The 230686-nt window shown below is 66.0% G+C and carries 194 protein-coding genes, 1 tRNA gene and 4 pseudogenes (2 of these 199 only partly in view); 91 read left to right on the forward strand and 108 right to left on the reverse strand.

Annotated features, from left to right (window positions below; translation table 11 throughout):
* The 3 genes in view from E1742_RS05450 to E1742_RS05460 are tightly spaced (each overlapping or abutting the next) and all read left to right on the forward strand, a layout consistent with a single transcriptional unit that may run on beyond the window.
* Positions 1 to 638 carry the 3' portion of an oxidoreductase gene (locus E1742_RS05450; RefSeq protein ID WP_134383911.1) on the forward strand. It extends 421 nt beyond the left edge of the window, so 638 of the gene's 1059 nt are visible here — the last part of the coding sequence; the start codon falls outside the window, past its left edge; the stop codon is at positions 636 to 638.
* Positions 628 to 1107, forward strand: coding sequence for a heme-degrading domain-containing protein (locus tag E1742_RS05455; RefSeq protein WP_134383912.1), 480 nt, complete (start codon positions 628 to 630; stop codon positions 1105 to 1107). The genes E1742_RS05450 and E1742_RS05455 overlap by 11 nt, the downstream gene beginning before the upstream one ends.
* Positions 1104 to 1910: a DeoR/GlpR family DNA-binding transcription regulator gene (locus E1742_RS05460; RefSeq protein ID WP_134383913.1), complete on the forward strand. Its 807-nt coding sequence runs from the start codon at positions 1104 to 1106 to the stop codon at positions 1908 to 1910. Before E1742_RS05455 ends, E1742_RS05460 begins: the two co-directional genes overlap by 4 nt.
* A gap of 293 nt (positions 1911 to 2203) precedes the next feature.
* Here the strand turns inward: E1742_RS05460 and E1742_RS05465 are convergent, their stop codons facing one another.
* From E1742_RS05465 to ggpS, 7 genes are all read right to left on the reverse strand, one after another.
* Positions 2204 to 3451 carry a DUF819 family protein gene (locus E1742_RS05465; RefSeq protein WP_189569004.1) on the reverse strand — a complete coding sequence of 416 codons (1248 nt, stop codon included), beginning with the start codon at positions 3449 to 3451 and terminating at the stop codon, positions 2204 to 2206.
* Between the two features lie 365 nt (positions 3452 to 3816).
* Complete coding sequence (locus E1742_RS05470; RefSeq protein WP_134383914.1) at positions 3817 to 5205, reverse strand: chloride channel protein; 1389 nt, start codon at positions 5203 to 5205, stop codon at positions 3817 to 3819.
* A gap of 40 nt (positions 5206 to 5245) precedes the next feature.
* Complete coding sequence (locus E1742_RS05475) at positions 5246 to 6661, reverse strand: DUF389 domain-containing protein (RefSeq protein WP_134383915.1); 1416 nt, start codon at positions 6659 to 6661, stop codon at positions 5246 to 5248.
* Positions 6662 to 6762: 101 nt separating this feature from the next.
* A complete protein-coding gene (locus E1742_RS05480; RefSeq protein ID WP_229466543.1) occupies positions 6763 to 7992 on the reverse strand; it encodes a hypothetical protein in 1230 nt (409 codons plus the stop codon).
* Between the two features lie 28 nt (positions 7993 to 8020).
* A complete protein-coding gene (locus E1742_RS05485; RefSeq protein ID WP_134383916.1) occupies positions 8021 to 9538 on the reverse strand; it encodes a BCCT family transporter in 1518 nt (505 codons plus the stop codon).
* 6 nt (positions 9539 to 9544) lie between these two features.
* A complete protein-coding gene (locus E1742_RS05490; RefSeq protein ID WP_134383917.1) occupies positions 9545 to 10609 on the reverse strand; it encodes a mechanosensitive ion channel family protein in 1065 nt (354 codons plus the stop codon).
* Positions 10610 to 10641: 32 nt separating this feature from the next.
* A complete protein-coding gene (ggpS, locus tag E1742_RS05495; protein ID WP_134383918.1) occupies positions 10642 to 12927 on the reverse strand; it encodes a glucosylglycerol-phosphate synthase in 2286 nt (761 codons plus the stop codon).
* 674 nt (positions 12928 to 13601) lie between these two features.
* Between ggpS and E1742_RS26645 the strand changes: the two genes are divergently transcribed.
* Positions 13602 to 13757: a hypothetical protein gene (locus E1742_RS26645; protein ID WP_229466545.1), complete on the forward strand. Its 156-nt coding sequence runs from the start codon at positions 13602 to 13604 to the stop codon at positions 13755 to 13757.
* Positions 13758 to 14000: 243 nt separating this feature from the next.
* Here the strand turns inward: E1742_RS26645 and nhaA are convergent, their stop codons facing one another.
* The 8 genes and pseudogenes from nhaA to E1742_RS05540 form a co-directional block, all read right to left on the reverse strand.
* Positions 14001 to 15221, reverse strand: coding sequence for a Na+/H+ antiporter NhaA (gene nhaA, locus E1742_RS05505; RefSeq protein ID WP_134383919.1), 1221 nt, complete (start codon positions 15219 to 15221; stop codon positions 14001 to 14003).
* 470 nt (positions 15222 to 15691) lie between these two features.
* On the reverse strand, positions 15692 to 17782 hold the full coding sequence (locus tag E1742_RS05510; protein WP_134383920.1) for a flagellar biosynthesis protein FlhA: 2091 nt from the start codon (positions 17780 to 17782) through the stop codon (positions 15692 to 15694).
* A pseudogene (gene flhB / locus E1742_RS05515) lies at positions 17779 to 18914 on the reverse strand (flagellar type III secretion system protein FlhB). Before flhB ends, E1742_RS05510 begins: the two are co-directional and overlap by 4 nt.
* Positions 18907 to 19761, reverse strand: a complete 855-nt coding sequence (locus E1742_RS05520) for a flagellar biosynthetic protein FliR (protein WP_134383922.1) — start codon at positions 19759 to 19761, stop codon at positions 18907 to 18909. The pseudogene flhB and the gene E1742_RS05520 overlap by 8 nt, the downstream one beginning before the upstream one ends.
* A gap of 13 nt (positions 19762 to 19774) precedes the next feature.
* Complete coding sequence (fliQ, locus tag E1742_RS05525; protein WP_134383923.1) at positions 19775 to 20047, reverse strand: flagellar biosynthesis protein FliQ; 273 nt, start codon at positions 20045 to 20047, stop codon at positions 19775 to 19777.
* 15 nt (positions 20048 to 20062) lie between these two features.
* On the reverse strand, positions 20063 to 20797 hold the full coding sequence (gene fliP / locus E1742_RS05530) for a flagellar type III secretion system pore protein FliP (protein WP_371860226.1): 735 nt from the start codon (positions 20795 to 20797) through the stop codon (positions 20063 to 20065).
* Positions 20798 to 20903: 106 nt separating this feature from the next.
* Positions 20904 to 21278 (reverse strand): FliM/FliN family flagellar motor switch protein, encoded by a 375-nt coding sequence (locus E1742_RS05535; RefSeq protein WP_371860227.1) that lies wholly within the window; start codon positions 21276 to 21278, stop codon positions 20904 to 20906.
* Positions 21279 to 21282: 4 nt separating this feature from the next.
* The gene (locus E1742_RS05540; protein WP_134383925.1) at positions 21283 to 22131 is read right to left on the reverse strand and encodes a FliM/FliN family flagellar motor switch protein; all 849 of its coding nucleotides are present in this window, start codon (positions 22129 to 22131) and stop codon (positions 21283 to 21285) included.
* 557 nt (positions 22132 to 22688) lie between these two features.
* Here E1742_RS05540 and fliE point away from each other — a divergent pair.
* The 17 genes from fliE (at position 22689) to E1742_RS05625 (ending at position 36493) form a co-directional block, all read left to right on the forward strand.
* A complete protein-coding gene (gene fliE / locus E1742_RS05545) occupies positions 22689 to 23048 on the forward strand; it encodes a flagellar hook-basal body complex protein FliE (protein ID WP_134383926.1) in 360 nt (119 codons plus the stop codon).
* 51 nt (positions 23049 to 23099) lie between these two features.
* Positions 23100 to 24851, forward strand: coding sequence for a flagellar basal-body MS-ring/collar protein FliF (fliF, locus tag E1742_RS05550; protein WP_371860209.1), 1752 nt, complete (start codon positions 23100 to 23102; stop codon positions 24849 to 24851).
* On the forward strand, positions 24838 to 25878 hold the full coding sequence (locus E1742_RS05555; RefSeq protein ID WP_134383927.1) for a flagellar motor switch protein FliG: 1041 nt from the start codon (positions 24838 to 24840) through the stop codon (positions 25876 to 25878). Before fliF ends, E1742_RS05555 begins: the two co-directional genes overlap by 14 nt.
* A complete protein-coding gene (gene fliH, locus E1742_RS05560) occupies positions 25875 to 26573 on the forward strand; it encodes a flagellar assembly protein FliH (RefSeq protein ID WP_134383928.1) in 699 nt (232 codons plus the stop codon). Before E1742_RS05555 ends, fliH begins: the two co-directional genes overlap by 4 nt.
* Positions 26570 to 27880, forward strand: a complete 1311-nt coding sequence (fliI, locus tag E1742_RS05565) for a flagellar protein export ATPase FliI (protein ID WP_134383929.1) — start codon at positions 26570 to 26572, stop codon at positions 27878 to 27880. The genes fliH and fliI overlap by 4 nt, the downstream gene beginning before the upstream one ends.
* On the forward strand, positions 27877 to 28311 hold the full coding sequence (locus E1742_RS05570; protein ID WP_134383930.1) for a flagellar FliJ family protein: 435 nt from the start codon (positions 27877 to 27879) through the stop codon (positions 28309 to 28311). Before fliI ends, E1742_RS05570 begins: the two co-directional genes overlap by 4 nt.
* Positions 28312 to 28398: 87 nt before the next feature.
* A complete protein-coding gene (gene fliD / locus E1742_RS05575; protein ID WP_134383931.1) occupies positions 28399 to 29787 on the forward strand; it encodes a flagellar filament capping protein FliD in 1389 nt (462 codons plus the stop codon).
* 49 nt (positions 29788 to 29836) lie between these two features.
* A complete protein-coding gene (fliS, locus tag E1742_RS05580) occupies positions 29837 to 30223 on the forward strand; it encodes a flagellar export chaperone FliS (protein WP_134383932.1) in 387 nt (128 codons plus the stop codon).
* Complete coding sequence (locus tag E1742_RS05585) at positions 30216 to 30527, forward strand: hypothetical protein (RefSeq protein ID WP_134383933.1); 312 nt, start codon at positions 30216 to 30218, stop codon at positions 30525 to 30527. The genes fliS and E1742_RS05585 overlap by 8 nt, the downstream gene beginning before the upstream one ends.
* 2 nt (positions 30528 to 30529) lie before the next feature.
* On the forward strand, positions 30530 to 31714 hold the full coding sequence (locus E1742_RS05590; protein WP_134383934.1) for a flagellar hook-length control protein FliK: 1185 nt from the start codon (positions 30530 to 30532) through the stop codon (positions 31712 to 31714).
* A gap of 6 nt (positions 31715 to 31720) precedes the next feature.
* Complete coding sequence (locus E1742_RS05595) at positions 31721 to 32236, forward strand: flagellar basal body-associated FliL family protein (protein WP_134383935.1); 516 nt, start codon at positions 31721 to 31723, stop codon at positions 32234 to 32236.
* Positions 32237 to 32288: 52 nt separating this feature from the next.
* Positions 32289 to 33059: a FliA/WhiG family RNA polymerase sigma factor gene (locus tag E1742_RS05600; protein WP_134383936.1), complete on the forward strand. Its 771-nt coding sequence runs from the start codon at positions 32289 to 32291 to the stop codon at positions 33057 to 33059.
* Between the two features lie 28 nt (positions 33060 to 33087).
* Positions 33088 to 34002: a flagellar motor stator protein MotA gene (gene motA / locus E1742_RS05605; RefSeq protein WP_134383937.1), complete on the forward strand. Its 915-nt coding sequence runs from the start codon at positions 33088 to 33090 to the stop codon at positions 34000 to 34002.
* Positions 33986 to 34966 carry a flagellar motor protein MotB gene (locus E1742_RS05610; RefSeq protein WP_229466546.1) on the forward strand — a complete coding sequence of 327 codons (981 nt, stop codon included), beginning with the start codon at positions 33986 to 33988 and terminating at the stop codon, positions 34964 to 34966. Before motA ends, E1742_RS05610 begins: the two co-directional genes overlap by 17 nt.
* Before the next feature lie 38 nt (positions 34967 to 35004).
* Entirely contained in the window at positions 35005 to 35274 is a 270-nt protein-coding gene (locus tag E1742_RS05615; protein WP_134383939.1) for a flagellar biosynthesis anti-sigma factor FlgM, read from the forward strand.
* Entirely contained in the window at positions 35275 to 35721 is a 447-nt protein-coding gene (gene flgN / locus E1742_RS05620) for a flagellar export chaperone FlgN (RefSeq protein ID WP_229466547.1), read from the forward strand. It abuts the gene before it with no gap.
* Complete coding sequence (locus tag E1742_RS05625; RefSeq protein ID WP_134383940.1) at positions 35708 to 36493, forward strand: glycoside hydrolase family 73 protein; 786 nt, start codon at positions 35708 to 35710, stop codon at positions 36491 to 36493. The genes flgN and E1742_RS05625 overlap by 14 nt, the downstream gene beginning before the upstream one ends.
* 251 nt (positions 36494 to 36744) lie before the next feature.
* Here the strand turns inward: E1742_RS05625 and E1742_RS05630 are convergent, their stop codons facing one another.
* On the reverse strand, positions 36745 to 36900 hold the full coding sequence (locus tag E1742_RS05630) for a PEP-CTERM sorting domain-containing protein (RefSeq protein ID WP_134383941.1): 156 nt from the start codon (positions 36898 to 36900) through the stop codon (positions 36745 to 36747).
* A 246-nt stretch (positions 36901 to 37146) separates the two neighbouring features.
* Positions 37147 to 37923 carry a flagellar basal body P-ring formation chaperone FlgA gene (gene flgA / locus E1742_RS05635; RefSeq protein ID WP_229466548.1) on the reverse strand — a complete coding sequence of 259 codons (777 nt, stop codon included), beginning with the start codon at positions 37921 to 37923 and terminating at the stop codon, positions 37147 to 37149.
* Between the two features lie 51 nt (positions 37924 to 37974).
* Here flgA and flgB point away from each other — a divergent pair, with 51 nt between their 5' ends.
* From flgB to E1742_RS05695, 12 genes are all read left to right on the forward strand, one after another.
* The gene (gene flgB, locus E1742_RS05640; protein WP_134383942.1) at positions 37975 to 38337 is read left to right on the forward strand and encodes a flagellar basal body rod protein FlgB; all 363 of its coding nucleotides are present in this window, start codon (positions 37975 to 37977) and stop codon (positions 38335 to 38337) included.
* A gap of 25 nt (positions 38338 to 38362) precedes the next feature.
* Positions 38363 to 38776, forward strand: coding sequence for a flagellar basal body rod protein FlgC (flgC, locus tag E1742_RS05645; RefSeq protein WP_134383943.1), 414 nt, complete (start codon positions 38363 to 38365; stop codon positions 38774 to 38776).
* Entirely contained in the window at positions 38776 to 39480 is a 705-nt protein-coding gene (locus tag E1742_RS05650) for a flagellar hook capping FlgD N-terminal domain-containing protein (protein ID WP_134383944.1), read from the forward strand. The genes flgC and E1742_RS05650 overlap by 1 nt, the downstream gene beginning before the upstream one ends.
* A 12-nt stretch (positions 39481 to 39492) precedes the next feature.
* On the forward strand, positions 39493 to 40704 hold the full coding sequence (locus E1742_RS05655) for a flagellar hook protein FlgE (protein WP_134383945.1): 1212 nt from the start codon (positions 39493 to 39495) through the stop codon (positions 40702 to 40704).
* A 23-nt stretch (positions 40705 to 40727) separates the two neighbouring features.
* Positions 40728 to 41456, forward strand: a complete 729-nt coding sequence (flgF, locus tag E1742_RS05660) for a flagellar basal-body rod protein FlgF (protein ID WP_134383946.1) — start codon at positions 40728 to 40730, stop codon at positions 41454 to 41456.
* Positions 41457 to 41535: 79 nt separating this feature from the next.
* A complete protein-coding gene (gene flgG, locus E1742_RS05665; RefSeq protein ID WP_189568995.1) occupies positions 41536 to 42327 on the forward strand; it encodes a flagellar basal-body rod protein FlgG in 792 nt (263 codons plus the stop codon).
* A 2-nt stretch (positions 42328 to 42329) separates the two neighbouring features.
* A complete protein-coding gene (gene flgH, locus E1742_RS05670; protein ID WP_134388048.1) occupies positions 42330 to 42992 on the forward strand; it encodes a flagellar basal body L-ring protein FlgH in 663 nt (220 codons plus the stop codon).
* Between the two features lie 7 nt (positions 42993 to 42999).
* Complete coding sequence (locus tag E1742_RS05675) at positions 43000 to 44112, forward strand: flagellar basal body P-ring protein FlgI (protein WP_134383947.1); 1113 nt, start codon at positions 43000 to 43002, stop codon at positions 44110 to 44112.
* Entirely contained in the window at positions 44112 to 44528 is a 417-nt protein-coding gene (locus E1742_RS05680; protein ID WP_134383948.1) for a rod-binding protein, read from the forward strand. The genes E1742_RS05675 and E1742_RS05680 overlap by 1 nt, the downstream gene beginning before the upstream one ends.
* A gap of 92 nt (positions 44529 to 44620) precedes the next feature.
* Positions 44621 to 45994, forward strand: coding sequence for a flagellar hook-associated protein FlgK (gene flgK / locus E1742_RS05685; protein ID WP_134383949.1), 1374 nt, complete (start codon positions 44621 to 44623; stop codon positions 45992 to 45994).
* A 10-nt stretch (positions 45995 to 46004) separates the two neighbouring features.
* Positions 46005 to 46907 carry a flagellar hook-associated protein FlgL gene (flgL, locus tag E1742_RS05690; RefSeq protein WP_134383950.1) on the forward strand — a complete coding sequence of 301 codons (903 nt, stop codon included), beginning with the start codon at positions 46005 to 46007 and terminating at the stop codon, positions 46905 to 46907.
* 87 nt (positions 46908 to 46994) lie between these two features.
* On the forward strand, positions 46995 to 48035 hold the full coding sequence (locus tag E1742_RS05695) for a hypothetical protein (RefSeq protein ID WP_229466549.1): 1041 nt from the start codon (positions 46995 to 46997) through the stop codon (positions 48033 to 48035).
* Here the strand turns inward: E1742_RS05695 and E1742_RS05700 are convergent.
* Together E1742_RS05700 and E1742_RS05705 are read right to left on the reverse strand one after the other, a co-directional pair.
* Entirely contained in the window at positions 48022 to 50355 is a 2334-nt protein-coding gene (locus E1742_RS05700; protein ID WP_229466550.1) for a putative bifunctional diguanylate cyclase/phosphodiesterase, read from the reverse strand. The two genes, E1742_RS05695 and E1742_RS05700, sit on opposite strands and share 14 nt — an antisense overlap.
* A 131-nt stretch (positions 50356 to 50486) precedes the next feature.
* Positions 50487 to 50903 carry a hypothetical protein gene (locus E1742_RS05705; protein ID WP_134383951.1) on the reverse strand — a complete coding sequence of 139 codons (417 nt, stop codon included), beginning with the start codon at positions 50901 to 50903 and terminating at the stop codon, positions 50487 to 50489.
* Between the two features lie 79 nt (positions 50904 to 50982).
* On the opposite strand from E1742_RS05705, the gene E1742_RS05710 reads away from it, so the two are divergent.
* Positions 50983 to 51171, forward strand: a complete 189-nt coding sequence (locus E1742_RS05710; protein ID WP_166793436.1) for a DUF3460 family protein — start codon at positions 50983 to 50985, stop codon at positions 51169 to 51171.
* Between the two features lie 190 nt (positions 51172 to 51361).
* On the opposite strand, the gene E1742_RS05715 is transcribed toward E1742_RS05710, so the two are convergent.
* Together E1742_RS05715 and E1742_RS05720 are read right to left on the reverse strand one after the other, a co-directional pair.
* Entirely contained in the window at positions 51362 to 51997 is a 636-nt protein-coding gene (locus E1742_RS05715) for a YcbK family protein (protein ID WP_134383953.1), read from the reverse strand.
* 135 nt (positions 51998 to 52132) lie between these two features.
* Complete coding sequence (locus E1742_RS05720) at positions 52133 to 52951, reverse strand: EAL domain-containing protein (RefSeq protein ID WP_134383954.1); 819 nt, start codon at positions 52949 to 52951, stop codon at positions 52133 to 52135.
* 254 nt (positions 52952 to 53205) lie between these two features.
* On the opposite strand from E1742_RS05720, the gene E1742_RS05725 reads away from it, so the two are divergent.
* From E1742_RS05725 to rodA, 3 genes are all read left to right on the forward strand, one after another.
* Entirely contained in the window at positions 53206 to 53895 is a 690-nt protein-coding gene (locus tag E1742_RS05725) for a class II glutamine amidotransferase (protein ID WP_134383955.1), read from the forward strand.
* A gap of 67 nt (positions 53896 to 53962) precedes the next feature.
* Entirely contained in the window at positions 53963 to 54088 is a 126-nt protein-coding gene (locus tag E1742_RS27040; protein WP_259772431.1) for a hypothetical protein, read from the forward strand.
* Positions 54079 to 55197: a rod shape-determining protein RodA gene (gene rodA, locus E1742_RS05730; RefSeq protein ID WP_134388051.1), complete on the forward strand. Its 1119-nt coding sequence runs from the start codon at positions 54079 to 54081 to the stop codon at positions 55195 to 55197. The genes E1742_RS27040 and rodA overlap by 10 nt, the downstream gene beginning before the upstream one ends.
* A gap of 4 nt (positions 55198 to 55201) precedes the next feature.
* Here the strand turns inward: rodA and E1742_RS05735 are convergent, their stop codons facing one another.
* From E1742_RS05735 to E1742_RS05745, 3 genes are all read right to left on the reverse strand, one after another.
* The gene (locus E1742_RS05735) at positions 55202 to 55513 is read right to left on the reverse strand and encodes a protealysin inhibitor emfourin (protein ID WP_134383956.1); all 312 of its coding nucleotides are present in this window, start codon (positions 55511 to 55513) and stop codon (positions 55202 to 55204) included.
* 10 nt (positions 55514 to 55523) lie between these two features.
* Positions 55524 to 56594: a M4 family metallopeptidase gene (locus E1742_RS05740; protein WP_134383957.1), complete on the reverse strand. Its 1071-nt coding sequence runs from the start codon at positions 56592 to 56594 to the stop codon at positions 55524 to 55526.
* Between the two features lie 124 nt (positions 56595 to 56718).
* Complete coding sequence (locus E1742_RS05745) at positions 56719 to 57246, reverse strand: GNAT family N-acetyltransferase (protein WP_134383958.1); 528 nt, start codon at positions 57244 to 57246, stop codon at positions 56719 to 56721.
* A 170-nt stretch (positions 57247 to 57416) separates the two neighbouring features.
* On the opposite strand from E1742_RS05745, the gene E1742_RS05750 reads away from it, so the two are divergent.
* Both E1742_RS05750 and E1742_RS05755 read left to right on the forward strand, forming a co-directional pair.
* On the forward strand, positions 57417 to 58445 hold the full coding sequence (locus E1742_RS05750; RefSeq protein ID WP_134383959.1) for a sulfate ABC transporter substrate-binding protein: 1029 nt from the start codon (positions 57417 to 57419) through the stop codon (positions 58443 to 58445).
* Positions 58446 to 58670: 225 nt separating this feature from the next.
* Positions 58671 to 59621 carry a serine hydrolase gene (locus E1742_RS05755; RefSeq protein ID WP_134383960.1) on the forward strand — a complete coding sequence of 317 codons (951 nt, stop codon included), beginning with the start codon at positions 58671 to 58673 and terminating at the stop codon, positions 59619 to 59621.
* A gap of 199 nt (positions 59622 to 59820) precedes the next feature.
* On the opposite strand, the gene recD is transcribed toward E1742_RS05755, so the two are convergent.
* From recD to E1742_RS05775, 4 genes are all read right to left on the reverse strand, one after another.
* Positions 59821 to 61827: an exodeoxyribonuclease V subunit alpha gene (gene recD / locus E1742_RS05760; protein WP_134383961.1), complete on the reverse strand. Its 2007-nt coding sequence runs from the start codon at positions 61825 to 61827 to the stop codon at positions 59821 to 59823.
* On the reverse strand, positions 61824 to 65522 hold the full coding sequence (recB, locus tag E1742_RS05765) for an exodeoxyribonuclease V subunit beta (protein WP_134383962.1): 3699 nt from the start codon (positions 65520 to 65522) through the stop codon (positions 61824 to 61826). The genes recD and recB overlap by 4 nt, the downstream gene beginning before the upstream one ends.
* Complete coding sequence (gene recC / locus E1742_RS05770) at positions 65519 to 68911, reverse strand: exodeoxyribonuclease V subunit gamma (protein ID WP_134383963.1); 3393 nt, start codon at positions 68909 to 68911, stop codon at positions 65519 to 65521. Before recC ends, recB begins: the two co-directional genes overlap by 4 nt.
* Positions 68912 to 68990: 79 nt before the next feature.
* Positions 68991 to 72059, reverse strand: a complete 3069-nt coding sequence (locus E1742_RS05775; RefSeq protein WP_134383964.1) for a CHASE domain-containing hybrid sensor histidine kinase/response regulator family protein — start codon at positions 72057 to 72059, stop codon at positions 68991 to 68993.
* Positions 72060 to 72196: 137 nt separating this feature from the next.
* On the opposite strand from E1742_RS05775, the gene E1742_RS05780 reads away from it, so the two are divergent.
* Positions 72197 to 73063 carry an MOSC domain-containing protein gene (locus E1742_RS05780; protein ID WP_229466552.1) on the forward strand — a complete coding sequence of 289 codons (867 nt, stop codon included), beginning with the start codon at positions 72197 to 72199 and terminating at the stop codon, positions 73061 to 73063.
* Positions 73064 to 73596: 533 nt separating this feature from the next.
* On the opposite strand, the pseudogene xth reads toward E1742_RS05780, so the two are convergent.
* Positions 73597 to 74364: pseudogene (gene xth, locus E1742_RS05785) on the reverse strand (exodeoxyribonuclease III); the annotation flags it as partial.
* A 171-nt stretch (positions 74365 to 74535) separates the two neighbouring features.
* Here xth and E1742_RS05790 point away from each other — a divergent pair.
* The 3 genes from E1742_RS05790 to E1742_RS05800 all read left to right on the forward strand — a co-directional run bounded on the left by E1742_RS05790 (position 74536) and on the right by E1742_RS05800 (position 82912).
* Complete coding sequence (locus tag E1742_RS05790) at positions 74536 to 76623, forward strand: prolyl oligopeptidase family serine peptidase (protein ID WP_134383965.1); 2088 nt, start codon at positions 74536 to 74538, stop codon at positions 76621 to 76623.
* A 536-nt stretch (positions 76624 to 77159) separates the two neighbouring features.
* Positions 77160 to 82049: a HAMP domain-containing protein gene (locus E1742_RS05795; protein WP_134383966.1), complete on the forward strand. Its 4890-nt coding sequence runs from the start codon at positions 77160 to 77162 to the stop codon at positions 82047 to 82049.
* On the forward strand, positions 82046 to 82912 hold the full coding sequence (locus E1742_RS05800) for a CheR family methyltransferase (protein WP_229466553.1): 867 nt from the start codon (positions 82046 to 82048) through the stop codon (positions 82910 to 82912). Before E1742_RS05795 ends, E1742_RS05800 begins: the two co-directional genes overlap by 4 nt.
* 53 nt (positions 82913 to 82965) lie before the next feature.
* On the opposite strand, the gene E1742_RS05805 is transcribed toward E1742_RS05800, so the two are convergent.
* Together E1742_RS05805 and E1742_RS05810 are read right to left on the reverse strand one after the other, a co-directional pair.
* The gene (locus E1742_RS05805) at positions 82966 to 83589 is read right to left on the reverse strand and encodes a glutathione S-transferase family protein (RefSeq protein WP_134383967.1); all 624 of its coding nucleotides are present in this window, start codon (positions 83587 to 83589) and stop codon (positions 82966 to 82968) included.
* 8 nt (positions 83590 to 83597) lie between these two features.
* Positions 83598 to 84296 (reverse strand): glutathione S-transferase family protein, encoded by a 699-nt coding sequence (locus tag E1742_RS05810; RefSeq protein WP_134383968.1) that lies wholly within the window; start codon positions 84294 to 84296, stop codon positions 83598 to 83600.
* 439 nt (positions 84297 to 84735) lie between these two features.
* Here E1742_RS05810 and E1742_RS05815 point away from each other — a divergent pair, with 439 nt between their 5' ends.
* The 3 genes from E1742_RS05815 (at position 84736) to E1742_RS05825 (ending at position 88184) form a co-directional block, all read left to right on the forward strand.
* Complete coding sequence (locus E1742_RS05815) at positions 84736 to 86805, forward strand: methyl-accepting chemotaxis protein (RefSeq protein WP_134383969.1); 2070 nt, start codon at positions 84736 to 84738, stop codon at positions 86803 to 86805.
* Positions 86806 to 87018: 213 nt separating this feature from the next.
* Positions 87019 to 87576: a YceI family protein gene (locus E1742_RS05820; protein ID WP_229466554.1), complete on the forward strand. Its 558-nt coding sequence runs from the start codon at positions 87019 to 87021 to the stop codon at positions 87574 to 87576.
* A 35-nt stretch (positions 87577 to 87611) separates the two neighbouring features.
* Positions 87612 to 88184, forward strand: a complete 573-nt coding sequence (locus E1742_RS05825; RefSeq protein ID WP_134383970.1) for a hydrolase — start codon at positions 87612 to 87614, stop codon at positions 88182 to 88184.
* A 102-nt stretch (positions 88185 to 88286) separates the two neighbouring features.
* Here E1742_RS05825 and E1742_RS05830 read toward each other — a convergent pair whose 3' ends face one another.
* Together E1742_RS05830 and E1742_RS05835 are read right to left on the reverse strand one after the other, a co-directional pair.
* Positions 88287 to 91010 (reverse strand): beta-glucosidase, encoded by a 2724-nt coding sequence (locus tag E1742_RS05830; protein ID WP_206076734.1) that lies wholly within the window; start codon positions 91008 to 91010, stop codon positions 88287 to 88289.
* On the reverse strand, positions 91007 to 91279 hold the full coding sequence (locus tag E1742_RS05835) for a hypothetical protein (protein WP_134383971.1): 273 nt from the start codon (positions 91277 to 91279) through the stop codon (positions 91007 to 91009). The genes E1742_RS05830 and E1742_RS05835 overlap by 4 nt, the downstream gene beginning before the upstream one ends.
* Before the next feature lie 616 nt (positions 91280 to 91895).
* Here E1742_RS05835 and E1742_RS05840 point away from each other — a divergent pair.
* Entirely contained in the window at positions 91896 to 92582 is a 687-nt protein-coding gene (locus E1742_RS05840; protein WP_229466555.1) for a response regulator, read from the forward strand.
* Positions 92583 to 92879: 297 nt separating this feature from the next.
* Here E1742_RS05840 and E1742_RS05845 read toward each other — a convergent pair whose 3' ends face one another.
* Positions 92880 to 93095: a hypothetical protein gene (locus E1742_RS05845; RefSeq protein WP_134383972.1), complete on the reverse strand. Its 216-nt coding sequence runs from the start codon at positions 93093 to 93095 to the stop codon at positions 92880 to 92882.
* Positions 93096 to 93282: 187 nt separating this feature from the next.
* Between E1742_RS05845 and E1742_RS05850 the strand changes: the two genes are divergently transcribed.
* From E1742_RS05850 to E1742_RS05860, 3 genes are all read left to right on the forward strand, one after another.
* Complete coding sequence (locus E1742_RS05850) at positions 93283 to 93468, forward strand: hypothetical protein (RefSeq protein WP_134383973.1); 186 nt, start codon at positions 93283 to 93285, stop codon at positions 93466 to 93468.
* A gap of 78 nt (positions 93469 to 93546) precedes the next feature.
* Positions 93547 to 94137 (forward strand): chromate transporter, encoded by a 591-nt coding sequence (locus E1742_RS05855; RefSeq protein ID WP_134383974.1) that lies wholly within the window; start codon positions 93547 to 93549, stop codon positions 94135 to 94137.
* Entirely contained in the window at positions 94134 to 94718 is a 585-nt protein-coding gene (locus tag E1742_RS05860; protein ID WP_134383975.1) for a chromate transporter, read from the forward strand. The genes E1742_RS05855 and E1742_RS05860 overlap by 4 nt, the downstream gene beginning before the upstream one ends.
* A 202-nt stretch (positions 94719 to 94920) precedes the next feature.
* Here E1742_RS05860 and E1742_RS05865 read toward each other — a convergent pair whose 3' ends face one another.
* Positions 94921 to 95496, reverse strand: coding sequence for a YceI family protein (locus tag E1742_RS05865; protein WP_134383976.1), 576 nt, complete (start codon positions 95494 to 95496; stop codon positions 94921 to 94923).
* Between the two features lie 496 nt (positions 95497 to 95992).
* On the opposite strand from E1742_RS05865, the gene E1742_RS05870 reads away from it, so the two are divergent.
* Positions 95993 to 96277 carry a putative signal transducing protein gene (locus E1742_RS05870; protein WP_134383977.1) on the forward strand — a complete coding sequence of 95 codons (285 nt, stop codon included), beginning with the start codon at positions 95993 to 95995 and terminating at the stop codon, positions 96275 to 96277.
* Between the two features lie 31 nt (positions 96278 to 96308).
* Here the strand turns inward: E1742_RS05870 and epsC are convergent, their stop codons facing one another.
* A complete protein-coding gene (epsC, locus tag E1742_RS05875) occupies positions 96309 to 97238 on the reverse strand; it encodes a serine O-acetyltransferase EpsC (RefSeq protein WP_134383978.1) in 930 nt (309 codons plus the stop codon).
* Positions 97239 to 97417: 179 nt separating this feature from the next.
* Here epsC and E1742_RS05880 point away from each other — a divergent pair, with 179 nt between their 5' ends.
* The gene (locus E1742_RS05880; RefSeq protein ID WP_134383979.1) at positions 97418 to 98611 is read left to right on the forward strand and encodes a multidrug effflux MFS transporter; all 1194 of its coding nucleotides are present in this window, start codon (positions 97418 to 97420) and stop codon (positions 98609 to 98611) included.
* 11 nt (positions 98612 to 98622) lie between these two features.
* Here the strand turns inward: E1742_RS05880 and E1742_RS05885 are convergent, their stop codons facing one another.
* From E1742_RS05885 to E1742_RS05910, 6 genes are all read right to left on the reverse strand, one after another.
* Positions 98623 to 98883, reverse strand: a complete 261-nt coding sequence (locus E1742_RS05885) for a hypothetical protein (RefSeq protein ID WP_134383980.1) — start codon at positions 98881 to 98883, stop codon at positions 98623 to 98625.
* Positions 98884 to 98949: 66 nt separating this feature from the next.
* Positions 98950 to 99573 (reverse strand): helix-turn-helix transcriptional regulator, encoded by a 624-nt coding sequence (locus tag E1742_RS05890; RefSeq protein WP_134383981.1) that lies wholly within the window; start codon positions 99571 to 99573, stop codon positions 98950 to 98952.
* Positions 99570 to 100811, reverse strand: coding sequence for an MFS transporter (locus E1742_RS05895; protein ID WP_134383982.1), 1242 nt, complete (start codon positions 100809 to 100811; stop codon positions 99570 to 99572). Before E1742_RS05895 ends, E1742_RS05890 begins: the two co-directional genes overlap by 4 nt.
* Before the next feature lie 86 nt (positions 100812 to 100897).
* Positions 100898 to 101338: a thioredoxin TrxC gene (gene trxC, locus E1742_RS05900; RefSeq protein ID WP_134383983.1), complete on the reverse strand. Its 441-nt coding sequence runs from the start codon at positions 101336 to 101338 to the stop codon at positions 100898 to 100900.
* Complete coding sequence (locus E1742_RS05905; protein ID WP_134383984.1) at positions 101335 to 101583, reverse strand: hypothetical protein; 249 nt, start codon at positions 101581 to 101583, stop codon at positions 101335 to 101337. The genes trxC and E1742_RS05905 overlap by 4 nt, the downstream gene beginning before the upstream one ends.
* 267 nt (positions 101584 to 101850) lie before the next feature.
* A complete protein-coding gene (locus E1742_RS05910) occupies positions 101851 to 102090 on the reverse strand; it encodes a hypothetical protein (protein ID WP_134383985.1) in 240 nt (79 codons plus the stop codon).
* A 223-nt stretch (positions 102091 to 102313) separates the two neighbouring features.
* Between E1742_RS05910 and E1742_RS05915 the strand changes: the two genes are divergently transcribed.
* A complete protein-coding gene (locus E1742_RS05915) occupies positions 102314 to 103696 on the forward strand; it encodes an aminotransferase-like domain-containing protein (protein WP_134388057.1) in 1383 nt (460 codons plus the stop codon).
* Between the two features lie 124 nt (positions 103697 to 103820).
* On the opposite strand, the gene E1742_RS05920 is transcribed toward E1742_RS05915, so the two are convergent.
* The 5 genes from E1742_RS05920 to phaP form a co-directional block, all read right to left on the reverse strand.
* Entirely contained in the window at positions 103821 to 104429 is a 609-nt protein-coding gene (locus tag E1742_RS05920) for a glycine zipper 2TM domain-containing protein (protein WP_229466556.1), read from the reverse strand.
* Positions 104430 to 104697: 268 nt separating this feature from the next.
* Positions 104698 to 105069, reverse strand: coding sequence for an ArsR/SmtB family transcription factor (locus E1742_RS05925; RefSeq protein ID WP_134388059.1), 372 nt, complete (start codon positions 105067 to 105069; stop codon positions 104698 to 104700).
* Entirely contained in the window at positions 105053 to 105532 is a 480-nt protein-coding gene (locus tag E1742_RS05930) for an SRPBCC family protein (protein WP_134383986.1), read from the reverse strand. Before E1742_RS05930 ends, E1742_RS05925 begins: the two co-directional genes overlap by 17 nt.
* Positions 105529 to 106041 carry an SRPBCC family protein gene (locus tag E1742_RS05935; protein ID WP_134383987.1) on the reverse strand — a complete coding sequence of 171 codons (513 nt, stop codon included), beginning with the start codon at positions 106039 to 106041 and terminating at the stop codon, positions 105529 to 105531. Before E1742_RS05935 ends, E1742_RS05930 begins: the two co-directional genes overlap by 4 nt.
* 443 nt (positions 106042 to 106484) lie before the next feature.
* A complete protein-coding gene (phaP, locus tag E1742_RS05940; protein WP_134383988.1) occupies positions 106485 to 107087 on the reverse strand; it encodes a TIGR01841 family phasin in 603 nt (200 codons plus the stop codon).
* A 239-nt stretch (positions 107088 to 107326) separates the two neighbouring features.
* Here phaP and E1742_RS05945 point away from each other — a divergent pair, with 239 nt between their 5' ends.
* Both E1742_RS05945 and E1742_RS05950 read left to right on the forward strand, forming a co-directional pair.
* A complete protein-coding gene (locus tag E1742_RS05945; RefSeq protein ID WP_134383989.1) occupies positions 107327 to 107692 on the forward strand; it encodes a FlxA-like family protein in 366 nt (121 codons plus the stop codon).
* Between the two features lie 231 nt (positions 107693 to 107923).
* Positions 107924 to 108832, forward strand: coding sequence for a hypothetical protein (locus tag E1742_RS05950; protein WP_134383990.1), 909 nt, complete (start codon positions 107924 to 107926; stop codon positions 108830 to 108832).
* Positions 108833 to 108851: 19 nt separating this feature from the next.
* Here the strand turns inward: E1742_RS05950 and E1742_RS05955 are convergent, their stop codons facing one another.
* The 6 genes from E1742_RS05955 to E1742_RS05980 are packed head-to-tail and all read right to left on the reverse strand — an operon-like array spanning position 108852 to position 116433.
* Positions 108852 to 109652, reverse strand: coding sequence for an ABC transporter substrate-binding protein (locus tag E1742_RS05955; RefSeq protein WP_134383991.1), 801 nt, complete (start codon positions 109650 to 109652; stop codon positions 108852 to 108854).
* Between the two features lie 20 nt (positions 109653 to 109672).
* Entirely contained in the window at positions 109673 to 110326 is a 654-nt protein-coding gene (locus tag E1742_RS05960) for an energy-coupling factor ABC transporter ATP-binding protein (RefSeq protein WP_134383992.1), read from the reverse strand.
* Positions 110323 to 111030 (reverse strand): ABC transporter permease, encoded by a 708-nt coding sequence (locus tag E1742_RS05965; protein ID WP_134383993.1) that lies wholly within the window; start codon positions 111028 to 111030, stop codon positions 110323 to 110325. The genes E1742_RS05960 and E1742_RS05965 overlap by 4 nt, the downstream gene beginning before the upstream one ends.
* On the reverse strand, positions 111030 to 111869 hold the full coding sequence (locus tag E1742_RS05970) for a formate dehydrogenase accessory sulfurtransferase FdhD (RefSeq protein ID WP_134383994.1): 840 nt from the start codon (positions 111867 to 111869) through the stop codon (positions 111030 to 111032). The genes E1742_RS05965 and E1742_RS05970 overlap by 1 nt, the downstream gene beginning before the upstream one ends.
* Complete coding sequence (gene fdhF, locus E1742_RS05975) at positions 111866 to 114682, reverse strand: formate dehydrogenase subunit alpha (RefSeq protein WP_134383995.1); 2817 nt, start codon at positions 114680 to 114682, stop codon at positions 111866 to 111868. Before fdhF ends, E1742_RS05970 begins: the two co-directional genes overlap by 4 nt.
* Positions 114679 to 116433 (reverse strand): NAD(P)H-dependent oxidoreductase subunit E, encoded by a 1755-nt coding sequence (locus E1742_RS05980; protein ID WP_134383996.1) that lies wholly within the window; start codon positions 116431 to 116433, stop codon positions 114679 to 114681. Before E1742_RS05980 ends, fdhF begins: the two co-directional genes overlap by 4 nt.
* Positions 116434 to 116509: 76 nt before the next feature.
* Here E1742_RS05980 and E1742_RS05985 point away from each other — a divergent pair, with 76 nt between their 5' ends.
* Together E1742_RS05985 and E1742_RS05990 are read left to right on the forward strand one after the other, a co-directional pair.
* Positions 116510 to 117592, forward strand: coding sequence for a substrate-binding domain-containing protein (locus E1742_RS05985; protein WP_134383997.1), 1083 nt, complete (start codon positions 116510 to 116512; stop codon positions 117590 to 117592).
* Between the two features lie 8 nt (positions 117593 to 117600).
* Positions 117601 to 118017 (forward strand): hypothetical protein, encoded by a 417-nt coding sequence (locus E1742_RS05990; RefSeq protein WP_134383998.1) that lies wholly within the window; start codon positions 117601 to 117603, stop codon positions 118015 to 118017.
* A gap of 45 nt (positions 118018 to 118062) precedes the next feature.
* Here E1742_RS05990 and uvrA read toward each other — a convergent pair.
* The 3 genes and pseudogenes from uvrA to E1742_RS06005 all read right to left on the reverse strand — a co-directional run bounded on the left by uvrA (position 118063) and on the right by E1742_RS06005 (position 122526).
* A pseudogene (gene uvrA / locus E1742_RS05995) lies at positions 118063 to 120581 on the reverse strand (excinuclease ABC subunit UvrA).
* 3 nt (positions 120582 to 120584) lie between these two features.
* The gene (locus E1742_RS06000; protein ID WP_134383999.1) at positions 120585 to 121268 is read right to left on the reverse strand and encodes an SOS response-associated peptidase; all 684 of its coding nucleotides are present in this window, start codon (positions 121266 to 121268) and stop codon (positions 120585 to 120587) included.
* Between the two features lie 70 nt (positions 121269 to 121338).
* Positions 121339 to 122526 (reverse strand): alpha/beta hydrolase family protein, encoded by a 1188-nt coding sequence (locus tag E1742_RS06005; RefSeq protein ID WP_134384000.1) that lies wholly within the window; start codon positions 122524 to 122526, stop codon positions 121339 to 121341.
* Positions 122527 to 122863: 337 nt separating this feature from the next.
* Between E1742_RS06005 and E1742_RS06010 the strand changes: the two genes are divergently transcribed.
* The 3 genes from E1742_RS06010 (at position 122864) to E1742_RS06020 (ending at position 125105) form a co-directional block, all read left to right on the forward strand.
* Positions 122864 to 123115 (forward strand): flagellar basal body rod C-terminal domain-containing protein, encoded by a 252-nt coding sequence (locus E1742_RS06010; RefSeq protein ID WP_229466558.1) that lies wholly within the window; start codon positions 122864 to 122866, stop codon positions 123113 to 123115.
* 73 nt (positions 123116 to 123188) lie between these two features.
* Positions 123189 to 123881 (forward strand): HAD-IA family hydrolase, encoded by a 693-nt coding sequence (locus tag E1742_RS06015; protein WP_229466559.1) that lies wholly within the window; start codon positions 123189 to 123191, stop codon positions 123879 to 123881.
* 87 nt (positions 123882 to 123968) lie between these two features.
* Complete coding sequence (locus tag E1742_RS06020; RefSeq protein WP_134384001.1) at positions 123969 to 125105, forward strand: acyltransferase family protein; 1137 nt, start codon at positions 123969 to 123971, stop codon at positions 125103 to 125105.
* A 38-nt stretch (positions 125106 to 125143) separates the two neighbouring features.
* Here the strand turns inward: E1742_RS06020 and E1742_RS06025 are convergent, their stop codons facing one another.
* Positions 125144 to 126037: a phytanoyl-CoA dioxygenase family protein gene (locus E1742_RS06025; protein ID WP_134384002.1), complete on the reverse strand. Its 894-nt coding sequence runs from the start codon at positions 126035 to 126037 to the stop codon at positions 125144 to 125146.
* Between the two features lie 82 nt (positions 126038 to 126119).
* Positions 126120 to 126536 (reverse strand): response regulator, encoded by a 417-nt coding sequence (locus tag E1742_RS06030; RefSeq protein WP_134384003.1) that lies wholly within the window; start codon positions 126534 to 126536, stop codon positions 126120 to 126122.
* A 186-nt stretch (positions 126537 to 126722) separates the two neighbouring features.
* On the opposite strand from E1742_RS06030, the gene E1742_RS26370 reads away from it, so the two are divergent.
* Positions 126723 to 127055 (forward strand): phosphoribosyltransferase family protein, encoded by a 333-nt coding sequence (locus tag E1742_RS26370; RefSeq protein ID WP_134384004.1) that lies wholly within the window; start codon positions 126723 to 126725, stop codon positions 127053 to 127055.
* Between the two features lie 146 nt (positions 127056 to 127201).
* Here the strand turns inward: E1742_RS26370 and E1742_RS06045 are convergent, their stop codons facing one another.
* Both E1742_RS06045 and E1742_RS06050 read right to left on the reverse strand, forming a co-directional pair.
* Positions 127202 to 127939: a ZIP family metal transporter gene (locus E1742_RS06045; protein ID WP_229466560.1), complete on the reverse strand. Its 738-nt coding sequence runs from the start codon at positions 127937 to 127939 to the stop codon at positions 127202 to 127204.
* A 151-nt stretch (positions 127940 to 128090) separates the two neighbouring features.
* Positions 128091 to 129071, reverse strand: a complete 981-nt coding sequence (locus tag E1742_RS06050) for a manganese catalase family protein (protein WP_134384005.1) — start codon at positions 129069 to 129071, stop codon at positions 128091 to 128093.
* Between the two features lie 628 nt (positions 129072 to 129699).
* Between E1742_RS06050 and E1742_RS06055 the strand changes: the two genes are divergently transcribed.
* The 7 genes from E1742_RS06055 to E1742_RS06085 are packed head-to-tail and all read left to right on the forward strand — an operon-like array spanning position 129700 to position 136801.
* Entirely contained in the window at positions 129700 to 130854 is a 1155-nt protein-coding gene (locus tag E1742_RS06055; protein WP_134384006.1) for an acyl-CoA dehydrogenase family protein, read from the forward strand.
* Entirely contained in the window at positions 130847 to 132397 is a 1551-nt protein-coding gene (locus E1742_RS06060) for a class I adenylate-forming enzyme family protein (protein ID WP_134384007.1), read from the forward strand. The genes E1742_RS06055 and E1742_RS06060 overlap by 8 nt, the downstream gene beginning before the upstream one ends.
* Positions 132398 to 132414: 17 nt before the next feature.
* Positions 132415 to 133569 (forward strand): ABC transporter substrate-binding protein, encoded by a 1155-nt coding sequence (locus E1742_RS06065; protein WP_134384008.1) that lies wholly within the window; start codon positions 132415 to 132417, stop codon positions 133567 to 133569.
* A 9-nt stretch (positions 133570 to 133578) separates the two neighbouring features.
* Entirely contained in the window at positions 133579 to 134451 is an 873-nt protein-coding gene (locus tag E1742_RS06070) for a branched-chain amino acid ABC transporter permease (protein WP_134384009.1), read from the forward strand.
* Complete coding sequence (locus E1742_RS06075) at positions 134448 to 135389, forward strand: branched-chain amino acid ABC transporter permease (RefSeq protein WP_229466562.1); 942 nt, start codon at positions 134448 to 134450, stop codon at positions 135387 to 135389. Before E1742_RS06070 ends, E1742_RS06075 begins: the two co-directional genes overlap by 4 nt.
* Positions 135382 to 136107 (forward strand): ABC transporter ATP-binding protein, encoded by a 726-nt coding sequence (locus E1742_RS06080; RefSeq protein ID WP_134384010.1) that lies wholly within the window; start codon positions 135382 to 135384, stop codon positions 136105 to 136107. Before E1742_RS06075 ends, E1742_RS06080 begins: the two co-directional genes overlap by 8 nt.
* Positions 136100 to 136801, forward strand: coding sequence for an ABC transporter ATP-binding protein (locus E1742_RS06085; protein ID WP_134384011.1), 702 nt, complete (start codon positions 136100 to 136102; stop codon positions 136799 to 136801). Before E1742_RS06080 ends, E1742_RS06085 begins: the two co-directional genes overlap by 8 nt.
* On the opposite strand, the gene E1742_RS06090 is transcribed toward E1742_RS06085, so the two are convergent.
* The gene (locus tag E1742_RS06090) at positions 136802 to 137596 is read right to left on the reverse strand and encodes an AraC family transcriptional regulator (protein WP_134388062.1); all 795 of its coding nucleotides are present in this window, start codon (positions 137594 to 137596) and stop codon (positions 136802 to 136804) included. It abuts the gene before it with no gap.
* Between the two features lie 83 nt (positions 137597 to 137679).
* Here E1742_RS06090 and E1742_RS06095 point away from each other — a divergent pair, with 83 nt between their 5' ends.
* A complete protein-coding gene (locus E1742_RS06095; protein WP_229466564.1) occupies positions 137680 to 138141 on the forward strand; it encodes a DUF3224 domain-containing protein in 462 nt (153 codons plus the stop codon).
* Between the two features lie 14 nt (positions 138142 to 138155).
* Here E1742_RS06095 and E1742_RS06100 read toward each other — a convergent pair whose 3' ends face one another.
* Positions 138156 to 138731 carry a hypothetical protein gene (locus tag E1742_RS06100; protein WP_134384012.1) on the reverse strand — a complete coding sequence of 192 codons (576 nt, stop codon included), beginning with the start codon at positions 138729 to 138731 and terminating at the stop codon, positions 138156 to 138158.
* Between the two features lie 100 nt (positions 138732 to 138831).
* Positions 138832 to 139152 carry a hypothetical protein gene (locus E1742_RS06105; RefSeq protein WP_134384013.1) on the reverse strand — a complete coding sequence of 107 codons (321 nt, stop codon included), beginning with the start codon at positions 139150 to 139152 and terminating at the stop codon, positions 138832 to 138834.
* 197 nt (positions 139153 to 139349) lie between these two features.
* Here E1742_RS06105 and E1742_RS06110 point away from each other — a divergent pair, with 197 nt between their 5' ends.
* The gene (locus E1742_RS06110; protein ID WP_134384014.1) at positions 139350 to 139862 is read left to right on the forward strand and encodes a MarR family winged helix-turn-helix transcriptional regulator; all 513 of its coding nucleotides are present in this window, start codon (positions 139350 to 139352) and stop codon (positions 139860 to 139862) included.
* Between the two features lie 17 nt (positions 139863 to 139879).
* Entirely contained in the window at positions 139880 to 140863 is a 984-nt protein-coding gene (locus E1742_RS06115) for a gamma-glutamyl-gamma-aminobutyrate hydrolase family protein (protein WP_134384015.1), read from the forward strand.
* Positions 140864 to 140947: 84 nt separating this feature from the next.
* Here the strand turns inward: E1742_RS06115 and E1742_RS06120 are convergent, their stop codons facing one another.
* Together E1742_RS06120 and E1742_RS06125 are read right to left on the reverse strand one after the other, a co-directional pair.
* Positions 140948 to 142069, reverse strand: a complete 1122-nt coding sequence (locus tag E1742_RS06120) for a YbdK family carboxylate-amine ligase (RefSeq protein WP_134384016.1) — start codon at positions 142067 to 142069, stop codon at positions 140948 to 140950.
* 3 nt (positions 142070 to 142072) lie between these two features.
* Positions 142073 to 143251 carry a cation:proton antiporter gene (locus E1742_RS06125; RefSeq protein WP_134384017.1) on the reverse strand — a complete coding sequence of 393 codons (1179 nt, stop codon included), beginning with the start codon at positions 143249 to 143251 and terminating at the stop codon, positions 142073 to 142075.
* A 336-nt stretch (positions 143252 to 143587) separates the two neighbouring features.
* Here E1742_RS06125 and fghA point away from each other — a divergent pair, with 336 nt between their 5' ends.
* The gene (gene fghA / locus E1742_RS06130) at positions 143588 to 144430 is read left to right on the forward strand and encodes an S-formylglutathione hydrolase (protein WP_134384018.1); all 843 of its coding nucleotides are present in this window, start codon (positions 143588 to 143590) and stop codon (positions 144428 to 144430) included.
* A 40-nt stretch (positions 144431 to 144470) separates the two neighbouring features.
* Here the strand turns inward: fghA and E1742_RS06135 are convergent, their stop codons facing one another.
* From E1742_RS06135 to E1742_RS06145, 3 genes are all read right to left on the reverse strand, one after another.
* Entirely contained in the window at positions 144471 to 145052 is a 582-nt protein-coding gene (locus E1742_RS06135; protein WP_134384019.1) for a DJ-1/PfpI family protein, read from the reverse strand.
* A gap of 124 nt (positions 145053 to 145176) precedes the next feature.
* Positions 145177 to 146133, reverse strand: coding sequence for a chemotaxis protein (locus E1742_RS06140; RefSeq protein ID WP_134384020.1), 957 nt, complete (start codon positions 146131 to 146133; stop codon positions 145177 to 145179).
* A gap of 186 nt (positions 146134 to 146319) precedes the next feature.
* Positions 146320 to 146395, reverse strand: a tRNA-Gly gene (locus E1742_RS06145).
* Positions 146396 to 147063: 668 nt separating this feature from the next.
* On the opposite strand from E1742_RS06145, the gene E1742_RS06150 reads away from it, so the two are divergent.
* The 6 genes from E1742_RS06150 to E1742_RS06175 all read left to right on the forward strand — a co-directional run bounded on the left by E1742_RS06150 (position 147064) and on the right by E1742_RS06175 (position 153546).
* Positions 147064 to 148704: a Na+/H+ antiporter gene (locus E1742_RS06150; RefSeq protein WP_134384021.1), complete on the forward strand. Its 1641-nt coding sequence runs from the start codon at positions 147064 to 147066 to the stop codon at positions 148702 to 148704.
* A 7-nt stretch (positions 148705 to 148711) separates the two neighbouring features.
* Complete coding sequence (locus tag E1742_RS06155; RefSeq protein ID WP_229466566.1) at positions 148712 to 149815, forward strand: sensor histidine kinase; 1104 nt, start codon at positions 148712 to 148714, stop codon at positions 149813 to 149815.
* Positions 149803 to 150519 carry a LytR/AlgR family response regulator transcription factor gene (locus E1742_RS06160; protein ID WP_134384022.1) on the forward strand — a complete coding sequence of 239 codons (717 nt, stop codon included), beginning with the start codon at positions 149803 to 149805 and terminating at the stop codon, positions 150517 to 150519. Before E1742_RS06155 ends, E1742_RS06160 begins: the two co-directional genes overlap by 13 nt.
* Before the next feature lie 30 nt (positions 150520 to 150549).
* Positions 150550 to 150948 (forward strand): alternative ribosome rescue aminoacyl-tRNA hydrolase ArfB, encoded by a 399-nt coding sequence (gene arfB, locus E1742_RS06165; protein WP_134384023.1) that lies wholly within the window; start codon positions 150550 to 150552, stop codon positions 150946 to 150948.
* A 108-nt stretch (positions 150949 to 151056) separates the two neighbouring features.
* Positions 151057 to 152223 carry a GGDEF domain-containing protein gene (locus E1742_RS06170; RefSeq protein ID WP_134384024.1) on the forward strand — a complete coding sequence of 389 codons (1167 nt, stop codon included), beginning with the start codon at positions 151057 to 151059 and terminating at the stop codon, positions 152221 to 152223.
* Between the two features lie 111 nt (positions 152224 to 152334).
* Positions 152335 to 153546: an acyltransferase family protein gene (locus E1742_RS06175; RefSeq protein ID WP_134384025.1), complete on the forward strand. Its 1212-nt coding sequence runs from the start codon at positions 152335 to 152337 to the stop codon at positions 153544 to 153546.
* Between the two features lie 9 nt (positions 153547 to 153555).
* Here E1742_RS06175 and E1742_RS06180 read toward each other — a convergent pair whose 3' ends face one another.
* Both E1742_RS06180 and E1742_RS06185 read right to left on the reverse strand, forming a co-directional pair.
* Positions 153556 to 154485 (reverse strand): GGDEF domain-containing protein, encoded by a 930-nt coding sequence (locus E1742_RS06180; RefSeq protein ID WP_134384026.1) that lies wholly within the window; start codon positions 154483 to 154485, stop codon positions 153556 to 153558.
* 59 nt (positions 154486 to 154544) lie between these two features.
* Positions 154545 to 156947, reverse strand: a complete 2403-nt coding sequence (locus tag E1742_RS06185) for a penicillin acylase family protein (protein WP_134384027.1) — start codon at positions 156945 to 156947, stop codon at positions 154545 to 154547.
* Between the two features lie 161 nt (positions 156948 to 157108).
* Here E1742_RS06185 and E1742_RS06190 point away from each other — a divergent pair, with 161 nt between their 5' ends.
* The gene (locus E1742_RS06190; RefSeq protein ID WP_134384028.1) at positions 157109 to 157654 is read left to right on the forward strand and encodes a GAF domain-containing protein; all 546 of its coding nucleotides are present in this window, start codon (positions 157109 to 157111) and stop codon (positions 157652 to 157654) included.
* Between the two features lie 115 nt (positions 157655 to 157769).
* Here the strand turns inward: E1742_RS06190 and E1742_RS26115 are convergent, their stop codons facing one another.
* The 24 genes and pseudogenes from E1742_RS26115 to E1742_RS06305 form a co-directional block, all read right to left on the reverse strand.
* On the reverse strand, positions 157770 to 157907 hold the full coding sequence (locus E1742_RS26115; protein WP_166793437.1) for a hypothetical protein: 138 nt from the start codon (positions 157905 to 157907) through the stop codon (positions 157770 to 157772).
* A 31-nt stretch (positions 157908 to 157938) separates the two neighbouring features.
* Positions 157939 to 159423, reverse strand: a complete 1485-nt coding sequence (locus E1742_RS06195; RefSeq protein ID WP_134384029.1) for a PAS domain-containing sensor histidine kinase — start codon at positions 159421 to 159423, stop codon at positions 157939 to 157941.
* A gap of 135 nt (positions 159424 to 159558) precedes the next feature.
* Positions 159559 to 160839, reverse strand: coding sequence for a DUF3422 family protein (locus E1742_RS06200; protein ID WP_134384030.1), 1281 nt, complete (start codon positions 160837 to 160839; stop codon positions 159559 to 159561).
* Positions 160839 to 161780: a LysR family transcriptional regulator gene (locus E1742_RS06205; RefSeq protein WP_134384031.1), complete on the reverse strand. Its 942-nt coding sequence runs from the start codon at positions 161778 to 161780 to the stop codon at positions 160839 to 160841. The genes E1742_RS06200 and E1742_RS06205 overlap by 1 nt, the downstream gene beginning before the upstream one ends.
* Before the next feature lie 86 nt (positions 161781 to 161866).
* Positions 161867 to 162820, reverse strand: coding sequence for a glycoside hydrolase family 43 protein (locus E1742_RS06210; RefSeq protein WP_134384032.1), 954 nt, complete (start codon positions 162818 to 162820; stop codon positions 161867 to 161869).
* An 8-nt stretch (positions 162821 to 162828) separates the two neighbouring features.
* The gene (yjfF, locus tag E1742_RS06215; protein WP_134384033.1) at positions 162829 to 163812 is read right to left on the reverse strand and encodes a galactofuranose ABC transporter, permease protein YjfF; all 984 of its coding nucleotides are present in this window, start codon (positions 163810 to 163812) and stop codon (positions 162829 to 162831) included.
* Entirely contained in the window at positions 163809 to 164867 is a 1059-nt protein-coding gene (locus tag E1742_RS06220; protein ID WP_134388065.1) for an ABC transporter permease, read from the reverse strand. Before E1742_RS06220 ends, yjfF begins: the two co-directional genes overlap by 4 nt.
* 20 nt (positions 164868 to 164887) lie before the next feature.
* The gene (locus E1742_RS06225) at positions 164888 to 166411 is read right to left on the reverse strand and encodes a sugar ABC transporter ATP-binding protein (protein ID WP_134384034.1); all 1524 of its coding nucleotides are present in this window, start codon (positions 166409 to 166411) and stop codon (positions 164888 to 164890) included.
* Complete coding sequence (locus E1742_RS06230; RefSeq protein ID WP_134384035.1) at positions 166411 to 167373, reverse strand: ABC transporter substrate-binding protein; 963 nt, start codon at positions 167371 to 167373, stop codon at positions 166411 to 166413. The genes E1742_RS06225 and E1742_RS06230 overlap by 1 nt, the downstream gene beginning before the upstream one ends.
* Positions 167374 to 167475: 102 nt before the next feature.
* Positions 167476 to 169776 (reverse strand): beta-L-arabinofuranosidase domain-containing protein, encoded by a 2301-nt coding sequence (locus tag E1742_RS06235; RefSeq protein WP_307721911.1) that lies wholly within the window; start codon positions 169774 to 169776, stop codon positions 167476 to 167478.
* A 191-nt stretch (positions 169777 to 169967) separates the two neighbouring features.
* The gene (locus tag E1742_RS06240; RefSeq protein WP_134384037.1) at positions 169968 to 170993 is read right to left on the reverse strand and encodes an arabinan endo-1,5-alpha-L-arabinosidase; all 1026 of its coding nucleotides are present in this window, start codon (positions 170991 to 170993) and stop codon (positions 169968 to 169970) included.
* Between the two features lie 11 nt (positions 170994 to 171004).
* Positions 171005 to 172546: a glycoside hydrolase family 43 protein gene (locus E1742_RS06245; RefSeq protein ID WP_134384038.1), complete on the reverse strand. Its 1542-nt coding sequence runs from the start codon at positions 172544 to 172546 to the stop codon at positions 171005 to 171007.
* Positions 172547 to 172549: 3 nt separating this feature from the next.
* A complete protein-coding gene (locus tag E1742_RS06250) occupies positions 172550 to 174085 on the reverse strand; it encodes an alpha-N-arabinofuranosidase (protein ID WP_134384039.1) in 1536 nt (511 codons plus the stop codon).
* Between the two features lie 31 nt (positions 174086 to 174116).
* Positions 174117 to 176030: a glycoside hydrolase family 97 protein gene (locus E1742_RS06255; protein ID WP_134384040.1), complete on the reverse strand. Its 1914-nt coding sequence runs from the start codon at positions 176028 to 176030 to the stop codon at positions 174117 to 174119.
* Positions 176031 to 176184: 154 nt separating this feature from the next.
* Positions 176185 to 176952 (reverse strand): SDR family NAD(P)-dependent oxidoreductase, encoded by a 768-nt coding sequence (locus E1742_RS06260; RefSeq protein ID WP_134384041.1) that lies wholly within the window; start codon positions 176950 to 176952, stop codon positions 176185 to 176187.
* A 32-nt stretch (positions 176953 to 176984) separates the two neighbouring features.
* A complete protein-coding gene (locus E1742_RS06265) occupies positions 176985 to 178556 on the reverse strand; it encodes an aldehyde dehydrogenase (NADP(+)) (RefSeq protein ID WP_134384042.1) in 1572 nt (523 codons plus the stop codon).
* Positions 178553 to 179529, reverse strand: a pseudogene (gene araD1 / locus E1742_RS06270) (AraD1 family protein). Before araD1 ends, E1742_RS06265 begins: the two are co-directional and overlap by 4 nt.
* Before the next feature lie 69 nt (positions 179530 to 179598).
* Entirely contained in the window at positions 179599 to 181341 is a 1743-nt protein-coding gene (locus E1742_RS06275) for an IlvD/Edd family dehydratase (protein ID WP_134384043.1), read from the reverse strand.
* A 251-nt stretch (positions 181342 to 181592) separates the two neighbouring features.
* Positions 181593 to 182654, reverse strand: coding sequence for an aldose epimerase family protein (locus tag E1742_RS06280; RefSeq protein ID WP_134384044.1), 1062 nt, complete (start codon positions 182652 to 182654; stop codon positions 181593 to 181595).
* A 66-nt stretch (positions 182655 to 182720) separates the two neighbouring features.
* Positions 182721 to 183668, reverse strand: coding sequence for a glycoside hydrolase family 43 protein (locus tag E1742_RS06285; protein ID WP_134384045.1), 948 nt, complete (start codon positions 183666 to 183668; stop codon positions 182721 to 182723).
* A gap of 30 nt (positions 183669 to 183698) precedes the next feature.
* Positions 183699 to 185045 (reverse strand): MFS transporter, encoded by a 1347-nt coding sequence (locus tag E1742_RS06290; protein WP_134384046.1) that lies wholly within the window; start codon positions 185043 to 185045, stop codon positions 183699 to 183701.
* Positions 185046 to 185126: 81 nt separating this feature from the next.
* Positions 185127 to 187802 carry a TonB-dependent receptor gene (locus E1742_RS06295; protein WP_134384047.1) on the reverse strand — a complete coding sequence of 892 codons (2676 nt, stop codon included), beginning with the start codon at positions 187800 to 187802 and terminating at the stop codon, positions 185127 to 185129.
* Positions 187803 to 187973: 171 nt separating this feature from the next.
* Positions 187974 to 188237 carry a hypothetical protein gene (locus E1742_RS06300; protein WP_134384048.1) on the reverse strand — a complete coding sequence of 88 codons (264 nt, stop codon included), beginning with the start codon at positions 188235 to 188237 and terminating at the stop codon, positions 187974 to 187976.
* A gap of 43 nt (positions 188238 to 188280) precedes the next feature.
* Positions 188281 to 188481 (reverse strand): hypothetical protein, encoded by a 201-nt coding sequence (locus tag E1742_RS06305; protein WP_134384049.1) that lies wholly within the window; start codon positions 188479 to 188481, stop codon positions 188281 to 188283.
* 59 nt (positions 188482 to 188540) lie between these two features.
* Here E1742_RS06305 and E1742_RS06310 point away from each other — a divergent pair, with 59 nt between their 5' ends.
* A complete protein-coding gene (locus E1742_RS06310; protein ID WP_134384050.1) occupies positions 188541 to 189194 on the forward strand; it encodes a response regulator in 654 nt (217 codons plus the stop codon).
* Positions 189195 to 189255: 61 nt separating this feature from the next.
* Here the strand turns inward: E1742_RS06310 and E1742_RS06315 are convergent, their stop codons facing one another.
* Entirely contained in the window at positions 189256 to 190758 is a 1503-nt protein-coding gene (locus E1742_RS06315) for an AMP nucleosidase (protein WP_371860228.1), read from the reverse strand.
* Between the two features lie 169 nt (positions 190759 to 190927).
* Between E1742_RS06315 and E1742_RS06320 the strand changes: the two genes are divergently transcribed.
* Positions 190928 to 193276 carry a sensor histidine kinase gene (locus E1742_RS06320; RefSeq protein WP_134384052.1) on the forward strand — a complete coding sequence of 783 codons (2349 nt, stop codon included), beginning with the start codon at positions 190928 to 190930 and terminating at the stop codon, positions 193274 to 193276.
* A 3-nt stretch (positions 193277 to 193279) separates the two neighbouring features.
* Here E1742_RS06320 and E1742_RS06325 read toward each other — a convergent pair whose 3' ends face one another.
* Positions 193280 to 194638 (reverse strand): MATE family efflux transporter, encoded by a 1359-nt coding sequence (locus E1742_RS06325; RefSeq protein WP_134384053.1) that lies wholly within the window; start codon positions 194636 to 194638, stop codon positions 193280 to 193282.
* A 142-nt stretch (positions 194639 to 194780) separates the two neighbouring features.
* Here E1742_RS06325 and E1742_RS06330 point away from each other — a divergent pair, with 142 nt between their 5' ends.
* Entirely contained in the window at positions 194781 to 195188 is a 408-nt protein-coding gene (locus E1742_RS06330) for a group III truncated hemoglobin (protein ID WP_229466569.1), read from the forward strand.
* Between the two features lie 39 nt (positions 195189 to 195227).
* Here the strand turns inward: E1742_RS06330 and E1742_RS06335 are convergent, their stop codons facing one another.
* Entirely contained in the window at positions 195228 to 197495 is a 2268-nt protein-coding gene (locus E1742_RS06335; RefSeq protein WP_229466571.1) for a TonB-dependent receptor, read from the reverse strand.
* Between the two features lie 299 nt (positions 197496 to 197794).
* On the opposite strand from E1742_RS06335, the gene E1742_RS06340 reads away from it, so the two are divergent.
* From E1742_RS06340 to E1742_RS06365, 6 genes are all read left to right on the forward strand, one after another.
* Positions 197795 to 200050, forward strand: a complete 2256-nt coding sequence (locus E1742_RS06340; RefSeq protein ID WP_134384054.1) for a TonB-dependent receptor — start codon at positions 197795 to 197797, stop codon at positions 200048 to 200050.
* A gap of 169 nt (positions 200051 to 200219) precedes the next feature.
* The gene (locus tag E1742_RS06345; RefSeq protein WP_134384055.1) at positions 200220 to 201038 is read left to right on the forward strand and encodes a carotenoid biosynthesis protein; all 819 of its coding nucleotides are present in this window, start codon (positions 200220 to 200222) and stop codon (positions 201036 to 201038) included.
* Positions 201038 to 202402 carry an oxygenase MpaB family protein gene (locus E1742_RS06350; protein WP_134384056.1) on the forward strand — a complete coding sequence of 455 codons (1365 nt, stop codon included), beginning with the start codon at positions 201038 to 201040 and terminating at the stop codon, positions 202400 to 202402. Before E1742_RS06345 ends, E1742_RS06350 begins: the two co-directional genes overlap by 1 nt.
* On the forward strand, positions 202399 to 205812 hold the full coding sequence (locus E1742_RS06355) for a hybrid sensor histidine kinase/response regulator family protein (RefSeq protein ID WP_134384057.1): 3414 nt from the start codon (positions 202399 to 202401) through the stop codon (positions 205810 to 205812). Before E1742_RS06350 ends, E1742_RS06355 begins: the two co-directional genes overlap by 4 nt.
* The gene (locus E1742_RS06360; protein WP_134384058.1) at positions 205809 to 206711 is read left to right on the forward strand and encodes a diguanylate cyclase domain-containing protein; all 903 of its coding nucleotides are present in this window, start codon (positions 205809 to 205811) and stop codon (positions 206709 to 206711) included. Before E1742_RS06355 ends, E1742_RS06360 begins: the two co-directional genes overlap by 4 nt.
* A gap of 47 nt (positions 206712 to 206758) precedes the next feature.
* Positions 206759 to 209128, forward strand: a complete 2370-nt coding sequence (locus E1742_RS06365; protein ID WP_134384059.1) for a DNA polymerase II — start codon at positions 206759 to 206761, stop codon at positions 209126 to 209128.
* Positions 209129 to 209146: 18 nt separating this feature from the next.
* Here E1742_RS06365 and E1742_RS06370 read toward each other — a convergent pair whose 3' ends face one another.
* From E1742_RS06370 to E1742_RS06380, 3 genes are all read right to left on the reverse strand, one after another.
* A complete protein-coding gene (locus tag E1742_RS06370) occupies positions 209147 to 210775 on the reverse strand; it encodes a GH35 family beta-galactosidase (RefSeq protein WP_134384060.1) in 1629 nt (542 codons plus the stop codon).
* Positions 210776 to 210777: 2 nt separating this feature from the next.
* Positions 210778 to 213876, reverse strand: coding sequence for a TonB-dependent receptor (locus tag E1742_RS06375; protein WP_134384061.1), 3099 nt, complete (start codon positions 213874 to 213876; stop codon positions 210778 to 210780).
* A gap of 354 nt (positions 213877 to 214230) precedes the next feature.
* Positions 214231 to 214617, reverse strand: a complete 387-nt coding sequence (locus E1742_RS06380; RefSeq protein ID WP_134384062.1) for a cupin domain-containing protein — start codon at positions 214615 to 214617, stop codon at positions 214231 to 214233.
* 266 nt (positions 214618 to 214883) lie between these two features.
* On the opposite strand from E1742_RS06380, the gene E1742_RS06385 reads away from it, so the two are divergent.
* Positions 214884 to 215786, forward strand: a complete 903-nt coding sequence (locus E1742_RS06385; RefSeq protein ID WP_134384063.1) for an alpha/beta fold hydrolase — start codon at positions 214884 to 214886, stop codon at positions 215784 to 215786.
* A gap of 183 nt (positions 215787 to 215969) precedes the next feature.
* The gene (locus E1742_RS06390; RefSeq protein ID WP_229466576.1) at positions 215970 to 216683 is read left to right on the forward strand and encodes a YoaK family protein; all 714 of its coding nucleotides are present in this window, start codon (positions 215970 to 215972) and stop codon (positions 216681 to 216683) included.
* Between the two features lie 33 nt (positions 216684 to 216716).
* Here E1742_RS06390 and E1742_RS06395 read toward each other — a convergent pair whose 3' ends face one another.
* Together E1742_RS06395 and E1742_RS06400 are read right to left on the reverse strand one after the other, a co-directional pair.
* A complete protein-coding gene (locus tag E1742_RS06395; RefSeq protein WP_134384064.1) occupies positions 216717 to 217304 on the reverse strand; it encodes a TMEM175 family protein in 588 nt (195 codons plus the stop codon).
* A 200-nt stretch (positions 217305 to 217504) separates the two neighbouring features.
* Positions 217505 to 218629, reverse strand: coding sequence for an ATP-binding protein (locus E1742_RS06400; protein WP_229466578.1), 1125 nt, complete (start codon positions 218627 to 218629; stop codon positions 217505 to 217507).
* Between the two features lie 357 nt (positions 218630 to 218986).
* Between E1742_RS06400 and E1742_RS06405 the strand changes: the two genes are divergently transcribed.
* Positions 218987 to 219196 (forward strand): cold-shock protein, encoded by a 210-nt coding sequence (locus tag E1742_RS06405; protein WP_134384066.1) that lies wholly within the window; start codon positions 218987 to 218989, stop codon positions 219194 to 219196.
* Positions 219197 to 219433: 237 nt separating this feature from the next.
* On the opposite strand, the gene E1742_RS06410 is transcribed toward E1742_RS06405, so the two are convergent.
* The 6 genes from E1742_RS06410 to E1742_RS06435 form a co-directional block, all read right to left on the reverse strand.
* The gene (locus E1742_RS06410; RefSeq protein ID WP_134384067.1) at positions 219434 to 220186 is read right to left on the reverse strand and encodes a ThuA domain-containing protein; all 753 of its coding nucleotides are present in this window, start codon (positions 220184 to 220186) and stop codon (positions 219434 to 219436) included.
* Positions 220183 to 222369 (reverse strand): beta-glucosidase family protein, encoded by a 2187-nt coding sequence (locus E1742_RS06415; protein ID WP_206076735.1) that lies wholly within the window; start codon positions 222367 to 222369, stop codon positions 220183 to 220185. The genes E1742_RS06410 and E1742_RS06415 overlap by 4 nt, the downstream gene beginning before the upstream one ends.
* Before the next feature lie 11 nt (positions 222370 to 222380).
* The gene (locus E1742_RS06420) at positions 222381 to 225245 is read right to left on the reverse strand and encodes a glycoside hydrolase family 31 protein (RefSeq protein ID WP_229466580.1); all 2865 of its coding nucleotides are present in this window, start codon (positions 225243 to 225245) and stop codon (positions 222381 to 222383) included.
* Between the two features lie 29 nt (positions 225246 to 225274).
* On the reverse strand, positions 225275 to 226924 hold the full coding sequence (locus tag E1742_RS06425; protein ID WP_134384070.1) for a GH35 family beta-galactosidase: 1650 nt from the start codon (positions 226922 to 226924) through the stop codon (positions 225275 to 225277).
* 7 nt (positions 226925 to 226931) lie between these two features.
* Complete coding sequence (locus tag E1742_RS06430) at positions 226932 to 229958, reverse strand: TonB-dependent receptor (RefSeq protein ID WP_134384071.1); 3027 nt, start codon at positions 229956 to 229958, stop codon at positions 226932 to 226934.
* 114 nt (positions 229959 to 230072) lie between these two features.
* A protein-coding gene (locus E1742_RS06435; RefSeq protein ID WP_134384072.1) for a glycoside hydrolase family 95 protein crosses the window boundary here: on the reverse strand, positions 230073 to 230686 show its final stretch. 1762 nt of this gene lie beyond the right edge of the window; 614 of the gene's 2376 nt are visible here — the last part of the coding sequence; the start codon falls outside the window, past its right edge — the gene reads right to left on this strand; the stop codon is at positions 230073 to 230075.

Below are 230686 nucleotides of genomic sequence, written 5' to 3' on the forward strand. Positions count from 1 at the left end.
AGCTGGGAACGGTACATACCTTCCGCGCGCATTTCGACCGCTACGCGCCGCAGGTGAAGGTGCGCTGGAAGGAACAGGCACAACCCGGTGCCGGTGTGCTGTGGGACCTGGGCTCGCACCTGATCGACCAGGCACTGACGCTGTTCGGCATGCCGGTCGCCGTTACGGCACATCTGTCCATCCAGCGCGACGGCGCACAGGTGGAAGACGCCTTCGAACTGATCATGGAGCATGGCGCCACCCGAGTCGTGCTGCATGCAGGCGCACTGGTGCGCGCGCCCGGCCCGCGCTACGAGGTGCATGGTACGCACGGCAGCTTCGTCAAATACGGCATCGACTCGCAGGAAGAAGCACTGAAGCAAGGCCGGCGGCCAGGCGATGCCGGCTGGGGCCATGACCTGCCCGCCGACTGGGCGACGATCACGGCGGCCGATGGGTCACGCCGCAGCGTCGAAACCGTCCCGGGAGCCTACGAGGCGTTCTATCGCGGCATGGCCCGCGCCATCGCCGAAGGCGCGCAAGTGCCCGTCAAACCGGAAGATGCGGTGGACGTCGTCAGGGTGATCGAGCTTGCCCTGCGCAGCCATCGGGAACGCCGCACCGTCCATTTCACCGAAGGAGAATACCATGCAGGATGATTACGCTGCCCTGTTGAAGGCGCTGGAGATCGAGGAAGAGCAGCTGCAGTTTGCCGCGTTCTCGAACGCCGATGCGCTGCGGCTCGGCATCGCGCTCGTCGAGCGTGCCCGCGCGCTCGGCAAGGCTGTCACGGTCGACATTACCCGCAACGGGCACCAGCTGTTCCACCACGCGATGGATGGCACGTCGCCCGACAATGCCAACTGGGTGCGCCGGAAGAACAACGTGGTGCAGCGCTTCGGCCGCAGTTCCTGGCACGTGGGCACGCGTTACCGCAGCAAGGGCAAGTCGTTCGAGGCCGACAGTGCCATCGATGGCGCGACCTTTGCTGCGCACGGCGGCGCCTTCCCGCTGGCGATCCGGGGCACGGGCGTGATCGGTACCGTCACGGTGTCCGGCCTGCCGCAACAGGAGGACCATGAACTGGTGACGTCTGTCCTGCGCGCTTATCTGGACGGAGCGCGATGAGCGCGGAAATACCGCTCACGCAAGCGCGGCGCCTGGAGGCGATCTGCGCGCACCTCGCACAGCACTACCGCATCGGCATTGAGGACATCTGCCGGCTGTTCGGCGTGACACGCGATACGGCACGGCGCGACATCGTGCGGCTCGATGCCGATGGCCACGTTCTGCGTGTGCGCGGCGGCGCCGTACTGCCGCCGCAGGAAACGCGGGTGCGGCAGTACGCCGAACGCGACGGCGCGACATCCGCCAAGCAGGCCATCGGCGCAGCGGCGGCCGCGCTGATCCGCAACGGCGACCGGGTGCTGTTCGATACCTCCACCACAGTGCTGGAAGTCGCCCACGCGCTTACGGCATCGCCGCTGCACGCGGTGACCAATTCCATCGACGTCGCCGAAACTCTCGGCAAGCGCGACGGGACCGAATTGCACCTCACTGGCGGCCAGTTCAATCCCTGGCAGCGCAGCCTCGAAGGCGCACAGGCCCGGCTTGGGATCGCGCAATTCCAGTTCGACAAGCTGATCCTTGGCGCCTGCGCCATCGACCCTGGCGGCCTGACCTGTTCGTCCGGCGAGGAAGCCGACCTCAAGGGCGCGATGCTGCGCCAGGCCAGCCAGGTGATCGTGGTGGCGGATGCGTCGAAGTTCGGCAAGGCGTTCCTGCACCGCCTGTGCACGTTCGAGGGCGTCGACTTGCTGGTCACGGATGCGGCGCCGCCCGCAGCCGTGATGGCGGCGCTGGGTGCGGTCGGTGTGGAAGTCGTGCTGACCGGTACCGCAGCGGCATCGCAGAGCCTGGATAACCGCTAATCCGGGCCTGGCAATGCATTGCCGGCGAATAGTACAGGCTCACCGGGTGGAGTGTTCGCGCGACCTCCCTATCGCTCAGTCCGTATCCATACCGGTCCAAATACTGTTCTATGTTGTAACTCGGAGTCGAGTTGGTGTCGCCGTCTGATCCTTCAGCCCGGAGTCGCTATCCACCGCAAGGACGATTGCTGCGCTTCATTGTGCAACGGCGTCCGCTCCGCAGGAGAAGTCGCTGTACCACCGATCTCAGCCGCTTCCGCCCGGAAGGTAAATTCAGGACAGGAACGGCAGCATCAAGTTCCCGCCATTGCGCGCAAGGACACGCCAGTGATGTAGGCGCCATAGGTTCCCAACGCATATCCCAGCACGGCCAGCAGCACGCCGACCGGCGCGAGTGCCGGGTGGAAGGCACTGGCAACCACGGGTGCCGAAGCTGCTGCGCCGATGTTTGCCTGCGACCCCACCGCCATCATGAACAGTGGGGCCCGGATCAGCTTGGCCATCAGGATCATCAGGCCGCCGTGGAAGGCAATCCAGAGGAACCCCAGCAGGAACAGCCATGGCCGGTCGAGCAAAGCGCCCAGGTCCATCTGCATGCCGATCGTTGCAACCAGCACGTATAGCATGACCGCGCCGATGCGCGACGCCCCTGCACCTTCATAGGTACGGGCCTTGGTAAAGCTGAGCAGCAGACCGATGGTCGTGGCGGTCACGACTATCCAGAAGAAGCCAGAGGTGAGGCTGTAATCGCGCAGGCGCCACTCGGCGGGCAGTGATTCGATCAGGCTCACCAGGTACTGGGCAAGGAAGTGCGACAGGCCGGTGGCGCCAAGACCGATCGCAAGGATGACCACGAGGTCAGGCAGCGTGGGAATGCGCGCATGCAGCGTCTGGTATTGTTCGATGCTGTCACGCAGCCGGTTCAGGGCGGTAAGGTCAGCCCCGGTCCAGCGGTCGAAAACCTGGGCACGGCTGGCAAGGAAAAGCAGTACCGCGGTCCAGAGATTGCCGACCAGGACATCGACGGCAACGAACTGGCCGAACATGGTGGCGTCCACGTTGAACACTTCGCGCATGGCGGCCTGGTTGGCCCCGCCGCCGATCCAGGCACCAGCCACGGTAGTCATGCCGCGCCACGTGTCGCCAGCGACCGTTTCAGGATGGATCACGCGCATCGCCTCGAACGCCACCAATGCACCGGCCATGACCCCGGCTGTCCCCGTCAGGAACATGATGACCGCCTTCGGACCAAGCCGGACGATGGCTTTGAAATCGATCGCGACGCACAGCAAAACGAGAGAGCTCGGCAACAGATAGTCACGCGCCATCGGGTACAGCTTCGAGGCGGCGCCATCGATGACTCCGGCGGTGTTCAGCAAGGAAGGAAGCAGATAGCACAGCAGCAAGGCAGGGACATAGCTGTAGAATTTCTTCCAGAATCCACTCTCACGCGATGCTGTCCACAGTACGGCGCCGAGGATGGTGGCCAGCATGCCGAGGATGACGGCGTCATTCGTAATCATTGGGGCAACAGAGGTCATGCAGACTCCAGGCAGTTATGTCGGATCAGAAGGTCCAGCGGTTGTTTGTCCCAGGAACGGTTGGGCAAGAGTATCCAGTAGAACCACCTCAAGCGCATCGCGACGATACAAGGGCTGCGGCGGAACCGGGCCACAGACTTCGGCTCGTTGTTCGCTGCCACAATTTCTAAACGGCAGCAGCCTATCACACCTGGTCTTCCACCCGAGCCGAAGGTAGAGACCAAACCCGGAGGTGCGCATAACGAGCCGCATTGGTATCCCCTTGGGAACCGACGATGAGGCGTGGCGACAGGAAAACGGCCGGGGCCTGTCCCACTCGGCAGCGCTGATCCGGCGGCCGTTGCTGGCCATAGGTCAATCGCTGCTCAGGCCGGGACACGCTGCAGCTGCATGCGAGCCAGCGTGGGATACAGCGGCGGGCTGATGATTCGCGCCAGCATGCTCGCCACCAATGCGCATGCCATCAGGCTCAGCACCATCGAATGGCCGCCCACCATTTCCATCACGATGATGAATGCCGTCAGCGGGGCCTGCGTCGCCGCGGCCAGGAAGCCGACCATGCCCAGCGCGATCAGGGCCGGCGCCTGGGCGTGGAAGAACAGTAACGCCACATCGTTGCCCATGGCCGCGCCGATCGCCAGCGACGGGGCGAAAATACCGGCTGGCACGCCGGCCCAACTGCTGAGCCAAGTCGCCAGGAACTTGAACAGCGCATATGCCATCGGCATCGTGGCGACACCGTCGATCATGGCACGTGTCGGCCCATAGCCCGAGCCGAACGCGGTGCCTGCGGTGACCACGCCGATCAGCGCGACCGCCAGGCCGCACACGGCGCCGAACAGTACCGGACGCCGGGCCCGCAGCCTGCTCATCGGGTCGCGCCCGCGGCCCGCGAGCGAGGCGATCAGCAGGCGCGAGAACAGGCCGCCTGCCACCCCGCTGCACACGGCCACCACCAAGCCGGGCAGCAGCAGCCCGGGCCCGATGGCACCCGTGTGAATGACGCCGAAATATGTGGCATTGCCGTGTATCGACACTGCGATCAGCCCGCCCAGCACGATCGCCGTGATGATCAGCCCGCTGTTACGCTGCTCCGGCGCGCGCGCCAGCTCCTCGATGGCGAACATGATGCCCGCGAGCGGCGTATTGAAGGCGGCGGCAATGCCGGCGGCGCCACCGGCCACCAGCAGGCTGTGGGTGGTGACTTGCGATCGCGCCGGCAACAGGCGCCGGGCCTGCAGCATCACGCCCGCCGCAATCTGGACCGATGGACCTTCGCGCCCCACCGACAGGCCGCCGAGCAGTCCGCCGGCCGTCAACAGAATCTTTGCCGCGCTCAGACGCAGCGAGACAAACAGGCCGAGCTTGGCCGGGTCCAGCGACGGTTCGAGCGCAGCCATCGCCTGGGGAATACCCGATCCCGCGGCACCTGGCGCAAAACGCCGCGTCAGCCAGACCACCGCCGCCGTGCAGGCCGGTGTCCAGATCAGCGGACTCCACCAGGCGAGCTGGCGCAACTGTTCGAACGCATCGAACGTCTGCTCGCTCAGCCATGTAAAGCCGACCACGGTCAGGCCGGACAGCACCGCCATCGCGACCACGACCGCCCGGCCGGTCCACAACGCCCGGTCCGACAATTCGACGCGCGCCCGCGTGCGCCAGTCGTGGTCATGCTTCACGCGATCGTGCTGCTGCGCTTCGGCAGCCGTCCGCTGGTCATCCTGCCGCTTGCCCTCTTCGTCGTTTCCCAACATCCTGCCTTTTCCTTTCTTGATGCTCCAGCCGGAGCGCGTCTCACCTATCGCTCTGTCTGATAATCTTTCCCCGTTTCGCGGCCAGGACGACCCGCACGTCAGCCTGGCCCGTCCGCACCTTCAACCACTCCGTGATGCGCTTGTTCTCTTCGCTGCCGGGCAGCCGGCGGCAATTGGCGCTCAGGAACGGTACCGCCACGGTCGCTCCCTGCGCAGGCGTTGCCGCCTTGCCCATCAACACATTGCCGCACTGCGGATAGTGCGCCTCGAACTCGCGCGTGACCGCCGCGGCCAGCTCCACCCAGCCTTCCTGGCCCGTCAGCTGCTGGCGCAGCGCTGCAATAGTGGCGTCACGCTCCTGCAGCGCCTGCTGGTTGTTGCGCACGATATCGGCCAGGATCTCGGCTTTCAGGCTGCCGACATCGAGCTTGCTGTCGTCGCGGCGGTCTTCCGGCTGAGCCTGATGTACGAGCAGGCGCGCCTTGGTCAGGCCGGCGTCGGCCATGCGTCCTTCTATGGCCTTGATGACAGGCGCCGGCAGGCGCTGGCCGATCAGCGTTACTTCGATCTCGCGCGTCGCGGGTACCAGCCGGGTGTCCAGCACATGCACGCTGGCGGCCTTGAACTCCTTGCGTACGAAGTCGCGCGCGCGGCTCTTGAATACCTCGTTGTCGACAAGGCGCGCGGCCAGGTAGATGCTGGGCAGGCCCGTGGCCAGCACGATGAACAGCAGCGTGCCCTTGACCCGGCGACCGCGTCGCGGGTCGATGAACTTTCGGTGCGGCAGGCGCAGGAACTCGATCACCACCACGGCGGCAAACGCGATGAACACGCAATTGATGGAGAACAGGTAGAAGGCGCCGCCGAACACCGACCAGTTGCCGTTCGCCAAACCGTACCCGGCGGTGCACAGCGGCGGCATCAGGGCGGTGGCGATGGCCACACCCGGGATGACGTTCGACTTTTCGCGCCGGGTCTGGCCGATGATTCCGGCCAGGCCGCCGGCCAGCGCAATCAGCACGTCCCACAGCGACGGCGTGGTGCGCGCCAGCAACTCGGACTGCGCCTCGTCGAGGGGCGTCAGCATGAAGTACAGCGTAGAGGTCAGCAGGCTGATGCCGGCGGCGATGGCCAGGTTGGCCACCGACCGGCGCACCAGCGCGAAATCGAAAATGCCGATGCCATAGCCCAGCCCGACGATCGGACCCATCAGTGGCGACACCAGCATGGCACCTATGATCACGGCGTTCGAGTTGGTGTTCAACCCGACCGAGGCGATCACGATCGCGAACATCAGGATCCATGGCGTGGCGCCGCGCAGCTCGACGCCTGCGCGCAGGCTGCGGTCGATCTCGTCATCGTTGGCCTTGTCGTCGAGCAAACTGAAGCGGTGGGCGATGGCCGTGCGTAGCGACGGCGCCGGCGGCGGCGGCGGCGGAGTGTGGGGTGCGTTCATGGTGGCTGCTGCGGTGAGGTTGCCCGCGCAGGCGGCGGGCAAAACACCATTGTGTATGGGAATCCCCAATGGCACAAATCCTTGTCGCTTGGATTAAACACTCAAAAGTAGTAGCCGGCCTGCAAGTTGATCCGGCGGGTAAAGCCGTCATGCTGAGCGGCTGTGGCGGCAAGGCCGCCGGCATCCGGCGACAGGTACGGATGGTGCTTGCCCAGCATGAAGTCGGCGTAAAACACCCACTTGCCCGAGGAGAAAGTCATGCCTGTGACGTTTTGGACCGAAGCGCGGTATGAACCGACGTGCTTGCGCAGGATACTGTAGTCGTTGTAGAGCTTGAAGCCGCCGAGCGGCCCGAGCTTGCCGCCGATATCGTAGGCAAGATTGGCAATATGGATCGATCCCTGCGTCGCCAGCGGGTACGGAAAGCCGAATGCGCCCAGCATGACAAAGCTGTTGGCATCGAGCCCGTCATATGTCTGGGTAGCGTCATGGCGGGTGCCATAGTGGTAACGCGATGTCTGCAGCATTGCCTTGACCGGACCGAACGTGCCGGCGTAATGCAGCGCTACCGCGTTGCGCCGCGTGTCGATGCCGGCACCGTTGCGGATCGCCCCCGTCAGACCGGACGCGCCGAGCTCGTGCTGCCCGGCGGGCCCCGGATGCCACGTCAACCGCGCCACCAGCGTGTTGCGCTCGCGGTCGCGCTGGCCAGTACCAAAGCCGTGCGCGTCGTCATCGGCGACGATGTTGTACGAGTACCGGTTGGATGCGCGGGCCGTGTTTGCGCCACCACCGTAGGAACCGCCGTCGCGCGGATAAAAGCCGAGCTGCCACTCCACCGGTCCGGGCCGGCTCGCGTAGGCTACGCCAAGATCGTACTTGTCCTCGAAGCCGGCGTAGAACGCGATCGATTGGTAGAAATTGTTCGAAGCAAAAGGCAGGATGCCGAACGGCACCTTGTCCAGCCCGATATGCAAGGTGCCACGGTCGGCAAACCTCACCCCGGCCCAGCCATGGTGCAGGAAATGCTGCCAATAGCCGCCCTGCCCCTGTGGGAAACGGTTGTAGCGGTACTCTGCAGCGCCGAGCAGGCGTCCGTCGTCGTAGTCCAGGTTCAGGCGGGCCGTATCGAGCCCGACAAATCCGCGCGGGTACTCGTCCTGCCAGCTCTTGTGCACATAGTTGAATCGGATGGCGCCGCCCAGCTTCCATGCCGGCTTGACGACGTCGTCCGCGCGGCACACACCGGCGCCCATGATTGACGCGCCCGCCAGGATGGCTGCGCGGAGATATGCTGTTAGATTCATCGGTCTGCTTTCCGGGGCGGGCACGCGGCAAGCGCCGTACCCATGCCCCTTGTTACTTGGCCATCATTTCGCGAACACGCCGTCGCAGCTCGCGCTCGCGGCGTGCCTCATCGCGCCAGTCTTCCGCCAAGGCTCGCCACAGCGAGATCACCATCAATACGATGACGATGGCGAACGGCAGCGCGAACAGGATGGTTGCAGTTTGCACCGCCTTGAGGCCACCGGCCAGCAGCAGGCTGATGGCGATGCCGGCGACCAGAACGCCCCAGACGATCTTGACCCAGCGCGGTGGGTTCGGGTTGCCGCTCGTGCTCATCATGCCGAGCACCAGCACCGCCGAGTCGCCCGAGGTGACGAAGAACACGAATACAAGCAGCGTGGCGACGACCGACATGATCCCGCCGAACGGCATGGCATCGAACATCGTGAACAAGGCGGTAGCGACATCGGCCTTGACCGCGTCCGCGAGCGGCACGTGCTGCCAGATCTCCATGTGCAGGGCAGTGCCGCCGAAAATGGAAAACCACAGGAAGGCCGCCAGCGAGGGCGCCAGCACGGTGCCCAGGATGAACTCGCGTACCGTTCTTCCACGCGAGACGCGGGCAATGAAGAGTCCGACGAAAGGCGACCAGGAAATCCACCAGGCCCAGTAGAAGACGGTCCAGCTGCCTACCCAGGTGCTAGCGCGGAACGGCGTCGCCCGCAGGCTCATCCTGATGACTTCGCTCAGGTAACTTCCCAGCGTATTGGTGAGCGTATCGATGATCGCCACGGTCGGGCCGAGCAGGAACACGGCCAGCGCAAGCAGGCCCGCGAGTCCCATGTTGAAGTTGGACAGGTAGCGGATACCCTTGTCGACGCCGGTCACGGCCGAAGTCATGTAGATGATCGCGGTGACGACGATGATCGTCACCTCGGCCGTGTCGCTGACCGCAACCCCGAATACCGCCTGCAGGCCACTGTTGATCTGCAACGCGCCAACGCCCAGTGACGCGGCCACACCGAACGCAGTGGCGACAACGGCGAGCGCATTGAATAGGCCGCCCATCGCGCGCACCGGCCGCCATGGCAGGGCACCGGTAACGGTGCTGATCAGGGGACTGCCGGCGCGGCGGTACTGAAAGAACGCGATCGACAGCGCAACGACGCTGTACACCGCCCATGGGTGGATACCCCAGTGGAAGAACACATAGCGCATCGCTGCGTTCGCCGCTTCCGGCGTGCGCTCGACGGTTCCCGGCGGCGCGGTAGCAAAATGGGAGATTGGCTCGGCGACACCCCAGAATACCAAGCCGATGCCCATCCCGGCGGCGAACAGCATGGCGAACCAGCTGCCCATGCCGAACTCCGGCTCATCGTCATCGCCACCGAGTTTCAGGTTGCCGTAACGGCTGAAGGCCACGAAGCCGGCAAACACGACCAGGCCGAGGACGACCCACAGGTAGAACCAGCCGAAGTTGCGCGTCAACGCGGCCAGCATTGCGTCGAAAACGGCGCTCATGTTCGCCGGCGCCAGGATGCCCCACAGCACGACCAACAGGATGAAGCCCGCGGACAGCAGCATTTGCATGGGAACCTACTCTTTCCGGTCGGCAGCCGCTTGCGCGCGCGCCAGATATACCGTCTGCGTCGGATACGCGAACGGGATGCCCTCCTCGGCGAAACGCTCGAACAGGGCGACATTGATGGCCTGCTGGACGTCCATATACACGGCATACTCGGACGTCTTGACAATATATACGATCTCGAAGTCGAGCGACGACGCGCCATACGCCTTGAAGTGCGCGCGGTCGAACTGGGCCTGCGGCTGCGCCTGCACCACCTCGCGCAGGATGGCGGGAATGGCGCGCACCTGTTCCTTGCTGATCTCGTACGCGACGCCGATGCCGAACACGATGCGACGCGTCTCCATACGCTTGTAGTTGTGGATGCGGCTGCCCAGCAGGTCGCTGTTGGAAAACACCACCTGTTCGCCGCCGAGGCCGCGAATGCGGGTGGTTTTCAGGCCCACGTACTCGACGGTGCCGGAGATGTCATCGACGGCAATGAAGTCGCCGATCACGAATGGCTTGTCCAGCACGATCGACAGCGACGAGAACAGGTCGCCCAACACCTTCTGCAGTGCCAGTGCCACCGCGATGCCGCCGATCCCCAGGCTGGCCACCAGGGTGGTGATGTTCACGCCGAAGTTATCGAGGATCATCAGCACGAAGATCAGCCAGACGGCCAGGCGTGCCACGAACCCCAGCGCCGCCGTCGACGTGGTACTGGCCACGTCATGGACGCTGCGACGGGTGCGGTAATGGTGGAGCCAGCCATTCACGCCGACGTCACCCCAGCGGGCCACCTGCAACAGCAGCGTCGCGATAGCCAGGCGCGTCAGCAAGGCCTCGCTCTTGTCCGGCAGGGCCAGCCAATGGGAACCAACGTACAGCCCCATGAGCAGGATGAACAGCGAGTTCGTGGCCGACAATATCTTCACGGCCAGGTCATCCAGGTAAGTCGCCGTCGCCGCCGCGAAGCGCTGCAGGCGCCGGATGACGAGGCCCTTGACGGTGTACAACACGGTCGAGACGGCGGCCGCGATGGCCAGCGCGATCGCCCAGGCGACCGGATCGTTGCCGAATATAATGTAATGCATGCTTCCTTTCCCGATGCGTCAGAAGGGGCGGCTCAGGCCGCCCGGACGTCGTCCTGCGTGTGTGCGCCCAGCACGGCCGCGTCCACCGCCGCGATGAAGCCCCGGCCCCAACGCTCGACGTCGTGCTCGGCCGTGATCATTGCCATGCGCGCAGTACGATAGGCCCGCTCGTCCTCCCCCATGGTCAGTGCCTGGTGCAGCGAGGCGGTCATGGCGTTCGCATCGTAGGGATTGGTCAGCACGGCGCCGTGCAGTTCGACCGCCGCGCCGGCGAATTCGGACAGCACCAGCACACCCGAGCCGCCGCTGGCCTTGCGGGCGGCGATGAATTCCTTGGCGACGAGGTTCAGGCCGTCGCGCAGCGGCGTGATCCAGGCGATATCGCAGGCGGCGTAGTGCGCCAGCACTTCCTCGAACGGCAGCGAGCGGTAGAAGTAGCGCACCGGCACCCAGTTCAGGGTCGAGAAGCGGCCGTTGATGCGGCCCACCGTGCGGTCCACCTCGACACGCAGGCTTTCATAGATTTCCATGCCGGGCGCGGCCGGCGTGATGATGTTCAGCAGGGTGACCTTGCCGATGTGTTCGGGGTGCTGTTCCAGCAGCCGCTCGAAGGCCTGCAGCTTCTCGAGCGTGCCCTTGACGTAGTCGAGCCGCTCGATCGAGACGATCCCCGTGGCGCTGCCCAGGTAGTCGCGGATCGCCGCCGCCTGTTCGCGCACGGCCGGGCTGGCCACGATGCGTTCGATCAGCGCCACGTCGGTCCCGACCGGATGCGCGCCCAGGCGCACCTGCCGGCCGCCGACGGCGATGCCCGTCGTCATGGTGTCGATGCCCAACGCACAGCCATAGGTCAGGAAGCGCGGCGCGCATGGCACCGTGCCCAGCACATCCAGTGGCGCATGCGAGCGCACGGCGTCGACGAAATTCTCGACGTAGCGCGGGATATGGAAGCCGACGTAGTCGCACTGCAGCAGGCTGCCGATGATCTCGCGCCGCCACGGCAGGATATTGAACACGTCGCTGGCCGGGAACGCCGTGTGATGGAAGAACGCGATGCGCAGGTCCGGCCGCAGCGGCCGCAGGAACGACGGCACCATCCACAGGTTGTAGTCATGCACCCAGACCAGCGCCCCTTCGCCCGCTTCGCGCGCGGTCTGCTCGGCGAACAGCTGGTTCACTTCCAGGAAGCGCTCCCAGTGGGCCTGCTCGAATTCGGCCTTGTCGGGGAAGCCGAAGATGATCGGCCAGAACGCCTCTTTCGAGAACTTCTTGTAGAAAATGTCGATATCGTCGCCTGTCAGGGCTACACGCGCGGCCTGAAGCCGCGGATAGCGTTCCGGATCGATCGCCACGTGCGGCACGAAACCGGCCGGCTGCCGGCTTTCCTGCTGGGACCACGCCACCCAGGAACCGGAGCGCTCGCCCGCAAAAAAGCGCAGCAAGGTGGGCATGATGCCGTTCGGACTGCGCGGGCGCCGGTGCCGCACCACGCCGTCCTCCAGCACTTCGTCGTAAGGCAGGCGGTGGTACACCATCACGAGCTCGGCGCCATCGCGCACCGCCGGCAGGCTGCCTGGGCCCGCTTGGTGCGCCAGCGCGCCATGATACGCCAGCCCTTCGAGGATGCCGGCGCAGCCCTCGCCCTCGGCGATGTGCACCTGCGGCCACTTGCCGACCCGCTCGACCAGCGCCGGCTCGGCATGGCCCACCACGACGCCACGCAGCCCGGTCTCGTACATCGACAGGTCGTTCAGTGTGTCGCCGGCAACGACAATGGTGGCCGGGTCGAAGCCGGCTGCCTGCGTCAGGCGCAACAGGGCCTGGCCCTTGCTCACGCCGCGCGGCAGTACGTCGAGGTAACAGCCGGCCGACAGCAGCAGGTCGCATCCGAGCGCATCGACCGCCGCACGCAGTGCCGGCGTCACGACCTCCTCGCTGGCCAGGAAGGAGCAGCGCCGCTCCTGCGGCACGCTCTGGCGGCGCAGCCCGAACCCGGCCAGCGCCTTCAGCACGGCCTGGGAACCGGGCCAGCGCGCCGCCACCTCGGCCTGGATGGCGTCGACAGGACGCAGGTCTGCGTCAACCACCGTGGCGCCAACGTCGGCGATGATGTAGTCCGGCTTGGGAATGGTCGGGTCGCTCAGCAAAGGCAGTATCGACTCGAGGCCGCGGCCGGTTACGAACACCAGGCGCACGCCCGGCCGTGCCTGGGAAAACAGTTCGCGCACCTGGCGCCGGGCCTCGAGGCCACCGGCCAGCAGGGTACCGTCGAGGTCCGTGGCCAGTACGAAACGATCCGGATGGGGCGTGGCACCCATTGTGGGGGATTTGCAAGGGTCATCGTCTTTCGTCCTTTCAGAGCGATGTGCTCGGCGCCGCTTGCGCCGACCTGTGGATGCAGCGGCCTCGGCCGCTGCAAGGCGAACACAATCGGATGCGCGCGGCGCATCGACGATTGCCAGGAGAGAGATTGCTGCAGAATTCTAGCTTCAACTGATGGCAAGGCTGCCAACCAGGCTGTATTGTAGCGAAATAAAAGCATTTCTCCAAATGTAAATGCTTTTTATGCAATCAACGGTGCGCCCTCCCATCCCAGCGGAACTGCCTGACGACGACACCGTGGCTGGTGCCGTGGTCGGACTGCCATGCCAGCAGGTAGCCGTTGTCCTGTTCGGCCCCTGGTCTGCCGCCCGGCGAGCGAGCGATGCCGCAGGCATTGCCCGGGGTACGTTCCAGCGTCGGCCGGGACCGTCATCATGTCCGGGCTGATGTACCTTAATACCTGCCCGGCCGACCACGTGTTCTTCAGTTAAACCCGGCCTTCATGGCCCTCATCATGGGTGCCACGAAGGCCGTCGGCATGCGCGCAGCCATGTGGAAGGTGAACCCGAATATGGCAGTCAATATCGGCATCCCGCTGACCAGCGCAGCACGCCTCCCCGTGTCGCTGTAGCTGGTGCGCAGCCAAACCACGGTGGACGACGGGGCATACATGCGCGATTCCTCATCACTCCATCGCCATCCTGAACAGCGCGCCCGCATCGTCGGCCCGCGCGTGCGCAAGCTTACCGACGGGATCATTGCTGCACAGAGGAAGGAGATCGGTGAAATGAAGGAATACATCGACGATCTCGAAGCAAGACGCTGACCTGCCCGGCCATCGAAATGTCCGAGGAAATCGCGGATTCTCATCAGCAACGCTGGGCGACATCGACGCGGTCATCCTGAAGCCGACGTCAGCCTTGCGGTGGTGCCGGCCAGCCAGGCCGGCAACCGCTCGGCATACGTGGCCCTGCTGAAGGCGCAACGATAGGCCTGCGCGACACGGGCCGCTTCGCGCTGGGCGCCATGAGTCTGCCAGCAGACCGCCGGGGAGCGTGCCCGGCGCCCTTCAGGTGGTTTCCTTCGCAGGGCCGGATTCGAAGTCCATCGTGTCGGGATCGGGATCGGACGGCAACGGTGCCCCGGCCAGCTTGAGCCATGCAAAACCGATGACGCCTGCGGCGCAGGAGGCCACGAGGATGGCGATCTTCGATGCGTCGATCAGGCCAGCCTGGCCGGTAAATGCCAGGTTGGTGATGAAGATCGACATCGTGAAGCCGATACCGCCGAGCAGCCCCGCTCCCAAAATATGACGCCAGCCAAGATCCAGGGGAAGCCGGCACAGCCCGGCGGCCACCGCGATAAAACTGAACAGCACGATACCGACTGGTTTTCCGACCAACAAGCCGAGGAAAATGCCGACGCTGTTGGCAGACAGCAGCTCCTGGGCCCAGCCCGTGCCGATCAGGATGCCGGTGTTCGCCAGGGCAAAAATGGGCAGGATCAGGAACGCGACGGGCTTGTGCAGCAAATGCTCCAGGCGATGCGACGGCGAGGTGGCGTCGTCCTCCAGCGCCGAATAGGGAATGGCAAAGGCCAGCAGCACGCCCGAGATGGTCGCATGCACGCCCGATTTCAACATCAGGAACCACATGAGGGCGCCGAGCAGCAGGTACGGCCACAGCGCGGCAACGCGCATCAGGCGGTTCATCGCCAGCAGCGCCGCAAATACGGCCAGCGCGCCTGCCAGGTAGCCGATCGACAGCTGCGCGGTATAGAACAGCGCAATCACGACAATGGCACCGAGGTCGTCCATCACGGCCAGCGCGGTCAGGAATATCTTGAGCGAGGCCGGCACCCGGCGCCCAAGCAACGCCAGTACGCCCAGCGCAAACGCGATGTCGGTCGCCATCGGGATGCCGATGCCTGCCTGCGTAGGCGTGCCATGATTCATCAGGAAGTGAATGCCGGCGGGCAGCACAATTCCGCCCGCCGCCGCCAGGATCGGTAGCAAGGCGTTCCTGAAGTCCGACAGCTCTCCGTTGTAGAGTTCGCGCTCGAGTTCGAGGCCGATCAGCAGGAAGAAGATCGCCATCAATGCATCGTTGATCCAAAGCTCGACAGTGAGTCCCGCGACCGGCAGGTGCCAGAAATGCCGGTAAGATTCGCCCCACGGCGAATTTGCCAACGCCAGCGAGGCCAGCGTGCACAGGATCAGAACGATGCCCCCGGCCTTGCCGGAATTGGCAAATTGCGTGAAGGATTTCGATAGACGCTTTTCGATACGCACTGGAATTCCCCATCAAATGGACCACGTCGGCGCGGTCGCGTTATTCACGAATAAAAAAGCCCGTGGAAGGGCAAAGGCTCGCGCCTGCTGAATCGGACTTGCCTATCGGGCTGCGCGGCACCGGCGCACACGGCATGGCACCGCCGCGCGGCGCGGCCGCCAGCGCGTGAAACCGGGATAAGCCAGGGCGAACAGAACAATGCGCAACGAAGTACGCAAAGGCATCGGGTAAAGCTGAAAGCCGAAAAGGTTGAGCACCGTGAGGGCGCGCGAACACTGCGAGGCGGCCCGACTATCGCGCGTCCTGTCATGCCAGCAAGGACATCATCACCCTTGCCGACATCATAACGTATCTTTGCACCCGTCGAGACTCGCGCCTGCATGTCAGCCCGTCAGCAGGCCGTCGACGATGTGCACAGCCGTAGTGGCGTCGCCAACGACGTCAACCGATGAGCGAGCCCGTCGGGCCCCTACCCCACCGTCCCGATAATCGACACTTCCCGATTCTCAGGCACCTCGTTATACGACAGCACATGCAACCCCGGCGCGAACAGGCGCGCGTACCGGGCCAGCAGCGGCCGGATCTGCGGCAGCACCAGCAGCACGGGCGGCGTGGAGGCCTGCTTCATCTGTTCGCGCGCCACCGGCATGTTCACTTGCAGCTGCGCCAGCAGGTGCGGGTCGATCGGGTAGTTGTCCAGCACCACCTTGCCGCTCTGGCGGGCCTGGTTGAGGGAGCCCAGCAGCATGTTTTCCAGCTCGCCGCCCAGGTTAAAGGCGAGCATTTCCTTCTTCTGGCCGAACAGGCTGGAGACGATCTGGCGGCGCAGCGCGCAGCGGATTTCGGCTGCCAGCAGGATCGGGTCCTTCGTCGTTTCGGCGCTGTCCAGCAGCGTTGTCGCGATCGGGATGATGTCCTTCAGCGAGACGTTTTCCGCCAGCAGCACGCGGAACACGCGCAGCAGCTGCGTGTGCGTCATGGTCTTGTCCAGCGCGGAGCCCAGCTTGGGCGACAGCGCCGTCAGGCGTTCCATCAGCGCGGCCACGTCGTCGTGGCGGAACAGCTCCGGCAGGTATTCGCGGATCAGCTTCGACACGTGCGTGGCGATGGCGCTGGGGGCTTCCACGACCTGGTAGCCCATGCCCAGCGCCTGCGCCTTGTCGGTTGGTTCGATCCAGACGACGGGCATGCCGTACGCCGGTTCGACGCCGGGAATGCCGTCCACCTGGCCATACAGGTTCGGCGATGGGATCGCCATCAGCCGGTCCGGGAACACTTCCGCATGGGCGATCGCGGCGCCGCCCAGCACGACGGAGTATTGCGACGGTTTCAGACCCAGGTCGTCGCGCACGCCGATCGGCGGCAGCACCATGCCCATCGCCTCGGACAGGCTCTGGCGCACGCCGCGGATACGCTTCGTCAGCACCTCGCCCTGCGCCTTGTCGATCATCCCCACCAGCTTGTAGCCCAGCAGCACCTGCAGCGGATGCACGACGGGCAGGCTTTGCCACTCCAGTTCCGGCGTCTTCTCTTCCGACAGCGCTGCCTGGATCGCTTCGATCTGCTTGGTATCCGGCGGCGCCACGGCACGCTGCGTCATCCGGTAGCCGGCATACCCCAGCGCGCCCGCGAACGACAGGAACGGCAGCCACGGCATGCCCGGCACGATGCCCAGCACCACCATCAGGCCGGCGGCCGAGAACAGCACGTTCGGGTTGGCCAGCAGCTGCGTGCTGACCTGGTCTTCGAAGTCGCCCGCATCCGAGATGCGCGTAACGATGATCGCCGCGGCCGCGGACAGCAGCAGCGCCGGAATCTGGGCCACCAGACCGTCGCCAATCGTCAGCAGCGCGTACTGGCGGAATGCGTCGCCGAAGCTCATGTCCTGCATCAGCGCGCCGATGGCGACGCCGCCGACCAGGTTGATGATCAGGACCAGGATCGACGCGACGGCGTCGCCGCGCACGAACTTCGAGGCACCGTCCATGGCGCCGTAGAAGTCCGCTTCCATCGCCACTTCGCGGCGGCGCAGCTGTGCCTTGTCCTGGTTGATCAGGCCCGCGTTCAGGTCCGCGTCGATGGCCATCTGCTTGCCCGGCAGTGCGTCCAGCGTGAACCTGGCCGAGACTTCCGAAATCCGTTCCGCGCCCTTCGTCACGACGGCGAAGTTGATGATCATCAGGATGACGAACACCACCAGGCCGACAACGAAGTTGCCGCCGATGACGACGTTACCGAACGCCTCCACCACCCGCCCGGCGGCGTGCGTACCCTCGTGGCCATGCAGCAGCACCACCCGCGTCGATGCCACGTTCAGCGTCAGGCGCAGCATCGTCGTGACCAGGATCACCGTGGGGAACACGGAGAAGTCCAGCGGGCGCCTGGCCTGCACGGAGACGAGAATGACGATCAGGGCCAGCACGATATTGAACGTAAACAGCACGTCCAGCAGGATCGGCGGCAACGGCAGGATGATCATGCCCAGGATGGACATGACGAACAGCGGCGTGGCGAACTTATGGCGGCGCAATTCGGCAACGATGCGGTTCAGTGAATTCATGACGGCGAAACCTCACTCATGGATGGTGGTACGACAATCTGGTCGGGAATGGCGGCAGGCCCTGCCGGCCACCCGTTTTGAAGGCCTTCAGCTGCAGCACGTAGTGCAGCACCTGCGAGACGGCCTGGTACAGCTGCACGGGGATCTGCTGGTTGACCTGGGCCGTGTTGTAGATGGCGCGCGCCAGCGGCGGCAACGTCAGCACTTCGATCTTGTGCTCGTGCGCGATGGACTTGATGTACAGCGCCAGTTCGTCGACGCCCTTGGCCACAACGAACGGCGCCTCGGCGCGCTTGTCGTCGTACTTCAGCGCCACGGCATAGTGTTCCGGGTTGACGACGACGACGTCCGCCGTCGGCACGGTTTTCCGCGCGCTGCGCTGGGCCATGGCGCGCTGCAGCTGGCGGATGCGGCCCTTTACTTCCGGCCGCCCTTCGCTGCTCTTGTGCTCGTCCTTGACGTCCTGCTTCGTCATGCGCTGGCCTTTGGCGAAGAAGAACGCCTGTGCCGGCACGTCGATGAGCGCGAACAGGATGAAGATCGACACCATCGCCATCAGGCCGTCCGCCATCAGGCCGGCGCCCTTCAGCATGGCCTCGGACAGCGGCAGCGACTGCAGCCGCGTGTAGTCGTCCAGGGTGGAACGGGCCAGGTGGATCAGCACGGCGATCAGGACGCCGGCCTTGCCGATCGAGAGCACCAGCTCGAACAGGTGCTTGCCCGAAAAGAGCCGGCCGATATTGGCGATGGGGCTCATGCGCGAGAACTTCGGCTGCAGGTTCTTGGCGCTGACGACGAACCCGCCCGGCAGCGCGGACGACAGCACGATGCAGAACGGCACGACGAACAGCGGCGCCACCATCTTCACCAGCAGCATGGCCGCTTCGTAGAAGACGTCGGACATGGCGTTGCCCAGTGCGTCGCCGGCGTCGAGCTGCACGAAGCTCTGCCCGAAGATGGCGCGGAAGTGGTCCAGATACGAGGGCATCAGATAGATGAACAGCTTCAGGCTGACGAGGATGCCGACGGCCGTCGCCAGGTCCTTGGAGCGGGCCACCTGCCCTTCCTCGCGCGCCTTCTTCAGCTTCTGCTGTGACGCCTTCTCGCTCTTGTCGCCGCTCGATTCAGCCATGGGCCTTCTCCTGTGGGACCAGCGCAAAGGTATGACGGCCCGGCGCGGCCAGCGCCGTTGTACGGTTGCCCGGCGCGGCCTGCATCTGCAGCCGGATCATCTCCAGCACCTGGCCGGACATGCGCGTGTAATGGTCGGGCACGAAGCGCACCACCTGGCCCAGCATCAACAGGCCGAAGAACGTGATGACGGAAAAGCCCAGCGAGAACAGGTTCAGCGACGGCGCCACGCGATTGAGGAAACCGAAACCGACCTGCACGACAACGGTGGCGAAGACGATGGGGATGGCCAGCAGCATGGCCGCCGAGAAGATCCATGCCACGTTCCACGCCACCGTCTGCAGCAGCAGCGGCCCGAAGCCGCTGCCCAGCGGCCAGGCGCGGAAGCTGGCGCCGATCACGCCGGTGATCACAAGGTGGCCGTCGATGGCGAAGAAGACGATGATCGCCAGCATCATCAGCAGTTGCGAGACGACGTCGGACGACTGCCCGTTCAGCGGGTCGTTCATGGCCGCCATCGAAAAGCCGACCTGCGACGAGACGATGAAGCCCAATATATTGATGACGGACATGGCAAAGTGGAACGCCAGCCCCAGCACGAAGCCGATGATGGCCTGCTCCGCCGTGGCGACGGCCGCAGCCACCGAGAACGGATCGATGACGACCATTTCCCGACCCGTGACGGGCAGCATCAGCACGGCGATGACGAGCGATGCCAGCACGCGGATCGGCACCGGCACCATCGCCTCGCCCAGCACGGGCGCCGCCGACAGCAATGCCATCGCGCGCACGAACGGCCACCACAAGGCGTTCAGCAGCGGAAAGAGATTGGCGAGGACCTGTTCCACGTTCTCGTTCTGGTCAGCCTACCAGGGTGGCTGCGCGCGTAAAGATGGACACGCAATAGTCCATCAGATAGCCGGCCATCCAGCGGCCGGTAAGGATGATGGCGAACAGCGTGACCAGGAGGCGCGGCAGAAACGACAGCGTCTGCTCGTTGATCTGCGTGGCGGCCTGGAACAGCGCCACCACCAGACCCATGATCAGCCCGGGGATGACCAGCACCAGCACGAGCACCATGACGATGTGCAGGGCCTCGACAACCAGATCGACGGCGACTTCGGGTGTCAGCATAGCCGGTCCGCTCCGCTAGAACGCCTGGATGCTGGTGACCAGCGTGTTGACGGTCAACGTCCAGCCATCGACCAGCACGAACAGCAGCAGCTTGAACGGCAGCGATATCACCAGCGGCGACAGCATCATCATGCCCATCGCCATCAGGACCGACGACACCACAAGGTCGATGATGAGGAACGGAATGAACAGCATGCAGCCGATCTGGAACGCCGTCTTCAGTTCCGACAGCACGAACGAGGCCAGCTTGACGGGGAAGCTGTGATTCATCGGCACGGTCACGTTGGCCTCGCCGGCCAGCGTGGCGATCTGCTTGAGCGCCGCCTTGCTGGTCTGCGCCAGCATGAAGCGCGAGACCGGCTGCTCGGCGATGCGCAGCGCCTCGGTCAGGCCGATGCGGTCCTGGTCGTAGGGAACGAACGCGTCGCGCCAGACCTGGTCGCCGATGGGCTTCATGACGAGGATCGTCAGGATCAGGGCGATGCCGGTGATGATACGGTTCGGCAGACCCTGCTGCAGGCCCAGCGCCGAGCGCAGCAGCGACAGCACAATGACGAAGCGGGTAAAGCTCGTCATCATCATGGCCATGGCCGGCAGCAGGCCCAGCAGCGTCATGACGACGAGAATCTGCATCTTCACCGACAGGTCGGTGGCGGCGCCCGGCACGACCCCGGCCAGCAGGTCCGGCGCGTTGCCTGGCGCAGGCGCGGCGGCCTGAGCCCAGCCGAGGCCTGGCAGCGCCAGGGTCAGCGCAAGGAAAAGAAGTACAAGTGGAAACAACCGTGGCAATCTCGTCAAGACACCCCAAAAGCAAAAGGCCGGCGCAAGGGGCCGGCCAGCATTGCAAAGCACGTCGTCATGACGTCATCATGTCGAGATTGAGTCCGTCCAGGTCGATCACCTTCAGCCCGTAGTTCTCGCCCGCCACCACCACTTCGGCGCGGCCGATGGCAGTGCCGTTGACCTTGATGACCAGGGGCTCGCCCGCCAGCACATCCAGTTCGACGACGCTGTCGGGACCGATGCTCATCAGGTCCTGCAGCGAAATGCGGGCCGATCCGACTTCCAGGGTCAGGGTGACGGGAATCTTGCGCATCATTTGCGGCAGATCGCGCCGCGGCGCCGGCTGTACGGGGACATCGGCGAGATCGCCGGCCACGGGGTCGAGTATCATCTCGTCCGTCACGTCCTCGAGCATCGCGTCGCTGGTGCCGTTTGGGTTCACATTCATCATATTATTCGACGTCTTCAAAAGATGTTAGGCACAGTTTTCCCTTGTGCTCCGTCACCGCGGCCGTAAACAGCCGGGAGTCTTCGAGCATCACGTCGGCCCTGTGCAGGCTGACCGGAATCACATCGCCGACGCGCAGATCGAACAGCGCCCCCAGCGTGACCTCTTTACTGACCAGCCTGCCGTTCAGCGCCACCTGCATGCGCTGTGCCAGCGGACCGGACTGTTTCGACGCTTTCTTGCCGGTATCGCGTTCCGGCGCCACGCCGCGCAGTACGTCCGACATCAGCTTCTTGTCCAGTGTGAACCAGACCTTGCCTTCCGTCTCGCCCAGGCGCACGTCCACCGTAACGATCCACGTGCCCTTGGGCGGATAGCCACCCTTGGCCGGAACGACTTCCTGGCTTGCCGCCGGGTCGCCGCCGGGCAGGTTTGCTGCAATCCGTTGTGCCACGACCCCGACCATTTGTTGGCCCAATACAACAGCCAGCCGTTCTTCCGTCGCCGTCACGCGGACGGCGGCCTCGTCCACGGAGGCCTCGCTGTCCTTACCGCGACCATAACGGTAATTCAGCACCGACAGCAACACCTTACGTTCGAGGGCGAAGCCCAGCATGCCATCGCCGGCCGCATAGTGCTGCCAGCGTTGCCGCTCCTCGGTGCCGTCCAGCCGTGCGAACACGGCCCCCTGGACGCTCACATTGCCCCAGTAGCGGCGCACGGCGGGCTGGCGCAGCTGCGCAATCATATCCTCGCGCAGCTGCGCGGCGAACTGCGGCAGCCGGTGCACGGGGCGCCCCAGCAGGCTCGGATCCAGAATCAACGGCTTGGCAGTGGTTTGTAAATTATTCATCAGTGTAGTCCATGTGCATACGCCATCTGCATATCACATCGTATCGCAAAGTATACAAGTGGACGATCCAGGCACCGTAGAATACCTGAAATTCTTGAATATTGCCACGAATCAATAGCATGACGAGTGCTCATCACCTGCACACGATTCACAAATTCCCCTTTACAGTGCTGTTGCCTCACGGTAAGCTAATCCCTGTCCTGAGCAACACGCCACGTTCTCTCAACATTACGAGCAAGGCTGGCTAGTGTTTGATTATTAAGGACATTTGTCACAGTAACAGCGTTTCTGTAAAAGGAAACAATGCAGCGCACTGAATCGACACTGGCACATTATTTCAGCACGATTACATTAATCTTGCGGCCCATCCAGATAATCGGATGAATGTTATGTCAGCAGTTTTTCGTTTTTCCAACCGGGCTGCAGCGCTGGCAGCCGGAGGCGGAAAACAAACCCGCAGTACCCTGAACTGGCGCCATAGCAACCCGTGGCGGGCTCCAGCCCAGGGAAGCACTGTGGTAACGAAGATCAACGTTGCATTGAAAGTGAGATGGCAAATGGCAAATGATATCGCCGGCATGATCCACGCCGACCTGGCGTCCCTGACCAACGCGGCAAACGAGCTGGCGCAAAACGCTGCCCAGATCGCCCCGGCCGCGCAGTTCGGCGGCCACGCAAACTTCGCCGGCGGCTCCGCCGGTTCCTTCGCGCAAGCAATGCAGAACGCCATCTCCGGCGTGAATGCGGCCGACCAGGCCGCCGGTGCAAAAATGGCCGATGTCGACGCCGGCCGCAGCGATGACCTGGTAGGCGCCATGATGGCCAGCCAGGAAGCCAGCCTGTCCTTCTCGATGCTGATGCAGGTTCGCAACAAAGTGATGGGCGCTGTCGACGAGCTCATCAAGCTGCCGCTGTAATTCCGCCGCATCGACGGCTGTATCCATTCTGTTCCAAGCGAAAGTTCCGACGTGATCAACACTGTTAAGTCCGCCTTCGGGCGCTGGCGTGGTACCTCCAATGGCATGCCGGGTGTCCCGCCTGCCCTGCTGAAAAACCTGTATCCGATGCTGCTGCTGGCCATCGGCGTGACGGCACTCGTCCTGATGTTCCTGTGGAAGGACCAGGCCGGCTACAAGCCTGTCTTCGGCGCCCGCGAGAAAGTCGCCGCGGCCGACATGATGTCCGTGCTCGAGGCCGAGCAGATTCCTTACCGCGTCCACCCGGACAGCGGCCAGGTGCTGGTACCGGAAGACCAGCTGGGCAAGGTGCGCATGCTGCTGGCGTCGAAAGGCGTCACCGCGCAGCTGCCGGCCGGGCTGGAGCTGATGGACAAGAACGATCCGCTGGGCGTGTCGCAATTCGTGCAGGACGTGCGCTTCCGCCGCGGCCTGGAAGGCGAACTGGCCCAGTCGATCATGACGCTGGACGCGATCGCCTCGGCGCGCGTGCACCTGTCGATCGCCAAGTCGACGTCGTTCGTGTCGTCGGACGGCGACAAGTCGTCGGCCGCCGTCGTCATCGGCGTCAAGCCGGGCCGCACGCTGTCGCCCGAATCGATCGCCGCCGTCGTCAACATGGTCTCGGGCAGCGTTGCCAGCCTGTCGCCGGCACGCGTCAGCCTGGTGGACCAGGCCGGCAACCTGCTGTCGTCGCACGTGGACCTGACGGACGGCTTCGATGCCACGTCGTCGGGCAACGAAGCGCAGAAGCGCATCCAGGATGAGATCAAGGGCAATATCCGTGGCCTGCTGGGTCCGGTGATGGGCGAAGACAATTTCAAGGTCAGCGTCACGGCTTCCGTCGATAACGACAAGGTCGAGGAAACGGTCGAGAAGTACGGCGAAACGCCGAAAGTCACCAGCGAAGCCACCCGCGAAGAGCAGGACCGCAACCGCATGGCGATGGGCGTGCCGGGCACGCTGTCGAACCGCCCGCCGGCCGCCGAACCGGCCGCCCCTGCCGCCGACGGCGCCGCCGCCCCTGGCGCGCCGGGCCAGATGCCGGACGGTTCGGCACGCAAGAATGCAACCACGCGCCAGTATGCCTACGACCGCAGTATCGTACAGACCAAGCGGGCCCGTGGCCGCCTGGAGCACCAGAACGTTGCCGTCGTGCTGGCACAGTCCGCCGCCATGAACCCGAAGACGGGCTGGTCGGCTGCCGAGCTGGCGAACATCGACAAGGTGCTGCGTAACGGCCTGGGCATCAACGCCGAGCGTGGCGACACGCTGATGGTGACGGCCATGAACTTCCCGCCGAAAGCGGCACCGCAGCAGTGGTGGGAAGAACGCGACAACATCGTCGACATGAGCGGCTGGGCCAGCTACGCGATCGCCACGATCCTGGGTTACTTCCTGATCCTGCGTCCGCTGATGAAGCTGCTGACGAACCGCATGACGCCAGCCTTGCCGGTACCGCTGGGCCTGGACACCCGCAGCGGCGCCGACCGCCGCGCCGATGCCGCGACGGCCCTGCCCGTCAACGCGGACGCCGTGGCCGGCACCCCGGCCGCACTGGCCGGCGCGACGGACGTGCCTGCCGTCGAGATGAGCGGCAAGGCCGGCATGCCGGTGGTGCCGCTGCTGGAAAACTACGATCTGCCGCCTGCCGGCTCCCCGGTCGACGTGATGGTCGATCACCTGAAGGTTCTGGCCGAAAAAGAGCCGGAACGTGTTGCAGAAGTCGTCAAACAGTGGATGCAGAAAAATGGCCGAGCTTAATTCCGTGAACAACCTGAACGATCTGCCTGTCGAAGGCGCCAACCTGACTCCCGTCGAACAGGCCGCCATCGTGCTGCTGTCGATCGGCGAGGAGCAGGCCGCCGCCGTGCTGCGCTGCCTGTCGCGCGAGGAGCTGCTGGAAGTCACGCAAGTCATGTCGCGCATGAGCGGCATCAAGGTCGAGGCCGTCAAGACGGCGATCCAGACGTTTTTCGACGACTACCGCGAACAGTCCGGCGTGCACGGCGCGTCGCGCTCCTACCTGAAGCGCTCGCTGGACCTGGCGCTGGGCGGCGACATCGCCAACACGGTGCTCAACAGCATCTACGGCGACGAGCTGCGGCCGAAGATGGCGCGCTTGCAATGGGCCTCGCCGAAATGGCTGGCCGACTACATCGCCAACGAGCACGTGCGCATGCAGGCCGTCTTCCTGGCCTTCCTGCCGCCCACGCTGGCCGGCCAGATCATCGACGGCCTGCCGATGGAAGGTCGCGATCTTGTTCTGCTGAGCCTGGCCCGCCTGGACGAGATCGACCGGGACCTGCTGGCCGAACTGGACGAGCTGGTCGACCGCTGCCTGGCATCGTTCGACATGCAAAGCACCAGCATCGAAGGCGTCAAGCAGGTGGCCGAGATCCTGAACCGCCTGCCGGGCAACCGCGCCCAGGTCGTCGAACTGCTGCGCGCCCATGATCCTTCGATCGTGGAACAGATCGAGCTGTCGATGTACGACTTCCTGATCCTGTCCACGCAGACCGAAGCCGTGCTCTCGCGCATCATCGAGGAAGTACCGCTGGAACAGTGGGCGGTCGCGCTGAAGGGTGCGGAGCAGTCGATCCGCGACGCCGTGCTGAGAACGATGCCGAAGCGCCAGGCGCAGGCATTCGAAGACATGATGCGCCGCGCCGGCCCCGTGCCGATGTCGCGTATCGAAGCGAGCCGGCAGGAAATCATGGCGACTGTCAAGGCGCTGGCCGATTCCGGCGAAGTCGAAGTGCAGCTGTTTGCCGAGACGGTGGTCGAATGAAGCAGTTCCGCCCTTATCGCTTCCCGCCGCTGTCGCACCACACGCCGCCCGCCGGGCAGCGTGGCGGCAACACCGGCACGGTCGACGCCGCCGAATGGCAGGCGTCGATCAGCGAAGGCTACGAGCAGGGGCAGCGCGACGGCTATGAAGTGGGTCTGCAGCGCGGCCAGGAGGACGGTTTCGAGTCCGGCCGCCAGCAGGGCATGGCCGAGGGTCGTGAAGAAGGCAGGCAGGAAACGCTGGTCGGCTTCGACCAGCTGGCCCGCCCCGTCGACGCGATGCTCAAGAGCCTGAAGAAACTGCGCACGGATTACCGCGCCGCGCAGCGCAAGGAAGTGGTGGACCTGGTGGCCAAGGTGGCCCGTTCCGTCATCCGCGCCGAACTTGCGTTGCAGCCGGTACAGATCATGGCCCTCGTCGACGAGACGCTGGCCTCGATGCCCCCGACGCGCGAGGAAATCGACGTCTTCCTGAATCCGGAAGAACTGAAGCGGGTCACGGAACTGGACCCGAAGCGGGCCAAGCGCTGGAACCTGATCGCCGATGCGCGACTGGAACCGGGCGAGTGCCGCATCCGCGCCGGCGACAGCGAAGTGGACGCCGGTTGCACCCAGCGCCTGGCTGCCGTGATGGAGCAGGTGGACAAGCAATTGCAGGCCGCCGACGGCGGCGATGAAGAAGAGTTCGACGAATGATTGCAGACGCACTGCGCAACCTGGAGCTGGATGCCGTACCGCTGGCGACCCCGACGGGTCGCCTGGTGGGTGCGCAAGGGTTGCTGCTGGAAGCGGTAGGCTGCCCCATGCACACGGGCCAGCGTTGCCAGATCGAGACGGTCGACGGGGGCTGGCTGGAAGCGCAGGTGGTGGGCTTCCGCGACAAGGTGTCGTACCTGATGCCGTTCAAGAAGGCCGTCGGCCTGACGACGGGTGCGCGCGTGCTGCCGCATGCGGAAAAGGTCAGCCTGCAGATCGGCAACGGCTGGCTGGGCCGCATGGTCAACGGCCTGGGCGAGCCGATCGACGGACTGGGCAAGCTGACGGGCGAGCACGTGCTGGAGATGCAGCCGCCGCGCGTCAACCCGCTGAAGAAAAAACCCGTGCACGAGCCGCTCGACGTGGGCGTACGGGCCATCAATTCGATGCTCACCTTGGGCAAGGGCCAGCGCGTCGGCCTGATGGCCGGCTCCGGCGTCGGCAAGTCCGTGCTGCTGGGCCTGATCACGCGGCAGACCGTGGCGGACGTCGTCGTGGTGGGCCTGATCGGCGAACGCTCGCGCGAGGTGCGTGAATTCGTCGACATGTCGCTGGGCGCCGAAGGGCTGAAGAAGGCGGTGCTCGTGATCGCGCCGGCGGACGAGTCACCGATGATGCGCGTGATGGCAACCGAGCTGTGCCACTCGATCGCGGCGCACTACCGCGACCAGGGCAAGAACGTGCTGCTGCTGGTGGATTCGCTGACGCGTTACGCGATGGCGCTGCGCGAAGTGGCGCTGGCACTGGGCGAGCCGCCGGCAACGAAAGGCTACCCCCCTTCCGTGTTCTCCAACCTGCCGCAGCTGGTGGAGTCGGCCGGCAACGGGGAACACGAACATGGCTCGATGAGCGCCATCTACACGGTGCTGGCCGAGGGCGACGACCAGCAGGACCCCATCGTCGATACGGCGCGGGCCATCCTGGACGGCCATATCGTGCTGACGCGCTCACTGGCCGAGCGGGGCCATTACCCGGCCATCGACGTGGCGCAGTCGATCAGCCGTTGCATGAACGGCATCATCAGCAAGGAACACATGCTGGCCGCCCGCGCACTGAAGGCGGCGATGGCCAGGCACGACCGCGTGCGCGACCTGATCCCGCTGGGCGCCTACGTGCCCGGCGCCGATCCGGTCACGGACAAGGCCGTGCAGCTGCACCCCCATATCGAGCAATTCCTGTGCCAGGGCACCAAGGAAGACGCGCCGTACACGCCCTGCGTGGAGCAACTTGAAAGGCTGATGCAATGAGCGACCTGAACCTGATCCGCAACCTGTCCACGCTGGTGTCGCTGCGCGACTCGGAAGTGGAGAAGCTGCAGGCCGCGCAGGCTGCCAAGGAAGCCACCGCCGAGCGCTACCGCAAGAACCTGGAACGGCTGCACAGCCTGGCGACCAACAGCGGCGCCTCCGGCAACCTGCCGATCGCGCTGGCGGCCAATTGCGGCAATTACAAGCAGGCAGTGCTGGCAATGGCCGACAACCACCGGCTTGACCTGACGATGCACGAGGCCGACATGGCGGTTTCGCAACGGGTGCTGAACGCCGCTTACGTCAAGCGCGAAGTGCTGGGGCAGGTGCTGGAGAAGAAGCAGGCTGTCGTCACGTCCGCCAAGAACGTGCAAGAACGCAAACAGCATGACGACCTTGCCACGCAACTGTGGCTCCGATCCCAAAAATAGAGCCATACGGAAATAAATTTCATGAGAACGCCCCTTTGGTCGCTCTTACCCAAGGTACACTCTCAATAATTTCCTCGGAGCACGAAAATGGCACTGACTACCCCGACCTACGATCCGAAAAGCACGGCAACCACGCTGGCGAACGCCTATATCGCGGACCGTCAGTCGCTGCTGACGAACCAGAACACCGCGGCCACGGCCACCGGCAAGGCGCTGTCCAGCATGAGCTCGGCCATGAGCGCCTTCGAAGGCGTGCTCTCGAAGCTGACCCTGAAGAAGTCCGTGCTGGCCAATGCCGCCACGTTCAGCTCGACCGTCGGCACCGCCACGGCCAACACCACGGCCGCAGCGGGCAACTACCAGTTCTTCGTCGACCAGCTGGCCACGGCCAACCAGGCGTCGTACAGCAATATCTCCGACACCACGCCGATGTCCGAGGCGGGCACGATCAACGTTGCCGTGGGCACGACCAGTTTCGCCGTCGACCTGACGACGGCCGACAAGAGCGCCGACGGCAAGCTGTCGGTGAAAGAGCTGGCGGCGGCGATCAACGCGGCATCGGGCAACGGCTCGAAAGTCACGGCATCGACGCTGACGGTGAACGGCGTGCAGCAGCTGGTTCTGACGGGCACGGACACGGGCGCCGGCAATACGGTATCGATCAGCGGCACCGCCCTGCCCGCCGGCGCGCTGAAGGATGCGCTGGCGCTGGCCGGCAACCGCAAGGACCTGGTGGTGGCCAAGGACGCCATCGTCTACCTCGGCGACAAGGCCACCGGCACCAAGCTGCAGCAGCCGTCGAACACGTACACCGTCATCGACGGCGTGACGATGACGTTTACGAAAGCCCAGGCCGCCGGCGAAAACCCCGTCAGCCTGACGGTGGGCACGGACTCGTCCGGCACCCAGGCCAATGTACAGAGCTTCGTGGACGGCTGGAATGCGCTGATCAAGACGCTGCAGGGCCTGACGGCCGCCGGCGATGCGGCCAGCGGCAAGGACGCGGGCGTCTTCAACGGGGATGCCGGCGTGCAGTCGCTGCGCACCCGCCTGCAGGCGGTGCTGCGCCAGGAAGTGAACGGCGTCAGCCTGGTGAACTACGGCATTACCGCCCAGCGCGACGGCACGCTGGCGCTGGACACGGCACGCCTGACCAAGACGCTGGCCGCCAACCCGACGGGCCTGGACGCGATCATGGGCTCGGCCAGCATGGTCACGCCGTCCGGCGTCATGGGCGGCCTGGACAAGCTGATGGACCAGTGGACGGATTCCACGAACGGCCTCTTGAAGACGCGTCGCGAGAGCAACAGCAAGCAGACCAGCGCGATCATGGAACGCCAGGCCCAGCTCGACACGCAATACTCGGCGGCCTACACCCGCTACCTGAACCAGTTTACGCAACTGCAGACACTGCAGGCGCAGATGACGAACAATACGAGCATTTTCGACGCGCTGTTCGGCGACAAATCCAAATAAGAGGACGGCCGCCAAGCCGGCCGCCGCACGAACATAAACGGACCCAACGATGAATCACGACGCTTACGGCGAATACTACTCGACCAACCTGGACGCGCAGACGGCGCGCGCCTCACCCGTCGAACTGGTGCTGGTGCTGACCGACGGCCTGCTCGAAGAGCTGGCGCGCGCGCGCGGCCATATCACGGGCAAGCGCTATGAAATGAAGGCCGCCAGCCTGGACAAGTGCACGCAGATCATCAATGGGCTGTCGAGTTCGCTCGATTTCGACAACGGCGGCGAAGTCGTCGCCAACCTGGGCCGGCTGTACGACTACTGCGTGGCACGCCTGTACCGGGCCGGCATGGACATGGATCCCGCCATCATCGACGAGGTCGTCGGGCTGCTGACGACGATCCGCACGGGCTGGCAAGGCGTCCAGGCCAAGCATGGATAGGCAACAGCAGCTGCTGCGCATGGCGCAGCAGCTGTCCGCCGCCACCGCTGCTTCCGACTGGAACGCGCTGGCGGAACTGAATACGTTGATGGCGTCTTCCTTGCCGGCCATGGCCGCCCAGGGCAAGTGGACGCCGGCCGACAGGGCGGCCCTTGCCGCCCTGCGCCAGTTGCACGGCGAAGCCGTGCGCAAGGCGGAAGCGGCCAGCGCGGAACTGGGCAAACACCTGCAGCATATGTCAACGCACAAAGAGGGCTGGATGGCGTATGCCCTCGATAACGAATTTGCCGGAACCGAAGCTTAAAAATGATGATGAACTTCCCCTCCGCGCCGGCTGGCGCGACCGCAGCGGACACCACGCTGCCGGGTGCCAACGCCGTCGGCGTTGCCGCTCCCACTTCCGCCCCTGCCGATGGCTCGGCCGCGCCCGTCGGTTTACCCCTGCTGTTCGGGCAGCTGCTGGACATGGCCGGGCTGACCGCCCCTGCCGCCGCTGCGCCTGCCGCGACGGAAGGTGACGCCAGGACCGAGGGCGCCGTCAATGCCGCCGAAGGGAATACGGACGAGGCGCCACTGGCGGCAATGCTGCCGGGCGCATTCAACTTCACCGTCCTGCCGGTCGTGCAGATGGACGCTGCCGCTGCCGCCGCCAAGGCGACCGCGGCCGGCGCGCCTGCTGCGGACGGCGCCACCGGCCAGGTGCGCAATATCACATTGCTGGGTGCCAATGCGGACAACGTCCGCCAGGCCGCCGCGGATGCCATCACGGCCGCCGGCCGGCTGGTGACGGACCGTGCGCAGCAAGCCGCCGCGCTGCCGGTCGCGCCCGTAAAGGGCGACGACACGGCGCAGGGCAGCACCCGCTCGGCAGTGCCGACGAGCACGACAGCCAGTGCCGGCACGGCCAGCACCGCCGCGCCCGTCACCGCCGTGGCACACGATGCGGGACTCGCGTCCGACAGCAACAGCCGCGGCGACCAGAATCAGCAGAACACGTCGTTCCGCGGCGTCATGGCAGCTTCCGCGCCCGTCGCGACCGACCCGGCTGCCGCGCCGGACACGGTCAAGCTCGCTGGCAATCCGAACGAATGGCAGCAGCCGCTGCGCGCCGCGCTGGGCGAGCGCCTGCAGATGCAACTGCAGCGCAACAGCGAACACGCGGTCATCCGCCTGGACCCGCCCAACCTGGGCAGCATTGAAATCTCGATCCGCCACAGCGCCGGCGCGCTGCAGGTGAACCTGTCGGCCAGCAACAGCGATGTGCTGCGCCAGCTGAACACGGTCAGCGACAACATGCGCAGCGACCTGTCGCAACGCCAGTTCAGCGACGTGGCCGTGACGGTCTCGGCGTCGAACGGCCGCGGCCTGGCCGACGGCAACGGCGGCGGCCGCCGCGGCGAGCAGGAGCAACAGGAACGCGTTCCTGGCCGCGCCCTTTCCGAGGGCGACCAGCCCTCCTCCACCTTTGCCATGCTGACCGGGCAGGAGTAACGATAAATGAACAAGAAGATGATTATCGCCTTCGCTGCCGTGGCGCTGCTGTGCGCTGGCGGCGCGGGCGGAGCGGTATGGTATTTCGCGGCGCCGAAGGCGGAGGCCGAAGCCGAGCATGCCGAAAAGGACGACAAGCACGCCAAGGGCGATGCCAAGGCGAAGAAGAAGAAAAAGGAAGAGAAGTCGGAAGAAGAAGCCGAGCCGCTGAAGTACCTGACGGTCGACAAGGTCATCGTCATGCTGCGCCGTAGCCCGAACGATGGCGTCTCGCACTACCTGTCGGCCGACCTCGTGGTCGCCACGCCCGTCAAGCGGGAAAAGGAAACGAAGGAGCACCTGCCGCTGCTGCGCAGCGTGGCCGTGCGTCACCTGTCCGACCTGTCGATGGAAAAAGCCCAGGCGATGACGATCGACCAGTTTGCCGCGGCGCTGAACACCGCCTACGAGGAGACCTACGAGGAGAGCGGCCGCGAGCAGCCCTTCAAGGAAGTCATGATCGGCAAGCTGATCATCGAGTGAACGATCGTCGAACGATGCAAGATGAGCGCGGGCCAACCACAATGAGGCAAGCATGGCGTTTGTAGCGACCGAAAACACCACGGAAAGCTATGGCGAGAGCTATGGCGAAAGCTACGGCGAGGCGTTCGCCGCAACCAGTGCGGCCGCGGCGATGAGCCCGGCCGCGGAACAGAAACACCTGCTGGCGTACGCGCCGCTGGTGAAGAAAATCGTGCGCCAGCTGAACTCCCAGGTGGGCGGCGCCATCGACCGCGAGGACATGGAGCAGATCGGCCTGATGGGTCTGCTCGAAGCGCTGCGCCGCTATGGCGAGCCGGACGTGGGTTTCGGCAGCTATGCCAGCCTGCGCGTACGCGGCGCCATTCTGGATGAGCTGCGCCGGCAGGACTGGCGTCCGCGTTCCGTGCGCCAGCAAAGCCACAAGCTGCGCGACGCCGTGCGGGCGCTGACGCGCAAGCTGGGGCGCGAGCCGACCGAACAGGAAGCCGTGGCGGGCCTGGGCATCACCGCCGACGAATACCTGACCTACCAGCTCGACGAAGGTGCCGAGGTCATGGCCAGCTTCGACGACCTGCTGCAGGACCAGACCGCCGACAGCGGCGCCGGCAGCACGCCCGGCCCGGAAGAGGCGCTGATGGTCCGGCGCAGCCTGGAGCAGGCCCTGACGGGCCTGAACGAGCGCGAACAGCGCGTCGTGCAGATGTATTACGAGTTTGAGCTGAGCTACAAGGAAATCGCGGCCGTGCTGGACCTGACGGATGCGCGCGTGTGCCAGCTGAACAAGGCGGCATTGAACAAGATGAAAGCCGTGCTGCAGGCGTAAGTCAGGCACGAGGAAAAGGAACTTCACCATGCAGCAAATTATTGGCTTTGTGATCATTTTCGGCAGCGTGTTCGGCGGCTACGTCCTGATGGGCGGCACGTTCGCGGCCATCTGGCACCCGATCGAGGTGCTGGTGATCGCCGGCGCCGGCCTGGGCGCACTGGTACTGGGTAACCCGGGACACGTCCTGCACGAGCTCACTCACCAGCTGAAGAAAATTGTCGTACGCAAGAAATACGATTCGGAATTCCAGCGTCAGCTGCTGTTGCTGATGTACGAGCTGCTGCAACTGGCCGCCGGCGGCCTGAAGGCGCTGGACGCCCACGTCGAGGCGCCGAAGGACAGCGCCATCTTCCAGCGCTACCCGCTGGTGCTGGAGGAGCCGAAGCTGCTGGCGTTCATCGTCGACAACTTCCGCCTGATGGCGATGGGCAAGATCAACGCGCACGAGCTGGAAGGCGTGCTGGAGCAGGAGCTGGAGCTGATCCACGAGGAACTGACGCAGCCGGCCAAGTCGCTCAACAAGATCGGCGAAGCCATGCCCGGCTTCGGTATTCTGGCGGCGGTGCTGGGCATCGTCATTACCATGGGGACGGTGGGCGAAGGCGCGTCGTCCGGCGAGATCGCGGAGAAGGTCGGCGCAGCGATGGTGGGGACGTTCATCGGTATTTTCCTGTGCTATGGCCTGATCGACCCCGTCTGCAACATGCTCAAGCAGCTGGTGGGCGAGGAAGCGTCGACGATGGAAATCGTCAAGGTGGTGCTGGTGACCCACGTGGCGGGCAAGCCTGCCCTGCTGGCAATCGATGCGGGCCGCCGTCTGGTGCAGCTGAATACGAAACCAAGCTTTGCGCAGCTGGAAAGCTGGATCACCGCAATGGAAGGCGGCGATGACGGCGGTGGCGATTCGCGTCGGGGAGGTGGCCGTGCTAAAGCCGCATGACAAGCACCATGAAATGACGATCGTCAAGCGCGGTGGCGGCAAGCACGCGCATGACGAACACGGCGGTGCATGGAAGGTGGCGTTCGCCGACTTCTGCCTGGCGCTGATGTGCCTGTTCCTGGTGCTGTGGCTGATGGCCTCGCGCAATACGGAAAGCCTGGAACAGATCCTGACGGAATCGGACGGCAACAAGACCAACCAGGGCAAGGGCGTCATGCCCGAACAGATCGGCGGCCCGCGCGGCAGCCTGATCGACCGCATGCCGATGCCCCGCACAGGCAATGGCAATGGCAATACGGATGGCAAGAACGTCAACGGTCAGAAGGACAGCCCGCAGACGGCGCCGTCGAAAGTCAGCTACGAGACGCCGGACGACCTGAAAGCGCTCGCCAAGGCACTGGCGGAAATGAGCACGGACGCCGGGCTGGCGGGCAACCTGCAGTCCGTCATCACGCCCTATGGTTTGCGCGTCATGCTGCACGATACTGATCGACAAGGCATGTTTGTACGGGGTAGCGCCATCCCGACGGGCAAATTTACGACACTTATGCGCAAGATGGGCCCCCTATTTGCACAGATGGAGAACCAAATGCTGATCGTGGGGCACACGGATTCGTTACAATATGCCGATACCAGCCACTCCGCATTTTCGAACTGGAATCTGTCGTCGAACCGTGCCATGTCCGCGCGGGCTCAGCTGCTTGCGGGCAGCATGCCGTCAGACAGCGTTCTCCAGGTGGTCGGCATGGCCGACCGGGCGCCGCTCGACACGAAACACGCCGCCGCCGGCATCAATCGTCGTATCGAGCTGCTGATCCTGACCCGCGGCCAGGCCAGCGCGATTGCCGCGATGTTCGGCATGCCCGGCAACAAGGAGTCGTTGGCGCCGGGTGTCGATGCGGAGCTGCCGGACGTCAACGTACTGAAACAGCTGCGCGACAAGCTGCTGCCCGGTGGGAGGTAACGGACATGGCAATTGAAACCAAGTCAAGAGGTCAACGTATGCGTATTTCCAGTGGAGCCCCAGGCACCGTGCTCGTCCAGACGGTCAGCGACAGCGCACCGGCCGAGGCCGTCCGCACCCCGGCCCGGGCCGCCGGCGAAACGCTGCAGTCGGCCGTGATGCAGCCGGCCCTGCAGGCAATGAAGGACATGCCCGATATCGACCATGAAAAAGTGGCCATGCTGCGCGACGCGCTGGCCAAGGGGGAACTGCCGTTCAATCCGGGCAAGCTGGCCGGGCTGATCCAGCGTTTCCACGGAGAGCGTTGAGTGGTCGGTATCGTTACCCCGGCGGCCCTGTCGCGCCAGCAGGCCATGCAGCAGCTGCTTGCTGGCGTGAACGAGGACAAGGATGCCTACCGCACGTTGCTCGCCCTGCTGGACGAGCAGTTCGATGCGGCCATCCGCCACCAGCGTGAACGGCTGGGCACTCTCGCAGAGGCCATCGGTACGCTGGTCGACACACTGGAAGCCCGTCGCGCCCGCCGCGTCGAGCTCGCGACAGCCTTGACGGGTGCGCAGCCGTCGATGGCACAGGTTTTCACCTTGCTGCGCCCGGAAGCACGCGCGAAAGTACAGGCCGACTGGGCCGGACTGGAGTCGATGGTGCAGGCGGCCAAGGCGGCCGGCAAGCGCAATGGCGACTTGCTGGCCGAACAATACACGATCATGCAGCGTGTGCTGCACGGTGAGAACCAACTCTATGAACCGCTCTGATTTCATGTTCCCGACGACGCCTACGCAGGCCACCGCGGCCACCGCTTCCAACATGTCGGCGGCACGCCCTGCCCTGCCTGCCGCGTTCAGTGGTGGCAGCGCCCCCGGCGGCTTCTCGACGGCATTCCGCCAGGTCCAGTCCGACGTGGCCGCGTTTATCGCACATGGCGGCGGCGACAGCGCGTCCTCCGGCGCCGAGCTGTCGGCCGATGGCGCAGCACTGCGCGCACGGCTGGCGGCCAGCGTGCTGGGTGGCGCAGACAGCACTGGCGCCATCGAAGGCGCGGCGGAAGCCGGTGGTATCGACAAGAACCTGCAGCAACAGTTCCTTGCCTCGATCCGCCCCTATGCCGAGGAGGCCGGCCAGAAGCTGGGGGTCTCGCCCGACATCGTCGCGGCCCATGCGGCACTGGAGTCGGGCTGGGGCCAGCGCCCGCTGCGCAACGGCACGGCGGACACCAACAACCTGTTCGGCATCAAGGCCGGCTCGTCGTGGCAAGGCGACGTGGCGTCGAACGTCACGACCGAATACGAGCACGGCGCGGCACTGAAAAAAGTGGAGAAGTTTCGCAGCTACCCGGACCAGGCCAGCGCATTCCGCGACTATGCCAGCCTGCTGAGCAACAACCCGCGCTACCAGAACGCGCTGAATGCGGGCAACGACGCGCACGCGTTCGCCCAAGGCCTGGCACAGGGTGGCTATGCCACCGATCCGGCGTACGCGCAGAAGCTGTCGAAGCTGGCGGCGCGCGTGGCGAAGACGGATTACTGATTTTTGGGGACTGGCTCCTTCTCCTGCCTCCTTCAAGGCAAATGTCTTCTGACAGGTGCCTGCATCTGAAAAGGTCCGCAGGCTTGTTCTTCAACCGGAACCAGGAACCGGGGTCGGACCCGTCGGGTCTGACCCCGGCCCTGCGCCGTTGGGTTCAATCCCGATCGCCGGCCGCTGACATCATTCTTAACTCAGCGCCATGCGTACCAGTCCACGGCCGACCGCTACTCCCTGACGCATCCGCGGTCAGCTCAGCTTTTGCCCCACCGGCGTAACGCCAGCGCTCCCAGCCCCAGCAGCAGCATCCCATACGTGGCAGGCTCGGGCACCGGCTTTAGCACGATATCGCGGCCGAACAGCGTGAAGCTGGAAAAGTCCGGATGGTTACCGCCGTTGTTTTCCCACATGATCCACTACGTGCCGTCCAGCGTCTGTCCCGGCAGGATGGTTTCGTTATCGAACAGCCATGCCCCGCCCTCGTTGCCGGCGTGGAGGGCGAACACCAGGTCCAGCCCGGCGATCGTCGTCGCCATGTCATCCAATTTAGCAGCCCCACGAGGCCGCGCCGGCGCACATGCCGCGCCCTTGACGATCTTCTAAGTGTCTGACATTCCGACAGTAGTCGCGATACGAATTCCGCATAAAGCCTTCAGTCAGTCGACTGGCTCGACCTGACCGACGTCCGTCACGCGCGCCCGGATCGTCACGCCGCTGGCGTTTTTCACACGGACCGTGGCACCACGTGCGCCCGTGTCCATTGCCTCTCCCGCCATGCTGACTTCGACCTGGTCCCGTTTGGCAACGATGCGCACGGCTTCGCCCCGCTTGACGAGGGTCGGTGCCGCCAGCATGTTTTGCCGTAAAACGGTGCCGGCGCGGATGGTGCGGCGCGCCGCCGTTTCCTGCAAAACAGCCAGATCGCCGAACGCGTCGGGTGTGCCGGTGATATCGTGGCGCTCCAGCAACACATCTTCCGGCGCCAGTATTTTCCCACTTGACAAGTCATTTGCCGCAATGGCAACGCGAGCCGAAATCCGCGCACGGGTGACGAATTCATAGCGCCACCCGCCCGCGTCTGGACAGATTGCCACGAAGCGCATCCGCGCAGGACTGCGTACATCCTGCGCCTCCACTCTGGGGACGGCATTGCACGGTCCGATCGGCCGTGTGTTCCTGACAACCTCGACTGCAAACTCCGGTTCGACCCAGTTGGACAGTTCGGCATGCCGCTTTAGTTCGACTTGCGCCGCGCGCTGCACCTGGGCGGCAAGCTGTTCCGGCGTGACTGGCGCGGCCTCGGAAACTTTAATCGTTCCGATGAGCAACAGAGGCACAATCCGAGGTAAAATTCTTGTGTTGAACATGGGCAATACCTTTAAACGGGAAGTCAGATCGGTCGACACGTTTGAAGCAATCTGTGACGTGGCCATTTTACATGGGCTGTTCCGCCATGTAGGCGGCTCATTGAAGGAGAGAAACAAATGGGAATCAATTTCAAGGACGCGACCGGCGTCCACGTCGATGCGCTGCAACTGCGTTCCGAACGCACGCGCATCCTGGCGTCCAATATCGCCAATGAGAATACGCCAGGCTACCAGGCCAAGGACATGGACTTCACGGCGTCGATGGCACGGCTCCAGGTGAGCGAGGAAGGCGGGCTGAGCCTGCTGTCCGACAGCGATCCGCTGTACCGCGTGCCCTTCCACCCGACGGTCGACGGCAACACCGTCGAGATCGGCGTCGAGCAGGCGGCGTTCTCGCAGAACGCGACCGACTTCCAGACCAGCCTCACCTTCATCAATATGAAGCTGAAGGGTCTGGCCAAGGCCATCAATGGTCAGTGATCAATCCCGCACTCCGGAGTAAGCGATGAGCTTCAAGGATATTTCCCAGATCGCCGGCTCGGCGATGGCAGCACAGACCGTGCGCCTCAACACCGTTGCATCGAACCTGGCCAATGCCGATTCCGTCGCGGGCAACGAAAACGATACCTACCGCGCCCGCAAGCCTGTCTTCGCGGCCGTGATGAACGACAGCTCCGATGGCGTCGGCAGCCGTGTTCAGGTGCTGGACGTGGTCGAAAGCGCGGAGCCGCTGCGCAAGGTCTACGAACCGGACAGCCCGATGGCCAATGCCGAGGGCATGGTGTTCTACCCGAACGTCAACCAGGTGGCCGAGATGACGGACATGATGTCTGCCTCGCGCGCCTTTGAAACGAATGTCGAAGTGCTGGGCCGGATCCGGACCATGCAGCAGTCCCTTCTGAAACTGGGTGAAATGTAATGGAAACGAATCTGTTCACGAACGCGGCCGGCGCCGGCGCCGCCAATGCCGGCGCCAACGCGGCGCCGGCAGCCAACACGATGAGCGACAGCAAGGAGATGTTCACCAAGCTGCTGGTCGCGCAGATCCGGAACCAGGATCCGCTGGAGCCATCGGATCCGTCGCAATTCGTCCAGCAGCTGACCCAGCTGTCGCAGACGGAAGCGATGCAGAACCTCGCTTCGCTGACCAGCAACAGCGCCAGCGTGCTGCAGAGCATGCAGGTGCTGGCCATGGGCGGCCAGGTGGGCTCGGAAGTCATGGCCCAGACCGATACCGTCAAGCTGGACGGCGCGAAGGTCAACGGCGCCATTACGCTGTCGGGCAACAGCAGCAAGACGACGCTGGTGCTGACCGACGGCGCCGGCCAGGACCACGAACTGGCACTGGGACCGCTGTCGGCGGGACAGGTGCCGTTCTCGATCGATCCGACGGCGATGGGTCTGCCGGCCGGTTCTTACAAAATGAAGGTTGTCACCAGCTCGGGCGAGCTTCCACCGGTCGATATCGCCGGTCGCCTGAACAGTGTCCGCCTGGGCTCGAACGGCAGCATTGTGCTGAGCATCGCCAACGTGGGCGAAGTCGCACCGAGCAACGTTACCGCTTTCAACGGTAAATCCTCCACCGCTGTCGCCGCTGCCGGCGCTGCCAACACCACTCTGTAAGGACTCAAAGCCATGAGTTTCAATATCGCACTGTCCGGCATCCAGGCCATCAACGAGCAGCTCAACAGCATTTCCAACAACATCGCCAACGCGGGTACGTACGGCTACAAGGCGCAGCGCGCCAACTTCTCGTCGATGTACGCGGGCTCCCAGCCGACCGGCACGCAGATCGGTTCGACCACGCAGAACATCTCCCTGACGGGCGGCGTGCTGAACACGGGCCGCGCCATGGACGCCTCCATCGACGGCCGCGGCTTCTTCATCAGCAAGACCTCGACGGGCCAGGAAGTCTACAGCCGCGTCGGCATCTTCACGAAGGACGGCAACGACTTCCTGGTCGACAGCGCCGGCCGCCGCGTGCAGGGCGCCAAGCTGACACCGGGCGTTGCCGCACCGGGCCCGAAGGGCGACATCGTCGTGCCGACCACCACGCTGCCGGCCAAGGCATCGACCGAAATCGACTTCGCCGCCAACCTGTCGGCCGACTGGAAGAAGCCTGCGGGCACGTTCCCGGCCGCGCCGACGGCCGCCACGCCGCCCGATCCCTCGACCTACAACATGTCCAAGACAACGCTGGCGTACGACTCCCAGGGCAAGGCCCATACGGTCACGCAGTACTTCTCGCGCACGTCCGACACGTCGCTGACCGTTGACGTGCACACGCTCGTGGACGGCGCGCCGGCCGCTACCGGCCAATCGTCGCAGCTGACGTTCGACAACGCCGGCAAGCTGACCGCCGGTGCGACGAATTCCGTCACGTTCAACGCGGCGCCTGCCGCGAACGTGGCACTGACCGTGGTTTACACCGGCACGACGTTCCAGGCCGGCGAAGCGACGACGTCCACCAACGTCGCCAACGGCTACACGACCGGCCAGTACGTCGGCGTGGAACTGGGCACGGACGGCAAGGTCATTGCCAAGTATTCGAACGGCGAGCAGCAGGCCGTCGGCCAGATCCTGATCGCCACGATGTCGAACGAAGACGCGCTGACGCCGGTGAACGACACCAGCTGGGTGGCCAATGCCGACGTCGGCACGATTACCGAAAGCAATCCGGGCGAAAGCGTTGCCGGCGGCCTGGCGATCGCCACGCTGGAAGGCTCGAACGTGGACATCACGTCGGAACTGGTCGGCCTGATGGGTTCGCAGCGTAACTACCAGGCGAACTCGAAGGTCATCACGACCGAGAACGCGATGCTGCAGTCGCTGATGCAGGCCCTGTAATCGTCTACCGGATCCGAGACTAAATGGATGCATTGATCTACACCGCCATGAGCGGCGCCGAGCGGGCCCTGCGGGGCCAGCAGGTGCACGCCAACAACCTGGCGAATGCCGACACGCCGGGCTTTCGGGCCAATATGGAGCTGGCGACGGCGCAGGCCGCGCCGGGCTACGGCTACGACGACCGTCACCTGTCGCAGCTGCAGGCCAACGCCATCTCGACCAAACAGGGCACCTTGCGTGCCACCGGCCGCGAGCTGGACGTCGCCATCTCCGGCAACGGCTACTTCGCCGTGCAGGGCCCGACGGGCGAAGCGTACACCCGTGCCGGCAACATCACGCTGGACGCCGATGGCACGATGACCGTCAACGGCATGCAGCTGCTGGGCGAAGGCGGCCCCATCAACCTGCCGCAGAACAGCCGCATCGAAATCGGCCAGGACGGCACGGTCTCGATCCAGAGCCCGGGCGGCATGGGCGAGATGCAGGTGGTCGACAAGCTGAAGCTCGTGCAGGCCGAAGGCACCGAGCTGACCAAGAATGAGGCAGGCCTGATCGTCGCACGCGACGGCCAGATCCTGCCGACGGATAACACGGTGCAGGTGCGCGCCGGTCATCTGGAAGGGAGCAACGTTTCCGCCGTCGAAGAGATGGTGGCAACGATGAGCCTGACCCGCACCTTCGAAGTCCAGATGAAACTGTTCAAGGCCGCGGACGACATGACCACGGCCGGCAACCGCCTGATCGGCGGCTGATGGCAGATCGGGCAACCTTAAAGTTGCCCGACAGAATGCCGTAACAGTCCTAAAGCGCAACACACTACAGGAGTATCCGATGAATCCAGCAATGTGGATCAGCAAGACCGGCGTGCAGGCACAAGATGCCAAGCTGCAAGCCATCGCCAACAACCTCGCCAACGCCAACACGGTCGGCTTCAAGAAGGACCGCGTCGTCTTCGAAGACCTGTTCTATTCGGTCGAAGGCCAGCCGGGCGCGCAGCGCGCCGACAACAACACGCTGGCGCCAACGGGCGTGCAGCTGGGTAACGGTACCCATATCGTGGGTACGCAGAAGGTCTTCACGACCGGCAACGCGCAGATCACCAGCAACCAGTTCGACGTGATGGTCAACGGTAATGGGTTCCTGCAGGTGCAGCGTCCGAACGGCGAAGCGGGCTATACCCGCGCCGGCCAGCTGGGCCTGGATGCCAACGGCGTGCTGATCAACGCCCAGGGCCTGCCCCTGGTGCCGCAGATTACCGTGCCGGCCAACGCCACGTCGGTGACGATCGGCGAAAACGGTACCGTCTCGGCGACGATGCCGGGCAGCACCGCGCCACAGCAGCTGGGCCAGCTGACCCTGACCTCGTTCATCAACCCGGCCGGCCTGCAGGCCCTGGGCGAGAACCTGTTCCAGGAAACGGCCGCTTCCGGCGCACCGACCGAAGGCCGTCCCGGCGACGCCCAGTTCGGCAAGCTGAAGCAGGGCGCGCTGGAAGCATCGAACGTGCAGGTGGTCGAAGAAATGGTCGACATGATCGCGGCCCAGCGTACGTACGAAATGAACACGAAGGTTCTGTCCGCAGCAGACAATATGCTGCAATACCTCGCACAGGCTGCCCGATAATGATGAAAGCGCAACTGAGCGCAATGGCCGCGTTGTTGCTGGCCGGTTGCGCCTCCCTCCAACCCGCCGCCGTCCGTCCGGGCCCCTTCGACGAACCGCCCGCCGTGGCCCGCTCGGCCGCGCCGCGCGGCACCTCCGGCGGCGTGTTCTCCGCGGAGAGCGGCCTGTCGCTGACGTCGGACAGCCGCGCTTTCCGCGTGGGCGACCTCGTCACCGTCATCCTGCAGGAAACCACGCAGGCGTCGAAAAGCGCCGGCACCACGCTGGGCAAGGAGTCCGGCCTGGGCGTCGCCGCGCCTGGCCTGCTGGGCAAGACGTTCCCGAAAGCCGGTGTCGACCTGAACTCGTCGCACACGTTCCAGGGCGACGCCACGGCCACGCAGCAGAACGCGCTGTCCGGCGCGATCACCGTGATCGTGCAGGAAGTCATGCCGAATGGCCTCCTGAAAGTGGCGGGCGAAAAAGGCCTGACCCTGAACCAGGGCGAGGAATTCGTCCGCCTGCGCGGCTACCTGCGCGCCGCCGACATCGATGCCAACAACCAGGTATCGTCGCAACGCATCGCCAACGCCCGCATCGCCTACTCGGCGCAAGGTACGCTGGCCGATACCCAGCAGCCGGGCTGGCTGTCCCGTTTCTTCCTCGGCCCATTGATGCCGTTCTAAGGACCCGATGAAATCCCGTGCTCTGATTGCTTCCCTGTTCGCCGCCAGCTCCCTGTTGCTGGCCGGCCTGCCCGCGCAAGGCGCGCAGGTGCTGCGCAACCTCGTCTCGATCGAAGGCGTGCGTGAAAACCCGCTGGTCGGCTACGGCATCGTTGTCGGCCTGAACGGCAGCGGCGACTCGACCCAGGTGAAGTTCGCCAGCCAGTCCGTCGTCAATATGCTCAAGCAGTTCGGCGTCAAGATGCCGGACGGAGCGGACGCGAAAAGCAAGAACGTCGCCGCCGTCATGGTGTCGGCCGTCTTCCCGCCCGGCTACCGCCGCGGCCAGCCGATCGACGTGACCGTCTCGTCGCTGGGCGACGCCAAGAGCCTGCGCGGCGGCTCGCTGCTGCTGACGCCGCTGCGCGCGGCCGACAACGAAACGTATGCGCTGGCACAGGGCAACGTCGTCGTCGGCGGCCTGTCGGCGGCCGGCAAGAGCGGCTCGTCCGTCACGGTCAACACGCCCACCACGGGCCGCATCCCGAACGGCGCCATGATCGAGCGTGAAATCGCCACCGATTTTTCAACCAACGCCACCGTGCGCCTGTCGCTCAAGCGCCCGTCGTTCGAGACGGCCACCAATATCGTCGACTCCATCAACAAGAAGTTCGGCAGCATCGCCAGCACCGACGACGCCACCAGCATCGCCGTGCTCGCACCAGAAAACCCGACGCAGCGCGTGGCCTTCATGGCCAAGCTGGAAGGCCTGGCCATCGAGCAGGGCCAGGAAAATCCGAAGGTCGTGTTCAACTCGCGCACCGGCACCGTCGTCATCGCCGACGGCCTGCGCGTGAAAGCGGCCGCCGTCACGCACGGCTCGCTCAAGGTCGTTATCTCGGAAAGCTCGAAAGTGAGCCAGCCGGGCGCGTTCTCGGGCGGCCAGACGGCTGTCACGCCGAATTCCTCCGTCAGCGTGGACCAGGGCTCGGGCCAGATGTTCAAGTGGCCGGCCGGCGCCAAGCTGCAGGCCATCATCGATGTCGTCAACAGCCTGGGCGCGACGCCGGACGACATCATGGCGATCCTGCAGGCACTCGACCAGGCCGGCGCCATCGAAGGCGAACTGGTGGTGATCTGATGGACAACCGCATCGTTCCAGGCGCCCTGCCCGCTACGGGCCGCAACGACAACGACGCCGTCCTGCCACAGAACGTGGCACCGGCCGGCGACGAAGCCTACCGCAAGAAGGCGGAACAGGCGGCCGTGAAGTTCGAGAGCTTCTTCATCGGTCACATGCTGAAACAGATGCGCAGCTCCACCAAGGAGCTGGCATCGGACGACAGCATCTACAAGGACTCGATCAACAGCGACATGCTGGACATGGCGGACGGCCTGGTGGCCGACCAGCTGGCCGGCCAGCGCGCGTTCGGCGTGGCCGACGCGATCCTGCGTCAGCTCATGCCCGCCCCGGCCGCGCCGCGGGGCCCGGTCCTCAACAATACCTCCCAGACAACGCCGCTTGTCGACGCAAAAATTAAGCCGTCCCAGGCTTAATAATCGGCGGCCTTCGGTCGCTTTATACAGATATCGGTGCAACCGGGGCAATGTCCCCGGCGCGCACGGCCGAACCCCAGGAAAACTCCGCCATGACCATCATTAACAACGCACTGTCCGGTGCGATCGCTGCCCAGGCCTCGCTGAACGCGTCGAGCCAGAACATCGCCAACCTGCAAACCCGCGGCTATACCCGCCAGGGTGCGTTGCTGACGGCCGTGACGGCCGGCTACGGCGCCCAGGGTGCCGGCTCGGGCGTCAAGCTGAGCGCGATGCTGCGTTTCTCCGACTCGTACAAGACGCAGCAGATGTGGCGTGCCAATGCCGAGCTGGGCCAGCGTTCGAATGTGCAGCCTTACCTGACGCAGCTGGAACAGGTGATGGGCAACGACAAGTCGAGCATCTCGAACGGTGTCGACAATTTCTTCAAGTCGCTCAACGCCGTGGCGGAAGATCCCACCTCCGGCCCGCTGCGCGGCCAGGTGGTCACGGCGGCCAGCGCGCTGTCGGAAAGCTTCAACAGCATTTACGCCGTTACCCGCAACCAGCAGTTGTCGGTGGAACAGCAGCGCGCGTCGATCCTGCCGAAGTTTAATACCCTCGTGCAGAACATTGCGTCGCTGAACGAACGCATCACGGCGGCCGGTGCCATCGGCACCAACACCTCCGGCCTCGTCGATGAGCGCGACGTCGCCATCGACGCCCTGTCGCAGTTCGCTTCCATCGAAGTGCTGGAACAGCCGGACGGCTCGCGCACGATCTCGCTGAAGTCGGGCCAGCCGCTGGTCGTCGGCAAGATGGCCAGTTCGCTGTCCACCGACACCAGCAGCGGCACGCCGGTGCTGAAGGCTTCGTTCGGCAATTCGTCCTATGCGATCGACGACGCGAAGATGGGCGGCCAGCTGGGCGGCCTGGGCAACTTCGAACGCAATACGCTGCTGCCGTTGCAGACGTCGATCCGGGAAATGGCCGAGCAGTTGGCCACGGCCGTCAACGCACAGCTGGCCGCAGGCAACACGCCGGATGGCGCGCCCGGCAAGCCGATGTTCCAGCTGAACGGCGGCGGCGCCGGCGGCGTCCTGTCCGTGCCGGCCGATTACCAGGCGACCGACCTGGCGTTTGCCGCGGCGGGCGAACCGGCCGGCGACAGCAGCAACCTGCAACTGCTGATCGGCATCAAGCAGAAGTCGATCACCCTCAGTTCCGTCGGCAGCGTCACCATCGGCGATGCGGACACGCAGCTGGTGGGCAAGCTGGCCATCGACAGCCAGCAGAACCAGTCCCTGCTGGCCACGGCGACGACGATCCGTCGCCAGGCCGAAGACGACTGGGCCGCCACAAGCGGCGTCAATCGGGACGAGGAAGCCATCAATCTCGTCGAATTCCAGAATATGTATCAGGCCAACATGAAGGTCCTGGCCGTGGCGAACACGCTGTTCGACGCCACGCTGGCCATGTTGGGCTAAGGAGCACGTCATGCGTATCGCCACCACCCAATACCAGGCCACGATGGCCCGTTCGCTCGAGCTGAACCAGACCATGGTGTCGCGTCTCTCACAGCAAATGGCTACCGGCAACAAGATCTCCGTGCCGTCGGACGATCCCATCACGAACGTGCGCATTTCGCGCCTGAACCGCGAGGAAGCCATTGTCGGCCAGTACCGCGAGAATATCGGGGCCGTCAAGATCCGCCTGGCCAAGAACGAAACCTACCTGACGGGCATGGTCAACGATCTCGGCGCCGTGCACGACCAGATGGTCTGGGCCGCCGACGGCAGCAACACGCCGGACGACCTGCACGCGATGGTGGAGAGCCTGGAAGCGCTGCGCGACAGCATCCTGTACAGCGCCAACACGCGCGATCAGGAAGGCAAGTACATCTTCTCCGGCACGGAGACGACCAAGGCGCCGATCGTGCTGGCCGCCGACGGCGTCAGCTACACGTATGCCGGCAATACGAAGGAACAGAAGGTCGTGGTCGGCAACGGCATCACGCAGGCCGTCAACGTGAATGTCTCCGGCGTCGAGGCGCTGCTGACCAACCTGAACAAGACCATCGAAGCGCTGCGCACGACGACCACCCGTTCGTCGGCGGAGCCGCTGAAGAGCATGATCAGCGGCACGATGGACACGATCCAGGCGGGGCAGGATGCGCTGGCGGGCAAGATCGCCAAGTTCGGCGGCGCGCAGACGGTGCTGGGTACGCTCGACAGCAACCACGCCAACGTCAGCCTGTCGAACAATACCGCCCGGCATGATCTGTCGGCGCTGGACTACGGTGTGGCTTCGACCGAACTGGCGGGCTACAATATGGCCTTGCAGGCCAGCTATCAGTCGTACTCGAAGATCAGCAACCTATCGCTGTTCAATGTCCTCTGACGTTACCGGATCGTCGCTCTGCTTCAACGGCCCGCCGTGCCGCAATACGGCAACCTGATCATGTAGTTCTATCGTACTGTCACCGCCATGCAAATCATCCAGCGCTCAAGTTCCACCGGCATCGCCACGGACACCACCGGCTCAGCTACCGCACTGGATGCCGCTGGCCTGAAAAACGCCGGCGTCGGCAAAGACCCCGCATCGCCGCAGGAGCCGGGCGCGCCCGCGCCGCTGCGCCGCGGCCTCAGCAACTGGGACCAGCCGCTGCAAGGCGATATTTCCGGTGCCCAGCAGGCCATCGACTTCCTGGAGCAGAGCGCGGCGCAGCTGCGCTCGCTCAAGACCGACCTGTCGGCCAAGCTGGCCGCGCGGCAGTTGCGCGACGGCCAGGTGGAGCAGCAGGTGCGCCAGTTTGGCGAAACGTGGCGCGCGCGCCGCGAAGCCACCGGCGGCAAGCTCGATGCGCGGCTGAACTTCTCGAAATCCGAACCGGCCAGCCAGCGCTTTTCCGTGCGCGGCATGAACCTGGCCAACCTGCGCAATGGCGCGCGCGAAACGCTGGCCGTTTCGGTAGGCGGCGGCACGCAGGGCCTGCGCTCGGTACACCTGTCGCCCGGCCTGACGGACGGCGAAATCGTCAGCCGCTTCGACCAGGCGCTGGCGCCGGCCGGCGTACGCGTGTCGATGGGCCAGGATGGCGAGCTGACGTTCGCGACGGACGAAGCGAACTGGCCCGGTGTGCGCGACTCGTTTGCCGTGCAGGGCAGCGGCATCCGCTTCCCCACCGGCCAGCTGAACCGCCTGAAGGCGGAAGCGGAGGCGCCGGCGCTGGCCCCGGAAAACTGGGGCACGGGCGATATCGAAACGATGCGCGAGACGCTGCAGCAGGTCATGCAGGCGCTGTCGCGGGTCGAGGCTGCGCTGGCGAAAGTACGCCAGGAGCTGAACGACGCGCAACTGCGCGCCGAAACGAGCATGCCGAAAATGGAAGTGGCCGGCGTCGAGGACATCGCGGACAAGTTCGCCACGATCGCCAAGGTGCCCGGCTACCAGTCGCTGCAGGCGTTGACGTCGGCGCTGGTCGGCATCAACCGCGACCGCGTCGTGTCGCTGCTCATGCTGCGCTGATGCCGGAATCGGCCACGTCGGCGAGCGCCACGGCCGCCGCGCCGGCGCGGGCCCCGGCATTCATGCCGACGCCGCCGTCGGCCGTCAGCGCCGGCGTAGCGCCCGTCCGTACTAGTGCCAGCAGTTGCGCCGCGGGTGCCGGACGCGCGATCACATAGCCCTGCGCATAGTCGCAGCCGGCCGCCCGCAGCAGCGCCAGCTGCGCTTCGCTTTCCACTCCTTCCGCCACCACCTCAAGACCGAGCTTGTGCGCCAGCAGGATGATGGCTTCGCACAGCGCCAGGTCGCCGCCATTGCCCTCGCCTTCGCTGTCGCCGTTGCCGGCGTGGTCCGCATTGCCTGTCAGGCCGGCCACGAAACTGCGATCGATCTTGAGGTAGTCGATATCGAATTTCTTCAGCTGCGCCAGCGCCGAGTGGCCCGTGCCGAAGTCGTCCAGCGCCACCTGCAGCCCCATTGCCCGCAGCCGGCGCAGCTGTTCCAGCGCCTCGCCCGCCGGTTCGTTCAGCAGGTCTTCCGGCACGTCGATGACGATGCTGCGCGGCGGCAGGGCCAGGCTGTCCAGATAGCTGCGCCACGCCTGGGTGTCCGCCAATAACTGGCCGGGCGACTGGTTGATGCTGACCTGAAACGGGCGGCCCAGCTCGCGCTGCCAGGCCAGCACCTGGTCGGCCGCCTGACGGAACGCCCAGTCGCCGATCTCCTGCAACACACCGGACGATTGCGCATCGGCGATGAAGTCGGCCGGCGCAAGCAGGCCGCGCTCCGGGTGATGCCAGCGCAGCAGCGCCTCGGCCCGCTCGATGCCGCCGCTCTTGAGGTTGATGATGGGCTGGTAGTACAGCTCGAATTCCTGGCGCGCGGCGGCGCGGCGCAGCTCGCCTGCCAGGCGCAGCCGCTGCTGCGCGGCCGCCTGCATGTCCGGCGTAAAGTAGCTGTAGCGGTTGCGTCCGCCGTTCTTGGCCGCGTACATCGCCTGATCGGCATGGCGCAACAGCTCTTCGGCATCGGCCGCGTCCGACGGGTACAGCGCGACGCCGACGCTGCCGGAGATCAGCCCCTGCTGCCCGGACAGGTCGAATGGCCGGTTCAGCACTTCGATGACGTGTTCCGCCACCCGCTCGGCATCCTGCACGTGCGTCAGGCCGGGCAGGATGGCCACGAATTCATCGCCGCCGATGCGCGCCACCGTGTCCGTCGCACGCATGCAGGCGCCGATGCGGCGGGCGGCCTCGACCAGCAGGTTGTCGCCCTGCTGGTGGCCGAAGCTGTCGTTGATCTGCTTGAAGCCGTCCAGGTCGATGAACAGCAGCGCCAGGTAGACGGCGTCGCGCCGCGCCTTGCGCATTTCATGGCGCAGCCGTTCCTGGAACATATTGCGGTTCGGCAGCCCCGTCAGCGCGTCGAAATTGGCCTGGTGCCAGGCCAGCTCGACCGATTCCTTGTGCTGCGTGATGTCGCTGACCAGCGCCAGCGCGCCCAGGTAGCCGCCGTGGGCATCGAAGATGGGGCTGGTGGCCAGGCGCGCCCACAGTTCGCTGCCGTCGCGGCGGATGAACTTGAACTCGCGCCGCTCCGGCATGCCCTGCTGGCGCCGCGCGATATTGCGTTCCAGGATCGAGCGCCCTTCCGCATCCATGAAACGCACCAGCGGCTGCTCCAGCATCTCCTCGATCCGGTAGCCCAGCATGTCCGCCATGCGCGGGTTGACGAACGTGGTGCGCGCTGCCGCATCCAGTTCCCAGATGCCCTCGCCGGCGGATTGGACGATGCGCCGGAAGCGTTCTTCGCTCTTTTCCAGCGCGGCGAGGCGCCCCTCGGCCGGCTCTGCCGTGATACGCACGTGTTCGCCATCGGCACTGCCGACCAGCGTGACAGGAAAGCCGGGCGCGCCACGACTGGGCTGCAGTTGCAGCTGGCAGCGCACCGGCGTCGGGCTGCCGAGGGCGCAGGCGAAGAAGGCGTCGAAGTCAGACAGGAAGCGCTGCGCCACGAAGCCGCGCAGGCGGTGCCGGGCGGCCGACAGCCTGTCGATGCCGAGCTGGCTGGCGCCGACGAGGTTCGTTTGCAGGACGGTCGTATCGCTGTCGAGCAGGAAGCAGCCGACCGGGGCAAGCAGGGTCAGTTCGCCGAAAAGCGCGCCCGCGCTGTCGTCCGGCTGCGCCGACGTGCCGGGCTGGGTCGGGGCTGCGGCGCCACCCCCGATCGCCATCAGCAGAACCTCCTGCTGCAGCATGCCGGCAAGCGTGCGAGGGCCAGGGGCGACATCGGCCGTGACCGGAAAAGTCTCGTTTGCCGCTGTGCGATCCTTGTTGTCCATAATTCCCCTGGAACCGAGCGCCATACATTCGCCGTACCGATGGCTGCCCGGCCCTGCCGAGCATGCAATTCAGCCTACCATGCACAATTGAACTCGTCGAGCGCTGGCGTGCAGGCAACAAGCAGCGGGGATCAGCCCATCCGGCCGCGGCCGAAATTATGACCGACAACGAGTGTCGTGCTGGCGATCAGGCTGGACAGGCCCATGATGAGCTGGATCAGCTTGTCGTCCGGCAGCACCCACGTGCTGCCCTTTGGCGGCTCCGTCCGGGCCACCGCGACAATCAGTGGCGCCACCCATTCGGCGTCCGGCGTAACATCGAGCACGATCGCGTTGTCCGGCGTTTGCATGTAGATGTCGCCGCCTTCGGCAAGCGTAAACCGGACGCCGTAGCCCGTCTCGTTCGGCCGGATATGTTCCTGCAGCGCGAGGTTGTGCTCGGCAATCCACAGTTCGACGTCGGCGGGGGTTTCCAACCCCGTCCACGGCACGGGCCGGAAGCGGGGGCGCGCGTCGTCGCGGTCATCCTGATCTGATTTGTCCTGCATGAAGTGTTCTGTCTGGTTAGGGCAAGGGCCGCGCGAGGCTGTCGCCACGGGCCCGCAGTGTAACCGATTGAAGGAGAAAATGATGAAGATGAAGAATTATGTTTCGGAGTTCGAAGCCTTCCTGGAAGGCTACAAGGAGACGCACCCCAACGTCGAAGAAGACCAGCGCCGCGGCTGGAAGATCTGGTGGGACCACCGCCTGGACCTTGACGCGGTGGACCGGCAGAAGAAGGACAGCGTGCCGCCGAATCCCTATTACTACAGCTGAAGCAAAATCCGGGACAGACCCGCGTCCGTATAAAAACCGGTGCCAGGCTCCGATTAGTCATTAGTCAAATCAAAATCGGAGCCTGGCACCGGTTTTAATCGGAGCATGGCACCGGTTTTTTCTCAAATCGGAGCCTGGCACCGGTTTTATTCATTCAAATTGCAGCCTGGCACCGGTTTTCTTGGCAACGTCAGCCTTTCCAGGTGCGCTTGAGGCCCGTGTCCGCATGAATCCAGCCGCCGCGTGGTCCGCCGCGGTAGTAGAACCCCACGCCGCCCTGGCGGAAGCTTTTCACCAGGCCGCCCAGCACTTCCTCGTTCAGGTTGGCGATGCGCACGTCGGCCGCCTTCCCTTCCATGTGCAGCGATTGGCGCGCCGCCGGTATGCCCTGTTCGCGCAGGCGCTGGTTCGATGCTGGCGTGCGGTAGCCGGACAGGATCTCGATCGGGCTGTCGATGCCGTAACGGGCCACGAACGCCTGTGCGCCCCACAGCGTTTCCAGCAGCTTCGGATCGATCGGCGCCGTCTCCTTGCCGTTCACGTCGCGCAGCAGATGGCACAGCTGCTCGTAGGCGGAGTCGATGACTTCGCCATCGCGCCAGTACAGCACGGAGGCTTTTTCGCCGCTCTGTGGCCGGGTGACCGTCAGCGTGCGCGGCTTGACCCAGAACTCGAGATCGAGCGCCTGGGCATCGAAGATGTCAGGGGGCGGCTGCAGGTTGTCCTGTGCCGCCCGGGCCGGGGCCAGGCCGACCAGCGGCGCCCCGATGAAACTCGCGGCCGTAAGGCCGAGTGTCTTGCTTAAAAATGTTCTGCGCGTAGCCATGGCTATCCCAATGAAGCGGAATCGTCCGTAACTATAGCCGATCGGCGCCGAACTTGAGAAATCACTTTAAGTGTGTGGCCGTTTGCGCAACCGCCGCCGCCGCTGTTTTAAGCCACGATTAAGTCAGGGCGGCAGTTACGCTGCGGCGCGGGCCACCGGACCGGGCAGTTGTGCACGGGGTAGGTCCAGCGCATAGCCTTGCACCAGCGGTATGTGCGCGGCGTGGTCGGCAATGGCACGCAGCGCCGTCAATGCTTCGGGCCGCTCGGCATGGTGGAACAGCACGCGCCCGCCGGACGCTCCCATCGCGTCGACCAGTTTCGCCAGCCCTTCTCCGTCGCGCGCCGCGCGGGCATCGAAACGCACGATGTCGGGCCGGAGCCGGTCGATCAGCCCAAGCCCTTCCTCCACGCCCGTCACCGTGACAGCAAAGCGGAAACCGTTGCGGCGGTAATTGTCCGCTACATAGTTCAGCAGCCACGTCTGCTGCGGCACGGTTGCCGGCAGCTGCAGCACGATGCGGCCCAGCGGCAGCTCCAGCGCATCGAGGATGCGGCGGAACGCGAAGCCGTGGTTGCTGCTGACGGCGCTGAGCAGCCGTCCGTGCACGTTCAGGTGCAGGTCCGCGTCGAAGTGTCCGGTCTGCCGGAAAAAATTGATGGCGTGCAGCATGCGGCAGAGCCGGTCCAGTTCGATCGATTCGTCGTCGCTGGCGGCATGCTCCAGCAGGCGCCACAGCGACAACCCTTCATCCTCGTGCGATACGCCCCTTGCCAGTCCCTCGCAGGCCACGAGGGACCCGCTGTCGAGGGTGCGCACGGGCTGGAACACACTCGTCATGCTGCAGTTGAAGAAACGGCCATGGGCCCGGCCCGACGCGTCCAGCCACAGCGACGACGCATCGGCCCGTTGAGCGAGCCCTGCCAGATATTGATTGAGGATGGGATAGCGCATTGCTGCCTTTCACAACAACATTGGATTGCAGCCAGCGTACGCGCGGGGGCATCGGCGGGAAACGAATCCTTTCGCCGTTCCTTATGCGCCGGATGAATAACCGTGCCCGGCCGTGCCTGCACCACGCCACGCCGGCACCGAAAGTTGACAGACAACAACACACATAAGCATATTGGAAAAGATTCGTTCACACGCCATGCGGGCACGGATATTGTTACCCTAACTCAACATCATCAACGCGAAAGCGGTGTCCCATGTGCCAGCTCCTCGGATTGAACAGCAGCCTTCCCGCCGCGCTCGGACCGTTCTTTGACGTGTTTGCCGAACGGGGCGGCCGCACGGACGAACACAAGGACGGCTGGGGCATCGCCTTCCACAGCGGCAAACGCTGCCGCCTCTTTACCGACCACCGGGCCGCCATCGATTCGCCCCTGGCAGCGCGCATCCGCCGCCGCCCGCTGCGGGCCCGCAATATCCTGGCCCATATCCGCAAGGCCACGCAGGGCCGCATCGCGCTGGAAAACAGCCACCCGTTTGCCCGCCGCCTGTGGGACCAGACCTGGAGCTTCGCCCATAACGGCGACCTGAAGGGCTTTGCGCCGGCACCTGCCCTGTACCGCCCGCAAGGCGACACCGACAGCGAAGCGGCATTCTGCCACCTGCTGTCGCAGCTGGCCCGGCGCTTCCCCCACGGTGCCCCGGCACCCGCCGTACTGCGCGCCGCCATGGCCGAAGTGGCCGCCGAGATCGCCACGCACGGCACCTTCAACTTCATCCTCTCCAACGGCGAAGCGCTCTTTGCGCACTGCTCCACCAACCTGCATTACCGTCTCGAAGCCGGCAAGGCCATCGTTGCGACGCAGCCTGTCGACAGCATCGACGGCTGGATCGCGTTCGCGCCTGGCGAGCTGAAGGCGTTTGGCCGGGGGACACTGCGGGGCTGACATTGCCGTGACGTTCGGACAAGGCGCGTCTTATAATGACGCGCCTGTCACTCCTCATCGCGCAGCCATGCCGTCACCGTCCGATCCCGCCAACGCCTGCTTCAAACGCCGCCTCGCTACCCTGGCCATTGTTTGCGCCGTCGGCATGGCCGTGCTGGCCGGCCGCGTCATCTGGCTGCAGGCATTGCAGTGAACCGCGACACTCTGTGGAGACGGCTGCGTCCGTACGCGGCGGTCGATCTGCCACTGCTGCTGTGCATTGTGCTGTTGCTGGCGACGGGCCTGGTGACGGTGTACTCGGCGGCGGCGGATTTCCCGGGACGGTTCGCGGCGCAACTGCGCAATATCGGCATTGCGCTCGCATTGCTGTGGGTCGCCGCCAATGTGCCGCCGCGCCTTCTGATGCGCCATGCGGCCGCGCTGTACGGCATCGGCGTGCTGATGCTGCTGGCCGTGCTGGTCGTCGGCGTCAGCAAGAAAGGCGCCACGCGCTGGCTGTCCGTCGGGTTCGACTTCCAGCCGTCGGAGATCATGAAGATCGCCATGCCGCTGATGCTGGCCTGGTTCTTCCACTTCTACGGTGCTGCGCGGCGCTGGCAGACGTTTGCCGTCGCCGCCGCATTGCTGGCGCTGCCCGTCGGGCTGATCATGAAACAGCCCGACCTGGGCACGGCGTTGCTGGTGCTGGCCGCTGGCGGTTATGTGATCGTACTGGCGGGGCTGTCATGGCGGGCGCTGCTGGCGCTGGCCGTGGCCGGGATTGCCGCCGTGCCGCTGTCGTGGCCGCTGCTGCACGACTACCAGCGCCACCGGGTGCTGACCTTGCTGAACCCGGACGCCGATCCGCTCGGCAAGGGCTTCCAGATCAAGCAAGCGGGGATCGCCATCGGCGCCGACGGCATGTCCGGCCGCGGCTGGATGGAAGGCACGCAGGGCCACCTGGGCTTCCTGCCGGAACGCTCGACCGACTTCATCTTTTCCGTCTATGCCGAGGAATTCGGGCTCGCCGGCAATATCGTGCTGCTGCTGTTGTATTTCTTCCTGATCGTGCGCGGATTGCAGATCACGGCGCGGGCCGCGACGCCCTTCTCGCGCCTGCTGGCCGGCGCCATCACGATGATCCTGTTCACTTACGCATTCATCAATATCGGCATAGTCAGCGGCATCTTTCCCGTGGTCGGCGTGCCGTTGCCGTTCATCAGCTATGGCGGCACGGCGCTGATGACCCTGGGGCTGGGCTGCGGCATATTGATGTCGGTACAGCGGGAAAGCCAGGCGCTCGCGCGCGGCTGGCTGGGCTGAGCGCTTATCGGCGGCCGTGCGACCGCACGAGATCGAGCAGGTGCCGGAAGGCGGCGGACATGGCCGTGTCCGATGCGGTAAACGACGATGTCCGGCCGTCGGCCTCCACCGTCACGGTGTAGCGCCGCGCGTCGCGCAATGCCGTTGGCGTGGCTGCCGCGGGCGGTGCCGCGGCCAGCTCGCGCACGAGCTCGTTGCACTGCGCCGTCACGTCCACCGCCACGTCCGCAGGCAGCAGCGCGCAATCGAGCACGACGGGCTTTTGCAGACCGGGCAGCGCGGCAAAGCCGCCTTCGGTGACCAGCTCGATCCGCATCGCGACCTCCCTACAGGACCCCGACATCCTTCCAGGCCTGTGCCACGGCCTTCGACTGCGCGCTGCCGGCACCGAACAGCCGGTCCGCGTTGGACTGCGTCAGCCTGGCGAACGCCTTGAACGTCGCGTTGGGCTTGAGCTTCGCGTCGAGCAGCGTGTCGTACCAGATCCGGCCCGCATCCTGCCAGGCATGGCCGCCGATCGCGACGGCTGCCAGGTAGAACGCCCGGTTCGGGATGCCGGAATTGATGTGCACGCCGCCATTGTCCTGCACCGTGTTGACGTAGTCGTCCATGTGCGCGGGCTGCGGGTCCTTGCCCAGCACCGGATCGTCATAGGCCGTGCCCGGCGCCTTCATCGACCGCAGTGCCTGCCGCGTCGGGCCCGGTTCGACAAACAGCTCGGCGCCGATCAACCAGTCCGCCTCGTCCGCTTTCTGGTTGAGCTTGTACTGCTTGACAAGCGAACCGAAAATGTCGGACACGGATTCGTTCAGCGCCCCCGACTGGCCCTGGTACTGCAGCGATGCCTCGACCTCCGTGACGCCGTGCGTCAGTTCGTGGCCGATCACGTCGAGCGAGCTGGTGAAGCGCCTGAACAGCGTGCCGTCGCCGTCGCCGAACACCATCTGGGTGCCGTTCCAGAACGCGTTGTCGTAATCCTTGTCATAGTGGACGGTGGCATTGAGCGGCATGCCCGCGTCGTCGATCGAATTGCGGCCAAATTCCTTCAGGAACAGGTCGTAGGTGGCGCCCAGGCCGTCGTAGGCCTCGTCCACCGTTGCGTCACCGCTGGGCTGGGCGCCTTCGGTACGGACGACGTCACCCGGCAGCGTCTGGCCGTTCTTCGCGTCGTATACCGTGCGCTTCAGCGCGGGCTCCGTGCCCGCCATCGCCACGCGCCGTTGCGTCCGCAACGGCGCGCTCGTCGCCCGGAACGTACGGAAGGAATGGTCGAGCGACAGCGTGTCGACGGCGAATGCCCGCTGCGCCGGGGTCCCGTTCTTGGCGATCGAGGCCAGGATATAGGGCGGCATGATGCAGAAAATGGCATGGCGATGCGGCGTGGTTTCGGTACACATGATCTCTCCGGCTCGATAGGATAACGGGGCGCCTGGGCGGGCGCACGGAAATACTATGACACATTGTCAAGATCGCTGCCGGAACGGCGCGGATCGTGCGGAGGCAAGAAGGTACGGCGGCGGCTCAGGCCGAGTTGCAGTTGCAAAAGCGCTTGCGCTGCGAGTCGGGCGCGGCGGCGTGTTCCACCAGCGGCTTCCAGAACAGCACCGTGTCGATGCCGTACGGCGCGCGCACGTTACCGTCGCGCCGATAGCCATGGGCGGCAAAAAAGCCCTCGGCCGTGAGCGTGCTGTGCAGGAACATCGTCTTCATGCCAAGCGCAACGGCGCGCGCTTCCATTTCGGCCAGCAGCGCCTTGCCGGCACCCTGGCGCAGCACGTCCGGCAGCAGGTAGCACAGCGCCAGCTTGCCCGCCCCCGTCAGCAGCGCGACTCCCACCACGGTATTGTCGCGCAACGCCACCAGCGAGACGTTGGTGGGCGACTCGAACCACGACGTGACCGTTTGCGGTGTCTTGTTGCCCAGCCACGCGGCCAGGACGGCGGGGTCGCTCCGGTGATCCGCCTCGCAGCATTCGCTGATGGAACGGCGCAACACGCCACAAACGGCGTCGGCATCTTGCGCAATGGCGGGTCGGATCGTAAAACTCATGGGGCGGAAATCTCGGGTGCGATGAAGCTGTAGCCGGACTATACACGAGTCGGCCGGAAGCCGTCGGGGCGCACCGGCGCAGACGAGGTCTAAGCATATTACGAAAATTTAGTATCTTTTCGGCCGGGAATTTCGGACCATTGATATCTGTTTTCCACCACGAGCACACCATGCAAAATAACAAAACCGCATTTAGCACGAGCCGCCGCCTGCTGCTGGCCTCCACTCTGGCCGCTGCCGCCATCGGCCTGCCAGGCGTCGCATCGGCAGCCGACGTCACGCTGCTGAACGTCTCCTACGACGTCGCCCGCGAGCTGTACCAGGAAATCAATCCGGCGTTCGAGGCGCAGTTCCGGAAGAGCACCGGCAAGACGATCCAGATCAAGCAGTCGCACGGCGGCTCGTCCAAGCAGGCGCGCTCGGTGGCGGACGGACTGGAAGCGTCCGTCGTGACGATGAACCAGGCCAACGATATCGATATGCTGGCCGACCGCGGCCTCGTCGCCAAGGACTGGGCGAAGAAATTCCCGAACAACGCGGCGCCCAGCTACTCGACGATGATCTATCTGGTGCGCAAGGGCAATCCGAAAGGCATCAAGGACTGGGCCGACCTGGCCAAGCCGGGCGTCAAGGTCGTCATCCCCAACCCCAAAACGGCCGGCAACGGCCGCTACACGTACCTGGCCGCGTGGGGTTCGGTGTTGCAGAACGGCGGCACCGACGCCCAGGCACGCGAACTGGTCACGAAGATCTTCAAGAACGTGCCGATCCTGGACACGGGCGGGCGCGCCGCCACCACGACGTTTACGCAACGCCAGATCGGCGACGTGCTGGTGACGTTCGAGAGCGAAGTGCAGCTGATGCGCCAGGAGTTCGGCCAGAACTTCGATATCGTCTACCCGTCCCAGTCGATCCTGGCGGAGTCCCCGGTCGCCGTCGTCGACAAGGTCGTCGACAAGCGCGGCGTGCGCAAGGAAGCCACGGCCTACCTGAACTTCCTGTACACCGAGCAGGGCCAGGAAATCATCGCCAGGCACTTCCTGCGGCCCCGCTCGCCAACCGTGGCGAAGAAGTACGAAGCCACCTTCCGGCCCGTCAAGCTGTTCACCGTCGACGACGTTTTTGGCGGCTGGCGCGCAGCGCAGAAGCGCCATTTCGACGACGGCGGCGAGTTCGACAAGATATACGCCAGCAAGTGAGCGGCTGTCCATGAGTCTTAGGTGACGCTTAAGAGGAGGCTTCGGCCTCCTTTTCAATTCGCATTTCCCCGACTCGACAGGCGCGCACGGCTGAGATCGGCTGGACTGGGCGCGGCGATTGGTGCTATCTTCTATGCTTGTGAAATATTGCCACACAGATAGAGTGCTTTTTTGCAAAGCCGTCCGTGTGCCGCACTGCCCCGCCCCTTTCCGAATCCAGACAAAATGATCAAACAATTCGCCGCCGCCCTGCTGTTGTCGTGCTCCGCGGCCTGCGCCATCGCTGCCGTGCCACTGGGCTCCCAGTCCGTGCTCGTCGTCGAAGACGGCACCGGTAAAGTTCTGCTGGAAAAGAACGCCACCGACGTCGTCCCGATCGCTTCGCTGACGAAGCTGATGACCGCCATGGTCGTGCTCGACTCGAAACTCGATATGAACGAGCAGATCCTGATCGACCGGCAGGATGTCGACACGCTCAAGCACAGCACGTCGCGCGTGCCGGTCGGCGCGACCTTGTCGCGCGGCGAAGTGCTGCAACTGGCGCTGATGTCGTCCGACAACCGCGCCGCAGCGTCGCTGGCCCGCACCTTCCCCGGCGGCCCAACCGCGTTCAAGGCCGCCGTGGACCGCAAGATCCGGGCGCTGGGCATGACGCAGACGCGCATCGCCGAGCCGACCGGGCTGTCGCCGAACAACACCTCCACTGCCACGGACCTCGTCAAGATGGCAACGGCTGCCGCCGCCTACCCGGACATCACCCGCATCACGACCGACACCCGCGAGGTCATGAACATCAAGGGTCGCTCGGTCGAGTACCACAACACCAACCGCCTGGTCGGCGCCAAGGGCTGGGACATCGGCCTGTCGAAGACGGGCTACACGGAAGAAGCGGGCCGCTGCCTGATCATGAAGATCAAGGCGGCCGGCAAGAATGCCACGATGGTGCTGCTCAATGCCCGCGCCAACTCGGCGCGCATCATGGACGCGCTCAACATCCGCCGCCTGATCACGGGCGATGACGGTCGTCGGAGCCTGGCGCGCGTCGCCCGCGCCGGACGCTCGTCGCCCTCCTCTTTGATCAAGGCCTCGGCCGGCAGCATGAAGGCCAGCAAGCAATCGAACGGGCGCAAGAAGGCCGCGCCGACGAAGAAGCCGCGCCGCCGCCGCGCCGACTGAGTTGCCGCGCAATCGGACATCGTGACATTCGCGACGTGGCCGGCCGGCACATGACAGGACTGGGTCAGGTCCGCCATTCTTAGTGCATCCCCCGCGGGGCCGATGCACGCAAGGATGCGCCACGGTATGCCGATGCTTCGGTCTTCAACGATGTTTGCCGGGAAGCCGGTCACCGTGGGGACGGACGCCCTGCCCGGACTTATCGCAGCAGCGCCTCGCGCAGCCCACTGGCACGCTGCGTGCGCTCGGCAATCGCCTGCCCCAGCACGGCCGGGTTGGGCGACACCAGCGTGAAGAACTCGCGGGCCCGCGTGATGCCCGTATAAACCAGCTCGCGCGCCAGTACGGCGTTGACTTCGCGCGGCAGCACCATCGCGGTGTGCGTGAACTCGGAGCCCTGCGACTTGTGCACGGTCATGGCGAACGCCGTTTCGACGTCGCGCAGGCGCGTGGCCAGCACGCTGCGAATCGCATCGCCGTCGGCAAACCAGACGCGCAGCGAGCCGGGACGCAGCGGGTCCGGCAGGGTCAGGCCAATGTCGCCGTTGTAGACGCCCGTGGCATAGTCGTTGCGCGTCACCATCACGGGACGGCCGACGTACCACTCGCCACGGCGCCGGATCAGGCGCGCGCTGTCCAGGCGCTGCTCGATGGCTTCGTTCAGCCCCGACACGCCCCACTCGCCGGCACGCACGGCGCACAGCAGCCGGAACCCCTCGAAGCGGCGCAGCACGGCGCGTACCCAGGCCTGGTAGTCCGTGCCCCAGGCCAGCGGCCCTTCCTTCACCAATGTCAGGTAATCGCGGTAGCCTTGCGGCGCGCCGGGACGGCCGTCGATGGCCAGCGCCAGCACGTCGGCGGGACGGGCGCCTTCGATCCAGTGCACGCGGTCGCCGTGTTCGGCCGGGCCGGCGCGCAGCACGGCGCGTGCTTCGTCCGCGTCGCCGCGGTTGACGGCGAGCGCCAGCGCGCCGATCGGCCCGCCGAAACGGCGGCTCTGGCGCAGCATCACGATGCTTTGCGCCAGCGCGCCGCCGTCGCGCGTGCGGTAGTGCTCGGGAATCTCCTCGCCGGTTGCCGCGCGCACGTAGTCCACGGTGCCTTCAGCGTAGTTGCCGTCTTCCGCCTCGGCGCACAGGTCGCCCAGCACGGCACCCGCTTCCACGGAGGCCAGCTGGTCCTTGTCGCCCAGCAGGATCAGGCGCGCATGCGGCGGCAACGCGGCCAGCAAGGAGGCCATCATCTCCAGGTGCACCATCGACGCCTCGTCGACGATCAGCACGTCGACATCAAGCGGATTGCCGGCGTGGTAAGCGAAACTGCGCGTATCGGGACGTGCGCCGAGGAGGCTGTGCAAGGTGCGCGCGGCGCCCATGCGCGCCGCCAGCTCGCGCAGCGGCAGCGTCTCGCCCAGCTTTTCCGCCAGCTCGTCCAGCGCAGTGTCGATCGACTGCTTCAGCCGGGCGGCCGCCTTGCCCGTCGGCGCCGCCAGCGCGATGCGCAGGCCGGCCGCACCCTCGCCCGCCATGGCGAACAGCAGTGCCAGCAGGCGCGCCACCGTGTACGTCTTGCCGGTGCCCGGTCCGCCCGTGATGACGGCCAGGTCGCTGCGCAACGCCACGGCACAGGCGATCTTCTGCCAGTCCGGGCCGGCCGCCGCACGCGCGTCGGCGGGCGGCTCGAACAGCCGGTCCAGCCAGCCCCGTACGACATCCGCGTCGATGCCGCGCGCCGCCTCGGCACGGCGGCGCACGGTTGCCGCCACCATGGTTTCGTCGCGCCAGTAGCGGCGCAGGTACAGGCGTTCGCCATCGAGCACCAGCGGCTGGTTGAAATCGAGGTCGCCCACGGGCCAGACCTGCTCGCAAGCCTGCAGCAGGTTGCGCCAGCCGGCTGCGTTCTTCGGCAGCGGCCCGGCTGCCGTCTTCAGCGCCGCCCATTCGCCATCGAGCCACCCCAGCTGCGCCGACGGGTCATGCGCCAGGTCCGCCAGCACCAGGCAGCTGTGGCCCCGCCCCTCCAGCTCGGACAGCAGCGCGCTGGCCACCAGCAGCGGCGCGGGCGCGTGGCCCAGCGTGCCGACAAAGCGGGCAAACGCCCCGGCCAGGCGGCGCAGCTTGCCGCTTTCCGTCAGGCCGTCCAGCACGGACAGCGTCACTTCGATGCGCTCGGCATCGAGCGCCAGGTCTGGGGCGCCTCGTTTCATTCGTCGTCTTCCAGTGGTGCCGGCGCCGCCTGGCGCAGCAGCGCGTCCAGATCGTCCAGCAGTGCCGCGTCGGGCGCGATCAGGTAGCAGCCGCGCGTGACGGGATTGCCGATCCCGCGCAGGAAGTAAAACACGGCGCCGCCCAGCGACTGCGCCGGATCGTAATCGTCGCCCAGGCGGCTTTGCAAGAGCCGGTGCAGCGCCAGCAGGTAGATCGCGCCCTGCACGTCGTAGCGGTGTTCGGCCATCCCGTGCGCCAGTGCGCCCGTGTGATAGGCGCCGTCGCCGGCGCCCAGTGCATTCGATTTGTAATCGAGCACCCAGTAGCGGCCCTCATGTTCGAACACCAGGTCGGAAAAGCCCTTCAGCATGCCGTGCAGCGCGCGCTGCGGCAGCGGCGGCCGGGCGATGTTGTCCAGCAGATGGCGGCGGCACAGCATGTCCAGCGCGCCCGTCGCCAGGTGCTCGCTGGGGAACCAGAACTCCATTTCCGGCAGCAGCGCGCCGATGTCCTGCAATGCCGCGCCCAGCGGGGGCAACGGTGTCGTCACAAGCGCGCGCAGCCAGGCAATCGTGTCCTCCAGCCGGTGGCCCCAGCCGGCACGCTCGATGCGGCGGCCGATGCGCGCGTCGAACGTGGCATCGTGGATGGCGTCGAAACCCTCCTGCGCCAGCCATTCGAGCTGCTCGTGCAGGAAGTTGCCCGGCACGGAGCCGCGCGGGAAGCGGTGCCACGGCGCTTCCTGCACCGCGGCCGGCGGCGCGGTAACGTCCTCGCCTTCCAGCAGCGTGGCCTCCAGCGCATCGCGGGGAACCGGCGGCGCGGCCGGTGCTTCTACGCTGCCCTGCACGCCGCGCGTCAGCGACGTGAAGCTGCCCACCGACCAGTCGCGCTCGAACTGCGCCGCGAACGGCTGCGCTTCGATCAAAGGCGCCTTGTGCTCGACCCTCGCCAGCAACGTCACCCCTTCCGGCGCGCCGGCCGCGGCGATGCCGATGCCGGCGCAGTCGCCGCGCAGGTGGTGCCAGCGCTCGTGCAGCGCCTCGGCCGGCAGCGGCTGCCCGCCCGTCAGCAGGTAGCCCAGCGCCGATTCGTGCAGCAGGTTGGCGCCCTTGGCCTTGGCCGGCAACGCGGCCACGCCGAGCCACAGGAAGTGGCGTGCCCGCGTCAGCGCCACGTACAGCAGGCGCAGTTCCTCTTCGATGCGGGCCGCCTCCACGGCCGCATGGGCATCGTCGGACAGCGCCATGTCGATGCGGCGCACGCCGTCGGCATCCGTGTACTCGAAGAAGCTGCGGTTGCGCCGGTCCACCTTGCGCGCGGTGACGGCAAACGGCAGGTAGACCAGCGGGTATTCCAGGCCCTTCGATTTGTGCACCGTGACGACCTTGACCAGCTCCGCGTCCGATTCGAGCCTGAGGACCTGTTCGTCACTGTTGTCGCCCTCCCCTTCGACCTGTTCTGCCATCCAGCGGATCAGGGCCTGCTCGCCATCGAGCTGGCGGCTGGCCGACTGCAGCAGTTCGGCCAGATGCAGCAGGTTCGTAAGGCGGCGCTCGCCGCCCGGCTGCGCCAGCAGCGTCCCGGGCAGGCCAAGATCGTGGATGAAGCGGCGCAGCATCGCCAGCACGCCCTGGCGCTGCCAGATCGTGTGCAGCGCCTTCAACTGCTCGGTGCGCGCCTCCCACGCCAGTTCGTCGCTTGATAGCCGCGCCAGTTCGGCCAGCGACAGGTTGGCCGTGCGCGTGGCGAACGCAGCCCGCGCCAGGGTGCCGTCCAGCGGATTGGCCAGGGCGGTGAGCCAGCGCAGCACGTCGCGCGCCTCGTCGCTGTCCAGCACCGAGTCCTTGTCGGACAGGTAGACGCTGGGCACGCGCCGGCGCTGCAACGCCAGCCGGATCGCTCTTGCTTCCTTCCTGTCGCGCACGAGGATGGCGATATCGGCCGGCTCGAGCCGGCGGAAGCCCTCCGGCCCGTCAAAGCCCGTGCCGGGATGGTTCAGCAGCGCGACGATATGCTCGGCGCAGTGATGCGCGAAGAAGTCGCGGTAGGCCTCCGCGCCCAGGTCGGCCGTATCGGCACAGGACACCGTCAGCGCCTGCAACTGCCCTTCCACGCCGACCAGGCGCTCGCTGCGCCCCTTCGCATCGACGGGATCGAACGGCAGCGGGTTGATGGCGCCGGAACGGAAGCGGAACGCGCCCCGGTCGAAACCGGTGCCGCCGGCCAGCCGTTCGGCATGCAGGAAGATGCGGTTGACGGCTTCCACCACCTCGCGGGTGGAGCGGTAGTTCGTCCCCAGCTGGAAGTGGCGCCCGGCCGTGGCGCGCCGTGCCGCCAGGTAGCTGTGGATGTCGGCGCCGCGAAACCCGTAGATCGACTGCTTCGGGTCGCCGATCAGGAACAGCCCCAGCGCCGGATCGTTGGCGGCCACGCGGTACAGGAGGTCGAAGATGCGGTACTGGCCTGGCGCCGTGTCCTGGAATTCGTCCACCAGCGCCACCGGATACTGCTGCGTGATGCGCTCGCGCAGCGCGGCGCCGTTTTCGCCCTCCAGCGCATGCTGCAGGCGCAGCAGCATGTCGGCAAAGCCGAACTGGCGGTTGCGCCGTTTCAGTTCTTCCATGCGTGCGGCGATAACGGCGGCCGCATGGCGATACAGTTTATGCGACAGCGGCTCGAACGCCGCTAGGTCCCGCTGCAGCTGCGCCAGCGCCTCGAACTCCTCGGGAATCTCCGTGCCCTTGTACGCTTCGGCGATGCCATCGGGCGAGAGCCGGTGCCAGCCCTTGTCGGACATGCCCGGGTCGATCCGGTCCGGCTCGGAGACCCACACGCGCAGGCTGCCGAACCAGCCGGCCAGCCACTTCATCTGGATCTTCTTGCCGTCCAGCTGGCCCGCGTCCTTCTGCCGCTCAAGCCACAGCTCCATCGCTTCGATGCGCTCGATCCAGCCCGATTTCAATGCCGTCAGACGCTCGTGCTGTTCGCGCAGCGCGGCGCCGATCATCGTGCCCAGCGCGACCGGTTGGCCCTCGCCATCGCGATGCCAGCCGCCGTCCGCCTTTTTCACCAGGTCGCGCAGGCTGCGCTTGAGGCGCCCCACGTCCGGCCAGCACGCCAGCAGCGCTGCCAGCGCCGGATCGCGCAGCGGGTAGACCTGCTGGCGCCAGTAGTCGTGCGCGGCATCCTCGAACAGCGCCGCCTCGTCGCTGACCAGTTCCTCGTCGAACAGGCTGCCGCTGTCGAAAGCGTGCTCGCGCAGCATGCGCTGGCACCACGAGTCGATCGTGAAGATGGCCGCTTCGTCCATCGTTTCCGCCGCCAGCATCAACCGGTGCGCGGCCTGCTGGCGCGCGCTGTCGTCCGGGTACGATTCCAGCAGCGCGTCCATGTAGCCGTCTGCGATGTCGGACTGGCCGCGGAAGTACGCCGCCGCCTCCACCAGCCGTTCGCGCACGCGGTTGGCCAGTTCGCGCGTGGCCGCGCGGGTGAACGTCATGACGAGGATGTCGGCCGGCAGCAGAGGACGGGCAAAAGCGTCAGCGCCGCCATGCCCCAGCACCAGGCGCACGTACAGCGCCGCGATCGTCCACGTCTTGCCCGTGCCGGCACTGGCCTCGATCAGGCGCGAGCCGTGCAGCGGGAACGTCAACGGGTCCAGCAGAGGCGTGCCCGGTTCGCGTCCGCTCATGCGCCCTCTCCTTCGATGGGCTGCACCGACACGTGGCTCTTCAGCCAGTCCGCCAGCGGGCCATACAGCGCCTGCGCCACGCGCGCATGTTCGGTTTCGGCCGCCAGCGCCGCGTAGTCGGGCCACAGCCGCGCCAGCGATTCATCGGCCACTTCCCCGTTCACCTCGAAGCCGCCGTCATAGGTACTGCGCGCATCGCCCCCGGTCACCAGTGCCAGCGCCGTCTTGCAGGCCGTTGGCAGCGGTCCGTCCATATTGGCGCGCCACAGCGCCACGACGCGCCCCAGCACGGCGAGCGCGTCCGGCTGCGCCAGCGGCGGCATCGTCACCACCGCATCGCGCGCCACCAGCAGGCCCGTGAGCGTGGCGCCCTGCGCGCTGGCGGCCAGCTGGCGCAGCCACATGCCGATCAGTTTGTCGCCGCGCGGCTGGCCCGCCTTGTCGAGCGCTTTCGACGACATCTGCATCAGCCAGACGGTGGCGCTGCCGTCGCTGCGCAGCCCGTCGATCCAGTCCTCCAGCACGATGCCTTCGGGCGTCAGGCCGACCGGCAATTTGTGGGCCGGGTGCGGATAGCGCGTGCGCAGGCGCAGCCAGGCCTGGCGCACGGGCAGCAGTGATGCCACCAGCGTGTCGCGCACGCGGTCGCCGATCAGGCCGATGGGCAGCACGCCTTCGCGCTGCAGGCGCTGCGCGCGCACCGTCAGGCTGGCCAGCGCTTTCGATTCGTCGTCATCCTCGTCGCCCGCGTCCTGCAGCAGCGCGTCCTCCAGGCCGTAGCGCTGCAGGCCATCGAGCGTGAACGGCTCTTCGTCCTCGCCTACCAGGGCCGATTCGCCGAATATGACGCCGAGACGCTGGCGGAAGAAATATCTGACCGGCTGGCGCAGGAACGCAGCGAGCATCGACAGCTTCAGGCGGAAGCGCTCGTCGATCTCGAACGGCGGCAGTTCGATCCGCTCCGGCACCGTCGCCCCGCCGTGCGCCGCGCGCCATTCGCCGGCATACGTCAGCAGCCCGCCCTGTTCGAAATAGCGCCGCGAGAACGGCTGCAGCGCGTGCTCGGTGGTGCGCTCGCTCAGGTCCGGCAGGTGCCAGCCCGCGCGCAGGTAGTCCATCAGCTGCGCCACCAGTACCGAGGGCGGCTGCTCGCTGTTGTCGCGCACGTTGCGGCCGCACCAGCTGACGTACAGCGTGTCGCGGGCGGCCAGCACCGCCTCGAGCATCAGGTAGCGGTCGTCGTCGCGGCGCGAGCGGTCGCCCGGGCGGCTCATGCCGGGCAGCGCCAGCAGGTCGAAATCGAGCCGGCTGGCGCGGCGCGGGAAGTCGCCGTCGTTCATGCCCAGCAGGCAGACCGCGCGGAACGGCACGGCGCGCATCGGCATCAGGGTGCAGAACGTGACGCCGCCGGAGACGAACTGGTGCTCCAGCGACGGCTCGCCCAGGGCGCCCAGCCACGCTTCGCGCAGCACGGACAGGGGCACCTCCTCGTCGAAGCCGGCGCCTTCGCACGTCTCCAGCCACGCGTTGAGCGTGTCGTTCAGCTGATTCAGGGTCAGGCGGTCGGATTCCTCGCGCGCATCGAAGAATGCCGCCAGCAGCGCGCGCGCCTGGGCGCCCCATTCGCCTGGCGTGCGCGCCTGCGCCAGCGCGGCGCGCCAGGCCAGCAGGCTTTCCACCAGCTGCGCCAGCGAACCGGCCAGCGCCGCATCGAGCCCGCCCACTTCGCCATACGGCTCGATGTCGCCGAACGCCGCGCCCGTGCCGCTGGCGTAACCGAGCAGCATGCGGCGGATGCCGAAGATCCATGCGTTCTGCTCGCCGGCCGGGCCCAGGCCGAGGCCTTCGCGGTGGCGCCGGTCCAGGCCCCAGCGCACGCCCGATCCCTCGATCCACTGGCCCAGGATCGGCAGGTCGCCTGGTGCCAGGCCGAAGCGCTGCGCCACGGCCGGCACGTCCAGCAGGTCGCGCACCTCGCTCTGGCGGCAACGCTGCTGCGGCAGGCGCAGCAGCCATTCCAGCGCCACCAGCAGCGGATTGACGCTGCGGTCGTTGACGTCGCCGATCTCGAACGGGATATGGCGCGCGTCGCCGCGCCGGTACTGGCCGAAGACGGCGTGGATGGCGGCCGTGAAGACGTCGATATCGGGCACCATCACGACCACGTCGCGCGGGCGCAGCGTCCCGTCCGTTGCGAACATCGCCAGCAGCTGGTCGTGCAGCACCTCCACCTCGCGCTGCACGCTGTGGGCGATGTGGAAGACGATCGAGCGGTCCGCCGCATCGGGCGTCGGGAAACGATGCTCGGCCAGCGGCAGCAGGTCGCGCACGGCGCCCTGCAACTGGCGCAGCAAGGTGTCGCCCTCGTCGTCGCTGAACAGGTCCACGCGCAGGTGATCGCCGTCGCCGGCCGCGGCCGACGCCTCGTCGAATTCGTCCAGCATGCGGATGTAGTCGCGCCCCTGCCTGCCCCAGCTGGCCAGCAGCGGATGGCTGTGCGCATGCAGCTCCTCCAGCGGCACGGCCGCCAGGTCGATGCCGTTGCGCGGCTGCTGGCGGCGGCGCGCGGCGCGCAGCAGGTCGCGCCCGTCGATGATATCGCCCCAGTAGTAGCGGCACGGATTGGGCACGGCGACAATCACCTGCGTGAAGCGCGCCAGCGATGCCAGCGCCTGCAAGGTCTGGTACGGCAGCGCGGAGACGCCGAACAGCACCACACGGCGCGGCAGCGCTGCCACCGGCTGCGCGCCGCTTTCCACCGCCCGCACGAACGCCGTGTGCACGCTGGCACGGCCCAGCGCCCGCTCCTCTTCCGGCACGCTGGCCACGATGGCGCGCCACAGCGCCGCCTGCCAGCGCTGGCCCTCCGGCAGCGGATACTCGATGCCGCGCGGGCAGCGCATCAGGTCACGCCCGGCGGCCCAGTCGGCCAGCCAGTCGGCGCGGTATACCTGGTACTGGTCGAACAGGTCGGACAGCCGCTCGGCCAGTTGCAGGCGCCGGTCCGGATCGCCGTCGGCCAGGAAATGCCGCAGCGGTGCGAACGTCTCGTCGGCCAGCAGCGCAGGCAGCAGGAGCATCAGGCGCCACGTCAGCGGTCCCTTGTCGAATGCGGAGACGCGCGGCACGCGCTCGCGCCCCAGCATCGCGCGGTAGGCCTGCCACAGGAAGCGCGCCGGCAGCGCCACGCGCGTGGCGGCACACACGCCCATCTCCTCGGCCAGCGCGATCTTGAGCCATTCGGCCACGCCGTTCGACTGCACCAGCAGGATGTCCGTCTCCAGCGGATCGAGCGGATGCCCGCGCAGCCACCCGAACACGGCGGCGCGCAGCTGTTCGAGCTGGTTGCCGTGCAGGATCAACAAGCCGGGGGAGATGGGACTGGTCATTCGGGAGCGGTCATTCGGATGGAAGCGGGGACAGCGTCATGAGGCGCTATTATCGCCTACTTGCGCCGGAGCGGCGGCGCTAGCGGGCGGCGCCGGGCAGGTGCGCTTCCAGTTCCTCGCCGAGGTGCGCCGCCAGCTGCTCCAGCAGCGGGCGCATGTGAACGACAATGGCGCGCGCCTCGTCGATCTGGCCGCCCTTGCGCAGCCGCTCCAGCGCCAGGCACAACTCGGCGAAGCTGCAGGCCCCGACGGCCCGCGCCGACGACTTGATGCGGTGGCCCAGTTCCGCCAGCCTGACCATGTCGCCCTGCGCCAGGGCTTCGTCCACTTCATCCATGCCTTCGCGCGCCGAGTCGAGGAACATCAGCGCGTACTTGCGCATCTTTTCCGGCTTGTTGCCGAACGTCTGGCCCAGCGCCGTCACGTCGAACAGCATCGCCGCGGCGGCCGCCGGCGGCAGCGCCGGGGCGGGATCGGACTGCGGCACCGGCGCGGCGGGCACGGTCACTCTGGTGCTGCGCACCTGCGGCGTGCGCGCGTGCGCCGCCCGCTGGCTCATCCACTTCGACAGCACGGCAAACAGCACGCCTGGCGCGATCGGCTTCGTGACGAATTCGTCCATGCCCGCGGCCAGACAGCGCGCCTCGTCCTCGCGGCCGGCGTTGGCCGTCATCGCGATCACGGGCGTGCCGGACAGGCGCGGATGGGCGCGGATCTGGCGCGTGGCCTCGTAGCCGTCCATGACGGGCATCTGCACGTCCATCAGCACGCAGTCGAAATGCCCCTTCAGCAGCAGGTCGAGCGCTTCCTTGCCGTTGTTGGCCACCACCACGGTGGCGCCGGCATCCTCGAGCAGCTCCTGGCCCACCTGCTGGCTGAAGACATTGTCCTCGACCAGCAGGATGCTGGCACCGCGGATCGGCGCCAGTGTCTCGTCTTCCAGCACGGGCGCAGGCGGCGGCGCCAGCCCGGCACCCTGCTGCAGCCGTGCCGTGAACCAGAACGTGCTGCCGACGCCAGGCGCGCTTTCGACACCGACCGCGCCTCCCATCAGCTCTGCCAGCTGCTTGCTGATGACGAGACCCAGCCCGGTACCGCCGTAGCGGCGCGTGGTGGACGCGTCGGCCTGATGGAACGACTGGAACAGTTTTCCGACCTGCTCGGCCGTCATGCCGATACCGCGGTCCTGCACTTCGAAGCGCACCAGGATCGAGGCGTCGCGCGTTTCCTCGGCGCGGGCGCGGATGAAGATGCGCCCGTTCTCGGAAAACTTGATGGCGTTGCTGGTGAAGTTCAGCAGCACCTGCTCCAGCCGCAGCGGATCGCCGCGCAGCTGCGCCGGCAGGCCCGGCCACGTCTCGAACACCAGCTCCAGCCGGCGCCGCGCCGCTTCCTCGCCCAGCTGGCTGGCCACGTTGGCCAGCAGCGCGTCGAGCCGGAAATCCAGCATTTCCAGTTCCAGCCGGCCCGCCTCGATCTTGGAAAAATCGAGGACGTGGTTGATGATCCCCAGCAGGTGCTGGCCGGAGTGGTAGATCTTCTGCAGGTAGTCGCGCTGGCGCGGATCGGTAACGGATTTCAGTGCCAGGTGCGCCATGCCGATCACGCTGTTCATTGGCGTGCGGATTTCATGGCTCATGTTCGACAGGAAGGCGCTCTTCGCCTCGCTGGCGGCCTGCGCTTCCTCCTTCAGGCGGTGCAGCTGGGTGACGTCGGTGGACAGCGCGATGACGGCACGGCCCGTATCCAGTTCCACCGGCGCCTTGACGGTCCACAGGTGATGCGTGGTGCCGTCCGCATCCTTGTACTTCCCCTCGCCGGAGCGCTTGATGCCGTCGGCCAGCACCTGTCGGTCTTCCTGCCAGGCCAGGTCGGCTTCGGCCGCCGGCACGAGATCGCGGTCGACGCGGCCCACGATCGCGTCGGCCGCGCGCCCCATCACCTCGGCCATGCGCGCATTGACGTAGACATAGCGCCGTTCGGCGTCCTTCATGTAGACATGCGCGTCGACGTTATCGAGCACGCTGTCCAGCAGGCGGCGCTGCGCCTGTGCCTTGCGCCGCTGCGCCGTCAGCATGAACACATAGCCATAGATCAGCAGCGTGCCGATAAAGCCGGTGGCCAGCGCCACACGCGGCAGCGCCCGGTCGAAGCCGCCGACGATATCGCTCTTGCGCGCGTTGAACTGGGCCTTCCACAGGCTGCCGTTGAAGTCGATCGGCAGCACGGTGACGAAATAATCGTCCATGTCGCCCGTCAGGGCCGGCGGGGCTTCCAGCGAGCCGTTGTCGTTGTACAGCAGGCGGTCGTCGGACTCGATCTCGAGCCGGCGTTGTTCGGGCGGCGTGGCGCCATCGGTGTAGAGAATCATGTGGATCTTCCGGTCCGCCATCTCGTCGATGGCGCCCTGCACCAGCGCCGCCACGGAAAAGCCGATGCCCACCGAGCCGAGATAGGCAGCGCGGCGGCTGGGGACGTCGACCACGCTGGCGCCGCGCCGGTAGACGGGCAGCCGCATGCCCAGCGCGATGTGGGGCGTGGGCGTCTGTACCCGGATGGGATTGCCCGATGCGCTGATTTCGCCCGTGTCGCGCGACAGCGCCATGGCCCGCTCCACGGCAGGTGTACCCATCAGGTCGACGCCAAGGAACTTGGCTTGCAGGGTACCGCGCGGCTCCATCCACGTCAGCGGTGCATACAGCGCGCGACGGCCGGGTGGACGGATCTCGAAACGGGGATAACCGGCCGGATCGACGCTGGTATCGGCGCGCACCGCGGCCACGAATGCATCGCGCTGTGCATCCGTGACCTGCGGCGCGTACGTGATGGCCTCGATGGCGGGAAAGTGCTGCGCCAGACCCAGGCTGTTCACATATTGGTTGAACTGCAGGCGCGACAGGTCGTCGCTGGTCTGGAACAGCGCCACGAGGCCGCGCACGAGATCGGAATAAGCCTTGACGCGGGCCGAGATGCTGTACTGGGTGGCGCGGGTGGCGCTGTCGAAGCGCTGGCGGGCATCTTCCTCGACGCTGCGGTCCGCAAACGCATAACAGGACAACCCGACCGCCGTCGCCAGCGCCAGGCCGACGCCCCACTGCAGCGCACGCGCCGGGATCCATGCGGTTCTGTGTTCGCCGGTAGGTTCCATTACTTCTCTTTTAGAACTTGTTGCACTACAGCAGGATACCCCGAAACGCTCCAGGCCACCAGCATTCCCAACAGCGGTGCCGGCGAACGGAACATTTCTACCACTGTCGTATCAAACGATAAAGCACGCCGGCCATCATGAAGAACACATTACTGGCGATCATGATGTTTGCAATGTTTACCGTTGTCCGGCGCCGTGCCGCCACCCGCTGCTACACTTGCGCCCCGATCCAGGAATTTCTCATGAAGCCGCTTGACGACCACCCGCTGCCTGAATGCCACCGCACGATGGCCCAGCCGCCAGACCGGACGCAACGATCTCCCGGCGGCGGCCACGGCACGCCGGACGCGCTAGGGCCGATCCTGGCGCTGACTGTCCGCCGCGACCCGTCGGCGGCGCCGCATGCCGTGGCTGTCGCGCATGCCGTCGCCGGCGCCGGGCTCGACAGCGATATGCATGCGGATGCGCTGTCGCCGCGGCAGGTGCTGCTTGCCGGGGCGCCGGCGTACCGCCGCCATGACCTGGCGCCCGGCACGATGCGCGAGAACATCCTGCTGGACGTGGATACGGCCACGCTGGCATCCGGCACATTGTTGCAACTGGGCGCCTCCGTCATTGTCCAACTGATGTTTCATTGCGAGGCGTGCGGCTATCTGGACGCGCGCAGCCCCGGGCTGGCCCGGGCGATCGGCCGGGAACGCGGCGTGCTCGCGCGCGTGCTGCGCGGTGGCGCCGTGCATGAAGGCGACAGCGTGCGCCGTCTCGCTACCACGCTGGCACCGTGGCCGGACGACTGGCGCGACCGGGTGGCGCGCATACTTGCCCAAGTACCCGACAGTATGGTGGTGGAGTACCGGCAACTGGCCCGCCTGGCCGGTATCCAGGCCGTCTATTGCCGCGCGCTGCCGGCGTTGGCGCGCAAGCTGGGGTTCGCCAACAGGGCCGTCGCGCAACATGCCTTGCCCGAACTGCCGCGCTGGCTCGGGGAGACAGTGTTCGATTGAACGGATACGCCATCCGGCAAGAGTTCCCGTGCAACGAAACGTGCCGGCGTCGCCACGGCTTATCCGGCCTTCGCGCGCGCAGCCGTCTTCCGGGCCGGCTTGACGCCCGCAGCGGGGCCGGCCGGCGCGGCAGACTCGGGCGTCGCCTTCGACTTGCGCTTGGCCGCCGCTTTCGCGGGTGGCGTGCCGCCGGCGGACGTCTGCGCTGCGTCCGCCTGTGCGGCAGGCGCGTTCGCCGCCGGCGTACCCTCCGCGCGCGCCTTTGTGCGGGTCTTCCTGGCCGCAGGCGCTTTGGCGGGCGGTGTCTTGCGCGTGCCAGTGCGGGCGGGCGCTGGCGCCGGGGCCGCGTCCGAGCCGGACCCGGCAACAGCAACCGCCGCGGCGAGGTCCGGACTGGCGTCGGCCTTAACCGCCTTCGCCGCCTTGTCCACAACTTTATTCTCCGCCTTGCCGGCGCTCTTGCCTGCCGCCCTGCCCGATACGGCAGTCGACGCAGCCGGGACGGTGCCGGCGTGGGCGCCCCTGGCGGCAGCCGGATCCAGCTCGATCCACGTCGGCGCATGATCGCTGGGCTTCTCGCGTCCGCGCACGTCGCGGTCCACCCCCGCCGCCTTCAGCGCCGGGGCCAGCGCTGGGCTGAGCAGCAAATGGTCGATGCGCAGGCCGGCGTCGCGGCCGTAGGCGTTGCGGAAATAATCCCAGAATGTATAGATTTTCTCGCCCGGATGCATCGTGCGCAGCGAATCCGTCCAACCCTGTGCCACGAGGCGGTGGAACGCCTCTCGCGTTTCCGGCCGGAACAGCGCATCGTCGCCCCAGCGCTCCGGCTTGTACACGTCCAGTTCCGTCGGCATCACATTGAAGTCGCCGGCCAGCACGACTTTCGCACCCGTTGCCAGCAACTGCTCGCCGCGCCGGATCAGCCGTTCGAACCATTTCAGCTTGTAGTCGAATTTCGGTCCAGGCGCCGGATTGCCGTTGGGCAGGTACAGGCAGGCAATCACGACGTCCCCCACGACAGCCTCGATGTACCGGCTCTGCTCGTCGTCCGGATCGCCCGGCAGGCCCCGTCCGATTTCCTGCGGCGGCATGCGCGACAGGATGGCCACGCCGTTCCAGCTTTTCTGGCCGTGCCAGATGGCGTGGTAACCGGCGGCGTTGATCGCCTCCAGCGGAAATTTCTCCTGCGGGGCCTTCAGTTCCTGCAGGCACGCCACATCCGGCTGCTTTTCCTCCAGCCATTGCAGCAGGGCCGGCAGGCGGCTGCCGATACCGTTGACGTTGAAAGTGGCGATGCGCATGCGTTCTCCGCAGAATAGACAATAAGGACAGTGAAATATAAACGGGCTGACAATATTGCCCAAGCACTATTGTGAGCCCGACAGGGCGTCCGATGCCGCACGACTGGCAAGCGCCCTGCCGGCCACCCACGGCTGGTGTAAAGTACGCGATCCGAACCGACTGGAATACAGATGAGCTTACGCCCGAACCGCCACCGCAAACTCGCCGCCGACATGCCGGACGCCACGGCCGGCAATGCCGACGCCGCCGACGATCCGTATCTCTGGCTGGAGGAAGTCGAAGGCGACGGTCCGCTGGCCTGGGTCAGGCAGCAGAATACCGTGGCGCTGGACGAGCTGCAGGGCCATCCGGACCATGAGCCGCTGCGGGCCCGCCTGCAGGCCATCCTGGATTCGGACGAGCGTATTCCGTACGTGCGCAAGCACGGCGAGTTTTTCTATAACTTCTGGCGCGATGCCGGGCACGTGCGCGGGCTGTGGCGCCGTACGACGCTGGCGCAGTACCAGCAGGCGACGCCGCAGTGGGAAACCGTGCTCGACCTCGACGCGCTGGCCGCGGACGAAGGCGAAAACTGGGTCTGGCATGGTGTCACGTCGCTGTACCCGGAAGGCAGGCGCTGCCTGATCTCGCTGTCGCGCGGCGGCGGCGATGCGGCCGCCGTACGCGAGTTCGACACGGTGTCCCGCGCCTTCGTCACCGATGGCTTCAACCTGCCGGAGGCGAAAAGCGACGTCGCATGGATCGATGCGGACACCATTTTCGTCTCGACCGATTTCGGGCCGGGCTCGCTGACGTCGTCCGGGTACCCGCGCATCGTCAAGGAATGGCGCCGCGGTACGCCGCTGGACGCCGCGCGCACGCTGTACGAGGCGCAAGCCGACGACCTCGGCGTGGGCGCCTACAAGGATTTCACGCCAGGCCACAGCTGGCAGTTCATCTCGCGGCAGATCGACTTTTATACGAGCGAACTGTTCCTGCGCGACGGCGCGGCGCTGACCAAAATCGACAAGCCGGCGGACGCGAACGCCTATACGGTACGCGATCAGCTGGTCATCGACCTGCGCTCGGCCTGGACGGTGGCCGGCACGACCTACCCGCAGGGCGCCCTGCTGGCCGCCGACCTGCGCCGCTTCCTGCAGGGCGAGCGCCGCTTCGACGTGCTGTTCGTGCCGACCGACACGACGTCGCTTGACGGCGTGTCCGCCACCCGCTCGGTGCTGCTGCTCAACGAACTGGACAATGTGCGCAACCGCCTTGTCGAGCTGCGCCACGTGGACGGCGCGTGGCAGCGCCGCGAAGTCGCCACGCCCGCCTTCGGCACGCTGGACGTGGCGCCGCTGGACGATATCGGCTCCGACCAGTATTTCCTTACTGTAAATGATTTCCTGCACCCTACCACGCTGTATCTGGCCGAGGCGGGGCATGACGAAAGAAGTGTCATCAAGTCGCTGCCGGGCTTCTTCGACGCGCACGGGCTGACGGTCGCACAGCACCACGCCGTCTCGCGCGACGGCACGGCCGTGCCCTACTTTGTCGTCATGGCGCGGGATACGGAGCTCGACGGCAGCAACCCGACGGTGCTGTACGGCTATGGCGGCTTCGAGGTGTCGCTCAAACCCTTCTACAGCGGCGTGACGGGCGCGGCATGGCTGAGCGAAGGCGGCGTCTATGTGCTGGCCAATATCCGCGGCGGCGGCGAATTCGGTCCCCGCTGGCACCAGGCGGCGTTGAAGGAAAACCGCCAGTGCGCGTTCGACGACTTCATCGCGGTGGCCGAGGACCTGATCCGCCGCGGCATTACCACGCCCGCTCACCTGGGCATCATGGGCGGCAGCAATGGCGGCCTGCTGGTGGGCGCTGCGCTGACGCAGCGTCCCGAGCTGTTCGGCGCCGTCGTCTGCCAGGTGCCCCTGCTCGACATGCGGCGCTACAGCCAGCTGCTGGCGGGCGCCTCGTGGATGGGCGAGTACGGCGATCCGGACGATCCGGACCAGTGGGCGTACATCGGCCGTTATTCGCCGTATCAGAACGTCTCGGCCAGCAAGCAATATCCGCGCGTACTGTTCACCACCTCCACGCGCGACGACCGCGTCCACCCCGGCCACGCCCGCAAGATGGTGGCCAGGATGCAGGAACAGGGCCACGACGTGCTGTACTGGGAAAACCTGGAAGGCGGCCACGCCGGCGCGGCCAATAACGAGCAGCAGGCGCGCATGTGGGCATTGACCTATACGTTCCTGCGCCACCAGCTCAGGTAGCGTGCGTGCATTGGACTCGTGCCTCCCACGCGGCCGGGCAGCGCGGGGAGGCACCCGCGTTCCATTACCGACAACCACCACCCGGCAGCAACCAACCGTACGCCCGGACCGCCGGGTGCTGCGTTATGCTAGGAAATTGTTTCCGGTTTTCACGTCAATATTGGTAAACTAAGCCCTTCCCGAGGGGTGCTGGACTTGACTGCCTCCCGTTACGGCGTATTGTCGGACGGGCGGAAAACTGGAAGCCTTTGGCAATGTGGCTCGGGTGGCGCTGTCGTGTATATTCCCAATCTATTTCTCAGTAGTAGAGTTCCCGCCTGGCCACCGGCGCGGATCGGCATGCCGGCGGACGGCTTCCGCCGGCGTTGTCACGCCCGTACGCAGTCCGCGGTCGTTTTCACCACCTCCACTTATTCCGATGACAATGCCCACAGCGCGCCCGCCGCGCCGTCCGCGCGCCCCGTCGACCGGGACAATCTGCCGCACGGCCGGCGCATGCGCCGGCCACCATATACTTTTCCAAGAGGGAAGCGTCAATGAACGACATGACCGAATTGCCTGAAGAGCTGGACCTGAAGCTGATCCTGTCCACCTTGATGGCATTGAAAAAGGGCGATTTCACCGCACGCATGCCGTCCGACTGGACCGGCGTGTCGGGCAAGATCGCCGATACGCTCAACGACATCATCGAGACCAACGAGCGCATCGTCCGGTCCGTGACGGAAACGAGCCGCGTGGTGGGCCGCGAAGGCCGCCTGACGCAGCGAGCCCCGGTGACGAACGTCTCCGGCGGCTGGGCAACGATCATCAGCGCCGTCAACACGCTGATCGACGACCTGGTGCGCCCGACCACGGAGATGGCACGGGTCATCGGTGCCGTGGCGAAGGGCGACCTGTCGCAGACGATGGCACTGGAGGTGGATGGCCACCCGCTGAAGGGACAGTACCTGCGCGCCGCGACGACGGCGAACACGATGGTGGAACAGCTGCTGTCGTTCTCCTCCGAGGTGACGCGCGTGGCGCGGGAGGTTGGTACGGAGGGCAAGCTGGGCGGCCAGGCGCAGGTGAAAGGCGTCGCGGGCACGTGGAAGGATCTGACCGACTCGGTCAACTCGATGGCAGGCAACCTGACGTCGCAGGTGCGTAACATCGCCGAGGTGACGACCGCCGTGGCCAACGGCGACCTGTCGAAAAAGATCACGGTGGACGTGCGCGGCGAGATCCTGCAGCTGAAGGACACCATCAACGTCATGGTGGACCAGCTGCGCTCGTTTGCTTCCGAGGTGACGCGCGTCGCGCGCGAGGTCGGCACGGAGGGCAAGCTGGGCGGCCAGGCGTACGTGCCGGGCGTGGGCGGCACGTGGAAGGACTTGACGGACAACGTCAATTTCATGGCGTCGAACCTGACGGGCCAGGTGCGTAACATCGCGGCGGTGACCACCGCCGTGGCGAACGGCGACCTGTCCAAGAAGATCACGGTGGACGTCAAAGGCGAGATTCTCGAACTGAAGAACACCATCAACGTGATGGTGGACCAGCTCTCGTCGTTCGCTTCGGAGGTGACGCGCGTGGCGCGGGAAGTCGGGACGGAAGGCAAGCTCGGAGGGCAAGCACAAGTAAAAGGCGTGGCCGGTACGTGGAAGGACTTGACCGACTCCGTGAACTCGATGGCCGGTAACCTGACGGGCCAGGTTCGCAACATCGCGGACGTGACGACGGCCGTGGCCAACGGTGACCTGTCGAAGAAGATCACGGTGGACGTGAAAGGCGAGATTCTCGAGCTGAAAAACACCATCAACGTGATGGTCGACCAGCTGAACTCCTTCGCCTCGGAAGTCACGCGCGTGGCGCGCGAGGTGGGTACCGAAGGCAAGCTGGGTGGCCAGGCCAACGTGCCGGGTGTCGCGGGCACGTGGAAGGACTTGACGGAAAACGTCAACCAGCTGGCCGGCAACCTGACGGGCCAGGTGCGCAACATCGCCGAAGTGACGACCGCCGTGGCCAACGGCGACCTGTCGAAGAAGATCACGGTGGACGTCAAGGGCGAGATTCTCGAGCTGAAAAACACGATCAACGTGATGGTCGACCAGCTGTCGTCGTTCGCCTCCGAAGTGACCCGCGTCGCGCGCGAGGTGGGGACGGAAGGCAAGCTCGGAGGGCAAGCTTACGTGCCGGGCGTGGGCGGCACGTGGAAGGACTTGACGGACAATGTCAACTTCATGGCCTCGAACCTGACGGGCCAGGTGCGTAACATCGCGGCCGTGACCACCGCCGTGGCGCGTGGCGACCTGTCGAAAAAGATCACCGTGGACGTGAAAGGCGAGATTCTCGAACTGAAGGACACCATCAACGTGATGGTGGACCAGCTGTCGTCGTTCGCGTCGGAAGTGACGCGGGTGGCGCGCGAGGTGGGTACGGAAGGCAAGCTGGGTGGCCAGGCCAACGTGCCCGGTGTCGCGGGCACGTGGAAGGACTTGACGGAAAACGTCAACCAGCTGGCGGCCAACCTGACCAACCAGATGCGCGCGATCGGCGAAGTGGCGACGGCCGTGACGCGGGGCGACCTGTCCCGCTCCATCCAGGTCGAAGCGCGCGGCGAGGTCTCGTACCTGAAGGACAACATCAACGAGATGATCCGCAACCTGAAGGAAACCACGCAGAAGAACGCGCAGCAGGACTGGCTGAAGACCAACCTGGCGCGCTTCACCCGGCTGCTGCAGGGCCAGCGCGACCTGCAGGCGGTGACGAAACTGATCCTGTCCGAGCTGGCGCCGCTGGTGTCGGCGCACCACGGCGTGTTCTACATGATGGACTCGCAGCTGGACGACGCGCGCCTGCGCATGATCGCCAGCTACGGTTACCGTTCCAGCCGCAAGCTGCCGACGTCGTTCCTGCCGGGCGAAGGCCTGGTCGGCCAGTGCGCGCTGGAGAAGGTGCGCATCTGGCTGACGGACGTGCCGCGCGATTACATCGTCGTCTCGTCCGGCCTTGGCGCGGCGCCGCCGACCAACATCGTCGTGCTGCCGATCCTGTTCGAACAGCAGGTCAAGGCCGTCATCGAGATCGCCTCGCTCGACCGCTTCACGGAAACCCACCTGTCGTTCCTCGACCAGCTGATGGAATCGATCGGCGTCGTGCTGAACACCATCGAGGCGAACAGCCGTACCGAGTCGCTGCTGACGCAGTCGCAGTCCCTCGCCCAGGAACTGCAGCAGACCAACCAGGAGCTGGCGGAGAAGGCGCGCCTGCTGTCCGAGCAGAACATCGAGGTGGAGCGCAAGAACCGCGAGGTGGAGCAGGCCAAGCTGGCGCTGGAGGAAAAGGCGACGCAGCTGGCGCTGTCGTCGAAATACAAGTCCGAATTCCTGGCGAATATGTCGCACGAGCTGCGCACGCCATTGAACTCGCTGCTGATCCTGGCGCAGCAGCTGGGCGACAACCCTGAGGGCAACCTGTCGGGCAAGCAGGTGGAGTTCGCCAAGACCATCCACGGCTCCGGCTCCGACCTGCTGACGCTCATCAACGACATTCTCGACCTGTCGAAGATCGAATCCGGCACCGTCACGCTGGACGTGTCGGAGTACCGCTTTGCCAACCTGCGCAACTACGTGGACCGTACCTTCCGCCACATGGCCGAAGCAAAGCACCTGGGCTTCACGGTGGCGCTGGCGGAGAACCTGCCGACCTCCCTGATGACGGACACGACGCGCCTGCAGCAGGTGCTGAAAAACCTGTTGTCCAATGCCTTCAAATTCACGTCGCACGGCCAGGTCTCGCTGGAGATCGGCCTGGTCGGCGGCGGCTGGAGCCTGGACAACCCGAACCTGGCCAATGCGGACGCCGTGCTGGCATTTTCCGTCAGTGACACGGGGGTTGGTATCGCCTCCGACAAGCTGCAGCTGATCTTCGAAGCGTTCCAGCAGGCCGACGGCTCGACCGCCCGCAAGTACGGCGGCACGGGCCTGGGCCTGTCGATCTCGCGCGAGCTTGCGCGCCTCCTGGGTGGCGAGATCCGCGTCGAATCGACTGTGGGCAGCGGCTCCACGTTCACGCTGTTCCTGCCGTATAACCGCGCCGGCTTCGTCAACTACGAGCAGCCCCGCCCTGCGCCGCAACGCATGGCGCCGCTGCCGCCGAAGGTCATCTACAGCCAGAGCGTCACGGACGTGGACGTGATCGAACACCGGTCGCCCGCGGACGGGGACGGCGAAACCTACAGCTCGACGATCGACGACCGCGGCCTGACGGCGCCCGGGGACCCGTCCGTGCTGATCATCGAGGACGACGAGCGCTTCGCCAAGGTCGTGCTGGACTTCGCCCGCGAGAAGAACTTCAAGGGCATCGTCATCCACCAGGGCGATTCGGCGCTGTCGCTGGCGCGCGACTACCTGCCGTCGGCCATCCTGCTGGACCTGGACCTGCCGGACATCGACGGCTTCACGGTGCTGGACCGCCTGAAGCGCGATCCGAGCACGCGCCACATCCCGGTGCACGTGATGTCCGCGTCGCGCGAGCGCGAACGGGCGCTGCGCTCGGGGGCCATCTCGTTCATGAACAAGCCGGTGGACAAGGACGCGCTGCAGGAGCAGTTCACGCGCATCCAGAAATTCCTGATGGGCGGCAAGCGCAGCCTGCTGGTCGTCGATGACGAACAGGGCCAGCGCGACTCGATCGTCGCGCTGATTGGCGAGGGCGACGTCGACATCCAGGCCGTCGGCACGGGCGAGGAGGCGCTGGCGGCGCTGCGCACCAGTCATTTCGACTGCATGGTGCTGGACCTGACGCTCCCCGACATCTCCGGCTTCGAGCTGCTCGACATCATCGGCAAGGACATCAAGCTGCGCGACCTGCCCGTCGTCATCAACACGGCGAAAGAGCTGGACAAGAAGGAAGTAGCCAAGCTCAAACGCTACGCCAAAACGATCGTCATCAAGGACGCACGCTCGCCGGAACGCCTGCTGGACGAGACGGCGCTGTTCCTGCACCGCTCGCAGGCCAACCTGCCGGAAGCGCAGCGGCGCATGCTGGAACAGGTGCACGCTGCCGATTCCGGACTGGCCGGCCGCAAGGTGCTGATCGTCGACGACGACCTGCGCAACATCTTCGCCTTGTCCTCGCTGCTGGAGCGACAGCAGATGCACGTGTCGTTCGCGGAGAACGGCCGCGACGGCATCGAGGTGCTGGAACGCGATCCGGCCATCGAGATCGTCCTGATGGACATCATGATGCCGGAGATGGACGGCTACGACACGATGCGGGCCATCCGCCGCATTCCGAAGTTCCGTTCGCTGCCCATCATCACGCTGACGGCAAAGGCGATGAAGGGCGACCGCGACAAGTGCATTGCCGCGGGCGCTTCCGACTACATCACCAAACCGGTGGACGTCGCTCAGCTGCTGTCGCTGATGCGCGTCTGGCTGCATTGAGCACGCGCGAGCTGAGCGTGCCGCCGGGCGACGCGCGACACGCCTGCCTGCCCGAGGTCGAAGAACTGGAACTGGAGCTGCTGCTGGAGGCGTTGGTGCAGCGCTTCGGTTTCGACTTCCGCACGCACGAGCGCACCGCATTGAAGCGCAAGCTGTTCGCATTGCGCCAGCGGCGCGGCCTGCACACCCTGTCGCAGCTTCAGGATCGTGTGCTGCACGACGTGGCGACGTCGTCCGCGCTGCTGCGGGCACTTTCCGTGCAGCCGGCGTCGATGTTCGACGATCCGCTCGAAGCTTCTCAGTTCGCTGCGGTGGCGGAACACTGCCTGCCCGGCGCGCCGCTGCCGAAGATCTGGCTGGCCGACTGCGCCGGCGCCGAACAGGCGTGGACCGTAGCCGTGCTGCTGGCGGAACGGGAGCTGCTGGGCAGAGTCGAGATTTATGCGACGGTGGCCAGCGACGCGCTGCTGGAGGAAGCGCTGTCGGCGACGATCGCGCCGGCGCTGATGGGAAGCTACCAGCGCAGCTATGAGCAGGCCGGGGGCACGGGGCGGCTGGCGGATTACTTCCAGTGCGACGGCGACGCACTGGTACCGCTGCCGCAGCTGCGCAGCCGCATCACGTGGGCACAGTACAACCTCGTCACGGATTCGTCGTTCAACGAGTTCCAGCTGATTGTCTGCCGCCGCGCCCTGCCCGACTTCGGCCCGCTGCTGCGGCATCGCGTGCTGCAGCTGTTCCACGACAGCCTGGCCGTCTTCGGCGTGCTGGGCATCGACCGGGAGATCGATGCCGGCGAGCGGCTGGGCGGGCAATATCAGCAGCTTCTGGCGCGGCAGCCCTGGTACAGGCGGGTCGGCTGAGCGACCCCGCCGGCCGCTCGGGGGCCGGCGGGGGATACCCCGGTCTGGCCGCGTCAGGCCCCGGCCGAAGAAGCCGGCCGCTGCGCAATCCGGTCCCGCCACGCCTGCACGTTGACAAACCCCTCCTGCCCGGGACGGAACTTCATCAGCCCGCGAGCAAACTCCAGCGCGCAGAACGCCGTGATGTCGGCAATGGTGTAGCGCTCCCCTGCCACATACGGCTGGCGCGCCAGCACCTCGTCGAGCCAGCGCACCGTGTCGCGCACGCGCTCGCCCTGCACGGCACCGAACTGGGGGAACTGCGGACTCTCCAGCATCGCCAGACCGGGATGGGTGTGCCGCACACAATTGGCGATGCCGGCAAACAGGTGCAGTTCCATGCGCCGGTCGGCCATTTCGATGAATGCCCGCTCGGTGGCATCGCGCCCCATCAGATTCGGTTCCGGCTGCAGCCCTTCCAGATACGTACAGATGGCGCGCGTCTCGGCCAGCACCCGGCCGTCGTCCAGTTCAAGTGCGGGGACGCGCCCGAACGGATTGCGCGCCAAAAACTCGGCCGAGCGGTGCTCGAGCTTGCCAAGATCCACGGTCTGTTGTGGAATCCGCAATTCCTTCTCTGCAATAAATATTGCTACGCGGCGAGGGTTTGGCGCGCGAAAGCTCATGTATAATTTCACGCGTTCCCCTAGCGCGATTGTCCGGTTTCCAGCATGTTGCGGGCGTTTGCCGCCATCCTGGCCGCCTGATCGTCGTTTTCCGCCCTGTCCAGCACATCCGACGGCGGCAACGTGACGCCGCGCTGAACGGCAGGACGTTCGCCAATGGCTTTCAGCCAGCGTTGCAGGTTGGGCAGGTCGTCGATGGCAACGCCGGACCATTTGTGCGTGCGTACCCAGGCATAGTTGGCGATGTCGGCAATCGAATAGTCGCCGGCCAGGTATTCGTTGTTCTGCAGATGGCCGTCCAGCACGCGGAACAGGCGCTTCGTCTCGCCCTGGTAGCGGTCGATGGCCGGTTGCAGCTTTTCGGGGAAATAACGGTGGAACACATTGGCCTGACCCATCATCGGACCGACGCCGCCCATCTGGAACATCAGCCATTGCAGCACGCGCGAGCGGCCTTCGGCATCGGTGGGCATGAGGCGTCCGGTTTTCTCCGCCAGGTAGATGAGGATCGCGCCGGATTCGAATACCGCGAAGTTGTCGTTGGCGCGGTCGACGATCGCGGGGATCCGGCCATTGGGGTTAATGTTGAGGAACCAGGGCTGTTTCTGTTCGCCGGCGGACAGGTCAAGAACGTGCAGCGTGTACTGCAGCTCCAGTTCTTCCAATGCAATAGAAATCTTGTGACCGTTCGGTGTCGCCGCAGTATATAGGTCGATCATGTTATCTCCAATGAATTGTACGAATTACAAATCATAGCGCCGATTTGGTCGGAGTGTCATTTCGATACAACAGGATATTAAAAGTTTTAGGCAAAAAAAGACCGGCCGCAATCTGAGGAGGGGACCGGTCAAAACGCTTTCTATTATGAGAGCGCGGGGATAGCACTGCAACTGCGGCCCGGATCGCGTCGCGGAGACGAGATCGAGGCCCATGAAATCGTGCCGGATTTGAGGAATCCGGCAACCTGCCGCTCAACAATAATTGCGCGGTACGGGTTACACTTTGCCTGGTTTCATTCTCCTCAGGCTTAGGACTTCATTAAGGAAAGAAGAAAACGTTTCAAAACTGGTATCAATGGAAACCAGACGGAGCGCCGGTGATGCGGCAGCGCCCGCGGATGCCTCAAACGTTTTGAAGCTTCAAAACTAAGGAAAAGACATGAATAAACAATCGATACATCCCAATACCTGGAGCGTGGGTACCCGCATCACCCTGCTCACCTTTGCGCTGATCAGCCTCGTACTCACCTGCCTGATCGTCGTCATCAGCGTCGGCACCGGCCGCCTGCTGGAACAGCGCGCGACCGAAGCGGTCGGCCAGGAACTCAACGGCGTGAAGAACATGGTCGACCTGTTCAACACCGCGGTCACCAGCGAAGCCGGCAGTTTTGCCAAGCTGCTGACTGCACAGTTCGATAACAAGTATACGCTCGACACGGAAAACATCATTGAGGTAGGCGGCAAGCCGGCCCCGACGCTGAAAGACGGCGATCACGTCATCAATAACGACTTCGCCATCCCGGACCGCTTTACGGCGCAGAGCGGCGGCAACGCCACGATCTTTGCCGTCACGGGCGAGGACTTCATCCGTGTCTCGACATCGGTCAAGAAGGAAGACGGCAACCGCGCCGTCGGAACGATGCTCGACCGCACGCACCCGGGGTACGCCCTGCTGCGCGCCGGCCAGAGCTACGTTGGCCTGGCCACGCTGTTCGGCAAGCCCCACATCACCCGCTACGATCCCATTCGCGACGCTTCCGGCAAGGTCGTGGGTGTCCTGTACGTGGGCATCGACGTGTCGAAGGAAATGGCCACGCTCAAGGAGCGTATCCGCTCGATCAAGGTCGGCCAGACGGGCTACTTCTACGTGCTGAACGCCACGCCAGGCGCAAGCCTGGGCAAGCTGATCGTGCACCCGAAGCTTGAAGGCGAGAGCATTCTGGAATCCAAGGACGCCGACGGCAATGCGTTCGTCCGCGAGATGCTGGAGAAAAGAGAAGGCGTGACGCACTACCCGTGGATGAACCCGGGCGAAACGGAGCCGCGCGTGAAGCTGGCCGTTTACTCTTACTTCAAAGACTGGAACTGGGTCATCGTCGGCGGCGCCTACGTGGACGAGATCACCGCCGAAGCGGCAGCGTTGCGCAACCGTTACGTGCTGATGGGTCTGGTGGCGTTGTTCGTCTTCTCCGCTCTGCTGTACGTCACCGTGCGTCGCTATATCTCCCGCCCATTGGCCGAAGTGGAACAGGCCGCCACCCAGATCGCTGCCGGCGACCTGACGGTGCAGCTCGAAGTGCGCGGCAACGATGAAATCGCCCGCCTGAAGCAGGCGATGAACGGCATCAGCCACAACCTGTCGTCCGTCGTCGGCAAGGTACGCAGCGGCGCCGAACATATCGCGTCCGCCTCCAGCCAGATCGCCAGCGGCAACCAGGACCTGTGCTCGCGCACCGAACAGCAGGCAGGCGAGCTGGAACAGACCGCCAGCTCGATGGAAGAACTGACGTCCACCGTGCGCCAGAACTCGGACAACGCCCGCCAGGCCAACCAGCTGGCGCAGAGCGCATCCGACGTCGCAGCCCGCGGCGGCGCCGTCGTCGCCCAGGTGGTCCAGACGATGGGTTCGATCAATACGTCGTCGCAGAAGATCGTCGACATCATCGGCGTTATCGACGGCATCGCGTTCCAGACCAACATCCTGGCGCTGAACGCCGCCGTGGAAGCGGCCCGTGCGGGCGAACAGGGCCGCGGCTTCGCCGTCGTGGCTGGCGAAGTGCGTACGCTGGCACAGCGCAGCGCCGCCGCCGCCCGCGAAATCAAGGGCCTGATCAGCAACTCGGTGGGCCAGGTCGAAGCGGGCAGCCGCCTGGTCGAACAGGCCGGCACGACCATGGACGAAGTGGTCAACAGCGTGCGCCGCGTAACCGACATCATGGCCGAGATCCGCAGTGCCAGCGAGGAGCAGACGGCCGGCATCGAGCAGGTCAACACGGCCATCACGCACATGGACCACGTGACGCAGCAAAACGCGGCCCTGGTCGAGGAAGCTGCCGCCGCGGCCAGCGCGATGCAGGATGAAGCTGCCGGCCTGGCGCAGATGGTGCGTCAGTTCCGCCTGGAGGAGGATCTGGCGGGGGCAAAAAAAACCCGCGTCGGGGACGCGGGAAAAAAATTCCAAATCGGGAGAGATTTGAAAGAGCAAGGCAATCTTCTCACGTCAAAATGACGGCCGTGTGACGCGAGCGGCCATCGCCCTCCCGTGACCGGGGTCGGCCGGCGCTTGCGCTACACTGGCCCCATGCCGAACCTTCGCCTCTTGCCCTGCTTCCCATCGATTTTCCCGGCCGCGCTTGCGGCTCTTGCCCTGGCGGGCTGCAGTGCTCCTGCTTCCCCGCCGGCGCTTCCTTCCCCTGCCCCCGTCGTCGCGCCCGCGAGTCCGTTGCCCGTTGCGGGCAGGCTGACGATCGACCCGCAGGCATCGCTGATCGCCATCACCGTGCGGCGTGGCGGACCGCTTGCCCGGCTGGGCCACGACCATGTCGTTGCCGCCCGCACGCTTGTCGGCGAAATCGATCCGGCGCACAACCGGGCCGTGCTGCGCTTTCGCGTCGATGCGCTCACGGTGGACGAACCTGGACTGCGCCGCGCCGCCGGCCTGGACACGCAACCGTCCAGCGAAGCGATCGAGGGCACGCGCCGCAATATGCTGACGCGCGTGCTGGATGCGGAACGTTATCCCTGGGTCGAGGTGACGATCGAACGCAGCCGTAGCGGCAACGTCAGCGCGGCCATCACGCTGCACGGCGTTACACGGCGTTATGACGTGCCGGCCGCCATCGAGGCGACGCCCGACGGCTTGCGCGCCAGCGGGACGCTGACCTTGCGCCAGACCGATTTCGGCCTCGTGCCGTTTGCCGTGCTGGGCGGCGCGATGGCCGTGCAGGATGCGCTGGAAATGCGTTTCGACATCGTGGCGCACCACCGCCCGCCAGTCTGATATACTGTATATTCATACAGCACTCCTTCCCGACCATGCAGGCGCAGCCCCATCCGCATACCCGTCAATCCAAGCCCGATGGCCGTACGGCCATCCTGCTGCCCTCCGGGTTTGTGCTGGACCTGCTGGCGCCGGATGCGACCGGTCTGCCGATCGAGGACATCGCCCTGTGCCTGGCGTCGCAGCCGCGCTGGGGCGGTGCGGCACGGCCGTGGTATTCGGTCGCGGAGCATTCGGTGATGGTGTCGCGGCTGGTGCCGCCGCCTCTGGCGTATGCGGCACTGCTGCACGATTGCGAGGAGTTCCTGGGCGACTGGCCGTCTCCCGTCAAGGTGATGCTGGGAAGGGGCTATGTGAAAGACCGGATCATGCCCGTCAAGGAAGCGCTGCGGCGTCGCTTCGGTTTCCGGGACGATCATCCGGCCATCAAGCACGCCGACCTCGTCAGCATGGCAACGGAACTGCGCGACCTGCTGCCACCGGCATGGATCGAATGGGGGCATCTGCCGCCGCCCCACCCCGAGCGCATCGTGCCCGTGGGACCGGAGCGCGCCTTTGCGCTGTTTTTGCAGCGGTTCGAAGAATTACGCCACCTGGCGGCGGCGTGACCTGTGGCGAAGGCCGGGGGCGAGAGCCATTGGCCCTCTCCACAGTACCGCCACCGGTCACGGTTTGAAAAACGGCGTCTGTCACCGTTTTTCAGTCGCCGCTCAGTACGCCTGTCCGGCAGCCACCTGCACCGCCTGCCGCACCGATGCCGGCAGCGGATTGGACGACCCCGTGGACAGCTGCTGCACGGCCGGCACGCTCAACGTCTGCGACATCGGCAGATCGCGCGACGAACCGCCCACCTCGATGTGGAACTTGCCCGCGTCGACCTGCCATGCGCCGCTGGCCGGCACGTAGTAGGCCAGCGAGCGCGCATCGACCGGAATCGTCACCTGCTTGCTCTCGCCAGCGCGCAGGAACACCTTGGCAAAGCCTTTCAGCTCGCGCAGCGGGCGCGCCACGGTCGGCTTGACGGGACGCACGTAGAGTTGCGCCACCTCGAACCCGTCCTGGCGGCCGCGGTTGGTCAGCGTGAACGTGGCATCCACGGTCGCGCCGGCTGTCAGCTGGCTGCCTGACAGCTTCAGGTCGCTGTAGCCGAACGTCGTGTACGACAAGCCGAAGCCGAATGGATACAGCGGTTTCGTTCCGGCCTTGTCAAAGCCACGATAGCCCATGAACACGCCGTCCGCGTACGTCATCGTCTTTTTCGACGTGTTCGACGCGGCGTCCGGGAAAGTTCCCGCAGGCTGGTAATCGGCGATGGCGCCGTAGCTGGCATAGGACGGATAGTCCGCCTCGCTGCTGCCGATCGTCACAGGCAGCTTGCCCGACGGATTGACCTTGCCATACAGGATTTCGGCCAGCGCCTGGCCGCCGAACTGGCCCGGATACCAGGCTTGCAGCACGGCCGCTGCCTTCTTCGACCACGGCAGCATGTTCGACGGACCGCCGCCGTGCATGACGACGATGGTGTTCGGATTGACCTTGGCCACGCCCGCAATCAGGTCCGACTGATACTCCGGCAGGTCGAACGGCCGGTCGATGGCCTCGCCTTCGTACTCGGCATTCACGCCGGCCGCGACCACGACAGCGTCGTAGCCGGCCAGGCTGGCCGGGGCCGCCAGCGATGCCCAGCTCATCTGCACACCGTTGATGCTGCCCAGCACCGGGAAGTAGGCGCCGCTGGTGCGGCGATATTCCAGCTTCACCGTGTAGAGCTGGCCTGCCTTCAGCTGTCCCGTCTTGCCGGATCTGCTGAGCGTGTTGATGACGTCGGCCGAGATGGGCGCGCCGTCAAAGTCCAGCACCAGTTCGCCGTTTACCCACAATTTGTAGGCGCCGTCCGCCCGCACCTTGAACACGTGCGCGCCCGTGACGGTTGGCCTGATGGTACCGCTGAAACGTGCGGAGAAGGCGCCCGGTGTGGGGCTGAAGCCAGCCAGGGCCGTGCTGCCGTTGGCAGTGACGTTGCGTCCCGTCATGAAGTCCCATGCCACGCCCGGTTCGATGCGCGTTGCTGCCGGCGTGCCGGCCAGGTTCGTGTTGGCGAAATATTCGGCCTTCAATCCCGGGGCCGCATTGGCAGCCGTCGCGCCCGGCTGGTACCAGACGGATTCGGCCGGGTTCAGCGACAACGCGGGAATGTACGTGACGTTGGCCGTGTCCACATTGAACTGCTGCAGGCCGTTCAGCGCCGTCACGTAGCGGTTCGGCGGCGACCATGCCGTGCCGAAAGGCGACGCCGGCGGCTGCTGCGCCATGTCGCCGATGACGGCGATGCGTGCATTGGTTGTCAGGGGCAGCAGCGGCATCGAGCCATTGGTGGCCTCGTTCTTCAGCAGCACGATCGCTTCACGGGCCACGGCCAGCGAGGCCGCGTCGCCGTAGGCGGTGTCCAGCGGCGTCGGCGCCGGGATGCCTTTGTCGAAGCCGTAGCTGACCATCGCACGCAGGTTGCGGCGCACCTTGTCGTCCAGCACAACCATTGGCACCTGGTTGCTGTAGATAAGGTCGTACATATTGGCTTCGTTGAACGCCAGGCCCGTCGGCATGTCCAGGTCGGTGCCCGCCCATGCCGCCTTCTGCGGATGGTGGATCGAGTTGAAGTCGCTCATGACGAAGCCCTGGAAGCCCCATTCGCCTTTCAGCACCTCGGTGATCAGGTGGTGGCTTTCGCAGCCGTAGTCGCCGTTGATCTTGTTGAAGGCGCACATGACGGATGCGGGCGCCGCGTTCTTGACGGTCGATTCGAAGCCCGGCAGGTAGATTTCGCGCAGGGTGCGCTCGTCCACCGTCACGTCCAGCAGGTGACGGTTCGCCTCGACGTCGTTGGCGACAAAGTGCTTGGCGGACGCCTGGATGCCTTGCGCCTGAATGGCATTCGTCACGGCCGGGCCCAGGACCGCGCCCAGGAATGGGTCTTCGCCGCTCAGGTACTCGGCTGCACGGCCGTTGTATGGCGTGCGGTACATGTTCAGGCCCGGCGACAGCATCTGCTGCGCACCGGCCTGCCGGGTTTCGTAGCCGATGGCCAGGCCGAACTGGCGCGCCCGGTTGATGCTCCACGTGGCGGCCAGCGCGGACTGCGACGGATACTGCGCACCGAACGTACCGTTATTGACGTGCACGCCCATCGACGAATCGTATGCCGTGGTGCCATACAGTCCCTGCGAAGGCAGCAGCGGCAGCATATGGCCGTCGTCGACACGGATGAAATTGATTTTCTGCGCCAGCGACATGTTGTCGATCATGGCGCCGACGCGGGCTTCGACCTCGTTGCCGGCGTACGGCGCGGCGGCGTGGGCGCAAGCGACGTGGGCGATGGCCAGGGCCAGCGCCGTGCGACGCAGCGCCGGGGCTGCGGTAGGAAAGACGTGCATCATTTCTTCACTGCTCCCGGCGAATCGCTGTCGTCCGGCGGCAGTTCGAGCACTGTGACGGCGCCCTTCTGCTCGACGGGGGCGGAAATGTTCTTTTCCTCGAACAGCTGTTTCTGCTGTTGGGCAACGGCCTCGCGTGCAGCGCGGGCCTCCTTTGCGCCTTGCGTTTCGGCTGGTGCGTTGGCGGGAGGATTGGCGGAGTGCGCGTGAACTGCCGTGGCACAGAGTGCCATCAGGATCGCCCAGCGCCACTGGCGTGTTTGGTTTTGCATGACTTACCTTTGAAAAGTTACGTCGACATGCGCTGACGCGGCGCATGTCGCAAGCACAGAAGCGTGCTCATCAGTGAAGTATAGTGCAATTGTTATTAATTATTTGACAACTCGGCAATCGTGCGCGGGTGGATCCGACTGCTGCGGGCGGAGCAATCGAAGAACCTTTCCACTTGCAGGTCGTTGTTCAGGCGACACGATTGGCGGCGTGCAGCGACGCTGGAAGGTTCCGGAAGAGCACGGCAGTGCCGGTGATTGCCGTCATACCGTGTTCGGCGGATCCCTCTAACAGGACGTTTACAAAGCAGTTTTTGGAGTTATCCACTTCGTTTGTGGATAACAATGTGGAAAAGATGGGGTTGACAGCGAGCAAACTGAGTATCGGCGCGGGTTTCAACAAATTGCCTGTTCAACAGGCAAATTTTTGTGCCAGCAAAATCAAGCACTTATAGATGGGCCTGCATAGACTGCAGTCCAGCGGTCCGAACAGATAAAAAAAATCTTTCATGACACGACCGGGTCGCCACCTGCCATGGTCGGCGAATACTTTGACAAAAATGCCGGCGAGGAATAGTGTCGTAACCGGGGCTCCTCCCACGATAGCCGCGAGCGAAACATGGATTCGAAAGCTGACGACGCCAGCGAAGGCTGGATGATTGAAGACGAAGTACCGGACACGGACGACCCGGCCGCGCCAGCCCCGGCGCCGTGGAAGGTGCTCATCGTCGATGATGACGTCGACGTGCACGTGGTCACTAAATTCTCGCTCAGCAACGCCGTCTTCATGGGTCGCCGCCTGAGCTTCCTGCACGCCTATAGTGGCGAGGAGGCTTTACAGATGTTGCGTCAGCACGACGACATCGCCCTTGTCTTGCTGGATGTGATCATGGAGACGACCGATGCAGGCCTGCGTGTGGCCACGCGCATCCGGGACGAGCTGCACAACGCCCTGGTGCGTATCGTGCTGCGCACCGGCCAGCCCGGCCAGGCGCTGGAGCATGGCATCATCCTCGATTACGACATCAACGATTTCTGGTGCAAGACCGACCTCACTACCCGCAAGTTGTTTACGACCGTGATCGCATCGCTGCGGGGTTATCATAGCCTTTCCGAAGCACAGCGGCTGGTTGCCGCCGTGCAGACGCAACTTGCGGCGCTGCAGCAGCCGCTGCAGGCAGCTGTCGAGGCCGTCCGCGCGGGTACGGACTGGTCGGGCACCGTCGCACTGGGCGAGCCGGCCGTCCGGATGACGTTGGCTGCACGCCCTGCTGCCGGCCACGGGTCGCCACCGGTTACTGTATAGACATACAGCACTTAACGTGTCGCCTTCGTCGGCGAACGTGGGTCCATATTGCTGCCCGGGCTCTTCCCTTTGCAGCTAAGTCGCGGATTGCAAAGCGTTTTTAGGAATATCCACACCAGCTGGGGATAACTTTGTTGATAACAGCCACTTGACAAGTCAAAGCGCCTGCAATGACGCCGTTTTCCTTAAACTGCCCATTCAACAGGCAGATTCAGGAGTCAACGAAATCAAGCACTTACAGCCTCATCGGTACCATCCGGACACACGCCGCAAAAATTTCGCGGCGTTTTCGTTTTGCTAATTTTTGTGCATAAGTGCCGCCAGTACGAGGCGCCGCCGCGCGGGAAACAGGAGCACGCGCTGGATCACGTCCGCGTCGATGCTGTGCGATTTCAGGTATTCCAGCGCGCACACCGTGCTGAGCCGGTCCTGCAGTGCAATGCCGTTGTCGACGATGTCGCTGATAACCTTGTCCGTGCGTGCGTGGCGGGCGCGCGTTTCGATCGCTTCCATGAATTCCTCCTGGATGGGTGATGGGTCCGTGCGGCGGGTTGCAGAATGGGCGGAACCTGCGTGGAGTATCGGCCAACCGTTGCGAAAGTCAATGCATGTACTCCATGACGCGTCTGTGTTAGCTGCCGCGCAGTGGCACGCCGCACTTCGCGCTAACCTGCCGTCATCCGTCAACCAGGAGAACGCCATGCCCGATCCGAACAGCAACGCCAACGCACCCACCAACCCCGGCGACGAAGCGCCCGCCGGCACACCCGGCACGGGAGAGGACGTCTGCCCCGCCTGCAGCGGCAGCGGCAAGACGGGCGACGGCCAGCCCTGCCCGAACTGCGGCGGCAGCGGCACGATTGTCGAGGCCATCGGCGGCGGCTGAACGCCGCGCGAACGGACCAGGACCGCGCGGCCCCGCCGGTGCGTGGACAGCCACCGGCTGGCAGTGGATAATCCTGCGATGACCCAGCCGCCCGCGCCTCCTCCCGGTTCCGTCCCCCATCCCCGGCCGCGCTCGCGGCGTGACCTGTTTGTCGCCTTCACGCTGCTGGCCCTGCAGGGCTTTGGCGGCGTCCTGCCCGTCGTGCAGCGCGAGATGGTCGAACGCCGGCGCTGGATGACGCAGGAGGATTTCGTGGAAGAATGGGCCGTCGCGCAGACGATGCCCGGGCCCAACGTCGTGAACCTCTCCATCGTCATCGGCAACCGCTATTTCGGCGTGTCGGGCGCGCTGGCCGCGCTGGCCGGCATGCTGCTCGTGCCCTCGCTGGTCGTGCTGGCGCTGGCCACCGTCTACGCCCAATTTTCCGATAACCCGCGCGTAGCAGGCGCGTTGCGCGGCATGGGCGCCGTCACGGCCGGCATGATTGCCGCCACCGGCATCAAGCTGGCCGCAACCTTGACCCGGCACCCACTGCCGCTGCCCGTGACGGCAACCCTGGCCGGGCTGGCAATCGTCGCCCTGGCCGCGCTGCGGCTGCCAATGCCGGGCGTTCTCGCGGTGGTTGGCGGCATCGGCTGCGTGCTGACGTGGCGGCGGCTCACGCCATGAGCGGCGACCTGCACATCGTGCTGACGTGGCACGACTGGATCGACCTGTTTGCCCACTATATGGTGCTGTCGCTGATGTCGGTGGGCGGCGCCATCGCCACGACCGGGGAGATGCACCGCTACCTTGTCGAACAGCACGGCTGGCTGACGCAACAACAGTTTACGGACGCCATCGCCATTGCGCAGGCGGCGCCGGGACCGAACGTGCTGTTCGTGGCGCTGATCGGCTGGACAGTGGGACTGAACGCGGGCAGCTATCTGGCCGCGGTGCTGGGCGTTATCGTCACGATGGTGGGCATCATGCTTCCCAGCAGCGTCATCGTGCTGCTGGCAGCCAGCTGGGGGCAACGCAACCGCGAGCTGCGCGCCGTGCGGGCCTTCAAGCAAGGCATGGCACCGCTCGTCATCGGCATGCTGATCTCGACCGGTATCGTGCTCGGCGGCGCCAACCGCGACCCGGCCAACGAATGGCCGCTGTACATCGTCTCCGTCCTTGCCGCCGTGATCCTCTGGCGTACCCGCATCCACCTGCTGTGGCTGCTGGGCGCCGGCGCGCTAGTCGGCGCCCTCGGCTGGCTGTGACAACATCGGGGTCAGGCACGAAAACTGTCACGGGCTCGACCATCAGGCCTGCCAACAGGCTTAACAGATGAGGCCGCCCATGCGGAGCCCGCAGCCGTGGTGAATCATGCCGCCAGGATGGCGGCATGTTGCATCGGTCGTTTCATGTTTTCCCTTGATGTACGACAAAATCAGACCGGCCGATGCAACCTTACAGGCAGAGTTACTCCTTGATGGCCTCGATCGAGAACGTCAGCTGCACGTCGTCGCTGACGTTCGGTGCGTACTTGCCGGCGTTGAATTCGCTGCGCTTGATGGTCGCGGTCGCGTTGGCGCCGCAGGCATCCTTCTTGGCCATCGGGTGCGGCATGCACTTGAACGACGTCACGGTCAGCTGCACCGGCTTGGTGATGCCCTTGATCGTCAGGTTGCCGTCCACCGAAGCCAGCGTGTCGCCGTTGAAGTTGAACTTCGTCGACTTGTACGTGATCGTCGGGTACTTCGCCGTGTCGAAGAAGTCCGCGCCCTGGATATGGCTGTTGAACAGGTCCGAACCCGTGTTGACGGACTTCGTGTCGATCGTCACGTCAACGGAACCCGTCTTCGCGGCGCGGTCCAGCTTGATCTTGCCCGTCGTGTTATTGAAGCGGCTCTCCTGGGTCGAGAAGCCCAGGTGGCTGTACGAGAAGCGGGCGAACGTGTGCGAATTGTCGATGACGTAGGTTTCCGGCGCGGCGTGGGCGGACAGGGCGGTCATCATGGCGGCAGCGGTGGCGACAAAGGCGATCAGTTTTTTCATGCGGTACTCTCCAGTGTATGGTGTGACGGAATCCGGCCATTATGCGCAGGCCGTGGTGGAGATGTAAAACAGAAAATTTACAGCCCTATTATCGAAAAACTCGATAATAAGTTCCGTGACGCCGATAGCCGTACTGGGCGGCTCTGGAGAGGCACGTAGATGCCAGCACGCTACGCGTCAGCATTGGATTTGCCTGCGGCGTCAGCCTCGGCGTGCGGCAGCCTGCGCATAGGCTGCAGCTGCCGTGGATGCCACAGTGGCGGCGAAGCTGATCGCCACAGCCGGGGCCTCGGTTACCTGCTCGGCGACGGGCGCCAACGGACCGCGCCGATATCGTGCTGGCGGCAATCCTCCTGCCGGCACTGCTGGGCAGGCCAGCGACCGCGCCATGCTGGCGCCGGAAAACCACTGGCTGGCGTGGCGCGACGACCTGGATAAAACCGTCTTACGGCGCGCTGCTGTTAGCATGGCACATCACCCTCGCCTGGAGTGTGCCATGTCGGATCAGCACCCGAACGACTATCGCCTGGTGGCGCGCCGCCTGGAACCCACCGAAGCCCACCTGCTGCGCGGCTGCCTGCGCGCCGCCGGCATTGCCGCCGTTGTCGCCGACGACCAGCACGGTCAGGTCAATTTCCTGCTGGCGCCCGCACTGGGCGGCACTCGCGTGCTCGTGCCGGAAGCGGACCTGGAGGCGGCGCGCGCCGTGCTGGCCGCCTACGAGCGGGGAGATTTCATGCTGCCCGATGCGATCGACGTGGGGCCTGCGCCGGTCGATTGACCGGCAGCCCCTCCGCGCCCGCAAGAACAGCTCAGTCGCTGCGCATCTGCGCCTGCGAGACGCTGCTGTTCGGCGGCACGCTTTGCGTCAGCCAGACATTGCCGCCGATGGTGGAGCCGGCGCCGATGGTGATGCGGCCCAGGATCGTGGCGCCGGCGTAGATCACCACGTCGTCTTCGACGATCGGGTGGCGCGGCGTTCCCTTGATCAGCATGCCCGACGCATCGGCCGGGAAGCGCTTTGCGCCCAGGGTGACGTGCTGGTACAGCCGCACGCGCTCGCCCAGGATCGCCGTTTCGCCGATGACGACACCGGTGCCATGGTCGATGAAGAAGCTGGCGCCGATCTGCGCGGCCGGATGGATGTCGATACCCGTCAGCGAATGGCTGATATCGCACATCATGCGGGCAATAAACGGTGAGCCCAGCTGGTGCAGCCGGTGCGCCAGGCGGTAGTGCAGGATCGCGATCGTGCCGGGATAGCACAGCATGATTTCCGCGATGGACGTCGCGGCCGGGTCGCCCGCATACGCCGCCTGCACGTCCGAGACAAGCAGCGCGCGGATGTGCGGCAGACTGGCGGCGAACTGGCGCGTGATCTCGTGCGCCTGGCGGGTCAGCGCGTCCTCCGTCGTTTCCGCCGCGTCGACGCCCTCGGCGAACTGCAACCCGCGGCGCACCTGCTCCGTCAACCTGTTCAGTGTCGTGTTCAGCGTGTCGCCGACGAAGTAGTCGATGCTTTCGTCGGTCAGATTCGGGCGGCCGTAATGGGTGGGGAACAGCACGGCGAACAGGCCATTGACGATGGTTGTCAGCGCCTCGCGCGACGGCAGCTCGCGGATGCGCCGCTGGTGGCGAATATTGTGCGTTGCCTCCCGCGAGACGCGCAGGGCGGCAACGACCGCGTCCAGGTCCCAGTGGGCCGGCTTGACGCCGGTGCCGTCGAAAGTGTCGATAGTCATGAGGTTCTTGTCATTGCTTTGTTCCTTCAAGGAACGAGGCGTGCATTTTAATGAATAATCCCCGCGCGCGTACTTCACCCCCTTGCATGTTTTTCGCATATCGATATGCGTCTCGCGTGCGTCCGGCAGCCGTGTCCGGCCTGGCGTAAAATACGCGGCCAAATAACAATACTCCTTCCATGAATTTTCTGCTGACAGTGCTCCTGGCGGGGCTGACGATGGTCGGTCCGCTGGCGATCGACACCTATCTACCTTCCTTCCCGGCTATCGGCGCCGAGTTCGGCGCGACCCCGCTGGCGGTGCAGCAGACGCTGTCGCTGTTCCTGTTCTGCTTCGCGTTCATGATGCTGTTCTACGGCACGCTGTCCGACACGTTCGGCCGCCGCCCCATCATTCTCGTCTCGCTCGTGCTGTACATCGCCGCCTGCGTGGGTGGCGCGCTGGCCGGCTCGCTGGGCTTCCTGCTGGTGTGCCGCGTGCTGCAGGGCCTGGCCTCGGGCGCCGGCTCGGTCGTCAGCCGCGCCATCGTGCAGGACCGCTTTTCCGGCGCCGAGGCGCAGAAGATCCTCGGCCACATCATGATGGTGTTCGGCCTGGCGCCGGCGCTCGCACCGATCATCGGCGGCTGGCTGCAGGTGACGTACGGCTGGCGTTCGATCTTCTGGTTCCTGACGGCGTTCGGCGTCGTCATGCTGTTCGCCGTCTGGCGCTGGCTGCCCGAAAGCCTGGCGCAGAAGGATCGCCACCCATTCCATTTCAAGACCATTGCCGGCAATTACCTGAAAGTGCTGCGGCACCGCCAGTTCCTGCTGCTGGCCGTGGCGCTGGGCGTGGCGTTCGGCGGCTTTGCGCTGTACATCGGCTCGGCCGCCTACTTCATCATGCACATCCTGCACCTGCCGGAAACGTCGTTCGCGTGGCTGTTCATTCCACTGGTGGCTGGCATGGTGGTGGGATCGGCGGTGTCGGGCAAGGTGGCGCACCGCTACAGACAGGAGACGCTGATCTGGGTGGCGTATGCGGGCATGGGCCTCGCGGGCGTCGCCAACGTGGCGTACACATACTGGTTCACGGCCGCCATTCCGTGGGCCGTGCTGCCGCTGTTCTTCTATTCGCTGGCGCTGGCGCTGGCGATGCCGCCGCTGTCGCTGATCGCGCTGAACCACTTCCCCAACAACAACGGGCTGGCCGCATCGCTGCAGTCGTTCATCCAGATGACGCTGTTCGCGCTGGTGTCGGGCCTCGTCGCGCCGCTGCTGTTCGACAGCGCGTTCAAGCTGGCCTGCGGCGTGCTGGGATGCCTCGCCGTCAGCCTGGTGGCCTGGATGCTGGCGCAGGCCGGCGAGCATGCCGGCCTGCGCGAACAGCGCTGAGCGCGGCCTGGTTACGGCCAGGGAGCCGGCGTCACATCCACATACTGCGGGCCGCCGTCTTCCGGTTCCGGTGCCGCCTGCGGTTCGCGCGTAAGCTTCTGCGCGGCCGGCAGGCCCAGTCCGAGAATCTCCTTGCGGCCCTCGACGAAGTCCGATGTGGACAGCGGATGCTCGCTGTCCGGCCAGTTGGCGATCGCCCAGTTCTGCACTTCCTCGAACCGGTGCCACACGTCGGCCACGAATTTGCGGCGCACTTCTTCTTCCAATGCCATATAACCTCCCTTGTGTTTTTGACTACTGTACACGAGTGGCGCCGAATCCGTCGCCGGATCGGGGGCTCAGGCCGGGACGATGCGGTAAGCGCAGCGCCGCGAGCCCGCCAACTGGTGCTCGGTGCGCTCGACGTTGCAGTCCGGCCCCAGCACGCGCTGGAACACCTCCAGCTCCGAGCGGCAGAAATTCTGGCAGGCGCGCGCCGCCGCGCAGATGGGACAGTGATTTTCGACCAGCAGCAGGCTGCCGTCCGGCAGCGCCTCCACCTCCGCCATATAACCCTCGCCATCGCGCGCCTGCGCCAGCGCCGCCACCCGTTGCGGCAGCGGCGTTGCGGCGTCGCCCACCGTTTCCCGGTAAAACGCCTCGCTGGCCACTTCACGCGATGTAATCAATTTGTCCATTCCGGCATCGCCGAACAGCTGCCGCACCTGGTCGATCAGCTGCACGGTCAGGTCGGCATGACGGTCGGGGAAGCGCGCGTGGCCCGCTTCCGTCAGCAGCCAGCGGCGCGACGGCCGGCCTACTTTCTCGGCCACGTCGGCATAATGCACCAGACCTTTTTCCTGGGCCGCTTCCAGGTGGCGACGCGTGCCCATCGACGTCAGGTCGAGGATTTCCGCCAGCTGCTGCGCGGTTTTCGGCCCGCGCGTCTTGAGCAGGAACAGGATCTGGTCGGCGGTGTTCATATCGGTGATTTCATCAGTTGTTCGTGTGCGGCCGTGGCCGACAGTTGTACGCGCCAGCGGCGCAGCCGCCAGCCGGCCCACAGCGACAGCGCCGCGCCAACGCCCAGCACCAGCCGGGTGTCGATCAGCACGAGCACGGCGCCGGCCAGTGCCGTCAGGATGCTGGCCAGGCAGAACGTTGTCGACAGCAGGCCCATGACGGCGCCCTGCCCGTGCCGTTCGAATCGCTCGGCGGCCCAAGGCTGCATCGTCGCATTGTAGAACGCATTCGGGATGCCGAACAATACGATCGCCCCGACGCCCACCCAAAGGTTGCCAACGGCAACGCCGCCTACTGCCACCGCGATCGCACACGCATACGCGGCCGCACGGCGCAGCGGGTCGCCGCCGGCGCCGCGTCCGGCCAGCACCGCCGCGCCCGTCATCACGGCGCACAGTCCCGTGTTGACGATGGCGATGCGCTGTGTGCCGAAGCCGCCCACTTCCACCAGCCACAGCGGGAAGAAATCATAAAAGGCCGTGACACCGGCGCTGCACGCCAGCTGGATGACGAACAGCGTTCGCAGTTCGGGATGGCGCAACAGGCGCAGGACGTTGTTGCGCCGCGCGACCTGCCACAGCGAATCCGGCTTGCCCATCAGAGGCGCGCCGTGCCGCGTGGCCGGCAACGCGGCCATGACCAGCATGCCCGCCAGCACCAGGGCGGCAATCGCGACAAGGAAAGGCACCGCGATACCGAAGCCCACCGTCAGTCCGGCCAGCAGCGGACCGGCCAGCCAGCCCAGGTGGAACGCGCCGTTCAGCAGCGACAGGCCGCGCACACGCTCGGGCCCCGTCAGCCGCTCGGCCAGCAGCGCGCGCGCCACGGAGCTGTTGCCTTCCATCAGGCCCGTGACGAAACGTGCGACGATAAACAGCGGATACGACTCCAGCACCAGCGCCAGTGCCGTCACGGCATGCCCGGCCGCCGCGCCAAAGGCGGTGGCCAGCAGCACCGGCCGGCGGCCGAAGCGGTCGGAAACAGGGCCGAGCAACGTAGCGCCGATCAGCAGGCCGACGGGATTGACGGTGAGCGCAATGCCGAACAGCAGCTTCGGCGGCAAGCCGAGAAACGCGTTCAGTCCATTGCTGACGCCGGAGGCAAACAGCGGCGGCAGGATCGGATACGGCAGCGACGTACCCACGGTGGAAAGCAGCGCCAGCAGGCACGCGGCGGCGATGAGTAATGGATTGTTCATGCGCCAACTATACGGCCGGCGCGACAATTAGTAAACGATTTTATTTACTTATATGAGGACACCGGACACCGTCCCGCGGCGTCATTTCAACCGAGATTGCGCCCCACCCAGGCCAGGATATTGTTGGCATCCATCGCCCCGGCCTGCCGGGCCACTTCCCGGCCGTTGCGGAACAATGCCAATGTCGGAATGCTGCGGATGGCGTAGCGTGCGCCGATATCCTGGTTCGCTTCCGTATCGAGTTTGACGACACGCACGTGCGGCTCCAGCTTCTTCGTGGCCTGCTCGTAAAACGGCGCCATCGTCCGGCACGGGCCGCACCACGGCGCCCAGAAATCCACCAGCACGGGAATGTCGTTGCGTTCGATATGCTTCGTGAAGCGCGCGCTGGCAAGGTCCGCCGGCTTGCCGGTAAACAGGTCGAGCTGGCACTTGCCGCAGGTCGGCCCCTCAACGAGCCGTTCGGCCGGTACGCGATTGACGCCGTCGCAGTGCGGGCAGACGACGTGCAAAGGAGTAGTGGTCATTCTTTATCGGTCCCCTTTTCGTTCTTGATGATGCCGCGGACATTGGTCGCCGCCAGGCAGCAGTTTAATACGATCAGCGCCCAGGCTTCGTCATGCCAGCCCCAGATCACCCACATCACATTACTGACGAGGAAAACGATAAACCCCGACAGCCGCCGGCGCGCGCTGCGCGACCCCACCAGCCAGGCGGCCAGCAGCGAGGCCGCCATTGCCGGCCACTGCAATAATTCGATCAACTCTTCCATGCATTGCTCCTATGCTCATCCATGGCGAGAGTGTAGCCGTGCGGGGTTTTCGGCGGCGCCAGCGAGGGTGGCCCGACGGACGTGGCTGGCGCAGAAGCGGTGAGAATGGATGGGCGTGCCCCACCCAGATGCGAAATGGCTTGCTGCTTCCACGTGGCAGCGATGCCGATGCTGTCGGCCGGAGCGGGCTCCGCCCCGCCGACGCTGCGCGACAGCTACATCGGGAGTGCCGCCATATCACCGGCATCGGCCGGCCGTGCTTTGGCATCACGGAAAGGTCAAGTCATTCCCGAGCAACCTGAGAAGGCCGAAGCCGAAGACCCCCACGCCAAGGAGCAACAACACGAAGACTGCCGCCACCTGGCCGGCGGCGCGCAGCAACGCGCGCGCCTCCTTCGCCTTCCCTTTCTTGCCTTGATCGTAATGCCACTTGATGGCGAAAAACATGCCCGTGCCCAGCACGAGAAACTTGAACGTAACGAAGACTATCGGGATCCAATCCATCATTTCAGTATTTCCACGCTATGACTTGAGACTATCCATCTGAGGCGCGCTGCGTTCGAACGCTGCTTCAGCAGCGTCTTTTTGCCGGCGCGGCGATTCGCCGCGTGCAGATGAGAGAAAGAAACTCTCGGCGATTGCCATGCAACGATCGTGTTGCTGCGGTTCTCAGGCATACTACTTGAAAGCAATTTCCATACATCGAGACAAATTGTCCCAGCTGAAAACCATACAAGATTCGCAACCGCCAATCTGGTTGCCGCGCCTGGCCGTCCACGGCGGGCCGCGCTTCCTGCAGATCGCGGATGCGTTGCACGCGGCAGTGGCAGCCGGGTCGCTGAAACCGGGTGACCGCCTGCCCCCGCAGCGCCAGCTCGCGGCGCAGCTGGACGTCGACCTGACGACGATCACGCGCGCATACGATGAAGCCCGGCGCCGCAACCTGTTGGAGGGCCGCGGCGCCCGAGGTACCTATGTCGCAGCGCCCAAAGCGGCATCGACCCCGATCCTCGACCTGAGCATGAATATCCCGCCCCCGCCGGATGGCGTGGACTTCGACGACATGTTGAAACAGGGTCTGTCACAAGTGTTGATGAGGGCAGATAACGAATTGCTGATGACTTACCACCTGGGCGGGGGAAGCGACACCGACCGCAGGGCCGGCGCCAGATGGCTCGAACCGATGTTCGGACGGGTGGATGCGGAACAGCTCGTGGTCTGCCCCGGCGCGCAGGCCGCGATCGCCGCATTGATCCTGGCGCTGACGGCGCCTGGCGATATCATCCTGGCCGAACCGACCAGTTATCCCGGCTTGCGAGCCGCGGCGACCCAGTTCGGCCGGCATCTCATTGCGGTGGAAGCGGACCGGCACGGGATGGTGCCCGAGATGCTCGAGGAAGCGTGCCGCCGGCACAAGCCCGGGCTTGTCTATCTCAATCCGACGTTACAGAATCCGACCGCCATCACCATGCCGGAACGCCGGCGCAAGGCGCTTGCGGGCATCGCGCAACGTTACGATCTGCGCATCGTCGAGGACGATCCCTACTGGCTTCTAGCCGCTGCGCCGCCGCCCCCCATTGCCACGTTCGCCCCGGAACAGGTCGCCTACATCTCGACCCTGTCGAAATGCCTGACGCCGGGCTTGCGTGTGGCGTTCGTACTCCTGCACAACCCGCAGGAACGCGAACGTTTCCTGGCCGCGCTGAGATCGTTTGCGCTGATGGCCGCCCCCCTGACAGCCGCGCTGGCCACGCAGTGGATCCTCGACGGTTCGGCTGACGGATTGATGCAAGGCGTACGCAACGAGGCACGCCTGCGTCACCGGATGGCTCGGGAAATTCTGGCGGGGCGGCACGGCGGCACTGGCGACGGCCTGCACCTGTGGGTCGAGTTGCCGGCGTACTGGAACTCTTCACAGCTCGCGCGTGCGGCCGACAGCGAGGGCATCGCCGTCACGCCGGCGGAGGCATTCGCAACAGGCAGCGGATCCGTGAATGCCATCCGGATCTCGCTGGGGTGCATCAAGGACCGTGGACGCTTGCAGGCGGGTCTTCAACGGCTGTCTCATCTGCTTGCGCAGCGGCCCGCGTCGTCCGGCACTGGCGTGGTCTGACTGTCCAGGAAACGCCTGGCCGGCTGACGATACTGCGATGACGAACGCAAGGCGCAGTCGGTAAGCCCTACTGGCCTTCGCCGTGCCCGCCATGGCCAGGCGTGTCCTGGTAAAACCGATCCGCTTACTTGTTGCGGTTGGCGATCTCGTTGCCGACATAACCGCCGCCGATCATTCCGGCCAGGGTCGCCAGTTTCTTGCCGTTGCCACTGCCGACCTGGTTGCCCAGCAGGCCGCCAACCACAGCACCGGTACCGATGGCCACATAGTTGGGCTTGCTTTCCTGTGCCACTGGCGCGGGGGCGCGCACTGGCGCCTGATGCCGCGCCGCATAGCTGCGGGGCGGCGTTTTGTGCACGGTTTTGCGCGGCGCGGGCTCTCGGGGCTCGATGTCCCTGTCGGCAACGCGCTCGGGCTGAGCCTGTACTGCCGGCTGGAGCATGCCCGCAGCGGGCGCCGCCATGTATGCCGGCTGCTGCAGCGTTAGCGGTGCGGGCGGCTGCGTCGTCAACTGTGCGGCTGCCAGTCGCTGCGCTTCGGGAGCCTGGTAGGCAGCGACGGCTTGCGGCGCTGATACGCTCGTGGGAACGGCGTTCGCCGCCGGTTGGGCGTTGCTTGATGGCAGTATGCCCGTCATGGCGGCGATACCGGTCCCGCTCAAAGCAATCACCGACACGGCTGCGGCGGCAAACAGCGGGTGGATACGGCTTGCGGTAGCGTTCATTTCCATCATCTTCTCTCCTTGGCAGTTGAATGGCCGATGGAAGTAGATTAAGGGTTGTGTCCGCCGCAGGCTATACCGTCACCTGTATCACTCGTTACGACTTGTAAGGCCGGTGCTGCGCAGATGAGCTTCCATGGAGCTGGAAAGGTCGAAGGCATGCCGAGGGTGTTTGCACCTGCAGGCAGCAGGACCGGGACCACATTGCGCGGCCATGCCGCTTCGACACTGAGGCGTGCCCCGCGCTGTCGCAACAACCTGCGCCGACGCCTGCCCGGCCTCAGTCATCCTTCTCGACAAAGCTCTTGAGCCGCAAGAGCGCCTGCTCCCACTCGCGGGCAATTGTGTCCAATTGCAGCCGCGCTTCATCGATGCGCGCTCCCTCGAGCTGCCAGAGCCGTTCCCTGCCCACCTTCAGATCGCTGACGACGCCCGCATTCGCCAGCACATGCAGATGCTTGGTGACGCCTTGCCTGCTCATGCCGGCAACCTGGGTTAGCTCGACGATCGAATGCGCCATGCCGTCGCACAATGCCGCAACGAGCTTCAGGCGCGTCGGATCGCCCAGGGCCGCGAACGTCGGCGCCATTGCGTCCGGCAGTGCAGGATAGCCAGGCGCCCCACCGGCGGCGCCCTTACCGAAGGACGTCATTGGCGACATGGGTTGCGATGTTGTTCAACTGGGCATCCCACCCGCCTTCATGCGATGCAAATGCGTTCGCGCGGCGGTGGGCCGGGATCAGTGCGAACCCCGACTCGACCACCGTTAGCAGGATGCCCTCCCCGGGCAAGTCCTGCAACGTGAACGTCACGAGCGTCGGCTGCTCGCCGGCGTAGTCGGACCCCGGGTCGCCCGAATAAGGATGCCAGCGAAACGACATCAGCTCCTGTGGTTCGACGCGCTCCGTCACCGCATCGAAGAACAGGTGCTCATAGCCGGGCACCGTCATCGGACCTCGTACCCGCTGCCCGGGGACAAATGCGTTTCCGGACAGATCTGCGCCGAACCAGGCGCCGAACTGGCCGGCATCCGTCAATGCCCGCCAGACCTTGTCGCGTGTACCGTTGATCCGGATGCTGCGCTCGATGCGATCCGGGCAGTCAGAGGCTGTCATGCTGTCGCTCCTTCGCTGAGTTGAACGGCCGTGCGGTACGGCATGCCAGTCCCTGTTTCGAGGTACTGCCGCAGGCTGTCGAGAAAATGCCGCCATCCCCCGGCGCACATGTCGTAACACTCCAGGCCAGGGGTCAGGCCGATGTGTTCGAAGTCCAGCCGTGTCGTTCCGGCGCCTCCGGCGGACAGACCGAAAATCATTTGGGTACCGACCCATTCATCCTTGCGCCGCAGCGATGGCACGTCCATAAAGGCGCTGGTACATACCCAGCCAACCTGTCGGTCCTTGACAACGGTGCCGACCCGCATCGTCTTCTCGACACCACCGAAACGGACGCGGATGGCGCCTCCCGGAAGCGGATCGCCGTGGCAGTCTTCCGTCCACCAGGCGCGCAGCCCAGTGATGGATGAAAGCGCTATAAAGGCAGCGTGCGGAGCGGCCGCGATCACGAGGCTATGCCTGAAATTCTCCACTTGAGTCTCCAGTTGGGCAACCAATTGGGTGCACATTTAGATTAGTCCACCCAGACAGTTTACGCAACCTCTTAGTTGCATATATTTGCTGTACGGTTTTGGATGCGCTTCCGACGGGCGAGCCAGTATGTGGCCGGAGAATCCTGCAGCGTACCTGGCGTGCGGATCGGCAGGCGAGGCTGGAGCGCGTTTTTTGCGGCGTTTTTTGCGATCGAAGCAAGGGCCATGAGGCGAATTGGCTGCAGGGCCGTGGCGACAACATTTGACGCACTGGAGGCACAGCCAGGGCAAAGGCGGCAATATCACAGAAAGATCACCGGAAAGCGGACGCCGGCCGCGCGCCCAACGCGGCCGGCCAGGCGGCGTGAAGCCGCCCCGCCGCGAAGTGGTGCAAGGCCCACTCCGCTGCGCGCGCACCGCTCAGCCCAGCGTCAGCGCGCGCCGTGTGCTGTCCGGAGCCTTCGTCCGGACAGCTGCCATCAGCCCGGCTGCCCTTCCTTGCGGCCCGGCTGACGGGTTGCTGCCTGTGCGGCCTGTGCCGATTGCGATGCGGCCTGGGCCAGATGCTCCGATGCGTCATGGCCGTTGCCCATGGCTGCGCGGGCCTGACGGGTGGCCGTGTCCACCATGTTGTCCAGCGGGTTGGCAAACTGGCGCATCGTGTCATGCTGCCGGCGCACGGTACGCTCCGTCTCCTCGGACGTGACGCGGGTCACTTCGTCGGTCAGTTCGCGGGCCGCCCGCGTCGTTTCCTCGGCATGGTCGCTGGCCACGCGCACCAGCTTCGTCTGGCTGTCCGCCGCGATGCGCGACAGTTGCTGCTGGTAGGCCCGGATCCGCTCGGCGGCCGGCTGGGCGCGCGACGCCGTGACGCCGATGACTTCGGTCGGTTTATCGGCGGTGATGATGGCCTGGCCCGTGGCGGCGCTTTCCTCCAGGAGGGTCTGCGCCATCTTGAGCGTCAGTTCGTTGACCTGCTGGGCGGTCTGGAAGATTGCACGCGACAGGTCGTTGAAGAATGCGATTTGCGCCTGGACATGGTTCTTCGCCGCAGGCGTGATGCTTTGCGAGAATGGGAACATGGTTGCCTCAATGTCGTTAGTTTTGGATGCCGCCCGACGGGAGCGCCGCGCGGAGTGTCAAGGCTACGTGCGGGCGACTGTCCAGACCATGATCTCGATCAAACGTACGACGCGACACTCCCCTTGCATTTTGCTTAATTTTTTGTACGGTCTTTACCTGCCTTTACACATTCAGGACTGTAGTTCTTGACCTGTCGAACCGATAATTTCCATATCGAACATGCAAACAGAGGAGCAAGATGGTTTCGGCAGTCGGCACGGCGGGTGCGGTAGCGAGCGGCGGCAACACGGCATCCGGCAACAATGCGCAGATCGCCAGCCTGCAAAAGCAGCTGGTGGCCAAGCAAAAGGAATATATGGAGGCGCTGAAGGACACCAGCGAGACGGGGCAGAAGGAGGCGGAGCAGATCCAGCAGGCGATCCAGGCGCTGCAACAACGGATCGCCCAATTGCAGGCGCAGGCCGCACAGAAGGCCGCCGAGCAGGCCGCCGCCGCTCAGGCCCGCCAGGCGCAGCAGCGGGGGCAGACGGAAGAAACCGGCCTGACGGCACCGGCACGCAACGCCACCGATACTGCCGGCACGTTGATCGACACGTACGCGTAACAGGCCAGTCGCACCGAAGGCACAGACCGGGACGATACCGCGGAGCCGTCGTCGCCTGGTGATATCATCAGTGCAACAGGATGACCGGATCCGCTATTCGCGGGAAGCGCCGCGTCGCACGGCTGATCCGCCGTCGGCGGGGTCATGGCATAGCGCATCGCCTCACGCATCCTGCGCGCCTGCGGCGTCCGCACGCCGTGCCGTTTCAATATCGACCGAGGAGGCAAGCGCATGGCCACCGATGACGGCAGCAACAAGCCTGTTCCGCCAGATCCCCACTTCGTTGCCAGGATAGTGCGGCTCGAGAAGCGCGTGCACGCGCTGGAACAGGGCGCCACGAGCGCCTCCTTCAACGACGAGCTCAAGTGGCGACATCAACGCGATCGCATGCGAATGTATTACGCGCTGCTGCTCTTCTTGATCCTGGTGATCGGTGCCATACTGATCGGCCGGCAGCAGGAACTTCGCTACAGGCTCGAACGTGAGGAACTGAGCGCCCGGGCCGCTGCGACGCGGCCGCCGCCCCCGGACGGGCCGGTCGCGCAGCGCAACGGCGCCCCCGCGCCGGATTCGTCCGCCGGCCCGGTCTCGGTGCCTACCGGAAAAGCCGTGACAGGACCACTAACGCCCCACCAGATCATCGAGCGCTACATCGACCTGCACGCGGAGCGGCCGAACAAGCCAGGCGCCGATTTCACGCTGTCCGTCAACGGCGCCGTCGACCTGGTCAAGTCGCTCGGCAATGTCGGCATGATCGGCGCCGAAGCGGCCGGAAACCTGGTCAAGAAACTACAGGACGAAGGAATAGCCGTTGGCGCCTATACGCTGAAGAAACTGGTCGACGCTGCCCTGGAACCCGCCCCGGCAAGCGGCAAACCGGCGGCCGGGGCCAGCACTCAGCATGTCCTCGTGAACATCTACACGCGCGGTCAGCCGGTTGTCTCGTATGGGCCGGCACCTGCGCCGGCACCGGTCACGCCGCCAAGGCAGGTGAAGCCACCGAAGGACAAGGAACCGAAGGAAAGGCCATCAAAGGACAAGCCCGCTGCGGGCAGCCCGCCCAAGACGCCCCTCGCCTGTATCCCGACGAGCGAGGCGTGCGCGGCGGTCCAGGCGAGGCCTGCCGCGCCGGATCCATGACGCCGGTCGGTGATCGGAACTACTTCGCCGAAGGATAAAAAAGCTGCTGCCCCGAAGGCTTGAACGCGGCGATCTTCGCCTGCCCTTCCCTCGACGTGATCCACTCGATCAGTTGCTTCGCGCCCTTGTAGTTGATGCCGGGATGCTTGGCCGGGTTGACGGCGATGATGCCATACGGGTTGAACATCTTCGGATCGCCCTGCACGGCGATCGCCAGCCCCGTCTTGGCCTGGTAGACGCCATACGTGGCGCGATCCGTCAGCGTATAGCCCTGCAGCTCGGCCGCCATGGTCAGCACCTCGCCCATCCCCAGCCCGGCCGACACGTAGCGCGCGCCGGTCGGCTGCGCGCCGGCCTGTTTCCAGTACTGCTTTTCCATGATGTCGGTACCGGAGTTGTCGCCCCGCGAGATGAACTTCGCCGGGCCCGCCGCCATCTTCCTGAACGCGGCGATGACGTCCTTGCTGCCCTTGATGCCGTCAGGATCGGACTCGGGACCGACAACGATGAAGTCGTTGTACATCACGTCGCGCCGGTCGATGCCCCAGCCTTCGGCCACGAATTTGTCCTCGGCCGCGCGGGCATGCACCAGCGTCACGTCGACGTCGCCATTCTTGGCCAGTTCCAGCGCCTTGCCCGTACCGACGGAGATGACCTGCACCTTCGTGCCCGTCTTCGCCTCGTAGATCGGCAGCAGGTAGGCCAGCAGGCCGGAATTGTCCGTGCTGGTGGTGGTGGACATGCGCAGCGTCTGCTGGGCCGACGCGTTGCCGCACAGGGCGGCGGCAAGGGTCAAGAGAATCAGGGAACGGCGTTTCATGGGTACTCCTTGGTGAACAATCAGCGGTATTCGATATGCCCGTCGCGCAGCTTCAGGCGGCGCACGTCGGGCAGGTTGATCAGGTCGCGGTCGTGGCAGGCCATGACGACGGTGGTGCCGGCGCCCGTCAGCGTGGGGATCAGCGCGATGACTTGCTCGCGCGCTTCGCCGTCGAGGTTCGACGTGGGCTCGTCCAGCAGCAGCACGCGCGGCCGCAGCACGCGTGCCCGCGCCAGCGCCACGCGCTGCTTCTCGCCGCCGGACAGCATGGCCGGGTCGCTGCCCGCCAGATGCGTGACGCGAGCCCATGCCATCGCTTCCTCCACGCGCTCGCGAATCAACGCGCGGGGCGCGCCGCGCGCCGTCAACCCGTAGGCGACATTGGCCGGCACACTGGTGGAGAACATCACCGGATGCTGGTGGACGTAGACGATGGCATCGCGCAGCGCACGCGGATAGGGCCGGAACGGCAGCGGCGCGCCGTCGAAGCGCACGTCCTCGACGTCCGCATGCACCAGGCCTGCCAGGATGCGCAGCAGGGTGCTCTTGCCGGCGCCGTTGACGCCCGTCAGCACATAGGCGCTAGCCGATTCCAGCGCAAACTCGCGCAGGTCGAACAGCGTATGCGCGCCGTGGCGCTTGTGCAGCCGGCCGAACGACAACAGTGGCGTCATGAACGCCCCCGCGCCGCATGGGCGTCGCCCTGCAGCAGCATCAGTGCGCCGTTCATCGCCAGCGCGATGGCCACCAGCACGATGCCCAGCGCGATACCCTGCGCGAACTCGCCCTTGCTTGTCTCCAGGGCGATGGCCGTGGTGATCGTGCGCGTCTCCCCGGCGATGTTCCCGCCCACCATCATGGCACAGCCGACCTCGGAAATGACGCGCCCGAAGCCGCTGATGACGGCGGCCATGACGCCGAAGCGCACCTCGTACAGCAACGTCGTCATGACGCGCCAGCGCGACGCGCCGTGCGCGATCGCCGTCTCGGCCAGGCGCGGGTCGGCCGCCTGCACCGCCGTCAACGTAAAGGCCAGCAGCACCGGCAGCGCGATGACCACCTGTCCCGCCACGATGCCCGGCTGCGCGAACAGCCATTGCAGGGAACCCAGCGCCCCATGGCGCGACAGCAGGAGGTAGAGCAGGAGCCCGATCAGCACCGTCGGCAGCGACAGCGCGGCCTGCGCCAGCCAGATGACGAGCCGGCGGCCGGGAAACTGGTGCATGGCGATGACGTAGCCGGCGCCGACGGCCAGCGGCGTTGCCAGGAGCAGCCCGAGCATGCTGGTGCTGACGGAAATCCAGATGATGCGCCACAGGACGGGGTCACCCGTCAGCAGCAAAACGAAGGCATCGCGTACCGCATCCACCAACGCCATCAGCTCTCCAGCGCTTCCGGCTCAAATACGATGCGCTGCGGCGCCGCCAGCACCATGAAGTGCTTGCCGGAGCAGCGCGCCAGCAGGGTCATGCCCGTCTTCGCCGCCACCGTGTGGCCCATCTCCGTCGTGCCGGAGCGCGACAGCAGGAACGGAATGCCCATCTGCGCGCCCTTGATGACCATTTCGGACGTCAGCCGTCCGGTGGTATAGAACACCTTGTCGCCGCCCTCCTCGCCCGCCAGCCACATCAGGCCCGCGATCGAGTCGACGGCATTGTGGCGGCCCACGTCCTCGACGAAGTGCAGCAGGTTGCCGGCGCTGTCGAACAGGCCGCAGCCGTGTACGGAGCCGGCCTGCTTGTAGACGGAGGGCTGCGTGCGGATCGTTTCGACGATGCGGTAGATGACGGACTGGCGCAGGCGGGCATCCGGCAACGCGATGCTGTCCACTTCATCCATTACGGCGCCGAACACCGAGCCCTGGCCGCAGCCCGTCGTGACGACGCGCCGCGCCGTGCGTTCTTCCAGGTCCGGGACGCCGCCGCGCGTCGTCACGGCCGCGCTGCCGCTCTGCTCCGCCGTATCCCACGCGACTTCCACGGCTTCGATATCGTCCAGCGCCAGCAGCCGCTGGTTCCTCAGGTAGCCCAGCACCAGCGCTTCCGGCGCCGCGCCCAGGGTCATCAGGGTGATCAGCTCGCGCCCGTCCAGGTAGACGGTCAGCGGCCGCTCGGCGGGGATGTTCAGCGGCGCGGCGCGCTCCTTCTCGTCGCGCGCCGTGATGGGGCGCGTCAACGACAGCCGTGCGTCGGACAAACGGGGAAGTCTTGCGCTCATGCGGGTTCCTCGAGCCGCGCCAGGATCTGGCCGCCGCCATAGCTGCCCTGCAGTTCGACCGTGCCGCCCGGGGTGATGCGGATGGCGCAGTACTTGAACTCGGGAATCTTGCCGTACGGGTCCAGCGCGGCATTGGTCAGGCGGTTGATGGCCGCCTCGTAATAACAGAACGGCACGAACACGGCGCCGCGCGGCGAACTCTCGTCCGCCCGCGCATACAGCGCCACCGTGCCGCGGCGCGAGGCCAGCGTGATAACGCCGCCGGGCACGACGTTCAGCGCGGCCAGGTCGAGCGGATGCACCAGGGCCACGGGATCGGGCTCCAGTGCATCGAGCACCGTGGCGCGGCGCGTCATGCTGCCAGTGTGCCAGTGCTCCAGCTGGCGGCCCGTGATCAGCACCATCGGGTACTGCGCGTCGGGCCGTTCGTCGGCCGGAATGATGTCGGCCGGGACGAAGCGCGCCCGCCCTGTCTCGCGCGGGAACGCTTCCGTGAACACGACAGGCGTGCCGGGATGCTCTTCCTGCGGGCAAGGATAGACGACGGCATCCTCCCGCTCCAGCCGCTCCCACGTGATGCCGGCGATACTGGGCATCAGGCGGCGCATCTCGTCGAACACGGCCGAGACGTGGCCGTACTGCCAGTCAAGGCCCATGTGGCGGGCGATCTGCTCGACGATCCACAGGTCCTGGCGCGCGTCGCCTGGCGGGTCGACGGCCTGCCGGCCCATCTGCACCAGGCGGTCGGTGTTGGTAAACGTCCCGGTTTTTTCCGGGAACGCGCTGGCCGGCAGGATCACGTCCGCCAGATACGCCGTCTCGGTCAGGAAAATATCCTGCACCACCAGCAGGTCCAGCGCGGCCAGCGCTTCGCGCGCGTGGTTGGCGTCCGGGTCGGACATCGCCGGGTTCTCGCCCATCACGTACATGCCCCGCACCGTGCCGGCCAGGATGGCTTCCATCACTTCCACCACCGTCAGCCCGGGCTGGTCGTCCAGCGAGGCGGCAGGCACCTTCCACGCCGCCGCGAAGCGCTCGCGCACGGCCGGTTCCGTGACCCGCTGGTAGTCGGGATACATCATCGGAATCAGGCCCGCGTCGGACGCGCCCTGCACGTTGTTCTGGCCCCGCAGCGGATGCAGGCCCGTGCCGGGACGGCCAATCTGGCCCGTCAGCAGCGCCAGCGCGATCAGGCAGCGCGCGTTATCGGTGCCGTGCACGTGCTGCGAAATGCCCATGCCCCACAGGATCATCGAGCCTTTCGACGTGGCGTACAGCCGCGCCACGTAGCGGATCGTGTCCGCATCGATGCCGCACAGCGGCGCCATCGCCTCGGGGCTGTATTGCGCGACGTTGGCCACCAGCGCCTCGTAGCCGCTGGTGCGGCTAGCGATGAAGTCGCGATCCGCCAGATCTTCGGCGACAATCGTGTGCATCATCGCGTTCAGCAGCGCCACGTCCGTATCGGGCTTGAACTGCAAGGTGCGGTGCGCATGGCGCGCCAGTTCGGAACGGCGCGGGTCGCACAGGATCAGCTTCGTGCCGTTGCGTACCGCGTTCTTGATCCACGTGGCCGCCACCGGATGGTTAACGGTCGGGTTGGCGCCGATGACGATGACCACTTCCGCCTTCAGCACGTCCATCACGGGATTCGACACGGCGCCCGAGCCGATCCCCTCCAGCAGCGCGGCCACGGACGACGCGTGGCACAGCCGCGTGCAGTGGTCGACGTTGTTGCTGCCGAAGCCCGTTCGCACCAGCTTCTGGAACAGGTAGGCTTCTTCATTGCTGCCCTTGGCCGAGCCGAAGCCGGCCAGCGCCTTGCGGCCATGGTTGTCGCGGATGCGCGCCAGCCCGCCGCCGGCCAGCGCCAGCGCTTCTTCCCAGCTGGCTTCGCGGAACACTTCCATCACGCGTTCAGGGTCCATCGGGGCGCCGGCCGATTTCGGCACGCCGGCACGCCGGACCAGCGGTGTTGTCAGCCGTTGCGGATGGTGCGCGTAGTCGAAGCCGTAGCGGCCCTTGACGCACAGGCGGCCATGGTTGGCGGGGCCGTCGCGCCCTTCGACCGACATGATGCGGTTGGCGCGCACGTTGTAGGTCAGCTGGCAGCCCACGCCGCAGTACGGGCAGACCGAGGCCACCTGCTTGTCCGGCATTTGCAGCGCCGCGTCGCGCGCGGGCGCCAGCGCCCCCGTCGGGCAGGCCTGCACGCACTCGCCGCAGGCCACGCAGGTGGAGGCGCCCATGGCGTCGTCCATGTCGAAGACGATTTTCGCGCTGTCCCCGCGCAGCGCCAGGCCGATCACGTCGTTGGCCTGTTCGTCGCGGCAGGCGCGCACGCAGCGGGTGCACTGGATGCAGGCATCCAGGTTGACGGCAATGGCCGCGTGGCTGGTGTCGCGCGCCGGCTGCGCCCGCGCCGCAAAGCGCGGCTTGCCCAGTTTCAGCTTCACCGCCCATTCGTCCACTTCGTTATGGCGCGTGTAGGTTGCCTCCGGCAGGTCGGACTGCAGCAGCTCGAGCACCATCTTCTGCGCCGCGACGGCGCGCGCGCTGGCACTGTCCACTTTCATGCCCGCCGTGGGCACGCGGCAGCACGATGGCGCCAGCACCCGCTCGCCCTCGATTTCGACGACGCACGCGCGGCAGTTGCCGGCCGCGGCCAGGCCGTCCTTCCAGCACAGGTGCGGCACCTCGATGCCTTCGCGCCGCGCCACGTCCAGCAGCGTCTCGCCGGCGCGTGCCTGGACATCGCAGCCATTGAGCTGGAAGCCGATCGGTGGCAAGGAGGACAATTGAAGGTCGGTCATGCCGTCACCTCGTGCGGAAAATAGCGCATCACGCAATCGACGGGATTGGGCGCCGCCTGGCCCAGGCCGCAGATGGACGCGTCGCGCATCACCTGGGACAGTTCGCCCAGCAGCGCCGTATCCCAGCGCGGCGCGGCGATCAGCCCCACCGCCTTGGCCGTGCCGACGCGGCAGGGCGTGCACTGGCCGCACGACTCGTCGCGGAAAAAGGCCATCATGTTCCGGGCGGCCGCGGCGGCGCTGTCCTGTTGCGACAGCACGATGACGGCGGCCGAACCGATGAAGCAGCCGTAGGGCTGCAGCGTGTCGAAGTCGAGCGGCAGGTGTCCCAGCGCGGCCGGCAGGATGCCGCCGGAGGCGCCACCGGGCAGGTAGGCGTACAGCGTGTGGCCGTCCGCCATGCCGTCGCAGTATTCGTCGATCAGTTCGCGCACGGAGATGCCGGCCGGCGCCAGCTTGACGCCGGGCGACCTGACGCGACCCGACACGGAAAACGAACGCAGGCCCTTGCGGCCGTTGCGCCCTTGTCCCGCGAACCAGTCCGGCCCGCGCTCGACGATGTCGCGCACCCAGTACAGCGTTTCGAAGTTGTGTTCCAGCGTCGGCCTGCCGAACAGCCCGACCTGCGCGACGTACGGCGGACGCAGGCGCGGCATGCCCCGCTTGCCTTCGATGGACTCGATCATCGCCGATTCCTCGCCACAGATATAGGCACCGGCGCCGCGCCGCAGGTGAATGCGCGGCAGGCCGGCGATCGGTGCTTCGCCCTGCAGCCGCGCCAGCTCGCCCGCCAGCAGCGCGCGTGCGTCATGGTATTCGTCGCGCACGTAGATATAGATATCGTCGATGCCGACGACCCGGGCAGCCAGCAGCATGCCCTCGATGAAGCGGTGCGGATCGCGTTCCAGGTAGACGCGGTCCTTGAACGTGCCCGGCTCGCCCTCGTCCACGTTGACGGCCATCAGGCGGGGGCCGCCTTCGGCCTTGACGATGCGCCATTTGCGCCCGGTCGGAAACCCGGCCCCGCCCAGGCCGCGCAGGCCCGCGTGCTCCAGCGCCTCGATCAGCGACTCGCCGCTGCGCTCGCCCGCCGCGCAGGCGCGCAGCAGCGCGTAGCCGCCATTGGCGACGTACTCGTCGTAGCCGATATGGGCGGGTGCGGGCGACGTGCCGCGATCGACCGTTGCGGCAATGCTCTCGAGAGTGGCGGCAGGCACCGCGGCCTTGCCCACCAGGGCCGCCGGCGCCTGTTCGCAGCGGCCGATGCAGGGTGCGGCCAGCACGCGCACCTCAAGGCCCAGCAGCGCAGGCAGCCGGTCCAGCAGCGCGCGCGCCCCGGCCATCTCGCAGGACAGGCCGGCACACACCCGCACCGTCAGCCCGGCCGGTGCCGCCTCGCCCTCGCGCACGATATCGAAATGGTGATAGAACGATGCCACTTCATACACTTCCGCCTGCGCCATGCGCAGCTCCTGCGCCAGCGCGGCCAGGTGGTTTGTTGCCAGGCAGCCGTAGCGGTCCTGCAGCAGGTGCAGGAATTCGATCAGCAGGTCGCGGCGGCGCGGCGCACTGCCCAGCAGTGCCGTGACTTCGTCCAGCGCGACAGGGTCGACGCGCCGCCCGCGTGGCGCCTGGCGTTTGCGTTCGCGGCTCGACGGGACAGCTGCGGCAGCGGGGCAATGGGGATGATCGGGTGGCTCACAGCTGCCAGGTCTCTCGTTGTTGACGTTCGTATATGCTGCCGTCAGCATATGGGCCCGCGTGGACCGGCCCTCACGCGGAGCGTATCACGCGCGGTTGCGCTGCGGAATATGCTATTTTGAGCATATGTTCAAAGTAAAGATCCAGCCCCACTGGGAGATCAGCGTCCGTTCCGACATGCCTCTCGATACAGCCGCCCTGCTGGCGCTGCTGAAGGAAATCCAGGATACCGGATCGATCGCCCAGGCGGCGAAAGCCGTGCGCCTGTCGTACCGTTACGCCTGGGGCCTGCTGCGCGATGCGGAAGCCCAGTTCGCGCAGCCGCTGCTGACCACAGGCCGGGGCCGCGGTACCAGCCTGACGGCGCTGGCGGAAAAGCTCGTGTGGGCGGACCGGCGCATCGCCGCGCGGCTCTCGCCGACGCTGGAAAGCCTGGCCTCCGAGCTCGAAGGCGAACTGGGCAAGATGGTCGCGGGCGAGCCGCGCACCGTGCGCCTGGACGCCAGCCATGGCTTCGCCGTGGCCGCGCTGACGCAACACCTGCAGGCGCTGCAACTGCCCGTGGAGCTACGCTACCGCAACAGCGCGGATGCCCTGGCGGCGCTCGCCCGCGGGGAATGCGACCTGGCGGGTTTCCACGTTCCCATCGGCGCGTTCGAGCAGCCGCTGGTCGCCAGCAGTCTGCGCTGGCTCGACCCGGCGCGTCACTGCCTGCTGCACCTGGCCGTGCGCGAACAGGGCCTGTTCGTCGCCCCCGGCAATCCGCTGGGGCTGCAGGGCATTGCCGACCTGGCGGGGCCCGGCATCCGCTTCGTCAACCGCCAGACGGGATCGGGCACGCGGCTGCTGCTGGAGATGCTGCTGGCCGAGGCGCGTATCGATGCCGCCGCCATCAATGGCTTCGGCAGCGCCGAATTCACCCACAGCGCGGTGGCGGCCTATATCGCCAGTGGCATGGCGGATGTTGGCCTGGGCGTACGCACGGCCGCGGAGCGCTTTGGCCTCGATTTCATTCCGCTGCTGCGCGAGCGCTATTTCCTGGCCCTTAGCCGCACGGCCGCGGACGAACCGCCGCTGCGCGACGTGATCGACGTGCTGCGCTCGGCCGCCTGCCACACGCTCATCGATGCGCTGCCCGGCTACGACGCCGCAGCCACGGGCACCATCCAGTCGCTGGCCGAAGCCTTCGGCACGGGCACCACCGGCTGAGGGACGGCATGGACGACACCGGCCTGTTCCCACAGCTTGCGGGCACGCTGAAAGGCGGCGTGCTACTGGCATTGCTGCTGCATGCGCTGGCGCTGGTGCCGCAATGGCGTGCGCGCTACTTCAACCCGCGCTTCCTGAACCTGACGTTGACGGGATTGCTGCTGGGCGTCGTGCATGGCTGCGTCATCGCGCTGGCGCAGCGCGAGCTGGCCGCTGGCGCCGGCGCGGACGTCGCAGTCGCCTGGGCGCTGGCTGTCGCGGGCACACTTAATGTCGCCATCGCCGTGCAGAACCTCCTGGCGGTGCACGCGCTCGTACACCTGCATCGGCCCAGCGCCATCGCCGCGCAGCGGCTGCGCGGCGCCGTTACGCCGATGGCGTGGGTCAGTGCCGGATTGGCCGTTGTCGCGTACTTCGCACTGTGACCGGCGCGGCGCGGGAGCGCTTGCGAAAGGCCGAAGCGGTGGCAATCAGGCGCCCAGGAAGCGCTTCAGATACGGCGCGGTACGGCTGTCCGCGCTGCGCGCCACCTCCCGCGGCGGCCCGGCCGCCACGACCGTCCCGCCCTCCTCGCCCGCGCCAGGCCCGATATCGATGACCCAGTCGCAGGCAGCCACCACGCGCATATCGTGTTCGACGGCCACGACCGTATTGCCGGCGTCGACCAGCTTCTGCAACTGCACGATCAGCCGCTCCACGTCGGCCGCATGCAGGCCCGTGGTGGGTTCGTCCAGCACGTACAAGGTGTCGCCGCGCGATGCGCGCTGCAGTTCCGTGGCTAGCTTGATGCGCTGCGCCTCACCGCCGGACAGCTCCGTGGCCGGCTGGCCCAGGCGCAGGTAGCCCAGCCCCACTTCGCGCAGCACGTCGAGCGCGCGGTACAGTGCCGGCTCGTCGGCAAAGAACTCCCAGGCCGCGTCCACCGTCATCCCGAGCACTTCGGCCACGTTGCGGTCGCGGTACGTGACCTCCAGCGTTTTCGCGTTGTAGCGGGCGCCCGCGCAGACCGGGCACGGGGCATATACGCTGGGCAGGAACAACAGCTCCACCATGACGAAGCCTTCGCCCTCGCAGTTGCCGCAGCGCCCTTTCGCCACGTTGAACGAGAAGCGTCCGGCGTCGTACTTGCGCGCCCTGGCGGTTTTGGTGGCGGCAAACAGCTTGCGCACGTGGTCGAACAATCCTGTGTAGGTGGCCAGGTTCGAGCGGGGCGTGCGGCCGATGGGTTTCTGGTCCACCCGCACCATGCGGCGCACGTGCTCCAGGCCCGACGCGATGCGGCCCTCCAGCGGCGTCTCTGCGGTGCGTTCCAGCTCTTCGCTTTCTTCCGGCTCGGCGGCCATCTCCTGCCCCAGTCCCCGCGCCACCAGCTCCACCAGCACCTGGCTGACGAGGCTCGACTTGCCGGAGCCGGAAACGCCCGTGACGGCCGTGAAGACCCCAGCGGGAAGTCGGCATCGAGCTTGTCGAGGTTGTTGCGGGTGATGCCGCGCAGGCGCAGCCACGCCGCCGGGTCACGCACGTCGCGCACCGGCGGTGCCCCATCGGGGAACAGATAGTGCCGCGTTTGCGAGCGCTCCACTTTCTTCAGACCCTCGGGCGCACCGCTATATAACAGCTGGCCGCCCTGCTCGCCCGCGGCCGGCCCCACGTCGACAATCCAGTCGGCATGGCGGATGACGTCCAGCGCATGCTCGACAACGAACAGCGAATTGCCCGCCTCCTTCAGCCGCGCCATCGCACGCAGCAGCGCCACCGTGTCGGCCGGATGCAGCCCGGCGGACGGCTCGTCCAGTACGTAGACAACGCCGAACAAGTTCGAACGCACCTGCGTGGCCAGCCGCAGGCGCTGCAGCTCGCCCGGCGACAGCGTGGGCGTGCTGCGGTCCAGCGTCAGGTAGCCCAGGCCCAGGTCCAGCAGCACGTCCAGCCGCGCCAGGACGTCCTCGGCGATGCGCTGCGTGACGATCAGCTTTTCCGGATGGGCCGCGCGCTGTTTCGCGCTGACCTTCGCGCTGCCGTCCGCGTACGGGCGCATCGTGTGCGCCAGGCGCGCCAGCGGCAGCCGCGAAATGTCGGTGATGTCCATGCCGGCAAATGTGACGGACAGCGATTCCGCCCGCAGCCGCTTGCCGCGGCAGACCGGACACTCGTTGCTGACCATGTAGCGCGCCACGCGCTTCTTCATCGACGCGCTTTCCGTGTTGGCGAACGTCTGCAGCACGTATTTGCGCGCGCCCGTGAACGTGCCCTGGTAGCTCGGCGTCTCCTTGCGCTTGAGCGCGCGGCGCGTCTCTTCCGGGCTCAAGCCGGCGTACACGGGTACCGTCGGCGTCTCGTCCGTGAACAGGATCCAGTCGCGGTCCTTTTTGGGCAGGTCGCGCCATGGCGTGTCGACGTCATAACCCAGCGTGACGAGGATGTCGCGCAGGTTCTGGCCGTGCCATGCGGGCGGCCATGCGGCGACAGCCCGGTCGCGGATCGTCAGCGTGTCGTCCGGCACCATCGAATCCTCCGTCACCTCGTAGACCCGGCCCAGGCCATGGCATTGCGTGCACGCGCCCTCGGGGGTATTGGGCGAGAACGACTCGGCGTACAGCAGCTCCTGGCCGGCGGGATAGTCGCCGGCACGCGAGTACAGCATGCGCAGTGAATTCGACAGCGTGGTGACGCTGCCGACCGACGAACGCGTCGTCGGCGAGCCGCGCTGCTGCTGCAGGGCGACGGCCGGCGGCAGGCCGTCGATCTCGTCGACCTGCGGCACGGGCATCTGGTGGAACAGCCGGCGCGCATACGGCGAGACGGACTCCAGATAGCGCCGCTGCGCCTCTGCGTACAGCGTGCCGAATGCCAGCGACGACTTGCCGGAGCCGGACACGCCCGTGAACACCACCAGCGCATCGCGCGGGATATCCAGATCGACGTTTTTCAGGTTGTGTTCGCGCGCACCGCGCACCCGGACCATGCCGGGCAGGTGTTTGTTCGTCATGAGTCAGTCGGCCAGTGGAACGTCGATGGGGAGCACCAAGTGGGCGCCGTCGCGCCCCGCGTAATTGACTTCGGGGCTGACCTTGTGCCATTCGAAGGCATCCGGACCCAGCGCCATCTGCCGGGCCAGCATTTCGGCCTGCGCGGCGGAGATGTCCGGGTCCAGCCAGGTGGCGGCATCGGCGGCGTTGAGAACGACCGGACGGCGGTCGTGCACGTCCACCATGCCGCCTTCGGCATCGGCCGTAATCAGCACGAAGCCCGATTCCGCCTTGTGCTCCTTGAACGGACCGAAGTTCGCCAGCGCCAGCATGAAGATGGGTTCGCGGTCCTTGCGGTGAATGTGCCATGGCTGGCGCTTGCCTTTCTCGCCCGTCCACTCGTACCAGCCATTGGCCGGCACGACGGCGCGGCCCGTTTTCAGCAGCTTGCCCCAGTAGTTATTGGTGAGTTTTTCCAGGCGCGCGTTGACGCAGACTGGCAGCTTGGCCGCGGCCCAGGCGGCGCGATAGCCCCAGAACAGGTCGTCCACGGCGGGCTCGCCATCCTGCATGTGGATGACGGGCCGGTACGTGCCGGGGGCGGCGTTGAAGGTCGGCTCGGCCTGCGTCCGATAGGCCGCGTCGGCCCAGCCGAAAGCGGCGATGTATCGCCGCGCAATGTCGTTTTGATCGAAGCGTCCACACATGCCCCCATCATAGCAGCAGGGTCCGCGCGCTTCGCGCACTGCTGTAAGGAAGCAAAGCGCGGGAAGTGCGTTACTCCGTGCGGCCCGCCGCCGTGTTGTTGGCCGGGTCCGCCCCGTCGGTCCAGACGACGTAGTCGTCCACCGTGTACAGGCGGCACGGCTGCTTGCTGGCACCCTGGCAGGCCGCCAGTGCGCGCTCGTTGACGGACTCGCCCTCTTCCGCCCAGCCCCAGGCGCCGCTGGACGACACGGCGAAGGCGCGCGGCGTCTGCTTCGACAGGAAGGCGCGGTACTGCTGGCGGCCCCGCTCCGGCAGGAACGGCACGGCGGCCACGTCGTCCAGCGCGGCGAAGTTCGTGGCCGGCTGCGGCACCGGTTCGGCCACGGCATACACCTGCTCCGTCGGCATGCCGATGCGCTGCAGGAAGCGCTCCACTTCCGGCAGCCAGATCGGCATGCCGTCACGGCTGCCCAGCATCGTGTGGGCGTCGTGCTTGAACGGCCCGTAGGCCACCAGGTTCACGCGGCCGCCGTTGCCGTTGAACGCGGCGTACAGGCGGTTGACCAGCTGCGGGCCGAAGTAGCTGTCGTTGGCGCCGTACATCCACAGCGTTTCGATGCGGTTCTTGCGGCCGTATTCGGCGAATGCATTGACGAGCGCCTCCTGCCAGTCGCAGCTGCCGCCATGGACCTTCAGGCCGCCTGCGAAATTCATGACGCCGCGCACGCCCGGCAGGTCCTGCGTGGACAGCGCCACGCTGGCCAGGCCGCCGTACGACTGGCCGGCGATGACGATATGATCGGCGTCGATCCAGCTCTGCTGGCGCGCGAACGCGACAACGTCGGCGATGTCGCCGGCCTGCTGGTAACCGTTGGCTTTCATATTGCAGCCGTAGTCCGTGTACGTGCCGGTGGACCGGGAAAAGCCCGTGCGCATGGGCACCATGACGGCGTAGCCACGCTTGACGAACTGGGCGGCCATATAGACGAAGCGGTCGCGCGACTGGGCCTTCGGGTCGCCGGGCGACTTGCCGTGGTTGATGACCAGCAGCGGGAACGGCCCGGTGCCGTTCGGCTTGTACAAGGTGGTCTCCAGCTTCACGTTCAGCGCCGTGCCGGCAGGGACGCCGATGACTTCCTCGTTCAGGCGCGTATCGAGCGGCAGCGCGACGGCCTGGGCCTGGGCGGACGAAACCAGGCCGCAAGCAAGGATGGCGGCGCTGGCGAAGTGACGAAGGCGGGCGGGAGCGGGAAACATAGGAACCGTGGTGCTATCAGGAAATTGGCGTATGGAAATAATCCGATTCTGGTGTCAATGTTCCCCGATTGCAATCCAAAAAGATCAACGGCAGCGATTAAATTGCTTGCCGCACGGTGATTGTTGCGTTGACGCATCTGTTGCGTGAACACGGCTGCAAACTGTTGCCGGGATGGGATTGCAGCGCGTTGAACGGCGCACGGTGGGATTGATTGCAGTAAACTTGCGATTCTCATTTGAAACTCGTCCATGGCTCTTTCTTCGCTCGGTGCGGGCCTGTCCGGCCTGTATGCAAACCAGCAGGCGCTGGGGGGGCGAAGCGCACAACACTGCCAACATGACAACGCCGGGTTTCGCACCGCAGTCGGCTTCGTTCAACGAAGCGCGCCCGGCCGGCACCGGCGTTACGCTGTCGATCGCGGCACGCGAACTGTCCGCGACGCAGGACGTGGGCGCGCCGCCGTCCGGCACGGACCCCGCCGCCTCGATCGCCAACTCCCTCGTCTACCGGCGCGGCTTCGAGCTGGCCGCCAAGGTTATCCGGGCGGCGGACGAGCGGCTGGGCACCCTGATCGACACGCGCGCGTGAGCCCTGTTCCGTACGCCTGAGAAATTCATGCCGGTATGGCATGATCGCCCGGTGTTCATTAACGAAGCCAGGCATGACGATTACCCACCTCATTTCCGATTGCGACGGCGTGCTGATCGACAGCGAAGCCGTCGCCCTGCAAGCCCTTGCCGATTACCTCGAGCCCATCGCTGGCGACCGTGACCGCCTGATCGAACTGATTCGCCCGCGCCTCGGGCTGAAACTGGAGGCGCTCGTGCTGGGTATTTGCGCCGAGCTGCGCCTGCCCGAGCCGTCGGTGCCGGACCTGGCCGCGATGCGCGGCGTCGTCGAAGGCGAATGCGACCGCAAGGCGAAACCCGTCCCTGGCGTGCGCGCCGCGCTGGAGTCCATACCGTTGCCGAAAGCCGTGGCCAGCAACAGCCGGCTGATGCGCGTGCAGGGGCTGCTGGAACGCACCAATCTGATTTCGCTGTTCGCAGGCGGCCTGTACACGGCTGATATCGCCGGCCGGCCGAAACCCGACCCGGCCGTCTACCTGACGGCGGCCGCCGGCATGGGCGCGCCCGCAGCCAACTGCGTCGTCATCGAAGACAGCATCACCGGCGTGCAGGCGGCCGTGGCGGCCGGTGCGACCGTGCTGGGCTTTGCCGGCGGTCCGCACAGCCCGGCAGACCAGGCTGACCGGCTGCGCCAAGCCGGGGCCACGCTGGTGTTCGCATCGATGGAGGAGCTGCCCGGACTGGTCGAGCGGCTGCGATCCGGACAACAAGCTGTATTGAATTGACGACGGAAAGACCGGCAACGGCGCAGGCCGGTTTCTTTTTTGTTATTTATATGTCATCGTACGGCGACTTCCTATCCCCGTGCAACGATGACCAAAGCGGCTTCCCTGTACATCGATGTCCTGCGGCTCGTCGCGGCGCTGGTGGTCTTTGCCGTCCACGCTCACTATCTGCTGCCGAAACCGATGCCGGGCCTGTGGCGGCTGGCGGCGCTGGGCGGCGAGGCGGTGACGGTGTTCTTCGTGCTGTCCGGCTTGGTCATCGCCCACGTCGTCCACACGCGGGAGACGCGCGCCGCCGACTACCTCGCTTCGCGCTTTGCCCGTCTCTACAGCGTCGTACTGCCGGGCCTGGCACTGACGGCAACGCTGGACATCGCCGGGAAACTGCTGGCACCGGCCGACTATGCGTTCACCATCGGTCAGGACAGCCGCGCCCTCCTCGCCAGCCTGCTGTTCGTCAACGAACTGTGGTGGACGTCGGCCGCGCCGCCTTCCAACACGCCGTTCTGGTCGCTGGGTTACGAGTTCTGGTACTACCTGCTGTATGCGGCCCTGCGCTATCTTCCGGATCGGCGCGTCCGGTGGGCCACCCTGCTGACCCTGGGCGCGGCCTGCGGACCAAAAATCCTGTTGCTGCTGCCCGTCTGGCAGCTGGGCGTGGCGGCCTATGCCATCGCCGGCCGCCACCGGCTGCGTCCCGGCATGGCCGTGTTCCACGCTGTCGTCAGCGCGGCCGGCCTGTATCTGCTGGTCGCTTCAGGGGCAAAAGCCGAATGGCACAACGCCACTGTCGCGGCGCTCGGTCCGCTGGCGCAGGGCCTGGGCCCGTCAAGCCATGTGCTGTACACGTATGCCTTCGGCGTGCTGACGACGCTGCACCTCATCGCCATGGTGACGCTGGTGCCGCTGTTCGGCAAACTGTGGCGATCCGGTGAACGCGCCATCCGGGCCACGTCCGCGCAGACGTTCGCCATCTACCTGTTTCATTACCCGCTGCTCAAGTTCCTCGTTGCCGTCACGGGCAGCATTGGCGTGCTGCGCGGTCCGGTCGTGATCGCGGTGACGCTCGCGACCATCGCCGCGCTGGGCAGCGCCGGCGATCGGCTCAAGCCGGCGTTGCGCCGGTGGTTTCTTGCGCGATTGGGAAAGTCGATACCTGAAGGCTACCGCGCCACGGCCGGCGTCGGGTTGACAAACCCGTCGGACGCCATCGGACGCCGGTAATCAGCACCGGAAAGCGCTCTGCTCAGCCGGTAACGGCCCTACCCGCCCATCCCCCCACCCATCCGTCCACCCGGCGTCACCCCCTGCAGCAACCCATCGATCGTATGCTCCTGGACGATCGGATCGAGCGTGTCGACGACGCGGCAGGTGATGTGGCGGCGCACTTCCTCGGGCAGGCTGTCGTAATAGCCGCGAGTAAGCTGCAGGTCGTGCTTGTCGGCGTTGCGGGCATCCGGAGCATCGACGCCCAGGACGAAGACGGGGCGCGACTTGTCGGACTGGTTGGCCGTGCCGCGGTGGATCGTCAGCGCGGAGCGGGCCGAGATGTCACCCATCTTTGCCAGCTTGCGCTGGGCCAGCGCTTCGTAGCGCGGCCACAATTCGCGGGCGGGGAACATCGGGTCGCCACCTTCCAGCGTGTCCCACTGCGTGCCGGGGGCGATTTCAAACGGGCCCATGTCTTCCGTCACGTCCACCGTCGTGATGTTGAACGCCAGCGAGTTCAGGCGGCGGCCCTGCAGCGTCGCATCCGGCGACGGGAAGTCGCGATGCCATGGCTGGTGCAGCGCGCCTGGTCCGGGCACGTCGAACCCCGCTTCGACGATGCGGTAATCCGGTCCAAGGATCGCGCGGCAGACGGCTACGACCCACGGGTGCGTGATGATGTCGACGAAGCCGCGCAGCCGCTCAGGATGAATCTCCACGTAATAGCGGTTCGGTCCGCGTCCCAGCGCGCCGCCCGGCTGGGTCAGCGCATGGCGGAACAGCGTGCCGATGTCCTCGCCCAGCTGCTGCACCCACTCGCGGCTGAAGGCGCCCTTGCAGGCGATAAAACCATCGCCGTACAGGCCGCCCATGATGGCAGCCACGTCGTATTGTGCGGCGGCATGGGCCGGCGCCTGTTGATCCTGCTGGTGGTGCGCGCTTTCCATTATGTTCTCCCGGTGCGGTCTCGCAGCATTGTAAGCAATCCCGCCAGGAGGCGCGGCACGGCTGGGAACAATGTGCCGAAAGCTACCAGCCGATGGTCGGCTTGACGGCAAGACCCTCGCCGTCCAGCATCCAGACGGGTTTGCCCGTGAAGCCCGGCGTCGGGGCGCGCAGGATGTAGTCGAAGCACTTGTGCCGGTCCAACAGGCCGACACCGCCGCCCAGCATGGCAAGGATGCGCATGCGGGCGCAGCCTGGAATTGTGCGCAGCGCCCGCGCCAGCTGGAAGCCGTCGAGGTATTGCAGATCCAGGCCCAGCACCGCTACCGACGGGAAAAAGGCGCGCGCCTTGTCGAGCGCGCTGACGCCGTCGAATGCCATGCGCACCGTGAAGCCGGACGTGACGAACACGCGCGCCAGCGCCTCCGCCGCCGTGCGGTCGCCACAGGCGACCAGGATGCGGTCGCCAGGACGGAATGGGGATATCAGCGTGGCAGTCATGTTTTCTCCGGGCTGCGACGCCCCGTGGCGGCAACAGCTCTATCTCACGTTCGCTCAACTCTGTGCAGCTTTGTTTCGCTTTATTTCACCAGGTCCTGCGCTATCCTGCCATCACCACACTGTGAGGAATCGGTGCGCCATACAGTCAGCTTACCATTGCGCGACCGTGCCGAGGCTGCCGAATGATTGACAAGGCGCCTGCTGGCGTGGCGTGGGCGCAACCCCCTGGTGCTGGCGATCCCGCGCGGCGCCGTGCCGATGGGCCGCATCATGGCCGACGGTCTGGGCGGCCAGCTCGATGTCGTAATGGTGCGCAAGCTGCCATCGGCCGTCGGTCCCGAGCTTGCCGTCGGCGCCGTGGACGAGCACGGCAACCGTGAGCTGGCCCCATGGCTGCACCGCTCTCACACCGGCATGGAATGGGTCGAGCAGCAGACCGTCGCGCAGATCGAACTGATGCGGCGCCTGCGCACGATCTATGGCCCGTCAGGGCGGCGGGCCGCATCGTGCTGGTGGTAGACGATGGCCTGGCAACCGGCGCCACGATGGCCGCCGCGCTGCGCACCCTGCGCACCCAGCGGCCGGAGCAGCCAATCGCCTGCGTGCCCGTGGCTACGCAGGCGGCACCCGACGATCGCGCCGCTGCGGCGACAGGCAACGTGGCGCTACGCCAGCGCCGTATCGAGCACCATCATCACGATAAAGCCGATGACGACCGCGATGGACGCCGTCGTGCTGTGGCCCTTGCGGTGGGACTCGGGTACGACGTCATGGGCAATGACGAACAGCATCGCGCCCGCAGCCAGCGCCAGTCCCCACGGCAGCAGCCCTCGCGCATACTCGATCAGCACGGCGCCGCTGACGGCGGCGACCGGCTCGATCAGCCCCGAGGCAATGCCCAGCGCGGCCGAGAACAGCCGGCCATAGCCGACGGTACGCAGCGCCATCGCGACGACGAGCCCTTCCGGCACGTCCTGGATCGAAATCCCTGTCGCCAGACTGTGCGCCTTGGCGAGGTCGACACCGGCGTAGGCTACGCCGATGGCGAGCCCTTCCGGCAAATTATGGATTGCCACCGCGGCCACGAACAGCCAGGCGCGCTTGAGCGAATCGCTGCGGGCAGCATCCGCCCCCTCCAGCAGGTTTTCCTCGCGCGCCACGCGGTCGAGCATGAGGACAAGCCCCATGCCCAGCACGATGCCGCCGGCGACGGTCAGGCTGGCCTCGAACGGCCCCGCCCCCGCCCCCTTGCTGGCGGCAATGGCCGGCATCACGAGCGAAAAGGCCGTCGCGGCCAGCATCACGCCGGCGCCGAAGCCCAGGAACCCATCGTAGGTACGCTGCGAGAACTTCTGCGACAGCAGCACGGGCAATGTGCCCAGCGCCGTCGCCAGCGCCGCCATGGCGCCCCCATGAGGGCGCCATGGACGCGGCCGTCAAAGGCCCGCACCTCGCCCGCGATATCGCTCAGCAATGCCAGTGCCCCGGCCAGGCAGATCACTGCGCCCAGCGCCAGACGCCAGCTTTGCGGCAACGTACGGGCAATCTGCATGGTCAGCCCTTGTTCACGGGCTGGCCGGCAATGACTTCGTCACCGACCGGGAGACCCTTGGCACCGGAGGCGGGACCGCCCGACGCCGAGGCCGATGCGATCTGGCCCGGATCGGCCATCATGCCCAGCTCCGCGCCCGTCAGCGGATCGACGGACGGGTTGGACTGCTGGCGCAGCGCCATCTGCTGCAGCAGTTCCGCATCCTTGGCCGGCAGTTCGACCGAGGCTTCGCCCCCACCGCCATCCACGTCGACCTGCTGGTCGCGGTCCGACACCGTCTGCCACTTGGCGCCGCTGTTCCACGAACCCGTCAGTTCCGGACCACCCTGCGACATATTGAAGTAGACGCTGGCGAATTCCGGACGGCCTGCCAGTTTGCCTGGAGGGAAGTTCGGCTGGATCGAGTACAGTGCTTTCTCGAACGACTTTTGGTGGGCGATTTCGCGCGTCATCAGGAAGCCAAGCGCTTCCTTCACACCCGGATCGTCCGTCAGCGCGATCAGGCGCTCGTAGACGATCTTGGCGCGCGCCTCGGCGGCGATATTCGAGCGCAGGTCGGCGGTCGGCTCGGTGATCGAGTCGATGTACGCGGCCGTCCATGGCACGCCGGCCGAGTTGGTCAGCGGTGCACCCGCGCCGTACAGCACCTGCGTGATATGGCTGTCGTTGCCGGCACCGGTAATGCTGCGGTACAGCTCACCTTCCTTGTCGACGGCTTCCGACAGGCGGCCCTTGGCGCCCTTGTTCAGCATGCAGACGATATTGCCGATGACTTCCAGGTGGCTCAGTTCCTCGGTAGCGATATCAATCAGCAGGTCCTTGCGGCCAGGGTCGTCTTCTGCCAGCGCCTGGGTGAAGTAACGCATGGCGGCCGAGAGTTCGCCCTGCGGGCCGCCGAATTGTTCGAGCATCAGATTGGCCAGGCCCGGGTTGGGTTCGCTGACGCGTACGGTGTACTGCAGTCGTTTATTGTGTGCAAACATTCGTAATTCCTCCTGTCGGTTGGCTTCAAGGGCACGTCCGGACCCCGGCCGTTGCCGGGGCTCGAACTGTATCCGTGCACACATCATCGCCCGCGCAACCCGACACGGCTATAGGAGTGCTGCGACACCGCTTGTAGGACAAAATCAGGACAAAATGAAACTAATTACTATCGTCAACATACCTTTGCGCGGCGGCACTGCCAGGCTCAGCGTCACGCCACCTTCGACACCCCATCCGGATGGCGGCTTACTGAAGAAGTTCGTCACGCCGGCCAGCATGTCCGCCAGCAATGCGTTTATGCGTTTATGCGTTTTAATGCTGCCGGGTCCGGCATGTGTTCGAGCAAGCGCAGCAGTGCCGGCGGTCCGCCGCCGCACCGATCGTCACCACCGGGAAATCGAGGGCGGGGTTCCTCCATACTGCTGAGCACCACGGGCTTCTTGTGGCGATACGATACATTGCTGTCTACCCTATGGCAATATGCTCGTCAAGGCGAATCGGTCAGCCGGGCTGCCATCGGCAGCCATCCGTTTTCCTGCGGAATCAACGCTGTTGACACGCGCCGCCGCGCTCGGCACACTGCGTGCGCTGGCCCCGCCGCCGGCGCCATCCCACGGAAGGAACGCCATGATTCGCGATGCCCAGACGCTGACCCTGCTGACCGACAGCATCCGCCGCTTCGTGCGCGAGGTGCTGGTACCGGCCGAACCCGAGGTGGCCGAGACCGACACGATCCCGCCGGCCATCGTCGGCCAGATGCGCGGTCTGGGCCTGTTCGGCCTGTCGATCCCGGAGCAGTACGGCGGCCTGGCGCTGACGATGGAGGAGGAAGTCAACGTCGCCTTCGAGCTGGCCTGGACGTCGCCGGCGTTCCGCTCGCTGATCGGCACCAACAACGGCATCGGCTCGCAGGGCATCGTCATCGACGGCACGGAGGAACAGAAGCAGCGCTGGCTGCCGCGGCTGGCGTCGGGCGACATCGTCGGGTCGTTCGCGCTGACGGAACCGGAGTCCGGGTCCGACGCCGCGTCGCTGCGCACCACCGCCGTCCGCGACGGCGAACATTACGTCATCAACGGCACCAAGCGCTACATCACCAACGCCCCCGAAGCATCGATCTTTACCGTCATGGCCCGCAGCGGCCCGGCGGATGGCGGCGCGCGCGCCATCTCGGCGTTTGTCGTCGAACGGGGCACGCACGGCCTGTCGCTGGGCAAGACGGATAAAAAGATGGGCCAGCGCGGCGCGCACACGTGCGACGTGATGTTCGATAACTGCCGCGTGCCGAAGGAAAACCTGATTGGCGGTGTCGAAGGCGTCGGCTTCAAGACGGCAATGAAGGTGCTGGACAAGGGCCGGCTGCATATCGCCGCCGTTTGCGTCGGCGCGGCCGAACGCATGCTGCACGACGCGCTGGCGTATGCCATGGAGCGGCGCCAGTTCGGCCAGCCCATCGCCGAGTTCCAGCTGGTCCAGGCGATGCTGGCCGACAGCCGCGCCGAACTTTACGCGGCCAGATGCATGGTGCTCGATGCGGCGCGCCGGCGCGACGACGGCCAGGACGTGTCGACGGAAGCCTCCTGCTGCAAGCTGTTCGCCTCCGAGATGTGCGGCCGCGTGGCCGACCGGACCGTGCAGATCCACGGCGGCGCCGGCTATGTATCGGACTATGCGGCCGAACGGTTCTATCGCGACGTGCGCCTGTTCCGCATCTACGAAGGGACGTCGCAGATCCAGCAGCTCGTCATCGCCCGCAACATGATCCGCGCGCACCGTGGCTGACGTCGATCTCGCCGCCCTGCCATCACGGCTGGCATACGCCATCGCGGCGCAAGCCCGGCGCGCGCCCGCTTCACCGGCGCTGCGCGAACCGGATCGCGGCGACATCGGCTACGGCGACCTGTGGCACGCCATCGAAAGCGTCGCCGGCCAACTGCGCGCGCTGGGCGTGCGCCCCGGCGACCGCGTCATGGCCGTCGGCGAGAACTGCGCCAACCTGGTTGCGCTGATCTTCGCGACTGGCCTGTGCGATGCGTGGATCGTCAACGTCAACGCCCGGCTGTCGGCGCGCGAGATCGCGTCGATCCGTGAACACAGCGGCGCGCGCCGGGTGTTCTATACCGCCGATATTTCGCCGGACGCACGCGCTCACGGCGAACGCGATGGCGCCGTGCCGGCCCAGGCGCCGTTCGGCCAATGGCTGGTCGGCGCCGTCAACGACGACTGTGCGCCGGAACCCGTGCATGCCGACGGCGCCCTGCAACCGGCAGCACTGATCTACACGACGGGCACGACGGGCCAGCCGAAAGGCGTGCTGCTGTCGCATCGCACGCTGCTGTACGTCGCCACCGTTTCAGGCCGCCTGCGCGGCCTTGTGCCAACGGACCGCGCCTATGGCGTGCTGCCGATCGCGCACGTGTACGGCCTGGCTTCGGTCATGCTGGGCACCCTCAACGCCGGCGCCTGTCTCGTGCTGGCGCCGCGCTTCTCGGCACCCGCCCTGCTGCGCGCGCTGCGCGAGGAACGCCTGACGATCCTGCAGGGCGTCCCGGCGATGTATGCGCGCGTGCTGGAGCAGCTGGGACCGGATGCATCGCCACTGCCGAACAGCCTGCGCTTCGCCTACGCGGGCGGCTCGCCGCTGACGCCGGGCCTGAAGGCGGCCGTCGAACGGCTGCTGGGCGTGGCGCTGCACAACGGCTACGGCATGACGGAAAGCGGACCGACGATCTGCCAGACGGATCTGGCGGCGCCGCGCAACGACACGTCGGTGGGCCATCCGATTCCCGGGGTGGCCGTGCGCGTCGTCGATGCGGCCGGCGCCGACGTACCGGTGGGCGAGCCGGGCGAAATCCGGGTGCGCGGACCGAACGTCATGCTGGGCTACTACCGCGATCCCGCGTTGACGGCGGCCACGATGCATCCCGGGGGCTGGCTCAATACCGGCGACATGGGCCGGCTGGGACCCGACGGCGCGCTGTTCATCGTCGGCCGCACCAAGGAGCTGATCATCCGCTCCGGCTTCAATGTCTATCCGCTGGAAGTGGAGACGGTGCTCAACGCGCACCCGGCCGTCACGCAGTCGGCCGTGGTGGGCCGCACCTGCGGCGACGGCAACGAGGAAGTGATCGCGTTTGTCGAAGCGGCGCCGCGACACGCTGCCGACCCCGCGGCGCTGGTGGCCGAGCTGACGACGTATCTGGGCGGCGCGCTCGCGCCGTATAAATGCCCCGCGCATATCGTCGTGCTGCCCGCGCTGCCCGCCGCGGCGACGGGCAAGATCCTGAAAGGCCGGCTGCGCGACCTGGCCATGCAGCCACTATAAACAATGGAGGAGACACCATGCAACGTATTCTCGGGACGGCACTTGCCGGGCTGCTGGCGGCCATGTCGGCACACGCGGAGGAGTTTACCGTCGGCGCGGAACTGCCGCTGACAGGATCGCTGGCGCGCGTGGGCGCCGGCATGCAGGAAGGGATCATGGTGGCGGCCGAGGTATTCAACCGCACCAACGGCAAGCACAGGATGAAGATCGCCACCGTGGACGACGAATCGTCGCCCGCCAAGGCGATTGCCGCGGTCGAGAAGCTGGCCAGCGACGGCGCCGTGGCCATCACGGGCGGTTACGGCTCGAACAATATCGCGCCGGCGTCGGACGCGGCAAACAAACTGGGGCTGGTCTACATCACCTCCGGCGGCGTGGACGAGAACCTCGTCACGGCGGGCCGCAAGCATTTTTTCCGCATCAATAACACGGCCGGCTATGAAAAGGCGGCACTGGGCCTGTTCGCCGACATGAAGGTGAAATCCGTGTCCATCGTCCATTCGACGAAGGACGCCACGTCGAGCCTGGCGCAGTCGGTACAGAAGGCCCTGGCGGCGAAGGGCGTCAAGGTCACTTCCCATGCGTTCGATCCTGCCATGACGGACTTCAAGCCCGTCATCAACAAGATCCGGCTGCAGGACCGGCCCGACGCCGTGTTCATGGTCGGCTATGAAAACGACTATGTCGGCATCCTGCGCGCGGCGCGCGTGCTGAAACCCCAGGTCAAGGCGATGGTGGGCGTGTGGTCGCTGGCGACGCCGAAGATGGCCGCAGAATTCCCCGACCTGATGCCGAACGTCTATGGCACCGCGCTGCTGCCCTTCCCCGCCAAGTTCACCAGCGCTGACGGCCGTGCCTTTGCCGATACCTACAAGGCGCTTTACAAGAAGGAGCCCGACTACCTGGGGCAGTTCGGCTACGTGCAGTCGATGCTGCTGTTCGAAGCGATCGCCCGCGCGGCCGACAAGGGCACGATCAGGAAAGGCGGCATCGCCGAGGAGCTGCGCAGGACGGACCGGGAGACGCTGATCGGACGGGTGCAGTTCGGCGCCAACGGCGACAACGTCAACTTCAGCCACCGCATGGGGCAGCACCAGGGCAAGAACATCGTCATCGTCTGGCCGCCTCAGCATGCGACGGGCAAGATGGCTTATCCGGCTGTCCCCTGGTAAGGGGCGTTCATGCTGGACCTGATCCTGCAGGCGCTGTACTCGGGCTTACTGGCCGGCGGTTCGTACGCGCTGATCGCGCTGGGTCTGGCCGTCGTGTTTGGCACGATGCGCGTGATTAACCTGGCACACGGCGAACTGGTGCTGCTGGCCGCGTATGCCGGCTACACGGTGGAAAGCCGGCTGGGATGGTCGCCCGTGGCCGCGATCCCGCTGGCCATCGCCGTCGTGTGCCTGGCGGCGGCGTGCGTGTACGGGGTGGTCAGCCGCATCCGGGCGGACCGCGAGATCAATTCGCTGATCGCCACGTTCGGCATCGGCGTCATCCTGACCAATACCATCCTGCTGGTCTGGTCGGCCGACGTGCGCTCGACGTCGTCGGCCTGGCTGCAGGAGGCCGTCGTCATGGGTCCGTTGTACGGCATGCGCGGCGAGCTGGCGTTCTTCGGCGTCAGCCTTGCGCTGATGGGCGCACTGTGGTGGTGGCTGGCGAAAAGCTGGTACGGCCGCGCCGTGCGCGCCGTCGCCAGCAACCGAGACGCAGCCCAGCTGATGGGCATCCCGCCGGGCCGCACGGAACTGGTGTCGTTTCTGGTGGCCGGGGTGCTGGCCGCCTGCGCCGGTGTCGCGCTGTACAGCGTGGGCGTGATCCAGCCGGCGCTGGGCGCGGCCCTGACCGTCAAGGCCTTCATCATCACCGTGCTGGCAGGCGTCGGCTCGATTCCCGGCGTGCTGCTGGGCGCCGTGCTGCTGGGCGTGGCCGAGGCGCTGACGGTCACGCTGGCCAGTTCCGCGCTGCAGGAGCTGGCCGGCATGGGCCTGTTCCTGCTGGTGCTGTTCGTACTGCCCAATGGCCTGTTCGGTGCCTCGCGGAGGCGCGGGTGACGAGGCTTTATCTTCCATCTCTACTGCTGGCGGCCTACGCCGGTGTGCCGCTGGTCCTGGGCGGCGACGCCTACGTCATGAGCCTGATCGACGCGGCGCTCGTCATCGGCGGCATCGCGCTGGCGTGGGCGCTGCTGGGCAATCTGGGCGGCATGGTCAGCTTCGGCCATTCCGCCTTTGTCGGGGTGGGCGGCTATGTTTCCGCGCTGCTGACGGCGCGCGCCGGGCTGCCCGTGCCCGCCGGGCTGCTGCTGGGCGGCGTGGGCGCCGTGCTGGCGGCCGTCGTCATGCTGCCCGTGCTGCGCCTGCGCGGGCCGTATTTCGCGCTGGCGATCCTGGCCTACGCGCACATCTTTCGCATCCTCGCCACCGAATGGACGTCCGTGACGGGCGGTGCCGCCGGCGTTTCCGGTGTGCCGCCGCTGCCCGTCATCGCCGGTATCGACTTCGGCGGCAAGACGGGCGCCTACTTCGTCATCCTCACCATCGTCTGCGTGTTCGCGTGGATCTACGCGCGCGTCTCGGCCAGCCATTACGGCCTGGCACTGCGGGCCATGCACGACAGCGAGGATGCCACGCAGGTCCTGGGCGTCAACAGTACCTTGCTGAAGGCGGCGATGCTGCTGCTGTCGGCGTTCATGACGGGCGTCGTCGGGGCGTTCAATGCGCACTACATCGGCTTCCTGGAACCGGATTACGCATTCGCCGGACTGTGGGTAACGCTGCCCATCGTGGCCGCCATCTTCGGCGGCTACCGCACCATCGGCGGGCCGCTGCTGGGCGCCATCGTCGTCTACCTGCTGGACCAGCTGGTGTTCAAGAGCCTGATCAGCAGCGGCCATCAGCTCATTCTCGGTGCGCTGCTGGTGGTCATGATCGTGTTCAGCCCGCGCGGGCTGCTGCCGCTGCTGACGCGCAGGAGGGAGCGCGATGCTTGAACTGGACAACATCACGGTGCGCTTCGGCGGGCTGACGGCGGTGGACAACGTCAGCCTGCGTGCGGGCAGCGACGACGTGCTGGGGCTTGTCGGCCCGAACGGCGCCGGCAAGACGACGCTGTTCAACGCGATATCCGGCCTGGTGCGGCCGGCGGGCGGCGCCATCCGCTTCGGCGGCACGAACGTCGTGCGCGCGCCGATGTTCCGCCGCGCGCGGCTCGGCATCGGCCGCACGTTCCAGATCCCGCAGCCGCTGCACGGGCTGACGGTGCGCGAGAACCTGGTCGTGGCGCAGCGCTTCGGTGCGGCCGGCTGGACGGGCACGGTGGACGAGCGCCGCATTGCCGAGGTGCTGGAATTCACGGGACTGGCCGACAAGGCCGAGCGCGACGCGGCAACAGGCCTCGCGCTGACCGAACTGAAAGCGCTGGAAGTGGCCAAGGCGCTGGCGACGAATCCGCGACTGCTGCTGCTCGACGAAGTGCTGGCCGGGCTGGAGACGGCCGCCAAGCGCCGCTTCATGGAGATGCTGAAGGACCTGCACGCGCGCTTCGGTGTCGGCATCGTCATCATCGAGCACGATATCGAAACCATCGCCACCCTGTGCCGGCGTGTGGCGGTGCTCAATTTCGGGCGGCTGATCGCCGACGGCACGCCGGACGCCGTGTTCCGCGATCCGGAAGTCATGCGCAGCTATGTCGGCGGCGGCCATGGTTGAAGTGGACGCGCTGCGCGCCGGCTATGGCGCGATCAACGTGCTGTGGGACGTGTCGATGCAATTCGCCGAGGGGCGTCTGACGACGATCATCGGTCCGAACGGCGCCGGCAAGACCACCCTGCTGCGCGCGCTCATGGGTCTCGTGCCCGTCGGCGCGGGCGCGATCAGGCTGGCGGGCAGGAACATCGCCGGCACGCCCACGTGGCGGATGGCCGATGCCGGCATCGCCATGGTTCCGGAAGGCCGCATGATCTTCCGCGACATGACGGTGGAGGAAAACCTCATCATGGGCGCCTTTGCGCGGGCACACCGGCCGCACGTGAAGGAACGGCTGGCCTCAAGTTATGAGATGTTTCCGCGCCTGGCCGAGCGGCGCCGCCAGCTGGCCGGCTCGCTGTCCGGCGGAGAAGCGCAGATGGTGGCGATGGCACGCGCGCTGATGGCCGACCCGCGCATCCTGGTCGTGGACGAACCGTCGCTGGGCCTCGCGCCCATCGTCGTGGCCGAACTGTTCGGCATCCTGGCCCGGCTCAAGGCCGAGGGCCGCACCATCGTGCTGGTGGAGCAGAACACGGCGCAGGCCGTGGGCGTTGCCGATCACGTTTACCTGATGCAGGGCGGGCGTGTGGTGCTGTCGCAGGCGGCGACCGACGTGCGGCTGGAGGAGCTGCATGCGTTGTACTTCGCCCGCTGATCACCCGCGCTGGCTCTTCCAGTAGTCCAGCGGCGAGCGCCCCACCAGTGCGGTAAAGCACCGCGTCAGGTGCGCCTGGTCGAAAAAACCCAGCGCCTGGGCCAGCCCGGCCAGGTCGGGCGGCCCGGGCGCTGCCAGCCGTGCCGCCGCCTCCTGCAGCCGGAAACGCTGCACGACCCACTTCGGCGGCACGCCCACATAAGTGCGGAACAGGCGCTGCAAGGCCCGCTCGTCGAGCCCGACGGCCGCCGCAAGCGCCGCGACGTCGACGGGACCGTCCTCCGCCTGCGCCGCCAGCACCGCACGTTCGGCCAGTTGCGCACGCGGGTCCGGCGCCAACGCGGCGAGGCGCGGTGCCAGCAATGCCTCGGCGGCGGCAATCATGCCGGCGTCGTCGCTCGCGCCCAGCACCGCCCTTTCCGCCTGCCCCGCGGGCATGCCCAGCACCTCGGGCGCCGTCAATGTCCGCCCCGTGATCGTCGCGATATCGCCCGGCACCAGCGCGCGCGCGCCGCCAGGACGGAAGCGGACGCCCAGCACCCGGCCCTGCCCCACCAGCGTGCGGTCGAACGGTCCTGCCACGACGCCGTGCAGCGCCGTGCCGCCGGTCTCGAAAGCCAGGTGCACGTTCGGATACGGCAGCACGCGCTGTGTCCGGGCTGGTTGCCCGCGCAGGTCCCATTCGACAATCCAGTGGTATTCGATGCAATGCGCCAGCGCGGCAGTCGGCGCGTGCCGGCGCAGGTCCATACGGCGGGCCATGCCGGCCGGGTCGACGACACCCTTCGGTGGCATCCTCTGCGTTGTGTCGGTTTTTTCCAATCGGCGATCCTGTGAAGTCAATAGACTGGGACTTTATCACCACAGGAGACCATCCGATGAAAGCACCCGCCGCAGCCGCCATGACGGCCATCGCCGCATCCGCCCCCGCCATCGCAGGCACGGAGATCGCCGGCACCTTCGATATCGCGCTGAGGCTCGTGCCGGAGGTACGGGCCGCGGGCGACACGCGCGCCCGCATGACGTTCACCAAGACGTTCCAAGGTCCGCTCGCCGGCACCAGCGACGGCGAAATGCTAACGGCCGGCAAGCCGGAACAGGGCGCCGCCGGCTACGTCGCGGTGGAACGGTTCGACGGCACACTGGCCGGCCGCCGCGGCAGCTTCGTGCTGCAGCACTCCGGTACGATGCTGCATGGCCGCGACAGCCTGCTGGTCCTCGTCAGTCCCGGTTCAGGGACGGGCGAACTGGCCGGCATTGCCGGCACGATGCGCATCGACACCAGGGGCGGCGGGCACCGCTACACGTTCGACTACGACCTGCCGCCGATGACCCGCTGAGGCTGGAGCTGGAGCTAGAGCGCGTAGCCGACGACAACGTAGAAATGCGGCGCAACCCGATACACCTGGTCGGCGTCGGCCAGCCTGCCCTGGTGCGGCTTGATGCGTCGCGCCAGCGCGTCGCTTTCGTCAAACACCAGCGTCGTGCTGGCGATGGGCTGCGTCTCCCAGCGCCACTCGCGGTAGCGGCGGCCCGTTTCCGCGTCGATGGGCGCGCGCGCGGCCTCGGCGCGGTAGGCCGCCGCCTTGAGCAGGAAGCGCGTCGTGTGGACCGTCTGGATCTGCGCCGCGCGCAGCGGCGTCAGATAGATGGCTGCCAGCAGCGCACCGGCAAGCACGCTGCACGCCGCGGCCAGGTAGCGTCGTCCCCAGAAGTTCTTCAGCGCCAGCAGCACGATCAGCGCCAGCGCTATCCCCACCGGCACGGCCGTCGGCACCCGGTCGGCGCGGTAGAACAGCAAGCCATCGACCAGCAGCGCCGCGACGACCAGCAGGAAGGGCAGCAAGAACGGCAGCATGCGCAGCGTGCCGGAGGGGCGGCTGGCGCGTCGGGTATCGGCACGGCGATCGGACGGCGGCGCAGCGGGCATCGAAACCTCGTTGGTGGGGGAATGCGCTATTTTAGCCCGGCACCTGCGCGCGGGAGTAAAAGCATGGCCCCTGCACGTGACGCGTGCGGTATGACCAGTATCAGCCGTGCACGAGATGGGTAATTTCGATCAGCTGCTGGCGATAGACCGACGCGAGCTGCGTGACCGCTTCGTGCAACGCGGGATCGACAGGGCCGTAAGCCAGTTGGCCGTCGCTGGTGCCGACGCAGAATCCGCGCTCGGTCAGCTGCGTCACGATCAGGTGCGCCTGGCCGACGCTTTGCAGGTACAGCCGGCGCGCGATGGATTCCGCGGTCCAGATTTCGTCGGGCGCGCCATGCAGCAGCAACAGCGCTTCGAGGAAAGGAACTGATGGCAGCGTGAGGACAAAGCTGCGCAATTGGGGGGTCAACTCCTGCATTCTATCTTTGCTTCCGCTGCCGGCGGGCTGGGAGGCCAAGACCGGCCTCGGGTTGGGATCGGCGCATGCCGGAACAATTAATGCGCCGCCTGGTAAACCATCGTGCCACCCGCCGCGTTGATAGCGGATGGCTTACTGGGCGCAAATTATATTCTTAAAAATCTATTTGTGCCACACAACAAGGAATCCGCGCAGAAATGACGAGTACGGCAAGTGAACAAGAAGGCGGCGCGCAGCCGGGCGTGGAAGCGGGTAGCCTGGCGGTGCTGCAAAAGCTGCGCGTGGTGATCCGCGCCGCGCAACGGCACTCGCTGTGGATCGAGAAGCAGTGCGGCGTCAACGGCGCCCAGTTGTGGATCATGCAGGAGCTGGCGGATGCTCCGGGCCTGCGCGTGGGCCAGGTCACGGCGCTGCTGGCGATCCAGCAGGCCACCACCAGCAATCTGCTCGAAGGCCTCGTGCGCAAGGGGCTCGTCGTCAAAACGCGCGACCCTGCCGACCAGCGTGTGGTAAAACTGTTCCTTTCCGCACAGGGGCTTGCGCTGCTTGAAGCGGCGCCGAAACCGGCTCGCGGCCTGCTGCCCGAGGCACTGGCCAAGCTGGAACCGACGCACCTGAACATACTGAACACGGGCCTGCAGGGCCTGTTGTCCAGCATCGAGGTGATCGACGAGGCCTTCGGCCTGCAGCCCCTGCCCTTTACCGTGTAGTTTCAACTGGAGAGAGCATGAACGACGGCGAGTCTGACCAGCGCCGCAAGCAAGACGGGGCAGCAACACCGACCGAGGCTGAGGCCCGGGACCGGGAATACAGCCGCCGCAAGGACGATACACCGCGCTACATCGATCCCGGCGACTCGGTTTTTTCACTGTGGGGCCGCGTCATCAAGGCGCGCTACCAGCGCATCGCCGCCGCCGCTACACGGCGCGTCATGCAGCGTCCTCTGCGCATCGGCATCTCGGCGCGTATCTTCCATCCCGAACCGGGCTCCACCGGCCTGCGCAGCAAGAACCTGCAATACCTGGAAGAGTCGATCGCCCAATGGGTGATGTCGCGCGACGTGCTGGTCTTCATGATCCCCACTGTCAACACGAATGGCCTGCTGCACCCTTCCAATATCCGCCTGCGCGACTACGCCCGGCACCTGGACGGCCTCGTGCTGCAGGGCGGCGCGGACGTGTCGCCGCAAAGCTATGCGGAGACGCCCACGCGGCCGGAATGGAGCGGCGACCGCACGCGCGACATGTACGAGCTGGAGCTGCTGCATGAATTCGTCGAGGCAGGCAAGCCCGTGCTGGGCATCTGCCGCGGATGCCAGCTGATCAACGTGGCTTTCGGCGGCACGCTGTACCAGGACATCGCCACCGACGTGCCCACGGCCCTGCCGCACGTGCACGACGACTACGATCGCCACCGTCACGAGATCGCCTTCCCGCCCGATTCGTCGCTGGCAAAGCTGTTCGGCCAGCGCCTTGGCGGCGTCGTCAACTCGATCCACCACCAGGCCGTGAGGACGCTGGGGCGCGACATGCAGGTCGAAGCGCTGTCCGTGCCGGACGGCGTGGTCGAAGCGATCCGCTACCGCAAGGCGCCGTTTGTCATGGGATTGCAATGGCACCCCGAGTTCCACCGCGCCGGCGGCGAGGAGCTGCTCGATTGCACGGGGATCCTGGACAACTTCCTGCGCGTGGCGCGCGAGACGCGCTTCTGACGTAATAAAAAAAACCGGTGCCTGTCACCGGTTTTCGCACAGCGTCTGGAAAACCGGTGACAGGCACCGGGTTTCCTGCATCTCTTACATCCGCCCGCGGAAGCGCCGCACCGCGGCATCCACCATGCCTTCCACGCTGCCGCTGGTCGCGAACTGGTCGCGCAGGTACTGGGCGTCGCTGCCCATGTGCGTGACCTGCATCAGGTGGTTCAGTGCCGCCGTGCCGCCAAGGCGCTCCGCGTACGGGTCCATCTTGCGCAAGGTCGTCAGGATGTCCTCGCGCAGCGACAGGCTTTCGTAGGTTTTCGGGTGCACCACCGTGCCATCGAGGCCGAAGCGGCAGGCCTGGAAGCGATTGTAGTTGTAGACCAGGTAGTCGTCCTCCGCCGGCGGTTGCTCCTTGCGCTCCAGCAGATACGCGCACAGCGCCTGCAGGTAGCACGCCAGCGCGGCAGCACGCTCCACCGTCAGCGGCGTGTCGCACACGCGCAGTTCGATAGTGCCGTATTCCGGCTTTGGCCGGATGTCCCAGTAGAAGTCCTTCATGCTCTTGATGACGCCCGTGTGCTCCATCTTGGCGAAGTAGCTGTGCGCGAACTCGTCCCACGACAGCAGGAACGGCGCGCGTCCGCTCATCGGAAACGCGAACACGGAATTCAGGCGCGCCGAGTTGAACAGCGTGTCCCCGCCCTGCACGAACGGCGACGACGCGGACAGCGCAATGAAGTGCGGCAGGTAGCGCGACAGCGAATGCAGCAGGAACAGCGCGTCGTCGCCGTTGGCGCAGCCGATGTGCACGTGCTGGCCGAAGACGGTGAACTGCTTGGCCAGGTAGCCGTACAGCTGCGAGACCTGCTGGAAGCGCGGCTTCTCGAAGATGCGGCGGTCGACCCATTTCTGGAACGGGTGCGTGCCGCCGCCGGCGATGCCGATATTGAGCTGTTCGCCCGCCGTGACGAGCGTGTCGCGCACCTCGTGCAGCTGCGCCAGCAGTTCGCTGTGCTTCGTGTGCACGTCGCTGTTAATCTCGATCATCGATTCGGTGATCTCCGGCGTCACGTTGCCGGGGAAAGGCTTGCGCGCCAGCAGGTGCAGCAGGTCGGGGCTCGACGCCGTCAGGTCGTAGTCGGAAAAGCTGACCAGCTGCAGTTCCAGTTCGACGCCCATCGTCAGGGGCGTTCCGCCGTTGAAGGTTTCTAAAGGCATGGCTTACTCCTGGGCCGTTTCGCGCGCCATGATGAGGGCGCGCTGGGTGAAGATCGGGCCGATCACTTCCATGAACAGCGTCATGGCGGCAACCGCCGCCAGTTCGTCGACCAGCACGATGCCGGCGTTCTTCGTCTGCTCCAGCAGCAGCACGACAAACACGGACATCGGCGACAGCGCGATACCCGTCAGCACGCCTTTGCGCCACGGGATGCCGCCCACGTGGGCAAACGCGGCGACGCTGGCCGTCTTGACGACGAAGCGCGCCAGCAGCAGCACGAGCGCCAGGCCGCCGCCGAACAGCACGTTGTTCCAGCTGAGAGTCGAGACGGCAAACACGAACAGCAGCACCGTCATCAGTTCGCCGATGGCGCCGAAGTTGCGCACCGTGCGCGTAAAGGCCACGCGGCGGTGGCGCGCCGTCAGGCCGAAGGCCAGGGTGGCCAGCACGGGCGACAGGTCGGCCGCGTGCGTGATGGCGACGAGGATGATGACGACGAGGGCGAACGCCACGGTGCCGTCGCGCGCCAGCGTGCCGAGGTGACGCAGCACAGCCGGCACGATCATGCCGAAGATGGCGCCCAGCAGCGCCGAGGCCACCAGCTCGATCAGGCTGTGCGAGATCGCCTGCGTCAGGCTGCCCGACGTCTGGAACACCCAGAAGCCGACGATGACCTTGAACACCAGCACGGCCAGCACGCAGTTGATCGCCACCAGGTGCTGCACCCGCTCCGTCACCTGGCCGGAACTGCGCGATTCGTTGATGACACGCAGGACGCCAGCCGGCGACGTGGACATCGCCAGCGATGCCAGCAGCAGCGACGTCATCGACGGCAGTCCCCACAGGTGGGCGATCAGGTAGACGACGGCGAACGTGGCGAACGTTTCGACGAGGGCGCTGACGGGCACCCACGGATTGATGCGCAACCAGTGCAGGTTGATCCGGTAGCCGAGTTCGAACAGGATCAGGCCGAACGCGACGTTGGCGAGCAGGCTGACGGGGCTGGCCCCATCCGTGGCGAACAGGTCGGGAAATGCCTGGGCACACAGGAAGCCGACGGCGCCATAGACACTGATGCGCGGCAGCCTGGTCCAGCGGTGGATGAATTCACCGGCCAGCCAGGCCAGCAGTACAGCGAGCGGCCACGCTAATTCGGCCGAGATTACCAGGAAATCTGGCATTGAGGACTCCTCCTATTGTTGAGTTTGCGCCGGGCAGGAACGGCATGCGGATATATTTGCGCAAATGCAATACCGGGCGATTGTAACATCCCCTATCTGCCCCATAAAACTCATCCATAACGACTTATGGTAACTTTATAGCAAGAAACGAAATGCCGTCGCACGAACGCCCCCAAAAAAACCGGTGACAGGCTCCGATTTATTTCGGCATTTCCGCGGCGGTCGCGGATTGTCGCGAAAACCGGAGCCTGGCACCGGTTCCACGAAAACCGGAGCCTGGCACCGGTTTACGCCGCGCGGGTACAATGGCGCAGCCCCGTTATCGAAAGGACCATCATGCTGGAACTGCTCAGCGAACACGCCTGCTTCGGCGGCGTGCAGCGCTTCTTCCGCCACGAATCGGCCGCCATCGGCCTGCCGATGCGTTTTTCCGTGTTCATTCCGCCTCATGCGGACGGCCAGCGCCTGCCCGCCCTGTTCTATCTTGCCGGCCTGACCTGCACCGAAGAGACGTTCATGACCAAGGCCGGCGCCCAGCGCTACGCGGCCGAGGAAGGCATCATCCTGATCGCGCCCGACACCAGTCCCCGCGGCGCCAACGTGCCGGGCGAGACCGAGGCATGGGACTTCGGCGTCGGCGCCGGCTTCTACCTGGACGCCACGCAGGAACCGTGGGCCAGGCACTACCGGATGGAGAGTTATCTGCACGAGCTGCGCGCGCTGGTGCTGGAGCAGTCGCCCGTAGACGGCAACCGCATCGGCATCTTCGGCCACTCGATGGGCGGCCACGGCGCGCTGACATTGGCGCTGCGCCGGCCGGACCTGTTCCGTACCGTCTCCGCCTTTGCCCCCATCGCGGCGCCGATGCGCTGCCCGTGGGGCAAGAAGGCGTTTACTGGCTACCTCGGCACCGACGAGTCGACGTGGGCCGAACACGACGCCAGCGCCCTGATGGCGCGCAGCCGCACGCCGTTCCCCGGCGGGATACTGGTCGACCAGGGCCTGGCCGACAAGTTCCTGGCCGAGCAGCTGTATCCGGAAGCGTTCGAGGCAGCGTGCGCGCAGGCGCAGCAGCCGCTGACATTGCGCCGCCACGAAGGGTACGACCACGGCTACTACTTCATCGCCACGTTCGTGGCCGACCACCTGCGCTGGCATGCCGGGCAGCTGAAGGCCTGAGTGGCCGGGGACTGGCCCGCGCCATGCCAGTCCACATGTTTTATAGTGTGATTTCAGTCCCCAGCAGGCGCAGGAACTGCGCAATCCACTGTGGATGGGCAGGCCATGCCGGCGCCGTCACGAACTGCCCGTCCGTCACGGCGGCATCGACGGCAATGTCGGCAAAGTCGGCGCCCGCCAGCTTCACTTCCGGCGAACAGGCGGGATAGCAGGAGATACTGCGGCCGCGGATGACGTCTGCCGCCGCCAGGATCTGCGCGCCGTGGCAGACGGCGGCGATGGGCTTGCCCGCTTCCTTGAACTCGCGCACGATCGCCAGCACGCGGGGGTTGAGCCGCAGGTATTCCGGCGCGCGGCCGCCGGCAATCATCAGTGCGTCGTACCGCCCCACGTCGACGTCGTCGAAGGCGGCGTTCAGCGTAAACAGGTGGCCCGGCTTTTCCGTGTACGTCTGGTCGCCTTCGAAGTCGTGGATAGCCGTCTTGATCTTCTCGCCCGCTGCCTTGCCGGGGCAGACGGCATGCACCGTGTGGCCCACCGCCTGCAGTGCCTGGAACGGCACCATGGTTTCGTAGTCCTCGGCAAAGTCGCCTGTCAGGAAAAGAATGGTTTTTGCAGCCATGATCTTGACTCCCTGTTCGTTATGGAAAAAACATCATAGCAAAAAAACGGACGTAAAAAAGGGCGGTCACCCGTCGGGTGACCGCCCTTTTCTCAGGCGATCTAACCTGCCCGTACGGCGCGGCTTACTTGTGCAGCACGCGGCGGATCGTGTCGGCCAGGTCTTCGGCCACGAACTTGGCGACATACGCATCGGCGCCGACGCCCTTGACGTGGTCCTCGTTGGTCTTGCCGGACAGCGAAGAATGAATCACGACCGGGATCTTGGAGAAGCGCGGGTCCTGCTTGATCTTGCGGGTCAGCGTGAAGCCGTCCATTTCCGGCATTTCGAGGTCGGTCAATACCAGCGCGACGCGGTCATCGATGGCGATGCCTTCGGCCGCGCAACCCTGGGCGATGCTGTTCAACTTGTCCCAGGCTTCCTTGCCGGACTTTGTCATGACGAACGGCGCATTCATCGCCTGCAGGCCCTGCTCGATCAGGTTGCGCGCCACGACGGAATCGTCGGCCGCCAGGATAAAGCTGCCGTGCTTGAGCGCCAGCTTCGGACCGATCGATTCCGGATCGACGTCCTTGCCTTCGTGCGGCACCATGCGGCGCAGGATCGTTTCCACGTCCAGCACCTGCGCCAGGCGCGTGCCGCTGGTGTCGCCGTCCAGACGGGCGATCGACGTGACCATGCCCGTCGAGTTGCTGCCTTCGGCCGTCAGCACCTGGCTCCAGTCCAGGCGCACGATCTCTTCCACGGATTCGACGGCAAAAGCCTGCGTCGTGCGGGCGAACTCCGTCACCAGCATGATGTTCAGGCCCGTCTTCGGCGTCACGCCGACGATGGCCGGCAGATCCATCACGGGGATGATCTGGCCACGCAGGTTGACGACGCCCAGCATGTGCGGCTGCGAGCCGGCCACGGCGGTGACAGGGGGCATGGCGACGATTTCACGGATCTTGAAGACATTGATGCCGTACAGCTCCGAATGCTCGCCGTTGGCGTCCGCGCCGAGGCGGAACAGCAGCAGTTCGAATTTGTTCGAATTGGTCAGATTGGTGCGCTCGTCGATTTCCTGCTGTACGCTTTTCATTGCTATCCCCGGGATTGATGCGATTCGTCCGCGTCGTGCGGAACATGGGGGCAGTATAGGCGAGATTTTTCGGTGAAGCCGCGTTCCTGAACTTAATGGCAAGCGCTATTAGTGGCGGAAAACAACACCGATAACAAAACACAAACGCCAATGAAAAAAGACGCCCGCAGGCGTCTTTTTGAATTCTGGAGCGGGAGAAGAGTCTCGAACTCTCGACCTCAACCTTGGCAAGGTTGCGCTCTACCAACTGAGCTACTCCCGCAGAAGAGGCATGATTATGACAGAATCGTTTCAGAAATGCCAGAGCAGCCAGCTGCTTGCCTTCACGGTATCCGCACATTCGCCGTTCTGCCTCGTTGAATTCCTTTCCACTTCCTCTACCCTGCTGTATCTTCTTCACGCAAGCAATTGATTTCTATGGGAATTATCAGATGGCATGCTTACTGCGTAACGGAAGTGCCGCTGCGCCGCCCGACAGCGCGCCAACCACTTCGATGGGCAGTACATGCATATGATCAGGCATTTGTCATCGCCGCCACGCTGCGCATGGCAGGCTCGGCACCTCGTCGGCCAGCACGTTCGCCTACGCCATCCTGGACCTCGACAACTTCCTGCTGCTGCATCCGAACGGCACCGTCAATCGTAATATATCGACTTCACGCGGCTGGTGAACGTCAACGACGCCCACGCTGCTGGCCGGCTGTAACTACCAGGTCACCAGGGCCACCGACAATAATGTCGTGGCGCGAGAAATTGAGAAGCAGCCATATGCCTTGCCGGTTTCGCAGAACAGGAAGGATACCGTCATTTGCGTGCAGTTGGAACGGCAATGCGGCGTGCCGGCACGCGGGCATGGCCTCCCGCTGCCTTGAAGTGCCCGCGTGTCCCATATAATCGACCCGCTGTCATCGTAATAGGAACAAGGCGGGAATGGATTCGATTGAAATTGTACTGGCAATGCTGCTGGCCGTCGTGGCCAGCGCCTACCTCGTGCGCGTGCTGCCGCTGTCGCTGCCGCTGCCCCTCGTGCAGATTGGCCTCGGCGCCGTCATCGCCGGCTTTACGGGGCACGGCGTGCAGATGGATCCCGCGCTGTTTTTTCTTCTGTTCCTGCCGCCACTGCTCTTTCTGGACGGCTGGCGCATCCCGAAGAACGGGCTGTTTCGCGACAAGGCCATCATCCTCGAACTGGCGCTGGGCCTTGTCATCTTCACCGTCGTGGGCGCCGGCTTCCTGATCCACTGGCTGATACCGGCGATGCCGCTGCCGGTGGCCTTTGCCCTGGCGGCGATCATTTCGCCCACCGATCCCGTTGCCGTATCGTCGATCGCCGCGCGCGCGCCCGTCCCGAAGCGGCTGATGCACATCCTCGAAGGCGAATCGCTGCTGAACGACGCAAGCGGCCTGGTGTGCTTCCGCTTTGCCGTCGCGGCCGCGATGACGGGCGCGTTCTCGCTGACCGGTGCGTCGCTGACGTTCGTCTGGCTGGTGGCCGGCGGCATCGGCGCCGGTGTGCTGACGACGCTGGCCATCACGTGGGCGCAGCGCTGGCTGTTCCGCCACTTCGGCGAGCCGGCCGGCTCGCCCATCCTGGTCAACATGCTGATGCCGTTCGGCGCCTACCTGGCCGCCGAACACCTGCAAGCGTCCGGCATCCTGGCCGCCGTGGCGGCCGGCATCACGATGAGCTACGTGGAGCTGTCCGGCCAGGTCATGGCCAATACCCGCATCCAGCGCTCCGCCGTCTGGGATACCGTGCAGTTCGCGCTGAACGGGGTGATGTTCGTGCTGCTGGGCGAACAACTGCCCGACATCATGGAAGGCGCCCGCGTCTCGCTCAGCCAGAGCGGCCACGTGAACGCCTGGTGGCTCGTGCTGTACGCCTTTGCCATTTCCTTCGGCCTGATGGCCTTGCGCTTCGTCTGGGTCTGGACGGCGCTGCGCATCACGCTGTACCGCAGGACGCTGCGCGGCGAGCAGGTGACGAAGCCGCCGCTGCGGGTGCTGCTGGCGATGTCGCTGGCGGGCGTGCGCGGTGCGATCACGCTGGCCGGCGTCATGACGCTGCCGCTGGCGCTGCCCGACGGCACGCCCTTCCCCGCGCGCGACCTGACGATCTTCCTGGCCAGTACCGTCATCCTGATCTCGCTGGTCGCCGCCAGCATCGGCCTGCCCCGGCTGCTGGGTGGCCTGCAGCTGCCGGCAGAACCGGCGGAGCAGCAAGAGGAAGACCTGGCCCGGCGCGAAGCCGCCAGTGCCGCAATCGCGGCCATCGAACGGGCGCAGGTGGAACTGATGCACAAGGACGATACCTGCGACATGTATCCGGAAGCGGCCGGCCGGGTCATTGCGCTGTACCAGCGCCGCCTGGACACGACGGGATCGGCAGACGGCGAGGAAGCCGAGCGTTACCGCAAGCTGGATCAGGCCGAACGCATGCTGCGCCTGGCCGCGATGCAGGCGGAGCGCCGCGCGATCTTCGGCCTGGCGCGCCAGGAACACATTTCCGACGAGACGTCGCGCAAGCTGGTGCGCGAGATCGACCTCGTGGAAGCGCGCCACAAGCTGTAGGGTCCATATGAACCCATTCGTCATGAACCAGGCTGCCACCGGCATCCCGCCGCCACGCCGGGTGCGCCAGCTCGTGGTGCTGGCATGGCTGCTGTTCTGGGTGCTCATGACGGTAGCGGCAGTGCAGGACTACCGGCGCGATGGCGGCACCGAGTTGTGGCAGCCGATGCTGTGGGAAGGCTCGTCCCTGTTCGTGGCGGCCGTGCTGCTGCTGGCGCAGCGCCGCGCGACACGCGGCCACGATGCCCTCGTCGCCACGCCGCGCCGCTGGTTCCTCGTGCAGTTGCCCTGGCTGGCCGTCTTCTGGATCGCGTTCGTGCCGCTCGCCTTCGGCATCCGCCATGGCGTGTATGCGCTGGCCGGCCGGGTCTACGAACACGAAGGCTGGGCCGAAACCTTCTTCTATGAAAACGTGCGCATCTCCGTGTTCTTCTCCCTGTTCGTGCTGGTGACCTTCGGCGTGCTGTCATGGCAGGCCATGCTGGAGGCGCGCGTGCGCGCCGAGCGCACCGCCGGACTGCTGCGCGAAGCCCACCTGCGCCAGCTGACGCAGCAGATGCAGCCGCACTTCCTGTTCAACGCCCTCAACACGATTTCGGCCCTGATGCGCGAGGACGTCGACCAGGCCGACGCGCTGCTGGTCCGCCTGGCCGACGTGCTGCGCGCCACGCTCGCTGCCGGCACGCGCCAGCAGGTGCCGCTGGCCGACGAACTGCGCCTGCTGCGCGGCTATGCGGATCTGATGACGGCGCGCCATGCGGACCGCGTTACGCTGGCGTGGGACGTCGACGCCGCGCCTGGCGACTGCCAGGTGCCCGTCATGTGCCTGCAGCCGCTGCTGGAGAACGTGTTCCGCCATACCGTCGAACGCCGGCGCGGGAACGTTCGCATCCACCTGTCGGCGCGGCAGAGGGGTGCTGACCTGGTGCTGGCCGTCGAGGACGACGCCGGCCACCTCGATCCCGCCGCGTCGTCCGGCGGCACCGGCACCGCCCTGCGCAACCTGCGCGAGCGCCTGCAGGTCCTGCACGGTCCGGCCGCATCGCTGACACTTGCGCAGCTCGAACCGGCCGGCGTGCGCACAACGATCGTGCTGCCATGCGTATCCTGATTGTCGACGACGAACGCCCCGCGCGCGACAAGCTGCGCCGCCTGCTGGCGGCCGAACCGGACGTCGCCGCCATTGCCGAGGCGCGCGACGGCTTCGAGGCGCTGGAGGCCGCGGCGGCGTTCCGGCCCGACGTACTGTTCCTCGATATCGACATGCCGGAGGTTACCGGTCTGGAAGTCGCGGCATCGCTGCCGGCGCCTGCGCCGCTGATTGTGTTCGTCACCGCCTACGACGCCTATGCCGTACCGGCATTCGACGCCAACGCCATCGACTATCTGCTCAAACCCTATGACGCCGGCAGGCTGGCACGCGCGCTGGCGCGGGTACGCGCACGCCTGGACGGCGCGCGCTCGTCCTGTTCCACCGGCCAGCCGCTGCGCAAGCTGCTCGTGATGGAACGGGGTGTGACGCGGGTCGTTCGCGTTGCCGATATCCTGTGGCTCGCCACGGCCGACAACTACGTCGAGCTGCACACGGCCGCCGGCGCGCCGCTGCTGCGGCAGACGCTGGCCGCGCTGCTGGCCGCGCTGGGCCCGGGATTCCAGCGCGTCCACCGCCGCGCGGCGGTGCGGCTTGCCTGCGTCGAACGCGTCGCCGCCAACGACAAGGGCGATGGCGAAGTGCTGCTGCGTGGCGGCGCGCGGGCGCCACTGAGCCGGCAGTACCGCGCCGCGCTGATGGCAGCGCTGCACGCGGCGGAGTAGAATCGCGGCGCATTCCTCATCCCGACGAACATGACACCAGCCATCAATCCCGACGAAGTGGAGTTCACGGCCATCCGCGCCCAGGGCCCGGGCGGCCAGAACGTCAACAAGGTTTCGTGCGCGGTCCATGCACGCTTCGACATCGCCGCATCGTCCCTGCCGCCGCCGGTCAAGGAGCGTCTGCTGGCGTTGCGCGACAGCCGCCTCACCGACAATGGCGTGCTCGTGCTGAAAGCGCAGGCGTCGCGCAGCCTGGAACAGAACAAGGAAGACGCGCTGCGCCGCCTGCAGGCGCTGGTGGACGCTGCCGCCGACGTGCCGCTGGTACGCCGGCCCACCCGGCCGACCCGCGCCTCGCAGCGGCGCCGGCTCGATGGCAAGACCCGCAGCGGCGCCGTCAAGGCGCTGCGCGGCAAGGTGCGTGAATGACAATTCATCGTAACGATATGTAACAATTGTGGTATCATCGGCAATACGTTCCGACGCAGCGTGCATGGCGCGCACCGCGCTCGCAGCGTGTCTTCCCGAGAGTCCACATTGAACACCTCCCCCCCACTCATCGACCGACGGCGCGCCGAGTTTGCCGACGACGCCATCGAAGGCCGCTTTAACCGGCACCACCTGCCCGCGCGCATCCGCCAGCTCACTATCAGCCTGCTGTTCTGTGCGGCCTTCTACCTGGCCTTTGCCGCGACGGACCTGACCACGCTGGGGATGACCACGACCGCCTTCCTGCTGCTGTCGGCGCGCGTGCTGGTGGCGCTGCTGGGCGTGGCCGGCTGCATCCTGCTGCGGCGCGACGACGCGTCGGTGACGATGGCAGTGGCGGTGGCCTGCGCGGTGGAGACGGTGGGGATGGCCGTGTTCATGGTGCTGTGCTGGTACCAGCCCGAGGCGGCCGCGTGGAACGCGCTGTCGCTGGGACTGATGGTGATGGCCATCTACGTCAACGTCCCGAACCGCCTGATCTACGCGACATCGATCGCCCTCGCCTCCAGCATCGCGTTCACGGTCATGGTGCTGATCCAGCAGGCGCTGGGCACGGACGACCTGGTTGCCATGGCCCTGCTGATGTTGCTGGCGAACGCCCTTGGCTATACCGGCGCACGGCGCTATCACCTGGCCCAGCGCGATGCCTTCCGCTCCGCACTGGCCCTGCAGCAGCTGGCCGACCGCGACCCGCTGACGGGATGCCTCAACCGCCGCTTCCTTCAGAAGGGCGCGCTGGACGCGGAAATCCTCCGTGCGCGCCGCTATGGCACACCGCTGGCTGTCGTCCTGTGCGACGTCGACGGGTTCCGGCGCCTCAACGACACGTGGGGCGACGCGGCGGGCGACCAGGTCCTGGCCGATTTCGCCACGCTGCTGCAGGCGATGACGCGCGACGCCATCGACAGCGTGATCCGCTATGGCGGCGGGGCGTTCCTCCTGATCCTGCCGGAGACGGAACTGGACGGCGCCATGCGGCTGGCCGAACGGATCCGCACCGCCGCGGCGGCGACCGGCACCATCCTTGCCGACGGCCGCCGCATCCAGGTCAGTGCCAGCTTCGGCGCCACCGCCATCGGCGCGGCGCACGTCCACGGCAGCGCCGCCGACATGCTGGCGGTCGCGGATGCGCAGCTGTACGCTGCCAAGGATGCCGGGCGCAACTGCGTGCGCGGCGTCGTGCTGCCCGCCGTCGCGGACCGGGTACGCGCCTGAGTTCAGCGCAATCCGCCGGCCGGCCCCGCCGGTCCCCCGCTCCGCCCCATTTCCCTCGCACCGGCGGCGCGGCGCGCCCACACTGGCGGTTTTCCCTATCCGGAGCCGACCATGACGACCGAGCCGCAGGGCAGCCGCCTCTACTTCCTCGACTGGCTGCGCATCATTGCGTTCTTCCTGCTGATCCTTTACCACACGGGCATGTATTACGTGTCCTGGGACTGGCACGTCAAGAGCCCCCATGCGGGCAGTGCCATCGAACCCCTGATGCTGCTGCTCTCGCCGTGGCGGATGTCGCTGCTGTTCCTGATCGGCGGCGTGGCCGCTGGCTTCCTGCTGACGAAGCCGGCGCATGGGTGCTTCCTGCGCGAGCGCAGCCGCCGCCTGCTGCCACCACTGCTGTTCGGCATGCTCGTTGTGGTGCCGCCGCAGCCGTTCTGCGAAGTCATCGAGAAGCTGGGCTATGCGGGCAGCTACATCGACTTCATGCGCCTGTACCTGACGGCCTACCATGGCTTCTGCCGCGGCACCGATTGCCTGGACCTCCCCACCTGGAACCATCTCTGGTTCGTGGCCTACCTGTGGACGTACACGGTCGTGCTGTGGCTGGTGGTCCGGCTGGCCGGCAACGCGCGCCTTGCCGCCGCGGGCGTCCGGCTGGCACGGCTGCTGACGGGCTGGCGCGCGCTGCTGCTGCCTGTGGCGGCACTGGCGCTGGTGCGCGTCCTGATCAAGCCATGGTTCGAGGAGACCCATGGCCTGGTGGACGACTGGTACCTGCACGCCGTCTACCTGCCGCTGTTCCTGGCCGGGGTGCTGCTGGCGCGGCAGGAAAACTTCTGGCGCGAACTGGAGCGGCTGCGCTTCGTCGCACTGGGGATCGCGTTGGGAGGCTGGGGATTGTTCGTCTGCCTGCACGCGCTGCCGGAACCGGTCTACGCATGGCGCGGCTTTCCGGTGCTGGCCGCGTGCGTGCGCAGCCCGTTCCAGTGGTGCGCCATCGTGGCGCTGTGCGGCTTCGCGCGGCGCTATCTGCACGCGGACGGCGCAGCGCGCCGCTACCTGACGACCGCCGTCTTCCCCGTGTATATCGTGCACCAGACGCTCATCGTCGGCATGGCGATGCTGCTGAAACCCCTGCGCATGGCGCCCGTCGCGGAGGGCGCCGTCCTGGTCGTACTGACGTGCGTGTTCAGTTTCGGGATCTACGAGGCGGTGCGGCGGGTCGCGCTGCTGCGGCCACTGTTCGGCATTGCGGACCCATACCGGGCCAGCCTCGGGGGCAGCCGCCTGCGCGGACAGGCGGCTGCCGTCCGCCACTAGCGACGCCTGTCAGTTCAGTACCTTGCGCGTGCGCTTGGCCCGGTACATCTCGGCGTCTGCCATGGCAAACGCTTCTTCCAGGTCGAAGCCGGCCTTGCGCATGGCCATGCCCAGCGATGCGCGCACGTCGGCCGTGGCCAGCGCTTCCTGCACCCGCAGCAGCATGGCCTGCGCGTCGAAATAGTCGCATTCGACCATCAGCATGGCGAATTCGTCGTCGCCCAGCCGCGCCACCACGTCGGAGCCGCGCGTGACATGGTCCAGCGCGCGCGCCGTGCGCATCAGCAGCGCGTCGCCCGAAGCGACACCCTGGGCGTCATTGATGAACTGCAGGTCGTCCAGGTCGATCGAGACGACACAGGCCGAATGGCCGTAGCGGCTGCAGCGTTCCTCCTCGCGCTGCAGCAGCAGCTCCCAGCCGCGCCGGTTGTACAGTCCCGTCAGGCCGTCGCGGGTGACGTCGGCGCCGGTCCGCTCGGCCTGGCGCACGGCGTCGCCCTCGTTCAGTTCGGCGTTCAGCACGGCGCACAGCAGGTCGGCCAGCAGCGTGACCGTATCGAGTTCCTCGCGGATTTCACGGGGCCGGGGTTCCGGATCCAGGCCCACCAGGGTGCCGAACAGGGAGCCGTCCGTGCGCCGCAGCGGCACCCCGACGTAGGCCCCGACGCCCAGCTGGCGCGCCAGCGGCGCCTCGGCATACGCGGCCACGTCGGCGGTCGCCGGCGCGATATTGGGGCCGTGCCCCAGCACCATCCGCGCGCAGATCGTGTCGGTCCAGCGGAATGCCTGGCCCGCCTTGATGCCGTAACCCGCGTCATCGGCGAACAGGACAATCCAGTCGTCCCCTTCGGTGCGCGTCACCATCCAGAGCCTGAAGCCCAGCCGGTGCCGCAGGTAGGACATCGTGGCCTGCGCCGCCGTGGCGAAATCGTTAATCATGCCTGCCTCTCCCGTGTAACAACGTTGCCGTGCCATTATGCACCCAAACCGGGCAGCCATCACGGCCGGAAAGCTAGCGTGTGGCGCGCCGGGCCAGGCAGCAACGGTGTCGGCGTGCCCTTGACCCAGTCGGCGTGACCGGTCAGGAAGTATGGCGACAGGGGATGGCCGCTCTGCCCGCCCGGCATATTGAAGATGCCCTGCTCTTCCTTGCCGGGCGAGACGGTAAACCGTTCCGACTGGCCGTAGGTGCGTCCCGCCACCCGCGGCATGTGCGTATCGCCCGGCAGCGAGTCGGCCGGCGCCGTCAGCCAGCGCCGCAGCGCGGGCACGGCCTGTGCGATCGGATGGGCGATCGCGGCGACGTTGCGGGCGCCCCAGGTGGCATCGCGCAGGGCCGTGCCGTCCGCCGTCATGTCGGCGATCGTGCGGTCCAGTGCCGCCAGTTGCAGCGCGCGCCAGCTGCCGTACTGGGGCGGCAGCCAGCCCGCCGGCTGCTCGTCCAGCAGGCGCGCCACCACTTCGGGCCAGCGCCGTTCCGCGGCCGATGCGCCGGCACCGGGGGCCAGCCCCTGCAATTGGGCATTGGCGCCGCCGTACAGGATCTCGTACAGCGACCACATGAAGCCCCGCGCGAGGCGATAGCCGGCCGAATCGACGCTGGCCCGGCCGGTCCAGCCGTCGCGCAGCAGGCGTGCCGCCTCCTTGCGCCCGGCACCTTGCTGCGGATCGGCCAGCGCGGCCGCGTCCAGGGCGGCCAGCGCACGGTCGCGCCAGCCGGCCATGAACAGCGCACGGTCGTCCAGCATCACGCTGTAGACGCCCCGTTCGTCCGTACGCTGCCCCAGCGCCGCCAACGCATCGCGTGCCTGGCGCGTGCGCGCCCCCAGGTCGAAGCCGCCGTCGCCGATCAGTTTCGCGGCGGGGCCGGCCAGCTGCCGGCTGTTCGCGGTGGCCAGCTGCCCGCCGGCCGGATTGACGACGCGCGGATACTCGCCTGGCGCCAGCCAGCCCGCCCAGCCGGGAGCACCCTCGGCCAGCGGGAACGTGGCATCCGGCGCGCCGGCGGCGCGGCGCGGCAACGGCCCGGCAATTGTCCAGCCGATATTGCCGTCCGCATCGCCGGCGACGAAGTTCTGCGCCGGGATGCCGGCCGTGCTGGCGATCGCCAGCGCTTCGTCCACCGTATCGACGCCTTCGAGCTTGCGCAGGTTGACGTTGACCAGCGCCGTCTCATGGGCGATCCAGTGCAGCGCGTAGGTGCGTCCGCCGGTCTCCATCAGCGGCCCCAGGGACGTGTCGCGTACCTTCAGCGTTTCGGCCGGCGCATCCTTGACGAGAATGGTTTCCGCGTGTTCCTTCACGGCCTCCCATTTGCCGTTCAGGCGCACCTGGCCGGGATGGGCCGCGTCGAGGCCCGCCGTGACGAGGTCCTGGTAGTCGCCATAGCTGTTGGTGAAGGTCCAGGCCACGTGGCCGTTGGTGCCGACGATGATGAACGGCGCCCCGGGCAGGGTGACGCCGACCAGGCGCCGCGTGCTGCCGTTCCCGTCCGGGACCTGCAGCAGCGCGCGATACCACGTGTTCGGCAGCCGGATCCCCAGGTGCATGTCGTCCGAGACGATGGCGCCGCCCGCCTTGCTGCGGCTGCCCGCGACGGCCCAGTTGTTGCTGCCGATGGAGGACACGAAATCGTCGGCGGCCAGCAGCGCGGCGTCGCGCCGGCCCGGCTGGCCCCACCACGACGGCGCGCGCGCGGGCACCGGCACGGGCGGCAGCGCGATGTCGGCCGCATCCAGCGGTGCATCCCAGCGGGTTGCCGTCGGCAGCAGGAACGCCATCTGCTCCCCATCGGTATGCTCGCGCAGCCAGCCGCGCGAGACCTCGCGTGCCGTCGCATTGCCCTGCAGGTCCAGGTACATCGCGAAAATCGCCAGCAGCGTGTCGTGCGTGGACCAGGGGCGCGGCTGCATGCGCAGCAGGCCATATTCGAACGGCCGCGTGCCCAGGGCGGTCAGGCCGTCGTTGACACCAGCCGTGTAGCGCTCCAGCAGCTGGCGTTCCGCCGCCGGCAATGCCAGCCACGCCGTAGCCGCGCGCGCGCGGAAGCGGTGCAGCCGGTGGCTGCGGTCCATCGGCAGGGCCTTGGCGCCGAACAGCTCCGCCAGCTCGCCGGCGGCCGTGCGCCGCAGCAGATCCATCTGGAAGAAGCGGTCCTGGGCGTGCACGAATCCCGTCGCATAGGCCACGTCGTCGCGGTTCTCGCCCACGATGGCCGGCACGCCGGCGTCGTCACGCGTGACGGTCACGCCGCCATGCAGCTCGGGCACCGTGCGCTTGCCATCGAGTTCGGGCAAGCTGCCGCGGAGGAAATACCACCCCGTCAGGAACCCGAGCGCCAGCACCAGCAACAGGCCCACTCCCACGCGTTTGGCCCATCGGCGCACGCCAGCTTTTCCCATCCTGCCCTCCACACTGTTGGTCTGCGGCACATCTTGCCAGAAATCCAACGGGAGTGGAGCAAAAATGCGGGGCGACACCGGGTACGGACGCTGCAGGCTGGCGCTGCCATGATGCCTGGAGTAAAGTAGCGTCTACCCTCTTCAACTCCGACGCCTTCGATATGATTGCCGCTCCGCTCCCGCACAACGAATCGGCCCGGCTGGCCGCGCTGCAGGCATTGCTGCTCATGGATACGCCGCCAGAGCAGCGGCTCGAGCAGATCGTGCGCTTCGCCGCCAGCGAGTACGACGTGCCGATCGCGCTCATTACATTGCTCGACGCGGACCGCCAGTGGTTCAAGGCCCGCATCGGCATGGGCGCCACGTGCCAGACCAGCCGCGATATCTCATTCTGCGGCCACACCATTCTGCGCAGCGAGATCATGGTGGTGCCGGATGCGAAACAGGACCCGCGCTTCCACGACAATCCGCTGGTGGACGGCGCACCGCATATCCGCTTCTACGCGGGCGCGCCGCTGATCCTCTCGTCGGGCTATGCGCTGGGCAGCCTGTGCATCATCGACACGGCGCCGCGCGACGCCGCCACGCTGGATCTGGCGATGCTGTCGATGCTGCGCTATCTCGTGATGCGCGAGCTGGAGCCGGCTGCCGCCGGCGGCGATATCGATGGTGCGTTGCAGCGCCGCGTGTTTGGCGGCGCGCGCTGAACGTCGTCGGCACCGGGCCCGGCACCTTCCTGCCGATTTCCAATCCCTCCGCCATGCCCAGCGGCAGTACATCGCGCTCGCCGTCGTGCCACGGTGATGGTCGGGTGGATCCATGTCAGGCCGCCAGTCCGGGTCCCGCGCTGCGGTGGGCGTGACCGGCCAGCGGCTGGTGGTACAGATTCATGGCGTTCGCTACGGACGATTGCGGCAGCGCCATCGTGCCCGCACCGCCCGGCCACCGCAATCGCGCCATCGGCAATCGATCGTTTTCCCCGTCGTAACGGTCATCCCTGGCGCAACGGCACCCGCAGCGTGAAGACGCTGCCCTCCCCCGGGGTGCTGCGTACGGCGATGCTCCCGCCGATCAGGGTCGCAAGGCGGTCGCTCAGGTGCAGGCCCAGGCCCGTGCCTTCGAACTGGCGCGTGGTGCCCTGATCGAGCTGCGTGAACGGCCGGAAGATCAGCTCGCGTTGCTCCGGTGCGATGCCGATGCCCGTGTCGACGACGTCGATGAGCAGCGCCCTGGCGCTTCCAGGTTCCCGGCGTGCTTCCAGACGCACGCCGCCCCGCTCGGTGAATTTGATCGCATTGTTGAGCAGGTTGATGACGATCTGCTGCACGGCGCGCCGGTCCGTGCGCAGGGTCATGTCGCCCTCGGCCACCCGCGCTTCCAGGGTCAGGCCCTTTTGCCGTGCCAGCGGCGCGAGCATCGCCGCCACGCCATCGAGCAATGCGCGGCAGTCGAACAGATCGGATTTCAGTTCCACGTTGCCGGAAGCGATCTTGGTGATGTCGAGGATATCGTTGATGAGGGACAGCAGGTGCCGCGCGCTGGACTGGATCGTGCGCAGCTGGTGCGTCTGGTCCGCATTGACAGGCCCCGGCAAGCCCATCAGCAGCGTGCCGGTAAAGCCGATGATGGCGTTCAGCGGCGTGCGCAGCTCGTGCGACATGCTGGACAGGAACTGGTCCTTCGCCAGGCTGGCGTCGGCCAGTGCCTCGTTCTTTTCCTGCAGCGCGTGCTCGATGCGCTTGCGTTCGCTGATATCGCGGATGGCGCTCAGCACCAGCACCTCGTCCTCCGCGGGCACGGGCGACAGCGTGATCTCGACGGGGAACTCGTCGCCGTTGGCACGCCGGCCGAACAGCTCGCGCCCGAACCCGGTCGGTGGCAGCGGCGCGAGCGTATGCGCCACCTGCTGCGCCACCAGCGGGCCGTGATAGCGGTCCGGCATCAGCAGCTCCAGCGGCTGTCCGCGCAACGCGCCCTGTCTGTAGCCGAACAGTTCCTCGGCCTGCCGGTTGGCCAGCACGATGCGGCCCGCCGCGTTGGCCATGACGATGGCGTCCGGCAGCAGCTCGACCAGCGCGCCGAAGCGCGCCGCGGCCAGCGCCGCATCGCGCGTCACCTTCAGCGCGGTCACGTCCTTCTTGCTCCACAGGATATGGCGCACGGTGCCGTCGGCGTCGCGGATCGCCTTGCTGGAACTGTCGATATAAAGCAGCGCGCCATCGCGGGTGCGCCGCATCGATTCGTAATTGGCGAAGCCCTGGTCCAGCGTCGCCGCGATCAGCGCCAGTTCGGCGTTTACCATCCCGGGCGGCACGATCAGGTCCGCCAGCGTGCGTCCCGCCGCCTGCGCGGCCGTATAGCCGAACACCGCTTGCGCGCCGCGCGTCCAGTGCTCGACGGCGCCCTGGGGCGTCGTCACGATCAGCGCATCGGGCGTCTGATCGAGGATCAGTTGACCAAAATCGATAGTGCTCATCGGGGCGGCCCTGCAATGTGTACCCCCGGAGCTTACCCATATTCGGTGCCGCAGCGAGCACGATCCGCGCCGTCATGGCAGCGCGTCGACCGCCGGCAGATGCGTGACCTGCATCCCGCTGGAATGCCGGATGCTTCAGTGCCGGTGCAGCCGCCGGTGCATGCTGCGCAGCGCCAGCCAGACGGCGGCCGCCACGAACGGTACGGCGGCGCCCATCAGCGCGTCCGGATTGGCCACCCAGCCGAGCACCTTGGCGCCCTTGACGGCGTAGCCGATCAGACCCACCACATAGTACGAGATGGCGGCAACGGACAAGCCCTCGACGGCCTGCTGCAGCCGCAGCTGCTGGGCGGCGCGGGCGTTCATCGATTGCAGGATCTGCCGGTTCTGCGTCTCCTGCACGATGCCCACGCGCGTGCGCAGCAGATCGTTGCTGTTGGCGATACGGCGCGCCAGCGCATCCTGGCGCGCCGCCACGGCCTCGCAGGTGTTCATGGCCGGCGCCAGGCGGCGCTCCATGAACTCCGCCACGGTCGGCACCCCTTCGATACGCTCTTCGCGCAGTTCGTCGATGCGCGCGTTGACAAGGCGGAAGTACGCCTTCGATGCCGCGAAACGGTAGCTGTTATCGAGCGACAGCTTCTCGATGCGCGCCGCCAGCAGCGTGATCTGCTGAAGCAGCGCCTGCTCCGTGGTGTCGTCGGAGGCCAGCAGCGCGCCTGTGGCCTCGGCCAGTTCCTTCTCGACGGCGTTCAGCTCCGGCACGGCGCGCTGCGCCGCCGGCAGGCCATACAGCGCCATCATCCGGTACGTCTCGATCTCCAGCACGCGCTGCACCAGGCGCCCCGCCTGCTGCTCGCGCATATTGACGTCGTTGACGACAAAGCGCGCGAAGCCGTCCGACGCAATGGCGAAGTCCGAGCACAGTTCGGCGCAATGCATCACGCGGCTGGCCGCCAGCGACACCCCTTCGAACAGGTCGAATACGGGCGCATGCTCTTCGACCCCGCCCTTGCGCAGGATGACGTGGGCGGCCACCATGACGCGCCCGGTCAGTTGCAGCAGCCAGTCCTGCGGCACGTGCTGCACGGGCATGCGTTCGAAGCTGGCGGCTTCGGCCCGCTCGGCGAACGTGTAGGTCGCAAATTCGGAGTGCAGCTCCCACTTCAGCCGGAAACGGCCGAAGTCATGGAAGAAGTGATTCGCGTCGCGGGCCGGCGCTGCCACGCCGAAGTGGCGACACAGGTCCATCAGCAGCACGTGCTGCGCGTCGGCGTTGTCGCCGCGGCCGTGGCCGAAGACGGCGAGGTGCGACACCAGCTCCGGTGCGCGCAGCTTGAGGATAGGGCGCGAATGCAGTTCGGCGGCCAGCGGCACGCGCTGCGGGTGATTCAGGCTGGAGAACACGAGCGTCATCAGTAAACCTCCTTGGCCGCAGCGCGCACGGCCGTCAGCAGCAGGTTGGCGCCGGGCGACAGCAGGTGGTCGTGCTGGCGGATGATACCGAAGGCATCCATCTTGAAAGGCAGTTCGATGGGCAGGATCGCCAGCACGTTGAGCGACGCGTAATAGCGCGCCACGTCCACTGGCATCACGTGCAGCATGTCGGTCTGCTGCAGCAGCGCCGTGATCAAGAGCAGTGCCGTGGTGTCAACCACGTTGGCGGGCGGCTCCAGGCCGGCGCGGCGGAACATCATGTCGCAGCGGTGCCGCAGGATGCTCCCTTGAGGCGGCAGGATCCAGCCGTGGCCCGCCAGGTCCTTCAGCTGCAGCGCGTCGTTCGCCAGCAGCGGATGGTCCAGCCGCGCCACGGCGCACGCCGGCTCCTCCGTCAGTTCCTCGTAAATCAGGTGCGAGCTGTTGTCCCGCTCCAGGATGCGGCCGATCATGAAGTCGAGCGTGCCCCGCTCCAGCATGTCCAGCAGCGTGTTGGAAGACTCCAGATGCACGCCGATGCGCAGCAAGGGTGCCTGCTGCTTGATCTTGGCGATGGCCTTGGGCAGCAGCGACATGGCGGGTGTCATGATGACACCCACTTCGACCTGGCCGACCAGTCCCGACTTCAGCGCCATCACGTCGTCGTGCGCCAGCGACAGGCTGGTAAGCGCCATGCGCGCGTGGCGGATCATCGTTTCGCCGTACAGCGTGGGCTCCATGCCGCGCGGCCGCCGCTCGAACAGCTTCACGTCCAGCATCTCCTCCAGGTCCTTGATCTGCTTGGAGGCGGCCGGTTGCGTCATGTGCAGCACTTCGGCGGCACGGTGGATATTGCGCTGCTCGTCCAGCGCGATCAACAGCAGCAGTTGGCGCGTTTTCAGGCGCGCCCGGAGAAACCAGTTCGGGTTGAGTGTATCCATCGGCAAATCATATCATTGCCGTGTCATGTCAAAGGGAGACCCGCGCCGCGGGCGCCCTTGACCGGCATTACTGGAATGAACAGCCGTCAGCGGCAGTTCGGGCTGGGATTGGCGGCTGGACCTTCAGCCGTCTGCGGCACGAAGGCGATGGTACGGTCTGCGTTGTAGTGCAATTCCTCCACCGCGGCGGAACGGCGCCACTCGCCGCCGCCCGGCAGCTTGTCGTTGTGGTAGAAGATGTACGACTTGCCGTTGAAGTCCACGATCGCGTGGTGGATGGTCTTCACGACGGCGTTCTTCTTCATGATGACGCCGCGATAGGTCCACGGTCCCGTGGCGCTGGGCCCCGTGGCATACGCCGTCTCTTCCGGGAACTCGCGCGAGTAGCTCAGATAGTAGGTGCCTTTGTGCTTGTGCAGGTACGCCGCCTCCGTGAAATTGTCGATGCCCTGCGTGTGGATCGGACCATCGAGTTCGATCATGTTGGGTTTCAGCTTCGCCCACTTCAGCACGCGGTTACCCCAATACAGATAGGCCTGGCCGTCGTCGTCGACGAACACCGTCGGGTCGATGTCGTCCCACGGGATGTCCGATTCCTTCGTCATGTCGTTGGTGATCAGGGCCGAACCGCGTGCATCCCTGAACGGCCCGGTCGGGCTGTCCGACACCGCCACGCCGATCGCCTTGCCGGGTATCGTCGCGTGGTCGACGGTCGAGTAAAAATAGTATTTGCCGTTGCGCTTCGTGATATCGGATGCCCAGGCGTCCGCGCGCGCCCAGCCGAAGGTCTGCACGGACAGCGGCGCGCCGTGTTCCTTCCAGTTCTTCATGTCGCACGTCGAATAGACGCGCCATTCCTTCATCAGGTAGTCTTTCGCGTCCGCTGCGGCATCGTCCTTGCCGACGTACAGGTAGACGCGTCCGTTATCGACCAGCGCCGCCGGATCGGCCGTGTAGATGTTCGGGAACAGCGGATTGGCGGCGTGCGCCAGTATCGACGCGGCAGCGAGGCTTGCTGCGACGAGGGTCTTCTTCAACATGAGGTCTCCTAGGTTTTAACGCGAGCCGACAGCAGGCGCTGCACGACACAGAACAGGAACAGCAGCGCGCCGATGACGATCCTGGTCCACCACGACGACAGGGTCCCGTCGAACGCGATCAGTGTCTGGATGGTGCCCAGCACCAGCACGCCGGACAGGGCGCCGGCCACGTAGCCGTAACCGCCCGACAGCAAGGTGCCGCCGATGACGACGGCGGCGATGGCGTCGAGCTCCGTGCCCTGCGCATGCTGGCCGTAGCCGGACAGCATGTAGAACGCGAACAGCACGCCGCCCAGCGCGGCGCAAAAGCCGCTGAATGCATAGACGAGGACGCGGGTGCGGCCGACGGCAAGGCCCATCATCAGCGCCGACTGCTCGTTGCCGCCGATGGCGTATACGGCGCGGCCGAACGCCGTGCGGCGCGACACCCATATCGTCACGACCAGCAGCAGCAATGCCACCAGTGCGCCGACGGACAGGAACCCGCCCAGCACCGGGACCTGGGTCTGCGACACGGCCACGAACAGCGGGTCGTCGATCGTGATCGATTCGATGCTGATCAGGTAGCACAGGCCGCGCGCCAGGAACATGCCGGCCAGCGTGACGATGAACGGCTGCAGCTGGAAGAAGTGGATCAGTGCGCCCTGCGCGGCCCCGAACACGATACCCATCACCAGCACGGTGGCAATGACGAGTACGGGCGGCCAGTGCGCGGTGTTCAGCAGCCAGGCCGCCACCATCGTCGTCAGCGCCAGCACGGAGCCAACGGACAGGTCGATGCCGCCGGACAGGATGACAATGCCCATGCCCACCGCGATGACCAGCAGGAAGGCGTTGTCGATCAACAGGTTCAGCATCACCTGCCACGACAGGAAGCCGGGATAGGCCGCGCCGCCGGCCGCCAGCAACATCGCCAGCAGGATCACCGTGACGATGGACGTAAAGTACGGCGCGCCCGACAGACCGCGCGCCTGGGTAAGTACAGCGCTCATGCCCGGCCCTTCCACATCTTTTTAAACCCCGCCGACTGCGACAGGCAGACGGCGAACACGACGATCGACTTGACGACCATGTTCACCTCGGGCGGCACGCCCAGCGAATAGATCGTGTACGTCAGGGTCTGGATGATCAGCGCGCCGATCATGCTTCCGGCCAGGCTGAATTTGCCGCCGGCCAGCGACGTGCCGCCCAGCGTGACGGCCAGGATGGCGTCCAGCTCCAGCAGCAGCCCGGCGTTGTTGGCATCCGCGCTCTTGATGTTCGAGGCGATCATCAGCCCGGCCAGGCCGGCGCAGGCGGAGCAGAACACATAGACGAAGAAGATCAGCGTTGCGGTGCGCACGCCGGCCAGCCGCGCGGCGACGGGGTTGATGCCGACGGCCTGGATGAACAATCCCAGCGCCGTCTTCTTCAGCAGCAGGCCCACGACCAGCAGCACGGCCGCCACGACCCACAGCGCGAACGGAATGCCCAGCAGGTAACCGCTGCCCAGGAAGAAGAACGGCTGATAGTAGACGGTGACGATCTGGCCATCCGTGAGCAGCTGCGCCAGGCCACGCCCCGCCACCATCAGGATCAGCGTGGCGACGATGGGCTGCAGCTTCAGGCCGGCCACCAGCAGGCCGTTCCACGCGCCGCACAGCACGGCCGCGCCCATTGCCGCGGCCAGCGCCAGCGCCATCGGCGTATTGGCCACGTAGGTGGGCACGCCGTTGTTGATGACCATTGTCCCGCCGATCAGCATGGCCGCCATCGTACCGGACAGCGCCACGACGGCGCCCACGGAAATGTCGATGCCGCGCGTGGCGATCACCAGCGTCATGCCCAGCGCTGCCAGCATCAGCGGCGCGGCGCGGTTGACGATGTCGATCAGCGGGCCATACAGGTGGCCGTCGCGCACCTGCAAGGTGAAAAAGCCGGGCACGAAAATGAAGTCCAGTACCAGCAGCGCGGCCAGTGCCAGCAGCGGCTTGGCCAGTTCGTGGCGCAGCAGGCCGGCGCCGGACTGGCGCGGCGACGGAGTGACGGCTGCCGGCTCGGCCGGCATCGGTGTCGGTTGTGGCGCCGTCATGCGCCCTCTCCCGCGATCACGCGCAGCACGGACTGCTCGTCGAGCTCGCCGCGGCGGTACTCGCCGCAGGCCTTGCGGTCGCGCATGACGACCATGCGGTCGCTGCAGCGCAGCACTTCGGGCAGCTCGGACGAGATGAACAGAATCGACAGGCCCTTGCGGCACAGGTTTGTGACGTAATCCATGATTTCCTGCTTGGCGCGCACGTCGATGCCGCGCGTCGGTTCGTCCAGGATCAGCAGCTTCGGCTCGGTGGCCAGCCAGCGCGCCAGCAGCACCTTCTGCTGGTTGCCGCCCGACAGCGTGCCGATCGGCGTTTCGATGCTGGCGGTCTTGATGCCCAGCCATTTGACGTAGTCGGCGGCCAGCTGCTGCTGGCGTTTCAAAGGGATCGCCCGCAGCATGCCCGCCTTGGCCTGTAGCGCCAGGATCAGGTTCTCGCGCACGGACAGCGACAGGATCGCGCCCTCGTGCTTGCGGTCCTCGGAACAGAAGGCGATGCCGGCGGCGATGGCGTCGCGCGGCGTGGCGAACACGCTCTCCTTGCCGTCCACCACGATGGCGCCGGCATCGGCCTTGTCCGCACCGAACAGCAGCCGTGCCAGCTCCGTGCGCCCGGAACCGAGCAGGCCGGCAAGGCCCAGCAGCTCGCCCTTGTGGATCGTGACGTCGACGGGTGTCAGCACGCCCTTGCGGGCCAGGCCGCGAGTGGTCAGCAGCGGCTCGTTGTGCAGGACATGAGAGGCATGCTGCGCCGCCTCGGCCGGCTCCGGCGCGGCCGGCGCACCGACCATCTTGTTGACGAGGGCCAGGCGCGACAACTCGCTGCACGCATACTCGCCCTCGCGCTCGCCGTTGCGCATCACGGTGATGCGGTCGGAAATGGCGTAGGTCTGCTCCAGGAAGTGCGTGACGAACAGGATTGCCATGCCCTGCTCGCGCAGGCGTCGCAACACGCGGAACAGAAGCTGCACTTCCGCTTCGTCGAGGCTGGACGTGGGCTCATCCAGGATCAGCACCCTGGCCGAGATGTTCAGGGCCCGCGAAATGGCCACCATCTGCTGGATCGCCAGCGGATAGCGCGACAGCGGCGCCGTCACGTCGACGTCGATTTCCAGCTGACGCAGCAACACCTCGGCGTCGCGCCGCATGGTCTGCCAGTCGATGCCGAACAGCTTCCTCGGATAGCGTCCGATGAAGATGTTTTCGGCGACCGACAGGTTCGGGCACAGGTTGACTTCCTGGTAGACGGTACTGATGCCCAGCTGCTGCGCTTCCAGCGTGGAGGCCGGGCTGACGGGCCGCCCTTCCATCAGAATCGTGCCGGCATCGGGCGTGTAGACGCCCGTCAGCACCTTGATCAGCGTGGACTTGCCGGCGCCGTTCTGGCCCATCAGCGTATGCACTTCGCCCGGATACAGCCGCAGGCCGGCATCGGACAGCGCCTTCACGCCCGGGAAGGCCTTGTGGATACCGTTCAGCTCCAGCACCGGCCGCGTGGCCTTCACCGGATGTGCCATCAGTATTTACGGGTCGGGAATTCTTTGGCCGCCACTTCCGCCGGGAAGACGCGTTCCTCCGTGACGATGCGCCTGGTCACCGGCTTGCCTGCCGCGACATCCTTCGCGGCCTGCATCAGCTGAGGACCCAGCAGCGGGCTGCATTCGACGGTGACGTTCAGCTTACCCTGCATCATGGCCTCGAACGCGCCCTTGACGGCGTCGATGGAGACGATGACGATGTCCTTGCCCGGCTTCAGGCCCGCTTCCTCGATGGCCTGGATGGCGCCGATGGCCATGTCGTCGTTGTGTGAGTACAGCACGTTGATGTCCTTGCCGTGCGCCTTCAGGAACGCTTCCATGACTTCCTTGCCCTTGGCGCGGGTGAACTCGCCCGTCTGCGTGCGCAGCAGCTTCAGTTGCGGATTGCCTTTCGTGACTTCCTCGAATCCGGCCTTGCGGTCGATAGCGGGCGCCGAGCCCACGGTGCCCTGCAGCTCGACCACATTCAATACCTTGCCCGGCGTTTTCTTCGCGTGCTCCACCAGCCAGCGCCCGGCGCGGCGGCCTTCCTCGACGAAGTCCGAACCGATCAGCGTGACGTACAGGGATTTGTCGGCGACGTTGACGTCGCGGTCGGTCAGGATGACGGGGATCCTGGCGGCCTTCGCTTCGCGCAGCACCGTGTCCCAGCCCGATTCCACCACAGGCGAGAAGGCAATGATGTCCACGCGCTGGGCGATGAACGAGCGGATCGCCTTGACCTGGTTTTCCTGGCGCTGCTGCGCGTCGGCGAATTTGAGCGTGACGCCGGCCTTCTTTGCCGCGTCCTTGATGGAGACGGTGTTGGCGGTGCGCCATTCGCTTTCGGCGCCCACCTGCGAGAAGCCGATGACGAGCGGTTTGGCGGCGAATGCGCTGAAGGTGGCGGAAGTGCCGGCCAGTGCGATGGCGGCGAGGACGTGCCTGCGAGTGACGGTCATGACGGGTCTCCTGGATTGTCTTTTTATGAAGGTATGGTAGGCGAAGCGCTCATGCCAATCCAATACATTTTTTGTTGCACGTGATATCTTTTTGAATATCGTTCATGGCGCACGCAACAGCCTGAGGCCATACAGGCCGCCGGCCAGCGAGCCGGGGCGCGCGACGAACCTGACGGTCAGCGTGCCGTCCTGCGCGGCACCCGCCGGCACGTCGACGTCCACGTCGTAGAACGCGCGTTCGTTCGGCTGCAGTGTCATGGAACGCAGCAGCCTGCCGTTGACGAAGATGTCGAAGGCGCGGCCCGCGTCCGCTGCGGCGAAGGTCAGGCGCAACGTCCTGCCCTCCCCGGCCTTGTCGTTGAGGCGGTAACTGAACCAGCCAGTCGCATGGCGCCAGTGACGCCCGGCGTTGACACCGGCGTCCGCTCCCTCGCCCTGGAAGCCGTGATCCGCCTCCGGCTGCTGCTCGCCCGGCGCCACCTGGTCGACGGTGCGTTTCGCCAGTGCGATACGCTCCGCTTCGTCCCGCGCGGTCTGCGCCCGCAGCCCGGCGGCGCCAGCCGGGGTAGCGTGCTGCCAGTAGAGCATGTAACGCGAGTCGTGCAGTCGAAAGAACGGAATGAAGCGCACGTTCGCTCCCTGCACGAGGCCTGGCGCCGTGAAGGTGAGCGGCTGGCCGGGCACCGGGCGGAACCGATCCATGAAGTTCTTCGTATCGCTGACGAAGAGGGGCGCCGACTCCTGCGGGCACATGGCTCCCTGAGCGATATGGCCCATGCGCGAGTCGTCGGCGAAGTAGTTCAGCTTCTCGTTCGGGAACGGCGCCGTTTTCGCCGCCAGCACGATCGGGCCATGCAAGACCGCGTAGTAATTCGAGCGGTCCGGCATCTGCTCCAGCCTTGTCGTCATCGGCAACGTGACGTGTACCGTATCGCCATCGCGCCAGGCGCGCTCGATGCGCACGTAGCCGTCCTTGCCCGCCTTTGCTGCCACCGCCTTGCCATTGACCTTGACGCGCATCGCGTCTTGCGCCACCCAGCCGGGATAGCGCAGTTTCAGTGCGTAGCTGCCGCTTCCGTGCACCGAAAGGCGGGATGTCGATTCGTCGGGGAATCGGGTCTGCTGGCTGATGCGGATGCCTTTCGCCTTCCAGTCCAGCGTGGAGGCGATGTACAGGTTGACGTACAGGTCGTTCCCGTCATGCGCGTAGATGAACTCCGCATGCTTCGCATGACTCTCGATGCCGGAACCGACGCAGCACCACATGCCTTCGTCCACCTTCGAGTAGACGCGGTAATGGTTCGGGCGCATCGGCGTGAAGTAGACGAAGCCGCCCGTCTCCGGCCGCTGCGAGGCGAGGATATGGTTGTACAGGGCGCGCTCGTAGTAATCCGCGTACGCCAGGCCCGGCCGGCGCTGGAACAGCAGCGCCGTCAGCTTGAGCATATTGTAGGTATTGCAGGTCTCGGGCCCTTCCACCTCGTCGATCATCGGCGCGAAGCCGGCGCTGTCGTGGAAGTGCTCCTTGACGCTGTTGCCGCCGATGGCGACGCTGCGCTTGCCCACCACCGTCTGCCAGAACGTGCGGGCGGCCGCGTCCCATCCGGGTTCACCCGTCGCCTGCGCGATGCGCTCGAAGCCGATCACCTTGGGGATCTGCGTATTGGCGTGCAGGCCGGTCAGGCGGTCCTCCCCCCTCGCGAGCGGTTCCAGGATGCCCTTGTGCGAGAAGCGCCGCGCCAGGTGCAGGTACTTCATGTCGCCCGTCATTGTCGCCACGTCGACCAGCACTTCGTTCATGCCGCCATGTTCGCTCCTGAGCATCGCCTGCATCTGCTCGTCGCTCAGCTTTGCCGTCAGTTTCAACGCCCAGTCGGACAGTTTCACCAGCATCGCCCGGGCGTCCTCGTTGCCGGCGTACAGCCACGCGTCGCGCAGGCCAGCGAACGTCTTGTGCAGGTTGTACCACGGGACCCATTTGCCATTGACGCTGAAATTATCCGCATGCAGTCTGCCCTGCGCGATCTCCGCCCAGGCGGCATCGCCGCCGGGAATTCCGCCCAGGTAGCCGTCGTCGCCCTGGCATTTCTTCAGCTCCGCGACAAAATAGGCCAGCCGTTCGCGCACCTGCGGATCGCCCGTGGACGCCGTCATCAGCGCCAGCGCGGACAGGTAATGCCCGCCCATGTGGCCATCGAGGCCCGACGCCTCCCAGTTGCCATAGCTGGCCTTCGCCAGCGGCAGACCCGCCTCGCGGCGGAACGGCGCCAGCAGACGGTCCGCATCGAGCGCCAGCAGGTAGCGCAAGTCCGTCTGCTGCGCCTCCAGGAACGGGCCGTCAGCCAGGCGCACGTCGCGCAGCGGAAACAACTCGGCCGCGGAAGCGGAAAGGGCAGAGCACAAAACAGCGCCACCAAACAAACGCAACAGGCTACTCATCATCGGACCCCTAAAGCCGAGCCCGTGACAACCCCGGGGTCAGGCACAAAAACTGTCAGCAGGCTCAGCTGTATCATTGCGAGCTCCACCCTGTTCGGACTCGTGACAGGTTTCGTGCCTGACCCCGATGTTGTCACGAACTCGGCGGTGGTGGCTTATCTTGCTGGCAGCAGCACGCTTTGGTAGCCGTTCAGCTGCTTCGGATCGACCACGGGCCACCCTGCCGCGTCCCATTTGATGTCGAGGACTTTCAGCTTCTGCTGGTACTGGTCGGCCGTCTCGTAGGCGTGGAGTACGAGCACGTCGCGGCCGTCGAAGGTGTAGGCGCCGTTATGACCCAGGCCCACCCAATCCTTGTCACCCTTGATGACGAGCGAGCCGCCCCCCTTCGCCATGTCCTTTCCGTCCTTGTCGAGGTACGGTCCGGTGGCGTCGCGCGCGCGGCCGACGACGACGTGGTACGTGCTCTTCTCCTTCTGGCAGCACAGGCCCCACGACGCGAACAGGTAGTACCAGTCGCCCTTCCTGAAGATAAACGGCGCCTCGATCTCGGCCGGACCCGCCTCCTCGTCCGGCGTGAACGCGGGGCGTTCGCGTGCGGCGATGGTGCGCCACTGCTGCGGTTCCGCGGGGCGCGTCCAGTCGGCATTGAGCCTGACGAGCTTCAGGCCGCCCCAGAACGAGCCGAACGCCATCCAGCCGTTGCCGGCCTTGTCCTCGATGACGTTGGAGTCGATGGCATTCCATACATCGCGCCCCGGCACCGACTGCAGCACTAGCCCCTTGTCTTCCCACTTGTAGTCGGGCGAGCGGGGATCGAGCGTCTTGTTGACGGTGACGCCGATGCCGGACGTGTTCTTGCCGAAGCCCGACACCGAGTAGTACAGGTAGTATTTGCCGTTGTGCCGCTGCACGTCGGGCGCCCAGATATGGCCGTCGAACGACGGTGCGGCCGTTTTCGCCCACGCCGGCTCGCCCGCGAACACGCGCCCTTCCGGCGTCCACGACTTCATGTCGCGCGAGCTGTAGAACGTGATGCCGGGACCCGTGCTGAACACGTAGTACCGCTCGCCGTCCTTCGCCATCACCGGATCGTGCACCCCCACCTGCGCAGCGTGCGCCGCCTGCGTAACCGCCAGCGCCACGCAAGCGGCCGCCGCCATTGCCTTAAACCGTTTCATGCTGTTCCTCTTCAATTGCCCGTCCGCGCGCCCCAGACCGACACGCCGTCGGCATTTTGCGCCGTGAACGTGACGGTGAACGCGTTTGCGTTACTGTTCCACTGGCGCGAAAGCACACCGCTGTAAGGTGCCGCGGTGCCGTCCAGCGCCAGGCTGACGCGGTTGTTGCCGCGGTACGACCAGCGGCCGCTGACGGCGCCGCTGATGCGGCCGTCCTTGCCCAGCCTGACGACCTGCGACTGCCGGATCGCCGCCGTGATGTCCTTGCCGTGGTTGATGTATTTGTACGTACCCGCCGCGATGGCGGCCGAAACGGCAGCCGGGTCTTCCTTGGCCTTGCCGGCCGGCGCGTGGCGGAACGGCGCCACCACGGGCCAGCCCTCGTCGTTGATGAACATCTCGTGCACGCGCACCTCGTGCATCTCGCCCGTATTCGGGAAGCGCGTATGGAACACGAGGAAGTGCTGCTTCGTGGCCGCGTCGTAGAACGCGCTGTTGTGGCCTGCCGAAACGTAGCCCAGCGGCGTGCCCGTCTCGCCCGCCGCCAGCGCGAACTGGTGGTTGCCAAGCAGTTTCTGGCCATGCGGCGCGATGCTGGCGTCGTCGAACAGCGGCCTGGTGGGGTCGGATTTGACGGTTGCCATATCCGTGCCCTTGCCGTCCACGTACGGGCCATCCGGATAGCGCGAGCGGGCCACGCGCATATTGTAGGCACCGTTGGCATCGAGCCCGCCGAACGACGTAAACAGGTAGTAGAACTTCGACTCCGGGCTGTACAGCACGTACGCGCCTTCGATGCGGGAGTGGTTCCCGCCCATCAGGTGCTTGCCATAGCCCTGCCCAGGCAGCGGCATGCCGGTCGCCTTGTCCAGCTGGAGGATAAAGATGCCGCCCGAGTACGAGCCATAGATCATCCACAGCTTGCCGGCAGCGTCGCGGAAGACGTTCGGATCGACCACGTTCGGGTGCCGCGTCGCGTCGTAGACCGTGCCGTCGGGACTGACCTCGCCCCACATGCCGGACTTCAGGATAATCCCCTTGTTGACGTACGGCCCTTCGATATGGTCGGCCACGGCGATGCCCAGCGCGGAGCGCGGCGAATCGCCCCTGCACGCGTTGTAGTACATGTAATATTTGCCGTCGTCCATGCGGATCACGTCCGGCGCCCACAGCGTCGACGTCTGCGCCCACGCGAACGTCTCGGCCAGCTGGTTCGCCACGTCCGGGATCAGCGGATTGGCGGGGTTGACGCCGTCCGCGATCTTCGTCCAGTGCATCAGGTCCGGCGTTTTCGCCGCTGCCAGGTGCGAGCCGAAGACGTAATACCGGCCGTTCGCCCGGATCACGGACGGGTCGTGCACGGAAGTCTCGGTGAACGACGCGCGCGAACGCGCCACCGCTTCCTGCGTCGCGCCGCCGCTTGTCACGGCGCTGGTCATCGCGCTCGTCGCCGTGCCTGTCGTTGCGCCCGTGTCGCCGTCGCTGCCGCCGCAACCGGCGAGCGACAGCACGCCGGCGGCCACCAGGGCCGTCGTCATCATCGATGTGCGCATGGCTTACTCCACGGAGGTGACGATGACGGACTTCGCCGGCAGCTGGACCGTCAGCTTGCCTCCGCTGGCCTGGGCCGAGAACGGCGCCGGCTTGACGGCATCCGGCGCCTCGAACGTATTGTGCGCGTCCATCGCCGCCGCCGTCAGGATCTGGCCGGCAGCCTTCCCGGTGCGTGCTCCGGACACATTCACCGTCACGTCGACCGCCTTGTTCGGATTCGTATTCACCAGCGCCAGATACACCTTGCCGTCCTTGCCGCGTGCGGCCGACGCGCTGACCTGCGGCACCGTCACGTTGCCCACGCTGTACTTGCCGTTGTTCTTGATGGCCACCGGCAGCGACGTCGCGTCCTGGAACGGCACGTACATGCGGAAGGCGTGGTACGTCGGCGTCAGGATCATGCGGTTCTTGTCCGTCAGGATCATCGCCTGCAGCACGTTGACCATCTGCGCGATGTTGGTCATGCGCACCCGGTCCGCATGGGCGTGGAAGATATTGAAGTTCAGCGCCGCGACGACGGCGTCGCGCAGGCTGTTCTGCTGGTACAGGAAGCCGGCGTTCGTGCCCGGTTCCACGTCGTACCAGGTGCCCCATTCGTCGACGAACAAGCCCACCTTCTTCTGGGGATCGTTCTTGTCCATCAGCGCCGTGTTCTTGCGGATCAGGCCATCCATCGCCAGCGTGTTCTTCATCGTGCTGGCCCACTGGTCTTCCTTGAAGCCGGTGGCCGCGCCCTTCACTTCCCACTTGCCCGTCGGGATCGTGTAGTAGTGGAAGCTGATGCCGTCGATATTCTGCTTGATCTCCTTTGTGAGCACGTCGGACCAGCGGATGTCGTTGTCATGGCCGCCGCTGGCGATGAACTTCGGCTTGGCATTCGGCGGCGTGCGCACGAAGGCGGCCGCATTCCGGTACAGGTTCGCGTAATGTTCCGGCGTCATGTTGCCGCCGCAGCCCCAGGCCTCGTTACCGATGGCGAAATAGTCCAGCTTCCACGGTTTGTCGCGGCCGTTCTTGCGGCGCAGTTCCGCCAGGGTCGACTTGGAATCGGACGTCATGTACTCGACCCATTCCGACATTTCCTGCACCGAGCCTGTTCCCAGATTGCCATTGACGTAGACTTCCGCGCCCAGCAGCTCGGCCAGGTCGAAGAATTCATGCGTGCCGACGGCGTTGTTCTCTTCCACGCCGCCCCAGTTGGTATTGACCTTGACGGGGCGCTTGTCACGCGGGCCGACGCCGTCCTTCCAGTGATACTCGTCGGCGAAGCAGCCGCCCGGCCAGCGCACCAGGGGGACGTGCAGTTCCTTGAGCGCGCCGATCACGTCGTTGCGCCAGCCCTTCGTGTTGGGGATCTTCGATTCCGGTCCCACCCACATGCCTTCGTAGATGCCGGTGCCCAGGTGCTCGGCAAACTGGCCGTAGATGTTCTTGTTGATGACGGGACCGGCCTTGGCGGCGTCAATGGTCACCGATACCTGGGCGAACGCGGTGCCGCAGGCGGCCAGGCTAAGGGCGAGGATCGTACGTTTCAACATTTCTTGTCTCCTTGGTTTTATAGGTTTTTACTTATTTGAATACTGCGACGAAGCCGCCTTTCGGCTTGACCACGATGCCCGTCGTCCTGCCGGCACGGATCGGCGCGTCGGCAAACGTCCGCTCGCTCGCGCCGTCCGTGACGATCCGGCCCGCCTTGCCGATAAACCGGAGGTCCATCGTCAGCGCCTGGTCACGGTCGGTCGCATTGATACCCGCGACATACCATGCGTCGCCGGCCCGGCGAGCGATCACGGCATACTTGCCCGGTTCGCCCGCCAGGAATCGGCTGTCGTCCCAGCTGCGCGGCAGCTCCCGCAGCAGCGCCTTGACGTACTCCGGCGCGGTCGCCATCCCCTGCGGGATCTCGGCGAAGTGCTGGATGCCGGAAACGAACAGCACGGATTCGGCCAGCTCGAAGCCGTTGCGCGTGGTGCGCCTAATTTTCGGGATGTCGCCGAACGCCAGCGGCGTGAAGTCCATCGGGTCGAACAGGTTGCGCGTGAACGGCAGCATCGCCGCATGCGGGGCAATCGCATCCTGGTCTTCCTGGGTAAACGTGGTGAACTCGAAACCGCGCACGGCTTCCGCCGTCAGCAGGTTCGGCCACGTGCGCGACCAGCCGCGCGGCAGGGTCGCGCCGTGGAAGTTCACCAGCAGTTGCGCGTCATACGCATCCTTCAGGATCTCGGTGTAGTAGCGGATCATCGACTGGCCGTCGCCGCCGAAGAAGTCCACCTTGATGCCCTTGACGCCCATCTCGCGCAGCCGCTTGAATTCGGCCACGCGGCTCCCGTGCGTCAGCATGCGGTCGCGCGGCGTCATGTCGGTGTCGTTCCAGCTGCCTGCCGAGTTGTACCAGGCGAGGATGCCGATGTTCTTCGTGGCCGCGTACGTCGCCAGTTCCTTCAGGCGGTCGTAGCCGATCTTCCTGTCCCAGTAAGCGTCAACCAGCGTGTAGTCCCAGTGCATGTCCGCTGCGTAGTCGATGAACTGCTTCTGTGTCTCGAAGTTGGTGTAGTCGTCCTTCAGGATGGCCCAGCTCCAGGACGAGTGACCCGGCTTGACCCAGTCGGGTACCGGCCCGGGCGCCGGCAGCGCCAGGTCGGTACCCAGCGTCGAGTTGACGACGGTCGCCAGCGAGCCGATGGCCAGCACGCGCCATGGCGTCGTCAGGCTGCCCTGAGCGCTGGGCAGCAGTGCGCCATTGGGATACGTCTCCTCTTTTGCAGGGCCGGCGATGCGATACACGCCACCCGGCGACGCGGTCGCCAGGCGCGACGCGTGAAAATCGCCGTCCATGCCCGCCTCCGTCATGGCGATCCACGTGTCGCCGGTGCGGAACAGCGCCGGAAACACCCAGCCCGCGCCCAACGGGGCCGGCGTGCCGACGGGGATGCCCATGCGATAGTGTTCTTCGTAGGACGGATTGGTGCGCTGGTAGCCAGTCTTCGCCACGGACATCGGCTGCAGCCACGCCTTCGATCCGGCCGGCAGCGCAAAACCGGTTGCCTCGTCCCGGAACGCCAGCCTGCCGCCCGTGGCCTTGTAGCGAAATGCGACGCCGTCGTTCGAAACGCGGAACGTAACGTCCAGCGCGGCCTTCTTCGGGTTCGTGTAATGCCAGGTGCGCTCGTTGGCGGCATAGCTGACATGACGACGCTTGCCTCCGGCCAGTTCGTACTTGTCGCTGACAGGTTGCACGGCGGTTGCACCGGCTGGCTTCAGGTTCGCGGACAGGTCGACGCCGTCGAACGTCAGCCCGAGCGCCGAGTCGCCCAGTACGGGCTGGCCGGCTCGGCTGATGCGGTAGGTGATGGTGCCGTTGGCGCCGGCGTTAACCGTGACGGCAAGCTTGCCATCAGGGCTGCTGACGGTATCGCTTTGCGCGCAGGCGATCGGTGCGACGACGCAGGCGGCCACGCCGAGAATGCGGGTCAGGGTCATAGTCGTAACGGTGAAAGCGCCGCCCAAGGCGGGCGGCGTACAGCGAACGGAAACTACGGCTGCGCCCGAGTCCCACCGCAGTGCCTGGCACCGCGATGGGACTCGGGCTGAACTGGACGCCAGCTGAGCTAGACGCCAGCTGAACTGCCAACGCTTACACCCAGCCCGCGTCCACGATGAATTCCTGGCCCGTGCACATGGCGCTGTCGTCCGCGCCCAGGAACAGGATCATCGACGCCACGTGTTCCGGCATCAGCTTGCCCGGCAGGCATTGCGCCCGCTTGATTTCCGCTTCGGCGGCATCGTCGACCCACAGGTCGATCTGCCGCTGCGTCATGACCCAGCCCGGCGTGACCGTGTTGACACGGATACCGTACGGGCCGAAATCGCGAGCCAGGCAGCGCGTCAGGCCGATCACGGCCGCCTTGGTGGTGCCATAGACGGGATAGCCGCCGTTCTTGGCATGCCACGACATCGAGCTGATATTGATGATGGAACCGCCGCCCTTCTTCTTCATCCCTTCCAGCACCGACTGGCAGGTAAAGAACATCGGGCGCTGGTTGATGGCAATGCGCTCGTTCCAGTATTCCAGCGTCACCTCTTCCGGCTTGTGGCGCTGGTCGTTGGCGGCGTTGTTGACGAGGATGTCGAAGTCGCCGATCTGCGCCGCCAGCTCCGCCATCGTTTTCTGCAGCGCCGGGATGTCGGTGATGTCGCAATAGCGGTAGACGGGTGCCGGATGGCCGGCGGCCTTCAGGCGCTCGACCAGCGCCAGGCTGGCCTCCTGCGCGATATCGACGAACGCCACCAGCGCGCCCTGCTCCGCATAAGTGGCGACGATGCTTTCACCGATGCCGGTGCCGCCGCCCGTGACGAATACGCGCTTGCCGCGCAGGCTGCCGAACTTGGCCAACTCTGTCATTGATGTCTCCCTTTGATCTTCTATTTTACTGTTCACGCCTTGCCCAGCACACCGTCGGTACGGCGCCAGATGCCTTGCGGGTTACCGTCGCGCAGCGCCTCGGGCAGCAGTGCCTGCGGCAGGTTCTGGTAGCACACCGGGCGCAGGAAGCGCCCGATCGCCGCCGTGCCCACCGACGTGCTGCGGCCATCGGCCGTGGCCGGGAACGGACCGCCGTGCACCATCGCCGTGGACACTTCCACACCCGTCGGGAAGCCGTTGGCCAGGATGCGGCCGACCTTGCGCTCCAGCGACGGCAGCAGCTCGCGTGCCGCATCGATATCGCTGTCTTCCAGCTGCAGCGTCGCGGTCAGCTGGCCTTCCAGGCGTTCCGTCACGGCGCGCATTTCGGCCACGTCCTTGCAAGCGACCAGCAGCGACGCGGGACCGAACACTTCGCCGTGCAGCGCATGCTCGGCCAGGAACGACTCCGCGGTCGTGGCGAACAGCGCGGGCGCGCCGCGGCCTTCTTCCTGCTCGGCCAGGGCCAGCGTCTTGACGCAGTCCTGGGCGGCCAGCGTCTGCACGCCGTCCTGGTAGCTGCCGGCGATGCCGGGCGTGAGCATCGGCGCGGCCGGCACGTTCTGCAGCGCGGCGGCGGCCGTTTTCGCGAACGCGTCAAATTCCGGGCCGGCGATGCCCAGCACGAGGCCGGGGTTGGTGCAGAACTGGCCGACACCCATCGTCAGCGACTGGGCAAAGCCCTGGGCGATCTGCTCGCCGCGCGCCGCCATGGCGCCCGGCAGCAGGAACACAGGATTGATGCTGCTCATTTCCGCATACACGGGAATCGGCTGCGGCCGCGCGGCCGCCACGGCCATCAGCGCCGTACCGCCGCCACGCGAACCCGTGAAGCCGACGGCCTGGATGGCGGGATGCGCGACGAGGCCCTGGCCGATATGGCGGCCCGTGCCCGTCAGCAGCGCGAATACGCCGGCCGGCAGCTTGCACAGTTCCACGGCCTTGATGACGGCACGCGCCACCAGCTCGGAGGTGCCGGGGTGGGCGGAATGCGCCTTCAGCACGACGGGGCAGCCGGCCGCGAAGGCCGATGCCGTGTCGCCGCCGGCAACGGAAAACGCCAGCGGGAAGTTCGACGCCGCGAACACGGCAACGGGTCCGAGCCCGATCATGCGCAGACGCAGATCCGGACGCGGTGGCGTACGTTCCGGCAGCGGGCTGTCGATACGCACGTCGGCCCACGAGCCTTCGCGCAGCATCTCCGCGAACAGCCGCAGCTGGTTGACGGTACGCCCACGCTCGCCCTCCAGGCGCACGCGCGGCAGGCCCGATTCAGCCATGGCGCGCACGATCAGTTCATCGCCAATGGCCATGATCTGCTCGCCCACCGTTTCCAGGAAGCGCGCACGCTCCTCGTTGGACGTGGCCCGGAAGGTGTCGAACGCGGCGGCCGCCAGCTGGCAGGCCTGGTCGATCTGGGCTTCGTCGACGGCATAAAATGCCGGTTCCAGTTCCTCGCGCTTGCTCGGATCGAAGGCCTTGAAGTGCTTGCCCGTACCACGGACGGCGACGCCGCCGATCAGTGCTTCACCAGTGATGCTCATAATGCGGTTACCTTTGCGACTTGCGTTTCGATGACGGCCAGCTTGTTGCGCAGTGCCGGGCCGAATGCGGGCGCCTCGATCTCGAACGTTTCGCCCGGCGCGACCTGCACATTGTCGGCAAAGCTCAAGGTGGCGGTACCGAAGAAGTGCACGTGCACGTCGCCCGGGCGCTTGAACAGCTGGTATTTGAAGTGATGGTGTTCCAGGTTGGCGATCGTGTGCGACATGTTCTTCTCCCCGCTCACAAAAGCCTTCTCCCAGCGCACGTTGCCGGCCGCGTCGCGGATGCGCGAGACGCCGTCGATATGTTCAGGCAGCTCGCCCACCAGCAGCGCCGGGCCCACGCCGCAGGCGCGCAGCTTCGAGTGCGCGAGATACAGGTAGTTCTGGCGCTCGGTCACGTGGTCCGAGAACTCGTTGCCGATGGCGTAACCGACGCGGTAAGGCTGGCCATCGTCGCCGATGACGTACAGGCCCGCGATTTCAGGCTCTTCGCCGCCGTCCAGCGCGAAGTCCGGCATGGCCAGGGCTTCGCCGCTGGCCGCGACGATCGAACCGTCGCCCTTGTAGAACCATTCCGGCTGGGCCCGGCGCTGCCCGCGGCAGGCTTGCCGCCTTCGACGCCGAGGCGGAACATCTTCATGCTGTCGGACAGCGTTTCGACGTCGCCGCCGATCTTCTTGTGCATGGCGTCGCGCGCGTCGGCGCTGCCCAGGTGGGTCAGGCCCGTGCCGGTGACGTAGCAGTGCGCCGGGTCTTCATGGTCCAGTGGCGGCAGCGGCGTGACGTCGGCAAAGGCGACGGTGTTGTTGCCGGCGGCGGACTGCGCCAGCTCGGCCAGCTTCTGTTTGTTGCGGATTGCCGCCTGTGCCAGCGCGTAGGTGGTTGAAAAGCCGTCGATGATGCGAATGGTGTCGTCTTCCAGGATGCCGACATGGCGGGCATCGTTGGCCTTGAATTGAACTAACAGCATGGTATCTCCTTAAAGGCGCGCAATGACAGCGGGACCGGGTCCGGCTGTCATCGCGGCACTTCGTTCTGATTAGTGGGAATGCTTGGGTACGGCGGAACCGCGCATGCCGACGAGGAAGTCGAAGTCGCAGCCCTCGTCCGCCTGCAGCACGTGATCGATGTACAGCTGCTGGTAGCCGGACTTGGCACCCGCCACCTGCGTTTCGGCGCGGGTGGCCAGGCGCTGCTTCATCTCTTCGTCCGAGATCTCCAGATCGAGCTTGCCGCCGGCGCAGTCCAGCGAAATCATGTCGCCGTCGCGGACGATGCCCAGCGGGCCGCCGGCCATGGCTTCCGGCGCCACGTGCAGCACGACCGTACCGTAGGCGGTGCCGCTCATGCGCGCGTCCGAGATGCGCACCATGTCCTTGATGCCCTTGGCCAGGATCTTCGGCGGCAGGCCCATATTGCCCACTTCCGCCATGCCCGGATAGCCTTTTGGGCCGCAGTTCTTCATGACCAGCACGCAGTTTTCATCGACGTCCAGGTCCGGATCGAGGATGCGGGTCTTGTAGTGATCGAAGTCCTCGAACACGATCGCGCGGCCGCGGTGCTGCATCAGGTGCGGCGATGCGGCGGAAGGCTTCAGTACTGCGCCGCGCGGCGCCAGGTTGCCGCGCAGGATGCAGATGCCGCCGTCGGCGATCAGCGGATTGTCGATCGGACGGATCACTTCTTCGTCGTAGATCGGCGCATCCTGGTTGTTTTCCCAGATCGTCTTGCCGTTGGCCGTCAGGGCATCCTTGTGCGGCAGCAGGCCGTTTTCGCCCAGGCGGCGCAGTACGCCCGGCAGGCCTCCGGCGTAGTAGAACTCTTCCATCAGGAAGCGGCCGGACGGCAGCAGGTCGACAACGGTCGGCGTGCCGCGGCCGATGCGGGTCCAGTCTTCCAGTTCCAGGTCGATGCCGATACGGCCGGCAATCGCCTTCAGGTGGATGACGGCATTCGTCGAACCGCCGATGGCCGCGTTGACGCGAATGGCGTTTTCGAATGCTTCGCGGGTCAGGATTTTAGAGAGGCGCAGGTCTTCCCACACCATGTCGACGATGCGCATGCCGGACATATGCGCCAGCACGTAGCGGCGCGCGTCGACGGCGGGAATGGCGGCATTGTGCGGCAGCGACGTACCCAGCGCCTCGGCCATGCAGGCCATCGTGGATGCGGTGCCCATCGTGTTGCACGTACCGGCGGAGCGCGAGTGGCCCGCTTCGGCGGCCAGGAAGTCGTGCATCGTGATCTCGCCAGCCTTGACCTGCTCGTGCAGCTGCCAGACGGCGGTGCCGGAGCCGATGCTCTTGCCGTTCAGTTTACCGTTCAGCATCGGGCCGCCGGTGACGACAATCGCCGGGATGTCGCACGACGCGGCGCCCATCAGCAGCGCCGGCGTGGTCTTGTCGCAGCCGACCAGCAGCACGACGGCGTCCATCGGGTTGCCGCGGATCGATTCCTCGACGTCCATCGACGCCAGGTTGCGGGTCAGCATCGCGGTGGGACGCAGGTTCGATTCACCGGAGGAGAACACGGGGAACTCGACGGGCCAGCCACCGGCCTCGATGATGCCTTTCTTGACGTGTTCGGCGATCTTGCGGAAGTGGGCGTTGCAGGGGGTCAGTTCCGACCAGGTATTGCAGATGCCGATGATCGGCTTGCCCTGGAACTCATGGTCGGGAATGCCCTGGTTCTTCATCCAGCTGCGGTACATGAAACCGTTCTTGTCCTGCGTGCCGAACCACTCGGCCGAGCGCAGCTTTACATTCTTCTTTGTCTCTGACATGCATTCCTCCATGTTGTGCCAAGGCCCGACGCGTGGCTGTCCTCGACGGGCTGCGATTGAAGCATGGTAGAACGGTCAACGATATCTTTCCAATGAATAAAAAATTGGCTGCGATATAGAAAAAGATATCGACTCTGCACAAAATGGCGGAAAGGCGCCGATCAGAACGAAAAAAGACGGGCGCGATACTGCGGGACATCCGTCCCGCAGTATCGCGCCCGTACCGTTCCTGACGCTTGTGCCGCGGCGCGTCAGTTCTGGATCGTAAACCTGTAAAGAGACCGGGTGGAATACGTCTCGCCCGGCCGCAGGATCGTGCTCGGGAACTCCGGCCGGTTCGGCGAATCGGGGAAATGCTGCGGTTCCAGGCAGACCGCTTCGCGATGGCCATACGTCCAGCCCTTACCGGACAGCGACCCGTCCAGGAAGTTGCCGCTGTAGAACTGCACGCCAGGCTCCTGCGTGTACAACTCCAGCACGCGGCCGGAAGCCGGGTCGCGCAAGGTGGCGGCCAGGCCGAGGACTTTCGATTCGGCCTTGTTCAGCACGAAGTTGTGGTCGTAACCAAGGCCGTTCTTCAGCTGCTCGTCGTTGGCATCGATGCCCTGGCCGATGCGGCGGGGCTTCCTGAAGTCGAACGGCGTGTACTCCACCGGCGCCAGCTGGCCCAGCGGAATGGAATTGCTGTCGATGGGCGTGTAGCGGTCCGCATTGATCTGCAGTTCGTGGTCCAGCACCGTGCCCTTGCCGGCCAGGTTGAAGTAGGCGTGCTGCGTCAGGTTGACCGGCGTGGCCTGGTCCGTGGTCGCGTGGTATTTGACAAGCAGCTCGTTGGCGTCGTTCAGCTCGTACGTGACCGTCACTTCCAGGTTGCCGGGGTAGCCCTGGTCGCCGTCGGGGCTCGTATGCGTCAGCTTCAGGCCGATCGACAGGTCGCCCACCATGGGGACCGCATGCCAGACTGCCTTGTCGAAGCCTTTCGAGCCGCCGTGCAGGTGGTTCGGACCGTTGTTGACGTCAAGCTGCACGGTGCGCCCGTCCAGCTGGAAGCGGCCGCCCGAAATGCGGTTGCCGTAGCGGCCGATCAGCGCGCCGAAGTATGGCGAATCGCTGAAATACGGTTCCGGCGTATCGAAGCCGAACGTGACGTCGGCCAGGTTGCCATGCCGGTCCGGCACGTGCAGCTCGGTGATGATGCCGCCCAGGTTCGTGATCTTCACGACCATGCCGCTGCGGTTACGCAGCGTGTAGAGGCTCAGCGCGACGCCGTCCGGCGTCTGGCCGAACGGTTCCTGTTCTATGGAGAGTTCCATTCGTTTCCGTTTCTTGTTCTCAGCGCCGGCTGCCCATGACGAGCGCCGGCACCTGCCGGCGGCCGCTCAGGCGATGGACGGGCGGCCGAAATCCGGCATGCCCGAAGCGTCCCAGCGCAAGGGTTTGACGAACGTATGGCGGTCCGGATTCCACAGCGGATCGCCCACGATTTCAGTATAAGTCCTCGCATGATAGACCAGGAGCACGGTTGAACCGTCTTCGGCCACCGTGAAGCTGTTGTGGCCAGGGCCGTAGACCTTGTGTTCGAAGCACGTCTGCAGCACCGGCTTTTCCGATTTGTGCCACGACGCCGGATCCAGCAGGTCGGCATTTTCATCCGCCCACAACAGGCCCATGGCGTAGTTGTGGTCCGTGGCGCTGGCCGAGTAGCTGATGAAGATCTTGCCGTTCTTTTTCAGTACCGACGGACCTTCGTTGACGAGGAAGCCCTGGCATTCCCAGTCGTGCTCTGGCTTACTCAGCATGACCGGCTCGCCCTCGATCTGCCACGGCGTCTTCATCGGCGCGATGTACAGGTTCGAGTTGCCCTCGATGTCCTCGTGCTTCTGCGCCCACAGGTAGTACAGCTGGCCCTTGTGCGTGAATGTTGTCGCATCCAGGCAGAAACTGTCGATGCCGGTGTCGACCTGGCCCATGAATTCCCAGGTCCCTTCCAGCGGATTGGCGCTCTCGTTGCGGATGGCGTACATGCGATGCTGGAACAGCTTGTCCTTGATCTCGCGGCTGGGCGCCGCGGCAAAGTACACGTACCAGGCGCCCTGATTGAAGTGAATCTCCGGCGCCCAGATCAGCTCCGAGTAAGGACCCGTATCGGGCTTGCGCCAGACGTCGCGCGTTTGCGCGCTGGCCAGGCCTTCGATGGTCTTGGCGCGGCGAAGTTCGATGCGGTCGTACTGGGGCACCGACGCCGTAAAATAATAATAGCCATCCGTGTGACGATAGATATAGGGATCGGCGCGTTGCTCGATCAGGGGTTGCAGGACTTCGGACAATTCGTTCTCCATTCAAAACAGATAAAGCGTTCAGCCGGCCGCGTAGCCATGCGTGCGCATCTTGGCTTTCACGGTGCCGTAGTATTCGTCGCTGATGCGGTAGCGGAACATCAGGAGCCCCATCACCAGGTGGAAGAAGCCCGGGATCACCGTCAGCATCAGCGCGATGCCCGTCAACGCCAGCGGCGTTTGCGCCACGTTGGGCTGGTACTGGAAATGCGTCAGCAGCACGCCCACCAGCACGCCGGCGATACCCATGCCCGCTTTCTGGCAGACCGAGATGCCGCCGAAAGCGAAGCCCGACACGCGCGTGCCCGTCTTGACCTGGCCATAGTCGATGGTCTCCGCGATGGCGGACCAGAACACGGGCGCATGCAGGTCGACGATGAACGACAGCGCGAAGTACAGGATAAAGGCCAGCACCACGTCGCCCGGCTTGACGAACAGGTAGATCGCAAGGCTCAGCAGCGCGACGACGACCTGCGAATTGCGGAACAGCTTGACCTTGCAATAGGACTTCGTGATCCACGTGGAGGCCACCATCGACAGGATCGCGGCGGCCACGCCGGTGGACAGGAAGGCCGACACGACGGCCTCGTTGCCGCCCAGGTAATACTTGGCGTAGTACATGGCAACCGAGCCGCGCACGACATAGCCGATCGTGCCGGTCACGCAGGCGCCGCACAGGATCAGCCACTGGTCGTTCTTGAGCAGCACCTTCAGCTGGTCCAGCAAGGGCTGGCGCTCCACCACGTGATGCACGCGCTCTTCGGTCGAAAAGAAGCAGAACAGGAACAGCACGACGCCCATGAGTGCCATCACGGCCATCGCGGCCTGGTAGCCGATGGCGGGATTGCCACCGCCCCACGCCTTGGCCAGCAGAGGCACGATGATCGTGACCATGAACGCGCCGATCTTGGCGAAGAACAGCCGGTAGCCGTTGGCGGACAGGCGGTCCTGCGGGTCGCTCGTCAGGCCGCTGATCAGCGAAATGTACGGGATACCGACACCGGCCGTCATCAGGGTCATCATGATGTAGGTGGAATAGGCCCAGACCACCTTGGCGTCATAGCCCCAGTCTGGCGTGCTGAAGACGAAGAACACGGAAACGCCGTACGGCACGGCCAGGAACAGCAGCCATGGTCGGTAGCGGCCGAAGCGGTTGGTAAAGCGGTCGGTGATCTGCCCCATCACCAGATCGGCGACGGCGCCGATCACCTTGACGGCGAAGAACAGCAGCGCCAGGTCCTCCGTGTGCAGGCCGTAGATGTCGGTATAAAAGAAGGTGATGATCAGCATCATTGACGAGATCACCACGTTCAGGGCCATGTCGCCCGCGCCAAAGCCTACTTTTTCAACCGTCGATAATTTTTGCATCGTCTATCCAATCAGAAGGACCGCGGGGCGCCGGCCGTCGACCGGCCAGCGCCCCTCTTTCACTGCAACCGTGTTACAACGTCAATTCTTCCAGCGCAGCGCCACGCCGATGGTGCGGTCGTAACGGCGGATGTCGCGCGCCAGTTGCGGCACCGAGTGGTAATCCTTGTACTTGAAGTCCGTCAGATTGGTGCCGTCCACCGTCAGGCTGACGTTCTTCGTCAGCTTGTACGTGACCGACGCATCCAGGGACTTCATCGGATCGACCACCAGGTCATATTGCGAGGCGCGGTAAGCATACTCGGAGACGAAGCGCGAGCGCCAGCTCCAGGCCACGCGAGCCGACCAGTCGCCGCGCTCGTACAGGCCGATCAGGTTGTACGCCCACTTCGACATGCCGGCAAAGCTGTTGACTTTGCCGTCCGGCTCCGTCAGGCCGCCATGCGTATACGTGCCGTTCGCTTCGACACCGAAACCGCTCAGCCAGCCCGGCAGCCAGTCGTAGAACTGCTTGTACGCGATCTCGACGCCTTCGAGCTTGCCGTCGCTCGTGTTGTACGGGCGGCTCACGTCATAGGTGATGCCATCGTAGGTCTCCGGCGTGGACTTGCGGCGGATGTAGTTCTTGAATTCGTGCGAGAACACGGTGCCCGTCACGGAGCCGGTCGGCGCGAAGTACCACTCCAGCGACGCATCCATGTTCTTGCTCTCGATGGGCTTCAGGCTCGGGTTGCCCGACGTGCCGGTCGCCAGCGTCGTATTGCCCGCCGCGTGCAGCACGAGGCCCGGATTGAAGTCGACGAACGCCGGACGCTGCGTGGCCTTGCCCCAGGTGAAGCGGGCCTGCAGGTCGTCGCGGAACCTGGCGCGCAACGCCACGTTCGGCAGGTAATCGGTGCCCGTCGTCTTCGTGCTGGCGCCGACCACCGCGTTGTTGATGAGCGAATTGCCGCGCAGGTCCTGCTCCGTGCGCACCGCACGCAATCCCACCGAGCCGTCCACCGGCACCGACCATGCGTCGAACGCGATATCGGCCTTGCCGTAGATTGCCTGCGTCTTCTCGATATCGGCGTAGTACGACAGCGGGTCTTCGGGATTGGGCGTCGTCGTCCCCGTGAAGGTCTGGCGCAGGTCGCTCGTGTTGTTCAGCAGGTAGCCGGCGCACGGGATCGGAAACTGCGCGATGCCGTAATTGCCGGCGGTGGCCGGCGACAGGCACGTGAAGCCGGGGATCGAGTTGATCATCACCTGGTTCGGCGAATACGCGCCAGGATGATTCACGGAGCCCTCGATGCCGTGAATCGACGTCGCGCGGCGCTTGGCGATGCGCACGCCGCCCGAGAACTCGCGGAAGAAGCCCTTGTTCGCCGGCTCGTATATGGCATCGAGCCGCCAATCGGTGGAGCTGCCTTCGTCGTGGCCGTGCTGGTCGAAGAATTTCTCGAGGAAGAAGTTGGAACCGGTCGTGATGTCGGAACCCGGATACGTGATGGAACCGACGCCGTTATCGATACTGCCGGAGACGTTGGGCATGTAGCCGACGATATCGACGATCGGATTCTGGTTGCGGAACTTGCTGGTGGTGCGTGCCAGCTCCGTCTTCAGGCGCAGCCGGTCGTTGACGTCCCACGTGGCGCCAGTGGCGGCCTGAGTCGTGCGCGAATATTGGCGGCGGCCCTGCGTGGAGCTCAGGGTCCACTGGTCTGCGCCGTCCTTCGAGATCGACTGCAGGTAGTTCGTGCCAGGCACGGTGGCGATCGTCGCGCCCTTGTTCAGCGGCAGCTGGCCAAGGAAGAAGTTGGTCTGCGCATCATGCTCGATGCGGGTGTTGATCACCTCCGCGAACACTTCCACGTCCGAGTTGGGGCGCCATTGCAGCACGCCGTTGCCGGCCCAGCGCTTGCGGTCGCCCCCGGTCATCGTACGGCCGATGGTGTCCGGGCCCGTCAGGCCGTTCTCGATCGACAGCGGGATGCCTACCCACGCGGCTTCGTCCTGGTAGCGGCCGCGCTGGTACGAGTAGCCCAGCAGCGCGCCGAATTCGCCGTACGCCGTCTTCCAGCGGTTCGACACCATGCCGGACAGCTGCGGATCGGTGGCGCTGGACTTGTCGCGGTTCTCGGCACGGCCCATCAGGCTGGCGGTGTAGCCCTTGAAGTCGAACGGACGATTCGTGCGCACGTCGATGACGCCTGCGGTGCCGCCTTCGACCATGTCCACACCCTGCGATTTGTAGACGTCCAGGCGCGACAGCATCGTCGTCGGGATATCGGCCAGGAACAGGCTGCGGCTCACCGCCGAGAACATCTCGCGGCCATTGAGCAGCGTGACGGCGCCCGGCAGGCCGCGAATGACGACGTTGCCCGCCTCGCCCGCTTCGCGGATGATCTGCACGCCCGTGATGCGGCCGAGGATCTCGGCCACGTTCTTGTCGGGGAATTTGCCGATGTCGTCGGCGACAATGGAGTCCACCACCTGTTCGTTATTCTGCTTGAACGCCTGCGCGTTGCGTGCCGCGCTGCGTATCCCGGTGACGGTGACCACGGCGCCGGTCTGCGCGACGGCGTCGCCCGCGCCGGTCGCCCCGGCTGGGCTGGCGCCTGCGCTGTCTTGCGCGCCCGGTTGGACGGCGACGCCCTGCTGCGCCCAGACAGAGGCGCTACTCAGCACGCCGGCAGCGGCCAGCACCGCAACGGTGGCTTTCAAAGCTGAAGGGCAGGACTTGGGCGCGGAACGGCCCGAAGGGATGGTCTTCATAGGTCTCCGATGTCTTATAGTTATGATGCAGTTTTGTAACTGCTTTGCTCAATTTGCATCTTAGGGTCGGGAAGCAATTCTATCCAATCAATTTTTGCGCAGTTGCGATACTTTTTTTGGTATCGAACGGCGTAACAGATTGATGGTTCGCCGCTGCGCCGGTGGTGACGTTCAGGCGCCGGTCATTGCGAGCACGCGGTAGCGCGCAGGGACCGCGGCCGTAGCGGCGATCAGCAGCGAATGCGTGGCCAGCGTGGCCAGGCAGTCGACCACTTCCTCAGGCGCGATGCCATACGCCGGCAGCAGCGCGACGGCATCGGCCAGCGCAAACCAGGATGGAAAGCAGCGCAGCGCCGTCAGCGCGGGACCGGTCGGCAAAGGCAACAGGGCCCTGCCCCATGCCAGGGACGCGGACAGGCGCCGGGTGGCACGCATGGGCGCGTCGCGGGACAGGGTCGCCAGGTTGGCGTGGGAGCCGTCAGCGTTCGCAGCGCGTCTCCGTCCTGCGCACATGCCGCGCCACGCGCAGGACCGCCTCGCCATCGGCCTGCAATGTCTGCCGGCCGGCGGCCAGGACGCGCAGCGCGGGCAAGCGCCGCGCCAGCATCGTCCAGGCGGCTGACGGCGTCGACGAACAAGCCCGCGCCACTCCCCCGAAAGGGGAAGGGGACGCCGCCATACCCGGCTGCGGGGGGGGGCGGTGTAAGATGCCTTCTCTATTCACTGTACGGCACTGACATGGATGAACTGGAGGACGCGTTCCGGCCCTGCCCCGCACGGATACGCGTCATGGTCGTGGACGACCATCCCCTGATGCGCGAAGGGATCGCCGCCGTGCTGGCCGTCAGCGGGCGCTACCAGCTGGTGGCCGAAGCGGCCGATGGCCGCGAGGCGGTCGAACAGTTCGTGCGCCACCAGCCGGACGTCACCCTGATGGACCTGCAGATGCCCGTCATGGGCGGGCTCGATGCCATCGTGGCGATCCGCGCGCTGGCGCCGCAGGCCCGCCTGATCGTGCTGACGACGTACAAGGGCGACGTGCAGGTGCTGCGCGCGCTGAAATCCGGCGCCATGGGCTACCTGCTGAAAAGCGTGCTGCGCACGGAACTGGGCGACGCCATCGACAAGGTGCATGCCGGCCAGCGCCACATCCCGCCGGAAATCGCCGTCGAACTGGCGGCGCACATCGATGCCGACACGCTGTCCGCCCGCGAGGCGCAAGTGCTGCGCTTTGTCGCCCACGGCAACTCCAACAAGCGCGTGGCACTGGCACTGGGCATTGCCGAGGAAACCGTCAAGGCGCACATGAGTACCGTGCTGGCCAAGCTGGGCGCGCGCGACCGCACGCATGCGGTCACGATTGCGATCAAGCGCGGGATCCTGGAACCTTAGAAAATGCCGAGGACAGGCACCCTTTTTCAGGCGGAGCCCGAAAAAGGTGCCTGTCCCGCGGTTATTGAAATGCCACCTCCGCAAAACTGCGCAACTTGCGGCTGTGCAGCCGGTCGACACCCAGCGCCCGCAGCATCTCCATCGCGCGGATGCCGATGCGCAGGTGCTGGTCGACGCGGTCGCGATAGAACTGGTTGGCCATGCCCGGCAGCTTGATTTCGCCATGCAGCGGCTTGTCCGAGACGCACAGCAAGGTGCCGTAGGGGACGCGGAAGCGGAAGCCGTTGGCGGCGATCGTCGCGCTTTCCATGTCCAGCGCCACCGCCCTGCTTTGCGAGAAGCGCCGCTCCGGGGTGCGTTGCGGCAGCAGCTCCCAGTTGCGGTTGTCGGTACTGGCCACCGTGCCGGTGCGCAGCACGCGTTTCAGGTCGTGGCCCGTCAGCTGCGTCACTTCCGCCACCGCCGCCTCGATCGCCACCTGCACCTCGGCCAGCGCCGGCACGGGCACCCACAGCGGCAGATCCTCGTCCAGCACGTGATCCTCGCGCACGTAGCCGTGCGCCAGCACATAGTCGCCCAGCTGCTGCGTGTTGCGCAGCCCCGCGCAGTGGCCCAGCATCAGCCACGCGTGGGGGCGCAGCACGGCGATATGGTCGGTGATGGTTTTCGCGTTGGCCGGGCCGACGCCGATATTGACCATGCTGATGCCGGTGCCGTCGGCGCGGATCAGGTGGTAGCCCGGCATTTGCGGCAGCCGTGGCAGCGGCGCGCCGATGCCGTCGCCCGGCTGTTCCGGCTGGCCGGCGCGGCGCGTGACGATATTGCCCGGCTCGACGAAGGCGACATAGGCATCGTCGTCGCTGACCGCTTCCCGGCTCATGATGGCATGGCCGAGCCGCACGAATTCGTCGATATAGAACTGGTAGTTCGTAAACAGCACGAACTTCTGGAAGTGTTCCGGCGACGTGCCGGTGTAATGGCGCAGCCGCTGCAGCGAATAATCGACGCGCGGCGCGGTAAACAGCGACAGCGGCAGCGCTTCGCCAGGCGCCGGATCGAACGTGCCGTTGGCGATGCCGTCGTCCATCGCCGCCAGGTTGGGCAGGTCGAACACGTCACGCATCAGCTGGCGCCGTTCCAGCGGCAGGCTGCCTTCGATGTGATCGTGCTCGGCAAACGAAAAATGCACGGGGATGGGCTGCGACGACAGGCCCACTTCCAGCTGCATGTGCTGGCGGCCGTGGTTCGTCAGCAGCAGCCGGAACTGCTCATGGTAATAGCGGGCGAACAGGTCGGGCCGCGTGAGTGTCGTCTCGAACGTGCCGGGACCGGCCACGAAGCCGAATGCGAGGCGCGAATCGGCGCGCGCGAACGTCTCGCTCTGTACCCGTACGAACGGGTAGCAGGCGCGCACGTGTTCCGCCGGCGTCTCGCCTTCGACGAAGCGCTGCAGCGCTTCGCGCAGGTGGCGGATGCTGCCGTCGTAAAGTGCTTTCACATGCGCCAGCGCGGCGGCCGGATCGTCAAAGCGTTCAGGGGGGACGAAGGGACGGGTGGACACGATCAACTCCTGTGGTTTTGTTGTTTTGCCATCGTACCATCTGCACCGCACCCCTGCAGGCCACGCACCCAACGTTGCAGTGTTTGCAATGACATATGCCGATGAAGGATAATCGCTCCTGTCATCCACTTCCCGGCACCGCGCTCCGCGCGCCCGCCACTTGACTCCAGTTATGGCGGCAGCCGACCATTCCGAACCCGCAAGCCAGACCGTCAGCAACGTCGTGCTGCTGGGCGCCGGCCACGACGTCGCGCGCGTGCTGCACGGGCTGCCCGGCCTGCGCCTGCGCATCCAGCTGTCGCTGGACGGTCGGACGTTGCGGCATGCCCGGCCCGACCTGCTGCTGGTGGTGCTGCCCGGCGCCGACGCGGCGGCGCTGTCCGCGTTGCGTACCGACCCTGCCCTGCAGGACTGCGCCATGGTGGCGCTGGCCCGCACGGTCGATGCGCTGGGCCACGTCACATCGCTGGTGGAGTTCGACGACGTGGTCGACCTGTCCGTGGCCACGTCCGAAGCGCTGGCCGCCCGTATCCAAGCAAGCCTGAACGGTGCCCGCGTGCGCGCCCGGCGCAATCGCCGCTACCGGCTGCTGCAGCGCATCGACGACCGCTTCCGCAACCTGAACGACGTCGCCGGCATTCCGCTTGCCGCCGCCGCCATGCTGGGCCGGCACCTCGACGTCAACCGCTGCGCGTATGCCGACGTGGAAGCCGATGAGGACACGTTCAACCTGACCGGCGACTACAACGCGGGCGTGCACAGCATCGTTGGCCGCTACCGTTTCGCCGACTTCGGCGAGGAATGCCTGGCGCTGATGCGGCGCGGCCTGCCCTACGTGGTGGAGGATTCGGAAGCCGATTTGCGCACGCAGGCGGTGCTGGCGGCCTATCGTCGGACCGCGATCCGCGCCGTCATCTGCGTACCCGTGCTGAAGAACGGCCGGTTCGCGGCCGCGATGGCGATACACGTCGTGCAGCCGCGGCGCTGGCATGCGGACGAGGTGTCGCTGGTGCAGACGGTCGCCGAACGGTGCTGGGAATCGATCGAGCGGGGCCGGATCGCGCGCGAGCTGCAGGCGAGGGATGCGCGCTACCGCACGCTGGTCGAGACCATGTCGGCGGTGATGTGGCATACGGACGGCACGGGCCGCGGCCGTACCGTCAATCCCACCTGGTCGGCCTTCACCGGCCAGGTCTTCGACGAATACGAAGGCGATGGCTGGCTCGACGCGCTGCATCCGGATGACCGCGCCGCGACGGTGCTGGCCTGGCACGGCGCCACCGCCGCCCGCCACCCGTTTGTCGGCAGCTACCGGCTGCGCCGGCACGACGGCGAGTACCGCCACATGCTGGCGCGTGGCGCGGCCGTGATGGCGGGCGAAAGCGTGCTGGAATGGGTCGGCAGCTGCCTGGATGTGACGGACATGCGCACGGCCCAGGAAGCGCTGCGCGTGGCCAACGTGCGCCTGCAGTTCACGCTGGATTCGGCCCGGATTGCCGACTGGGACTACGATCCCGCCACCGGCTTGCTGGCGGCGTCGCCGCGGCTGGCCCGCGTCTTCGGCTACGACACGCCGCAACCCCCGTGGGACATGCGCCACCTGCTGGGTCATATCCACGCCGAAGACCGCGCCGCCGCGCTGGCCGGCTTCGAGGAAGCGCTGCGCACGGCCGGGCCGTGGCAGATGGAGTGCCGCATCGTGCACCCAGACGGCGCCGTGCGCTGGGTTGCCGCGCACGGCAACAGTTACCGCGAGGAGTCCGCGGGCGCTCGCATGCTCGGCATCGTCTACGACATCACGGCGCACAAACGCTCGGAACAGGCGCTGCGCGAGACGGACCGGCGCAAGGACGAGTTCCTGGCCATGCTAGCACACGAGCTGCGCAACCCGCTGGCGCCCATCGGTGCCGCCTCCGAAGTGCTGGCCGTCTCCCGCAACGACCCCGAGCGCACCGGCCTGGCCAGCGCCGTGATCAGGCGCCAGGTGCGCCACATGTCCGGCCTGATCGACGACCTGCTGGACGTGTCGCGCGTCAAGCGCGGCCTGGTAAAGCTGGAAACCGGGCCGTGCGATATGAGTGCGGTCGTAACGGGCGCCCTGGAACAGGTGCGCCCGCTGCTGGACCGGCGCGGCCATACGGTCCACGTCGAGCTGCCCACGCACCCGCCCACCGTCAACGGCGACGAGAAGCGGCTGGTGCAGATCGTCGCCAATCTCCTGCACAACGCGGCCAAGTACACGCCGGACCGGGGCCGGATCGCCGTCGCGGTTGCCCTGTGCGGGGGCGCCGTGACGTGCACGGTGTCGGACAACGGCATCGGCATGAGTCCCGATTTCGTGGAACGGGCCTTCGACGTTTTTGCCCAGGCCGACCAGAGCATCGCCCGCTCGCAGGGCGGGCTGGGGCTGGGCCTGGCGCTGGCCCGCAGCCTGGTCAGCGCGCACGGCGGCTCGATCGAGGCGCGCAGCGAAGGCCCCGGCAAGGGTGCTGCCTTTACGGTGACGCTGCCGGCCCTGTGACCGTCAGCGCCGCAGCTTGCGCCGGGCGGCGCGGGCGTGCGGTACCCATGCGTGCACCGACCAGCGCCGCCACATGATCAGTCCGCGGATCCACTCGTCCGCCGCGAACGCGATGTAGAGCCCTTTCAGTCCCAGGCCGAAATGGATGGCCAAGATCCAGCTGCCGCCGGCCAGCACCAGCACCATCGACGCGGCGCCGGCCAGCACGGGAAAGCGCACGTCGCCGGTGGCGCGCAGGGCATTGATGACGACCAGGTTGAACGTGCGGCCCAGTTCCACGAGCACGCCCAGCCACAGCAGCAGCGCCCCTTCGGCAACGATGGAGGAGTCGCGCGTAAAGAGCCGCAGCAGCCACGGGCCGGCCAGCGCGACGCCGCCCGAGACGATGCCGCTGATGACGAGCCCCCGGTACAGCGAGGTACGCACCAGCCGGTGGGCCGCCCCCAGCTCGCCTGCCCCCACCATATGCCCCACCATGATCTCGACAGCGAACGCAGTCGCGAGGCTGAACACGATGATCATCGATCCGATCTGCTGAACGTAGGCGTGCGTGGCCAGCGCATGGGCGCCAAGCGTCCCGGCGGCCGCCATCGCGGCCATGAACGACAGCCGCCACGCGATATTTTCGGCCGCCGCCGGCACGCCGATGTGCAGCACCTCGGCCAGCTCCTTGCGCGGCAGCGCCCACCAGTCGCGGCGCACGGGAGCAATGCCGAGATGCCGGCGCCACAGCACCAGGTGCAATGCCAGCCCGAGCGCGCGGCTCAACGCCAGCGCCAGCGCGAAACCAGGCAGCCCCATGTCCGGCAGCGGTCCCCAGCCGTGCATCAACGGCAGCGCCAGCGCCAAGTGCGACACGTGCATGGCCACCAGCACCAGCAAGGTGTCGCGGGTGCGCAGGTGGGCCCGCATCACGGCCGCCATCGACGCGTTCCACGCATCGAACAGCATGGCCGGTGCCAGCGCCATCAGGAACGGCGCGGCCAGCGGCAGCACGTCGGCGGGCGTCTGCAGCAGCGCCAGCAGGCCATGCGCCCCGCCCAGCGCGACCAGCGCGGTAACGGCACCGATCCACGTGCTGGCCCCGACGGACGCCAGCGCCACCCGGTCGGCCCGCTCGCGCTGGCCGCCGCCCAGGCTTTGCGTGATGACGACGCCGACGCCGGAACCGACGATACGAAACAGCAGGAACAGCGTGACGGAGATCTGGTTGGCGATCGCGAACGCGGCCCCGGCGATATCGGAGATGTGCGCGGCCAGCGAGGTCCCGACTACGCCGATGGCGACGGCCAGGACCAGTTCGACCAGCAGGGGCCAGGCGAGCGTGAAGATGTGGGGACGGGAATGGACGGCAGGTGGCATGGGTGAAGATGATACGCGGTACGGGCAGCGGCTGGCGCGGCGCCGTACTGTGCCCGAGAGCGCAGGCGATGTAAAGAGGGACGCACGAGACGACGGATCGTAATGCCATCGGACCGTTGGAACGAAGCGTTACAATAAGCTTTTGACCTCATCCCTCCTGTCGATGTACGCCGCCCCCGACCCAGCCTCCATCACCCAACTCTTCCACGAGTTCTACACGGACGTGCGCCGTGACCCGCTGCTTGCCGCCGCGTTCGGGCCGCGCGTCGGCGAGGACTGGGCGCCCCATCTGGCGCGCATGGTCGCGTTCTGGAGCGACGTGATGTTGGGTGTAAAAGGCTTCCAGGGCAATGTCTACGGCAAGCACATGACGCTGGAGGGGATCACGCTGGAACACTTCCGGCGCTGGCTCGATCTGTTCAATGCGACGGCGCGGCGCCTGTTTGAGGCGCCGGTGGCCGATGAGCTGATGCTGGTGGCCAAGCGGATCGCCGCCAGCCTGCAGTACGGGTTCTTCGGGAAGGTCGAGGTGGCGGGGCCTTCGGCGTAACCGCCGCGCCCCCCGTTCCTGTTCGCGTTCCTATTCCCGTTACAGCTTGCCGCTCAGCGTGAAGAACACCTGGCGCGGCGCGCCCGACAGCAACGTCATCGACGTGCCCTGCGGATCGGTCGCCGAGAACCCGTTCGAGCCGACAGTGCTGAAGTAGCTCTTGTCGAACAGGTTCGTCACGTTGACCTGCAAGGTCACGTCCTTGACCATGCCCATGGCGCCCAGCTTGTAGCCGCCCGACAGGTTGGCCAGCCAGAACGACGGCACCGATTGATCGTTGGTGTAGGTGTAGTAGCGCTTGTCCGTGTATTTCGCGCCCAGGCGGGCGAAGAAGCCGTTGGCGTCGTACGCCAGTTCCGTGTTGAACATCTTCTTCGGCGCGTCGACGACCTGCTTGCCGTTCACCGCCACCAGCTTGCCGTTGTCGGTGTAGTCGGACTTGTACTCCGACTCGTTGTACGTGAACGTGTTGAACCACGAGATGCCGCGGGCGACCTTCCAGACGGCCAGCGCTTCCAGGCCGCGCGTCTCCACCTTGCCGACGTTGACGACGGTGCCGGCGCAGCCGACGATGCCGGCGCAGGTGGCGATGCCCAGCTGGCGGTCCTTGAAGTCGGCATAGTAGACGGCGATCGAGCCCTGCACAGCGTCACGTTTGAAACGCATGCCGAGATCGAACGTATTCGACGTTTCCGGCTTCAGATTGCCGATCGACAGCGCATAGCCGGCGCGGGTCTGCGAGAACGGGCCGTTCACGCCCGGCTGGTAGGAGCGCATATTTTTCGCTCCCGAGGCGAACAGCTCGTCGTTGGCGGACAGCTGGTACGTCACGCCGGCCTGCGGCAGGAACGTCTTTTTCGCCGTGATGGAGCCGTCCGCGCGGTCACCGACGAACGTGTGCGCGTCGATGTCCACCTTCGGGCTCTTGAAGCCGGCGTTGATCTTCAGGCGCCCGTCCATCAGCGCCACCGTATCCTGCACATAGAACTGGCGCGTGTCCGTCACGAACGACTGGCGGAAGCCCGTGCTCATCGGGTTGGTCAGGAAGTCGTTGCCGTAGCTGCCGTCCGTGACGGCGTAGAAATTACGGGTCAGCATGTGCTTGTTCCGCTCCAGCCAGAAGCCCGCGTTCAGCGTGTGCATGCCCGTTTCCCACGTCACGTCGGCCAGCGCGCCGTTGCGGCTGATCGTGTATTCCGTCGTGCGGATCGAGATCGGCACGGCGGCGGAGGTCGGCGTGTACGGCGTGTACCAGTGGCCCTGCCCTTCGTTGCCATGGTGGTAAGCGGTCAGCCTGGCGCTCAACGCCGGTGCCACATTCAGGTTCAGCGCCACGCCACCCAGCTTGTCCTTGCGCACGCCCTGGCCGAGATAATAGGCGTCGTCCATGCTGTTGACGGCGCCGCTGTAGATACCCCTAGCCGCGTTGACGGCGCGCTGCCAGTCCGGATAGTAGTTGTCCCAGTCCATGCCGAGCCGGCGCGCGCTCTCCAGCGACAGATCCTGGTAGTCCACTTCGCGGCGGTCCGAGTAATTGAAGAACGCCGACAGCGTATGGTCGCCCAGCTGCTGTTCGATCTTGCTGTTGAACTGGTCCTGGTCCTGCGGGCCGGCGCCTTTCCATTTCTCGGCGCGCATGCGCGTGCCGCTGACGTAGAATTTGGTACCCGTGCCGAACGTGCCGCTGTCGAAGCGGACGAACGTGCGCGCCGTGTCGTCGCTGCCCAGCGTCTGCGCTGCCGTCAGCGCCTGTTCGTTGGCGGGACCCAGCGTGACGAACTGCACCGTGCCACCCAGGTTGCTGGTGGACGCCGTGCCCAGCGCGCCGGCGCCCTGCGAGACCACGACACGGCCGATGTTCTCGGACGCGATGGCGCGCGAGATGTGCAGCCCGTTGTTGTTGCCATAGCTCATGTCGCCCAACGGAATATCGTCCAGGGTAAAGCCCAGCTGGTTCTGGTTGAAGCCGCGGATGGAGAAGCGCGTGGACCATTCGTAGCTGCCGAACGGGTCGGCCGACTGGAAGCTCACGCCGGGGAGCTTCTCCAGCGTCTTCAGGGGGCTGGTGCCCGGAACGGCCTGCTGCAGGTCGGCGCGGCTGATGTTCTGCACCTGGCGCGACTGCCCCGAACCCGTCACTTCCACCACCTGCATCGGCGCGCCGCCCGGATCGGCCAGCGGCGCGGCCGCGTCCGCGTTATCGGTAGCGGCTTGCGCGCCGCCGGCCAGGGCCTGCAGCACGACAAGGCACAGCGGCTTCAGGATGAGGCGGGAACGGATATTGATAGCAGGCACAGGCAGTTGCATCGAATTCTTTCGGAAGGAAGATGAAAATCAGGCATATCGAAAACTCAACAGACGCGGATGGTAAAGAGCGGTTATGACGGTGGCATGACAACGACGGTGTCGGCTCGCCGCAGGGGCGCCGGTGCAGTTGCCGGCGCACGACAGAAAGGGTCGTTTTGATAAATGTGCCTTCCGGATACTGTTTTGCGGTTATCCAAACTGATAGACTCGCAGCCTGCGCAAATGCCGCTGAAAATAACGCCAACAACTATCAATACCGGGCCGCTCGGGCCGTTGTATTGCCGCACAGGAATAACATCATGATCGATCACCGGGTCCGGCCACACCGCCACCTGCTTGCCGCCTGCATTTCATCGGCTGTCGCCACTCTCTGCTCCGGCAGCGCCCACGCCCAGAGCGAGGCGCAGGCGTCGTCGGAAATCCCTGAAGTCGTCGTCACCGCACAGCGCACCAGCACCCTGGAATCGAAGACGCCCGTCGCGATGTCGGTGCTCGGCGGCGACCGACTGGCCGCCGCGGGTTTCGACAACCCCGCCCAGCTGGGCGCACGCTTGCCGAACGTCCGTCTCGACAGCAGCTACGACGGCATGCGCATCACGATCCGGGGCGTCACCAGCGCCGACACGACCGACAAGGGCGACCCGTCGGCCGCCTTCATGATGGACGGGATCTATATCGCCCGGCCGCAGAACCAGGGCCTGTCCTTCTTCGACGTCGACCGCGTGGAAGTGCTGCGCGGCCCTCAGGGCACGCTGTACGGCCGCAATACGACGGCGGGCGCGATCAACGTCATCACCAACGCGCCGACCCAGCAGCTCGAAGCGGTCGTCGCCGCAGAAGCCGGCAATTACAACAGCCGCAAGGGCAGCGCGATGCTGAACGTGCCGATCAGCCCCGCGCTGGCGATCCGCGCGGCCGTGGCCTTTAACCGTCACGACAGCTATCTGACCAACGCCCAGGGTACGCCGCACACGCTGGGCCAGGACCGCGACGACGTGTCGGCGCGCATCTCCGCCAGGCTCGCGTTCAGCAATACGGCCTCGCTGCTGCTGCGGTTCGATCACAGCATCGTGCGTGACAACCTGGACGGCTTCGTGCCGGACACGAACTTCTACCGCGGCATCGAGACGGGCCGCCCTGTCTGGTACGGCGCGGATGCGGGCGCGCGCCTGACCAACCGCTTCGTGCCACCGAACACGGTGCCGGAACAGGGCGGCAGCCGCAAGACGACGTCCGGCGTCGGTGCCGATTTCTCCTGGCAGCTGGGCCCCGTCACCCTGCAGTATCTTGGCTCGCACCGCCAGTTCGCGCATGACTTCCTCGTCAATTATTACTACCGCGTGGCGCCCACGTTCGCGCTGGGCGTGCACCAGAATTTCGCCGGCGACTACCGCCAGGATTCGCACGAGCTGCGCGTGGCCACCAACGGCACCGGGCCGCTGGCCGCGCAGGCGGGCGTCTACTGGTTCCGCGAGCGCTCCGACACGCTGTACACGTTCCGCGACCTGGAGCCACTGGGCCTGCCGCCCTACTACGTGTTCCCGACCGGACCAACCGAGGCGCGCAGCCGCGCCGTGTTCGGCCAGGCGACCTACGCCCTGCTGCCGCGCCTGCGCGCCACGCTGGGCGCGCGCTGGACGGAGGACGACAAGACGCGCGTGGGCTCGACCGACTTCCAGCAGGGCCCCGTCTTCAACCCGGCCAGCGACTACAGGCTGCTCAACGCGGCCGCGCTGACGACGCACAAGACGACGTGGCGCGCCGGCCTCGACTTCGACGTGGCGCCGGGTACGATGGCCTACGCGGCCGTCTCTACGGGCTACAAGGCGGGCGGCTTCAACGACGGCTGCCTGGCAGGCAGCCGCCAGCTGGGCATCGACTGCCCCGCCGCCGTCGCCGTGCCGGCATCGACGCTGTTCTACCAGCCGGAAACGCTGACGTCCGTCGAGGCGGGCATCAAGTCGCGCTTCTGGGACAAGCGCGCCAGCATCAACCTGGCCGTGTTCGACTACGATTATAAAAACCTGCAGCTGTCCGGCGTGGCGATGGTGATGGGTGCTCCCCGCTACGTGACGCGCAACGCCGGCAAGGCCAGTGTGCGCGGCCTGGAAGCCGACGGCGCCGTCAACGTCATTCCCGGCGGCCGCGTGACATATGCCTTCACCTTGCTGGATGCGCACTACGACTCGTACATGCCGGACGGCGTAACGTCGTGGGCCGGCCGCAAGCTGGACCGCGCACCGTCGCACACGGTCACGCTGGGCTACGAACAGCGCTTCCGTGTCGGACAGTCGCAACTGACCGCGGGCGCGACCGTGCGTCGCAGCGGCAGTTACGTCATCGGCGTGCCCACGCAAGGACTGGAATACAACGTCCCGGCGCACAACAGCAGCGACGCTCGGATCGCCTGGCAGCCCGACGGCGCTGCATGGAACGTGCTGGCGCGCGTGCGCAACATCGAGAACAAGGTGCAGCCCTTGAGCATCGACAGCTTCGGCATGACGGTGCCGGGCGAGCCACGCACGTTCGAGGCGCGGGTCGAGTACCGGTTCTGACGCTGTGCCGCCAGGACCCGGGCCCGCGTCCACGTCGTGGACCCGGGCCCGGGCGTGGTATTACCGCAAATGTAGCGAACACCTACAAAGTCAGTACAAAATCCGGCGCGCAGATCGCCGAGAATATGAGCCGCGACAAAGCGGCCACTCGACACCACAGGGATATCGGATGAAACCACTACTGACCAGACTGCCCGTTCTCAACTATGTGCTGGCCGCCGCCCTGGCGATCGTGCTGCTCACGCGCGGGCAGTCGGATACCACGTCGCTGCTGATCGTCAGCTCCATCGTCATGTTCGCCCTCTGCTGCAGCAGCGCGATCCATTTGCTGGGCGGGCGCGCGGCGCTGCATTTCGTCCTGATCGCCCTCGTTGTCGGCTGGGGTGCGGAACAGCTGGGATCGTCCTACGGCTGGTTCTTCGGCAGCTACACCTACACGGACGTGCTGGGCCCGACGGTGGGCGACGTCCCGGTCGTCATTCCCCTGATGTGGTTCGCACTGACCTACATCGGCTACGTCATCGCCAACCTGATCGTGTGGCAGGCGCCCAGCGACGGCATCGCGTCGGTCGGGCAGGACATCGCCATGTCGCTGCTGGCGGCCATGATCGTCACGGCCTACGACCTGGCTGCCGATCCGTACCTGGTGTACGTGCTCAAGGCCTGGGTCATGGAGATGAAGGACGGCTGGTGGTTCGGCGAGACGGTGCAGGGCTTTTTCGGCTGGATGCTGACGTCGTTCGTCATCGTCTTCGGTTTCCGGCTGTCGCTGCGCCGGCGCGCGCCGGCCGCCGCGCTGCCGGTGTCGCGGGGCCACGTGATGGTGCCGCTGTTTATCTATGGCGCGAACATGGCGTTCCAGATGGTGGCCGGCCATCCCGTCGAAACGCGCACCATCGCGTTCTTCGCGATGGGCATCCCGCTGCTGTCCGCACTGTGCGGTTACGCGCGCTGGCAGCGCCCGTTGACGCCCACCGGGGAGCTGTGATGAAGGCCGTGCCGCTGCCCGTATTCGAAGGTTCGCCCGAGCTGCGCGCGGACCCGCTGGCGGACGACACCATTGCCCGCATCGTCGACGCCTGCGACTCTCCGGCCGGCCCCTGGAATGCGATCGGCATCGTCAACCGCGAAGTGGCCACGTGGCAGACCAACGCCGACCTGGCTTCCTGGCGCCCCAGCCCCGGCACCCCGCCGGACATCGCGGCGGCACTGGAGCGCTACCTGCGCGACGGCAGCGCCCTGCCCGACTGGGCCGATACCGGCAAGATCGCCCGCGCCGAGAAGCTGTTCATGGAGATGAGCATGGTCTCGTGCGCGCTGCTGTTCTGCGCCAGCCTGCCGGAATGCTATGTGCTGCCCGACCTGGCGGGCGTGCTCCACACAGCCGGCCAGCTGGAACAGCACACGGATTACCGCGTGCGCAGCACGGCGGCGATGATCTTCCCCGTCATGATGCGCGGCGGCCTGACGACGCCGGCCGGTGCTGGCGTGGCGCAAGTGCTGAAGGTGCGCCTGATCCACGCGACGATCCGTCACCTGATCCTGCGCGACAACCCGGCCCGCGTCGTCGCCGGCATCGAACGTCCCGTCATCGCGTCCCGGCGCATCCAGGGACAAGGACTGTACGACACGCTGTATGCCAACGGCTGGGATACCGGCCGCCACGGCCTGCCCTGCAACCAGCAGGAACTGGCGTACACGCTGCTGACGTTCCACTACGTATTCCTGCGCGGCCTGCATGCTCTCGGCATCCCGTTCGAAGCGCACGACGAGGAAGCCTATCTGCACGCGTGGAACGTCATGGGGCACGTGCTGGGCATCGAGCGCGAGCTGATGCCGGCCACGATGGCCGAGGCGAAGACGCTGTTCAAGCAGTTGCAGGAGCGTGGCCGCACGCAGTCGTGGCTGCCCGACCCCCGCCCCGACCTGGGCGGCGCATTGATGAAGATGATGGCGAACCAGATCCCGCTGCCATCGTTCAAGGCGTTCCCCGTCCTGCTGACGCGCCACCTGTGCAGCGGCGCGACCGCCAGGGACCTGGGATTGAACCGCCGCGTGGGCCTGCCCACGTGGGTGGCATTCCTCGCCACGATGGGCATCACCCGCGCGGTCGACTGGACGGTGCGCCGCGTCGTGCCGCAGTTCTCGCTGTGCCGCATGGTGACGCGCGCCGTCGGCTACCGCCTGACCGTGCGCATGCTGATGGACGAGACGCGCCCGCTGAGGCTGCCCACGACGCTGCTCAACCAGGTCAACGCGGCCGTGCACTCGTGGGAACGCGATCCGAAGGCGCCGCGCTGGGTCAACCGGCTGGAATCGAAACTGGCCGGCCGCCCACAGGAAACCGCATGATCCGACGCCTGCTGGCCTTCCTGCTGCTGTCGGTAATCCTGGCGCCTGCGCTCGCGGCGCCACTGTTGATCGATCCGCGCGTGCCTGCCATCGACGCGTGGCCCGCGTTGACCGTGCTGGAGGACCCCCGTGGCGAACTGACGCCGGCGACGGCGCTGGCCGCCGCACACCGGTTCAAGGCGCCGCAAACCGCCCATTCGACGCTGGGCCTGGAACCGCGCCACGTCTGGCTGCGCATTCCCGTCATCGTACCGCCCGGCGCGGACGGTCACCGCGTGCTCGCCATCGACTATGCGCTGCTCAATCGCGTCGATGTCTACCTTGCCACCGGCACGCGTATCGAAGCGCTGCCGCCCACGGGCAACCTGCTGCCGACCGCGCATCGCGGGCTGTCCGGCCGCGTGCCCGCCGTCTCGCTCCACCTCACACCGGGCGCCGAGCAGGTCATCCTCGTGCGCGCCCAGACCTTCGATCCGATCCTGCTGCCCATCGGCCTGTACACGGCGGACGCGTTCCATGCGACGGCGCTGAACGAGCAGATCCTGCAGGGACTGATGCTGGGCCTGGGTTTGTGCCTGCTGCTGTACAGCCTCGCCCAGTGGGTCAACCTGCGCGAGCCGCTGTTCGGCAAGTACGCGCTACTGGTCGGCGGCCTCACGCTGTACTCCGCCGACTTCTTCGGCATCGGCGGCCAGTATCTGTGGCCCGGCAATGCGTGGATGACCCTGCACGCGGGCGGCCTGCTGTCGCTGGCAGCGTCGTGCGGCGGCTACCTGTTCGTGCAGCAGGCGCTCGCCCGGCCCGGCATGGACCGCGTGTTCAGCCGCCTGATGCGGATCGGCGCCGGCCTGTGCGTCGTGACGGCGGTATGCTTCGCCTCCGGCCTGATCGGCGTCGAGGCGCTGGTCGCTTTTGTGAGCACGCTCGGCATCATGCCCATGCTGCTGGGGCTTCCCAAGGCGTTCGACCGCGCCCGCCGCGGCGACACCGTCGGTACCTACTTCCTGGTGGGCTGGTCGATCAGCTTCCTGTCGACCGTCGTGCTGATCCTCGTGTTCCGCGGCTACCTCGGCGCCAGTTTCTGGACGATGCACGCGCTGCAGTTCGGCAGCACCATCGACATGCTGCTGTTCATGCGCATCCTCGGCCTGCGCACGAAGGCGATGCAGAGCGCCATGCTGCGCGCCGAAGCAGCCACGCGGATGAAGTCGGACTTCCTGGCCAACATGAGCCACGAGATCCGCACGCCGATGAACGCCATCATCGGCATGAGCCGCCTGGCGCTGATGGCCGATCCGAATCCGAAACAGCGCAACTACCTGGACAAGATCCTGGGCGCTGGCGAGCACCTGCTGGCAATCATCAACGACATCCTCGATTTCTCCAAGATCGAGGCAGGCAAGCTGACGCTGGAGGCGGTGCCGTTCGACCTGGACGAGCTGTTCGACCACCTGTCCAACCTGACGGCCATCAAGACGGATTCGCGGCGCGTCGAGCTGGTGTTTCGCGTCGGCCGCGGTATCCCGGCCCGGCTGGTCGGCGATCCGCTGCGCCTGGGCCAGGTGCTGATCAACCTCACCAACAATGCCGTCAAGTTCACGGACGAGGGCGAGATCGTCGTCGCCGTTGCGGTGACCCAGCGCACGGCCGGCAGTGTCGGCCTGCGCTTTTCGGTGACCGACACGGGCATCGGCATGGACGAAGAGCAGCTCACGCGCCTGTTCCAGTCGTTCAGCCAGGCCGATACCTCGATTACCCGCAAGTACGGCGGCACGGGACTGGGCCTGACGATTTCGCAGCAACTGGTGGAGCTGATGGGCAGCACCATCAAGGTAACCAGCACGCCGGGCACGGGCAGCCAGTTCGCATTTACCTTGCAGCTGGCTGTGGCCGATCCGGAGCAGCAGCCCGTGGCGCCATACGCGCCGCTGCACAATGCCCGCGTGATGGTCGTGGACGACAGCGACACGGCGCGCGAGGCGCTGGTCGAGATGCTGGGGTCCCTCGACGTGCGCGCCAACGGCATCGACTGCGGCGAGGCGGCACTGGCCGAGCTGGCGAACGCCGTCGCGGCGGGCGAACCGTACCAGGTCGTGCTGATGGACTACATGATGCCGGGTTGGGACGGGGTCGAGACGATCCGCCGTATCCGCGCCGACCGCCGCTTCGCCGCGCCGCCGGCCATCCTGATGATCAGCGCGGCCACGCGCGACACCGTGCTGCAGCAGGAGGGCCTCGTGCCGATGAGCGGTTTCCTGCACAAGCCAGTCGGCCCGGCCCTCCTGTACCACACGCTGCTGCAGGTGCTGCGGCCCGACCTGGCCGAGCCGCAACAGCCGTCAAAGGCGCCGGTAACGGCCGACCTGTCACGCCTGGACGGCGCGCGCATCCTGCTGGTCGAAGACAATGCCAACAACCGCGAAGTGGCACTGGACTTCCTGGCAGCGGCGCGCATGCAGGTTGACGTGGCCGTGCACGGCGCGGAGGCGGTCGCGATGGCGCAGGCGGGCGATTACGACCTGGTGCTCATGGATATCCAGATGCACGTGATGGACGGCCTCACGGCCACGCAGCACATTCGCGCCATCGATCGCCTGCGCGGGCTGCCCATCGTGGCGATGACGGCCCATGCAATGGCGGGCGACCGCGAACGCAGCCTGGCCGCCGGCATGAACGATCACGTCATCAAGCCGATCGATCCGGACCAGCTGTTCCGCACTTTGCTCAAGTGGATTCCGCCGGGCCGGCTGGCGGGCCGCAGCCTGGCCGCGCTGCCACCGCCGGACCTGCCGCATGCGAAAGTCGCGGCTGCGCTGCCGGCCATCGACGGCGTCGACTGGAAGCGTGCCGCCGTCGGCACGGACGACTGGCACGCGCGTCTGCACAAGCGCATCCAGAGCTTCGTGCGCGAATACGCCGACGCGGCGCAACAGGCACACGAAGCGCTGGCGGCAGGCGAGCCCGCGCGGCTTCAGGGGCTTGCCCATAATCTGAAAGCGAGCGCATCCTATATCGGCGCCTGGCGCGTAAGCGGACTGGCCGACGCGCTGGAAGGGGCGCTGCGCACCGGGGAGCGTCCCGAACGTACGCTGACGCTGGCAACGGAGCTGGCCGAGGCGCTCGACGGCCTGCTGGCCGGGCTGGCGCGCGCCGAGGCCCCCGTGGCGGCAGCTCCCGTACAGCTGGACGCGGGCGAGCTGATCCGCCGCCTCGACACCTACCTGCGCAGCGACGACGCCCGCGCCGAGGATACGGTGCAGTCGCTGCAATGGCTGCTGGGCGAGTCGGCGCACGGCGCCCTAGTCGCCGAGATCGTTCGGGCCGTCGACGACATCGAATATGATGCTGCCCTGACGCCGCTGGCCCGGCTGGCGCAGGCACTGGACGTAACACTGGAAGAACGCGCATGAATGGTGTGGAAACGCAGAAGGTTCTGATCGCCGACGACGATCCGATCAACCGGCAGGTGCTGGCGGAACTGCTGAAACCCGAGTACACGGTGCTGCTGGCGAAGAACGGCGAGCAGGCGCTGGAGCGGGCGGCGCGGCACACGCCCGACCTGATCCTGCTGGACGTGATGATGCCCGACCTGGACGGCTTCGAAGTGCTGCGGCGCCTGCGCGCCGAGCCGGCCACCGCAGGCATCGCCGTCATCTTCATCTCCGGCCTGGACCGGCCGGAAGACGAGGCCACCGGGCTCAAGATGGGTGGGGCCGACTATATCGCCAAGCCGTTCAACGCCACGGTTGTGATGGCCCGCGTGGCCCTGCATCTGCAGGTCGTGCGCCAGCAACGGCTGCTGGAACATCTGGCCCACGTGGACGCGCTCACGGGCCTCGCCAACCGCCGCCGTTTCGACGAAGCGCTGGCGGCGGAATGGCAGCGCGCCAGTGCCACGGGCGCGCCGCTGTCGCTGGCGCTGGTCGACGTCGACAGCTTCAAGCAATACAACGACCACTATGGCCATCCCGCCGGCGACCGCGCGTTGCGCGCCGTCGCCCGGACGGCGGCCACCTGTGCCCACCGGCCCGGCCATCTGGCCGCCCGCTACGGCGGCGAGGAACTGGTACTGCTGCTGGCGGACACCGATGCCGCCGGCGGCCAGCAGCTCGTCCAGGATCTGAACTCGGCATTGGCGGCGCTGGCGATCCCGCATGCCACGGCCGTCGCCGCCCCCGTGCTGACGGTCAGCGCGGGCGGCGCCACGCTGGCACCGGGCGAGACGGCATCGGACCTGTTCGCGGCAGCCGATGCCCACCTGTATCGCGCCAAGCAGGCGGGCCGGAACCGCCTCCTCTGGCGGGACTGACGCCCGATGCCTTAAACTGCGGTCCTTCATCCCACCCGGACCACAGCTTGAGCACCCAACAGCAAGGCTTCCTCCTGACCCGACACTGGCGCGACACGGACGCCGGCACGGAAGTCGACTTCTGGCTGGCCACGGACGACGGACCGCGCCAGCTGCGCCTGCCGCCGCAGGAGTCGGTTGCCTTTGTTCCCGCCGGGCAGGAGGAGATGGCGCGCGCCGTCCTGCGCGGCCAGACGGGCTGGGATCTGCGTCCGCTTGCCTTGCAGGACTTCCGCCATCGTCCCGTGGTCGGCCTGTACTGCCGCCACTATCGTCAGATGCTCAAGCTGGAAAAACGACTGCGGGAACACGGCGTCGATGTCTACGAGGCGGACGTGCGCCCGCCGGAACGCTATCTGATGGAGCGCTTCATTACGGCGCCCGTTGCGTTCGACGGCACGGCCGAAAACGGGCTGCTGCGCGACGGGTGGCTGAAACCCGCGACCGGGTACCGCCCCCGCTTGCGCCTGTGTTCCCTAGATATCGAAACCACCGCGCACGGCGAACTGTATTCGATCGCGCTGGAGGGCTGTGGCCAGCGCAACGTCTACATGCTGGGCGCCCCGAGCGGCGACAAGGGCGGCGTCGACTTCGAGCTGGAATACTGCGCCACCCGGCCAGAGCTGATCGAACGCCTGAACACCTGGATCGCCGCGCACGATCCGGATGCCATCGTCGGCTGGAACGTCGTGCAGTTCGATCTGCGCGTGCTGCGCCAGCATGCGGAGCAGTACGGGCTCCCGCTGCGCCTGGGCCGCGACGGCAGCGCCATGGAATGGCGCGAGCATAACCGCCAGCAGCATTACTTCGCGGCGGCGGCCGGCCGCCTGATCGTCGATGGCATCGAGGCGCTGCGCTCGGCCACGTGGAGTTTTCCGTCGTTCAGCCTGGAACATGTGGCGCAGACGCTGCTGGGCGAAGGCAAGGCGATCGACAATCCGTACGACCGCATGGCCGAAATCGACCGCATGTTCAGGGACGACAAGCCGGCGCTGGCCCGCTACAACCTGAAGGACTGCGAGCTGGTGACGCGCATCCTTGCGCACACACGGGTGCTGGACTTCCTGCTCGAGCGCGCCAGCGTGACGGGCCTGGCGGCGGACCGCAGCGGCGGCTCCGTGGCCGCGTTCGAGCACCTGTACATGCCGCTGATGCACCGCCAGGGCTTTGTCGCGCCCAATATCGGCGACGTGCCGAACGAGGACAGCCCGGGCGGCTTCGTCATGGATTCGCGCTCCGGCCTGTACGACTCCGTGCTCGTGCTGGACTATAAAAGCCTGTATCCGTCGATCATCCGCACCTTCCTGATCGATCCGGTCGGACTGGTGGAAGGCCTGCGCCTGCAGGGCGAAGGCAATGAGGAACAGACGGTGCCAGGCTTTCGCGGCGCCCGCTTCGCACGCGAAAAGCACTGCCTGCCGGCGATCGTCCGGCAGATCTGGCAGGGCCGCGAGGCCGCCAAGCGCGAGGGCAACGCGCCGCTGTCGCAAGCGCTGAAGATCATCATGAACGCGCTGTACGGCGTGCTGGGTTCATACGGCTGCCGCTTCTTCGACGCGCGCCTCGCTTCCTCGATCACGATGCGTGGCCACGAGATCATGCACCGCACCCGGGAGCTGATCGAAGCGCAGGGCTATCCCGTCATCTATGGCGATACGGATTCCACCTTCGTCTGGCTCAAGCGCGGTCACGATGCCGACGAGGCGGACCGCATCGGCCGCGCGCTCGTCGCTCACATCAACGACTGGTGGCGCCGCGACCTGCAGGCCGAATATGGCCTGGAGAGCGCGCTGGAACTGCAGTACGAAACGCACTACCGCCGCTTCCTGATGCCAACCGTACGCGATTCGGACGAAGGCAGCAAGAAGCGCTATGCCGGCCTGGTCGTGCGTCCCGACGGCAGCGAACACGTCGTCTACAAAGGCCTGGAAACGGTGCGCACGGACTGGACGCCGCTGGCGCAGGGCTTCCAGCAGACGCTGTACCTGCGCATCTTCAAGGGCGAGCCGTACCGCGACTACGTGCGCGACTACACGGAGCGGATGCTGCGCGGCGAGCTGGACGACCTGCTGGTCTATCGCAAGCGCCTGCGCCGCGCGCTGGCAGACTACGATCGCAACGTGCCGCCGCACGTGCGCGCCGCGCGCATCGCGGACGAGTACAACGCCGCCCAGGGCCGCCCGCTGCAGTACCAGAATCGCGGGTGGATCCGCTACGTGATGACGACGGCCGGGCCGGAACCGCTGGAAACGCGCCGTGCGCCGATCGACTACGCGCACTACCTGGAACGCCAGCTGCAGCCGGTCGCCGATGCGATCCTGCCGTTTTTGGGCGACAGCTTCACATTGCTGACGAGCCGGCAGCGCACGCTGTTCTGAGCCGCGGCCCAACCGACGCTAACGGTACCTGTACAACTTCACCTTCTGCACCGTGAAAGCATCCCCCGGCAACCGGATATGCCGCCCCTGATGCGTCTCGTCGCCATTCAGCCAGCGCCCATCCTGCCAACGCCCGTCGACGAACGTCCCTTCGATCACCTTCTCCAGGCCGACGCCGTCGCGGCCGGCCGCGTCCCGGAACACCACGGTCAGCCCCCGCCCGGCGATGAGAAACTCGTCGGCGCCGATCTGGATCGCCAGGCCGCCGCGCGAGTCGTATTCGGCACTCTCCGTCTTGCCCCACTGGTTGGCAAAGCTGACGTCGAGCTGGTAGCCGCCCAGCGTGGCCTGGACATTCTTTGTCTCGACCACGCCGTCATACGAGACGTCGGGACGAAAACCGCGCATGCCGCCCTGCCCCTGCGCCGCCAGGATCTGCGGCGCCAGGTTCTTCAGCAGCAAGTACGCGGCCGGCAGCACGTCCGCTTTCGCGTCGCGGATATTCTCGATGGCAAACGGCGAGAAGCCGATCGCATCGAGTTCGCCGATGGCCCAGAAGGCATTGGCACCCAGGTCGGCGCGGCCCGCGCGGTTCGCTTCCGGCACGAACAACGGATTGTCGGGCCGCTTGAACTGCCGCGCCCAATGGGTGAAGTTCGGGAAGTAGGTGTCGATGGCGATGATGTCGATCGACGGCCCAGCCGCCTTCCAGACGTCGAACAGGTGCGGCAGCGGCCCCGCGCTGGGGTACTCCCCCGGCTTCCTGCCGGGCCGGTTCAGCGCCACATTGACGAACATCGGCAACGGATACTGCGCCTTGCCGGCCGCCGTCAGCACTTCGGCGAAAGTGGCGTAATGCCAGGCCTGGAACACCTCCTGCGCTTCGATGGACGTGCCGAATACTTCGGACCACGTGCCACCGCTGCGGGCGCCGTTCGCTTCCCACAGGTCGCGCACGTACGGGTGGAGGCGCGCGCGGTTGGCCTGCAGGTACTGGGGCAGCGCCGCCGGCACCTGCTGTTGCAGCGCCGCGTTGGCCAGCGGACTGAAATCGCGCACGTCGGGCAGCATGCCGATCTCGTTTTCCACCTGCACCATCAGCACGGTGCGCTGCGGGTCGGCCTGGCGCAGGTGGCGCATCAGCGCCGCAAAGGCCGCCTTGTCCGCCGCCAGCGTATTGGCACCGAACGGCGTCAGGATCTCCTGCGCTTCCCCGGCCTTGTTGCGGGCCCGCGGAAAGCGTTCGTTGTCCTTCTTGACCCAGGCCGGTACATAGGTCGACATCGAATTCTTCCAAGCGCCGAACCACAGCAGCACCAGGCGCGTGTCGTTGGCGCGCGCCTGCCGCAGCATGCCGTCCAGTACCGTGAAGTCGAACTTGCCTTCCGCCGGCTCGACCTGGTCCCACTCCACCGGCGCGAGGATCGTGTTCAATCCTACCGCCTTCAGCTGCGGCCAGAGCGCTTTCAGGTAAGGCAGGCTGGATGCGGACGAGTTGTACAGCTCCCCGCCCAGCACCAGGAACGGCTTGCCGTCGACGATCAGCTGCTTCGTGCTGCCTTGCGTGCGCAGCGCCGGGATCGGCGCTTCGGCGGCGCTGGCAGCCGCGAATGCCAGCGCCAGCGCTGTTGCGATCAGGCGCCGCATGCTCAGAACTTCATCCGCAGGCCGAGCGCGAAGGTACGGCCCGGGTCGTATTGCGACATCGTCGCGTTGGCAAACTGGAAGTAGCCGCGGCGCTTGGCCTTGTTCAGGTTGACGATGTCGAATGTCAGCATCGGCAGGCCATCGCGCTCAAAAATGCGGTCCAGTTCAAAGCTGGACGAGAAGTCCAGCTGCTTGTAGTCGTCGCCGTACAGCGCAGCGGCCGTGATGCCGCTCTGGTTGGCCGTCGCCACCTGGCTGCCCTGCGAGTACGTATGCGCCAGGCGCACCATATAGCCGTTGTTCTCGTAGTAGACGCCGAAGTTGTTGGTCTTCTTCGGTACGCCCAGCGCGATGAAGCCGCTGCTGCCCTCGCCGCTTGCACGCTGGTTGATCAGCGTGAGCGTCTCGTTGAAGCCGAAGCCGCGCCACGGCAGCCATTTGTCGAGCGGCTGCACCCAGCCCAGTTCCAGGCCGCGGATGCGCAGGATGCCGTCCGCATTGCGCGGGCGCGTCATCACGACGGTGGCGTTTTCCGGACCGCCGCGCGAATCGATCGCCAGCTGCTGCGCCGGGATCAAGGTGCCGTAGTTGATGCCGTATTGCGCCAGCGCGGAAAACGGCATCGAGATGTTCTCGTTGACGGTGAAGCCGTTGACCCGCTTCTGGAACGCCGTCACGGAAATATAGCCCTCGCGGCCCGTGTACCAGTCCAGGCCCAGGTCGATATTGTCCGACAGGTAGGGCGTCAGGCCCGGATTGCCCATCGTGCCCACGTCCGCCGACACGCCGGAGAAGTTGATGCCGGGGCGCAGCGCGTTCGGATCGACGCGCGTCATGCTGCGCGACGCGGCGGCGCGGAACACGATGTCCTTGCGCACGTCAACCGCCACCGTGGCCGAAGGCAGCGTGTTGCTGTAGTCCGTGTCCTGGTAGACCCACTGGCTGATGTTCGGGTACTTGCTGCCGTTCAGGGTCAGGCTGGCGTTGCGCGGATCGCTGACGGAATTGAGCGAACCCACCTGCTGGTTGGTGCGGATGTAGCGCACACCCGCGTTCCAGCGCAGCGGGAAGCCCGCCAGTGCCGCTTCGCCGCTGGCCTCGAAGTACACAGCCTTGGCCTTCTCGCGGATGTAACCGGCGCTGGCGCCCGTGGACGACGCCCCCGAATCCGGTGCCGTGCTGTTGTAGTAGTCGAAGTTGGAGTCCTGGCGGAAGCGGTCCCAGTCCAGCGCCAGCCGTCCGTACGGGCCCGGCACGAGGTAGCTGCCCAGCGCGCCGACGGGAATCAGCGAGCCCTGGTACGTCAGCGGCGCGTTCTGGCCGGCCGTGTAGCCGGTGCCGTAGCCCGGATACAGCGCGGCGGCGCTGGCGCCTGGCGTGCTGGCGCCGTCGCACGGCGGCGCGCCGTTCGGCCCTTGCAGGAACACGGTCGGGTTGTTGCCGCAGACGGCCGCCTGCCAGGCCGCCGAGTTGTCCTGCGCGCGGATGGTGCGGTCGATATCGTCCCAGGCGAAGCCGCCCTTGATGGCCAGCTTCTTGTCGCCCCACGCAAGGTTCGTATGGAAGCCCTTGGTTTCCGTTTCGCGCAGCTCGTTCTGGATATTGACCCTCCCGCCCGTCCACACGTAGCTGGCCGGATTGTTCAGGTCCAGACTCGCTTCGATCGACGGCACGCCGCCGCCGTTCGCGTACGTGATCGTGTTGCCGCTGTTGGGCGCCGTGATGGGCATGACCGTCGGCGCCTCGTGGCGGAAGCGGCTGCGGTTCCAGTTGGCCTGCGCGTCGAACGTCAGGTTCGGCGCGATCTTCCATTCCATGCCCGGATTGATGCCCAGCAGGTCGACCTTGTCGCGGCGCGGGCCGAACTCGATGAAGTTGAGGGCATTGGCGAACGTGCCGGACGTGACGACACAGCCGTTGGCGCAGTCCTCGCGGTCCACCCCCATGTTGAGCGGGATCGACGCATTGTTGCGCACCGCCCACGTGTAGGCGTTACGCTGCATGTCGTCGTCCTTCTTGCTGTACATCGTGTCCAGGTAGAAGTGCAAGCTCTCCGTCGGGCGGTATTCGGCCGAGAACACCGTCGATATCTTGTCGCGGGTGCCGTAATACTCCATCGAGCGGCCCAGGCGCGGCACGATCGCGTTGTCGATCTGGCCGATCGACAGGCCGGGATTGTGCGACAGCAGGAAGGCCTGGTCGATGGCCGTGCCGGGCACGAGGCCGTTGCCGGCGTTGATGGGCACCGTGGCGGGGATGGTCCAGTTGCCGCCGCCCGTGTTGTTGCGCGTCGGCGAGCTGCTTTGCCCTGTCGTCAGGTTCGGGTTGGTCCAGCCCACCGTCTCGAAGCCGCGCGTGCGCGCTTCCTGGCGCGAGAACGAGATGCCGCCCAGGATGCCGAACTTGCCGCCCCACGTCTGGCTCCCCAGCACCGAGCCGCGTGCGCCCGCCTTGTCGGCGATCTGCTGCTTCGTGCCCGTGAGGCTGACGGACAGCTGGCGGCCTTCCTTGTCGAACGGGCGCGCGCTGCGCAGGTTGACGACGCCGGCGGCCCCCCCTTCGATCATCCCGGCCGTCGGGCTCTTGCTGACGGTGAGCTTGGTGAACAGGTCGGTCGGCAGCAGGTCGAGGTCTACCTCGCGGTTCGTGTTGGCACCATCGATCGGACCGGACGAGGCCACGGCGATGGGCGAGTTGTTCAGCAGGATCTTGGTAAAGCTCGAGCCCAGGCCGCGAATCTGGATCGTCATGCCCTCGCCCGTCACGTCGCGCCCCACCTGCACGCCCGGCACGCGGCTCAGCGACTCGGCGATATTCTTGTCCGGGAACTTGCCGAAGTCCTCGGCGTTGATGGAATCCTGGAAGCCGACGGCCTCTTTCTTGTCCTTGGCCGATGACAGCAGGCTGTTGCGGTAGCCCGTGACCCTGACTGTCTGCACGCTGCCGGTAGGGTCCACGGCGGCGGCAGTATTGGTAGCGGTACCGTTGATGGGCGAAATTTCCTGGCCGTAGGCCTGGGCGACCAGGCCTGCCATCACGGTCAGGCCGAACAAGACGCGACGACGGGGACGCGCAGCGCCCGCACGATGGATCTGCAACATGGTTGTCTCCTGTTTTTTTATGCGATGTCAGCGCTCCTCCGTGTGGACCTTCGGTAGCGCAGCGATTTCGAGTGTAGGAGTGGGTAAATACAAAGTCAACATTAATTAACATCAAATGTTATGCGCAACCATTGGCGCAAAACGCCTGATGTGTGGTGCCATTTCGACGGTTGAGCGACGGACGGCAACAGGCAGATTGCGAGGCGGGAACGAGGATCAGGCGGGGTTGATGCATGCAACCACGGGCATCGGTGTACCCGTGGGGTGAAGCGTTGTTAAAACCGCACAGGCGCTTTCAACGTCGGGGCCGGCAACTTTCCGCGGATCGCGGCCAGGTGCCTCGCCCCGGTTTTTTCAGTGGCCGTGCTGGGCTTCGTATTCGTCCGCTTCGGCTTTGGTCAGGTGGACGGTGCCGTCCGGGTGCTCCGGCGGAGTGTACAGCGTGTACAGGTGCAGCAGCTCGGCATCGGACGTGTTGATGACGTTGTGCGTGGTGCCGGCCGGGATGATGACGGCAACGCCGTCTTCCAGCTTGTGCTTCTCGCCGTCGAGGATCGCCACGCCGTGGCCGGACTCCACGCGGATGAACTGGTCGTGCCCTTCATGGCGTTCTTCGCCGATTTCGTCGCCCGGCTGCAGCGCCATGACGACCAGCTGGCTGCGCTCGGTGGTGTACAGCACATTGCGGTAAGTAGTGTTGGCCAACGTTTTTTGTTCGAGGTTGATACTGTAACCAGACATGGGAACTCCCTGCATAGAATTGAAGTTGAACTTGTAACAGCGTCTTTGTACCACAGCGGCGCCACTCGCGTCGCCGCAAGCCGCGCGATGCCACCGATGGGGACCCCGCGGTACGGCCATGCAGGAGGGCGCTGGCTATCTCTTTTGCGGGAAGCGCAGCCACTGCGTGATACCGCAACCTTTGCCCCGCGCGGCTACCTACCCGGACGGGGGAGCGCCGCCCCGCCCTTCCGCCCCGTAGACGGTCGGCACCGTCGTTACCGACAATGACTGCATGGCGACGGTGCCCCGCCGACGCCGGCTCCCCCTCCCGTCACCTGAAAGGACATTCCATGACCACCCGCACCATCAATACCGTTACCGCCCGCGACGGCACGCTGATCCGCTACACCGACTGGGGCGACGGTCCTGTCGTCGTCTTCAGCCACGGCTGGCCGCTGCAGGGCGACGCCTGGGAAGACCAGATGATGTTCCTGGCCGAGCATGGCTACCGCGTCATCGCGCACGATCGCCGCGGCCATGGCCTGTCCAGCAAACCCTGGCACGGCAACGACATGAACACGTATGCGGACGACCTGGCCACGCTGCTGGACGCGCTCGACATCACGGGGGCCATGCTGGTCGGTCACTCGACGGGCGGCGGCGAGGTGGCGCGCTACATCGGCCGCCACGGCACCAACCGCGTCAACCGCGCCGTGCTGGTGGGCGCCGTCACGCCGCAGATGTTGAAGGGCCCGAACAATCCGGAAGGCGTGCCGATGGAAGTCTTCGACGGCATCCGCGCCGGCGTGCAGGCCGACCGCGCCCAGTTCTTCAAGGACCTGACGCTGCCGTTCTACGGCTACAACCGCGAAGGCGCCAAGGAATCGGCAGGCGTGCGCGAGACCTTCTGGCTGCAGGGCATGCAGTGCAGCATCCGCAGCGCCTATGCCTGCATCAAGCAGTTCTCGGAAACGGACTTCACGGAAGACCTGAAGAAGATGACGATACCAACGCTCGTCGTGCACGGCGACGATGACCAGATCGTGCCGATCGCCGCCACGGCCCGTCGCGCCGTCGAGTTCCTGCCGCAAGGCCGCCTGGTCGTCTACGAAGGCGCGCCACACGGTCTGCCGACGACGCACAAGGACAGGCTGAACGCGGAACTGCTGGCGTTCCTGAAGTCCTGAGACAAACGGCCGAGGCCGTGACAGCGTTTGCCACCGCGGGGTCAGGCACGAAAACTGTCACGGCCTGAACCGTATGCGCGGCTTTCGGGTCGTCTTTGCTCAGCACGTGACAGTGTCGGTGCCTGACCCCGATGTTGTCACGGACTGGGCAGTTTGATTTCTTACTTCCAAAGGATCGTCGCAATGATGATGAAACCCGGCGACCTGTTCCTCGGCGTTACCCTGGCCGCGCTGGCCGGCTATGTCGACACGGCCGGCTTTGTCGGCCTGTTCGGCCTGTTTACCGCCCACGTGACGGGTAACTTTGTCCTGATCGGCACGGAGCTGGGGCACCCCGGCGAAGGCGTGCTGCTGCTGAAATTCCTTGCATTTCCTTCTTTTGCCGCCGGCGTGATCGGCGCGCGGCTGCTGGGCAACGCCTGCGAACGGCGTGGTGTGAACGCCATCCGCCCGCTGCTGCTGTCGCAGCTGGTGCTGCTGGCGGGCTTCGCGGTCGCCGCCATCATCGGCAGCCCGCCGCTCGATCCGGGCGCACCGATCGTGCTGGCGGCCGGCATGCTGGGTGCCGCCGCGATGGGCATCCATAACGCGGCCGGCAAGCTGGTATTTGCCCGCATCGCGCCCACCACCGTCATGACGGGCAACGTCACCGAACTGCTGATCAACGTGACGGACTGCCTGACGGGACACGGCACGCCGGCCGTACGGGAAAAGCTGGCGAAGTTTGGCTGGCCGATGATGGCGTTCGCGCTGGGCTGCATCATGGGCGGCTTCGGTTTCCGCACCGCCGGCTTCTGGTGCCTGCTGCTGCCGGTCGCCACGCTGGCCGTGCTGACGCTGTTGTCCTGGCCGGCGCCAGAGGCTTCCGTGCCGCCGACGCCTGAGCAGGCCGTATGATACGTCGCGCGGGGCGGGACGTCGCCCCGCGCATCAGCCGCCCTGGTCGGCCCGCATGCGGCTCTCGATCCGCCGGTCGGGAACGAACCACATCAGCGCCACGCCGAAGTAGACGGCAAACCCCAGCCAGGGGTGGACGAAGGCCAGCGCCACGCCCAGCGCATACAGCACCAGTGACGCCCTGCCCTTCATGTCGGACCCGATGGCGCGCGCCAGCGCCTCGTTCTCCCGCTGGTGCCGCGTCAGGAAACGCACCAGGACCATATACGCCACGGAACTCATGAACAGGATTACCCCGTACGCTGCAACGGGCAACGTGGCAAAGTGGTTCTCGCCCATCCAGCCCGTGACGAAGGGGATCAGCGAGAGCCAGAACAGCAGGTGCAGATTGGCCCACAGCACGCCGCCGCTGACGCTGCGCACGGCGTGCAGCAGGTGATGGTGGTTGTTCCAGTAGATGCCCACATAGGCGAAGCTGAGCACATAACTGAGCATCACAGGCCCCAGCGGCGCCAGGGCATCGATGGTGACGCCGTGCGGTACCTTCAGTTCCAGAACCATGATCGTAATGATGATGGCGATGACGCCGTCGCTGAACGCCTCAAGGCGGGTTTTGCCCACGTTTTCTCCTGTCGAATGTCCCGCCATTCGGGTCGCGCGGGACCGCCGCCGGGCGGGCACGCGGCGCTGTCGCGATGGTAGCTTGGCGCGGTTACCGCCGCCATCCCCTATTGAAGGGATCGGCCGCGGCATGTACCGCTACCTGCTGCGGGACACAGGCAGAGAAAGGAGGATGACGGCGCCGCGCACCGGCGCCCGGATCAGCCCTCGCCCGGGGCGCCGAAGCCCCGTGGCAGCCGCGGCATCGTCAGCGTGAAGGTGGTTCCCGCCTGCGCGCTCGATGTCACCTCGACGCGGCCGCCATGCGACTGCACGATCTCGCGCGAGATGAACAGGCCGATCCCGAGACTGGTGCGTTCCGTATAGTCCGCGCTGACACTGGCAGCAATGCGCACCATCGGATCGAAAATACTGCCCAACTTTTCGGCTGGAATGGTCCGGCCCCGGTTGTTGACGGATATGACGATATCGGTATCGCTGCCGCTTGCCCGCACCGTGACTGCCGTATCGTGTTGCCCGTACTGGATCGCGTTGCCGATCAGGTTTGACAGCACCTGGGCGATGCGGCTTTCGTCGAAGATCGCGTCGAGCTGGGGGGGCACGTGCAGATCGATGATCTGTTCCGGATGGAACGTGCGCAGCTCATTGACGACCAGCTCGCAGACCTCCACTACGCTGCACTGCTTGACGCGGATCGGTATGCCCGGGCCCAGGTGAGTTCGCGTGAAGTCGATCAGATCGTTGATCAGCTTGCTCATGCGCTTGGCGCTGTTGAACATGCGCGTGGCCACCAGCACGTATTTCGACGCGATGTCGGTTGCCTGCATCAGGAACGTCGAGCCGCTGACGACGGTGCCCAGCGGGTTGCGCAGGTCGTGTCCAAGGATCGCCAGGAACATGTTCTGCGACTGCTTGACCATGTACTCGTAACGCGCCACCGATTCCGCCAGCGCCTGGTCGATCGCCTCGTTGAAGCGGGTGACGTCGGCCAGCTCCGTGCGGTGGCCTTCCGGGGTTGCCGCGACCCACTGCGTCAGCACGCTGGCGCGCAGCGCCCGGTATTCGGACACCAGCTGCACGACCGTATAACCGGACAGCAGGCGTGCCTCCGCATGGGTTTCGGCCGGCGTATCGTCGCTGCCGCGCTTGCCCAGGCCTTTCGACTTGGCCGCGCTTTCCTGCTCGGACTGGGGCCGCTCCAGATCGCGGGCAATCGCGTGCAGCATCTGCTTCGCGTGGTCGCGCAGTTCGGTATCGTCCATCGTCAGCGCCGGCGGTTCGATCGTGCGCGCGAAATCCTCCCATGCCTGAAGAATGGATTCCATATTGTCACTGATGAAGCCGGCAAGGCGATGTTGTGTCATGTATTGTGCAATCCTGTAATACCCGAGTCCGCGAAAGTCACATCGAAAGGGTGTCGGCCATCCTAGCAGCTATTGTCCGGCGCATCGGTTCATTTACGCTGCGCCGGCCGAATTGAAACAAATACGAAATGTTTAGGTGAATTCGCGAAACCGCTGTATATTTCCCCCTGCACTACATCAAGTCGTCGTTATTGTTGGTCTTTCTCTCCCGTCTCGCTGTGTTACCGCCGCGGTCCTGTTTGATGTCCTCCGTTACATCCCCTCTTGGTCGAAAGTGCATTTCGAGCGATTTTGCTCATGCAAACTAAAGGAAATTACATGACTACTCAAACCGGCACCGTAAAATGGTTCAACGACGCTAAAGGCTTCGGCTTCATCACCCCGGACGCTGGCGGCGCCGACCTGTTCGCCCACTTCGGCGATATCCAGTCGGAAGGTTTCAAGAGCCTGTCGGAAAACCAGCGCGTGTCGTTTGTCCGCTCGACTGGCCCTAAGGGCGAAAAAGCCGGTAATATCTGCGCAATCTAATACCGGTTTCGATTCGGCCTGCACCATGCAGATAGCATGGGCGGTGTCGGATGGAAATTAAAAAGCCCGCCAAATTGGCGGGCTTTTTGCTTTGACGCCTGATCCAGCGCCGCTGAGCTATCCATCAAACGCTTCCCTAATCAGACGGGACTCGACATCTAGTCGAGGTCTGGCCTTGTCGGATTTTGAAGTGCCCTTTGTCGAAGCTGGCGAGAGCCATCTCCTACTGGAATTGGTTCACAATATGCCCCGGCCGGTGGCGGCCCAGTAAATGCCGCCAAACAGGTGATGACGGAACACGGCATCGCCATATGTTGCCGGCAGATGTCCCAGCGCCGTGTAGAACGAGCGCCCGCCGTCGAAGTGCTGATACCAGCTGACCGGATGGAAGCTGCCCATGCCGCGCCCCGCCTTGCCCGGCCACTGCGTCTCGGGCTTGTAAGTGCTTTCATCCACCGTCAGCAGGTAGCGCAGCGTGGACGAACGCGCCGGGCCGAACTCGTACCACTCCTCGGTCGCATAGCTGCGCGGCGCGAAGCGCTCCATGCCGGGGAAGGTGGCGTCGCGCACCTGCAGCACGGCCGTCTGCACGGCCGGATGGACGTGGAACATATGGCCGACCAGCCGCGTGTACCACGGCCAGTCGTATTCGGTGTCGGCGGCGCTGTGGATGCCGACGTAGCCGCCGCCGGCACGGATGTAGCGCTCGAACGCCCCCTGCTGGACGTCGTTCAGCACGTCGCCAGTCGTCGACAGGAATACGACGGCCTGGTATTTCGCCAGCTCCTTGTCGTTGAAGACGCGGTGAGGATCCTCCGTCCAGAACACGTCGAAATCGTGCAGCCGTCCCAGCTCCCGGATGGCGGTCACCCCGGCATGGATCGACTCATGATGCCAGCCGGCCGTTTTCGAGAACACGAGGACATTGAACTGAGCCGCCTGGGCCAGGCTACCCGCGCACAACAGGCCGGCGACGGCAAGCGCCTTCATCGCTGCAGCGCCACAGGAATCGTGGCCGCGCCCACCTTCGCCGTTGCCCGCGCCACCGGCGCATCGGACGCGGTAGCCAGGGTGAAGGTGTACTGCCCCGGCGCGACCTTCCACGCGCCCGCTTTGGTCGAGTAGACGGCCAGCATCCGTGCCGGCACCGTCACGCTGACCTTGCGCGCCTCGCCCGGCTGCAGCAGCACCTTGCCCCAGCCCGCCAGGCGGCGTGGCGCCTCCCAGCCGGCCGCCGCACCGGCGCTGGCATACACCTGCGGCACCGCATAGCCGGCGCGCGCGCCCGTGTTCTTCACCGTAAAGTCGACGATGACGTCACCCCTGGCGGCGGCGCGCGCGGCCAGCCCGTCGAACGCGAACGTCGTGTAGGACAGGCCATGACCGAATGCGAACAGCGGCTTGTGGCCCTTCCTGTCGAACCACTTGTAGCCGACGGCGGCGCCTTCGATGTTGTAGTCGGTCGATACGCGAGCCTTGGGATCCTTGTTGCCATCGATCCGTGGCCGCGGCAGTTGCGCTTCCGATGCCGGGAACGTGGCCGGCAGGCGGCCGGCTGCATCCACTTCGCCCGTCAGCACGCGCGCGATGGCTTCGCCGCCAGCCGTCCCCGGATACCATGCCGCCAGCACGGCACCGGCCTTGTCCACCCAGGGCATCGTCACCGGCCCGCCCGTTTCCAGCACGACGACGGTGCGCCGGTTGGCACTGGCGACGGCGTCGATCAGCGCGTCCTGGTTGTCCGGCAGCGACAGCGACGGCACGTCGAAGCTCTCCGCCGTCCACTGCGTGCCGAACACGATGGCGACGTCGCTCTGCGCCGCCAGCTTCGCCGCCGCCGCCACGTCCTTGCCGTCGTGGTAGACGACCTTCGCTTTCATGCGCGCGGCCAGCGCCTTCATCGGCGAGGACGGATACCAGACGATCGGGCCGGGGAAGCTTTTCGGTCCTTCGCCCTTGACGGCGCTGCCGCCGACGGGGTGCACCTGCGCCGCGCCGCCGCCGGAAATCACCCCCACGTCCGCATGGCCGCCGATGACGGCGATCGTGCGGACATCCTGCGCCAGCGGCAGCAGGTTGCCGCCATTCTTCAGCAGCACCATACCCTCTTCCGCGCCGCGCTGCGTGATCTTCGCGTGTGCCGCGAAGTCGATCTTCTCCGGCTCCACGACGGGCACCGGATTGTCCAGCAGCCCGTTGGCGGCCATCGCCCACAGGATCCGCCGCGCCATGTCGTCCAGCCGCGCCTGCGGCACGTGGCCGTTGTCCACCGCCTCGCGCAGCGCCGGGCCGAAGTATGGCGAAGCGTCGAACGGCCAGCCGGACTGCTGGTCCAGGCCCGCGTTGGCGGCCGGGATCGTCGAGTGCACGGCGCCCCAGTCCGACATCACGTAGCCTTTATAACCCCAGTCGCGCTTGAGCACCTTGTTCAGCAGGTAGTCGCTCTCGCATGCATACGCGCCGTTGACGCGGTTGTACGCGCACATGACGGAACCGGGATTGCCCTTTTCGGTGGCGATCTGCAGCGCCAGCAGGTCGGACATGCGTCCGGCGGCATCGTCGATCTTCACGTCGACGGTCATGCGGTTGGTTTCCTGGTCGTTGAAGGCGAAGTGCTTCAACGTCGAGACGATGCCGTTCGACTGGATGCCGCGGATCTGTTCTCCCGTCATCCAGCCCGCCAGCAGCGGGTCCTCGCCGCCGTACTCGAAGTTGCGGCCGTTGCGCGGTTCGCGCATCAGGTTGACGGAACCGGCCAGCAGCACGTTATGGCCGGACAGCCGGGCCTCCTTGCCGATCATGGCGCCCGCCTCATATGCCAGCTGGCGGTTCCACGTGGCCGCCGTGGCGAGGCCGGAAGGCAGCGCCGTGCGGCCGCGCGGTTCCGGCGACGGTTGCGTCGCCACGCCAATCCCGGCATCGGTCTGGTGCTGCGGCGGGATCTTCAGGCGCTCCACGCCGTGAATGAAGCCGGCCGTGTAGTTGATGCCCTCCTTCGGGCGTGCGACGCCGTTGAAGTCCGTGGAAAAATATCCGAACACGAGACGCAGCTTGTCTTCCTGCGTCATCTGCGCCACCAGCGCGCTGGCGCGCTGCTCTGGATCCGTCACCTGGGCCCCGGCGCCGGCGGCGAACAATACCGTCAGCGCGCAGGCGAGCCGTTTTACTCTCATGCGTTGCATCCTCACAGTTTTACAGAGACGGCCTTGCCGTCGTAGGTCACTTCCTTGTCGGCCGTGTCGAGCGTATCGGCGGACGATACACCCGGCTTGACGAAGTGCACGCGGAACGTGCGCTTCCCGACCATCCCTTTGTACTTGCCTTCGCGCGCACCAATCGACAGCGTGCCGCTGCGGTCGTCGTAACGCAACGCGATGCGCGTGAACTCGCCGCGGCGGTAGGCTTCCGAGACGCCGTCGTCTTCGTACAGGCTGAACTCACCGTTCGCGCCCGTGTAGACCTTGACCGTCACCGGCGCATCCGGCTTCTCGTCGACGTATTGCGTCACGGGGCCCATCGGCACGATGGCGCCGGCCTTGACCAGCAGCGGCATCTGTGTTTCCGGCGCCTTGACGACGATCGTCTTGCCGCCCTCATGACGCTCGCCCGTGAAGTAGTCGTACCACGCGGCGCCTTTCGGCAGGTAGACGCTGCGCTCGCGCGCACCGTATTCATATACAGGCGCCACCAGCATCGAACGGCCGAACAGGTACGCGTCGCGGATGTCCTTGACCTTGTCGTCATTCGGGAAGTCCATCACTAGGCCGCGCATGATCGAGCCGTTGTTGAAGTGCGTGTCCGATGCCGTCGCGTAGATGTAGGGCATCAGGCGGTAGCGCAGCTTCAGGTACCAGATCATCGAGTCGCGCATCGGCGAACCTTCCGGCGCGATGTTGTAGATCTCGCGCTTGACCACTTCGCCGTGCGAGCGGAACAGCGGCGAGAACGCGCCGAACTGGAACCAGCGCAGGTTCATTTCCTGCCACTCGCGGATGTCTTCCGGCTTTGCCGTGCTGCCATCTACGCGGCGGTTCTCCTGCGCCGAGCCCAGTTCGCCCGTCTGGAAACGCGTCTCCTGCGCATAGCCGCCGATATCGTGCGTCCACATCGGCAAGCCGGACAGGGACGCCTGCACGCCCGCCGAGATCTGGTCGTACAGATTGTTCCACCGACCCACCGTATCGCCGCTCCAGATGGCAACCGCGTTGCGCTGCACGCCGGCGAAACCGGAACGCGACAGGATGAACTGGCGGGTATCGGGCTGATCGCGCTTCAGGTGGTCGTGGAAGCCCTGCGTGTGCGCCAGGCTGTATGTATTGAACGTGACCTCGCCGGGACCGTAGACGGTCGGGCCGATCAGCTTCTTGAAGTCCTCCAGGCGCGAGTTCGACAGCACGTCCGGTTCCGTATTGTCCATCCACCAGGCGTCGATGCCCAGGTCGACCAGTTTCGTCTTCAGCTGGCGATAGTAGATGTCGCGCGCCTTTTCCGTGTACGGGTCGTAGTGGCTGTTCTTGTAGCCGGGTCCGACCCAATCGAGGTCGCCGTTCTCCACGTTCTTGGTCCACATGCCGCCGGCCGCCTGCAGCTCCTTGTAGTTGTCCGTATTGGCGTAGAACTTGCCCCAGATCGAGAACATGATGTGGGCGTTCTGACGGTGCACCTCGTCCACCATGCCTTTCGGGTCGGGAAAACGCTTCTTGTCGAAGTCATGCGAACCCCAGCCGTTTTCCGGCCAGTAGAACCAGTCCTGCACGATATTATCCAGTGGCCAGCCGCGCTGGCGGTACTGCCTGACCGTGTCCAGCAGTTGTTCCTGCGTCTCGTAGCGCTGGCGCGACTGCCAGAAGCCGAACGCCCACTTCGGCATCATCGGCTGTTCGCCCGTCAGCGTGCGGTAGCCGCCGATGACGCTGTCGATGCTGGTGCCGCGGATGACGTAGTAATTGATCGCCTCGGCCACCTCGGACGACAAGGTCAGCGAATGGCGCTCGGGCGCTGGCAGCGGATCGTTGTGGGTAACGGCGATCATGCCGCCTTCGGGTTTCCAGTCCAGGTGGAACCTGACCGGTTTGTCGGCTGTGAAGTCGATGTCGAAGTTGTGGTACCACGGGTTCCAGCCCTGGCGCCAGACATCCAGCACCTTCTTGCCGTCGATCGTCAGGGTGGCGTAGTCGGACGAGTACAGCTGCATCTTGTGGCGGCCCGGTTTCGACGACGCCAGCGTCCCTTCCCACACCACGCGCACGTTCTTCAGCGCTTTCAGCGGGCCAAGTTCCTTCGGCCAGAACTCGGCGACGTCCTTCAGGTACTGGTAGCGCAGGTCGTCTTCGCGGCGCGTGAGGGCGAGCTTGTCGCCGATGTAGTAGCGCGCCGTCAGTGCACCCGGCTTGCCGTCGGCGTCCGTCAGCTGCAGGTCGCGCTTCATCGGGCCATACGGACGGGCGTCGCCGAAGCGCGAAATGCCGTTGTTGTCCCACAGGACGCCGTAGTTCTTGTCCGAGACGACGAACGGCACGGCGATGTCCATATTGTGCTGCTGCAGGAGCACGTCCTCGCCGTTCAGGTTCATCTGGCCGTTCTGGTGCTGGCCGGTGCCGTAGAACGCGTCCTTCGTGCCGTGGTTGAAGCCCTGCTTGACCGTGACGAACGCCTTGCCTTCCAGGTTAACGGGTGCGATGCTCTCGCTGTCCTGCTTCAGGAAGACCGGACCTTTCGGATCGGCGAATTGCACCTGGCCGTCGGCCAACGAAACGGTGGCGACGACGTTCCTCGTCGTCAGCGCGACCGCGTTGCCCGTCTTCTTGACGTCGAAGCGGCACGCGCATGGCCTGGCGATCGTCATCATCGATGGCGTGAGCTGCTTGCCGGCCTGATCGACCTTGACGACGTGAACGATATTGTCCGCCATGACCTCCAGGCGGATTTCCTTCGCCGCGCCGCTGTCGGGCGTGATCGCGACGCCGGTGGCGGTCTGCTGGAACGTGCCGGCCCACGCCTGGCCGCATGCCATCGCCAGGGTGGCGCATGCCAGGCTGATTGTCTTCATCTGCATTGTCTGTTGTCCCCGTATCGTTATCAATATGTACCCAGCCTCACGCGCAGCACCGTCGGTCGCGCCATGAAATTGAGGCCGTAGTCGGTCTGGTCGCCATTCCAGTTGCGTTCCATGGTCCAGCGGCCCTTGTCGTCGAACTGCCCTTCTTCCACGCGCGCATAGGCCGAAGGCTTGCCGGCATTGCTGCCGGCCCCCTCGAACTTGATGCGGGCATGCTGGCCGACGACAACGAACTCGTTGTCACCGATCTGCGCGACGGCCACGCCGCCGTTGGGCGACTCGGTTCCGGCCGGCTTGTCCTGGATATGCTTGAAGTACTGCGCTTCGCCGAACTGCCACTCGCGGAACGACACGGTGGCCTTCCAGTTGCGCAGCGCGATCGTCTGGGGTGCCCGGTCGTCGCCTTCGGCCACGCCATGCGTGCGGCCCTCGAACGCCCACTGGGCCCACTGCCGCATCATTGGCCGGAACACGTTGTAGATAGTGCCGAACGGCGCCACCATCGAGCGGTCCGTGGCCTTGGAACCGAGCGGGAAGTTGCTGTAGTCGGCGTAATCGATGCCGAACGGCGCAAAGCCGATGCCGCCGCGTCCCAGCACGGCGAACGCATAGCGCGGGTAGGCCGTCGAGTTGCCTATCTCGGGCACGAACAGCGCGTTGTCGGGACGGTGGAATTTGTCCAGCGTGGCCGCCACCTTGTTCGACGCCGGCTCGTAGATGTCCGGCCCCGCCACGTCGATATGCGGCGCGGCAGCCTTGTAGATGCCGATGACGTCATACGTCGGGCCGCCGCTGGCGAAGTTCTTCTTCCACGGCGCCAGCGGCTCGACCGCATCGCGCAGCGCGTTGTTGACAAACATGGGCAGATCGTAGACGGCACGTCCGGCCTTGGCAATTTCCTCGATATAGCTGGCGATCGCATACGTATGGAAATACTGTTCGGCATAGTCGCCGTAGACCTGCTGCCAGGTGCCGCTGGCCGCGCCCTTGACGGGCGCCTTCTGCTGCTTCAGCACCGCGGCTGGCACGGCCTGGGCGAACGCCTTCTGCGCCGTGGGGCTGTAGTCGCGCGCATAGCCGTAGGTGCCGACCTCGTTCTGCACCTGCATCATGATGACGGTATGTTGCTCGCCGTCAATCTTCTTCAGGTGCGTCATCAGTTCGACGAATGCCTTGCGGTCCGCCTTCAGCGTTTCCGTACCGTGCGGCGAGAGGCAGTAGATCGGCTTGCCGTCTTTGTCCACCATGCGCGGGAAGCGGCTGTTGTTGAACTTGACCCATTCCGGCACATAGCTCGGCCCCGTGTTCTTCCACGTGCCGAACCACAGCAGTACCAGGCGCACATTGCGCTCGCGCGCCTGCTGCACCAGCGTGTCGACGTAGCTGAAGTCGAACCTGCCCTCGACGGGCTCGATCTGCTCCCACGCCACGGGTATCTCCAGCGTGTTGGCATTCGCATCGGCCACCGCGGCCCACACCTTCGGCAACGCCGCCACGTAATTGCTGGAGTTGTGCGCCTGCGCGCCCAGCATCACGTATGGCGCGCCATCCACCATCAGCGCGTGGCGGCCGTCTTTCGTGACGAGCCGCGGCAGTTCCGCGGCCAGCGCCGCGGACCCGCATGCCGCCGCGACGGCGAGGCAGACAAGTGTTCTCGCAAACGTTTTCATAAGCGCCTCAGAAAGAGTAGCGTACTTGCGCGGTATAGCGCGGGCCGGAAACGAACCATGCGCGGCCCATCATGCCGATCCCCTGCTGCATCAGCTGCTTGGCCTTGGCGTCCGTCAGGTTCTGCGCCTCCACGCCGATCGACGTGCGTTCGTTGATCTGATACGACAGCGATGCATCGAGCTGCCCGTAGTCGTCCGCCCACAGCGGCAGCGCCCAGCCCACATTGTGCTGGCCGAACGTCGGGCTGGCCGGATTGGTATCGGTGCCGTCGCCGCCGCGCGTGCCGTTGACGTTGATGCCCTGCAGATTCTTCGATCGCCAGCTCCACGCGGCGCGCGCCGACCACGGCCCCTTGTCGTACAGGATTGCCACGTTATACGAGTTGCGCGACAGGTATTGGAGCGGCAGGTTGCCGAAGCCGCGGCCATCCGTGTCGCAGCCGTTCTGGTTCAGGTTCAGGTTTGCCGCCGTGTTACCGCCCGAGCAGTAGGCCGAGAACGTCGGATTGTACGGCTTCGTGCTGCTGTCCACGAACGTGTAGTTGACCTGCACGCCCAGGCCGGACAGAGCGCCCGGCAGCTTGTCGAAATACTGCTGGTAGGCGATCTCCACGCCGGTGGCGCGTCCGCGGGCGCCGTTCACAGGCCCCGTCACGGTAAAGTTCTGCAACGTGCCGTTGACGTCCGGGATCTGGTAGTCGTATGACTGCTGGACGATGACGTCCTTCAGGCGTTTGTTGAACAGCGCGACGGTGACGGAGCTGGCGCGGCCGAAGTACCACTCTGCCGTCAGGTCCACCTGCGTGGCCGTCGTGGGACGCAGCAGCGGATTGCCCTTGCCCTCGCCCGTCAGGGTCATGCTGTTGATGACCGTGTGGCGTTCCGGCAGAAAGTTGGTCAGCTTGATGTCCTGCGTCAGCGTCGCGTAGCCCTGCAGGTCCTTGAAGTCGGGGCGCGAAATCGCTTTCGACATCGCAAAGCGGAATTGCAGGTCGTCACGCGCCTTCATGCGCAGGTTCAGGCTTGGCAGTACGTTGTGGTACGAGTTGCCATAGGCCTGGTCCGCCGAGAAGGCCGGGATCGTCGGCACGGCCGGTCCCGACACGGTATGGCCGGGCGGGATGGTAACGGTCGGCGGCGTGAAGACCGTGTAGCCGCGCGCTTCCATTTCCGTCTTCACGTAGCGCACCCCCACATTGCCGTCCACCGGATACTTCCAGTTGTCGAAGCCGAAGCGCAGCTGGCCGAACATCGCCTTGGTCTTTTCCGACTGCTCGTTGATGCCGGCCGGATTGCCCCCGAATTTCGCCGGGCTCCACGTGGCGCAGTTCTGCGTCTGGCCGGTGGCAGCGGCGCGCTCGGCGCAGAGGATATTGTGGAATTCGTGCAGCGCGGCGTACGAGTTGGGGAAGCCGGTCGCCCACGACGTGTCGGGGAACACCAGCGACGGCACGTTGGCTTTGCCGTTGAAGAAGTTGTTGAACGTCGTCAGGTGCGTGGCGCCGGAGAAGCGCGGATCTGCCAGCCAGGCAAGGTTGTTGATGTTGTTCCCCAGCTGCCAGGTCTGCGAGATCGGCGACCAGTTATAGTCCGGATTGGACGTCTCGTTGAGCGAGTCGCGTTTGGTGAGGCGCACGCCGAAGCGCAGGTCGCGCAGCACCGGATGATCGAAGGTGTATTTGGCGTCACCCTTCCATGCCTTCGATACCGCCTCGCTGCGGTCCAGGTGTTCCTGCGTGAACGCCCAGTAGTAGCTGTTCGGGTTCGCCAGGTAGGCGCGCTGCGCATCGGTGAACATCAGATTCGGCACGTTGCCGGACAGGTCGATCTGCTGCTCGGGCATCTGCAAGCCGGTCGCCACGGTCGAATCGAGGCCGTGGGTTCTGGCCTTGATGCGCTGCAGGTCGGAAGTAAACGACCAGCGGTCGTTGGCGCGCCACGTCACGTTCCACGAGATATCCGTGGTGTCGGACTTGCGGTTGGCGATACGGGTGTCGTCGCCGAAGTTGATGCCCGGGTCGACGCGGTCGAACATCGTGCCCGTCACGAACGCGCCAGTCGGGCTGTAGGTGGCGCCTGGACGGATGCCGATGTTGTACGGGTTCGACGCGGCAAACAGTGCCTGCTCGTCCCACTGCATCTGGTACTTCGACTTGAAATACGTCAGGTGCGAGCGCAGGTCGGCGTTGGCCTTCCATTGCAGCGCGCCGTACATGCCCTGGCGCTTGCGATCGAAGTTCAGCGTACGCCATTGCGTGCCTTTCGGCACCCAGACCGTCCTGCCAGGTTCGATGTCGTCACGTGGAAAGTACGGCTCGACCTGGAAGCCGTCCGTGCGGGTGCCGCTTTCCGAGTAGGCATAATCGAACAGCGCGCCGACTTCGCCGATGCCGGTCTTCCAGCGGTTCGACAGCATCACGGAGCCCGATGGCGACCACTTGCCCTTCCTCAGTTCCGAGTAAGTGGACTGGGCCGAAATACCCACCTTTGAACCCTTGAAGTCGAACGGCAGCGCCGTGCGCAGGTTGACCAGGCCGCCGATGCCGCCTTCGATCTGTTCGGCCGACGGGTTCTTGTAGACGTCCAGCCCGGCCATCAGTTCGGGCGGCACGTCCTCGAAGTTCAGCGAGCGGCCGCCGTTGGCGGAGAACGAGTCGCGGCCGTTCAGTTCCGAGCGCACCATCGACAGCCCGCGGATGGAGACGCCCGAGCCCTCCACCGAATAGTGTTCCGGGTCGCCGCGGCTCATCGTGCGGTCGATGGTGACGCCGACGACGCGCTGCAGCACTTCCGTCACGGAGCGGTCCGGCAGCTTGCCGATATCCTCGGCCACGATGGAATCGACGATCTCGTCGGAGTCCTGCTTGATCTTCTGCGCCGATTCGATCGAGCCGCGCTGGCCCGTGACGACGACGGTGACGGGGGCATCGGCGCCCTGGCCTGCCTGGGTGGTCTGGGCGTGGACTGCGTGCGACGACATCAGTGCGATCTGCGCGGCAGCCAGCGCGATCGCATTCAGCTTGAACTGTTTCAAAGCGTCTCCTCGTTTTATTCGGTACGAACTACTGTTGTGCGCAATATTGTGTGTTCGCACGTGGGGTGGGGCAATTGCGAAATTCACCAAATCGGCAAACGATATTTCGCCGCTTCATTTCAACTCCGGCCCCAGGCGGCGTTGCTCGCCGGGCCGCAGGCGCAGCTCCACCGTTCTGCCGCCATGGCGCACCCGCACCGTCGCTGCATCCGTGCCGGCCACGCGCCGGATGGCGGCCGACGTCAGCCGGCCGGCCTGCCATGCCATGTCCACCTCGAAGCCGCCGCGTGCCCGCAGACCGCGCACGGCGCCGTCCGGCCACGCGGCGGGCAGCGCCGGCAGCAGATCGATGGCGCCGTCGTGTGACTGCAGCAGCATTTCGACAATGGCCGCGGTGGCGCCAAAATTGCCGTCGATCTGGAATGGCGGATGCGCGTCCAGCATGTTCGGATAGACGCCGCCGGCGTTGTTGTGCTCCGTGCCTTGCGACGCCTGCGTGGCCGCGCGCGCGCCTGGCTTGGCCAGCAGGCCGCGCAACATCGTGTAGGCGTGGTCGCCGTCGTGCAAACGGGCCCAGAAGGCAGTCTTCCACGCCATCGACCAGCCCGTACCCGCGTCGCCGCGCGCAGCCAGCGATTTGCGCGCCGCCGCGGCCAGCGCGGGCGTGCGCAGCGGCGTGATCTGCCGGCCCGGGAACACGCCGAACAGGTGGGACACGTGACGATGGG

The organism is Pseudoduganella plicata (genome assembly GCF_004421005.1).
Classification (GTDB): domain Bacteria; phylum Pseudomonadota; class Gammaproteobacteria; order Burkholderiales; family Burkholderiaceae_D; genus Rugamonas; species Rugamonas plicata.

Bases quoted from the DNA above. Each gene is read 5' to 3' on its own strand.
- E1742_RS05455 (WP_134383912.1), top strand. From the start codon at position 628: ATGCAGGATGATTACGCTGCCCTGTTGAAGGCGCTGGAGATCGAGGAA.
- E1742_RS05460 (WP_134383913.1), top strand. From the start codon at position 1,104: ATGAGCGCGGAAATACCGCTCACGCAAGCGCGGCGCCTGGAGGCGATC.
- E1742_RS05465 (WP_189569004.1), bottom strand. From the start codon at position 3,451: ATGACCTCTGTTGCCCCAATGATTACGAATGACGCCGTCATCCTCGGC.
- E1742_RS05470 (WP_134383914.1), bottom strand. From the start codon at position 5,205: ATGTTGGGAAACGACGAAGAGGGCAAGCGGCAGGATGACCAGCGGACG.
- E1742_RS05475 (WP_134383915.1), bottom strand. From the start codon at position 6,661: ATGAACGCACCCCACACTCCGCCGCCGCCGCCGCCGGCGCCGTCGCTA.
- E1742_RS05485 (WP_134383916.1), bottom strand. From the start codon at position 9,538: ATGCAAATGCTGCTGTCCGCGGGCTTCATCCTGTTGGTCGTGCTGTGG.
- E1742_RS05490 (WP_134383917.1), bottom strand. From the start codon at position 10,609: ATGCATTACATTATATTCGGCAACGATCCGGTCGCCTGGGCGATCGCG.
- ggpS (WP_134383918.1), bottom strand. From the start codon at position 12,927: ATGGGTGCCACGCCCCATCCGGATCGTTTCGTACTGGCCACGGACCTC.
- E1742_RS26645 (WP_229466545.1), top strand. From the start codon at position 13,602: ATGCGCGATTCCTCATCACTCCATCGCCATCCTGAACAGCGCGCCCGC.
- E1742_RS05510 (WP_134383920.1), bottom strand. From the start codon at position 17,782: ATGAATTCACTGAACCGCATCGTTGCCGAATTGCGCCGCCATAAGTTC.
- fliQ (WP_134383923.1), bottom strand. From the start codon at position 20,047: ATGCTGACACCCGAAGTCGCCGTCGATCTGGTTGTCGAGGCCCTGCAC.
- E1742_RS05535 (WP_371860227.1), bottom strand. From the start codon at position 21,278: ATGAATGTGAACCCAAACGGCACCAGCGACGCGATGCTCGAGGACGTG.
- E1742_RS05540 (WP_134383925.1), bottom strand. From the start codon at position 22,131: ATGAATAATTTACAAACCACTGCCAAGCCGTTGATTCTGGATCCGAGC.
- fliE (WP_134383926.1), top strand. From the start codon at position 22,689: ATGGCAAATGATATCGCCGGCATGATCCACGCCGACCTGGCGTCCCTG.
- E1742_RS05555 (WP_134383927.1), top strand. From the start codon at position 24,838: ATGGCCGAGCTTAATTCCGTGAACAACCTGAACGATCTGCCTGTCGAA.
- fliH (WP_134383928.1), top strand. From the start codon at position 25,875: ATGAAGCAGTTCCGCCCTTATCGCTTCCCGCCGCTGTCGCACCACACG.
- fliI (WP_134383929.1), top strand. From the start codon at position 26,570: ATGATTGCAGACGCACTGCGCAACCTGGAGCTGGATGCCGTACCGCTG.
- E1742_RS05570 (WP_134383930.1), top strand. From the start codon at position 27,877: ATGAGCGACCTGAACCTGATCCGCAACCTGTCCACGCTGGTGTCGCTG.
- fliD (WP_134383931.1), top strand. From the start codon at position 28,399: ATGGCACTGACTACCCCGACCTACGATCCGAAAAGCACGGCAACCACG.
- fliS (WP_134383932.1), top strand. From the start codon at position 29,837: ATGAATCACGACGCTTACGGCGAATACTACTCGACCAACCTGGACGCG.
- E1742_RS05585 (WP_134383933.1), top strand. From the start codon at position 30,216: ATGGATAGGCAACAGCAGCTGCTGCGCATGGCGCAGCAGCTGTCCGCC.
- E1742_RS05590 (WP_134383934.1), top strand. From the start codon at position 30,530: ATGATGATGAACTTCCCCTCCGCGCCGGCTGGCGCGACCGCAGCGGAC.
- E1742_RS05595 (WP_134383935.1), top strand. From the start codon at position 31,721: ATGAACAAGAAGATGATTATCGCCTTCGCTGCCGTGGCGCTGCTGTGC.
- E1742_RS05600 (WP_134383936.1), top strand. From the start codon at position 32,289: ATGGCGTTTGTAGCGACCGAAAACACCACGGAAAGCTATGGCGAGAGC.
- motA (WP_134383937.1), top strand. From the start codon at position 33,088: ATGCAGCAAATTATTGGCTTTGTGATCATTTTCGGCAGCGTGTTCGGC.
- E1742_RS05615 (WP_134383939.1), top strand. From the start codon at position 35,005: ATGCGTATTTCCAGTGGAGCCCCAGGCACCGTGCTCGTCCAGACGGTC.
- E1742_RS05625 (WP_134383940.1), top strand. From the start codon at position 35,708: ATGAACCGCTCTGATTTCATGTTCCCGACGACGCCTACGCAGGCCACC.
- E1742_RS05630 (WP_134383941.1), bottom strand. From the start codon at position 36,900: ATGTGGGAAAACAACGGCGGTAACCATCCGGACTTTTCCAGCTTCACG.
- flgA (WP_229466548.1), bottom strand. From the start codon at position 37,923: ATGGCCACGTCACAGATTGCTTCAAACGTGTCGACCGATCTGACTTCC.
- flgB (WP_134383942.1), top strand. From the start codon at position 37,975: ATGGGAATCAATTTCAAGGACGCGACCGGCGTCCACGTCGATGCGCTG.
- flgC (WP_134383943.1), top strand. From the start codon at position 38,363: ATGAGCTTCAAGGATATTTCCCAGATCGCCGGCTCGGCGATGGCAGCA.
- E1742_RS05650 (WP_134383944.1), top strand. From the start codon at position 38,776: ATGGAAACGAATCTGTTCACGAACGCGGCCGGCGCCGGCGCCGCCAAT.
- E1742_RS05655 (WP_134383945.1), top strand. From the start codon at position 39,493: ATGAGTTTCAATATCGCACTGTCCGGCATCCAGGCCATCAACGAGCAG.
- flgF (WP_134383946.1), top strand. From the start codon at position 40,728: ATGGATGCATTGATCTACACCGCCATGAGCGGCGCCGAGCGGGCCCTG.
- flgG (WP_189568995.1), top strand. From the start codon at position 41,536: ATGAATCCAGCAATGTGGATCAGCAAGACCGGCGTGCAGGCACAAGAT.
- flgH (WP_134388048.1), top strand. From the start codon at position 42,330: ATGAAAGCGCAACTGAGCGCAATGGCCGCGTTGTTGCTGGCCGGTTGC.
- E1742_RS05675 (WP_134383947.1), top strand. From the start codon at position 43,000: ATGAAATCCCGTGCTCTGATTGCTTCCCTGTTCGCCGCCAGCTCCCTG.
- E1742_RS05680 (WP_134383948.1), top strand. From the start codon at position 44,112: ATGGACAACCGCATCGTTCCAGGCGCCCTGCCCGCTACGGGCCGCAAC.
- flgK (WP_134383949.1), top strand. From the start codon at position 44,621: ATGACCATCATTAACAACGCACTGTCCGGTGCGATCGCTGCCCAGGCC.
- flgL (WP_134383950.1), top strand. From the start codon at position 46,005: ATGCGTATCGCCACCACCCAATACCAGGCCACGATGGCCCGTTCGCTC.
- E1742_RS05695 (WP_229466549.1), top strand. From the start codon at position 46,995: ATGCAAATCATCCAGCGCTCAAGTTCCACCGGCATCGCCACGGACACC.
- E1742_RS05700 (WP_229466550.1), bottom strand. From the start codon at position 50,355: ATGGACAACAAGGATCGCACAGCGGCAAACGAGACTTTTCCGGTCACG.
- E1742_RS05705 (WP_134383951.1), bottom strand. From the start codon at position 50,903: ATGCAGGACAAATCAGATCAGGATGACCGCGACGACGCGCGCCCCCGC.
- E1742_RS05710 (WP_166793436.1), top strand. From the start codon at position 50,983: ATGATGAAGATGAAGAATTATGTTTCGGAGTTCGAAGCCTTCCTGGAA.
- E1742_RS05715 (WP_134383953.1), bottom strand. From the start codon at position 51,997: ATGGCTACGCGCAGAACATTTTTAAGCAAGACACTCGGCCTTACGGCC.
- E1742_RS05720 (WP_134383954.1), bottom strand. From the start codon at position 52,951: ATGCGCTATCCCATCCTCAATCAATATCTGGCAGGGCTCGCTCAACGG.
- E1742_RS05725 (WP_134383955.1), top strand. From the start codon at position 53,206: ATGTGCCAGCTCCTCGGATTGAACAGCAGCCTTCCCGCCGCGCTCGGA.
- E1742_RS27040 (WP_259772431.1), top strand. From the start codon at position 53,963: ATGCCGTCACCGTCCGATCCCGCCAACGCCTGCTTCAAACGCCGCCTC.
- E1742_RS05735 (WP_134383956.1), bottom strand. From the start codon at position 55,513: ATGCGGATCGAGCTGGTCACCGAAGGCGGCTTTGCCGCGCTGCCCGGT.
- E1742_RS05740 (WP_134383957.1), bottom strand. From the start codon at position 56,594: ATGTGTACCGAAACCACGCCGCATCGCCATGCCATTTTCTGCATCATG.
- E1742_RS05745 (WP_134383958.1), bottom strand. From the start codon at position 57,246: ATGAGTTTTACGATCCGACCCGCCATTGCGCAAGATGCCGACGCCGTT.
- E1742_RS05750 (WP_134383959.1), top strand. From the start codon at position 57,417: ATGCAAAATAACAAAACCGCATTTAGCACGAGCCGCCGCCTGCTGCTG.
- E1742_RS05755 (WP_134383960.1), top strand. From the start codon at position 58,671: ATGATCAAACAATTCGCCGCCGCCCTGCTGTTGTCGTGCTCCGCGGCC.
- recD (WP_134383961.1), bottom strand. From the start codon at position 61,827: ATGAAACGAGGCGCCCCAGACCTGGCGCTCGATGCCGAGCGCATCGAA.
- recB (WP_134383962.1), bottom strand. From the start codon at position 65,522: ATGAGCGGACGCGAACCGGGCACGCCTCTGCTGGACCCGTTGACGTTC.
- recC (WP_134383963.1), bottom strand. From the start codon at position 68,911: ATGACCAGTCCCATCTCCCCCGGCTTGTTGATCCTGCACGGCAACCAG.
- E1742_RS05775 (WP_134383964.1), bottom strand. From the start codon at position 72,059: ATGGAACCTACCGGCGAACACAGAACCGCATGGATCCCGGCGCGTGCG.
- E1742_RS05780 (WP_229466552.1), top strand. From the start codon at position 72,197: ATGAAGAACACATTACTGGCGATCATGATGTTTGCAATGTTTACCGTT.
- E1742_RS05790 (WP_134383965.1), top strand. From the start codon at position 74,536: ATGAGCTTACGCCCGAACCGCCACCGCAAACTCGCCGCCGACATGCCG.
- E1742_RS05795 (WP_134383966.1), top strand. From the start codon at position 77,160: ATGAACGACATGACCGAATTGCCTGAAGAGCTGGACCTGAAGCTGATC.
- E1742_RS05810 (WP_134383968.1), bottom strand. From the start codon at position 84,296: ATGATCGACCTATATACTGCGGCGACACCGAACGGTCACAAGATTTCT.
- E1742_RS05815 (WP_134383969.1), top strand. From the start codon at position 84,736: ATGAATAAACAATCGATACATCCCAATACCTGGAGCGTGGGTACCCGC.
- E1742_RS05825 (WP_134383970.1), top strand. From the start codon at position 87,612: ATGCAGGCGCAGCCCCATCCGCATACCCGTCAATCCAAGCCCGATGGC.
- E1742_RS05830 (WP_206076734.1), bottom strand. From the start codon at position 91,010: ATGATGCACGTCTTTCCTACCGCAGCCCCGGCGCTGCGTCGCACGGCG.
- E1742_RS05835 (WP_134383971.1), bottom strand. From the start codon at position 91,279: ATGCAAAACCAAACACGCCAGTGGCGCTGGGCGATCCTGATGGCACTC.
- E1742_RS05840 (WP_229466555.1), top strand. From the start codon at position 91,896: ATGGATTCGAAAGCTGACGACGCCAGCGAAGGCTGGATGATTGAAGAC.
- E1742_RS05845 (WP_134383972.1), bottom strand. From the start codon at position 93,095: ATGGAAGCGATCGAAACGCGCGCCCGCCACGCACGCACGGACAAGGTT.
- E1742_RS05850 (WP_134383973.1), top strand. From the start codon at position 93,283: ATGCCCGATCCGAACAGCAACGCCAACGCACCCACCAACCCCGGCGAC.
- E1742_RS05855 (WP_134383974.1), top strand. From the start codon at position 93,547: ATGACCCAGCCGCCCGCGCCTCCTCCCGGTTCCGTCCCCCATCCCCGG.
- E1742_RS05860 (WP_134383975.1), top strand. From the start codon at position 94,134: ATGAGCGGCGACCTGCACATCGTGCTGACGTGGCACGACTGGATCGAC.
- E1742_RS05865 (WP_134383976.1), bottom strand. From the start codon at position 95,496: ATGAAAAAACTGATCGCCTTTGTCGCCACCGCTGCCGCCATGATGACC.
- E1742_RS05870 (WP_134383977.1), top strand. From the start codon at position 95,993: ATGTCGGATCAGCACCCGAACGACTATCGCCTGGTGGCGCGCCGCCTG.
- epsC (WP_134383978.1), bottom strand. From the start codon at position 97,238: ATGACTATCGACACTTTCGACGGCACCGGCGTCAAGCCGGCCCACTGG.
- E1742_RS05880 (WP_134383979.1), top strand. From the start codon at position 97,418: ATGAATTTTCTGCTGACAGTGCTCCTGGCGGGGCTGACGATGGTCGGT.
- E1742_RS05885 (WP_134383980.1), bottom strand. From the start codon at position 98,883: ATGGCATTGGAAGAAGAAGTGCGCCGCAAATTCGTGGCCGACGTGTGG.
- E1742_RS05890 (WP_134383981.1), bottom strand. From the start codon at position 99,573: ATGAACACCGCCGACCAGATCCTGTTCCTGCTCAAGACGCGCGGGCCG.
- E1742_RS05895 (WP_134383982.1), bottom strand. From the start codon at position 100,811: ATGAACAATCCATTACTCATCGCCGCCGCGTGCCTGCTGGCGCTGCTT.
- trxC (WP_134383983.1), bottom strand. From the start codon at position 101,338: ATGACCACTACTCCTTTGCACGTCGTCTGCCCGCACTGCGACGGCGTC.
- E1742_RS05905 (WP_134383984.1), bottom strand. From the start codon at position 101,583: ATGGAAGAGTTGATCGAATTATTGCAGTGGCCGGCAATGGCGGCCTCG.
- E1742_RS05910 (WP_134383985.1), bottom strand. From the start codon at position 102,090: ATGATGGATTGGATCCCGATAGTCTTCGTTACGTTCAAGTTTCTCGTG.
- E1742_RS05920 (WP_229466556.1), bottom strand. From the start codon at position 104,429: ATGATGGAAATGAACGCTACCGCAAGCCGTATCCACCCGCTGTTTGCC.
- E1742_RS05925 (WP_134388059.1), bottom strand. From the start codon at position 105,069: ATGACGTCCTTCGGTAAGGGCGCCGCCGGTGGGGCGCCTGGCTATCCT.
- E1742_RS05930 (WP_134383986.1), bottom strand. From the start codon at position 105,532: ATGACAGCCTCTGACTGCCCGGATCGCATCGAGCGCAGCATCCGGATC.
- E1742_RS05935 (WP_134383987.1), bottom strand. From the start codon at position 106,041: ATGTGCACCCAATTGGTTGCCCAACTGGAGACTCAAGTGGAGAATTTC.
- phaP (WP_134383988.1), bottom strand. From the start codon at position 107,087: ATGTTCCCATTCTCGCAAAGCATCACGCCTGCGGCGAAGAACCATGTC.
- E1742_RS05945 (WP_134383989.1), top strand. From the start codon at position 107,327: ATGGTTTCGGCAGTCGGCACGGCGGGTGCGGTAGCGAGCGGCGGCAAC.
- E1742_RS05950 (WP_134383990.1), top strand. From the start codon at position 107,924: ATGGCCACCGATGACGGCAGCAACAAGCCTGTTCCGCCAGATCCCCAC.
- E1742_RS05955 (WP_134383991.1), bottom strand. From the start codon at position 109,652: ATGAAACGCCGTTCCCTGATTCTCTTGACCCTTGCCGCCGCCCTGTGC.
- E1742_RS05960 (WP_134383992.1), bottom strand. From the start codon at position 110,326: ATGACGCCACTGTTGTCGTTCGGCCGGCTGCACAAGCGCCACGGCGCG.
- E1742_RS05965 (WP_134383993.1), bottom strand. From the start codon at position 111,030: ATGGCGTTGGTGGATGCGGTACGCGATGCCTTCGTTTTGCTGCTGACG.
- E1742_RS05970 (WP_134383994.1), bottom strand. From the start codon at position 111,869: ATGAGCGCAAGACTTCCCCGTTTGTCCGACGCACGGCTGTCGTTGACG.
- fdhF (WP_134383995.1), bottom strand. From the start codon at position 114,682: ATGACCGACCTTCAATTGTCCTCCTTGCCACCGATCGGCTTCCAGCTC.
- E1742_RS05980 (WP_134383996.1), bottom strand. From the start codon at position 116,433: ATGCTGACGGCAGCATATACGAACGTCAACAACGAGAGACCTGGCAGC.
- E1742_RS05985 (WP_134383997.1), top strand. From the start codon at position 116,510: ATGTTCAAAGTAAAGATCCAGCCCCACTGGGAGATCAGCGTCCGTTCC.
- E1742_RS05990 (WP_134383998.1), top strand. From the start codon at position 117,601: ATGGACGACACCGGCCTGTTCCCACAGCTTGCGGGCACGCTGAAAGGC.
- E1742_RS06000 (WP_134383999.1), bottom strand. From the start codon at position 121,268: ATGTGTGGACGCTTCGATCAAAACGACATTGCGCGGCGATACATCGCC.
- E1742_RS06005 (WP_134384000.1), bottom strand. From the start codon at position 122,526: ATGTTTCCCGCTCCCGCCCGCCTTCGTCACTTCGCCAGCGCCGCCATC.
- E1742_RS06010 (WP_229466558.1), top strand. From the start codon at position 122,864: ATGACAACGCCGGGTTTCGCACCGCAGTCGGCTTCGTTCAACGAAGCG.
- E1742_RS06015 (WP_229466559.1), top strand. From the start codon at position 123,189: ATGACGATTACCCACCTCATTTCCGATTGCGACGGCGTGCTGATCGAC.
- E1742_RS06020 (WP_134384001.1), top strand. From the start codon at position 123,969: ATGACCAAAGCGGCTTCCCTGTACATCGATGTCCTGCGGCTCGTCGCG.
- E1742_RS06025 (WP_134384002.1), bottom strand. From the start codon at position 126,037: ATGGAAAGCGCGCACCACCAGCAGGATCAACAGGCGCCGGCCCATGCC.
- E1742_RS06030 (WP_134384003.1), bottom strand. From the start codon at position 126,536: ATGACTGCCACGCTGATATCCCCATTCCGTCCTGGCGACCGCATCCTG.
- E1742_RS06045 (WP_229466560.1), bottom strand. From the start codon at position 127,939: ATGGCGGCGCTGGCGACGGCGCTGGGCACATTGCCCGTGCTGCTGTCG.
- E1742_RS06050 (WP_134384005.1), bottom strand. From the start codon at position 129,071: ATGTTTGCACACAATAAACGACTGCAGTACACCGTACGCGTCAGCGAA.
- E1742_RS06055 (WP_134384006.1), top strand. From the start codon at position 129,700: ATGATTCGCGATGCCCAGACGCTGACCCTGCTGACCGACAGCATCCGC.
- E1742_RS06065 (WP_134384008.1), top strand. From the start codon at position 132,415: ATGCAACGTATTCTCGGGACGGCACTTGCCGGGCTGCTGGCGGCCATG.
- E1742_RS06070 (WP_134384009.1), top strand. From the start codon at position 133,579: ATGCTGGACCTGATCCTGCAGGCGCTGTACTCGGGCTTACTGGCCGGC.
- E1742_RS06080 (WP_134384010.1), top strand. From the start codon at position 135,382: ATGCTTGAACTGGACAACATCACGGTGCGCTTCGGCGGGCTGACGGCG.
- E1742_RS06085 (WP_134384011.1), top strand. From the start codon at position 136,100: ATGGTTGAAGTGGACGCGCTGCGCGCCGGCTATGGCGCGATCAACGTG.
- E1742_RS06090 (WP_134388062.1), bottom strand. From the start codon at position 137,596: ATGCCACCGAAGGGTGTCGTCGACCCGGCCGGCATGGCCCGCCGTATG.
- E1742_RS06095 (WP_229466564.1), top strand. From the start codon at position 137,680: ATGAAAGCACCCGCCGCAGCCGCCATGACGGCCATCGCCGCATCCGCC.
- E1742_RS06100 (WP_134384012.1), bottom strand. From the start codon at position 138,731: ATGCCCGCTGCGCCGCCGTCCGATCGCCGTGCCGATACCCGACGCGCC.
- E1742_RS06105 (WP_134384013.1), bottom strand. From the start codon at position 139,152: ATGCAGGAGTTGACCCCCCAATTGCGCAGCTTTGTCCTCACGCTGCCA.
- E1742_RS06110 (WP_134384014.1), top strand. From the start codon at position 139,350: ATGACGAGTACGGCAAGTGAACAAGAAGGCGGCGCGCAGCCGGGCGTG.
- E1742_RS06115 (WP_134384015.1), top strand. From the start codon at position 139,880: ATGAACGACGGCGAGTCTGACCAGCGCCGCAAGCAAGACGGGGCAGCA.
- E1742_RS06120 (WP_134384016.1), bottom strand. From the start codon at position 142,069: ATGCCTTTAGAAACCTTCAACGGCGGAACGCCCCTGACGATGGGCGTC.
- E1742_RS06125 (WP_134384017.1), bottom strand. From the start codon at position 143,251: ATGCCAGATTTCCTGGTAATCTCGGCCGAATTAGCGTGGCCGCTCGCT.
- fghA (WP_134384018.1), top strand. From the start codon at position 143,588: ATGCTGGAACTGCTCAGCGAACACGCCTGCTTCGGCGGCGTGCAGCGC.
- E1742_RS06135 (WP_134384019.1), bottom strand. From the start codon at position 145,052: ATGGCTGCAAAAACCATTCTTTTCCTGACAGGCGACTTTGCCGAGGAC.
- E1742_RS06140 (WP_134384020.1), bottom strand. From the start codon at position 146,133: ATGAAAAGCGTACAGCAGGAAATCGACGAGCGCACCAATCTGACCAAT.
- E1742_RS06150 (WP_134384021.1), top strand. From the start codon at position 147,064: ATGGATTCGATTGAAATTGTACTGGCAATGCTGCTGGCCGTCGTGGCC.
- E1742_RS06155 (WP_229466566.1), top strand. From the start codon at position 148,712: ATGAACCCATTCGTCATGAACCAGGCTGCCACCGGCATCCCGCCGCCA.
- E1742_RS06160 (WP_134384022.1), top strand. From the start codon at position 149,803: ATGCGTATCCTGATTGTCGACGACGAACGCCCCGCGCGCGACAAGCTG.
- arfB (WP_134384023.1), top strand. From the start codon at position 150,550: ATGACACCAGCCATCAATCCCGACGAAGTGGAGTTCACGGCCATCCGC.
- E1742_RS06175 (WP_134384025.1), top strand. From the start codon at position 152,335: ATGACGACCGAGCCGCAGGGCAGCCGCCTCTACTTCCTCGACTGGCTG.
- E1742_RS06180 (WP_134384026.1), bottom strand. From the start codon at position 154,485: ATGATTAACGATTTCGCCACGGCGGCGCAGGCCACGATGTCCTACCTG.
- E1742_RS06185 (WP_134384027.1), bottom strand. From the start codon at position 156,947: ATGGGAAAAGCTGGCGTGCGCCGATGGGCCAAACGCGTGGGAGTGGGC.
- E1742_RS06190 (WP_134384028.1), top strand. From the start codon at position 157,109: ATGATTGCCGCTCCGCTCCCGCACAACGAATCGGCCCGGCTGGCCGCG.
- E1742_RS26115 (WP_166793437.1), bottom strand. From the start codon at position 157,907: ATGGCGCGATTGCGGTGGCCGGGCGGTGCGGGCACGATGGCGCTGCCG.
- E1742_RS06195 (WP_134384029.1), bottom strand. From the start codon at position 159,423: ATGAGCACTATCGATTTTGGTCAACTGATCCTCGATCAGACGCCCGAT.
- E1742_RS06200 (WP_134384030.1), bottom strand. From the start codon at position 160,839: ATGACGCTCGTGTTCTCCAGCCTGAATCACCCGCAGCGCGTGCCGCTG.
- E1742_RS06205 (WP_134384031.1), bottom strand. From the start codon at position 161,780: ATGGATACACTCAACCCGAACTGGTTTCTCCGGGCGCGCCTGAAAACG.
- E1742_RS06210 (WP_134384032.1), bottom strand. From the start codon at position 162,820: ATGTTGAAGAAGACCCTCGTCGCAGCAAGCCTCGCTGCCGCGTCGATA.
- yjfF (WP_134384033.1), bottom strand. From the start codon at position 163,812: ATGAGCGCTGTACTTACCCAGGCGCGCGGTCTGTCGGGCGCGCCGTAC.
- E1742_RS06220 (WP_134388065.1), bottom strand. From the start codon at position 164,867: ATGCCGGCCGAGCCGGCAGCCGTCACTCCGTCGCCGCGCCAGTCCGGC.
- E1742_RS06225 (WP_134384034.1), bottom strand. From the start codon at position 166,411: ATGGCACATCCGGTGAAGGCCACGCGGCCGGTGCTGGAGCTGAACGGT.
- E1742_RS06230 (WP_134384035.1), bottom strand. From the start codon at position 167,373: ATGACCGTCACTCGCAGGCACGTCCTCGCCGCCATCGCACTGGCCGGC.
- E1742_RS06240 (WP_134384037.1), bottom strand. From the start codon at position 170,993: ATGAAACGGTTTAAGGCAATGGCGGCGGCCGCTTGCGTGGCGCTGGCG.
- E1742_RS06245 (WP_134384038.1), bottom strand. From the start codon at position 172,546: ATGCGCACATCGATGATGACGACGGCCCTGGTGGCCGCCGGCGTGCTG.
- E1742_RS06250 (WP_134384039.1), bottom strand. From the start codon at position 174,085: ATGTTGAAACGTACGATCCTCGCCCTTAGCCTGGCCGCCTGCGGCACC.
- E1742_RS06255 (WP_134384040.1), bottom strand. From the start codon at position 176,030: ATGACCCTGACCCGCATTCTCGGCGTGGCCGCCTGCGTCGTCGCACCG.
- E1742_RS06260 (WP_134384041.1), bottom strand. From the start codon at position 176,952: ATGACAGAGTTGGCCAAGTTCGGCAGCCTGCGCGGCAAGCGCGTATTC.
- E1742_RS06265 (WP_134384042.1), bottom strand. From the start codon at position 178,556: ATGAGCATCACTGGTGAAGCACTGATCGGCGGCGTCGCCGTCCGTGGT.
- E1742_RS06275 (WP_134384043.1), bottom strand. From the start codon at position 181,341: ATGTCAGAGACAAAGAAGAATGTAAAGCTGCGCTCGGCCGAGTGGTTC.
- E1742_RS06280 (WP_134384044.1), bottom strand. From the start codon at position 182,654: ATGGAACTCTCCATAGAACAGGAACCGTTCGGCCAGACGCCGGACGGC.
- E1742_RS06290 (WP_134384046.1), bottom strand. From the start codon at position 185,045: ATGCAAAAATTATCGACGGTTGAAAAAGTAGGCTTTGGCGCGGGCGAC.
- E1742_RS06295 (WP_134384047.1), bottom strand. From the start codon at position 187,802: ATGAAGACCATCCCTTCGGGCCGTTCCGCGCCCAAGTCCTGCCCTTCA.
- E1742_RS06300 (WP_134384048.1), bottom strand. From the start codon at position 188,237: ATGCGTGCCACCCGGCGCCTGTCCGCGTCCCTGGCATGGGGCAGGGCC.
- E1742_RS06305 (WP_134384049.1), bottom strand. From the start codon at position 188,481: ATGGCGGCGTCCCCTTCCCCTTTCGGGGGAGTGGCGCGGGCTTGTTCG.
- E1742_RS06310 (WP_134384050.1), top strand. From the start codon at position 188,541: ATGGATGAACTGGAGGACGCGTTCCGGCCCTGCCCCGCACGGATACGC.
- E1742_RS06320 (WP_134384052.1), top strand. From the start codon at position 190,928: ATGGCGGCAGCCGACCATTCCGAACCCGCAAGCCAGACCGTCAGCAAC.
- E1742_RS06325 (WP_134384053.1), bottom strand. From the start codon at position 194,638: ATGCCACCTGCCGTCCATTCCCGTCCCCACATCTTCACGCTCGCCTGG.
- E1742_RS06335 (WP_229466571.1), bottom strand. From the start codon at position 197,495: ATGCAACTGCCTGTGCCTGCTATCAATATCCGTTCCCGCCTCATCCTG.
- E1742_RS06340 (WP_134384054.1), top strand. From the start codon at position 197,795: ATGATCGATCACCGGGTCCGGCCACACCGCCACCTGCTTGCCGCCTGC.
- E1742_RS06345 (WP_134384055.1), top strand. From the start codon at position 200,220: ATGAAACCACTACTGACCAGACTGCCCGTTCTCAACTATGTGCTGGCC.
- E1742_RS06350 (WP_134384056.1), top strand. From the start codon at position 201,038: ATGAAGGCCGTGCCGCTGCCCGTATTCGAAGGTTCGCCCGAGCTGCGC.
- E1742_RS06355 (WP_134384057.1), top strand. From the start codon at position 202,399: ATGATCCGACGCCTGCTGGCCTTCCTGCTGCTGTCGGTAATCCTGGCG.
- E1742_RS06360 (WP_134384058.1), top strand. From the start codon at position 205,809: ATGAATGGTGTGGAAACGCAGAAGGTTCTGATCGCCGACGACGATCCG.
- E1742_RS06370 (WP_134384060.1), bottom strand. From the start codon at position 210,775: ATGCGGCGCCTGATCGCAACAGCGCTGGCGCTGGCATTCGCGGCTGCC.
- E1742_RS06375 (WP_134384061.1), bottom strand. From the start codon at position 213,876: ATGTTGCAGATCCATCGTGCGGGCGCTGCGCGTCCCCGTCGTCGCGTC.
- E1742_RS06380 (WP_134384062.1), bottom strand. From the start codon at position 214,617: ATGTCTGGTTACAGTATCAACCTCGAACAAAAAACGTTGGCCAACACT.
- E1742_RS06385 (WP_134384063.1), top strand. From the start codon at position 214,884: ATGACTGCATGGCGACGGTGCCCCGCCGACGCCGGCTCCCCCTCCCGT.
- E1742_RS06390 (WP_229466576.1), top strand. From the start codon at position 215,970: ATGATGATGAAACCCGGCGACCTGTTCCTCGGCGTTACCCTGGCCGCG.
- E1742_RS06400 (WP_229466578.1), bottom strand. From the start codon at position 218,629: ATGGAATCCATTCTTCAGGCATGGGAGGATTTCGCGCGCACGATCGAA.
- E1742_RS06405 (WP_134384066.1), top strand. From the start codon at position 218,987: ATGACTACTCAAACCGGCACCGTAAAATGGTTCAACGACGCTAAAGGC.
- E1742_RS06410 (WP_134384067.1), bottom strand. From the start codon at position 220,186: ATGAAGGCGCTTGCCGTCGCCGGCCTGTTGTGCGCGGGTAGCCTGGCC.
- E1742_RS06415 (WP_206076735.1), bottom strand. From the start codon at position 222,369: ATGAGAGTAAAACGGCTCGCCTGCGCGCTGACGGTATTGTTCGCCGCC.
- E1742_RS06420 (WP_229466580.1), bottom strand. From the start codon at position 225,245: ATGAAGACAATCAGCCTGGCATGCGCCACCCTGGCGATGGCATGCGGC.
- E1742_RS06425 (WP_134384070.1), bottom strand. From the start codon at position 226,924: ATGAAAACGTTTGCGAGAACACTTGTCTGCCTCGCCGTCGCGGCGGCA.